150 protein-coding genes, 7 tRNA genes and 1 riboswitch are annotated in these 165,608 nt (G+C 59.5%); of the genes, 89 read left to right on the top strand and 68 right to left on the bottom strand.

What is annotated here, in order from left to right; all coding sequences use genetic code 11:
* Nucleotides 1-3 precede the first annotated feature (3 nt).
* Together T3A99_RS01420 and T3A99_RS01415 are read left to right on the top strand one after the other, a co-directional pair.
* Nucleotides 4-80 (top strand) — tRNA-Arg (locus tag T3A99_RS01420).
* Nucleotides 81-152: 72 nt separating this feature from the next.
* Nucleotides 153-229 (top strand) — tRNA-Arg (locus T3A99_RS01415).
* Between the two features lie 40 nt (nucleotides 230-269).
* Here T3A99_RS01415 and T3A99_RS01410 read toward each other — a convergent pair.
* Nucleotides 270-773 carry a cell envelope protein SmpA gene (locus T3A99_RS01410; protein ID WP_107321726.1) on the bottom strand — a complete coding sequence of 168 codons (504 nt, stop codon included), beginning with the start codon at nucleotides 771-773 and terminating at the stop codon, nucleotides 270-272.
* A gap of 322 nt (nucleotides 774-1,095) precedes the next feature.
* On the opposite strand from T3A99_RS01410, the gene mgtE reads away from it, so the two are divergent.
* Entirely contained in the window at nucleotides 1,096-2,538 is a 1,443-nt protein-coding gene (gene mgtE, locus T3A99_RS01405; RefSeq protein WP_047228773.1) for a magnesium transporter, read from the top strand.
* Between the two features lie 121 nt (nucleotides 2,539-2,659).
* Here the strand turns inward: mgtE and T3A99_RS01400 are convergent, their stop codons facing one another.
* On the bottom strand, nucleotides 2,660-2,986 hold the full coding sequence (locus tag T3A99_RS01400; RefSeq protein ID WP_160893181.1) for an Arc family DNA-binding protein: 327 nt from the start codon (nucleotides 2,984-2,986) through the stop codon (nucleotides 2,660-2,662).
* Nucleotides 2,987-3,510: 524 nt separating this feature from the next.
* Here T3A99_RS01400 and T3A99_RS01395 point away from each other — a divergent pair.
* The 14 genes from T3A99_RS01395 (at nucleotide 3,511) to T3A99_RS01330 (ending at nucleotide 22,227) form a co-directional block, all read left to right on the top strand.
* Nucleotides 3,511-3,587: transfer RNA gene (locus T3A99_RS01395), tRNA-Arg, on the top strand.
* Between the two features lie 356 nt (nucleotides 3,588-3,943).
* Nucleotides 3,944-5,650 (top strand): ShlB/FhaC/HecB family hemolysin secretion/activation protein, encoded by a 1,707-nt coding sequence (locus T3A99_RS01390; RefSeq protein WP_322833875.1) that lies wholly within the window; start codon nucleotides 3,944-3,946, stop codon nucleotides 5,648-5,650.
* 39 nt (nucleotides 5,651-5,689) lie between these two features.
* A complete protein-coding gene (locus tag T3A99_RS01385) occupies nucleotides 5,690-14,959 on the top strand; it encodes a hemagglutinin repeat-containing protein (protein WP_322833874.1) in 9,270 nt (3,089 codons plus the stop codon).
* Complete coding sequence (locus T3A99_RS01380; RefSeq protein WP_274089907.1) at nucleotides 14,956-15,474, top strand: hypothetical protein; 519 nt, start codon at nucleotides 14,956-14,958, stop codon at nucleotides 15,472-15,474. The genes T3A99_RS01385 and T3A99_RS01380 overlap by 4 nt, the downstream gene beginning before the upstream one ends.
* Before the next feature lie 503 nt (nucleotides 15,475-15,977).
* Nucleotides 15,978-16,271 carry a hypothetical protein gene (locus tag T3A99_RS01375; RefSeq protein WP_274089906.1) on the top strand — a complete coding sequence of 98 codons (294 nt, stop codon included), beginning with the start codon at nucleotides 15,978-15,980 and terminating at the stop codon, nucleotides 16,269-16,271.
* A gap of 395 nt (nucleotides 16,272-16,666) precedes the next feature.
* Nucleotides 16,667-16,903, top strand: a complete 237-nt coding sequence (locus tag T3A99_RS01370; protein WP_274091131.1) for a hypothetical protein — start codon at nucleotides 16,667-16,669, stop codon at nucleotides 16,901-16,903.
* A complete protein-coding gene (locus T3A99_RS01365) occupies nucleotides 16,887-17,495 on the top strand; it encodes a hypothetical protein (RefSeq protein ID WP_274091130.1) in 609 nt (202 codons plus the stop codon). The genes T3A99_RS01370 and T3A99_RS01365 overlap by 17 nt, the downstream gene beginning before the upstream one ends.
* A gap of 141 nt (nucleotides 17,496-17,636) precedes the next feature.
* Entirely contained in the window at nucleotides 17,637-18,191 is a 555-nt protein-coding gene (locus T3A99_RS01360) for a hypothetical protein (protein WP_274091129.1), read from the top strand.
* Entirely contained in the window at nucleotides 18,188-19,045 is an 858-nt protein-coding gene (locus T3A99_RS01355) for a PoNe immunity protein domain-containing protein (RefSeq protein WP_274091128.1), read from the top strand. Before T3A99_RS01360 ends, T3A99_RS01355 begins: the two co-directional genes overlap by 4 nt.
* A 109-nt stretch (nucleotides 19,046-19,154) precedes the next feature.
* Nucleotides 19,155-19,730 carry a hypothetical protein gene (locus tag T3A99_RS01350; protein ID WP_274091127.1) on the top strand — a complete coding sequence of 192 codons (576 nt, stop codon included), beginning with the start codon at nucleotides 19,155-19,157 and terminating at the stop codon, nucleotides 19,728-19,730.
* A 125-nt stretch (nucleotides 19,731-19,855) separates the two neighbouring features.
* The gene (locus tag T3A99_RS01345; RefSeq protein WP_274091126.1) at nucleotides 19,856-20,035 is read left to right on the top strand and encodes a hypothetical protein; all 180 of its coding nucleotides are present in this window, start codon (nucleotides 19,856-19,858) and stop codon (nucleotides 20,033-20,035) included.
* A 246-nt stretch (nucleotides 20,036-20,281) separates the two neighbouring features.
* Nucleotides 20,282-20,629, top strand: a complete 348-nt coding sequence (locus tag T3A99_RS01340) for a hypothetical protein (protein ID WP_274091125.1) — start codon at nucleotides 20,282-20,284, stop codon at nucleotides 20,627-20,629.
* A gap of 396 nt (nucleotides 20,630-21,025) precedes the next feature.
* A complete protein-coding gene (locus tag T3A99_RS01335; protein ID WP_322833873.1) occupies nucleotides 21,026-21,493 on the top strand; it encodes an Imm6 family immunity protein in 468 nt (155 codons plus the stop codon).
* 158 nt (nucleotides 21,494-21,651) lie between these two features.
* On the top strand, nucleotides 21,652-22,227 hold the full coding sequence (locus T3A99_RS01330; protein WP_274091123.1) for a hypothetical protein: 576 nt from the start codon (nucleotides 21,652-21,654) through the stop codon (nucleotides 22,225-22,227).
* A gap of 50 nt (nucleotides 22,228-22,277) precedes the next feature.
* Here T3A99_RS01330 and T3A99_RS01325 read toward each other — a convergent pair whose 3' ends face one another.
* On the bottom strand, nucleotides 22,278-22,550 hold the full coding sequence (locus tag T3A99_RS01325) for a hypothetical protein (protein WP_274091122.1): 273 nt from the start codon (nucleotides 22,548-22,550) through the stop codon (nucleotides 22,278-22,280).
* Between the two features lie 510 nt (nucleotides 22,551-23,060).
* On the opposite strand from T3A99_RS01325, the gene T3A99_RS01320 reads away from it, so the two are divergent.
* Both T3A99_RS01320 and T3A99_RS01315 read left to right on the top strand, forming a co-directional pair.
* On the top strand, nucleotides 23,061-24,314 hold the full coding sequence (locus T3A99_RS01320) for a hypothetical protein (RefSeq protein ID WP_274091121.1): 1,254 nt from the start codon (nucleotides 23,061-23,063) through the stop codon (nucleotides 24,312-24,314).
* Between the two features lie 8 nt (nucleotides 24,315-24,322).
* The gene (locus T3A99_RS01315; RefSeq protein WP_047228770.1) at nucleotides 24,323-24,961 is read left to right on the top strand and encodes a hypothetical protein; all 639 of its coding nucleotides are present in this window, start codon (nucleotides 24,323-24,325) and stop codon (nucleotides 24,959-24,961) included.
* A gap of 155 nt (nucleotides 24,962-25,116) precedes the next feature.
* Here T3A99_RS01315 and T3A99_RS01310 read toward each other — a convergent pair whose 3' ends face one another.
* Nucleotides 25,117-25,554, bottom strand: coding sequence for a hypothetical protein (locus tag T3A99_RS01310; protein ID WP_047228769.1), 438 nt, complete (start codon nucleotides 25,552-25,554; stop codon nucleotides 25,117-25,119).
* A gap of 435 nt (nucleotides 25,555-25,989) precedes the next feature.
* Between T3A99_RS01310 and T3A99_RS01305 the strand changes: the two genes are divergently transcribed.
* From T3A99_RS01305 to T3A99_RS01285, 5 genes are all read left to right on the top strand, one after another.
* Entirely contained in the window at nucleotides 25,990-26,199 is a 210-nt protein-coding gene (locus tag T3A99_RS01305) for a hypothetical protein (RefSeq protein ID WP_223194580.1), read from the top strand.
* A gap of 284 nt (nucleotides 26,200-26,483) precedes the next feature.
* Nucleotides 26,484-28,091: a tetratricopeptide repeat-containing response regulator gene (locus T3A99_RS01300; RefSeq protein ID WP_047228768.1), complete on the top strand. Its 1,608-nt coding sequence runs from the start codon at nucleotides 26,484-26,486 to the stop codon at nucleotides 28,089-28,091.
* Complete coding sequence (locus T3A99_RS01295) at nucleotides 28,084-28,776, top strand: sensor histidine kinase (RefSeq protein ID WP_047228767.1); 693 nt, start codon at nucleotides 28,084-28,086, stop codon at nucleotides 28,774-28,776. Before T3A99_RS01300 ends, T3A99_RS01295 begins: the two co-directional genes overlap by 8 nt.
* 342 nt (nucleotides 28,777-29,118) lie before the next feature.
* Nucleotides 29,119-30,360 carry a glutamine synthetase family protein gene (locus T3A99_RS01290; RefSeq protein WP_172833816.1) on the top strand — a complete coding sequence of 414 codons (1,242 nt, stop codon included), beginning with the start codon at nucleotides 29,119-29,121 and terminating at the stop codon, nucleotides 30,358-30,360.
* 68 nt (nucleotides 30,361-30,428) lie between these two features.
* Complete coding sequence (locus T3A99_RS01285; RefSeq protein WP_322833872.1) at nucleotides 30,429-31,802, top strand: MFS transporter; 1,374 nt, start codon at nucleotides 30,429-30,431, stop codon at nucleotides 31,800-31,802.
* A 62-nt stretch (nucleotides 31,803-31,864) separates the two neighbouring features.
* Here T3A99_RS01285 and T3A99_RS01280 read toward each other — a convergent pair whose 3' ends face one another.
* The 4 genes from T3A99_RS01280 to flgA all read right to left on the bottom strand — a co-directional run bounded on the left by T3A99_RS01280 (nucleotide 31,865) and on the right by flgA (nucleotide 34,469).
* Nucleotides 31,865-32,611: a flagellar brake protein gene (locus tag T3A99_RS01280; RefSeq protein ID WP_047228764.1), complete on the bottom strand. Its 747-nt coding sequence runs from the start codon at nucleotides 32,609-32,611 to the stop codon at nucleotides 31,865-31,867.
* Nucleotides 32,612-32,700: 89 nt separating this feature from the next.
* Complete coding sequence (locus tag T3A99_RS01275) at nucleotides 32,701-33,168, bottom strand: flagella synthesis protein FlgN (RefSeq protein ID WP_047228763.1); 468 nt, start codon at nucleotides 33,166-33,168, stop codon at nucleotides 32,701-32,703.
* A 48-nt stretch (nucleotides 33,169-33,216) separates the two neighbouring features.
* Nucleotides 33,217-33,531 (bottom strand): flagellar biosynthesis anti-sigma factor FlgM, encoded by a 315-nt coding sequence (gene flgM / locus T3A99_RS01270; protein ID WP_047228762.1) that lies wholly within the window; start codon nucleotides 33,529-33,531, stop codon nucleotides 33,217-33,219.
* A gap of 173 nt (nucleotides 33,532-33,704) precedes the next feature.
* The gene (gene flgA / locus T3A99_RS01265) at nucleotides 33,705-34,469 is read right to left on the bottom strand and encodes a flagellar basal body P-ring formation chaperone FlgA (protein ID WP_047228761.1); all 765 of its coding nucleotides are present in this window, start codon (nucleotides 34,467-34,469) and stop codon (nucleotides 33,705-33,707) included.
* Nucleotides 34,470-34,547: 78 nt separating this feature from the next.
* Here flgA and T3A99_RS01260 point away from each other — a divergent pair, with 78 nt between their 5' ends.
* From T3A99_RS01260 to flgE, 6 genes are all read left to right on the top strand, one after another.
* A complete protein-coding gene (locus T3A99_RS01260; protein ID WP_047228760.1) occupies nucleotides 34,548-35,474 on the top strand; it encodes a chemotaxis protein CheV in 927 nt (308 codons plus the stop codon).
* 53 nt (nucleotides 35,475-35,527) lie between these two features.
* A complete protein-coding gene (gene cheR / locus T3A99_RS01255) occupies nucleotides 35,528-36,355 on the top strand; it encodes a protein-glutamate O-methyltransferase CheR (protein WP_092392907.1) in 828 nt (275 codons plus the stop codon).
* Between the two features lie 359 nt (nucleotides 36,356-36,714).
* Nucleotides 36,715-37,122, top strand: coding sequence for a flagellar basal body rod protein FlgB (flgB, locus tag T3A99_RS01250; RefSeq protein WP_322833871.1), 408 nt, complete (start codon nucleotides 36,715-36,717; stop codon nucleotides 37,120-37,122).
* Nucleotides 37,123-37,125: 3 nt separating this feature from the next.
* The gene (gene flgC / locus T3A99_RS01245) at nucleotides 37,126-37,569 is read left to right on the top strand and encodes a flagellar basal body rod protein FlgC (RefSeq protein ID WP_014339780.1); all 444 of its coding nucleotides are present in this window, start codon (nucleotides 37,126-37,128) and stop codon (nucleotides 37,567-37,569) included.
* Between the two features lie 15 nt (nucleotides 37,570-37,584).
* Nucleotides 37,585-38,307, top strand: a complete 723-nt coding sequence (flgD, locus tag T3A99_RS01240; protein ID WP_274091118.1) for a flagellar hook assembly protein FlgD — start codon at nucleotides 37,585-37,587, stop codon at nucleotides 38,305-38,307.
* Nucleotides 38,308-38,337: 30 nt separating this feature from the next.
* Complete coding sequence (gene flgE / locus T3A99_RS01235) at nucleotides 38,338-39,663, top strand: flagellar hook protein FlgE (protein ID WP_274091117.1); 1,326 nt, start codon at nucleotides 38,338-38,340, stop codon at nucleotides 39,661-39,663.
* 342 nt (nucleotides 39,664-40,005) lie between these two features.
* On the opposite strand, the gene T3A99_RS01230 is transcribed toward flgE, so the two are convergent.
* Nucleotides 40,006-42,897 (bottom strand): ribonucleoside-diphosphate reductase subunit alpha, encoded by a 2,892-nt coding sequence (locus tag T3A99_RS01230; RefSeq protein WP_047228755.1) that lies wholly within the window; start codon nucleotides 42,895-42,897, stop codon nucleotides 40,006-40,008.
* A gap of 795 nt (nucleotides 42,898-43,692) precedes the next feature.
* Between T3A99_RS01230 and T3A99_RS01225 the strand changes: the two genes are divergently transcribed.
* A complete protein-coding gene (locus T3A99_RS01225; protein WP_047228754.1) occupies nucleotides 43,693-44,415 on the top strand; it encodes a response regulator in 723 nt (240 codons plus the stop codon).
* The gene (locus T3A99_RS01220) at nucleotides 44,412-46,022 is read left to right on the top strand and encodes an ATP-binding protein (RefSeq protein ID WP_047228753.1); all 1,611 of its coding nucleotides are present in this window, start codon (nucleotides 44,412-44,414) and stop codon (nucleotides 46,020-46,022) included. The genes T3A99_RS01225 and T3A99_RS01220 overlap by 4 nt, the downstream gene beginning before the upstream one ends.
* 113 nt (nucleotides 46,023-46,135) lie before the next feature.
* Here the strand turns inward: T3A99_RS01220 and T3A99_RS01215 are convergent, their stop codons facing one another.
* Nucleotides 46,136-46,861 (bottom strand): 4'-phosphopantetheinyl transferase family protein, encoded by a 726-nt coding sequence (locus T3A99_RS01215; protein ID WP_218277734.1) that lies wholly within the window; start codon nucleotides 46,859-46,861, stop codon nucleotides 46,136-46,138.
* Nucleotides 46,862-46,987: 126 nt separating this feature from the next.
* Nucleotides 46,988-47,779 (bottom strand): dienelactone hydrolase family protein, encoded by a 792-nt coding sequence (locus tag T3A99_RS01210; protein WP_047228751.1) that lies wholly within the window; start codon nucleotides 47,777-47,779, stop codon nucleotides 46,988-46,990.
* 153 nt (nucleotides 47,780-47,932) lie between these two features.
* On the opposite strand from T3A99_RS01210, the gene T3A99_RS01205 reads away from it, so the two are divergent.
* From T3A99_RS01205 to T3A99_RS01195, 3 genes are all read left to right on the top strand, one after another.
* Nucleotides 47,933-48,532 carry a hypothetical protein gene (locus T3A99_RS01205; RefSeq protein ID WP_322833870.1) on the top strand — a complete coding sequence of 200 codons (600 nt, stop codon included), beginning with the start codon at nucleotides 47,933-47,935 and terminating at the stop codon, nucleotides 48,530-48,532.
* A gap of 107 nt (nucleotides 48,533-48,639) precedes the next feature.
* The gene (locus tag T3A99_RS01200) at nucleotides 48,640-49,317 is read left to right on the top strand and encodes a response regulator (protein ID WP_047228749.1); all 678 of its coding nucleotides are present in this window, start codon (nucleotides 48,640-48,642) and stop codon (nucleotides 49,315-49,317) included.
* The gene (locus T3A99_RS01195; RefSeq protein WP_047228748.1) at nucleotides 49,314-50,660 is read left to right on the top strand and encodes an ATP-binding protein; all 1,347 of its coding nucleotides are present in this window, start codon (nucleotides 49,314-49,316) and stop codon (nucleotides 50,658-50,660) included. The genes T3A99_RS01200 and T3A99_RS01195 overlap by 4 nt, the downstream gene beginning before the upstream one ends.
* A gap of 154 nt (nucleotides 50,661-50,814) precedes the next feature.
* Here T3A99_RS01195 and T3A99_RS01190 read toward each other — a convergent pair whose 3' ends face one another.
* The gene (locus T3A99_RS01190) at nucleotides 50,815-51,813 is read right to left on the bottom strand and encodes an AraC family transcriptional regulator (RefSeq protein ID WP_047228747.1); all 999 of its coding nucleotides are present in this window, start codon (nucleotides 51,811-51,813) and stop codon (nucleotides 50,815-50,817) included.
* Nucleotides 51,814-52,146: 333 nt separating this feature from the next.
* On the opposite strand from T3A99_RS01190, the gene T3A99_RS01185 reads away from it, so the two are divergent.
* The gene (locus tag T3A99_RS01185; RefSeq protein WP_047228746.1) at nucleotides 52,147-53,481 is read left to right on the top strand and encodes a dicarboxylate/amino acid:cation symporter; all 1,335 of its coding nucleotides are present in this window, start codon (nucleotides 52,147-52,149) and stop codon (nucleotides 53,479-53,481) included.
* 169 nt (nucleotides 53,482-53,650) lie between these two features.
* Nucleotides 53,651-54,832, top strand: a complete 1,182-nt coding sequence (locus T3A99_RS01180; protein WP_173406652.1) for a CaiB/BaiF CoA transferase family protein — start codon at nucleotides 53,651-53,653, stop codon at nucleotides 54,830-54,832.
* 120 nt (nucleotides 54,833-54,952) lie between these two features.
* Here T3A99_RS01180 and T3A99_RS01175 read toward each other — a convergent pair whose 3' ends face one another.
* Both T3A99_RS01175 and T3A99_RS01170 read right to left on the bottom strand, forming a co-directional pair.
* The gene (locus tag T3A99_RS01175; protein ID WP_047228744.1) at nucleotides 54,953-55,447 is read right to left on the bottom strand and encodes a SprT family zinc-dependent metalloprotease; all 495 of its coding nucleotides are present in this window, start codon (nucleotides 55,445-55,447) and stop codon (nucleotides 54,953-54,955) included.
* Between the two features lie 174 nt (nucleotides 55,448-55,621).
* Nucleotides 55,622-56,224 carry a Yip1 family protein gene (locus tag T3A99_RS01170; protein ID WP_047228743.1) on the bottom strand — a complete coding sequence of 201 codons (603 nt, stop codon included), beginning with the start codon at nucleotides 56,222-56,224 and terminating at the stop codon, nucleotides 55,622-55,624.
* Between the two features lie 429 nt (nucleotides 56,225-56,653).
* On the opposite strand from T3A99_RS01170, the gene ttcA reads away from it, so the two are divergent.
* Entirely contained in the window at nucleotides 56,654-57,478 is an 825-nt protein-coding gene (ttcA, locus tag T3A99_RS01165) for a tRNA 2-thiocytidine(32) synthetase TtcA (RefSeq protein ID WP_076383752.1), read from the top strand.
* 81 nt (nucleotides 57,479-57,559) lie between these two features.
* A complete protein-coding gene (locus T3A99_RS01160) occupies nucleotides 57,560-58,234 on the top strand; it encodes a DNA-3-methyladenine glycosylase I (RefSeq protein ID WP_076383753.1) in 675 nt (224 codons plus the stop codon).
* Nucleotides 58,235-58,324: 90 nt separating this feature from the next.
* On the opposite strand, the gene T3A99_RS01155 is transcribed toward T3A99_RS01160, so the two are convergent.
* From T3A99_RS01155 to arsC, 3 genes are read right to left on the bottom strand one after another with little or no spacing between them, the layout of a single operon-like run.
* Nucleotides 58,325-58,750: a DUF2069 domain-containing protein gene (locus T3A99_RS01155; RefSeq protein ID WP_076383754.1), complete on the bottom strand. Its 426-nt coding sequence runs from the start codon at nucleotides 58,748-58,750 to the stop codon at nucleotides 58,325-58,327.
* Entirely contained in the window at nucleotides 58,743-59,348 is a 606-nt protein-coding gene (gene wrbA / locus T3A99_RS01150; RefSeq protein ID WP_047228739.1) for an NAD(P)H:quinone oxidoreductase, read from the bottom strand. The genes T3A99_RS01155 and wrbA overlap by 8 nt, the downstream gene beginning before the upstream one ends.
* The gene (arsC, locus tag T3A99_RS01145) at nucleotides 59,345-59,698 is read right to left on the bottom strand and encodes an arsenate reductase (glutaredoxin) (protein ID WP_076383755.1); all 354 of its coding nucleotides are present in this window, start codon (nucleotides 59,696-59,698) and stop codon (nucleotides 59,345-59,347) included. Before arsC ends, wrbA begins: the two co-directional genes overlap by 4 nt.
* Before the next feature lie 127 nt (nucleotides 59,699-59,825).
* Here arsC and T3A99_RS01140 point away from each other — a divergent pair, with 127 nt between their 5' ends.
* The gene (locus T3A99_RS01140) at nucleotides 59,826-60,293 is read left to right on the top strand and encodes a TlpA family protein disulfide reductase (RefSeq protein WP_076383756.1); all 468 of its coding nucleotides are present in this window, start codon (nucleotides 59,826-59,828) and stop codon (nucleotides 60,291-60,293) included.
* Nucleotides 60,294-60,470: 177 nt separating this feature from the next.
* Here the strand turns inward: T3A99_RS01140 and T3A99_RS01135 are convergent, their stop codons facing one another.
* The 4 genes from T3A99_RS01135 to T3A99_RS01120 form a co-directional block, all read right to left on the bottom strand.
* Nucleotides 60,471-60,875, bottom strand: coding sequence for an META domain-containing protein (locus T3A99_RS01135; RefSeq protein ID WP_047228736.1), 405 nt, complete (start codon nucleotides 60,873-60,875; stop codon nucleotides 60,471-60,473).
* Complete coding sequence (locus tag T3A99_RS01130; RefSeq protein ID WP_047228735.1) at nucleotides 60,875-61,309, bottom strand: hypothetical protein; 435 nt, start codon at nucleotides 61,307-61,309, stop codon at nucleotides 60,875-60,877. Before T3A99_RS01130 ends, T3A99_RS01135 begins: the two co-directional genes overlap by 1 nt.
* Nucleotides 61,310-61,478: 169 nt before the next feature.
* Nucleotides 61,479-62,468, bottom strand: coding sequence for a 2-hydroxyacid dehydrogenase (locus T3A99_RS01125; protein ID WP_076383757.1), 990 nt, complete (start codon nucleotides 62,466-62,468; stop codon nucleotides 61,479-61,481).
* 79 nt (nucleotides 62,469-62,547) lie between these two features.
* A complete protein-coding gene (locus T3A99_RS01120) occupies nucleotides 62,548-65,298 on the bottom strand; it encodes a response regulator (protein WP_076386570.1) in 2,751 nt (916 codons plus the stop codon).
* Nucleotides 65,299-65,593: 295 nt separating this feature from the next.
* Between T3A99_RS01120 and cysM the strand changes: the two genes are divergently transcribed.
* The 5 genes from cysM (at nucleotide 65,594) to T3A99_RS01095 (ending at nucleotide 71,783) form a co-directional block, all read left to right on the top strand.
* Nucleotides 65,594-66,496 carry a cysteine synthase CysM gene (gene cysM / locus T3A99_RS01115; RefSeq protein WP_047228733.1) on the top strand — a complete coding sequence of 301 codons (903 nt, stop codon included), beginning with the start codon at nucleotides 65,594-65,596 and terminating at the stop codon, nucleotides 66,494-66,496.
* Nucleotides 66,496-67,866: a 23S rRNA (uracil(1939)-C(5))-methyltransferase RlmD gene (rlmD, locus tag T3A99_RS01110; RefSeq protein ID WP_322833869.1), complete on the top strand. Its 1,371-nt coding sequence runs from the start codon at nucleotides 66,496-66,498 to the stop codon at nucleotides 67,864-67,866. The genes cysM and rlmD overlap by 1 nt, the downstream gene beginning before the upstream one ends.
* 100 nt (nucleotides 67,867-67,966) lie before the next feature.
* On the top strand, nucleotides 67,967-70,213 hold the full coding sequence (gene relA / locus T3A99_RS01105) for a GTP diphosphokinase (protein WP_047228731.1): 2,247 nt from the start codon (nucleotides 67,967-67,969) through the stop codon (nucleotides 70,211-70,213).
* A gap of 170 nt (nucleotides 70,214-70,383) precedes the next feature.
* Entirely contained in the window at nucleotides 70,384-71,217 is an 834-nt protein-coding gene (mazG, locus tag T3A99_RS01100) for a nucleoside triphosphate pyrophosphohydrolase (RefSeq protein WP_322833868.1), read from the top strand.
* 26 nt (nucleotides 71,218-71,243) lie between these two features.
* Entirely contained in the window at nucleotides 71,244-71,783 is a 540-nt protein-coding gene (locus T3A99_RS01095) for a DUF2058 domain-containing protein (RefSeq protein WP_030142404.1), read from the top strand.
* A gap of 123 nt (nucleotides 71,784-71,906) precedes the next feature.
* On the opposite strand, the gene T3A99_RS01090 is transcribed toward T3A99_RS01095, so the two are convergent.
* The 4 genes from T3A99_RS01090 to purM all read right to left on the bottom strand — a co-directional run bounded on the left by T3A99_RS01090 (nucleotide 71,907) and on the right by purM (nucleotide 74,959).
* The gene (locus T3A99_RS01090) at nucleotides 71,907-72,101 is read right to left on the bottom strand and encodes a hypothetical protein (protein WP_047228729.1); all 195 of its coding nucleotides are present in this window, start codon (nucleotides 72,099-72,101) and stop codon (nucleotides 71,907-71,909) included.
* Nucleotides 72,102-72,516: 415 nt separating this feature from the next.
* Nucleotides 72,517-73,230: a DUF3108 domain-containing protein gene (locus T3A99_RS01085; protein WP_047228728.1), complete on the bottom strand. Its 714-nt coding sequence runs from the start codon at nucleotides 73,228-73,230 to the stop codon at nucleotides 72,517-72,519.
* Between the two features lie 8 nt (nucleotides 73,231-73,238).
* Nucleotides 73,239-73,901, bottom strand: coding sequence for a phosphoribosylglycinamide formyltransferase (gene purN, locus T3A99_RS01080; protein WP_047228727.1), 663 nt, complete (start codon nucleotides 73,899-73,901; stop codon nucleotides 73,239-73,241).
* Nucleotides 73,901-74,959 (bottom strand): phosphoribosylformylglycinamidine cyclo-ligase, encoded by a 1,059-nt coding sequence (gene purM, locus T3A99_RS01075; protein ID WP_092457205.1) that lies wholly within the window; start codon nucleotides 74,957-74,959, stop codon nucleotides 73,901-73,903. Before purM ends, purN begins: the two co-directional genes overlap by 1 nt.
* 365 nt (nucleotides 74,960-75,324) lie before the next feature.
* On the opposite strand from purM, the gene T3A99_RS01070 reads away from it, so the two are divergent.
* The 5 genes from T3A99_RS01070 (at nucleotide 75,325) to T3A99_RS01050 (ending at nucleotide 79,911) form a co-directional block, all read left to right on the top strand.
* Entirely contained in the window at nucleotides 75,325-76,383 is a 1,059-nt protein-coding gene (locus tag T3A99_RS01070) for a DUF2066 domain-containing protein (protein ID WP_047228725.1), read from the top strand.
* A 31-nt stretch (nucleotides 76,384-76,414) separates the two neighbouring features.
* Complete coding sequence (locus tag T3A99_RS01065; RefSeq protein WP_047228724.1) at nucleotides 76,415-77,488, top strand: AI-2E family transporter; 1,074 nt, start codon at nucleotides 76,415-76,417, stop codon at nucleotides 77,486-77,488.
* Between the two features lie 181 nt (nucleotides 77,489-77,669).
* The gene (gene hda / locus T3A99_RS01060; protein WP_003178999.1) at nucleotides 77,670-78,374 is read left to right on the top strand and encodes a DnaA regulatory inactivator Hda; all 705 of its coding nucleotides are present in this window, start codon (nucleotides 77,670-77,672) and stop codon (nucleotides 78,372-78,374) included.
* 211 nt (nucleotides 78,375-78,585) lie between these two features.
* Nucleotides 78,586-79,212: a C40 family peptidase gene (locus tag T3A99_RS01055; RefSeq protein ID WP_047228723.1), complete on the top strand. Its 627-nt coding sequence runs from the start codon at nucleotides 78,586-78,588 to the stop codon at nucleotides 79,210-79,212.
* Nucleotides 79,213-79,377: 165 nt separating this feature from the next.
* Nucleotides 79,378-79,911: a C40 family peptidase gene (locus tag T3A99_RS01050; protein WP_047228722.1), complete on the top strand. Its 534-nt coding sequence runs from the start codon at nucleotides 79,378-79,380 to the stop codon at nucleotides 79,909-79,911.
* 100 nt (nucleotides 79,912-80,011) lie between these two features.
* On the opposite strand, the gene T3A99_RS01045 is transcribed toward T3A99_RS01050, so the two are convergent.
* Nucleotides 80,012-81,322, bottom strand: coding sequence for a PQQ-dependent sugar dehydrogenase (locus T3A99_RS01045; protein WP_047228721.1), 1,311 nt, complete (start codon nucleotides 81,320-81,322; stop codon nucleotides 80,012-80,014).
* Between the two features lie 67 nt (nucleotides 81,323-81,389).
* Nucleotides 81,390-81,974, bottom strand: coding sequence for a hypothetical protein (locus T3A99_RS01040; RefSeq protein WP_047228720.1), 585 nt, complete (start codon nucleotides 81,972-81,974; stop codon nucleotides 81,390-81,392).
* 159 nt (nucleotides 81,975-82,133) lie between these two features.
* Nucleotides 82,134-82,371: riboswitch (cobalamin riboswitch) on the top strand.
* A gap of 77 nt (nucleotides 82,372-82,448) precedes the next feature.
* Here T3A99_RS01040 and cobO point away from each other — a divergent pair.
* The 13 genes from cobO (at nucleotide 82,449) to T3A99_RS00975 (ending at nucleotide 93,940) form a co-directional block, all read left to right on the top strand.
* A complete protein-coding gene (gene cobO / locus T3A99_RS01035) occupies nucleotides 82,449-83,060 on the top strand; it encodes a cob(I)yrinic acid a,c-diamide adenosyltransferase (protein WP_047228719.1) in 612 nt (203 codons plus the stop codon).
* Nucleotides 83,057-84,451 (top strand): cobyrinate a,c-diamide synthase, encoded by a 1,395-nt coding sequence (locus T3A99_RS01030; RefSeq protein WP_047228718.1) that lies wholly within the window; start codon nucleotides 83,057-83,059, stop codon nucleotides 84,449-84,451. Before cobO ends, T3A99_RS01030 begins: the two co-directional genes overlap by 4 nt.
* Entirely contained in the window at nucleotides 84,448-85,098 is a 651-nt protein-coding gene (bluB, locus tag T3A99_RS01025) for a 5,6-dimethylbenzimidazole synthase (RefSeq protein ID WP_047228717.1), read from the top strand. Before T3A99_RS01030 ends, bluB begins: the two co-directional genes overlap by 4 nt.
* Nucleotides 85,095-86,003, top strand: a complete 909-nt coding sequence (gene cbiB, locus T3A99_RS01020; protein WP_047228716.1) for an adenosylcobinamide-phosphate synthase CbiB — start codon at nucleotides 85,095-85,097, stop codon at nucleotides 86,001-86,003. The genes bluB and cbiB overlap by 4 nt, the downstream gene beginning before the upstream one ends.
* On the top strand, nucleotides 85,996-86,988 hold the full coding sequence (gene cobD, locus T3A99_RS01015) for a threonine-phosphate decarboxylase CobD (protein ID WP_047228715.1): 993 nt from the start codon (nucleotides 85,996-85,998) through the stop codon (nucleotides 86,986-86,988). The genes cbiB and cobD overlap by 8 nt, the downstream gene beginning before the upstream one ends.
* Entirely contained in the window at nucleotides 86,985-88,436 is a 1,452-nt protein-coding gene (locus T3A99_RS01010; RefSeq protein ID WP_322833867.1) for a cobyric acid synthase, read from the top strand. Before cobD ends, T3A99_RS01010 begins: the two co-directional genes overlap by 4 nt.
* A 133-nt stretch (nucleotides 88,437-88,569) precedes the next feature.
* Entirely contained in the window at nucleotides 88,570-89,091 is a 522-nt protein-coding gene (cobU, locus tag T3A99_RS01005; RefSeq protein ID WP_047228713.1) for a bifunctional adenosylcobinamide kinase/adenosylcobinamide-phosphate guanylyltransferase, read from the top strand.
* The gene (gene cobT / locus T3A99_RS01000; RefSeq protein ID WP_322833866.1) at nucleotides 89,088-90,143 is read left to right on the top strand and encodes a nicotinate-nucleotide--dimethylbenzimidazole phosphoribosyltransferase; all 1,056 of its coding nucleotides are present in this window, start codon (nucleotides 89,088-89,090) and stop codon (nucleotides 90,141-90,143) included. Before cobU ends, cobT begins: the two co-directional genes overlap by 4 nt.
* The gene (cobC, locus tag T3A99_RS00995; protein ID WP_173406656.1) at nucleotides 90,140-90,715 is read left to right on the top strand and encodes an alpha-ribazole phosphatase family protein; all 576 of its coding nucleotides are present in this window, start codon (nucleotides 90,140-90,142) and stop codon (nucleotides 90,713-90,715) included. The genes cobT and cobC overlap by 4 nt, the downstream gene beginning before the upstream one ends.
* A gap of 2 nt (nucleotides 90,716-90,717) precedes the next feature.
* A complete protein-coding gene (locus T3A99_RS00990; protein ID WP_107321743.1) occupies nucleotides 90,718-91,455 on the top strand; it encodes an adenosylcobinamide-GDP ribazoletransferase in 738 nt (245 codons plus the stop codon).
* 85 nt (nucleotides 91,456-91,540) lie between these two features.
* Nucleotides 91,541-91,945, top strand: coding sequence for a MarR family winged helix-turn-helix transcriptional regulator (locus tag T3A99_RS00985; protein WP_047228709.1), 405 nt, complete (start codon nucleotides 91,541-91,543; stop codon nucleotides 91,943-91,945).
* A 51-nt stretch (nucleotides 91,946-91,996) separates the two neighbouring features.
* Nucleotides 91,997-93,205: an MFS transporter gene (locus T3A99_RS00980; protein ID WP_076383765.1), complete on the top strand. Its 1,209-nt coding sequence runs from the start codon at nucleotides 91,997-91,999 to the stop codon at nucleotides 93,203-93,205.
* A gap of 183 nt (nucleotides 93,206-93,388) precedes the next feature.
* Nucleotides 93,389-93,940 carry a glutathione peroxidase gene (locus tag T3A99_RS00975; protein WP_047228707.1) on the top strand — a complete coding sequence of 184 codons (552 nt, stop codon included), beginning with the start codon at nucleotides 93,389-93,391 and terminating at the stop codon, nucleotides 93,938-93,940.
* Nucleotides 93,941-94,030: 90 nt separating this feature from the next.
* Here the strand turns inward: T3A99_RS00975 and T3A99_RS00970 are convergent, their stop codons facing one another.
* The 3 genes from T3A99_RS00970 to T3A99_RS00960 all read right to left on the bottom strand — a co-directional run bounded on the left by T3A99_RS00970 (nucleotide 94,031) and on the right by T3A99_RS00960 (nucleotide 96,443).
* Nucleotides 94,031-95,314 carry an OmpP1/FadL family transporter gene (locus T3A99_RS00970; RefSeq protein WP_047228706.1) on the bottom strand — a complete coding sequence of 428 codons (1,284 nt, stop codon included), beginning with the start codon at nucleotides 95,312-95,314 and terminating at the stop codon, nucleotides 94,031-94,033.
* Between the two features lie 144 nt (nucleotides 95,315-95,458).
* The gene (locus tag T3A99_RS00965) at nucleotides 95,459-95,941 is read right to left on the bottom strand and encodes a hypothetical protein (protein ID WP_047228705.1); all 483 of its coding nucleotides are present in this window, start codon (nucleotides 95,939-95,941) and stop codon (nucleotides 95,459-95,461) included.
* 277 nt (nucleotides 95,942-96,218) lie between these two features.
* A complete protein-coding gene (locus tag T3A99_RS00960) occupies nucleotides 96,219-96,443 on the bottom strand; it encodes a hypothetical protein (RefSeq protein WP_007898912.1) in 225 nt (74 codons plus the stop codon).
* A 965-nt stretch (nucleotides 96,444-97,408) separates the two neighbouring features.
* On the opposite strand from T3A99_RS00960, the gene T3A99_RS00955 reads away from it, so the two are divergent.
* Nucleotides 97,409-97,732: a hypothetical protein gene (locus T3A99_RS00955; RefSeq protein WP_076383767.1), complete on the top strand. Its 324-nt coding sequence runs from the start codon at nucleotides 97,409-97,411 to the stop codon at nucleotides 97,730-97,732.
* A gap of 178 nt (nucleotides 97,733-97,910) precedes the next feature.
* On the top strand, nucleotides 97,911-99,293 hold the full coding sequence (gene rmuC, locus T3A99_RS00950; protein ID WP_196304611.1) for a DNA recombination protein RmuC: 1,383 nt from the start codon (nucleotides 97,911-97,913) through the stop codon (nucleotides 99,291-99,293).
* A gap of 58 nt (nucleotides 99,294-99,351) precedes the next feature.
* Here rmuC and T3A99_RS00945 read toward each other — a convergent pair whose 3' ends face one another.
* Nucleotides 99,352-102,822, bottom strand: coding sequence for a PAS domain-containing hybrid sensor histidine kinase/response regulator (locus tag T3A99_RS00945; protein WP_047228702.1), 3,471 nt, complete (start codon nucleotides 102,820-102,822; stop codon nucleotides 99,352-99,354).
* 252 nt (nucleotides 102,823-103,074) lie between these two features.
* Complete coding sequence (locus T3A99_RS00940) at nucleotides 103,075-103,614, bottom strand: TetR/AcrR family transcriptional regulator (RefSeq protein WP_076383769.1); 540 nt, start codon at nucleotides 103,612-103,614, stop codon at nucleotides 103,075-103,077.
* Between the two features lie 103 nt (nucleotides 103,615-103,717).
* Here T3A99_RS00940 and T3A99_RS00935 point away from each other — a divergent pair, with 103 nt between their 5' ends.
* From T3A99_RS00935 to T3A99_RS00920, 4 genes are all read left to right on the top strand, one after another.
* Nucleotides 103,718-104,902 carry an MFS transporter gene (locus tag T3A99_RS00935; RefSeq protein WP_047228700.1) on the top strand — a complete coding sequence of 395 codons (1,185 nt, stop codon included), beginning with the start codon at nucleotides 103,718-103,720 and terminating at the stop codon, nucleotides 104,900-104,902.
* Nucleotides 104,903-104,939: 37 nt separating this feature from the next.
* Entirely contained in the window at nucleotides 104,940-105,251 is a 312-nt protein-coding gene (locus T3A99_RS00930; RefSeq protein ID WP_047228699.1) for a cupin domain-containing protein, read from the top strand.
* Nucleotides 105,252-105,354: 103 nt separating this feature from the next.
* Nucleotides 105,355-106,503 (top strand): TDT family transporter, encoded by a 1,149-nt coding sequence (locus T3A99_RS00925; protein ID WP_047228698.1) that lies wholly within the window; start codon nucleotides 105,355-105,357, stop codon nucleotides 106,501-106,503.
* Nucleotides 106,504-106,583: 80 nt separating this feature from the next.
* Entirely contained in the window at nucleotides 106,584-108,458 is a 1,875-nt protein-coding gene (locus T3A99_RS00920) for an MFS transporter (RefSeq protein WP_160894119.1), read from the top strand.
* 145 nt (nucleotides 108,459-108,603) lie between these two features.
* Here the strand turns inward: T3A99_RS00920 and sugE are convergent, their stop codons facing one another.
* The 3 genes from sugE to rdgC form a co-directional block, all read right to left on the bottom strand.
* Nucleotides 108,604-108,918, bottom strand: a complete 315-nt coding sequence (sugE, locus tag T3A99_RS00915) for a quaternary ammonium compound efflux SMR transporter SugE (RefSeq protein WP_047228696.1) — start codon at nucleotides 108,916-108,918, stop codon at nucleotides 108,604-108,606.
* A gap of 118 nt (nucleotides 108,919-109,036) precedes the next feature.
* Nucleotides 109,037-110,002, bottom strand: a complete 966-nt coding sequence (locus tag T3A99_RS00910; RefSeq protein WP_107321747.1) for a bile acid:sodium symporter family protein — start codon at nucleotides 110,000-110,002, stop codon at nucleotides 109,037-109,039.
* A 145-nt stretch (nucleotides 110,003-110,147) separates the two neighbouring features.
* Nucleotides 110,148-111,068 (bottom strand): recombination-associated protein RdgC, encoded by a 921-nt coding sequence (gene rdgC / locus T3A99_RS00905; RefSeq protein ID WP_047228694.1) that lies wholly within the window; start codon nucleotides 111,066-111,068, stop codon nucleotides 110,148-110,150.
* Nucleotides 111,069-111,228: 160 nt separating this feature from the next.
* On the opposite strand from rdgC, the gene T3A99_RS00900 reads away from it, so the two are divergent.
* The 4 genes from T3A99_RS00900 to T3A99_RS00885 all read left to right on the top strand — a co-directional run bounded on the left by T3A99_RS00900 (nucleotide 111,229) and on the right by T3A99_RS00885 (nucleotide 111,745).
* Nucleotides 111,229-111,304: transfer RNA gene (locus T3A99_RS00900), tRNA-Val, on the top strand.
* A gap of 20 nt (nucleotides 111,305-111,324) precedes the next feature.
* A tRNA-Asp gene (locus T3A99_RS00895) sits at nucleotides 111,325-111,401 on the top strand.
* A gap of 174 nt (nucleotides 111,402-111,575) precedes the next feature.
* Nucleotides 111,576-111,651 (top strand) — tRNA-Val (locus tag T3A99_RS00890).
* Nucleotides 111,652-111,668: 17 nt separating this feature from the next.
* Nucleotides 111,669-111,745: transfer RNA gene (locus T3A99_RS00885), tRNA-Asp, on the top strand.
* A gap of 159 nt (nucleotides 111,746-111,904) precedes the next feature.
* Here the strand turns inward: T3A99_RS00885 and T3A99_RS00880 are convergent.
* A complete protein-coding gene (locus T3A99_RS00880) occupies nucleotides 111,905-112,414 on the bottom strand; it encodes an Lrp/AsnC family transcriptional regulator (protein ID WP_047230462.1) in 510 nt (169 codons plus the stop codon).
* A gap of 198 nt (nucleotides 112,415-112,612) precedes the next feature.
* Here T3A99_RS00880 and T3A99_RS00875 point away from each other — a divergent pair, with 198 nt between their 5' ends.
* The gene (locus T3A99_RS00875) at nucleotides 112,613-113,629 is read left to right on the top strand and encodes a 1-aminocyclopropane-1-carboxylate deaminase (RefSeq protein WP_047230463.1); all 1,017 of its coding nucleotides are present in this window, start codon (nucleotides 112,613-112,615) and stop codon (nucleotides 113,627-113,629) included.
* A gap of 117 nt (nucleotides 113,630-113,746) precedes the next feature.
* Here the strand turns inward: T3A99_RS00875 and T3A99_RS00870 are convergent, their stop codons facing one another.
* The 8 genes from T3A99_RS00870 to T3A99_RS00835 all read right to left on the bottom strand — a co-directional run bounded on the left by T3A99_RS00870 (nucleotide 113,747) and on the right by T3A99_RS00835 (nucleotide 122,297).
* Complete coding sequence (locus T3A99_RS00870; protein ID WP_047230464.1) at nucleotides 113,747-114,211, bottom strand: hypothetical protein; 465 nt, start codon at nucleotides 114,209-114,211, stop codon at nucleotides 113,747-113,749.
* Nucleotides 114,212-114,247: 36 nt separating this feature from the next.
* The gene (locus T3A99_RS00865; RefSeq protein ID WP_160894122.1) at nucleotides 114,248-115,402 is read right to left on the bottom strand and encodes a M20 family metallopeptidase; all 1,155 of its coding nucleotides are present in this window, start codon (nucleotides 115,400-115,402) and stop codon (nucleotides 114,248-114,250) included.
* Entirely contained in the window at nucleotides 115,399-116,823 is a 1,425-nt protein-coding gene (locus T3A99_RS00860; protein WP_139049384.1) for a M20 family metallopeptidase, read from the bottom strand. Before T3A99_RS00860 ends, T3A99_RS00865 begins: the two co-directional genes overlap by 4 nt.
* Nucleotides 116,820-117,809 carry an ABC transporter ATP-binding protein gene (locus T3A99_RS00855; protein ID WP_047230467.1) on the bottom strand — a complete coding sequence of 330 codons (990 nt, stop codon included), beginning with the start codon at nucleotides 117,807-117,809 and terminating at the stop codon, nucleotides 116,820-116,822. The genes T3A99_RS00860 and T3A99_RS00855 overlap by 4 nt, the downstream gene beginning before the upstream one ends.
* Entirely contained in the window at nucleotides 117,806-118,822 is a 1,017-nt protein-coding gene (locus tag T3A99_RS00850) for an ABC transporter ATP-binding protein (RefSeq protein ID WP_322833865.1), read from the bottom strand. The genes T3A99_RS00855 and T3A99_RS00850 overlap by 4 nt, the downstream gene beginning before the upstream one ends.
* Before the next feature lie 22 nt (nucleotides 118,823-118,844).
* Nucleotides 118,845-119,747, bottom strand: coding sequence for an ABC transporter permease (locus T3A99_RS00845; protein ID WP_047230469.1), 903 nt, complete (start codon nucleotides 119,745-119,747; stop codon nucleotides 118,845-118,847).
* A 9-nt stretch (nucleotides 119,748-119,756) separates the two neighbouring features.
* The gene (locus T3A99_RS00840) at nucleotides 119,757-120,674 is read right to left on the bottom strand and encodes an ABC transporter permease (protein WP_322833864.1); all 918 of its coding nucleotides are present in this window, start codon (nucleotides 120,672-120,674) and stop codon (nucleotides 119,757-119,759) included.
* A 102-nt stretch (nucleotides 120,675-120,776) separates the two neighbouring features.
* Nucleotides 120,777-122,297, bottom strand: coding sequence for an ABC transporter substrate-binding protein (locus T3A99_RS00835; protein WP_047230471.1), 1,521 nt, complete (start codon nucleotides 122,295-122,297; stop codon nucleotides 120,777-120,779).
* A 187-nt stretch (nucleotides 122,298-122,484) separates the two neighbouring features.
* On the opposite strand from T3A99_RS00835, the gene T3A99_RS00830 reads away from it, so the two are divergent.
* Nucleotides 122,485-123,402 (top strand): LysR substrate-binding domain-containing protein, encoded by a 918-nt coding sequence (locus tag T3A99_RS00830; protein ID WP_076383779.1) that lies wholly within the window; start codon nucleotides 122,485-122,487, stop codon nucleotides 123,400-123,402.
* A gap of 92 nt (nucleotides 123,403-123,494) precedes the next feature.
* On the opposite strand, the gene T3A99_RS00825 is transcribed toward T3A99_RS00830, so the two are convergent.
* A complete protein-coding gene (locus T3A99_RS00825; protein ID WP_173406663.1) occupies nucleotides 123,495-124,631 on the bottom strand; it encodes a catalase family protein in 1,137 nt (378 codons plus the stop codon).
* Between the two features lie 31 nt (nucleotides 124,632-124,662).
* Complete coding sequence (locus T3A99_RS00820; RefSeq protein ID WP_322833863.1) at nucleotides 124,663-126,468, bottom strand: di-heme-cytochrome C peroxidase; 1,806 nt, start codon at nucleotides 126,466-126,468, stop codon at nucleotides 124,663-124,665.
* A gap of 271 nt (nucleotides 126,469-126,739) precedes the next feature.
* Between T3A99_RS00820 and T3A99_RS00815 the strand changes: the two genes are divergently transcribed.
* The 7 genes from T3A99_RS00815 (at nucleotide 126,740) to T3A99_RS00785 (ending at nucleotide 134,855) form a co-directional block, all read left to right on the top strand.
* The gene (locus T3A99_RS00815) at nucleotides 126,740-127,453 is read left to right on the top strand and encodes an FKBP-type peptidyl-prolyl cis-trans isomerase (protein ID WP_076383781.1); all 714 of its coding nucleotides are present in this window, start codon (nucleotides 126,740-126,742) and stop codon (nucleotides 127,451-127,453) included.
* 292 nt (nucleotides 127,454-127,745) lie between these two features.
* A complete protein-coding gene (locus T3A99_RS00810; protein ID WP_076383782.1) occupies nucleotides 127,746-128,201 on the top strand; it encodes a YkvA family protein in 456 nt (151 codons plus the stop codon).
* 113 nt (nucleotides 128,202-128,314) lie between these two features.
* The gene (locus tag T3A99_RS00805; RefSeq protein WP_076386572.1) at nucleotides 128,315-128,656 is read left to right on the top strand and encodes a helix-turn-helix domain-containing protein; all 342 of its coding nucleotides are present in this window, start codon (nucleotides 128,315-128,317) and stop codon (nucleotides 128,654-128,656) included.
* A complete protein-coding gene (locus tag T3A99_RS00800; protein WP_003179080.1) occupies nucleotides 128,653-129,024 on the top strand; it encodes a hypothetical protein in 372 nt (123 codons plus the stop codon). The genes T3A99_RS00805 and T3A99_RS00800 overlap by 4 nt, the downstream gene beginning before the upstream one ends.
* Nucleotides 129,025-129,426: a hypothetical protein gene (locus tag T3A99_RS00795; RefSeq protein ID WP_047230478.1), complete on the top strand. Its 402-nt coding sequence runs from the start codon at nucleotides 129,025-129,027 to the stop codon at nucleotides 129,424-129,426.
* A 213-nt stretch (nucleotides 129,427-129,639) separates the two neighbouring features.
* Nucleotides 129,640-134,439: an RHS repeat-associated core domain-containing protein gene (locus tag T3A99_RS00790; RefSeq protein WP_322833862.1), complete on the top strand. Its 4,800-nt coding sequence runs from the start codon at nucleotides 129,640-129,642 to the stop codon at nucleotides 134,437-134,439.
* Nucleotides 134,436-134,855, top strand: coding sequence for a hypothetical protein (locus tag T3A99_RS00785; RefSeq protein ID WP_322833861.1), 420 nt, complete (start codon nucleotides 134,436-134,438; stop codon nucleotides 134,853-134,855). Before T3A99_RS00790 ends, T3A99_RS00785 begins: the two co-directional genes overlap by 4 nt.
* A gap of 201 nt (nucleotides 134,856-135,056) precedes the next feature.
* Here T3A99_RS00785 and T3A99_RS00780 read toward each other — a convergent pair whose 3' ends face one another.
* Both T3A99_RS00780 and T3A99_RS00775 read right to left on the bottom strand, forming a co-directional pair.
* Entirely contained in the window at nucleotides 135,057-136,844 is a 1,788-nt protein-coding gene (locus T3A99_RS00780; protein ID WP_322833860.1) for a bifunctional diguanylate cyclase/phosphodiesterase, read from the bottom strand.
* A gap of 130 nt (nucleotides 136,845-136,974) precedes the next feature.
* Entirely contained in the window at nucleotides 136,975-139,053 is a 2,079-nt protein-coding gene (locus tag T3A99_RS00775; protein WP_173407522.1) for a carboxy terminal-processing peptidase, read from the bottom strand.
* Nucleotides 139,054-139,192: 139 nt separating this feature from the next.
* Here T3A99_RS00775 and T3A99_RS00770 point away from each other — a divergent pair, with 139 nt between their 5' ends.
* Nucleotides 139,193-140,155, top strand: coding sequence for a zinc-binding dehydrogenase (locus tag T3A99_RS00770; RefSeq protein ID WP_322833859.1), 963 nt, complete (start codon nucleotides 139,193-139,195; stop codon nucleotides 140,153-140,155).
* 72 nt (nucleotides 140,156-140,227) lie between these two features.
* Here the strand turns inward: T3A99_RS00770 and T3A99_RS00765 are convergent, their stop codons facing one another.
* The gene (locus T3A99_RS00765) at nucleotides 140,228-141,811 is read right to left on the bottom strand and encodes a hypothetical protein (RefSeq protein ID WP_155417192.1); all 1,584 of its coding nucleotides are present in this window, start codon (nucleotides 141,809-141,811) and stop codon (nucleotides 140,228-140,230) included.
* 489 nt (nucleotides 141,812-142,300) lie between these two features.
* Between T3A99_RS00765 and T3A99_RS00760 the strand changes: the two genes are divergently transcribed.
* Both T3A99_RS00760 and T3A99_RS00755 read left to right on the top strand, forming a co-directional pair.
* On the top strand, nucleotides 142,301-142,936 hold the full coding sequence (locus T3A99_RS00760; protein ID WP_047229653.1) for a DUF1326 domain-containing protein: 636 nt from the start codon (nucleotides 142,301-142,303) through the stop codon (nucleotides 142,934-142,936).
* Nucleotides 142,937-142,938: 2 nt separating this feature from the next.
* On the top strand, nucleotides 142,939-143,727 hold the full coding sequence (locus T3A99_RS00755; RefSeq protein WP_047229652.1) for a DUF2182 domain-containing protein: 789 nt from the start codon (nucleotides 142,939-142,941) through the stop codon (nucleotides 143,725-143,727).
* Between the two features lie 104 nt (nucleotides 143,728-143,831).
* On the opposite strand, the gene T3A99_RS00750 is transcribed toward T3A99_RS00755, so the two are convergent.
* The 6 genes from T3A99_RS00750 to T3A99_RS00725 form a co-directional block, all read right to left on the bottom strand.
* The gene (locus T3A99_RS00750; RefSeq protein WP_047229651.1) at nucleotides 143,832-144,485 is read right to left on the bottom strand and encodes an HAD family hydrolase; all 654 of its coding nucleotides are present in this window, start codon (nucleotides 144,483-144,485) and stop codon (nucleotides 143,832-143,834) included.
* Between the two features lie 46 nt (nucleotides 144,486-144,531).
* Nucleotides 144,532-145,521: an ABC transporter ATP-binding protein gene (locus tag T3A99_RS00745; protein ID WP_047229650.1), complete on the bottom strand. Its 990-nt coding sequence runs from the start codon at nucleotides 145,519-145,521 to the stop codon at nucleotides 144,532-144,534.
* The gene (locus T3A99_RS00740) at nucleotides 145,518-146,318 is read right to left on the bottom strand and encodes an ABC transporter permease (RefSeq protein WP_047229649.1); all 801 of its coding nucleotides are present in this window, start codon (nucleotides 146,316-146,318) and stop codon (nucleotides 145,518-145,520) included. The genes T3A99_RS00745 and T3A99_RS00740 overlap by 4 nt, the downstream gene beginning before the upstream one ends.
* Nucleotides 146,305-147,141 (bottom strand): ABC transporter permease, encoded by an 837-nt coding sequence (locus T3A99_RS00735; RefSeq protein WP_160893164.1) that lies wholly within the window; start codon nucleotides 147,139-147,141, stop codon nucleotides 146,305-146,307. Before T3A99_RS00735 ends, T3A99_RS00740 begins: the two co-directional genes overlap by 14 nt.
* Nucleotides 147,142-147,146: 5 nt before the next feature.
* A complete protein-coding gene (locus T3A99_RS00730; RefSeq protein WP_047229647.1) occupies nucleotides 147,147-147,953 on the bottom strand; it encodes an alkaline phosphatase family protein in 807 nt (268 codons plus the stop codon).
* Nucleotides 147,954-148,166: 213 nt separating this feature from the next.
* Nucleotides 148,167-149,234, bottom strand: a complete 1,068-nt coding sequence (locus tag T3A99_RS00725) for an ABC transporter substrate-binding protein (RefSeq protein ID WP_047229646.1) — start codon at nucleotides 149,232-149,234, stop codon at nucleotides 148,167-148,169.
* 349 nt (nucleotides 149,235-149,583) lie between these two features.
* Here T3A99_RS00725 and T3A99_RS00720 point away from each other — a divergent pair, with 349 nt between their 5' ends.
* Entirely contained in the window at nucleotides 149,584-150,315 is a 732-nt protein-coding gene (locus T3A99_RS00720; protein ID WP_047229645.1) for a UTRA domain-containing protein, read from the top strand.
* Nucleotides 150,316-150,322: 7 nt separating this feature from the next.
* Here T3A99_RS00720 and T3A99_RS00715 read toward each other — a convergent pair whose 3' ends face one another.
* The 6 genes from T3A99_RS00715 to minC form a co-directional block, all read right to left on the bottom strand.
* Nucleotides 150,323-150,505, bottom strand: coding sequence for a hypothetical protein (locus tag T3A99_RS00715; RefSeq protein ID WP_047229644.1), 183 nt, complete (start codon nucleotides 150,503-150,505; stop codon nucleotides 150,323-150,325).
* Between the two features lie 272 nt (nucleotides 150,506-150,777).
* On the bottom strand, nucleotides 150,778-152,067 hold the full coding sequence (locus tag T3A99_RS00710) for a M18 family aminopeptidase (RefSeq protein WP_107321759.1): 1,290 nt from the start codon (nucleotides 152,065-152,067) through the stop codon (nucleotides 150,778-150,780).
* A 207-nt stretch (nucleotides 152,068-152,274) separates the two neighbouring features.
* Nucleotides 152,275-152,910: an RluA family pseudouridine synthase gene (locus T3A99_RS00705; RefSeq protein WP_018612476.1), complete on the bottom strand. Its 636-nt coding sequence runs from the start codon at nucleotides 152,908-152,910 to the stop codon at nucleotides 152,275-152,277.
* A gap of 105 nt (nucleotides 152,911-153,015) precedes the next feature.
* Complete coding sequence (gene minE / locus T3A99_RS00700; RefSeq protein WP_003179111.1) at nucleotides 153,016-153,270, bottom strand: cell division topological specificity factor MinE; 255 nt, start codon at nucleotides 153,268-153,270, stop codon at nucleotides 153,016-153,018.
* Complete coding sequence (gene minD, locus T3A99_RS00695; protein WP_042728954.1) at nucleotides 153,270-154,082, bottom strand: septum site-determining protein MinD; 813 nt, start codon at nucleotides 154,080-154,082, stop codon at nucleotides 153,270-153,272. The genes minE and minD overlap by 1 nt, the downstream gene beginning before the upstream one ends.
* A gap of 200 nt (nucleotides 154,083-154,282) precedes the next feature.
* Nucleotides 154,283-155,020: a septum site-determining protein MinC gene (gene minC / locus T3A99_RS00690; protein ID WP_047229642.1), complete on the bottom strand. Its 738-nt coding sequence runs from the start codon at nucleotides 155,018-155,020 to the stop codon at nucleotides 154,283-154,285.
* Nucleotides 155,021-155,138: 118 nt separating this feature from the next.
* On the opposite strand from minC, the gene T3A99_RS00685 reads away from it, so the two are divergent.
* Together T3A99_RS00685 and T3A99_RS00680 are read left to right on the top strand one after the other, a co-directional pair.
* The gene (locus T3A99_RS00685) at nucleotides 155,139-156,071 is read left to right on the top strand and encodes a lipid A biosynthesis lauroyl acyltransferase (protein ID WP_092458595.1); all 933 of its coding nucleotides are present in this window, start codon (nucleotides 155,139-155,141) and stop codon (nucleotides 156,069-156,071) included.
* Between the two features lie 35 nt (nucleotides 156,072-156,106).
* On the top strand, nucleotides 156,107-157,267 hold the full coding sequence (locus T3A99_RS00680) for a patatin-like phospholipase family protein (protein WP_047229640.1): 1,161 nt from the start codon (nucleotides 156,107-156,109) through the stop codon (nucleotides 157,265-157,267).
* 74 nt (nucleotides 157,268-157,341) lie between these two features.
* Here T3A99_RS00680 and T3A99_RS00675 read toward each other — a convergent pair whose 3' ends face one another.
* The 6 genes from T3A99_RS00675 to puuE all read right to left on the bottom strand — a co-directional run bounded on the left by T3A99_RS00675 (nucleotide 157,342) and on the right by puuE (nucleotide 163,130).
* Complete coding sequence (locus tag T3A99_RS00675) at nucleotides 157,342-158,127, bottom strand: outer membrane protein OmpK (RefSeq protein WP_107321760.1); 786 nt, start codon at nucleotides 158,125-158,127, stop codon at nucleotides 157,342-157,344.
* A 507-nt stretch (nucleotides 158,128-158,634) separates the two neighbouring features.
* Nucleotides 158,635-159,936 carry a urate hydroxylase PuuD gene (locus tag T3A99_RS00670; protein WP_107321761.1) on the bottom strand — a complete coding sequence of 434 codons (1,302 nt, stop codon included), beginning with the start codon at nucleotides 159,934-159,936 and terminating at the stop codon, nucleotides 158,635-158,637.
* 52 nt (nucleotides 159,937-159,988) lie between these two features.
* On the bottom strand, nucleotides 159,989-160,492 hold the full coding sequence (locus T3A99_RS00665) for an ureidoglycolate lyase (RefSeq protein WP_047229637.1): 504 nt from the start codon (nucleotides 160,490-160,492) through the stop codon (nucleotides 159,989-159,991).
* A gap of 121 nt (nucleotides 160,493-160,613) precedes the next feature.
* Nucleotides 160,614-161,609 carry an allantoicase gene (gene alc / locus T3A99_RS00660; RefSeq protein WP_188252397.1) on the bottom strand — a complete coding sequence of 332 codons (996 nt, stop codon included), beginning with the start codon at nucleotides 161,607-161,609 and terminating at the stop codon, nucleotides 160,614-160,616.
* A 67-nt stretch (nucleotides 161,610-161,676) separates the two neighbouring features.
* Nucleotides 161,677-162,192: a 2-oxo-4-hydroxy-4-carboxy-5-ureidoimidazoline decarboxylase gene (gene uraD / locus T3A99_RS00655; protein ID WP_047229635.1), complete on the bottom strand. Its 516-nt coding sequence runs from the start codon at nucleotides 162,190-162,192 to the stop codon at nucleotides 161,677-161,679.
* Nucleotides 162,189-163,130 (bottom strand): allantoinase PuuE, encoded by a 942-nt coding sequence (gene puuE, locus T3A99_RS00650; RefSeq protein ID WP_076383794.1) that lies wholly within the window; start codon nucleotides 163,128-163,130, stop codon nucleotides 162,189-162,191. Before puuE ends, uraD begins: the two co-directional genes overlap by 4 nt.
* 412 nt (nucleotides 163,131-163,542) lie before the next feature.
* Between puuE and uraH the strand changes: the two genes are divergently transcribed.
* Nucleotides 163,543-163,896: a hydroxyisourate hydrolase gene (gene uraH / locus T3A99_RS00645; RefSeq protein WP_139049414.1), complete on the top strand. Its 354-nt coding sequence runs from the start codon at nucleotides 163,543-163,545 to the stop codon at nucleotides 163,894-163,896.
* Nucleotides 163,897-163,993: 97 nt separating this feature from the next.
* On the opposite strand, the gene T3A99_RS00640 is transcribed toward uraH, so the two are convergent.
* Entirely contained in the window at nucleotides 163,994-165,400 is a 1,407-nt protein-coding gene (locus tag T3A99_RS00640) for a hypothetical protein (protein ID WP_188252399.1), read from the bottom strand.
* Nucleotides 165,401-165,608 lie beyond the last annotated feature (208 nt).

Here is a 165,608-nt window from a genome sequence, read left to right as displayed (position 1 = left end):
AATGCACTCGTAGCTCAGCTGGATAGAGTACTCGGCTACGAACCGAGCGGTCACAGGTTCGAATCCTGTCGAGTGCACCATTTAAGAGTTTTTTGCAGTGATGCAAATAACTTGGCTTCAACCAGTTGTGATCTGGTATAAAACCACAACTTGCACTCGTAGCTCAGCTGGATAGAGTACTCGGCTACGAACCGAGCGGTCACAGGTTCGAATCCTGTCGAGTGCACCAAACACCAAAAAGCCCGCGTTTAACGCGGGCTTTTTGCTGTCTACGATTTGCCTTTCACGCACCCTTTCTCATCGAACACGATCTCTGCGCTGCGACCTTTTTTCGCTTTGTAGGTATATCGCGTGCTCGAATTCCTGATTTTGACCGAGTCGGGTCTGCCCAGGGCGCTTTCCACGTCCTGCTGGCTCATGCCACTGACGACTCGCTGGTTCATGATCGCTTCGCGGCGTTGCCTGGCATTGAGCAGGTTGCCACAGCGGTCTTCGAGTTGGCCGACAACAGTCGGTTCCTTGCGGTTGGCTTTGTTGCCGAATGTTTGCCGAAACTCTGCTTCGGGCAGCATGGCCTCTGTCATTGGCTCGGCCCTGCCCGGGCTGGTCGGATGGATCTGCTGAAGTGACAGGGTTTCTTCCTGTCGGCAACTCAGGGTGGTAAAGGTCACGTGCCCGGCGGTATTTTCGCAGCGATGCACGCTTTGCCCGGCAGCCCCCAAAGGCAGGCAGGGCAGGGCAGCGAGTAAAAACAGGTAGCGACTGACGAGCATCCTGACGTCCTCCTTGACGGTGAAGAAAAGAAGGTTAGCCGCTACATTTTTACCGGGGCGTGTGTTTTCTTTTCAGGATAAGTCGTCGTAGGCATAGAGGTTCAATCTGCGTTCAGGTATGTCTCGCAAGCGCTTGTTCTTGCCATGATTTTTTAACGTTTTAAAGCGTCAAGCGGTGTATGATTGCGCCCGTCAGCCCCGCCGGGGCTTGTGGAATATCCCATGGACTTACCCAGTAGTTACTCAATATCTCGTTTTACCAATCATGAACTGACTGATTGATCCTTCCGGCGTGCTCCACTGCTGGGAGTGGAGTTCGCCTATGACCGAAATAGAAGTAAAGAAAACGCAGGAAAGCCTTCAGGATCGCCTTGCTCAAGTCGTTGAGCTGCTGCATCGCCAGCGGGTGGTCGAAGACCTGACGCATCGCCAGGAAGGCCCGCATCACGACCTGGTCGAGAACCTGGTCCACCGGCAGAATCTCGTCGAGCTGCAACGCAAGCTCGATGACCTGCACTCCGCCGACGTCGCCTACATCCTTGAAGCCTTGCCGCTGGAAGAGCGTCTGACGGTCTGGCAGTTGGTCCAGGCGGATCGTGACGGTGACATCCTGCTTGAAGTGTCCGACTCGGTTCGTGAAACCCTGATCGCTGACATGGATGATCACGAGCTGCTGGCGGCGGCCAAGGAAATGGACGCCGACGAACTCGCCGACCTTGCGCCCGAACTGCCACGGGACGTTATCCACGAACTGATGGAAACCCTCGACGGCCAACAGCGTGAGCGCGTGCGTTCGGCGTTGTCCTATGACGAGGAGCAGGTCGGTGCGCTCATGGACTTCGAGATGGTGACCATCCGTGAGGATGTCAGTCTTGAAGTGGTATTGCGTTATCTGCGCCGTCTCAAGGAGTTGCCGGGGCATACCGACAAGCTCTTTGTGGTGGACTACGACGGTGTGCTTAAGGGCGTGCTGCCTATCAAGCGATTGCTCGTCAATGATCCGGAAAAGCAGGTAGCCGAGGTCATGGCCAGTGATCCGGTGAGTTTTCATCCGGACGAAGATGCCTACGATGCGGCCCAGGCGTTCGAACGTTACGATTTGATTTCTGCGCCCGTTGTCGACAAGAACGGCAAGTTGATCGGCCGTCTGACCATCGACGAAATGGTCGACCTGATTCGTGAGGAGAGCGAAAGCGAAGTCCTCAACATGGCCGGTCTGCGCGAAGAGGAAGACATCTTCGCCTCGGTCTGGAAGTCCCTGCGTAACCGTTGGGCCTGGCTGGCGGTCAATTTGATCACGGCTTTCATCGCGTCCCGGGTGATCGGCTTGTTCGAAGGCTCCATCGAGAAACTGGTGGCCCTTGCGGCGCTGATGCCTATCGTTGCGGGGATTGGCGGCAACTCCGGCAACCAGACCATTACCATGATCGTCCGCGCCATGGCGCTGGACCAGGTCAGTACCGGCAATACATCGCGATTGATGCGCAAGGAACTGGCCGTGGGCTTGATCAACGGTCTGGTCTGGGGTGGGGTGATCGGCGTGGTGGCGTACTTGCTATACGGCAGTTGGTCGCTGGGAGTGGTGATGACCGCCGCCATGACGCTCAACTTGTTGTTGGCGGCCTTGATGGGGGTATTGATTCCCATGACCCTGGCTCGAATGGGGCGTGACCCCGCCATGGGGGCCAGCGTGATGATTACCGCCATGACCGACAGCGGCGGATTTTTCATCTTCCTGGGGTTGGCGACGATTTTCCTGCTCTGATTCGCGCTTCAAGAAAGCCCGCCAATTTGGCGGGCTTTTTCGTGGGCGCCGGAAATCTCTGTCACCAAATGCCAGGCAAAAAAAAGCCAGCACAAGGCTGGCTTCAATATCTTGGATGCTATCAGGACGCGTCTGCGGTCATTTCTGCGTCATGGGCAATCAGCGAAACGAGAGCGTTTTGCTGGCGATGAGAGAGTTGTCGGAATCGTTGAAGCAGCTCGCGTTCATGCAGTGACAGCTCTGGGCTGTCCAGTCGCATGCTGAGCTCTTCACCCAACGCACCTTCCTGAATAAGGCTTTGCTCAAGGCGCGCGATGATTTCGGAGTTCATGCTGCGGTGATGATTGCGAGCCACCTCGGCAATGCGTTCCCGCATTCCGTCTGGCAGACGTACGACGAACTTGTCAGCCGTACGGCTGGAATAAATTGCCTGTTTCATTGGGCGCATATATTTAACCGGTTAGTTCAGGGGAGCGGTTCTCGGGATTGGCCGCAGGATGTCGATAGGACAAGCCCCTTAGCCAAATGTTCAACCTGAATTGTTAAGAGGCCCGCATCATGCCTCAAAATTGCCAGATCATTGGCGCCAATTCTGTGACAAATATTGATCCGCGTAAAGGCGTTATGCCAGTACCCTTCGTCAAAAATGCGGACTGGTTGGAAAAAATTCCAGGTCCGCATCTTGTGACCACTGCATCGTGTCGATGTGCCATACCGTCTGGCGGATAACCATGACGCAGGCGGCGGCGCGATGCTGTCCTTGTATTGTATAGGATAGTGGCGATTTGCCGATTTACTAGAATGAGCAGGGTGGGCCAGATGAGCGGCGGTCCGGTCCAGGCTCTTCGATGGGAGACTTGGCGAACGGTACATTTGCCTACACTTAAAAAGCCATGGACGACATGACAAACGCCAGGCTGACCGTTAACATGCACGCCGTCCAACGCACCGCGTTTCTCGTGGTCGACTTGTGTCTCAGTAGCTCAATTGGATAGAGCATCCCCCTCCTAAGGGGAAGGTTGGCAGTTCGAACCTGCCCTGGGACACCATCATTCTCCAGCCCTCCAGTGGTTTGCCTCTCTTGCGCCAAATCCCCTTGGTCGGTACGGGCGTCGATTCCTTCATCGCGAAAAAATCCACCCCGTACAGGTCCGACCAGACGATTTCTGTCGGTGCTTTCTAATGCGTCCTGTGAGACACGTCTCTTTTTTGAGCAGAAAGTTTCCCCTCCTTTGAACCGAAGGCGATATGCCGGGTCTGGTGTGCGCGTAGTTTTGCGCATTAGTAGCGTGAGTATTTTCGGAGTCAGCCTGGACTTTCCGGCGTTCCCCGAAATGAGAAGACCGATTTCCGGTGCTTTGTCTGCTCGCCAGTTTGCTGCCATTTCCGTATCGAGGGATCGAACATGTTCTCACCCGCCCATTGGGCGAGGTCGTGCCTGGCTTTGCTGTGCCTTTCTCCGCTAACACTTGCCTACGCTGCGCCGACACCCGGCGACACGGACCTGATCCGCGAACGCCAGGATCGCTTGCTCGAAGAGCAGCGTCGACGCCTGGAAGAACTCAAGGAATTGCCTGGCAAGGCGGCGAAGCCGACTCAGCCGACAGCGCCTGTGGATACCCGTTGCTTCCCCATCAAGACCATCGAAATCAAGGGCGCCGACAGTCTTTCGGCCAGTGAGCGCGAAAAACTGCTCAAGCCCTATATCAACCAATGCCTGGGCGTGCCACAGCTTAATGAGCTGCTCAAGGTCATCACCGATTACTACCTGGAAAAAGGCCTGGTCACCAGTCGTGCCTATTTGCCGCAACAGGACCTGTCCAGCGGTCATCTGCAAGTGCTGGTCGTTGAGGGCCGGCTGGAAGGGCTGAAGGGTGCCGAGGGCAGTGGCCTGTCCGAGCGGGAACTGGCCATGAGCTTTCCCGGCAAGGCGGGCGATTTGCTCAATCTGCGGGACATCGAACAGATGGTCGACCAACTGAACCGTTTGCCATCCAATCGCGTGCAGATGGAGTTGGCGCCGGGACAGGATCTCGGTGGCAGTGATGTGCTGGTCAAAAACACCCCGCAAAAGCCTTGGCGCGTTGGCCTGGCGCGGCATAACGATGGCCAGAAGAGCACCGGCGAACAGCAATGGGGCACCTCCTTCGACTGGGACAGCCCGCTGGGCCTGGCCGATCAACTGGCCTTGCGCGGCGGCCACGATGCCGTCAGCGATCATCAGAAAACCTCGCGCAATGCCATGCTCTATTACAACCTGCCATTTGGCTGGTGGAACTTGAACTACAGCTACAGTCAGAGCGAGTACCGCGCCCTGGGCCAGGCCAACGGCTTCAATTTCAAGCAGAGCGGTGACAGTCAGAGCCATCAGGTGCGCCTGGAGCGGGTGGTCCATCGCGACGCGGTGAGCAAGACTTCGCTCAACACCGGCTTGGCGTACCTGCGCACTAACAACTTCGTCAACGACAGCAAGCTCGGTAACAGCAGCAATCGCATCAGCGAGGCGCAGTTCGGCATCAACCATGGACGACGGGTCGGCAATGCATTCGTCAACCTGGACCTGGGTGTACAGCAAGGCATCGGCGCTTTCGATGCCCAGGGCGACGACGATCCGGGCCCCGGGCAGGCCGACGCCCGCTACCGCAAATACACCGCCACCCTCAGCTATTTGCAGCCCTTCATGCTGGGCGGCGAATCCTTCAGTTTCAGCAGCCTGATGACCGGCCAGCGCAGCGAGGATGCGCTATTCGCCTCGCAGCGCATGAGCCTGGGCGGACTGGCGTCGGTCCGAGGCTACAAGGACCAGACGCTGTCCGGCGACAGTGGTGGTTACTGGCGCAACGACCTGCGCTGGAGCCGCCCGGTGACGCTGGAGTGGCTGCGCCCGGTGTTCGCCGAGTACGGCACCAGCCTTGGTTATGACGTGGGGGTGATTCGCGGTAATCGCTACAACGGCGACCAGCACGGGCGCATGTCGAGCAATTCGGTGGAGTTGTTCGCCCGCGGTGAGCACCTGACGGCCAGCGTGACCTTTGCCCACTCCTTGGAACGCCCGGATGCCCTGACCGAGCGCGAAGCGCCGATCTATTTCCGCGTGGATTCCTTTTTCTAAATACAGCCTTTTTAAAAACTGCTGCAACGAGACTTGATCATGGACGACCGTCAATACGCCTTCCTGGCCCGCCAGCCTTCTGCTGCCGTGCAAACCCGCGAGCACTTCTGGGGCATGCCCAAGCGCGGCCTGGCGTTCCTGTTGGCCAACGTCATGTTCTGGCAGCCGATGTGGGCCCAGGCGGGCGGCATCGTGGTCAGCGCCCCGGGCACCAGCCTCGGCCAGGCCGGCAATGGCGTGCCGGTGGTCAACATCGCCAAGCCCAACGGCAGCGGCCTGTCCCACAACCAGTTCAAGGATTACAGCGTCGGCAGCAACGGCGTGATCCTCAACAACGCCACCAACGCCGCCCAGTCCACGCAACTGGGCGGGATCATCCTCGGCAACCCGAACCTCAAGGGCACGGCCGCCAAAGTCATCCTCAACGAAGTCAACGGCGGCAACCCGAGCCAGCTGCGTGGCTACACCGAAGTGGCGGGGCAGTCGGCCCATGTCATCGTCGCCAACCCTTATGGCATCACCTGTAATGGTTGCGGGTTTATCAATACCCCGAAGGCGACCCTGACCACCGGCAAACCGATTATCGAAAACGGTCAGTTGAGTCGCTATCAGGTCGACCAGGGCAGCGTTGCGATCGAAGGCGCAGGCCTCAACGCCAACAACGTCGACCGTTTCGAAATCATCACCCGCAGCGCCAAGATCAATGCCGAGATCCAGGCCAAGAATCTGACCATCGTGGCTGGGCGTAACGACGTTAACGCCAATACCCTGAACGCCACCGCCCGTGCGAATGACGGCAGCGCGAAACCAGAACTGGCCATAGACTCCTCGGCTCTGGGCGGCATGTACGCCGGGGCGATTAAGCTGGTGGGTACGGAAGCCGGGGTTGGCGTGAAGCTGGACGGCAAGATGGTCGCCAGTGGCGGTGATATCCAGCTTGATGCCAATGGTCATTTGAGCATGGCCGAGACGGCTGCCACCGGCGCCGTCGACATCCAGGCCAAAAGTGTGGAAGCCCGCGGCCAGGTGTACGCCGGTAGCCGTCTGGACGTGAAGACCCCGGGTGACCTGACCAGCCAGAACAACCTGGTGGCGCGCGACAGCATTCGCCTGGACAGCGGCGGCACGCTGAGCAACAACGGGATTATCGAAGCCGGGGTCAACGCCGATAACAGCCGCAATACCACAGGTGATGTCACCCTCACTGCCAAGCAACTGAACAACGGCGGCAGAACTGTCATCGCCAGTCGCGACTTGAATGTCACGACCACGGCGGCGCTGAACAACCAGGGAGGTACGCTCAGTGGGCAGCGCAAGACCACCGTCACCGGCAGCATGGTGGATAACCGCAGCAAAGGCCGCCTCCTCGGCGGCACCGAACTGCACCTGAACGCCGATCAAGTCCTCAACAGCCAGGGCGGCCTGATCAATAGCCAGGGCCTGCTGACTGCCAACCTGGGCCACCTGGAAAACAATGCAGGTGAACTGTCGAGCCTGAACAACGCGACGCTGATCCTCGGCAGTCTGGACAACCTGACCGGCCTAGTCATGGCCGGCAAAAACCTCGACATCACCAACACCGGCGCGATCAAAAACCAGGGCGGCGAGCTATCCAGCCAAGGCATCATGACCGTGCGCACCGCCAGCCTGGACAACCGCAGCAAAGGTACTGTTGCCGCCAATGGCAAGCTGGTGGTCACGGCGACCGGCAAGGTCAACAACGCTGACCAAGGCCTGATCGCCAGCCGCAGTGCCGGCGTCGAGCTTGAGGCCTCCAGCTTGGATAACGCCAAGGGCACTTTGCAGGGCAAGGGCTTGGTCACCGTGGATGTATCCGGCGATATCGATAACCAGGGCGGTACGATCATCGCTCAAGACGCCGACCTGAACATCGAAGCGGCCAAACTGGACAACCGTGGTGGCGTGCTCTCCAGCGTCAAGGCTGCCCTGGAGGCGCGCACCACTGGCGTGCTGAGAAATGGCTATGACCTCGATGGCCAGGGCGGCACGATCCAGGCCCAAGGACTGAACATCCGAGCCTTGGCGGGGCTGTTCAACGACGGCGGGCGCATGGCCGCACAAGCGGGCGATATCGTGATCACCAACGCGGCTGCGGATATCGACAATCGCCGCGGTGGAATGTACGCCACGGGCAAGGTCAAGGTCATTGGCCGGGACATGGACAACAGCGGCGGCGGGCAGGTCAGTGCCAATCGCATCGACTTTGATCTTTCGGGCGCGCTTAACAACAGCGCCGGCATCATCGAAAGCCAGGACAGCCTGGATATTCTCGCCGCCAGCCTGAGCAACCAGAAAGGCCAACTGCGCACCCTGGGCCAGAACAGCACCACGGTATTCAACATCGGTGGCCTGTTCGATAACAACGACGGCACCCTGGAAACCGCCAGCCAAAATGTCGGCCTGGACACCAACAGCCTCCAGAACGTCGGTGGCAAGCTGTTGCACACTGGCCTGGGCGTGTTCGGCATCAGCCAGGCCAACCTGGGACAGGCCGGTGGTCAGTTGGTGACCTATGGCAACCTGACGGTGACGGCTGATCGCTGGACCAACAGCACGGCGATCCAGGCCGGGCACCTGGTCGTGGATGTCGACCAGTTGACCCAGACCGCCACCGGCCACCTGCTCAGTACCGACAGCCTGGTGGGCCGTGGCAGCAACTGGCACGTTGACGGCCTGATCGGCAGTGATGGGACCATCGACCTGCAACTGACCGGCGCCTATACAGGCAACAGCCGCTTGAGCAGTCTCGGCACCTTGGGCCTCAAGGCCGCGCTGATCAATCTGGAGCAAAACGGCAGCATCGCGGGCGGTGGCAACACAACCGTCGTGGTCGATGGCGTCCTCAACAGCTACGGTCGCCTGACCTCGGCGGCGGACCTGAGCGTCACGGCCGCCACGCTCAACAACTATGGCACGCTGGGCAGTACCGGCGCGCTGGGTGTAATAACCGGCGACCTGCTCAATGAACACGGGTTGATCTTCAGCGGCGGCAATACCAGCCTGCGCGTCAATAGCCTGACCAACCGCTATGCCGATATCTACAGTCTGGGTGATCTGAGCATCGATCGCGACGGCCTGGGCACGCGTGCCAGCCGCATCCTCAACAGCTCCGGCTCGCTGCAGAGCAACGGCAACATGCGCCTGGCGGCCAGCACCATCGACAACGTCCGCGAGGTCTTGACCACCAACGATGCAGGCATCTACACCGCCTCGATCAAGGAAGTGGCCTGCATTCCAGGTGATTGCGACGGCCCCAAGCAAAACCACGTCTGGCAGATCATCCAGCGCGACAAGTTCGAAGTCACCGCGGCCAGCGCTGCCTCCAGCATCACCACCGGTGGCAACCTGGACATCCAGGGCGACACCCTGACCAACCGGAGCAGCAGCGTCGGCGTCGGCGGTGCATTGACCGCCAACCTCGTCAGCCTGAACAACATCGGCATCGAGACTGGCGAGATCGAAACCTCGCGCACCTTCAGGTCCGAACGCACGCGCCGCCCGGGTAGCTGGCGCGCCGCCGCCAATGACTTCACCAACAAATACTGGTTGCAGAGCCCAGGCTACAACGCCAATGACCTGGGTGGCCTTGAAGCAGCGATGAGCCGCTTCATCGGCATGACCGAGACCGAGCTGCTGCAGTTTCGCACCCAAACCAGTACTACCGATAACCAGACCTATGCCGCGATTATCCAGGCCGGCGGTGCCATCGACATTCCTACCCAGGGCGACGTCAACAGCGGCGTCGTGCGTGGCGGCTACAACTACGTTGGCGCTGGCCCGCGTACCGACACCCAGGCCGACAACGCCTTCTCGACCCGTATCAGCGTCAATCGGCAGCTACCCCCGAACCTGACCCAGCAACAAGTCGATCCGCTGTCCTTGCCGGGTTTTGACTTGCCCACCGGGCAAAACGGCCTGTTCCGCATGAACGGCGACGGCTCGGCCACGCCGACCCAGAGCACGGGGCTGACACAAGTGCGTGGCCTGCCGGACCGTTCGTTCCAGGCCAACCCGCAAAAATACCTGATCGAGACCAACCCGGCGCTGACCGACATGCGCCAGTTCATGAGCTCGGACTACCTGCTGACGAACCTAGGCTACGATCCCGACGTCGCCGCCAAGCGTTTGGGTGACGGCTTCTACGAACAACGCCTGATCCAACAGGCGGTGATAGCCCGCACCGGCCAACGCTTCCTCGACGGCCAGACCTCCGACGACGGCATGTTCAAGTACCTGATGAACAACGCCATCGCCAGCAAGGACGCTCTTGCTCTGTCCCTGGGCGTCAGCCTGACCGCCGAACAGGTTGCGGCCCTGACCCATGACATCGTCTGGATGGAGACCCGGACGGTGAACGATCAACAGGTATTGGTGCCGGTGCTTTATCTGGCCCAGGCCAATAATCGTCTGGCGGCTAATGGGGCGTTGATTCAGGGCTCAGACGTCAGCCTGATTGCTGGTAAGAACCTGAACAACGCGGGCACCTTGCGTGCGTCCAGCAACCTGAGGGCGACGGCGGGCGACAGTCTGGTTAACAGCGGGTTGCTGGAGGCGGGGAATCGGCTTGAGGCGTTGGCGAGTAAGGATCTTACCAACCGGGCTGGCGGGGTTATTGCTGGGCGGGATGTCAGTGTTGTTGCCGTGGCGGGTGATTTGACCAATGAGCGAACCATTACCCGGCATACCAGCAGCACCGGCTACAAGACTGAGCAACGCGAATTTGCCGACAGTGCGGCGCGGATTGAGGCGAGTCATGACCTGAGCGCGGGCGCTGGGCGGGATATCGCCAATGTTGGTGGTGTGCTCAAGAGTGGTAACGACACTACATTGCGCGCAGCCCGAAATATGAACATCACCGCCGCCGAGCAGGTGGACAGCCATACGCAGAGCAGCAAACATCGAGACCAGACCATTACCCAGAATGGTTCTAGCGTTACGGTTGGGCGTGATCTTCAGGCCGCTGCGGGCGGTGACCTCAACGTGATCGCCAGCCAGGTCGAAGCCAAGCGGAACTTGGCCATTGTCGCTACCAAGAACTTGACCTTGGGGCCCGCGGCGAATGAACAGCATTCGTATGGCCAGAGCAAGAAGGTCAAGAGCATCGAGGATCATGTCCAGCAGGTGTCCACCACGCTCAAGGCGGGCGGGGATGCGACGCTGAGCGCGGGGCAGGATCTCACGTTGGTAGCGAGTACGGTCAACGCGGGGAATGAGGCGTATCTGGTGGCGGGTAACAACCTCGCCCTGAGGGCCGCTGCGGATCAGGACTACAGCTTCTACAGCAAGACCAAGAAGTCTTCTTCCGGGAAGAAATTCCGGCTGGATGAAACGGACAGCACCACCCAGGTGGGCAGCCTGGTCAGTTCTGGCGGCAACAGCACACTGGTGGCGGGAGAAAACCTGCTGTTGGCGGGTAGCGCGGTGACCGCCGAGAAAGGTGCGACGAAATTGGTCGCAGGCAAGGATGTTCAGATTTTTGCCGTGACGGATTCCGACAGCGCTCGACATGAGCGTAAGGAAAGCAAAAGCAGTTGGGGCGGGTTCAAGTCGAGCAAAGTCCAGGACAAGGTCGACGAGAAACGCACCACGGCGGTGGGCAGCATGGTCTCGGGCGAGACGGTCACCGTCGCGGGCGGCCAAGATGTGAAAGTCACGGGCTCGTCTCTGGTCAGTACCGGCGACCTGAGCGTCCAGGCCGGGCGCGACCTGACCATTGATGCGGCACGCAATACCTTCTCGCGCACCGATATGCACAAGGAAAAGAATCGCGACCTGACAGGCGTGCTGACCGGTAACAAGCTGGGCCTGGATGACATGACGGGCAATCAGCATCTGTTCATCAACAGTCAGAAGCACAACGGCACGGCTACAGAAACCACGCTTACCGGCAGCACGATCGGCTCCAGCGCCGGCAATGTGACGCTTACGGCTGGGCGTGAGTTGAGTGTGGTGGCCAGTGATTTGGTCAGTACCAAGGACATGGCGCTTACCGGTTCCAACGTGACCATCACCGCTGGTGACGAAACCGCGCGGCAAACCACCGAGGACAGCTCAAAAAGTTTGGCAGTTGGGCGGGTCATTGGCGGTGCTATCGTCGACACTGCAAGGACTATTCGCGACGCGTCCAAAGCTGCGAAGAATGCCGATGACCCTCGACTCAAGGCAGTAAAAATCGCCCAGGCCGCCCTGGCGTTTTACAACCTGGGTGGTCAGGCCTCGGATGCCAACGGGCAGAGCTCTGGGTTCAAAAACAAGCAAGGCGGCACCCCCAGCAATGGTTCACTGATCAAGATCGGTACCGAGCTGGCCAATACGCGCAGCAAAAGCAGCAGTGAGTACAACAGCCTGACGGCGAAGCAAAGCACCCTTAATGCCGGTCAAGAGCTATCGATTGTTGCCACGGGGGACGCGGCGGGAACCCAGGGTGATATCCAGATAACCGGCAGCAGCCTTAAGGCTGAAAACACCTTGTTGCTGGCTAAAAATGATGTGCTGCTGAAAAGTGCACAAGACACCGTTGATCGCAAAAACGACGGCTCCAGCAACAAAACGGCCATTGGTGCCAGCTTTAATATTGGGGAGCAAAACGGCTTCACCCTCGACCTGGGGGCCCAAGGTGCAAAAAACATGGGTAACGGCAAGTCCGTCACCCAGGTCAATACCACGTTGGATACCGGATTGCTGTTGTTGCAAAGCGGTCGCGACACCACCCTCGAAGGCGCCCAGGTCCGGGCGGACACCATCAACGCGTCGATTGGCGGCAATCTGAATATCCTTTCTCGCCAGGACACGGAATCGTCGAAAAGCAAGCAAAGCAGTGGGGGTATCGGCGCGAGCATTTGCGTTCCGCCGTTCTGCTACGGCGCCATGGTCGCGGGTTCGGCGAGTATTGCTGCAGCCAACATGAACAGTGACTACAAGGCCGTGACCGACCAGAGCGGGTTGTTCGCTGGCTCAGGTGGCTACGACATCGATGTGGGTAAAACCACGACCCTGCAGGGCGCTGTGATTGCCAGCGAAGCGTCCGCAGATAAAAACCGCCTCAGCACGGATCGATTGATCGTCAGCGACATCAAGAACACCAGCGAGATCAAGAGCCAGTCTGCGGGAATCGCCATCTCGGGCAGCACTGGTGGTGGTAGCCCCTCAATGGGCGGCAGCATCCCAGTAGCCCTTAAGGATAAAGATCACAGCTACACCCGTAGCGCTGTCAGCGAAGGCACGATTGTTGTTCGTAACCCCGAGGGCGCGAATGACTTGGTGGGCCTGAATCGCGATACCGCCAACGCCAATCAGAAACTGGACAGGCCTGATGAAGAGGCCATGCAGGAGCGTATCGATCTGATTCAAAGCTCGGCGCAATTGGCCAGTGGAATTATCAGTACGGTGGCGAAGGCAAAGGCGGATGAGGCCAAAAAGCTCGACGATCAAGCGAAAGCACAAGTGGAAGCTGGCTCGCCCGATGCCGCCGGGGCGGTACGGGCCGCAGAAGTCGCCTATGTCGAGTCCCAGCGCTGGCAGGTCGGCGGTGACAAGAAACTGATGGCAGACATTGCTTCAGGATTGATTGCTGCAGGGCTGGGTGGCGCTACAGGGGGAACGGCGGTTGGTATTGTTGCCAACACCGCCTCCAGCGATATTTTCCACAAGATCGGCGACTACGCCCAAGCGCGCGCGACCGACCCGAAATCGGATGCAGCTACCAGAGCTGCCTGGGCGGAGGGTGGTGCGGCGCGGGTGATGCTGCATGCACTGGCAGGGGCTGCGATAGGGCTTTCCAGCGGCAATGTGGAAAGTGGGGCGCTTGGGGCTGGTACGTCAGCGGCGCTGATGCCGTACATTGGCAAAGCCCTCAGCGGCACAACAATGACAGAGGCTGACCAAGATGCCCTCGCTTCGCTGATTGCGGCGGGTGTCGGGGCAACGGTTGGATCGAGTAACGGCACTAGTGGCTTGGTCGTGGCTGGAGGCACGGCTAATGGCGTTGAGGCATTCAACCGACAGTTGCACAAGCAGCAAGAAATTCCTGTTCTGGAGAAAAAAGCTGAGGAACTGGAGAAGACCTTAGGTCAACCGGGTTCCAGTTCTCGTTGGATCGACTTGTTGATGATAGCGGCGGGTGGCAGCGTCGATGCCGCCGACGCTGCACGATTGAATGAATTGTCTCTGCAGTCTCAAGGGAATGACCCGGAGTCCCGGCGTTTTGCCGAGGATTTAAACTTCGCCAAAGGCGTTGTTGCTCAATTAGCGGCACAGAAAATCCCATTGACGTGGAGCAACGGAAGCCAAATTGTCGCGAATGGCGAGAAGGTTTTCGCGTTCGGCGCAACTGAGAAACAATTCAATGATTCAACGTTGTTCAACGCGGCGGGGTTGTATGGCCCCGGCGCGGTGTATGAACAATGGCGTCAGTACGGGCAGGAGCAGACGAGCCAGCATTCGGGTGAGATTGCAAAACTGTCGAGCTATGACTCTGACGTAGAGGCCGCTGCGCAGAGGCTGTCGGTTTTGGCCGGGAAAGGGATCGTGACCGTTTCGCCGGAGCTGGATGCAGCGATGCTGGTGATGCCAGGGGCCAAGGCTGCGAAGACAGTCCTTGAAACAATTCTTGAGAGGATGGCGGCGAAAAAAGCTGCGGGGGGATTAGAGGCTGAGGCTATTGTTGGTACTGGAACTGTCGCGGCAGTGAAAAATGCCCTACCGGCAGGCTATCGTGAAGGCGGTTCAGCAGGAGCTGCTTTTAATGAGACGGGAGGTTTACCAGAGGGTTATCGCCGAGTCATCAATACCAAGACGGGTAACACGGAGGTTTTGGCAGCGGATGGCAAACTCTATTTTGAGACGAGTAATGGACTGACGCCGAAGGCGGGGGGGAATCTTGCTGGTTTGGTTGAAGCAGAGAAAAATATCGCTGGTGCAAAAGCGACGGCGACTGGCAGTGGACCAGCCAAGGGCTTCTTAGAAGTCAGTGATGCATATTCATCCTCCAAAGCTGTACAAGGGCTGAATAATTCCAAACCTATTGATTTCATCTACGATCCAGTGAGTCAGCGATTCATAATGGGGCGAAATCAATTTGGGCATGATGGAGTACTAAATGCTGGAAAAATCCCTTCGTCTGATGCCATTGTTGGAGGCGGGATCTGGAAAGAAAACGGAGTGCTTCGGACCTATGAGTGGAGTGGACATTACGGGATGAACTGGACTCCCGAACTTCGTAAGCAGTTCAAAACCTTTATGAGCAGTCATGGAGTGAATGTTACTCATACTCCGGGGATAGCAAGATGACGGATGCACTAAAAGAAAAGCTATTGATGGAGCTAGTTAATCTAGACGCTCCATGGGTAAAAAAAAATGAGTACGCCTCTGAAGGAGGGTATTTGAATTGGCTTCCTGTAGCAGAATTTTCTGACGGACGTTTTCTTTTAGGGTTAACTAGCAAAGGGCTTTGGGCTAGATCGACAGAGTTTGCTGTTCAGACAGTCGCCGATGAAGCAGTGTATGTGTTTTTTCTGCCAATACTAGAAGAAGCCCCAGAAGTGGTACGCGACAAGATGGTTGGCGGCCTTAAGCGTTATGGGCTTTCGCAAGAGTTCATGGATACATTCCCTTTTGAAAAAATTGTTGTGACGGGTCTTAAGAGTCAGAGCGAGTACTGGTCTAATTTAGCATTGAAGTGGGTTTTGTTCGTCCCGCGATCTAATAGTTTGAAAGTCGAAGTGGAAGCATTAAGTAAAGCTGGAGAGACTCAAGAAATACGACACGCGGCTAGAAAAATTATTAAGCAACTAAAAGTTTGCTAGAAAGGAAAAAGGGGGCAGATTTATTTTGTGAGGCGCAGAGGGGAGCTTATTGGTTTTGCTATGTTTATAAATAAATCTGTCCCCTTTTTAGTAATGGGCTTGTATTTTAACTCGGTGGGTTTGAAAGGCTATAGTTTTTATAATGAGGCCGCGAATGAGAGGAAGTATATTTATTAGTGCGGTGGTGCTGGCTTTTTCATTGTTGGCTATCGTGTGGGGGGTGAGTGCTTTTCTTGCGATGATAGTTGCGGTGTTAATTTCACTGTTACTTCAGACTGATTCAAATTGGGTTTTTATTTGGGTCGGGTTCCCTCTGTCATGGATATTTGCATTGTACTGGGTTGTTACTCGTTGGGACTACGTTAAGTCTTTTATCTCCGGGCGGGGGGGTAGCGTATGAGAAAAGGGGGGCAGATTTATTTGTGTACTCAGTTCTTAAATAAATCTGTCCCCTTTTCTCTGGTCCGCAACGTAGACGGCGCTAAGACGGAGGTTTGGTTGAAATGGTTAGGGAAGTAGAGTTGGCTGAAAATAGCAATCTGGTAAATGAAGTTATTGGCTTTGTAAATAGTGGGCTGCTCTTGAGTTCTGTCAAGCAAGTTGTTTTGGAGAATGCCCAAATTGCTGATCTTGATGCGGCAAAAAAATATGCGTGGGTTCAGGTTTATGGGGAAGAATCTTTCACCTGGTCTGACTTAAGATCTGAGAAGATGAGTGAGGTTTGGGATATGGTTTACGGGGGGGCGAAAAATATTCTGAGATGGATATTAAATTATCCGAACTTTTGGATGAGTTGAGTAACTCAGTTCAAAAGCAGCTCTCCCCGAAGCATAGAGAACTATTGGATGATATTGTCTCGGATCTAAAGTGCTGTCTATATAGTCGAGCTGTTCAAGGTAAGACGAATGATTTTTTTGAGGGAATATTTTCTACCTATCTAAAAGGTGGATGGCCGTGTGGGTGGGCGGGTGACTGGCCCAGAGGCCATCTACTTGTCTATCGTGACGATACAACAGATACGGGGGGGGGGGGGGCGACGCCTAAGACCCCTCACAGATATAATGAGCAAAAAGGAGCAAAAACAGGAAAGGGGACAGATTTATTTTTTAAGCGTAAGCGGGGCTGATGTTCTGCTTCTAAGTAAATAAATCTGTCCCCTTTTTTTGCAAACAGACGGACTGATGGGGATGTAGTGGTTTTTGAAGTGGATGCATCTTTGCATAAGGAAATCATGGCTTCGGCGATTCAACAAAAGCCGATGCCGAACGTACCTAGGGACCCTAATGCTCCTAAAATTGTCGATCCGGGTAAAGGCGAGCCGAGTATCTCACTAGAATTACCTAAGCTATGGGATCGTCTGATTGAGCAAAACTTTTCGAAAGCGCGGGTGTTAACAAGTAGGGAGTTTGTTGATGAATTTGGTAAATGATTTTGACAGCCTGCTTGAAAATATTTTCGAAGGAAGGAAGGACTTGGCTGTGTTTGTCGTTGGCGGTAGGTGCTATTACCTCGCAGATGATAAAGAAAATTTTTGCGTTGATGTAAGACCTGAGTATCGAGGGTATGTTGAACGCGGTGTTATGGATGGTGATCTTTATGATGCTGCCATTTCCGCGTTTAGAGGTGGCGTCCCGGTCCTAGATATTAATACATTTCAACGTTACCTAGATAATAACGGGGTTAAAGTTTACTCTTCTGCTTGGATGGGTGTTTTTTTTAAATATGGTCACTCCGTTGCCTATTTTGCTGAGTTCTATAGACATATAGAAGACGTTTTGTCTGGTCGCGCAGAAGCTCGTCTGGCCGAGTGGGATAAGCTAAGGATGAGGCTGCCTCGATTCTACATAAATCTTGATAGTAGGATATTTCAACATGTTGATTGGGATAGGTCGCATGAGTCTTATGTCCCTTCAGATTGGAATGCAAAAGCGTCTAGTGAGTTCGGAGAGTTGATTCCGAGTGAGAAAAAATATTGGATAGTGGATGGAATGGATTTTTGGCGCTTGCAATCTCAGGGGTAATTCTGAGGTAGTGAAAATGACTGGAATAGTGAGAAAAGGGTAGTGAAAAAAGGGACAGAATTGAATGGCACTTACTTAACATGTTTGGGGTGCCCATTTATTGATCGAAAGGGGACAGATTTATTTATGAGGTGAGCAGGCTTGTTGGTTTGTACGTTGATAAATAAATCTGTCCCCTTTTTTGGTATCTTTGGTCCCGATGGCCAGCCGATGATGGATCTGGCAGTTTTAACCAAACAGCAGAAAAGCGTCATGGGTGATTTGTTTGGCGAGCGCTCTGTTCAGCAAATCGTTCCCGAAGGACAGAAGCTTGCACGGGTTCCGGGGATTGGGGAGACGGGGATCGATGATCTTTATAAGGTGGATCGCCCGGATGTTGACTATGTTGTTATCGAATACAAGTTTCTTAGTAACAACAAAAAACCGGGGTCATCAGGGCTAGGTAATACTCAAGATGGCAAGCAAGGCTCCGTAGCGTGGACGCTTGGTGGTGATCGTTTAGAACGGTCGGTTGGACAAGATCAGAGCTTGGAGGTAGAAGCTGCTGTTCGGTCGAACCGCGCTGAAACTTGGGTCGTCAGAACTCGTCCCGATGACTCCACGGAGGTCGAGGTGCTGGATGCGCGTGGTAAAGTCAAATCAATAGACACTTCTAAGATATTACCCTCAAAAAATTTGAACGGGGTTCTTCCATGATTCGTGCACCGATGGGTGATAAAGAGTATTGGGACAACCGTCAGGTAAAAGATCTGCAATGGATTGAGCGGGCGGATCTAATGTTGGCAGAACCTTCCGCGAATCCCGAGTATGGAGCGCAGTTCGCATTCAATTTTGCGAAGCACTGTTTACGTGCAGGTATTAGGGTGTATTCCCGCGGTGGTGATGTTGGAGAGATGGCCAGCTTTTTTCCTCGGATTTTAGACGCTTGGGAGCTCTCCAATCGCACCTCCGAAGAAATCTGTGCAGAAAACAATCTCCAGACTTGCCGAGACTGGACCTTTGAGCTCGCAAATTTAAACCACTATATCTGGTGTTTCTGGTTGGTGAGTCTGGCGCTCGTTCTTGAAATTCCCGACGACCAGTGGCTTCGTTTGGTTGCGTTGATAGGTGAGGGTGGGCAGGACGTTCTGCTTGATCGAGTCATGGCGTCTCGTCAACCAGAGCGGCCGATTGGGGAGAACCTCCTGCATGCCAAACCCTACGCAAGGCTGCTCAAGGCCATTGACGCGCCACAGGCGCAGCAAGCAACGTTGTTACTTGCTTTCGTAAAACATTGGTATCCAGAGCTGAACCGGCGCGGTAAACAGCAACCGTGGTGGTACATCTATGGTGATCCAGTAAAACATCCGCTTGAGATGGGAAGCTATTTTGGTCGTTGGTGTTTCGAGGCGGTCGCCGCCGTGAAAATCTTTGGGCTTGATGATAGTGACTGCATCGGACATGAACACTATCCGGGAGATTTACTCCATCCCAGCGAAGAAGCTGTTCCAACACCTGAGCCAGTCGCCAAGCCTAGATGGTGGGCAAGGTTGTTAGGACGTTCAGGTTAAGCGATGTCCAAATTAGTCATCGATTACTAGAACGTGGTCATCTCCATTCCGCTTTTGTCGAAAGTACTTCGATGGTCTGTGGTCATTCAAATTTTGCAGGGAAGTCATCATGAAGAAAACCACCTTTTTAGTTCTAGCCATAGCCCTGGCAGGCTGTCACTCAAACGTTAGGGACTCCTCGCCAAGCCTGCTCAAGGATGGCGTCCAGTTGCAGCAAGCCAAGGTCGTCGCTGACGCGGAACACGCCAAGATCATCATGAAGGCGACAGGATTCACCCACCCGGTGCAATTCTCCGTGCGGCGCAGTTCCGATGCGGACCAACGTGCCGAGGTCTTGGGAACCGTGGTCGATTCCGGTCGTGGCAAGGTATTCGGCTGGATCGCCAAAGTGAACGAGGTTGCCAACAGCGCCACCGTAAAACGTTTCCCCCAGCTGGAGGTGCAGGCTGACCCCGGGCAGGCGATTGAAGTGATCGGTGAATCACGGGTCTACGACTCGAACTACTACCGCTATGCCGAAAAAATTGTTTATGCATGCGGCCCTATGAGTTCCACCTTCAAGCCCGAGAAGCAAAAGGTTTACCTGGTGGAGTTCGTGATCATTGGGGCAGGTTGTGAGCAGCATGTCTACGATGTCACTCAGCCACAGGAGCGTATTCCTATTGCGAGTGCCCAAGGGCACTGAGTCCGACCTGAGAAGCTGAAAGGGAACGGACGCGGGAACAGACTAATTCTATTTTTCTGAAAGTGGAAATGCCTTTTCAATAAAAAAATAGGCTGCTCTCGTTCCTGTTTTGGTGAGGGGAGCATATGAGTGAAGTTAATAAGTGTGTTGCGCGCGCAATCGTCGAAGTTGCGATTTTTCTTGAGTTTTCCAAAGAGGATGCAGTCGCCCCTGGTGCGTCTATACAGGCACTTGAGCAGCTGGCAGCGACTCTTCAAATTCGAGCGAAAAAGGGGACAGATTTATTTGTTTGCTCAGTTCTTTAGGGGGGGAGGGGGCGATTTATTTAAATGCTCTGTGCTTAAATAAATCTGTCCCCTTTTCTTTTTTCGGCTAGAACTGAGGGTAACATAATAAAATCTTTCTCTAATGAGTACGGTAGGTTTGAGGTTAGAGAATCCTTGTTTATAGGGTCGTCAGGTAAGGCTGCAAATTTTCAGAGCACGTTTCAGGTTCTCGATAATGGAACTCGAAAACTGAGTACCGTCATACCACTTCACTGAGGATGTTATATGGAGTTTCCAAGCGAGTATGATTTTTTGGAGAAATTTGGTATGGAGCCAGTTGAGGTGGATCCAGGCTTGGCATTGTGCCGATATATAAAGAAGTCAGAGTCTAACCAGCTCGAAGTTGATGTTTCTTTCAGTGCTGTCATGCGGTCTTTTCAGATCGTATTACGTATTTCTGAGCACGAGCTGGTAAATGTTTCTTCAGAAAATGTAAGATCGATTAAGTTGGTGAGAGACGGCTCTGAGGCGGGGATGCATGTTTTGTTTGATGTCGGTGACACAGTGTCTGAGGCTAAAATAATACTTGAGCCAGAAATTAGTTGTCGGTGGTGGATACTCCAAAATACCTGAGTTGGGAGGTGGAGGGGGCTCTGTAGAGTGGTAGGCTAATTGTTTTTTTCTGTCTACACTGCGAACATTGGGAAGCCGGTTGACAGCTATTGATTCGAGGGAGGATGGACGTTGGAGATTAGCATTGCTGTGGCCGAATTGCTAAGTGTTCGGGCATGTCTTCCGGGAAAAGGGGACAGATTTATTTAGTTGCGCTGTTCTTAAATAAATCTGTCCCTTTTTCTCGTCAAGCACGCCATTGGAACTGAATACAGTGATCCCGTGGAGATGACGGTTGATCTGGTTGGTGGTCGTACCTATGGTCTTTACGGGGTAACGGGGACAGACCACGTTTTCTGTAATGTAAAAACGTGGTCTGTCCCTGACGGATCCTAGTTAAAGGTGGGAGAATAATTAATGGACAATAAAGAGGCTCTTAAGGTCATTGACAATATGATGTGGATGAAGAAAGCCTCAATTTTTCTTTTGTTGCTCGATTATGCTCTACGTAATTTTGACTCGGCGAGCGGTACTCAAGAAAAATGTCAGGAGGCGGTTGATAAATGTTGGCTATGGCTATCTGATCGAAGGGTCAGTGCGGATGAATTAGCATATTACCTAGACTCCGAGGAAATGCAGAGCGGACCGTTGGCGGAAGAAAATTTTGCATCTGAAAGCGTAGAGCAAAATAGTTTGATTTTGATTTTGTTGGTAATCGGTTTTTTTGCTAATAAGGCCTACGAGGTTGCGGGGCTACAAGAGCAAATGTCTGAGCCGGTATGTGAGGCGGACGAGAGTTCCGCTGTATATATCGTTGACTATATTGGTCGGGTAGGTTTGTCTGGTGTGTTGAGTGTTTATCTATCTGCTAAAGCTGAGCTTTAAGCGGAAGGGCGAACAGGGGGCAGATTTATTTTGTGAAGCGCAGAGGGAACATGCTTATTGGCTGTGCTCGGTTTATAAATAAATCTGCCCCTTTTCTCTGCTGTTGTCGAAAGTGTTTCGGTGGTCTGCGGTCATTCAAGTTTTGCAGGGAAGTAATCATGAAAAAAACTACCGTTTTAGTTCTAGCCATGGCCTTGGCAGGCTGTCACTCAAATGTCAGGGACTCCTCTCCAAGCCTGCTCAAGGACGGCGTCCAGTTGCAGCAAACCAAGGTCGTTGCTGACGCGGACCATGCCAAGATCATCATGAAGTCGACAGGGTTTACCCACCCGGTGCAATTCTCCGTGCGGCGCAGTTACGATGCCGATCAGCGTGCCGAGGTCTTGGGAACCGTGGTCGATTCCGGTCGTGGCAAGGTATTCGGCTGGATCGCCAAAGTGAACGAGGTTGCCAACAGCGCCACCGTAAAGCGCTTCCCTCAGTTGGAGGTGCAGGCTGATCCCGGACAGGCGATTGAAGTGATCGGTGAATCACGGGTCTACGACTCGAACTACTATCGCTATGCCGAAAAAATTGTTTATGCATGCGGCCCTATGAGCTCCACCTTCAAACCCGAGAAGCAAAAGGTTTACCTGGTGGAGTTCGTGATCGTCGGGGCCGGTTGCGAACAGCATGTCTACGACGTCACCCAGCCACAGGAGCGTATTCCTGTTGCGAGCGTATCGGGCCTCTGAATCCGATTTAAGGATTGAGAAACGGGCGACCCTCAAGTCGCCCGTTTTCATTACTCCGCAGCCTGCGCCCGCAGCCTTCTTCCAATCACATCCATTACATCACACCCATCGCGCAACGATATCGTCAGCATTTTGCAGAAGTCAGCAAGCACCACCGTATCGGAGCTGATATCCGAACGGAACGCGATGTTTTCCAATACCTGAGTCACGGTGCGAATACGGTAATCGGCGGTTTCAAAAAGGACGTCGAGGGGAGCTTCGGTGTCGATGAGCAAGGTAGCGGGTGTGCAGTCGATGCCAGTAATGGGCATGTATCGTTTCATGTTTTGGCTTCCTCTATTTAAGTGAATGCCATCACTCAAACGTCGCCAAACGAATGGGTGACAGCTGTACGCAGGTTGGCGAACCGGCAATAGAGAACCGGCAGACCCGAAGGTCTCCCGCGCACAGCCGCCATAAAACGACTTTGCGGGTGCGCAAATGACTGCAAAAAAGCACTCAGCTTACGCATTCTCTACTGTCAGGTCGCCAAACCTGAATCGCCATGTTGGGCGACGGGCGGACTATAAGCTTCATCCCTCCAATGCTGCAAGGCGCCGGTTTCTGAGGTTTACGTAGGATTCGTAGCGAGGCCAGCGGCAGGAGCTCAACGTGTCTTGGACGTTGGCCTTACTTCACCGCATGTCGCCTCTGACCCACGACATCGTCTGGATGGAAACCCGGACGGTGAACAACGAGCACGGGGTAACGGGGACAGACCACGTTTTCTGTAATGTAAAAACGTGGTCTGTCCCTGACGGATCCCCAATGGAGATCTGGACGTTGCCGCGCAAGTGGCGGAAAACGGCACGCGTTACAACTTCCTCGGAGACCACTCCCAAGCGGAGCGAGACAGAGCTCTCAAGGAGTATGAAGAAACCAAGAGCCTGGACGCCGCCAAAAAGATGATGGTGCTCCAAGGCTCGGACCAGCGTAGCGATGCGTTGTTGGAGCGTTTTCACACCGATCCCGCGTCGCTTTCTCCGGCAGAGAAAACAGAGCTGGGCGCTTATCTTCAGGTCTACGGCTACGAGCAAAGCCAGGAACACGGGGTGGAGGCTGCTCGCACGAGCATCAATAATCTGCTTAAAAACGGACCGGATCCATACCGAGACTACCCGTATGCGGGCGGTACTACCCAGGAGCGAATTGCCTACGCCGACGACCTGAGAGCTCGGGACGGCGTGTCGGTGGCCAACATCTTTTGGTCCAGGGACCAGAGCGCTAGCGAAATGCTGTACCGCGATGCTGAGGGTTACCTGCGCATCAATCGTGAAATGCAGGCGATGAGTGACGTGGGGTCACCTGCTCTGTATTTCCTGACCGGAAATCTCGGCACTACGATTCGGGTCGCAGCTGCGGCGAATGGTGCACTCCAAGCAGGACACGGTGCGGGCCAGGTCTACGATGGTGATACGTGGAATGGCATCGGCAACATTGTGGTCGGCGCTATGAATGCGGCGAGTCTTGGGGTGCCGAGGATTGGGGCATCTGGACGGGGTAGTGCGAGTCAAGGTGCTAAAGACTCTGGCAGTTCCAGTGTGCCTAAAGTTCCAGCCGACCCTGTAGTAGTGCGCAGCGACAATGATTTTTCTTTATCTGTGGGGGGAAATGGAAAGCCAAAGGCCTACATTAAAGAGAATGGCGATTTGGTACCCCCTAATCTTGAGGGGACAGGCAGCATTCAGACACATGTGCGCGGAGGCGGTTCTGAAAATTCTCCGTACATTTCTGTGACCGACCCGAGAGTGTCATCCAATCCTAAAGATTACGGCTCTCAAAAAATAGAAATCGACGTCAAGCGATTGCAGCAGGATATAGATTCTGGTGTATTACCAGACACAAAGTTTTTGAGCAATCGTGAGGTCGTTGCTGAGCTTCAGGCTAGGGTAAATGCCGCGCGGAATAAATACACAAGCAACCCCAGCCCAAAAAATGAGACTTCATTGAGCAGGGCGGAGTCAGACCTGGTGAACGTGATGCGTGATGGTGAGTGCTTGATCAAGGGTTGTGTACCGGCCGGCTATATTAAATTCATTCAGAAATAGGGTTCATTGTGGATCGGAAAACCTACGACCTACTCCACGGCATACCGGATCATGCTGATTATGCCGCCGAGGCAGGTGAGCTGGATGCCGAAGATATACCGCAGGAAAGAATGACTGCAGTGTTGGATTTGCTTCGCAATTCAGATGATGATGTTGTGCGCTTCGAAGCTGCAAAATTGTTGACTAGCTGGGGGATTTTCGAGGGGTTGGTTGCATTAAGCGAAAGCATGGAAAAGCCGGAACTTATCAAAAATACCTACCCCCACAGGTTGCATGGATACGATGATACTTATCGCCAGATCCTCATGGCTGTAACCATGTACTTCGCAAATATGGTCGACAGGGGACAAAGGGAAGTCGCTAGGGCTCAAGTTTTTTTACCACTGTCTACTATCATCGAGTTGGCAGGAACGGAACCCTTTGAAATATCTGACGCTTTCGCCTTCTTAAAGCGTGAGCGGTATCCGGAGTACATCCCGTTTGTTAAACAGCACCTCAGCTCGATAATAGATCGCCCCGAAATACATCAATGGAAAATCTACGACGCTATGGAGTTTCTGATGGGGGTCGAGCCAGAATTCGTTATGTCTCTGCTGCAACTGAGAAACAAGAGCATCGAAGATTTTATGCCGCGGCAACGTAGCTGATTTAAGCGAGGCGTTGATGGCAGTAGAGGGGGCAGCTTGTTTGATAAGCGAAGGGGGGCGTGACATACCTATAGCGGCGCGAGGACTGCTTGCGCAGCCCTGCGGGAGCAAGCTCCCTTGCCACGAGAGCCAGTTGATTAATCAATTGGTGGAGGTTATAGCGGGCACCACGGGTCTTCCCCGTTTGCGCTTTCCAGGATCTTCGGAAAGTTTCGCGCGAATCCCCAGCCTGAAGCCACGGCGGTCATGGTGGTTTTGCAGGCGGGGTTCTTTTCCGAGACGATCAGGTTCATATAGAACTGGCTTCCGTAAATTGTTGGCGCCCACAGCACCATGTCACTTCTTTCGGCGTTCCGGTCGACTTTCAATTGAATGGTGTTGACGAGTCTTGCGCCGGTGTTGAGCTCGGTTACTTGGGGGTGGAAGCAGTGGTTCAGGTAGCCTTGCACGCGTTCTTCCACCACCGCCCGCTCTTGCGTCAGGCAATACTCGGGGCTGGTTGTGCCGGTGTTCAACAGCTCATCCTTGGAATATGGATGCAGCGAGCAGCCGCCCAGTAACAGAAAAACGACTCCTGTAAATCCCTTGTACAAATTCAAGCTCCTTCTAGAAACGGCGGTTTACCAAAGCGGATTGCGGCAAGGCGGCGGGCGGGACTATACGCAATTTTTTCGGCCTGGAACGACTAAACCAGCTCGCCGTAGGAACCGACGGAAAGAATATTCCCCATTGACTTGTAGGACATTTCCTAGAAAATTCCAGTCCCTTGCGCCTGCTGATTCCGGTGCCTAGTCTTTGTCCACCGCTGCCAATTAGCGGTCGGGTTTAGCAGCTCGGAATCACGTTAGGCGCATGGCAACTGCCTTCAATGCGGGCATTTTTGTTGCCCGAATTCTTATGGCAGCTATGCGCAGGGCATCCTCGGGTGCGCCGGTTTCCTAACGTACCGGTCTGCTAACCTGCGCACGGCTGCCACCCACTCGTTTAGCAGCGGACGTGGCGGCTCCCACTTACGTTAGGGGTATTCCATGGACAAACTCATACCAGACCCTCCCGTTCCCCCGCTGCATCTGGACATCGCAGCCGACGCCAACGCCGAGCGTGTCATCGATTCCTATCTGAACCCCAAGCCCGCCCAGCCTGACAAGAAGCCATCCCCCGACCAGCTATTCACTGTCGTGGAGGGCATTGATGCTGAGAGCCTACAGTCCCTAACCCAAGAGCTGGCCTTTTGTTAAGGGCTGAACCGCCCAACCAAGCTGTTCAAGGTCACGGCCAGGCAGAGGTTAACCATGTCCCCGGTCCACCTGTTCCATGCCCGGCAGGTAGCCGATGGGTCCCGGAACCACCTCACACAATCTCTTAACGGAACGCCATTTCCTGCCGATACCCTGATGAGCCCTGTTTTCTATCGCGTTTCGGCGCGCGAAAACGGCTAGCAATGCGCGCCACACCGGGCGGTGACACGGCGTTTCGTTGTTTTGCCATTGGGTGCATCTTTTTACTTGCCTGGACATCCTCGATGCTGGCGTACCACCAAAAAAGTTTTCTGATCGTCGATGATTTCTCGGATTTCCGCAGTTCCGTCCGGTCCATGTTGCGTGAGCTGGGCGTCAAGGACGTGGACACCGCTGACACCGGTGAAGTGGCGCTGCGCATGTGCTCGCAGAAGCGCTATGACTTTATTTTGCAGGATTATCACCTGGGCGACGGCCGCAAGAACGGTCAGCAGGTGCTGGAAGACCTGATGGTCGAGAAGCTGATCAGCCATGAAAGTGTGTTTCTCATGGTGACGGCTGAAAGCAGTCAGGCGATGGTGCTCAGTGCGCTGGAGCATGAGCCGGATGCGTACCTGACCAAACCGTTCAATCGCTCGGGGCTGGCTCAGCGGCTGGAACGGCTGGAGCAGCGCAAGACCCTGCTCAAGCCGATCCTGCAAGCCTTGGATCGTGGCAAGCCGATGGAGGTGCTCAATGCCTGTATCGCCCTGTGCAAGCAGGATCCGCGCTACGGGCCGTTGTGTCTGCGTTATCGGGCTGATGCGCTGCGGGACCTGAACCAGAACGAAGCCCTTGAGCGGTTGTACAACACCATCCTGGCTGACCGTCCTTTGCCGTGGGCTTATGCGGGGCTGGGGAAGTTGTTGTTCAAGCGTGGCCAGGTGGGGCAGGCCAAGGATGTTTATGAGAAGGCCTTGAAAGTATTCCCGATGATGCCGGCGTTGTATGACGGGATGGCTGAAGTGTTGGTGGCCGAAGGCGATACGAAGCAGGCGCAACACGTGCTGGAAGAGGCGGTTCGTCTATCGCCACTGGCGGTGCGACGGCAGTCGCTGCTGGGCAAGCTGGCAATGACCAACGAAGATTTCGAGACCGCGTCCAAGGCCTATCGCCAAGCGGTGGGGCAGGGCGCGCAGTCGCGCTTCAAGGACCCGGAAAGCAACCTGGGCCTGGCCCATGCACTGATCAGCAAGGGCAGCGAAAAAGGCCTGGATACCCGCACTCGGCTGGAAATCAACACCACCCTCAGCGCCGTGGCCAAGGAAAATCTCAACGATCCTGGGTTGCAGGTGCGTGCGCGGTTGATGAAGGCCACGAGCCTGTTGCTCAACGATGCCGAAACCGCCGAAAAGCTCACCGAGCAGGCCTTGCAGCGCCTCGACGGCATGGAGCAGTTCATGAGCGCCGAGGCCGCGTTGCTGGTGGCCAAGCAGTTGCAGATGCTCGGCCAAACCAGCGCCGGCGAGTCGATGCTCAAGAACTGCGCGGAGATCTATGGCGATGATCCGACGGTGATGCAAGGCATCGCCAAGCTGACCGACGATCCGAATATCCTCAATCAAGGCAATGCCGCCGCCGAGCTGAACCGTGAAGGTGTGCGCGTCTACAAGACCGGCGCGTTGCCCGAGGCGCGAGAGCTGTTCCGTCGAGCCCTGAAGATGCAACCGAAGAACATCAGTATTGCTTTGAACATGGCGCAGTCACTGTTGCATGGCACCGATACCAGCGTGGAATCGGAGCTGCTGCAGGAGTGCCGCGCCTGCCTGAAACTGGTGGGCATGATGCCCGACACCGATGCGCGTTTTGCGCGTTATCAGAAACTGCGAAGCAAGGCATTTGGCGATGAATGACAGCGAACAGGCTCTCGATTTTTCCACGGTGATCGCGTCTACCGTGCACGACATGAAAAACTCCCTGACCTTGCTCATGCAGGCTCATACCCAGTGGCTTGAGCGTTTGCCCGAATCCGAGCGGCAGACCTCGGAGCAGGGCGTCATGGAGTTCGAGTTCGCCCACCTCAATGGCCTGCTGGTGCAGTTGCTGGGGTTGTACAAGCTGGGGGTCAACCAGTTGCCGCTGCATCCGGCCTATCACGAGCTGGATGACTTTATCGAGGCGCAACTGGCCGGTCATCAGGATGTGTTCCGCAGTCGCGGGATCATGGTCACCTACGAGGTCGACCCGCTGAGCCCCCTGGGTTTTTTCGATCGTGAGCTGATTGCGTCGGTGCTCGATAACAGCATCAACAATGCCATCCGCCACGCGCGCCAGGCGTTGCTGATCAGTGCGAGCGACGAGGCCGGGCAACTGGTGCTGACCATCAATGACGACGGCGAAGGCTACCCGGCCGAGATGATCGAGCGTCAGGCCGAGTATGTGCAGGGCATCAATCACAGCAGCGGCAGCACCGGACTGGGCTTGTACTTCGCCGCGCGGATTGCCGGGTTGCATCAGCGTGGCGGCCTGTGCGGGCGTACCGAAATTGCCAATGGCGGCGCGTTGGGCGGGGGCGTGTTCCGGATTTATCTGCCCTGAGCCTGCCCGGCACTCATAAATCAGTCGACACAACCCCCCTGTGGGAGCGTGCCTGCTCGCGATAGCGGTGTATCAGTCAACTCAGCATTGGCTGACCCGACGCCATCGCGCGCAGGCTCGCTCCCACCCAGTATTCCAGGGCTTGTTGTTTATTGTCTTGGGCCGCTTGATATTCCGAACACCCGAAGCCTATTTTGTACGGGTTGCCGTTAGCGGCTCGCACATAACAAGGATTGCGTCATGACGACCGATGGCCAGTGTTCACTCGCGCAGCGACTGACGGGCATTGATGAGATTGAGTGTGTCACCCCGGATTTGAATGGCGTGCCACGAGGCAAGGTGATGACTGCCGAGGGCTTCCTCGAGGGTCGACGGTTGCAGATGGCGCGGGGTGTGCTGTTGCAGTGCATCATGGGCGGTTATCCGCCGTCGCGTTTTTATGGCAGCGACGACGGCGACCTGGCGCTGGTGGCCGACCCGAAACACATTCACCGCTTGCCCTGGAGCGAACAGCCGCGAGCCTTGGCGATTTGCGACGCTGATGAGCTGACTGGTGAAAGCTCCCGGCTCTCCACGCGCGGTCAGCTCAAACAGGTTATTGCTCGTTATGCCGCCCTCGGCTTGGCGCCCGTGGTGGCGACCGAGCTGGAATTTTTCGTGTTCGCCCCCAACCCGGACCCGACCCAGCCGTTCCAGCCGCCTGTGGGCCTGGACGGACGGCGTGAAGACGGTCACTCGGCGTTCAGCATCAGTTCCAATAACGGCCTGCGACCGTTCTTTAAAGAGGTCTATGCATGCATGGCGGCGCTGGGCTTGCCCCGCGACACCTTCATGCATGAAATGGGCGTGAGCCAGTTCGAGATCAATCTGCTTCACGGCGATCCTCTGTTGCTGGCCGACCAGACGTTCCTGTTCAAGCACCTGCTCAAGGAAGTTGCCCTCAAACACGGCCTGACCGTGGTCTGCATGGCCAAGCCCCTGGCCCATACGCCGGGCAGTTCGATGCATATTCATCAGAGCGTCGTCGAGCTGGACAGCGACCGCAATGTGTTCAGCGACGAAGCGGGCGAGCCGACGGCGGCGTTCCGGCATTTCATCGGCGGGCAACAGGCTGGCATGGCGGATTTCACTGCGCTGTTCGCGCCGAACGTGAATTCCTACCAGCGCCTGTGTCACCCTTTTGCGTCACCGAACAATGCCTGTTGGTCCCATGACAATCGTTCGGCCGGGTTGCGGATTCCCGCCAGTTCGCCGGCGGCCCGTCGGGTCGAGAATCGCTTGCCGGGTGCCGATGCCAACCCCTATCTGGCGATTGCCGCCAGTCTGGCTGCGGGGCTTTATGGCATCGAAAATCGCCTGGAGCCGAGCGCCGCGATCCAGGGCGAATTCCAAGTGCCGGACAATCTTTCGCTGCCATGTACCTTGCATGCAGCCCTGGAACGTCTGAAGCGTAGTCATCTGGCGAAGGAACTGTTCGGTACGGAGTTCATCGAAGGCTACATCGCTTCGAAGACCATGGAGCTGACCAGCTTCTTTGATGAAATTACTCCCTGGGAGCGGCGTGTTCTAGCGGCCCAGGCATAACCCAACGTCGCATTCGGGCTATCTTCTAAATAGCCCGTACTCATCTCAAGGAGCCGCTCGGAACGCCGATGCGCCAAATCTGGAAACCTTTTCGAGCGCTGTATTTCGCCTCGCTGATGATGTTGATCGGCTCGGGCCTGCTGAGTACCTACCTGGCCTTGCGCCTGGCTGCCGACAATGTCGACAGCCTGTGGGTCGGTGCGCTTATGGCCGCCAACTATTTCGGCCTGGTGCTGGGGGGCAAGATCGGCCACCGGCTGATCGCCCGCGTCGGGCACATCCGGGCTTATTCGGCCTGCGCCGGGATTGTCGGTGCGGCGGTGCTGGGCCATGGCCTGGTGGATTGGCTGCCGGCCTGGATCGTGCTGCGGGTAATTGTCGGCCTGGGCATGATGTGCCAGTACATGGTGATCGAGAGCTGGCTCAACGAGCAGGCCGATGCCAAGCAGCGTGGCGTGGTATTCAGTGGTTACATGATCGCTTCCTACCTGGGCCTGGTGCTGGGTCAGTTGATTCTGGTCATGCACCCGGCCTTGGGGCTTGAGTTGCTGATGCTGGTGGCGCTGTGCTTCGCCTTGTGCCTGGTGCCGGTGACACTCACCCGGCGGATTCACCCGGCGGCGCTGCACCCGGCGCCCATGGAGCCGCGCTTTTTCATCAAGCGAGTGCCGCAGTCATTGAGTACGGTGCTGGGCTCGGGGCTGATCGTCGGTTCGTTCTATGGCCTGGCGCCGCTGTACGCTTCTCAGCAGGGGCTGTCGACCGAGCAGGTTGGTCTGTTCATGGGTAGCTGCATCTTTGCCGGATTGCTGGTTCAGTGGCCCCTGGGCTGGCTCTCCGATCGATATGACCGGGCGCTGCTGATCCGCTGCTTTGCGCTGGTGCTGACAGTCTGTGCGCTGCCGTTGGCGATATTGCCTACGGTGCCGTTGGAGGTACTGTTCGTCGCGGGGTTCTTCTGTTCGCTGGTGCAGTTCTGCCTGTATCCGTTGGCAGTGGCGTTTTCCAATGACCACGTCGAAGCTGATCGAAGGGTATCCCTGACGGCCATGCTGCTGGTGACCTATGGGGTTGGCGCCAGTATCGGGCCGCTGGTAGCGGGGGTGCTGATGAAGATGTTCGGCAGCCAGATGCTCTATGCCTTTTTTGCCTTCTTCGCCCTGGTGCTGGTGTGGCGAATCCGGCCGAAGGCGGTGACCAACCTGCATCAGGTTGACGACGCACCGCTGCATCACGTGGCGATGCCGGACAGCATGTCGAGTTCGCCTCTGGTGGCGTGCCTCGATCCCCGGGTCGACGAACAAGTGGTGCAGGAGCAGATGCACGTCGATCCTGTGCCGACGGAAGAACCGGCCGACGAAGAACCCGTCATGGAGGAGGTTGTCGCCGAAGAGGTCAGCGACGAGCCGTCGAGCCCCGATTTCACTCAGGCCAGGCCTTGAGCCAGTCATAAAAAAACGGGCAGTCACCGCAAGGGACTGCCCGTTTTTTTACGTGTCGAAAATCAGAGGTCGTCTTTGTCGAAACGACGGGCTTCGCGTTGCAGCTGATATACGAAGCGCTCAACCTGCCGTTGCACCAGGCCGCTGATGTTGTGGAAACGTACGCCGGCGAAGGTGGTGTTGATCCTTTCTTCGAAATGCAGATAACGCAGTTCGACCGGTGCGGTCATGTTGCCGAAGGGCAATGCCGCGATAAAGCGCTCATAGACCTGGCCCAATTGCAGGCGTGCGGTAATGTCACCTTCGAAACGCAACTTGCAGCCTGTGGCGGAAATGTCCAGCAGCTTGCCGTCAACCGGTGACTTGAGTTTGTCACCGCCCAGCTCGACGCTTACCAGTTGCGCCAGCTTGAGGGCGGCGCGGAAGGCGTTGCGGCGTTGGTGGTAAACCACTTCGTCAGGCAAGGCGCCGCGATAGCAGCGGCCGTCGCTGGACTCATCGATGGTCAAAGGGCCGTTGCTTTCCCACGCGATGCGCACGCCATCATGGAAACCCTCGACACGAAACGGCTCGCCCGCCAACAGGAAGCGTTCGCCGTCCCGGGGGATCATTTCATCCAGGGCTAGGGCGTTACGCTCCCGGTCGACATCGACCAGATAGCTCTGGAAGCGCTGGCTGCGTTCGTGGAAGGTGATGATCAGCGGGTCATGGCTATCTTGCAGCATCCGCAGGTTGCCGGAAATTTCCAGGGGCGTGGCGAGGACCTTGGGCGGCTGCGGAGCATCATCCGCGTTTGAGGCATTGAACACGGTGGGTCAATCTCCAGGCAAAATACGACGAGTAGCCAGCATTTTGCCAGCATGTGTCGCGCGTTGATAGAGCGCCGGCACTGTTCGTTTCATGCCTGGCTGAGCGGGCGGTGCTTGACCATCTTGGCGGTCGAACCGCGAGCGTCATAGAGCGTCGGGATTTCACCGCCGTTGAGAATGCGCAACTGGTTGGCGGTGGCGGCTTGCTGAACCTGGATCGACTGTCCGTTGCGAATGTTGGCGGCCTGGCATTGAGCGAGCAGGTCGTTGAGCACTTCACTTTGGGACAACAGTTGATCGCCCACCGACGACTGGCTGGCCAGCTGCTCAAGGCCATCGCGATTGGCGGGCAGGTTGAGGCTGGCGAGGATCTCGCTGCGCTTGCGGCCATGCTGATCGAGCAGAATGATCAATGCCTGTTTCTGCGCCAGGATATTCTCCAGCGACGGCATGTCGCGACCGTGCAATGCCAGGGACTCGGCCTGCAATAGCTCCAGCAATTGTTGCGCCGGGGCAAAGTCGTCGGTGATCAGTTGCAACAAATTAGTGTCGTGCATGGCTGGCCTTAGGTCTTAAGCGTCCAAAAGCCTGGCGCAGGCGTTGGCCTAGCGCTGGGCTTCGAAGTTGAGCAGTTTGCTGGCTACACGGTTGCTGTCGACTTTATAGCTGCCATCGGCGATTGCTGCTTTCAACTCGGCCACACGGGCGTTGTCGACGACAGGTTGATCGCGCAGCTTGTCAGTGACCTTCTGCAACTGCTGAGCCTCATTGCTGAGGTGTACCGACTCCCCGTTGCTGACAGTGGCGGCTTGTTCGGCCGGCGCGGATTTGTCGGTTTCGACGGTTTCCTTGCTGGCGTTAGGGCGCGTAGTGCCTGTTAGCGGTGAAGAGCTGTTTAAACGATTGAAATCGATGACCATGGTAAAAAACCTCTGGGTATTTGGACGCTTGCCATGTTTTCGGCCATCCCCAAAAAAACTTTAGGCTCATTTATTCAATGAACGTGCGCACGTCTGCGCTTGCCTTTGCGTAAGGCACAGTCTAGGGAACACCGTGGGCAAGCGCCAGCTCTCTACCCATTTCCACCCGATCTCTACATAGCCACTTCCACATGGCCTGGGGCCATTACCTGCGCCTTGATAACACGTTGGGAATTAAGGTTTTTTACCCGAATCTGTTCTCGCATGCCGCCGTTGGACAAAGCCTCGCCCGGCATCCGCACGGCCAGGGTCCCGCTGCGGGCGGTGATGACCACCTGATCGCCCTTGCGCACCACTTCGGCTTGTTCCAGGTGGACCAGGGTAATGACCTGGTCGGCGACCATTGGTCGGACAAGTTTCTGACCGATGGCCTGATCGACGGAGGTGAGGAAACCCTGGTTGATCTGGCTGACATCCCGTTCACGCAGTGTCACGTCCTGAGGCTCGACGATCCCGGCCCGCTTGAGCGGACGGGTGGTGGTGACGATTTCGCGAAACAGGCGCACTTGAGCGGGCACGAACACCGTCCAGGGCGCGGCGCTGTCGCACCGCAGCTTTACCGTGACCCGGCCCAGTGGTCTGGCCGGGCTCTCCAGAGACGCAGTCAATTCCTTGTCACACATGGGCATGCGCAGGCGCGGGTCGAGCTGGTTGACTTCGATTTCGTAGCGACCTTCGGTTTGACTGGTTGCCAGGTAGTCTTCTACGGTGAATTCAAGAAAGCCCTGAGTGACGCCGATAAGGAGATCAGGCAAGGTAACCGGAACAGCACCAAAGGCAGGGCCGCCCAAAGCGAGCAGGCAGGCAGCCAACAGTGCACCGAGCCAGTGGCGGCAGTGAGTGGTCAGGCGTCGAAAAAATGTCGTTTGTGCGTTCATGCCGGTTCAATAGCAAGCCCCGTGCCGTTTAGTGATGAATGCGCGTCGGACACATTAGCGTTAGGTAGGAGTCAGGGCATGGCGGGAGTAATGGATTCGGTAAACCAGCGCACTCAGCTGGTCGGTCAGAATCGCCTGGAGCTGTTGTTGTTCCGTCTCGACGGCCAACAGATGTACGGGATCAACGTATTCAAGGTCCGCGAGGTGCTCCAGTGCCCGAAGCTGACCCTGATGCCCAAGTCCAGCCCCGTCGTGTGCGGTGTGGCCAATATCCGCGGAGCGACCATCCCGATTCTCGATCTGGCGATGGCGACCGGTTCGGGGCGGCTTCTGGATCAGAGCAATCCGTTCGTGATCATCACCGAGTACAACACCAAGACCCAGGGCTTCCTGGTGCGCTCGGTGGAGCGCATCGTCAACATGAACTGGGAAGAGATCCATCCGCCGCCCAAGGGCACCGGTCGCGATCACTACCTCACGGCGGTGACCCGGGTCGATAACCAGTTGGTGGAAATCATCGACGTGGAGAAAATCCTCGCCGAAGTGGCACCGACCCCGGAAACGATTTCCGTGGGGGTGGTCGACGCCGAAACCCAGCACAAGGCGATTTCGCTGCGGGTCCTGACGGTTGATGATTCTTCGGTGGCACGTAAGCAGGTGACCCGTTGTCTACAAACGGTCGGTGTCGAAGTGGTAGCGTTGAACGACGGACGCCAGGCCCTGGATTACCTGCGCAAGCTGGTGGAAGAGGGCAAGAAGCCGGAAGAGGAGTTTCTGATGATGATCTCCGACATTGAAATGCCGGAGATGGACGGGTACACCCTGACGTCGGAAATCCGCAACGACCCGCGCATGCAAAAGCTGCATATTGTCTTGCACACCTCGTTGTCCGGTGTTTTCAACCAGGCGATGGTCAAGAAGGTGGGGGCCGATGACTTCCTGGCCAAGTTCCGGCCCGATGACCTGGCTTCCCGGGTAGTCGAGCGCATCAAGGCTGCAGAATAAAGGTCGGGCGCGTTGTGCGCCCGGCAAGTCAATACGATGAAAGAGGCGGTATTTTGTCTACGGGTAATTTGGATTTCGAACAGTTCCGGGTCTTCCTGGAAAAAGCCTGTGGCATTTTGCTTGGTGAAAACAAGCAATACCTGGTGTCGAGCCGTCTCAATAAGTTGATGGAGCAACAGGGCCTGAAATCGTTGGGCGAACTGGTCCAGCGCATCCAGACCCAGCCGCGCAGTGGGTTGCGCGAGATGGTGGTGGATGCCATGACCACCAACGAAACCCTGTGGTTTCGCGACACCTATCCGTTCGAGGTGTTGAAGAACAGGGTGCTGCCGGCGGCCATCAAGGCCAGTCCGGGGCAACGCTTGCGGATCTGGTCGGCGGCCTGTTCGTCGGGGCAGGAACCCTATTCGCTGTCGATGTCCATCGACGAGTTCGAGCGGACCAATATCGGCCAGCTGAAAATGGGCGTGCAAATCGTTGCCACCGATTTGTCCGGGACGATGCTCAATAACTGCAAGACCGGCGAATACGACAGCCTGGCCATCGGCCGCGGCCTGTCGCCTGATCGCCTGCAACGCTACTTCGACCCGAAAGGGCCGGGACGCTGGGTGGTCAAGGCGCCGATCAAGAACCGCGTGGAATTCCGCTCGTTCAACCTGCTGGACAGCTACGCCAGCCTGGGCAAGTTCGACATCGTGTTCTGCCGCAACGTACTGATCTACTTCTCTGCCGAAGTGAAAAAAGACATCCTGCTGCGCATCCACAGCACGCTCAAACCGGGCGGCTACCTGTTCCTCGGTGCCTCCGAGGCACTGAACGGTTTGCCGGACCACTACCAGATGGTGCAGTGCAGTCCTGGGATCATCTATCAGGCGAAGTGATTGCTTGGGTTGGCAAAAAAACGGGAGTCCGCAAAGGCTCCCGTTTTTTTTGCCTGCCGGTTTTTTCCAATGAACCACAACCTCCTGTGGGAGCGAGCTTGCTCGCGATAGCGGTATTGCAGAGGCCATCAATGTTGACTGACACACCGCTATCGCGAGCAAGCTCGCTCCCACATTTGATCCCCATTGCCTGGGTGGAAGCGGCAGAAAAGCGGCAGCCAGCGGAAACCGATTGCCGCTTTTCTGGCATTGCCGCTTTGCCGATGCCCGCAAAGCCCCGGTTTATGGGCTTTTTGAAAGTGGCACGACGCTTGCTATGTCCATCGTACGTAAATTCTGGTCACCCGAAGGTTTCCAACATGAGCATCAGTTTCGATAAAGCGCTCGGCATCCACGAAAAGGCCCTGAGCTTCCGCGCCCAGCGTGCCGAAGTCCTGGCCAACAACATCGCCAACGCCGACACCCCGAACTTCAAGGCTCGGGACCTGGACTTCTCCAAAGTGCTCGCCGAGCAGAACGAGAAGGCCAAGAACGGCCACTTCGCCCTGAACATGACCAACAGCCGTCACATCGAAGCCGAAGGCCTGGGCAATGGCGATGAGTCGCTGATGTACCGCACGCCGATGCAGCCTTCGATCGACCAGAACACCGTGGACGCTCAACTGGAACAGTCCAACTACACGGAAAACTCCGTGAACTTCCAGGCCAGCTTCACCCTGCTCAATAGCAAATTCAAAGGGCTGGTATCGGCCCTGCGCGGAGAGTAAGTCATGTCGATTGCGAGCGTATTCAACATTGCCGGCAGCGCCATGAGTGCCCAGACCACGCGTCTGAACACCGTCGCCAGTAACATCGCCAACGCCGAGACCGTGTCGTCGAGCATCGACCAGACCTACCGTGCCCGTCACCCGGTGTTCGCCACCATGTTCCAGGGCGGCCAATCCGGCGGCAGCGACTCGCTGTTCCAGGAGCAGGACGCCGCAGGGCAGGGTGTACAGGTGCTCGGCGTGGTCGAAGACCAGAGCAACCTCGACGCACGCTACGAGCCGAACCATCCGGCCGCCGACGCCAAGGGCTACGTCTATTACCCGAACGTGAACGTCGTTGAAGAAATGGCCGACATGATTTCCGCCAGTCGTTCGTTCCAGACCAACGTCGAAATGATGAACACCGCCAAAACCATGATGCAGAAGGTCCTGACCCTCGGTCAGTGATAAGGGGCGAGTCACATGAGCGTCACTAACACCACCAGTGGTTTGAGCCTCAACGAGATTCTGGCCAACTCCTCGGTCAAGACCAACACCACCAACGATGGCCTGGGCTCGGCAACAGCTGCGGCTACCGGCTCCAAGGAGCTGGGCAAGGATGCGTTCCTGCAACTGTTGGTCACCCAGCTGAAAAACCAGAACCCGCTGGAGCCGCAGGATAACGGCGAGTTCGTTGCCCAGTTGGCGCAGTTCAGCAGCCTGGAAGGCATCACCACGCTCAACGAAACCGTGAGCGGTATTGCCGGCAACTACAACTCGTCCCAGGCCCTGCAAGCCTCGTCACTGGTGGGCCGTTCGGTCATTGCCCCTGGTGACAAGGCTGTGGTCGACACCTCCAAGAGCCTCAACGGCACGGTGGTGGTACCGGCCTCGGTGTCTTCGCTCGCGATCAAGATCGCGGACAAGGACGGCAAGACCGTTCGTACGATCGAGCTGGGCAGCCAGAATGCCGGTAACTCGGCCTTCATCTGGGATGGCAAGAACGATGCGGGCACCACCCTTGAGTCGGGCACTTACACCTTCACCGCTTCGACCACTATCGATGACAAGCCCGTGTCGCTGATCACCAACCTGCCGGCGACCGTCAGCAGCGTGACGATCAGCCAGACCGGCGGTGAGCTGATGCTCAACTTGGCCGGGCTGGGCAGCATCGCCCTGTCCAAAGTACAAACTATTGGTATGTAGAGCCGACTAAACCGGCAAAAGGAGTGCAACATGTCTTTCAACATCGGCCTTAGCGGTCTCTATGCAGCCAACAAGCACCTGGACGTGACCGGTAACAACATCGCCAACGTGGCGACCACCGGTTTCAAATCGTCCCGTGCGGAATTCGAAGACGTCTACTCGGCGACCAAGCTGGGTTCTGGCACCAAGACCGTCGGCAACGGCGTGCGCCTGGCCAACGTCTCCCAGCAGTTCAGCCAGGGTGACGTCAACAACACCGGCAACGTGCTGGACATGGGCATCCAGGGTTCGGGCTTCTTTGTCCTGAGCAACGACGGTTCCCTGAGCTACACCCGTGCCGGTACGTTCAAGACCGACAAGGAAGGTTTCATCACCAACAGCGATGGCACTGCGCGTTTGCAGGGCTATGGCGTGGATGCCAATGGCAACATCCTCAACGGTATTCTGACCGACCTGCGCATCGACACCTCCAACCTGCCGCCGCAAGCGACCAGCCTGGTTTCGTCGACGATCAACCTGAATTCGACGGCGACGCCGATTTCCCAGGCGGCTCCCTACGTATTCGATCCAACCGATACCGCCACGTTCACCAAGCAATTCACCACCCCTGTCTACGATACCCAGGGCAACCAGCACTCCATGGACCAGTACATGGTCAAGACTGGCGCCAACACGTGGGATGTCTACACCCTGATTGATGGCCGTAACCTCAATGGCAGTGCGCCGGTTGCGCCGAACGCTCCGGTTCCTTCGACGATGACCTTTGATTCGAGTGGTAAGTTGGTTCAGGTCAGTACTCCAGGACCGGTCACAGTTCCGCCGACCGCGCCGACCATCAGTAACGATTTGGAACTGGACGGTTGGGTGCCGGGTACCGTGACCAACGGCGTGTGGACCGCCAACGGTGCCGGTTCGTCGACGATTACGGTCTCCATGGCCAACACCACCCAATTCAACGCTGACACCGCTCGGTCAATCCCTGCCCAGAACGGCTACGCCACCGGCCAGATCACCAACCTGACCATCGATGGTAGTGGTGTACTGCTGGCCAACTTCAGCAACAACCAGACCAAGCCGATCGGTCAGCTCGCCCTCGCCAGCTTCACCAACGAGCAAGGTTTGCAGCCGGTAGGCGGCAGCAGCTGGAAAGAAACCTTCGCGTCGGGCATCCCGGGCTACGATGCCCCGGAAACCGGCACCCTGGGTTCGATCGTCTCCAACTCCCTGGAAGAGTCCAACGTCAACCTGACCAACGAACTGGTCGAGCTGATCAAGGCCCAGAGCAACTACCAGGCGAACGCCAAGACCATCTCCACCCAGAGCACCATCATGCAGACCATCATTCAGATGGCCTGATATCGATGGTTGCCTGAACGCTGCACAAGAAGCCCCTCGCAAGAGGGGCTTTTTTGTGGGTGGGTGTTTTCGGGGTGGCTGTCCCGGCCTCATCGCGAGCAGGCTCGCTCCCACAGGTGGACGCATTCCAATGTGGTCACTGGCTGAACCAAAGCCGCTCCCACAGGGATTTTCAGTGAGCGCAAATCTTGCGAACGAACCGGAACATATGTGGGAGCGAGCCTGCTCGCGATGGGGTCAGCCCAGTCGCTACTTTTCTCAAGGCAAAAGAAAACCCCCGATAAACCAGCGGTCTATCGGGGGCTTCTTTAGCAAGCGCCTTGCAGCGCCCACCCACTCAGCTTATTGGCAAGCTTCGCAATCCGGCTCATCGATCGCGCAGGCCTTTGGCACGGGTGCCGGGCCGGCTGGAGCCGCCAGGACCGAATCGTCACCGTGGTTGCCGCCGCTGGAAACAGCGTTCAGCTTGCCGGTGTTGATGGTCGACTTCTCGGTGCTGGTGGCGGCCAGGGCACGGAGGTAGTAGGTGGTTTTCAGACCACGGTACCAGGCCATGCGGTAGGTCACGTCCAGCTTCTTGCCCGAGGCACCGGCGATGTACAGGTTCAGCGACTGAGCCTGGTCGATCCACTTCTGGCGACGGCTGGCCGCGTCGACGATCCACTTGGTGTCCACTTCGAACGCGGTGGCGTAGAGCTCCTTGAGCTCCTGCGGGATGCGCTCGATCTGCTGCACCGAACCATCGTAGTACTTCAGGTCGTTGATCATGACCGAGTCCCACAGGCCGCGGGCCTTGAGGTCGCGAACCAGGTACGGGTTGATCACGGTGAACTCGCCCGACAGGTTCGATTTCACATACAGGTTCTGGTAGGTCGGTTCGATCGACTGCGACACGCCAGTGATGTTGGCGATGGTGGCGGTCGGAGCGATGGCCATGATGTTGGAGTTACGGATGCCTTTCTGTACACGGGCGCGAACCGGTGCCCAGTCCAGGGATTCGTTCAGGTCAACGTCGATGTATTTCTGGCCACGCTGCTCGATCAGGATCTGTTGCGAGTCCAGTGGCAGCACGCCCTTGGACCACAGCGAACCCTGGAACGTCTCGTACGAGCCGCGCTCGTCGGCCAGGTCGCAGGAAGCCTGGATCGCGTAGTAGCTGACCGCTTCCATGGACTTGTCGGCGAACTCGACCGCAGCGTCCGAACCGTACGGGATGTGCTGCAGGTACAAGGCGTCCTGGAAGCCCATGATGCCCAGGCCGACCGGACGGTGCTTGAAGTTGGAGTTCTTCGCCTGCGGCACCGAGTAGTAGTTGATGTCGATCACGTTGTCGAGCATGCGCACGGCGGTGTTCACGGTGCGTTGCAGCTTGGCGGTGTCCAGCTTGCCATCGACGATGTGGTTCGGCAGGTTGATCGAGCCCAGGTTGCAGACGGCGATCTCGTCCTTGTTGGTGTTCAAGGTGATCTCGGTGCACAGGTTCGAGCTGTGGACCACGCCCACGTGCTGCTGCGGGCTGCGCAGGTTGCACGGGTCCTTGAAGGTCAGCCATGGGTGGCCGGTTTCGAACAGCATCGACAGCATCTTGCGCCACAGGTCTTTGGCCTGGACGACTTTGAACAGCTTGATCTTGTTGTACTCGGTCAGGGCTTCGTAGTACTCGTAGCGCTCTTCGAAAGCCTTGCCGGTCAGGTCATGCAGGTCTGGAACTTCGGATGGCGAGAACAGGGTCCACTTGCCGTCGTCGAAGACGCGCTTCATGAACAGGTCAGGGATCCAGTTGGCGGTGTTCATGTCGTGGGTACGACGACGGTCATCACCGGTGTTCTTGCGCAGCTCGATGAACTCTTCGATGTCCATGTGCCAGGTTTCCAGGTAGGCACACACCGCGCCCTTGCGCTTGCCGCCCTGGTTGACCGCGACCGCGGTGTCGTTGACCACTTTGAGGAACGGCACGACGCCCTGGGATTTGCCGTTGGTGCCCTTGATGTACGAGCCCAATGCGCGAACCGGGGTCCAGTCGTTGCCCAGGCCGCCGGCAAATTTGGACAGCATGGCGTTGTCGTGGATGGCGCCGTAGATGCCCGACAGGTCGTCCGGTACGGTGGTCAGGTAGCAGCTCGACAGTTGTGGACGCAGGGTGCCGGCGTTGAACAGCGTCGGGGTCGAGGCCATGTAGTCGAAGGACGACAACAGGTTGTAGAACTCGATGGCACGGTCTTCACGCTGCTTCTCTTCGATCGCCAGGCCCATGGCCACGCGCATGAAGAAAATCTGCGGCAGTTCGAAACGGATACCGTCCTTGTGGATGAAGTAACGGTCGTACAGGGTTTGCAGACCCAGGTAAGTGAACTGCTGGTCGCGCTCGTGGTTGATCGCCTTGCCGAGCTTTTCCAGGTCGAACTCGGCCAGTACCGGGTTCAGCAATTCGAATTCGATACCCTTGGCGACGTAGGCCGGCAAGGCCTTGGCGTACAGGTCGACCATCTCGTGGTGGGTCGCGCTCTCGGCGACTTCCAGAAAGCTCAGGCCTTCGGCACGCAGGGTGTCCATCAGCAGGCGGGCGGTCACGAAGGAGTAGTTCGGCTCGCGTTCCACCAGGGTCCGCGCGGTCATCACCAGCGCGGTGTTGACGTCCTTGAGTGCGACGCCGTCATAGAGGTTTTTCAGGGTTTCGCGCTGGATCAGGTCGCCGTCGACTTCTTCCAGGCCTTCGCAGGCTTCGGTGACGATGGTGTTCAGGCGACCCATGTCCAGCGGCGCGAGGCTGCCGTCGGCGCGTGCGATGCGGATCGAAGGGTGGGCCTGGACCGGTGCGTCGGCCGGGGAGCGGGTGGCACGTTCCTTGGCGCGCGAATCACGGTAGATCACATAGTCGCGGGCCACTTTCTGCTCGCCGGCACGCATCAGGGCCAGTTCGACCTGGTCCTGGATTTCTTCGATGTGGATGGTGCCACCCGACGGCATGCGACGCTTGAAGGTTGCGGTGACTTGCTCGGTCAGGCGGGCCACGGTGTCGTGGATGCGCGACGAAGCGGCGGCGGTGCCGCCCTCAACTGCGAGAAACGCTTTGGTGATGGCGACGGTGATCTTGTCATCGGTGTAAGGAACGACAGTGCCGTTACGCTTGATCACACGCAGCTGGCCAGGCGCGGTAGCGGCCAGATCCGAGTTCGAATCAGCGGCCAGCGGCGCGGTGCCCTGCGGGTTCTCGCGAGTTGTGTCGGTGTGCATGGGTGTCTCCACATTCTCTATGTTTGTTTGGGCACCATCACGGTGCCCACCGTTCCGTCCTGAAGCACTACAACCGACTGGCGCCGGGTATAACAACTTCGGGACAGTAGGAAGCAGGCCTGAATACCGCTTCCTTCCGAAGTTCTGGGCTTCGAGCCTGGGCTCGAAACCGGATTGCAGAGGTGCCTGCAATGGACTGCAACACCCGTACCGTTCTGGTCGTTTTGACCTTGAAACGATGGCCATCCGCGAGGGGCGGTCTGGTCTTGGGGAAATGCGGTGTTTCAGTCGGACAAAGGCAAGAAAAGCGCTTGAATTATCTGTCCGACTTGTGTTTGGTTTTTGGTCGAAAACCCTACATGTAGGGTTTTTTACGCGACGGGCTACAAGATAATGCGTTTTGGGGGATGAATGCAACGTGCTACCTGTGGATAAGCCTGTGCGTAATTTGTGTGCGAAACGTGGAACAGCTCTGTAGGCCGCGACCTTGCTGGAGTGGACCTTTTTTCATCGTTTTAACGATCCGAAAACAGCCCGATGGTTTTTGCGGGCGCGGACGTTACCACACAAGTCCCGCGCGACCGAACGCATTTGTCCGCTTGTTTTATGCAGGGCCGGCGTTTATACAATCGGCCCGTGCATGGGCATGCTTATCCTCCTTTAACATGACAAAAAGACGGGAGGATCTGGATTCTATATTTGGAGCAGACGTCTTGTGGCGAGGAAGCAAGCTCCCTCGCCACAAGTCAGGTGCCTATCCTTTCTTCTATATACACAACAAGACGAGGCCCCCCCGTGGAACAAGAAGCCTGGCAGGTATTGATCGTCGAGGATGACCAGCGGCTGGCCGAGCTGACTCGCGAGTACCTGGAAAGCAACGGCCTGCGCGTGGCCATTGAAGGCAACGGTGCGGTGGCGGCGGCGCGGATCATTGCCGAGCAACCGGACCTGGTGATCCTCGACTTGATGCTGCCCGGCGAGGACGGCCTGAGCATCTGCCGCAAGGTACGCGAGCATTACGACGGGCCGATCCTGATGCTCACCGCCCGCACCGACGACACCGATCAGATCCAGGGCCTGGACCTGGGCGCCGACGATTACGTCTGCAAGCCGGTGCGGCCACGCTTGCTCCTGGCCCGCGTCCAGGCCCTGTTGCGACGCAGCGAACCGGAACCGGCCACGTCGCAAAAGCCACGGCGCTTGCAATTCGGCCCGTTGGTAGTGGACAACGCCTTGCGCGAAGCCTGGCTGCAAGACCACGGCATTGAGCTGACCAGTGCCGAGTTCGATCTGTTGTGGCTGCTGGTGTCCAACGCCGGGCGCATCCTGTCCCGGGAAGAGATCTTCACCGCCCTGCGTGGCATCGGTTATGACGGCCAGGACCGCTCCATCGACGTGCGCATCTCGCGCATCCGTCCCAAGATCGGCGACGACCCGGACCATCCACGGCTGATCAAGACCATCCGCAGCAAGGGTTATCTGTTCGTTCCTGAAGCTTGCGTAGACCCGACGTCGTGAACTCGATCTTCCTGCGCATTTACGGCGGCATGTGCGCGGCGCTGGTGCTGGTGGCGGTGCTCGGCGTGCTGGCCCTGCATTTGCTCAACCAGACTCGCAGTGAGCAGTACCGCGAGCGTCTGGCCCACGGCACGTTTTCCTTGATGGCCGATAATCTGCGGCCCATGAACGACACCGAGCGACGCCGGGCCCTGGCGGTGTGGGAACGCCTGCTGGGCATTCCCCTGGCGTTGCAGACTTACGCCCAGACCGATCTGGATCTCGGCCAGCGCACCCGTGTCATGCGCGGCCAGGCCCTGGTGGAGCAGACCGGGCCCCATGCGGCGAAAGTTTATCGGCTGGTCAGCGACGCTGAAAAACTGATGCTGGTCGGGGAGGTCCGTCAGATCAGCGAGCAACTGGCCCGGGCAACTATCTACCTGCTGGCCGATGAGTTGGTGCGTTACCCGGTGGCCGAGCAGCCTGAACGCCTGGCGCAACTCAAGCAGGAAAAAGGCTTCGGGTTTGACCTGCGGCTGATGCCCATTACGCAGGCGGACATGGACGAAGACCAGCGTCGGCGCGTGGCCGAGGGCGACACGGTCATGGCGCTGGGCAAGGGCGGTGACTCGATCCGGGTGTTCGCCGGCATGGTCGGTACGCCGTGGGTGCTGGAAATCGGCCCGTTGTACCAGATGAACCCTTATCCGCCTGAGTGGCTGGTGCTGATCGCGGCGCTGGGGTTGAGCCTGATCGGGCTGATCGTTTACCTGTTGGTGCGCCAGTTGGAGCGGCGCCTGCGTGGTCTGGAATCGGCCGCCACCCAGATCGCCCAGGGCAGCCTGGAAACCCGGGTGCCGGCTCGAGGTGCTGACTCGGTAGGGCGATTGGCCGCCGCGTTCAACGGCATGGCCGAACACTTGCAGCAGTTGTTGGCGATTCAGCGGGAGCTGGTGCGTGCGGTGTCCCATGAGTTGCGCACCCCGGTGGCGCGCCTGCGTTTTGGCCTGGAGATGATCGGCAGCGCTACCACGCCCCAGGCCCGGGACAAATACCTGGCGGGCATGGATCACGACATCGAAGACCTGGATCGGCTGGTGGACGAGATGCTGACCTATGCGCGACTGGAGCAGGGATCGCCGGCCCTGAACTTCCAGCGCGTGGATCTGGATGCGCTGGTCAATCAGGTCATTGAAGAGTTGGGACCGCTTCGGGCCGGGATTACGGTCGAGCGCGGCCTGTGCCTGTCTGCCGCTGATTGCGATGGCGCCTGGGTCGAGGCCGAGCCGCGCTTCCTGCATCGGGCCCTGCAGAACCTGGTGAGCAATGCGATGCGTCACGCCAGCTCCCGGGTGACGGTCAGTTACCAGGTGGGTCAGTTGCGTTGTCGGGTGGACGTCGAGGACGACGGGCCCGGCGTGCCGGAGGCGGCGTGGGAGCGGATCTTCAAGCCCTTCCTGCGCCTGGACGACAGCCGTGCCCGTGCTTCAGGTGGTCATGGGTTGGGGTTGTCGATCGTGCGGCGGATCATCCACTGGCACGATGGCCGGGCATTGATCGGCAAGAGCAAGAGCCTGGGTGGGGCCTGCTTCAGCTTGAGCTGGCCGCGGCATCAGGACAGGTCTTGAAGGTGTGGCGCCTGTGCGGGCTTTATCGCGAGCAGGCTCGCTCCCACATTGAAATGCAGTCTCCTGTGGGAGCGAGCCTGCTCGCGATGAGGGCCTGAAAAACGCGACAAATCTCAGGCCTTGATCCCCACCAGACTCAACAACTGCCCATCCTTCACACCAAACTGCGCCGACAGTTCACTGCCATGACGCCACTCGGCCGACAGGTCGGTGAGCAACTGCAGCCGAACCTGTCCGCTGTGGGTCCATTCCAGCACTTGGGCATGTTCGAAATAAAAGCGCTGCCTGACGATCGGGTACAGCGCCTTGAACAGGCTTTCCTTCACGGAAAAGGTCAGGGTCACCAGCAATGCTCGGTCATCTTGCGCGGTCGCGGCCATGCGCAGCAGTTCCGGCGGGGTGAGGATTTCACCGGCCAGGCGCTCGGCCCGCTCGGGATCGAGCAGGTTTTCCAGGTCCATGCCCAGCCCTTGCCAGTGGTGTTTTCTGGCGACGATGGCCGCGGCCCGGCCGGTGCTGTGGGTGATCGAGCCACTGACATGGGCCGGCCATACCGGGGCGCGGTCGTCACCGATGGCCGGCACACAGGTCTGGCCGTCCAACTGATGAAGGGCCGCTCGGGCGCAGATCCGCCCGGCAAGAAATTCCGCCTGACGCTTGGCCACCGAACGCTGGATGCTCGCGGGAGGCTCGATGGCACTGTTCGGAAAATCATCAGCGCTTAGCAGCAACGGATCGAAGCGGGTGCTCAGCAGCAGGGTATCGGGCAGGACTTGAGGCAACAGCCATTGATCGTCCAGGGGCGTGCAGCAGGCGGGCAGGGCGGGGAGAGCGTTCATGCCCGGCATTTTGCCGGGTTGGCTTGAGGCTGGGTAGTGGGGCATAAAGATTGTGAGCGGGTGAAGCTTTGTGGCGAGGGAGCTTGCTCCCTCGCCACAGGGGTTGTTTCAGCTGAAGGATGGGGTTCAGCCAAAAATCTTCTTGAAGAACTTCTGCATGTCCGCCCAGGACTTTTCATCGGCTTGCTTGTTGTAGCCAATATCCGGCCCGCCATGTTCGCCGTGACCCAGGCGGTCGGCGTCGGGGTTGCTGAAGCCGTGCTTGGCGCCTTCAAGGTTGACGAAGGTGTAGTCGGCACCGGCCTTGTCCATTTCGCTCTTGAACGCGGTGACGTTGTCCGGGGTGACCATGCTGTCCAGCGCGCCATGTTCGACCAGGACCTTGGCCTTGACGCTGCCCGGTGTTGCCGGGGTATTGGTGACCAGCGCGCCGTGGAAACTCACCACGCCGGCCAGTGGAACACCCTGGCGCGCCGCATCCAGCACCACTTTGCCGCCGAAGCAGTAACCGATGGCGGCGATTTTGTCCGGGTCGGTATGGGGTTGTTTCTTCAGCAGGTCGAGGCCGGCCTGGAACCGCGCACTGGCCGCCTTGCCGTCCTTGAGAGCCGCCTGCATGAACGCCATGGCGTCCTTGGGGTGCTCGGTGTTCTTGCCGTCGCCGTACATGTCGATGGCCAGCGCGCTGTAGCCCAGGCCCGCGAGGTCACGGGCGCGGCGCTTGGAATAATCGTTCAGCCCCCACCATTCATGTACCACCACCACGCCCGGGCGCGGGCCTTTGACCGCGTCGTCGTAAGCGTAGTAACCCATCAGTTTGGTGCCGTCGGCACTGGTGTAGGGAATCTCCTGGGTCTGGATGGCGGCGTGGCTCGCGGCGCTAAAGGCCAGAAGTACAACAGCAAGCAACCTGTGCATGACGGATCTCCTTGATAAGTGCAGGGGGTGAGACAGAACACTCTAACCGATTCATTCAGCGCAGGTTCAGAGAACGTTCAAGGGCCATTCAGGGACGGTTGGTTAACGTGGCTGTGACTTCACAAACCACCCACGTTGCACAGGAGCTTGAACATGACTCACATGAAAACTCTGCTGTTGGCTTTCACGGTGCTGGGCGCCAGCGCCATGGCCCACGCCGATGACAACTTCGCCAGCCTGACCCTCGGCCAGACCAGCGACAAGGTCAAGAAGTCCGACGCGCTGAACGCTAACCTCAATCACCCGAACGCCGACGGTATCATCGGCAAGGACACCACCTATGGCGTCCGACTGGGCCGGCAAAACGACCAGGGTCGCTACTACGCCACGTACGACAACGTTTCGGGCACTCACAATGGCATTAAATTGCGCCAGGAAAACCTGCTGGGCAGTTACGATATGTTCTATCCGGTCACCGGCACCACCAAGCTGTTCGGCGGCGGTACGTCGGGCCTGACCAAACTGACCCAGGACTCCCCCGGCTATAGCCGTGACAGCGATATCGGCTACGCCGTGGGCTTGCAGGCCGGCATCCTGCAGAAGGTTTCACAAAACACCTCGCTGGAACTGGGTTACCGTTACCTGCGCAGCAACGCCAGCACCGAGATGAGCCCCCACGCAGGTGGCAAGGTTGGATCGCTGGACCTGACCAGCAGTGCCCAGACTTATCTCTCGGCCAACTACACGTTCTAAGGCTGGAAGGTGAGCGTGGTCAGCCGGATCGGCCCAAGACGATCCGGCGCCGCTTCTCGTAAACCGATGTGCATGACTGGACTGTTCGATTTGCCTGGGAGAGCCCCATGAAATTACTGGTCGTCGAAGACGAAGCCTTGCTGCGCCATCACCTGCAGACCCGTCTGACCGACAGCGGCCATGTGGTGCAGGCCGTGGCCAATGCCGAGGAGGCCTTGTATCAGGTCGCGCAATTCAATCACGACCTGGCGGTGATCGACCTGGGCTTGCCGGGCATCAGCGGGCTGGAGCTGATCCGCCGGTTGCGCTCCCAGGACAAGACCTTCCCGATCCTGATCCTTACTGCCCGCGGCAACTGGCAGGACAAGGTCGAAGGTCTGGCCGCCGGTGCCGACGACTACGTGGTCAAGCCGTTTCAGTTCGAAGAGCTGGAGGCCCGCCTGAACGCGTTGTTGCGCCGTTCCAGTGGTTTCACCCAGTCGACCATCGTGGCCGGTCCGTTGCTGTTGGACCTCAATCGCAAGCAAGCGTCCCTGGGTGAGGAAGCGTTGGCGCTGACGGCCTATGAATACCGCATCCTTGAATACCTGATGCGCCATCATCAGCAGGTGGTCGCCAAGGACCGCTTGATGGAGCAGCTTTACCCGGATGACGACGAGCGTGACCCCAATGTCATCGAAGTGCTGGTGGGGCGTCTGCGGCGCAAACTGGAAGCCCCGGCCGGCTTCAAACCGATCGAAACCGTGCGTGGCCTGGGTTACCTGTTCAACGAGCGTTGCCAGTGATTCGTTCGCTACGGTTGCGGTTGATGCTGGCCGCCATGACCCTGGCGGTGTTGTTCATGCTGGCACTGCTGCCGGCCATGCAAGGCGCGTTCAGCCTGGCCCTGCAGGAGTCCATCGAACAACGCCTGGCGTCGGACGTGACCACGCTCATTTCCGCTGCCCGTGTGGAAAACAACCGCTTGAAGATGCCGGCGCAATTGCCCGATGAGCGCTTTAACCTCGCCGACGCCCGTCTGCTGGGCTACATCTATGATCGCGACGGGCGCCTGGTGTGGCGGTCCAAGGCCACTCGGGAGGAGAACATCAATTACACGCCGCGCTACGACGGCCAGGGCAATCAGTTTGCGCGTATCCGCGAAGACAACGGCCAGGAGTTTTTCGTCTACGACGTCGAAGTCAAACTGCTCGGTGGCCAGAGCGCGGCGTTCAGTTTCGTCACCCTGCAACCGGTGCGCGATTACGAAGTGACGCTCGACGGCCTGCGGGAAAATCTCTACTTGGGCTTCGGTGCTGCGCTGGCAGTGTTGTTGGCCCTGTTGTGGATTGGCCTGAGCTGGGGACTTCGCGCGTTGAGGCGCCTGAGCCAGGAACTGGACGAAATCGAAAGCGGCAGCCGGGAAAGTCTCAGCACCGAGCACCCCCGGGAGCTGCTGCGCTTGACCGGTTCCCTCAACCGCCTGTTGCATGGCGAGCGGGAGCAGCGCAGCCGCTATCGTGACTCCCTCGATGACCTGGCCCATAGCCTGAAAACCCCGCTGGCGGTGCTGCAAGGCGTGAGTGAAGACATGGCCCGGCGCACCGAAGATCGTGGACAGGCCTGGGTGCTGCAAAGCCAGATCGAGCGCATGAGCCAGCAGATCGGCTATCAGTTGCAGCGCGCGAGCCTGCGCAAAAGTGGCCTGGTGCGCCATCAGGTGCGCTTGCGCCCGGTGCTGCAAAGCCTGTGCGATACGCTGGACAAGGTCTATCGCGACAAGCGCGTCCACGTCAGCTTCGATCTGCCGGAGCAGTGCCATGTGCCGATCGAGCAGGGCGCCTTGCTGGAAATGCTCGGCAATCTGTTGGAAAACGCCTATCGGCTGTGCCTGGGCGAGGTGCGCATCAGCGTGCATCAGACCCTCGGCGGTATTGAATTGTGTGTCGAGGATGACGGGCCAGGTGTGCCGCCGGATCAACGCGCGCGGATTCTGCAGCGTGGTGAGCGGCTGGATCGCCAGCATCCGGGGCAGGGCATTGGGCTGGCGGTGGTCAAAGACATCATCGAAAGCTACGGCGCCCGGTTGACCCTGGGGGATTCAGAGTTGGGCGGGGCGGCATTTCGGATTCATTTTCCGGTGCTTTGACTGCTAACGGATACCTGCTGGAATCAGACCTGTGGGAGCATGACTTGCCCGCGATGGCGGTCTCAAGGGCGCCATCGCGGGCAAGCCAAGCTCCCACATTTTGATCTGAGGGGCGCGCGGGTTGTGTGTCCACTGAAAATCTGCAGCCCCTCCATCAACTCTCCTGCTCCCGATAAGCCCCCGGCGTCACCCCCGTCCATTTCTTGAATGCCCGGTGAAACGCCGACGGTTCAGAGAATCCCAGCTGTTCGGCAATCTGCTGCAACGACAGGTCCGCGCGTCCCAGATGGTAGATGGCGATATCCCGCCGCAGCTGATCCTTGAGTTCCTGGAAGCTGGTGCCTTCCTCCCGCAGATGCCGGCGCAACGTCTGCGGACTGATGTGTAGATGGGCGGCGACGGTGTCCAGATCCGGCCAGCGTGCGGCGTCGCGGCTGAGCAGGCGGCGTAGCTGGCTGCTCAGGCTGTTGCCATCGTCAGGGCGTGACAGCAGGTCGGCGGGGGAATGTTCGAGAAAGTGTTTGAGGGTTCGTTCGTCCTGCAGCAACGGCATATTCAGGTAACGACTGTGGAACAACAGGCTGCAACGTTGCGCCTGGAACACCAGCGGGCAGGGGAACAACAGATCGTACTCGGCCCCATGGGCGGGCTTGGCATAGCTGAATGTCGCCTGTTCCAGACCGATCCGCTGGCCGATCAGCCAACTGCCGAGGCGATGCCAAATCACCAGCAGGCTTTCGGCCAGGAAATGGTCGGGGTCGCGCAGTGTCGTTTCATCCAGGTTCAAACGCACCCGTTCCCCTTCGGCCTCAAGCGTCAGGCTCGGGGCGTCCGGGAAGAGGCTGTAGAACAACAACCCGCGCTGAAGTGCCTTGCCCAGGGTCCGGCAGTGGATCAACGCGTGACACATCATGGCAAACGTCCCGGGTTTACTGGGGGCCCGACCAAACCCCAGATACTCGTCCCCCAGTGCCAGCCGCAGGGCCTGCAACAGGCTGGCGAACTGCGCTGGTGCTATGCGTGCTCGCGGCTCGTCCAACAGCTCGGGGCTGATGCCCAGCTGTTGCAACAAGGGAACGTAATCGAAACCTTGCCGGCGCGCACCACCCAGGGCGGCGCGGGCGAAGTGGCTGGCGATGGTGCGTTGGCGCATGGCAGGAATCCGTTTATTGAGCTGCCGATGGTAGCAGGGGCCTTGCGCTCGACAAGGCGGATATCCGCCAAATCCCGGAGCGAGAACGGCCTTGTGGGCGGGAATCCGCCATCTGCGTCTGGCTGTTCAGGTCTGTTTACCCGCGTGTAGCCCTTGTAGCTCAGGGGTTGTAGGCATTTTCCGGAAAATGGCATGGGCCTTGCGATAGGCATCCGCAGGTCTGCCGCCGTGCAGCCGCCAAAACAAATCCCTCCAGTGCAGGAGGGTTCGCAATTGAGGTTTCGTGGACGACAGGTGGATGTTGTCACACGGGACGCTTGAGGAAGGTTTGCCATGACGACTCGTCAGCCACTGTACAAATCCCTGTATTTCCAGGTGATCGTAGCCATTGCCATCGGCATTTTGCTCGGCCACTTCTATCCGCAGACCGGCGTTGCCCTCAAACCGCTGGGTGACGGATTCATCAAACTGATCAAAATGGTCATCGCTCCCATCATCTTCTGTACCGTTGTCAGCGGTATTGCCGGCATGCAGAACATGAAGTCGGTGGGCAAGACCGGTGGCTACGCGCTGCTGTACTTCGAAATCGTCTCCACGATCGCCCTGTTGATCGGTCTGGTCGTGGTCAACGTCGTGCAACCGGGCGCCGGCATGCACATCGATGTGACGACCCTGGACACCAGCAAGATCGCCGGTTACATCTCGGCTGGTAAAGACCAGAGCATCGTGGCCTTCATCCTCAACGTGATCCCGAACACCATCGTCGGCGCGTTCGCCAATGGCGATATCCTGCAAGTGCTGATGTTCTCGGTGATCTTCGGTTTCGCCCTGCATCGCCTGGGTGCCTACGGCAAGCCGGTGCTGGACTTCATCGATCGCTTCGCCCACGTGATGTTCAACATCATCAACATGATCATGAAACTGGCGCCCGTCGGTGCGTTCGGTGCCATGGCGTTCACCATCGGCGCCTACGGTGTCGGTTCGCTGGTGCAATTGGGCCAGTTGATGATCTGCTTCTACATCACCTGTGTGGTGTTCGTCCTGGTGGTGCTGGGCGCCATCTGCCGGGCCCACGGCTTCAGTGTCGTCAAGCTGATCCGTTACATCCGTGAAGAACTGCTGATCGTGCTGGGTACTTCCTCGTCGGAATCGGCCCTGCCACGCATGCTGATCAAGATGGAGCGTCTGGGTGCGCAGAAATCCGTGGTGGGTCTGGTGATCCCGACCGGCTACTCGTTCAACCTCGACGGCACTTCGATCTACCTGACCATGGCTGCGGTGTTCATCGCCCAGGCCACTGACACGCCGATGGACCTGACTCACCAGATCACCCTGTTGCTGGTGCTGCTGCTGTCGTCCAAAGGTGCTGCCGGCGTGACCGGTAGCGGCTTCATCGTGCTGGCGGCCACCCTGTCGGCTGTGGGTCATCTGCCGGTAGCTGGCTTGGCGCTGATTCTGGGTATCGATCGCTTCATGTCCGAAGCCCGCGCCCTGACCAACCTGGTGGGCAATGCTGTGGCCACCATCGTGGTTGCCAAGTGGGTCAAGGAACTGGACGTAGACCAGTTGCAGAGCGAACTGGCTTCCGGCGGTCGCGGCATCTCCGACACCCGTGAAGAAGACGACCTGGGCGTGGCCGAAGGCCCAACCCCTGCTGCTGTGAAGTAACCTTTCGCTGCAATAAAAAACCCGCTTCGGCGGGTTTTTTTATTTGAGGGATTTTTCAGTCGAGGATGCTGTTGCTGAGCGCAATGGTCAGCCAGACTGACACCTGCGGTAATTGCTCCACCGCCAACCCCTGCCTAGTCTTGAGGGCATCACCTCGCGGAGATCGCCCATGCAAGGCCCACTGGCATCGCTCAAGGTTCTGGACTTCTCGACCCTGCTGCCCGGCCCGTTCGCCTCATTGTTGCTGGCGGACATGGGGGCCGAGGTGTTGCGCATCGAGTCGCCGACCCGCCCGGATCTGTTACGGATACTGCCGCCCCATGATCAGGGCGTCTCGGCCAGCCATGCCTACCTCAACCGCAACAAGCGCAGCCTGGCCCTGGACCTCAAGCAGCCGGCGGCGCTGGAGGTGATCAAGCAGTTGCTGGGCGACCACGACATCCTGCTGGAACAGTTCCGCCCCGGTGTGATGGAGCGGCTGGGCCTGGGGTACGAAGCCTTGAAGGCGATCAATCCCCGATTGATCTACGTGTCCATCACCGGCTATGGCCAGACCGGTCCCTACAAGGATCGCGCCGGCCACGACATCAACTACCTGGCCCTGGCGGGACTGGCCAGCCACACTGGGCGTGCCGACGCCGGGCCATTGCCGCTGGGCATCCAGGCGGCGGACATCGCCGGTGGTTCCCTGCACGGGGTGATCGGGCTGTTGGCGGCGGTGATCGCCCGTCAGCAGACCGGGCAGGGCCAGCATCTGGACGTGAGCATGACCGACTGCGTGTTCAGCCTCAACGCTTTGGCCGGTGCCGGTTATCTGGCCTGCGGCGTGGCACCTGAGTGGGAAAACCAGATGCTCAACGGTGGCAGCTTCTATGACTATTACCGCACCCGGGATGGCCGTTGGATGTCGGTGGGCAGCCTGGAGCCGGTCTTCATGCAGGCGTTGTGCGAGACCCTGGGACGGTCGGAGCTGGCGGCCCAGGGGCTGTCGCCCCATCCAGATCAGCAACGGCAGCTAAAGCAGCAATTGCAGGCTGAATTCCAGAAGCATGATTTCGCTGAGCTGTGCCGGTTGTTTGCAGGGGTTGATGCTTGCGTCGAACCGGTGCTGAGCCTGGAAGAAACACTCAGGCATCCCCAGTTAGCGGCCCGGGACGTCGTGACCCAGGTGCCTCGTGGCGATGGCTCGAGCCAGACGCAGATGGCCTGTCCGTTGAAGTTCTCGCAGGGCTTGCCCGAGCCTCGGCATATTGGCGCGGGGCTGGGAGCGCACACGGATCAGGTGTTGGGGGAGTTGGGGTTCAGTGTTGAGCGGATTGCGCAACTGCGCGATGCCGGGGTGGTTTTGTAGCGTTCTTTCGGGCCTCATCGCGAGCAAGCTCGCTCCCACACTGGATCTATAGCACTCACAGAATTCCTGTGGGAGCGAGCCTGCTCGCGATGGGGCCAGCCCAGACGCCACAAAAACCTGCTACTCCACCCGAGTCTCGCCACTGAACACCAAGGTATTGCGGCAACTGCGGCACAAATAGCGGCGCCCCTGACGTACCAGGCTGTGACGCTGGGCCGAGAAGGGGAAGTCGCTGCCGTCGCAGGGGCATTTGTAGATGTAGCGGGTCACGCTGCGGCGCTTGATCTCGTAGGTATGGCAGCGGTTGGGCGGCAGTTCGTACACGCCGCGCATGATCAGTTGCCACTCTTCACCATGAGGCTGAATGCGTTCGCCGAATAGCTGATGGGCAATCAGGTGCGCAACCTCGTGGGCGACGGTCTGCTTGAGAAAGTCTTCGGCGTTTTCCCGGTACAACTGTGGATTGAAGCGCAGCAGATTCTCATGCAGGTGCGCGACACCGGCCTTCTGGCCACGCAATTTGAAGCTGACCACGGGACGTTTGAAAGGACGTTTGAAAAAGGTTTCGGCTTGTTGGTAACACTCTTCGACGCGGGTATTGAGTTGCTCAAGCATGCTGTACGGGTCTCCAGAGGCTTGAGTATGCCGCAAGCGCCGGCCGTTGCGAATCGCCCAGACGCCCAGTGGTCGTTTCGCCAGCGCCAAACACAGGAAGGCCGCCTTGCGGCGGCCTGTATTGGCAGATATTGCTTTGTTTTCAGAAGGGAACCCTGAGCGGGTTCGAACGCTTCAGTTGGTATACACCGGACCGACGCCCAGCCCCCAGACAATCACCGTAAACGCCATGATAGCCACCAGCACCACCAGACCCACGGCAAGCACCGAACTGGAAAACAGAAAACCCTCGTCCTGAGGAATATTCATGAAAGTGGGCAGGCCCACATACAGCAGGTAGACGGTGTAGCAGATCGCTGCCGTACCGACGATCATCCCCAGCCACATGTGCGGATAGAGCGCCGCCAGGCCGCCGATGAACAAGGGGGTCGCGGTGTAGGTGGCGAATGCGACGCAGCGCGCCAGGCTCGGGTTGGCGTCATAGGTGCGGGCCATCCAGTGCACGAAGGCGCCCATCACCGCCACACCGCCCAACATGGCGAGGTACGACATGATGGTCATCCACAGCGCACTTTCCTGAGTCAGCATCACCGGAGGCCGATTACCGATGACCCATCCCACCTGCGTGGTGCCGATAAACGCCGATACCGCGGGAATGGCCGCCAGGATCAGCGTGTGGGTGAGGTACATGTGGCTGATGCTTTCCTCCTGATCGCCACGGATTTCTTTCCATTCTTGATCAGGGTGGGTAAAGAGCCCCACGACATGATGGATCATAGTCAGTCACTCCTTTGTTATTGCCATCGCCCCCCAACGGAGCGCCTACGGGCCAAACGGCCGAGTAAGTACAGGTCTGTAAGTGTGTGCGACCTTATGTCGCAGTATAGAAAGGAGTTCTCGCCAGGGGGATGGGGGGCTTAGAGCAAATCGCGCTGTAGGCGACGGTGTTAATCGCCGATGGGTCTGTCTACATCGTCTTTGACCAACACACTGGCGTTGTGGCGAGGGGATTTATCCCCGCTGGGCTGCGCAGCAGCCCTCTGAGTCGGTCTGATGCCACGCAGTAGTCTTTGAATAATGGGGCTGCTTCGCAGCCCAGCGGGGATAAATCCCCTCGCCACAAAAGGGCATGTCATCAGCCTTCGCCGACGGCGGATTTTTTGCGTAAAATGCCGGCCTTTCGTCACACCTCACGGATTTCGCGTCATGGGCACTCTTACGGTCAACCAGAACAAACTGCAAAAGCGCCTGCGCCGCCAGGCCGGTGAGGCGGTCGCTGATTTCAATATGATTGAAGACGGCGACAAGGTCATGGTTTGCCTGTCCGGCGGCAAGGACAGCTACACCTTGCTCGATGTGCTGATGCATTTGCAGAAGGTTGCGCCGATCAAGTTCGACATTGTCGCGGTGAACATGGACCAGAAGCAGCCCGGTTTCCCCGAGCATGTGTTACCGGCCTACCTTCAATCGCTGGGCGTGGAATATCACATCGTCGAGAAGGACACCTATTCGGTGGTCAAGGAACTGATCCCGGAAGGCAAGACCACCTGCTCGCTGTGCTCACGCCTGCGTCGTGGCACGCTCTACACCTTTGCCGACCAGATCGGCGCGACCAAGATGGCCCTGGGGCACCACCGTGACGACATCGTCGAGACCTTTTTCCTCAACATGTTCTACAACGGCTCGCTCAAAGCCATGCCGCCCAAGCTGCGCGCCGATGACGGGCGCAACGTGGTGATCCGCCCGCTGGCCTACTGCAGCGAGAAAGACATCCAGGCCTATTCAGACTTCAAGCAGTTCCCGATCATCCCTTGCAACCTGTGCGGCTCCCAGGAAAACCTGCAACGCCAGGTGGTCAAGGAGATGCTGCAGGAGTGGGAGCGCAAGACCCCGGGCCGTACCGAGAGCATTTTCCGCGGCTTGCAGAACGTCGTTCCGTCGCAACTGGCGGACCGTAACCTGTTCGACTTCACCAACCTGCGCATCGACGAAAGCGCCACGCCGCGATTCGTCAACGTGGTGAACCTCTGACGAACTCAGCGGCTCCTATTCACGGCGCTCGTGGCCAGGCCACTTAGAGCGCCGTTTTCATTTCCGACCCCAGGAGAGGGCATGCGCGATTACAAGTGGCTGCACGAGTATTGTCTGAACCGCTTCGGTTCGGCGGCTGAACTGGAAGCCCACCTGCCTGTTCCCAAGACCCCGGCCCAACTACGCAAGATCAGCGACGACCGCTACCTTTCGACCATGGCGCTGCGGGTGTTTCGCGCCGGGCTCAAGCACAGCCTGGTGGACGCCAAGTGGCCGGCGTTCGAGGAAGTGTTTTTCAAGTTCGACCCGGAAAAAGTCGTGCTGATGAGCGCCGAGCACCTGGAGCGGCTGATGCAGGACGCGCGGATCATCCGTCACTTGGGCAAGCTCAAGAGCGTGCCGCGCAACGCGCAATTGATACTGGACGTGGCCCATGAAAAAGGCAGCTTTGGCGCGCTGATCGCCGACTGGCCGGTGACCGACATCGTAGGCCTGTGGACCTACCTGAAAAAGCACGGCCATCAACTGGGCGGTCTGTCGGCTCCGCGTTTCCTGCGGATGATGGGCAAGGACACTTTTGTGCCCAGTTATGACGTGGTGGCGGCGCTCAATGCGCAGGACATCATCGACAAAGTTCCCACCAGCCTGCGGGATCTGGCGACGGTGCAGCAGGCCTTCAATCAGTGGCATGAAGAGAGTGGTGGAAGGCCCATGAGCCAGATTTCGATGATGCTGGCGTATACCGTCAATCATTGAGGCCGCATCGCGAGCAGGCTCGCTCCCACATGAGATTTGTGGCGTTCACAGATCCCCTGTGGGAGCGAGCCTGCTCGCGATAGCCATCTATCAGGCGACGGAAATCTCGCCTTCTCCAGCCAACCGCCGGTTCAACTGAAACCGCCAGCGCACATACAGCAGCGCCGAGCAGAACACCGCCACGCTCGCCGCCATTTCCAGCAAACCGAACACCTGTCGGTTCGGGTCATAGGCCGCCAGCGCGCCTTTGATGAAGTACAGGTTCACCACAAAGCACATCCACGAATGCCCGCGGGGGCTGCCGCTGATCATGCCTGGCGCCAGTATCAGCAGCGGCACCAGCTCGATCAGCAGAATCACCCAGGGGCGCGCGCCGTGCAGGTCGGCGATCAGCAGGTAATACACACAGAGCAACCCCACCAGCCCGAAAAAGCACAGTAGGCTCAGGACCCGGGCGATGCGTACCCGCGGTTCCAGCCACTGAATGGGCGGCAGGATTTTCGGCTTCTTAGCCACGGCCGTTCTCCAGCAGTAGGGCGGTTTTTGCCAGGCGCAAGCCCAGTGCCCGGCACAGCGCCACTTCATGTTCGTTCAAGCCGCTTTTACCGTCGGCCCCGGCGTGATGGCTCGGGCCGTACGGCGTGCCTCCGCCCTCGGTTTCGATCAAGGCTGACTCGCTGTAGGGCAGGCCGGTGATCAGCATGCCGTGGTGCAACAGCGGCAGCATCATCGACAGCAAAGTGGTTTCCTGGCCGCCATGCAGGCTCGCGGTGGAAGTGAACACACCCGCCGGCTTGCCCACGAGGGCGCCGGTCAGCCACAGGTTGCTGGTGCCATCGAGAAAGTATTTCAGCGGCGCGGCCATGTTGCCGAAACGGGTCGGACTGCCCAGGGCCAGGCCGGCGCAGTTTTTCAGGTCATCGAGGCTGGCGTACAGCGGGCCTTGTTCGGGAATGTCCGGCGATACCGCTTCGCACTCGGCGGAAATCGCCGGCACCGTGCGCAACCGCGCTTCCAGCCCGGCCTGCTCGATGCCCCGGGCGATCTGCCGGGCCATTTCGTTGGTCGAGCCACTGCGGCTGTAATACAACACCAGAATGTACGGTGTGCTCACGGCAGGATCTCCAGGATCTTCTCTGGCGGGCGCCCGATCACGGCCTTGTCAGCGGTTTCCAGAATCGGTCGTTCCATGAGTTTGGGGTGAGCGGTGATGGCGGCGATCAGTTGGGACTGGCTCAGGTTTTCATCGGCCAGGTTCAGGGTCTTGTATTCGTCCTCACCGGTGCGCAGCAGTTGCCGGGCAGTGATGCCGAGCTTGGCCAACAGGCGTTCCAACTGCGCTTCGTCGAGCGGGGTTTCCAGGTAGCGGACCACGGTGGGCGTCAGGCCACGGGCCTCCAACAGTTCCAGCGCACCGCGGGATTTGGAGCAGCGCGGGTTGTGATATAGCGTCAGATCGGTCATGAGCGGGTCGCATCTTGCGTAAGGTGGCGGCTATTCTACTGTGTCGCGAGGTACCAGGCACCTGAGACGGGCGCGTTCGAAAACGGTGGGCCGCGCCGACGTTCACATTCAATACAAGGATTGGCACATGGCAAGGCGATTGACGACGGCACTGGCATTCATGGGGATTTTATTGCTCGCCGGCTGCGGGAATGACTACGGAGTTGACCAGAACGGCCAGGCTATCGCCTCAAAACGGCTGGACAAACAGTGGGTGGTGCTCAACTACTGGGCCGAGTGGTGCGCACCGTGCCGTACCGAAATCCCCGAGTTCAATGCCCTGGCCGAACAGCTCAAGGGCCGTAACGTGGGGGTGTTCGGGGTCAATTTTGATCAGGTGCAAGGTGAGGAGCTCAAGAGCGCGAGCGAGAAAATGGGCATCCGCTTCACCGTGATGGCCCGTGACCCGGCCGACTTTTTTGATATCCCGCGCAGCGAAGGGTTACCGGTGACTTACATCATCGACAACCAGGGCAAGGTGCGCGAGCAGATGCTGGGGGAACAGACGGCGGCGGGGGTGATGGCCAAGCTTGAGGCGTTGCAGGCGTTCAAATAACCACCTGTGGGGCTAGGGTGGATACCTTGTGGCGAGGGGATTTATCCCCGCTGGCGCGCGCAGCGGCCCATACTTCTGTTTGCCACTGCGGTTTATCAGTCAAGGCGCTCGGGGCTGCTGCGCAGCCCAGCGGGGATAAATCCCCTCGCCACAAGGGATCTCGTCGTAGTTCGGGTCTCAACCTTCCTCCAGCCACCACCGCAGGGGCTTGCCCTGGGCCGGCCAGAAGCGCATTTGCTCAATGGGCGAGATGTCCCAGCGTTCGACCTTTTCCAGGGCCTGCAAAAAGCGCGTCTCCTGCTCCATCAGCGCCGGGGCGCAGAGTTTGCGGGTGCTGCCGATCTTGCCGAAGCTCAATCGGTGGCCTTCCAGGGTGTAGGGCGCGAACCAGTGGTTACAGCCGCCGTTGCCGTAGGCCCGACCGTCGTCCCCGAGGGTGATGGTCAGGTTGCTGTAGTCCATCAAGGGCCGTTCGCCAATCCATTCCAGGATGTAGCTGCGGTTTTGCTGCAATTGCACCGGCTCGGCGGCGCAACCCATCAGGCCGGCGCCGATCAGCGCGGTCAGGGCCAGGCGTTTCATCAGGCGGCTTCCTGGCAGGTCGGGCACAGGTGTTTTTCACCGACGGTGGTCCAGCCCAGCTCGGCAATGCGCGCGGTGGCGGCCGGCTTCTGCGCCTTGACGCCGAGCTTGGCGTCGACGGCAAATTCAAAGCTCAGTTGCTTGGCGCAGCGGTCGCAGTTGACCTGCCAGGTGTGGATCGCCAGCTCCCCGAACACCGGGCCGGTGGTCATGGCGGTCCATTGACCCATGGGCTTGAGCAAGTGCCGAACGGTGTCCACGGTCAGGCGCATGGACAAATCCTTGCTGCCTTTGAGGGTGACGAGCAGCACATCGTTGGCCTGAATCGAACCGCCGTTGCCGGTGACCTGATAACGGCCCGGCGCCAGGGCGCGGACCTCGGTCAGGGTGTGTTGCGGGTTCATCAGGGTGTAGCGGAAATCGTGTTCGGCCATGGGTCCTCCAGATAGGCGCGATATGCTAGCACGGGCCATGGGTTGGGATGATCCAGGCGACGAAATCCCCTGTGGGAGCGAGCCTGCTCGCGATAGCGGGGCGTCAGTCGACGCCATGCTGACAGGCCCATCGTAATCGCGAGCAGGCTCGCTCCCACAAGGGTAATGCTCAGCTGTCCACCAGGTTTTGTGGGGTGCCGGCGGCCCAGGCGCCGATGTTGTCCAGGGTTGTCGCGGCGATGGCGGCCAACGCTTCATGGGTCAGGAAGGCCTGATGCGCGGTGACCACCACGTTGGGGAAGGTCAGCAACCGGGCCAGCACATCATCCTGCAAGGGCAGGTCGGAGCGGTCCTCGAAGAACAGTTGCGCTTCTTCCTCATAGACATCCAGCCCCAAATAACCCAACTGACCGCTTTTCAATGCCTCGATCAAGGCGGGTGTGTCCACCAGGCCGCCGCGTCCGGTGTTGATCAGCATCGCGCCACGTTGCATGGCAGCCAATGAATCGGCGTTGATCAAATGTCGGCTCTGCTCGTTGAGCGGGCAATGCAGGCTGATGATCTGTGCTTGCGCCAGCAGATCGGCCAAGGGCAGGTAGCGAGCGCCCAGGGCTTGGACCTGCGGGTTGGGGGACGGATCGTAGGCCAATAACCGGCAGCCGAAGCCGGCCATGATCCGCGCGAACGTCGCGCCGATCTGCCCGGTGCCGATCACGCCGACCGTCTTGCCCACCAGATCGAAACCGGTCAGCCCATGGAGGCTGAAATTGCCGTCCCGGGTGCGGTTGTAAGCGCGATGCAAGCAGCGATTGAGGGCCATGATCAGCGCCACGGCATGTTCGGCCACGGCATGGGGCGAATACGCCGGCACCCGGACGATACTCAACCCCAGCCGTTTGGCAGCGGCCAGGTCGACATGGTTATAGCCGGCCGAGCGCAGGGCGATCAGCCGCGTGCCGCCCTGTGCCAGCCGCTCCAGCACCGGGGCACTCAGGTCGTCGTTGATGAAGGCGCACACCACTTCATGGTGTTCGGCCAGGGCCACGGTGTCGAGGTTCAGGCGTGCCGGCTGATACTGCAGTTCAAGGCCAGCGGGCGCCGGGGTTTTGCTGAAACTGTCGCGGTCGTAGGTCTGGCTGCTGAAAAGAATCGCGCGCATGGCGGCCTCCTGGCACAAAAGATAAGCCTCTAGGCGTTTAGATTTTCCTTGATCCCGGGTTTTGGGCTATTGCCCTGGATCAGGCGCTGATGCGTGCCTCGTTAGCCAGGCGGTCGATGGCACGCTCCAGTTCCTGCAGAGCGGCCTCGGCCTTGGGGTCCTGTTGTTTGAGCAGGGTCTCGCTGCGCTGGCAGGCGGCGCGCAATTGCGGTACGCCGCAGTAGCGAGTGGCGCCATGCAGGCGGTGGACCCGTTCGATCAGGGCGTTGTGATCATTGGCCTCGCTGGCCTGGCGAATCGCTTCGCGGTCGGCTTCCAGGGACGCCAGCAACATCGCCAGCATGTCCGCCGCCAGATCGGCCTTGCCGGCGGCCAGGCGCAGGCCTTCTTCATGATCGAGCACCAGCAGTTCGCTGCCGCCCTGAGCGTCGGTGCTCCGGTCCGGCGCCTGGTTACGCAGGGCCAGGCCGGTCCATTTAAGCACCACCTGGGCCAGTTGCCGTTCGCTGATGGGCTTGGTCAGGTAGTCATCCATGCCACTTTGCAGCAGGGCGCGTTTTTCGTTGGCCATAGCGTGGGCGGTGAGGGCGACGATTGGCAGCGGCGTGCAATGACGCTCGCTTTCCCATTGGCGGATCGCCTCGGTGCTCTGGCGACCGTCCATGCCGGGCATCTGGACATCCATCAGCACCAGGTCGAAGGTTTCCTTTTGCACGGCCTTGACCGCCGCATAACCGCTTTCCACCGCCAGCACCTTGGCGCCCATGTCTTCGAGCAGCGTTTGCACCAACAGCAGGTTGGCCGGGTTGTCGTCCACGCACAGCACTTTGGGCGCGCGGCTGCCCACCGGTTCGTTGGGTTCGTTGCGGGGCGGGCGCGGGTTGACTAGGTCGGAAAGCGAGCGGCGCAACTTGCGCGTGCAGGCCGGCTTGGCCTGCAACTGGCTGTGGGGGTTGGGCACGGAGAGGTGGTACAGCGTCTGTTCAGTGGTGGGGCACAGCACCAGTACCTTGCAGCCCAGATGCTCAAGATCCCAGATGTGTTGGCTGAGGCGTTCCGGCGGCATGTCGTTGCTGGTGATGCCCAGCACCGCCAGGTCGATCGCCTGATCGGTCTGGTGGGCGACGGTCACACCGTTGGTCAGGTTTTCCAGGGTGTTGAAGGGTGTCACCACCAGACCGCAGTCCTCGAGCTGGTGTTGCAGGGCCTGACGGGCCAGTTCATGGTTTTCCAGCACCGCTACGCGCCGACCCAGTAGCGGCGGGCCAGGCAAATCTTCGGCGTCGTCACGGGTCTTGGGCAGGCGCAGGCTGATCCAGAACTCCGAGCCTTCGCCCGGCGTGCTGTCCACGCCGATTTCGCCACCCATCTGCTCCACCAGCCGCTTGGAAATCACCAGGCCCAAGCCGGTGCCACCCGGTTGCCGGGACAAGGAATTGTCGGCCTGGCTGAACGCCTGGAACAGGGCCCGCACGTCCTGGTTCGACAGGCCGATACCGGTGTCCTGAATGCTGATGCGCAGTTGCACGCTGTCTTCGTGTTCGTCTTCCATCATGGCGCGGGCGATGATGGTGCCTTCGCGGGTGAACTTGATGGCATTGCTCACCAGGTTGGTCAGGATCTGCTTGAGGCGCAGCGGATCACCCACCAGCGACAGGGGCGTGTCCCTGTAGACCAGGCTCACCAGCTCCAGTTGTTTGGCGTGGGCGGCGGGGGCGAGGATGGTCAGGGTGTCCTGCAACAAGTCCCGCAGGTTGAACGGAATGTTGTCCAGCACCAGTTTGCCGGCCTCGATCTTCGAGAAGTCGAGGATCTCGTTGATGATGCCCAGCAGGCTGTCGGCGGATTTTTCAATGGTGCCCAGGTAATCGAGCTGACGCGGGGTCAATTCGCTTTTCTGCAGCAGATGGGTGAAGCCGAGGATGCCGTTGAGCGGCGTACGGATTTCATGGCTCATGTTCGCCAGGAATTCGGACTTGATCCGGCTCGCTTCCAGGGCTTCCTTACGGGCCAGGTCCAGCTCGATGTTCTGGATCTCGATGGTTTCCAGATTCTGGCGCACGTCTTCAGTGGCCTGGTCGATGCTGTGCTGCAACTCTTCCTGGGCATTCTGCAAGGTGCTGGCCATGCGATTGATGCCCGACGCCAGCTCATCCAGTTCCTGGCTGCCCAGAGGCGGCAGACGGGTTTCCAGGTGACCGTCCTTGAGTTGCGCCACGGCTTGCTTGATCTGGCTCAGGGGTCGGTTGATCGTGCGACCCATACGCAACGCCAGCAGTGCGGTCAGGCACAGGCCGGCGCTGATCAACAGCAGGCTGGCGAACAGGCTGCGATAGCCGCGCAGCAACATGCCACTGTGGGACAACTCCAGTTCGACCCAACCCAGCAGCCGATCGGCTTCTTCGGGAATCAGCTCGCCGGCCAGGTTGCGGTGCTTGCCGAATACTGGCAGCAGGTAACGCGTGGCATCGTTGCCGGTGCGTTGCAGCAATTGGGCACTGTTGCCCTCCGGGGCTCGGTTGAGCATCGTCGGGCCGGCGTGGGCCAGCGATGTGCGATCGGGAGCCAGGAAGGTCACGGCGCGCACATCCGCTTGCTCGAGAGACTGGGTGGCGATCCGCTCCAGCAGATCGGTGTCCTGGTGGCTCATGGCCGGGGCGACCAGCGGCGCCAGCTGTTCGGCGATCATCTCGCCACGCTGCAGCAACTGGGCATGCAAGTCCGATTGCTGCATCCAGGTGAAGTAGCCGCCCAGGACCAGCGCCATCAGGCTGGTCGGCAACAGGGTCAGCAACAGCACGCGGCCTTTGATTCCCAGTTTCTTGAGCACACTTTTCTCCTGCATCCAGCGGTCTGTTTGAGCTTTGCGCGCATCCGGCACGCAATACCTGCGCAGTGTAGCGACTTGCGGGCAGGCAATCTTCGTAAAATTCATGTCGCCGTGCATCGGTCTCGCCGGTTGCCGTGCCTCGGCGATCCCTTCAATCAGGATTTCTGAGTGGCAGCTTGCAGCCCACTTTCGTTGCTTATTCCCATAAGCCATAACCACCACACTTTGCGTGATATGGCCGGGCAAGGTTTGCCGGTATGATAGGCGCCCCCGCAGTCCGGATTGCGAATACGCCATGACCGTGCAGTACCCCACTATCGCCGATTGCGTCGGCAACACTCCGCTGGTTCGTTTGCAGCGCCTGCCTGGCGTGACCAGCAACACGCTTTTGCTCAAGCTCGAAGGGAATAACCCGGCGGGTTCGGTCAAGGACCGGCCGGCGCTGTCGATGCTCACCCGTGGCGAATTGCGCGGGCAGATCCGCCCCGGCGATACGCTGATCGAGGCGACTTCCGGTAACACCGGCATCGCCCTGGCCATGGCGGCGGCGATCAAGGGCTACAAGATGATCCTGATCATGCCCGACAACTCCAGTGCCGAGCGCAAGGCCGCAATGACCGCCTATGGCGCCGAATTGATCCTGGTGAGCAAAGACGAAGGCATGGAGGGCGCCCGGGACCTGGCCGAGCGGATGCAGGCCGAGGGTCGCGGCAAGGTGCTCGACCAGTTCGCCAATGGTGACAACCCCGAAGCCCACTACACCACCACTGGCCCTGAGATCTGGCGCCAGACCGATGGCACCATCACCCATTTCGTCAGCTCGATGGGCACCACCGGCACCATCATGGGCACCTCGCGCTATTTGAAAGAACAGAACCCGAACGTGCAGATCATCGGCCTGCAACCGATGGAAGGCTCGGCCATCCCCGGCATCCGTCGCTGGCCCGAGGAGTATCTGCCGAAAATCTACCAGGCCGACCGCGTGGACCGCATTATCGACATGGCCCAGAGCGAGGCGGAGGACATCACCCGTCGTCTGGCCCGTGAAGAAGGCATCTTTTGCGGCGTGTCTTCGGGCGGTGCCGTGGCGGGCATGCTGCGCTTGTCCCAGGAAGTCGAAAACGCGGTCATTGTCGCGATCATCTGCGACCGCGGCGACCGCTACTTGTCAACCGGCATTTTCGACGCGCCCAACTGATGGCCAAGCAAGAAAGAGGTCTGCGCTTCCAGCCCAGCGGCGGAAGCCGGGCCCCGCAGGTGCCCACAGGAAAGAAGCAGCGCTTGACCATCGAACGCTTGGCCAACGATGGCCGGGGCATTGCCTTTCTGGACGGGCGCACCTGGTTCGTGATCGGTGCCCTGGCCGGCGAAGAGGTCGAGGCGCGGGTGCTGGGGGCCCATGGCAAAGTGGTCGAGGCCCGCGCTGAGCGAGTGTTCCTGTCCAGTGAACTGCGCCGTGCGGCGCCGTGCGTGCATGCCGGTCGCTGCGGCGGTTGCAGCGTCCAGCATTTGCCCCACAACGAACAGCTCGCCCTGAAACAGCGCATGCTCGCCGAGCAGTTGTCGCGGGTCGCCGGCGTGCAGCCGGATGAATGGGCTGCGCCATTGAGCGGGCCGGAACTGGGTTACCGGCGTCGTGCCCGCGTGGCGGTGCGCTGGGATCAGAAGGCAAAAAAACTCGAAGTGGGTTTTCGTGCCGTCGGCAGCCAGGACATCGTGGCCATCGGCGATTGCCCGGTACTGGTACAACCCTTGCAGCCGATCATGAGTCGCTTGCCGGACATGCTCCGTCGCCTGAGCAAGCCCCAGGCGCTGGGACATGTGGAATTGTTCGCTGGCTCGTCCCTGGCGGTGTTGCTGCGGCACGTGTCGCCACTGTCGGCGCCTGACCTGACGATTCTCAAGGATTTCTGCGCCGCCCACCAAGCCCAGTTGTGGCTGCAGGGTGAGGGCGAGCCGCAACCGGTCGAACCGGGACAGACGCTGGGTTATCGCCTTGAGGCCTGGGACCTGGAGCTGGCTTACCGGCCGGGGGATTTCATCCAGGTCAATGCCGGGGTCAACGAGGCGATGGTGGCCCAAGCCCTGGAGTGGCTCGCGCCCCGAGCCGAGGAGCGGGTGCTGGACTTGTTCTGCGGCCTGGGCAACTTTGCCTTGCCCCTGGCCAAGGCGGTGCGCCAAGTGGTGGCGGTGGAAGGTGTACAGGCCATGGTTGACCGCGCGGCGGCCAATGCCGTCAGCAACAATTTGAATAACACTGCCTTTTTTCAGGCCGATTTATCCCAGCCGTTGGCGGCTGCCGAGTGGGTCGGTGAAGGCTTTTCTGCGGTACTCTTGGACCCACCCCGCGACGGTGCTTTCGAGGTGGTGCGCAAACTGGCATCCCTGGGCGCCAGGCGGTTGGTATATGTATCGTGCAACCCGGCAACTTTGGCCCGGGACACGGTCGAATTGATCAAGCAGGGCTACCGGTTAAAACGTGCCGGGATTCTCGATATGTTTCCTCAGACGGCACATGTCGAGGCCATGGCGTTATTTGAAGCGAGCCAGGATGGCTTGTCCGACTGACCCGTTCGTGCCAACCGCCACAGCCCTGGGCGGGGACACGGGCAACGAAGGTCAGCGTTATTGACGCATTGAATCTGCGTCATAGGGAAGGTATGTAAAGATGGTACAGGTGAGAGCACACCAGCCGATCAACACCGACGGCAGTATCAATCTCGAGGCTTGGCTCGATCACGCGGTCAGTATCGACACGGCACTGGATCGCGAAGCCTTGAAAGAAGCCTGCGAGTTCGCGCGTGAAGCGGAACAGCAGCACAACGCGGCGAAGAACCTCTGGTCCGAAGGCACCTCGAGTTTTCAGACGGGCCTTGAGATCGCCGAAATCCTTGCTGACCTCAAGCTCGACCAGGACTCCCTGGTGGCTGCGGTGCTATACCGCGGTGTGCGTGAAGGGCAGATCCAATTGCCGGTGGTCAGCCAGCGCTTCGGTACGGTGGTCGCCAAGCTGATCGACGGCGTGCTGCGCATGGCGGCGATCAGTGCCAGTCTCAGTCCGCGCCAGTCCATGGTCCTGGGCACCCAGGGCCAGGTGGAGAACCTGCGCAAGATGCTGGTGGCCATGGTCGACGACGTGCGCGTCGCACTGATCAAACTGGCCGAACGCACCTGCGCGATCCGCGCGGTGAAATCCGCAGACGACGAAAAGCGCAACCGCGTCGCCCGGGAAGTGTTCGACATCTACGCCCCCCTGGCCCATCGCCTTGGCATCGGCCATATCAAGTGGGAGCTGGAGGACCTGTCCTTCCGCTACCTGGAGCCCGACCAGTACAAGCAGATCGCCAAGTTGCTGCATGAGCGGCGCCTGGATCGCGAGCGCTTCATCACGGATGTGATGACCCAGTTGAGGGAAGAATTGCAGGCCACGGGTGTGGAGGCCGACATCAGCGGCCGGGCCAAGCACATCTATTCGATCTGGCGCAAAATGCAGCGCAAAGGCCTGGAGTTCAGCCAGATCTACGACGTTCGCGCCGTTCGCGTACTGGTCCCGGAAATGCGCGACTGCTACACCGCGCTGGGTATCGTGCACACCTTGTGGCGGCACATCCCCAAGGAGTTCGACGACTACATCGCCAACCCGAAGGAAAACGGCTATCGCTCGCTGCACACGGCGGTGATCGGTCCGGAGGGCAAGGTGCTGGAAGTGCAGATTCGCACCCACGCCATGCACGAGGAAGCCGAGCTGGGGGTTTGCGCCCATTGGAAATACAAGGGCACCGACGTCAAGTCGGGCTCCAACCACTACGAAGAGAAAATCTCCTGGCTGCGTCAGGTGCTCGAGTGGCATGAAGAGCTCGGTGATATCGGCGGTCTGGCCGAACAATTGCGGGTCGATATCGAGCCGGATCGGGTCTACATCTTCACCCCCGACGGCCACGCCATCGACCTGCCCAAGGGCGCCACGCCGCTGGACTTTGCCTATCGCGTCCACACCGAGATCGGCCACAACTGCCGTGGCGCCAAGATCAACGGGCGGATCGTGCCGCTCAACTACAGCCTGCAAACCGGTGAGCAGGTCGAGATCATCACCAGTAAACACGGCACGCCGAGCCGCGACTGGCTGAACCCGAACCTGGGCTACATCACCACATCGCGAGCGCGGGCGAAAATCGTTCACTGGTTCAAATTGCAGGCCCGCGACCAGAACGTCGCCGCCGGCAAGACTTTGCTCGAGCGCGAACTCAGTCGCCTGGGCCTGCCGCAGGTGGATTTCGACAAGCTGGCCGAAAAGGCCAACATGAAGACCGCCGAAGACATGTTCGCCGCTCTCGGTGCCGGCGACTTGCGCCTGGCGCAACTGGTCAACCTGGCCCAGCAACTGGTGGAGCCGGAACGCGGCAACGAGCAGTTGGAACTGATCCCGCGCAAAGCCACCGGCTACAAACCGGGCAAGCGCGGCGACATCCAGATCCAGGGCGTGGGCAACCTGATGACCCAGATGGCCGGCTGCTGCCAGCCGTTGCCTGGGGATGCGATCGTCGGCTACATCACCCAGGGCCGTGGGGTGAGCATCCACCGCCAGGACTGTGCTTCGGTGCTGCAACTGGCCGGCCGTGAGCCGGAGCGGATCATCCAGGTCAGTTGGGGCCCGGTGCCGGTGCTCACCTACCCGGTGGACATCATCATCCGCGCCTACGACCGTTCCGGCCTGCTGCGTGACGTGTCTCAGGTGTTGTTGAACGAGCGGATCAACGTGTTGGCGGTCAACACCCGTTCGAACAAGGAAGACAACACGGCGCTGATGTCCCTGACCATCGAGATTCCGGGATTGGATGCGCTGGGGCGGTTGCTGGGGCGGATTTCCCAACTGCCGAACATCATCGAGACCCGGCGTAATCGCACGCCGGGTTAAGCGCGGTCCAAATGTGGGAGCGAGCCTGTGGGAGCAAAGCTTGCTCGCGATAGCGGTGGATCAGTTCCGACATACGTTGGGGCCACCACCTCAATCGCGAGCAAGCTGCTCCCACAGGCATACTCCCAGTGGATTATTTCCCACAGGGTGATTTGTGATGAGTTGGATTGATGTACAGCCTTGAAGACCTGCTCCATCTGATGAACCGTCTGCGCGACCCGCAGTACGGGTGCCCGTGGGACATCAAGCAGACCTACGCGACCATCGTCCCCCATACCCTGGAAGAAGCCTACGAAGTGGCCGATGCCATTGAGCGTGGCGACTTCGATCACTTGCAGGGTGAGCTGGGCGACCTGTTGTTTCAGGTGGTGTATTACAGCCAGTTGGCGCGGGAGGAAAACCGCTTCGAATTCGCCGGCGTGGTCGATAGCATCACCCGCAAGCTGATCCGTCGACACCCTCATGTGTTCCCTACCGGTGATCTGTATGCGCCCATGGACTTGCCGCGACTGAACGAAGAGCAGGTCAAGCAACGCTGGGAAGCAATCAAGGCCGAGGAACGGGCCGAGAAAGCCTCGGCGCCCGAGCAGTTGTCGTTGCTCGACGATGTGCCGGTGGCGCTGCCGGCGCTGTCCCGTGCGGCGAAGCTGCAAAAGCGTGCCGGTCAGGTCGGTTTCGACTGGCCAGGCCCGTTGCCGGTGCTCGACAAGGTCCGGGAGGAGCTGGACGAAGTCCTCGAAGCGATGGCTGACAACGATTCGGTGGCCATCAGCGATGAGATCGGCGACCTGCTGTTCAGCGTAGTGAACCTGGCCCGGCACCTGAAAATCGACCCGGAAACGGCCCTGCGTGACGCCAATGGGAAATTCGAGCGACGTTTCCGATTTATCGAACAGGCATTGCGCGACACCCACCGTCCCATGGAAGATTGCACCCTCGAAGAGTTGGACGCCTTATGGGGCGAAGCCAAACGTCAGGAAAAGAATTTGCCCAGCTGTGGCTGAGGCTGTTGCCTAAGTGAGTAAGCACCATGAGCCTTTCCCTTCGCGACCAGTTGCTCAAAGCAGGGCTGGTCAACCAAAAGCAGGCCAAGCAGGTCGGCAAAGAGAAACAGAAACAGCAGCGCCTGGCCCATAAGGGCCAGATCGAACTGGATGACTCCCAGCAGCGCGCCGCCCAAGAGGCCATGGCCGAGAAGGTCAAGCGCGATCAGGAACTCAACCGTCAGCAGCAGGAAAAAGCCGAGCAGAAAGCCCGGGCCGCGCAGATCAAGCAATTGATCGAAGTCTCGCGTTTGCCGAAGCTGACCACTGAGGATTATTACAACTTTGTCGACGACAAGAAGGTCAAGCGCATCTCGGTCAACACGCTGATGCGCAACAAGTTGAGCAGCGGCTCGCTGGCGATCGTCCATCATGCCGGCGGCTACGAAGTGATCCCGCGCGAAGCGGCCCTGAAGATCCAAGAGCGCGATCCCAAGCGCATCGTGCAGCTCAATACCCAGACCGAAGAAGTGGATGCTGATGATCCGTATGCGGCGTATCAGATCCCTGATGATTTGATGTGGTAAGGATGAACTGAACACTAAACTGTGGGAGCGAGCCTGCTCGCGATGGCGGTCTGTCAGCCAACATTGATGTCGCTGATCCACCGCTATCGCGAGCAGGCTCGCTCCCACAGAGATTCTTATCGTTCAGGATTCTGTCATTTCAGCCGAGCGCTGCCTTTCCTGGCATTCCAGCTCGGCTTTGTAGTTATGGGCATCCGTCTCGGAGTGGAACATCCCCACCAGCAGGTCCTGTTGGTGTACATCCCAGATGCGGATACCGGCGGCAATACCTTCGTGGGACATGTGAGCGTCATCGCGTTCAGTTACTTTCACAGTCATCTTGCAAGCTCCAATCTCTGTTATCTGCAGCAAGGCGTGTGCAGGACTTTGTTATAGATTTGGGTAGCCGGCTAAGTAAATGCCTGGGCCTGTTAAGAAAATTTCATGAAAAACTCAGCGATCCCGCAGGTCAGGCAATGCGCGGCATTCGGTCGCAGGGTGTTTTTCATGAAGAAGTTTTCATGTTTCGGGGGGGTGAAATGTCGGGCAGTCACCTTGTGGGAGCGAGCCTGCTCGCGATAACGGTGTATCAGTCAATACCGATGCCGGCTGACCTAGCGCTATCGCGAGCAGGCTCGCTCCCACCGATTCATCTTCCACAGGCTGACTTTGTGCGGGTGCAGTTTTAGTGTTCAGGAAATCCGCGCATAAAAAGCCCCGCACTGGGCGGGGCTTCTCTTGATATCGGTGTGGATCAGCTGCCTTTGACAGCCTTGCCGTTGACCGTACCGTCCTGGAGCATGATGTTGTACTCCTTGCCGTCGGTCTCGACCTGTTGCAGGCGTACCAGCAGGTAATCCCAATCCTTGGCGAACCAGAGCACCGTGATGCGTTTGCTTTTTGTCGGGTCGCGCACGCGCTCGACCTTGATCGCGTCGATCTGGCCGGCTTTGGTATCGACCTTCTCCGGGCCCAGTACGCGGAAGTCGTAGGTGTCGATCTCGCCATCATCGACAACCTGATAACTCATGCTTTTCTTGCCGGCCGCCACGTCGTGCTGCAGGGCCAACTGATAAGTGGATTTATCGACCATGCCACGGTTGAGTGGCAGTTTGACCGGATCGCCGCGATCGGTGCCGGTGACCATCTTCGTGTTCCAGTCGAAATCCAGGTCGGCTTTCTTGGCCTTGCCCAAGCCGCCACGTTCAAAGTGGTAGGACTGTGGCAGCAGTGTGTCCTTGTCCAGGGTCAGGGTGCTTTCTTCCGTCAGGCTGGCGATCATCATCGAAGCCTTGAAGCTCAGCTTCCAGGTGCCGTTGGCCTCTTTGGTCAGGCTGCGCTCGGCGGTGCCGCTCATGGGCAGCTGTTTCCAGTCGGCGGTGTAGCTGGCGGAGAACGGTTGAAGGTCTGCGGCCTGTGCCAGGGGCAGGGCAAGCAGAGCGCAAGCGAAGAGCAGGGCGCGACGCATAAAATCTCCTAGTATCGAATCAAATGGCCGCTGGCGGCGAGCAACTGGCCGTCCAGTGAGGCACCGCGATCGTCGAGGGTCAGCCGGCCTTCGGCAAACCAACGCACGGCCATCGGGTAGATCTGGTGTTCCCGGGCGTGAACCCGTTGGGCCAGGCTTTGCGGCGTGTCGTGCAACTCTACCGGTATTACTGCCTGTACGACCAGTGGTCCGCCATCGAGTTCCTCGGTGACGAAGTGCACCGAGCAGCCATGCTCCGTGTCTCCGGCCTCCAGCGCGCGCTGGTGAGTGTGTAACCCTTTGTATTTGGGCAGCAGCGATGGATGGATATTGAACAGGCGGCCCTGGTAGTGACGCACGAAGCCGGCGCTGAGGATGCGCATGAAGCCGGCCAGGACCACCAGTTGCGGATTGAACGTGTCGATCTGTTCGATCAGCGCGGCATCGAAGGCTTCGCGGCCATCGAACGCTTTGTGATCCAGGACGCGGGTGTCGATACCCGCATCCCTGGCGCGTTGCAGGCCGTAGGCATCGGCGCGGTTGGAAATCACCGCGCGGATGCGGACCGGGCTATCGCCGGTCCGCGTGCTGTCGATCAGGGCCTGCAAGTTGCTGCCGGTGCCGGACAACAGCACCACGACATCACAGGTTGCAGACTTCTGTTCTTGCATCAGTGAGCCTTAAGGTTTTTCAGCTCGACCTGGGCAGCGCCTTCGGCGGCGGTACTGATCTGGCCGATGACCCAAGGTTGCTCGCCGGCTTCACGCAGTACATTCAAGGCCGTTTCAACGTGCTCCTGGGCCACGCAGATCACCATGCCTACGCCGCAGTTCAGCACGCGGTGCATTTCGGTTTCATCGACGTTGCCTTTCTCTTGCAGCCAGTCGAACACGGCCGGACGGGTCCAGCTCGCCACGTCAACCACCGCCTGGGCGCCTTTTGGCAGTACGCGCGGGATGTTGTCCAGTAGGCCGCCACCGGTGATGTGGGCCATGGCCTTGACGGCGCCGGTGTCCTTGATCAGCTTGAGCAGCGGCTTGACGTAGATGCGGGTCGGGGCCATCAGCAGGTCGGCCAGTGGCTTGCCGTCGAGCTGGGTGTTCTCGATGTCGGCACCCGAGACTTCGATGATCTTGCGGATCAGCGAGTAACCGTTGGAGTGCGGGCCGGACGATGGCAGGGCGAGCAGGGCATCGCCAGTGGCGACTTTCGAACCGTCGATGATTTCGGATTTTTCCACGACACCGACGCAGAAGCCGGCCAGGTCGTAGTCTTCGCCTTCGTACATGCCTGGCATTTCAGCGGTTTCGCCGCCGACCAGGGAGCAACCGGACAGCTCGCAGCCGGCGCCAATGCCGGTTACCACCTGGGCGGCGGTGTCGACGTTCAGTTTGCCGGTGGCGTAGTAGTCGAGGAAGAACAGCGGCTCGGCGCCGCACACCACCAGGTCGTTCACGCACATGGCCACCAGGTCGATGCCGATGCTGTCGTGCTTGTTCAGGTTCAGGGCCAGACGCAGCTTGGTGCCGACGCCGTCAGTGCCCGAAACCAGCACCGGTTGCTTGTAGCCGGCCGGGATCTCGCAGAGGGCGCCGAAACCGCCCAGGCCGCCCATGACTTCCGGGCGCGCAGTGCGCTTGGCGACGCTCTTGATGCGTTCGACCAATGCTTCACCGGCGTCGATGTCTACACCGGCGTCCTTGTAGCTCAGGGAGGGTTGCTTGCTCATGATCCAGGCCTTTAGGGGGGATTTCTGGGTAACGACCGACCGCCGGGGCCATTGAATAACCGTTGTACGAATTATTCCGGGTGCCCAGCCATTGCCGGTCTGCGAAGGCGCGCGATTTTATCAGGCTTGAGGGGCAGCGGCCATCCTCGCGCCGACGGGCAGGGACATATCCTTGGAAAAAAACCGATATTTCTCCTATTGGTGCTGCGCGATGCGTCTGTATAAGGTGTAGCGGTAACCGGCTATGGTTATGACAGTGCGAAACTTCCAGCGGGTGTGTGAATGTTTTGCCAGGTGCTGTGGTCACAGCCATGCTCAATTTTCTTCACACGGCCTGTTCCAGCCGTTATGTCCGGGAATCTTCCATGCGTTTTTTCAAACTCTTGTCTGTGGGCTGCCTGTCGTTGATCAGCGTGGCGAGCCATGCCGAAAACCTCAATAGCCTCTATCAGGTGCTCGAGCCGGTCAGCAGCCAGGCCCCGCAAGAGCGTGACCAGGCGACTTTGCGCGCCCTCGACACGCTGGTGCTGCGCCTGACCGGCGATGCCAAGGCCGCGCAGAATCCCGGTCTGGCGGCGATCCGCAAGGACCCCCAGCAGATCATTCTTCAATATGGTTACGACGCCGGCCCGCCGGAAAGCCTCAAGGTGGATTTCGATCCAGCGAGCACTGACCGGGCCTTGCGCTCGGCGGGCTTGTCGCTGTGGGGCGCGAATCGGCCTGCGATCCTGGGCTGGTGGCTGAACGACTCGGCTGAAGGTTCCAACCTGGTAGGCGATGGCCAGGGCAGTGCCGAACCACTGCGCCGCGCCGCCCAGCACCGCGGCCTGCCGCTGCACCTGCCCCTGGCGGATTTGAGCGAGCAGATCGTTGCTACCGCACCAAACCTGGAAGGCAGTGATCCGGCCCCGCTGCGCGAGGCATCGCAGCGTTATGGTGCAGACGCCTTGCTGGCGGTCCATGCCAAGGAAGAGGGCGGCCAATGGCAGGCGACCTGGCGCTTGTGGCAGGGTGACCAGCGCGAGCAGGGCAATGCCCAGGGCGCCGACCCTGCCGCCCTGGCTGATGCGGTGATGCTGGCGGTGAGTCAACGCCTGGCGCCGCGTTTCGTTACCAAGCCGGGCGTGGCCACCGAGCAGCTGCTGGAAGTGCAGGGCATGAACCTGGAGCGTTATGCGGCGCTTGGGCGTTTGCTCGAGCCGTTCGGTGGGCAGTTGCAGCGGGTTGAAGGGGACCGGATCATTTATCGGGTCAACGGCAGCGCCGAACAGTTGAAAGCGCAATTGGCCCTGGCGAAACTGCAGGAAATTCCTGCCGGCGAAGCCGTCGCGCCAGTGCCTATGGCCCAGCCAGCCGCTGATGGCTCCATTCCGGCCGCCGCGCCAGCGCCAGCGCCGACCGCCAACCTGCGGTTTCGCTGGTAGTTTTTCTTTCTTATATAGCTAGGAGTGGTTCATGGGCGATACGCGGCGTTGGTTCTGGTTGGGTGGGGTCGCCCTGCTGTTTGTGTTCATCTATTTGCTGCATCCGATCCTCACGCCGTTCCTGGTTGCGTTGCTCCTGGCCTATCTGTTCGACCCACTGGTAGATCGCCTGGAAAAACTCGGCCTGTCCAGGACCTGGGGCGTGGTGTCGGTGTTTGGGCTGATCATCTTGATTGTCATTGCTCTGATGCTGGTGCTGATACCGATGCTGGCCAAGCAACTGATGCGCCTGTACGAGCTGGCGCCGCAGATGCTCGACTGGTTACAGCACACTGCCGTGCCGTGGGTGCAGTCGAGGCTGGGGTTGGCTGAAGGCTTCTGGAAGTTCGACAAGGTCAAGGCGGCCATCAGCGAGCATATGGGCCAGACCTCTGACATCGTCGGTGTGGTGTTGAGCCAGGCCACAGCCTCGGGGCTGGCGTTGATCGGTTGGCTGGCGAACCTGGTGTTGATTCCGGTGGTGGCTTTTTATCTGCTGCGCGACTGGGACTTGATGATGGCCAAGATTCGCAGCCTGCTGCCACGCCATCGTGAAGAACGCATCATGACCCTGACCGGCGAATGCCATGAAGTGTTGGGGGCGTTTGTGCGAGGGCAATTGTTGGTGATGGTGGCGCTGGGCTTCATCTATGCGGCGGGATTGATGCTGGTGGGCCTGGAGCTGGGGCTATTGATCGGCTTGATCGCCGGGCTGGCGGCCATCGTGCCCTACATGGGCTTCGTCATCGGTATCGGCGCGGCGTTGATTGCCGGCTTGTTCCAGTTTGGCGGTGATCTGTACCCGATGGTCGGCATCGTGGCGGTGTTCATGGTCGGGCAAGCGCTGGAAGGCATGGTGCTGACACCGTTGCTGGTGGGTGATCGCATCGGCCTGCATCCAGTGGCGGTGATCTTTGCGATCCTGGCAGGGGGTGAGTTGTTCGGTTTTACCGGGGTCCTGCTGGCGCTGCCGGTGGCGGCGGTGATCATGGTGCTGGTGCGTCATATGCACGATCTGTACAAGGATTCAGACATCTACAGTGGCGTCGAAGACCCCGAGCTATAGCGCCAATGGCGGGCGCGGCGGTTGTCCCAGCGTCAGGGAAACCGTCGCTCCATCGTTCTGTCGCTGCAAACCTTTGATTTTGCTTGTGGTCCGGCGCATTGTGCGGTCCGCGTCACGGGTATAAACTTTGCGCACTTTACACAGAGGCCACTAACGGTTCTTTTGGAACTGTTCAGTCAGCATGAAACCGATTCAGCTGCCCCTAGGTGTGCGTCTGCGTGATGACGCCACCTTTATCAACTACTACCCAGGCGCCAATGCCGCTGCACTCGGCTATGTCGAGCGGCTTTGCGAAGCCGACGCCGGCTGGACCGAGAGCCTGATTTATCTGTGGGGCAAGGACGGGGTGGGGCGCACGCATCTGTTGCAGGCCGCTTGCCTGCGGTTCGAGCAATTGGGTGAGCCGGCGGTGTATCTGCCATTGGCCGAGTTGCTGGATCGCGGCGTGGAGATCCTCGACAACCTTGAACAGTACGAACTGGTCTGCCTGGATGATCTTCAGGCGGTGGCCGGCAAGGCTGATTGGGAAGAAGCGCTGTTTCACCTGTTCAACCGGTTACGCGACAGCGGCCGGCGTTTGCTGATTGCTGCATCGACATCGCCGCGGGAGCTGCCGGTGAAGCTGGCCGATCTCAAGTCCCGTCTCACCCTGGCGCTGATTTTCCAGATGCGCCCGCTCTCCGATGAAGACAAGCTCCGTGCATTGCAGTTGCGCGCTTCCCGGCGTGGCCTGCACCTGACCGATGAGGTCGGGCACTTCATCCTTACCCGCGGCACCCGCAGCATGAGCGCGTTGTTCGAACTGCTCGAACGTCTCGACCAGGCGTCGCTTCAGGCCCAGCGCAAGCTGACCATCCCTTTTTTGAAAGAAACCCTTGGCTGGTAGAAGTCGCAGCAATAGTGGCTTATAGCCTGTTTCTACCACGGCACAGCCCGCGTCCCTTCTGGGCTGCAGGCTGCAGAGGGTTGAAAACGGTTGGGGCGCTTAGATGTAAACCTAAAACCGAGAAGTCACATTTGCATCGATTGAATTTGCAAATGAGCTTGATAGTGGGCATAGTCTCGCCATCTTTACAACTTCAGCCACGGTCGTGCCCATGCTAAGTCGCTTCGCACCCCTGGTGCCTCTCGCACTCGTTACCCTGTTGTTCGGTTGTGCTGCCCACTCTCCAGTGTCCCAGCAAGCGCAACAACCACAGGTTCAAAATTCCGTTACTGCCCAGTCTTCCTCTGTTGCACTTGAGGAAGAAATGGCCACCGACAAAGAGCTGGCAGACTTCGCCGGCAGCAAGCCTTATCAGCTTCCGGTGCTGGCTGACAGCATCCTGGAGCGGGGCATGTCCTTGATCGGTACCCGCTATCGTTTTGGCGGTTCCTCCGAGGCCGGCTTCGATTGCAGCGGTTTCATCGGGTATCTGTTTCGCGAAGAGGCTGGCATGAGCCTGCCGCGCTCCACTCGCGAAATGATCAACGTGAAGGCCCCGCTGGTTGCTCGTAACGAGCTTGAGCCGGGCGACCTGCTGTTCTTCGCTACCAACGGTCGTCGTGGTCGCGTCAGTCACGCCGGTATCTACCTGGGTGACAACCAGTTCATCCATTCCAGCAGCCGTCGCAGCGGTGGCGTGCGAATCGACAGCCTGGGCGACAGCTACTGGAGCAAGACCTTCATCGAAGCCAAGCGCGCACTCGCGATGGCACCGACCGTGGTCACTGCTCGCAAGTAAGCTCACAGTTTGTAAGGCAAACTTAAAGTCTTACTTGAAGTTTGCCTCATAGCCGCTAGAATCCATGATCATTGATTGATGGCAATCCGCCTGCGTACTCCGCAGGCGGCTTTGTTTTCATGCCCACGGCAGAAAAGCCGCATCCAGATCAGGATTGTTCTGCATATGTCGACGTCGGCCCGCCTCGCTCTCATGCTCCTTGCCGCGCTGCTCAGCGCTTGCGCCAGCCGTACTCCGCCACCTGCGCCCGTGCGGGCTCCGGTGGTATTCGCACCCGCGCAAAGCTTTTCCCCGGTTGCCGAAGACGTGCTGTTCCGGGCGCTGGGGTTGGTGGGGACACCCTATCGTTGGGGCGGTAATACGCCGGATTCAGGCTTTGATTGCAGTGGCCTGATTGGCTATGTGTATCGCGATGCGGCCGGTATCTCCCTGCCGCGCTCCACCCGCGAGATGATTGGTATGCGCGCCCCGAGTGTCGGTAAGGAGGCGTTGCAGACCGGTGATTTGATTTTCTTCGCCACCAACGGTGGCTCTCAGGTCAGCCATGCCGGGATCTATGTCGGGGAGGGGCGTTTCGTCCACGCGCCAGCGACCGGGGGTACGGTCAAGCTCGATAGCCTGTCTAAGGCTTATTGGCAGAAAGCCTATCTCAGTGCCAAGCGTGTGCTGCAACCGGCGCATCTGGCGCGTAATCCCTGACGATTCAAGTTCGCTTTTTGCGCCGGCTCAGCAGAGCTCTTGTGGCGAGAGAACAATCCCTCGCCACAGGTTCCAGTGTTCAGGTCAGCTTCTTCAGCGGTTATTTAGCCCAAACCCGCCAAATCTTGTTCCCCACATCATCTGCCACCAACAGCCCGCCCTGTTTGTCGATCACCACACCCACTGGTCGGCCTTGGGCTTTTTCATCTGCATTCAGGAAACCGGTCAGCACATCCACCGGTTGCCCCACCGGCTTGCCGGCGTTGAAGGGTACGAAAATCACTTTATAGCCGCTGTGGGGTTTACGGTTCCATGAGCCGTGCTGCCCGATGAAAGCCCCTTCGGTAAACGGCGCTGGCAAGGTGCTGCCTTCGGCGAATGTCAGCCCCAGTGACGCGGTGTGTGGGCCGACGGCGTAATCCGGGGCGATGGCCTTGGCCACCAGTTCCGGTTTTTGTGGCTCGACCCGCTTATCGACGTGCTGCCCGTAATAGCTATAGGGCCAACCATAGAAGGCGCCGTCCTTGACTGAGGTGATGTAGTCCGGGACCAGGTCGCTGCCGATCTCATCGCGCTCATTCACCGCGGTCCATAGCGCGCCACTGCGCGGCTCCCAGGCCAGGCCGTTGGGGTTGCGCAGGCCCGAGGCGAAGATGCGGTGATTGCCGCTGGCACGGTCCACTTCCCAGATGGCCGCGCGGCCTTCCTCGGCCTCCATGCCGTTTTCCCCGACATTGCTGTTCGAACCGGTAGTGACGTACAGCTTGCTGCCGTCCTGGCTGGCGATCACGTTTTTGGTCCAGTGGTGATTGAGCGTGCCACCCGGCAGGTCGACGACCTTGGTCGGCTGCGCCTTGATTTGCGTATCGCCCTCTTTATAAGGGAAGCGAATCAGTCGGTCGGTGTCGGCCACGTACAGATCATTGCCCACCAGTGTCATGCCGAACGGTGAATTGAGGTTTTCCAGAAAGACCGTACGGGTTTCGGCGATGCCGTCATGATTGGCATCACGCAACAGGGTAATGCGATTGGGGCTGGGCACCCCCGCGCCGGCGCGGCCCATGACTTTCTCCATGACCCAGCCACGAATGCCTTTGGAGTCGTCCGGTTTGGGCGGCGCGTTGGTTTCTGCCACCAGCACGTCACCGTTGGGTAGCACGTAGAGCCAGCGTGGATGATCCAGCCCTTCGGCGAATGCGCCCACTTGCAGGCCCTGGGCCGGGGTAGGTTTGGCGCCATCCGGCCAGCCGATAGCCTCGGCAATGTTGACGGTGGGGATCAGGGTCTTGTTCGGTTCCGGCAGTTTTGGCGAGGGGCCAGTGCCGTCGGAAACCTGCAGTGTGGAGGACTCGCCGCAAGCAACAAGCCCTGCGGCCAATGCGACGATCAGAAGGTGTGGTGGCTTGAGCATGCGGGCTTCCCTATGAGTGCATGGTGGTTATTCATAGAGAAGCTTAGACCCGCGATGGTTCAACCGGTCAGCCGTGGGCCTGCTTGAACAGCACGGCGATGCCCGGATGATACTGCCCGGCCTCATTGCGCAACTTGCGATAGGCATAAGGGAAGTACCAGGCCACGGCGCAGGTATTTTCCTTCTGCAGTTCATCGATCATGTCCTGCAGTTCTTCCGGCGTGGCGCTCTGCTGGGCCTTTTGTGGTGCGACGAACAGGCAGCCCAATCGCAGGTCACTGGAATAGCTGATACGTTTGGCATCGCTGGTGATGTCGAGCAGCGGCTGGGTGAGATTGAGGTTCTTGACCTTCGGCCAGCGTTGAGTGGCCTGGATGAACGCGCGCTCCTCGGTGCCGGCGATGAACAGATCGGCGCTGACGTTGCGTTCGCCTTCTTCATTCTGTTTGCGAGTGGGGGTGTTCTGCAGCGTGACCATCTCGGCCATCCAGGCTGCGGCCGAGAGCAAGCCAAGATTGGCTTTTTCATCGAACCAGTAAGGTGTGTCGTTATCGCCGCGCACGGCGTTGTAACGGTCGATACAGTCAAACCAGCGTTCCAGCACCGGGCGCAGGAATTCCAGTTTTGGATTGCTGATGATCATGCCTTGCATGCTTTTGCCCTCTTGTTATTGTGATATCGGGTCGTGATGCCTATTTGATATCACTTGCCGCAGCATGGCACAAGATTGGCGTCATTTTATTGATCAGGGCCAATGTCCGCTGTTGAACCTGTGCCGGCTTTAATTGACGCTCCACCCCCAACCCTCTAACCTTCGCGGCTTGTTTCAGGTGCTCTGTGACCGGGCGATCGTTGGGTCGACAGAGTGAAACAGGGAAGCCGGTGAGTGCATACGAACCCGGCGCTGCCCCCGCAACGGTAAATGAGTCAACGCTGCGCCTGGCACTACACAGGCCACCAGCCACTGTGTCCGTAGACATGGGAAGGCGCGCAGCCCGGCATCACGCCGCTCATGAGCCCGGAGACCGGCCTGATTCATCCAACGGCATCACGGTGGGCGATGCCAGGCTTGTTGCCGTCTTTTTTGTGCCCGCCCGCCGTTATCCAATCCCAACGGAGAGCTCCCATGACCCACACCCCCGATCGCGACGAACGCCACCTGGCGCGCATGCTGCGCAAGAAAGCCGTGATCGACGAGCGCATCGCCAACTCGCCCAACGAATGTGGCCTGCTGCTGGTGCTGACCGGCAACGGCAAGGGTAAGAGCAGTTCTGCGTTCGGCATGCTGGCCCGGTCCATGGGCCATGGCATGCAATGCGGCGTGGTGCAATTCATCAAGGGGCGTAACAGCACCGGTGAAGAGCTGTTTTTCCGTCGCTTCCCGGAGCAGGTGCGCTTTCATGTCATGGGCGAAGGCTTCACTTGGGAAACCCAGGATCGCCAGCGCGACATCGCCGCGGCTGAAGCGGCCTGGGCAGTTTCGCGTCAATTGCTGAGCGACCCGTCCATAGGCCTGGTGGTGCTCGATGAACTCAACATTGCCCTCAAGCACGGTTACCTTGACCTGGACCAGGTGCTGAGCGACTTGCAGGCCCGTCCGCCGATGCAGCATGTGGTGGTGACCGGTCGCGGCGCCAAGCCGGAATTGATTGAACTGGCCGACACCGTCACCGAAATGGGCATGATCAAGCACGCGTTCCAGGCGGGTATCAAGGCGCAGAAGGGCGTCGAACTGTGAGCGATGTTCCCTTGGCGAGTCGTCACTGCCCGGCGGTGCTGATCGCCGCTCCTGCTTCCGGGCAGGGCAAAACCACGGTCACCGCCGCCCTGGCCCGCTTGCACCGCAAGCAGGGCCGTAGGGTGCGGGTCTTCAAGTGCGGACCTGATTTCCTCGACCCGATGATCCTGGAGCGGGCCAGCGGCGCGCCGGTCTACCAACTGGACATGTGGATGGTCGGCGAGCAGGAGAGTCGTCGATTGTTGTGGGAAGCTGCTGCCGAAGCCGACTTGATTCTGATCGAAGGGGTGATGGGGCTGTTCGATGGCACGCCATCGAGTGCCGATCTGGCCCGGCACTTCGGCGTGCCGGTGCTGGCGGTGATCGATGGCACGGCCATGGCCCAGACCTTCGGTGCCCTGGCCCTGGGCCTGGCGCGGTATCAGCCGGACTTGCCTTTCGCCGGGGTACTGGCCAATCGGGTCGGCACCTTGCGTCATGCGCAGTTGCTCGAAGGCAGCCTGACCGAAGGCCTGCGCTGGTACGGCGCCCTGTCACGGGAAACCGGTATCGAGCTGCCAAGTCGCCACCTTGGGTTGGTCCAGGCCAGTGAATTGAATGATCTGGACCTGCGCCTCGACGCCGCCGCCGATGCCTTGGCTGGCAGTTGTGAAGTGGCGTTGCCGCCGGCTGTGGAGTTCGTCGCGCCAGCGGTGATTGCCGCGCAGCCGTGGCTGGAAGGTGTGCACATCGCCGTGGCCCGGGACGAAGCGTTCGCCTTCACCTATGGCGCCAGCCTTGATTTGTTGCGAGCCATGGGCGCGCAACTGAGCTTCTTTTCACCTATTCATGACAGCGAACTGCCGGCGGCGGACAGCCTGTATCTGCCCGGTGGCTATCCGGAATTGCACCATGTTGCGCTGGCGCAAAACGCGCCGATGCTGGCGGCGATCCGCGCGCACCATCAAGCAGGCAAACCCTTGCTGGCTGAATGCGGCGGCATGCTTTATCTGTTGGACTCGTTGACGGATGTGGACGGCACCCGCGCCGAGCTGCTTGGGTTGCTGGCCGGTGACGCGCAGATGCAAAAGCGTCTGGCGGCCCTGGCGCTGCAATCGGTGGAGTTGCCGGAGGGCACTTTGCGCGGGCATACCTATCATCATTCCCTCACCAGCACCGGGCTGGAGCCGATTGCCCGAGGCCATAGCCCCAATGGCGGGCGTGGCGCGGAGGCGGTTTTCCGGCAGGGTCGGATGACGGCTTCCTATGTGCACTTCTATTTTCCGTCGAATCCAAGGGCGATTGCCGCGCTGTTTGCGCCTGATCCTGAGGCCGCTATCGCCAACAGGCTCGCCCCCACCTCCGATCACCTGACCCCTGTGGGAGCGAGCCTGCTCGCGAAGCGGTCATGACAGACAACTCCTTCTCCCAGGCCGAACGCGATGCCGTCTACCGGGCCATCGCCGAACGCCGCGACATGCGCCACTTCACCGGCGGCACCGTTGAGCCAGCGTTGCTGCGCCGCCTGCTGGAAGCCGCGCATCAAGCCCCCAGTGTGGGTCTGATGCAGCCGTGGCGGTTCATTCGCATCAGCGACCGCGCCTTGCGTGGGCAACTCCGTCAACTGGTGGAACAGGAACGCATCCGCACCGCCGAGGCCCTGGGCGAGCGCAGCGATGAATTCATGAAGCTCAAGGTCGAAGGCCTCAACGACTGCGCCGAAGTGCTGGTGGCGGCGTTGATGGATGATCGCGAGCGCTATGTCTTCGGTCGACGAACCCTGCCGGAAATGGACCTGGCCTCGCTGTCTTGCGCGATTCAGAATCTGTGGCTGGCTTCTCGCGCCGAAGGGCTGGGGATGGGCTGGGTTTCTCTGTTCGAGCCCCAGGCCCTGGCCGAGCTGTTGGGCCTGCCCGCCGGCGCCAAACCGCTGGCAATATTGTGCCTGGGGCCGGTCGAGGGGTTTTACCCGGCACCGATGCTCGCTCTGGAAGGCTGGGCGCAGCCGCGTGCGCTGGATGAATTGCTCTACGAAAACCATTGGGGAGTAAGCCCATGAGTGTGGCGTTGCTCAGTGCTGCCGCGGTGGCGCTGGATGCGCTGTTGGGCGAACCTCGACGCTGGCATCCGCTGGTGGCGTTCGGTCGCTTTGCCGATCGTATCGAACAACGTTTCAACTCCGGCGGGCGTGGCTGGCGCAGCCATGGCGTGACGGCGTGGATCATCGCCGTGGTGCCGTTGACCCTGCTCGCGACGGCGCTGTCCTGGGCGCCGTTGGTGGGCTGGCTGGTGGAAATCCTGGCGCTGTACCTCGCCCTTGGCCTGCGCAGTCTCGGGGAGCATGTCGAGCCAGTGGCCCGGGCTCTGCGCGGCGGGGATCTGGATGAAGCGCGCCGGCGGGTCGGCTATCTGGTCAGTCGCGAAACCGCTGAACTGGATGAGACTGCCGTTGCCCGTGCCGCCACTGAGTCGGTGCTGGAGAACGGCAGCGACGCGGTGTTCGCCGCGCTGTTCTGGTTCGCCGTCGCGGGCGCGCCCGGTGTGGTGTTGTACCGCCTGAGCAATACCCTCGACGCCATGTGGGGCTATCGCAACGAGCGCTTTGAGCGCTTCGGCTGGGCGGCGGCCAAGATCGATGATGGGCTCAACTACATTCCGGCGCGCCTGGTGGCGCTGACTTACGCCGTGCTTGGAAAAACCCGCCTGGCGCTCAGGTGCTGGCGCACTCAGGGCCCGACCTGGGACAGTCCCAATGCCGGGCCCGTGATGGCCGCCGGCGCGGGTGCGCTGGGGGTCGAACTGGGTGGCGCGGCGGTGTATCACGGCCAATTGCATCAACGTCCGCCCTTGGGCGAAGGCGCGCCGGCGAACGCCGACGCCATTGATCGCGGCTGGCAACTGGTCCAGCGTGGCGTATGGTTGTGGTTGCTGATTCTCTGCCTGGGAGCTGAGTTTTATGCTTGAGCACGGTGGGCGCCTGCGCAACGCGGCCCGGCAATACGCGATTGCCGAGGCGCACTGGCTGGATCTGTCCAGCGGCCTGGCGCCCTGGCCGTTCGACGTGCCGGCGATTGCACCGCGGGCCTGGGCACGCCTGCCTGAGACCGATGACGGGTTGGAACAGGCCGCCTGCGATTATTACGGCGCCATGCATGTGCTGCCGGTGGCGGGTTCGCAGATGGCCATCCAACTCTTGCCGCGCCTGCGTCGGGCCGGCAAGGTCGGCGTCCTCTCACCCTGTTACGCCGAACACGCCGAAGCCTGGCGCCGCAGTGGTTACATCGTGCGTGAAGTGCTGGAGCCGGAGGTGGACTTCTTCCTCGACAGCCTTGACGTGCTGGTGGTGGTCAACCCCAACAACCCCACGGGCTTGCTGTTGAGCCCCGAGCGCTTGCTGGACTGGCATGCCCGATTGGCCCAGCGCGGTGGCTGGCTGGTGGTGGATGAGGCGTTCATGGATGTCACGCCACAACTGAGCCTGGCCGCCCATGCCCATCAGGTCGGATTGATCGTGCTGCGTTCGTTCGGCAAGTTTTTTGGCCTGGCCGGGGCTCGCCTGGGATTTGTATTGGCCGAGCGCCACTTGCTCAAGTTGCTCGCCGAACAAGTCGGGCCGTGGGCCGTCAGCGGGCCGACCCGGGTGGTGGGCCAGGCGTGCCTGCTGGACACCGACGCCCAGGCCCGCCAGCGCCAACGCTGCGAAGACACCAGTCAGCGCCTGGCGCTGACGCTCGAACGCCACGGCTTCAAGCCTCAGGGCGGCTGCGGGTTGTTCCAATGGCTGGTCACTGAGCACGCCCAGGCACTTTACGATTTCATGGCCCAGCGCGGCATTCTTCTGCGGTTGTTTACCCATACCAGCAGCCTGCGCTTCGGGTTGCCGGCCGATGACGGTGAATTCCTGCGCCTGGAACAAGCTTTCGAGGCCTACGCCAAGGACATCCAATGACCACTGTAATGGTGCAGGGCACCACGTCCGATGCCGGCAAAAGCACTCTCGTCACGGCGTTGTGCCGCTGGGTCAGGCGTCAGGGGGTGAGCGTGGTGCCGTTCAAACCACAGAACATGGCACTCAACAGCGCGGTAACGGCCGATGGCGGTGAAATCGGCCGTGCCCAGGCCGTGCAGGCCCAGGCGGCCGGTCTCCAACCGCATACCGACATGAACCCGGTGCTGCTCAAGCCCAACAGCGACACCGGCGCCCAGGTCATTATCCATGGCCGCGCCGTCACCACCATGAATGCCGTGGCCTATCACGATTACAAAGCCATCGCGATGCAAGCGGTGCTGGCCTCCCACGAACGTTTGAGCGCGGCGTATCCGGTGGTGATGGTGGAGGGCGCGGGTTCCCCGGCGGAGATCAATCTGCGCGCCGGTGACATTGCCAACATGGGCTTTGCCGAGGCGGTGGACTGTCCGGTGCTGCTGATTGCCGATATCAATCGCGGCGGCGTCTTCGCCCACCTTGTGGGTACCCTGGAGCTGCTTTCGCCCAGCGAACAGGCGCGGGTCAAGGGCTTCATCATCAACCGTTTTCGCGGCGACATCGCCCTGCTGCAACCGGGCCTGGACTGGCTTGAGGCGCGCACCGGCAAACCGGTGATTGGCGTGTTGCCGTACGTGATGGACCTGCATCTGGAAGCCGAGGACGGTCTCGATCAACGGCAGGCCGACAAGGCCGAGCAGGTGCTCAAGGTAGTGGTGCCGGTATTGCCGCGCATCAGCAACCACACCGATTTCGATCCGCTGCGCCTGCATCCGCAGGTCGATCTGCAATTCATCGGCCCAGGCCAGCCCATTCCCGCGGCTGACTTGATCATCCTGCCGGGTTCAAAGAGCGTGCGCAGTGACCTGGCCTACCTGCGCGCCAACGGTTGGGAGACGGCCATCCATCGTCACCTGCGTTATGGAGGCAAGTTGCTAGGCATCTGCGGCGGTCTGCAGATGCTCGGCCAGCAGGTCCACGATCCGCTGGGGCTGGAAGGGGCCGCGGGCTCCAGCACCGGGCTGGGCTTGCTGGCTTTCGAAACGACCCTGGAACACGAGAAGCAGTTGCGCAATGTGCGCGGTCGACTGGCCCTGGAAGAGGCCGAGGTCAGCGGGTATGAAATCCATGCCGGTGTAACCTCAGGCCCGGCATTGGAAAACCCGGCGGTGCAGTTGGATCACGGGCGTTGTGATGGCGCCCAGAGTCTGGATGGACAGATTTTCGGCACCTATCTGCATGGGCTGTTCGAGTCAGCGGCGGCCAGCAGCGCCTTGCTGCGTTGGGCCGGGTTGCAGAATGTGCAGGCGGTGGACTACCACGGGTTGCGCGAGCGGGACATCGAGCGGTTGGCGGATCTGGTGGAGCGGCATTTGGATACCGGGCTGTTGCGTGAGCTGTGTGGGATCTAGGGTGGCTGCACTGGCCTCATCGCGAGCAGGCTCGCTCCCACAAGGGACTTGTGTGCATCGCACAACCACTGTGGGAGCGAGCCTGCTCGCGATGAAGCCGGCAGCAACACGGCCAATTTGAAAGGTAAAAAACATGCTGCAACTGATCCTCGGCGGCGCCCGCTCCGGTAAGAGTCGCCTGGCCGAAAAGCTCGCCACAGACAGCCGATTGCCCGTTACCTACATCGCCACCAGCCAACCTCTGGATGGCGAGATGAACGAACGGGTCGCCCAACACCGCGCTCGCCGTCCGGCCGAATGGGCGCTGGTGGAGGAGCCGTTGGCCCTGGCGCGGGTGCTGCGCGATAACGCCGGTTCAGGGCAATGCCTGTTGGTGGATTGCCTGACCCTGTGGCTGACCAATCTGCTGATGCTCGACAACCTCGAGCAGTTGAACGCCGAGCGTGACGCTCTACTGGAGTGCGTTGGCGCGCTGCCGGGCGAAATCATTTTTGTCAGCAACGAGACCGGAATGGGTGTCGTGCCGCTGGGCGAGTTGACTCGCCGTTATGTCGATGAAGCCGGTTGGCTGCATCAAGCTTTGGCCGAACGTTGCCAGCGCGTCGTGCTGACCGTTGCCGGCTTGCCCCTGACTCTCAAAGGTACTGCGTTATGAATCATCGCTGGTGGCTGGACCCGTGCAAGCCCCTCGACACCCAGGCCCTGGAGCAGGCTGCGGTCCGTCAGCAACAACTGACCAAGCCGTCCGGCTCCCTGGGGCGACTCGAGGCAGTGGCGGTGCAACTGGCGGGTTTGCAAGGGCAGGTCAAGCCGAGCCTGGATCAACTCTGGATCGCAATTTTCGCAGGTGATCACGGTGTGGTGGCCGAAGGCGTATCGGCCTATCCCCAGGAAGTCACCGGGCAGATGCTCCTCAACTTCGTCAGCGGTGGCGCGGCGATCAGTGTATTGGCGCGGCAACTGGGCGCCTCGTTGGAAGTGGTTGACCTGGGCACTGTGACGCCTTCGCTGGCGCTACCCGGTGTGCGGCATCTGAACGTGGGGCCAGGTACCGCGAATTTCGTGCAGGGGCCGGCGATGACCGTGACCCAAGGCGAGCAGGCATTGCTGGCCGGACGTGACAGTGTGTTGCGTGCTGTCGCCGCCGGAACGCAGCTGTTCATCGGCGGCGAAATGGGCATTGGCAACACCACGGCGGCCAGTGCCCTGGCCTGTGCCTTGCTTGACTGCCCGGTGACTCACCTGGTCGGGCCGGGCACCGGGCTGGACGCCGCGGGTGTCAGCCGCAAGGCTCAAGTCATCGAGCGCGCCCTGGCGTTGCACGGTGCACAGCGTAACGATCCACTGCAAACACTGTTCAACCTGGGCGGGTTTGAAATCGCAGCGTTGGCTGGCGCGTATCTGGCCTGCGCCCAGCAGGGCGTTGCGGTGCTGGTGGATGGTTTCATCTGCAGCGTCGCAGCACTGGTGGCGGTGCGTCTCAATCCTCAATGCAGGCAATGGCTGTTGTTCGGCCATCGCGGTGCCGAGCCGGGGCATCGGCACGTTCTGGAAACCCTCGGCGCTGAGCCGCTCATTGACCTGGGTCTGCGCCTGGGTGAGGGCAGTGGTGCGGCGTTGGCGGTGCCGCTGTTGCGCCTGGCGTGTGATCTTCACGGGCAGATGGCGACGTTTGCCGAAGCGGCTGTGGCGGATCGCCCGGCATGACTTTGCACCTGGACCTGCTGCGCCACGGCGAGACCGAACTGGGCGGCGGGCTGCGTGGCAGCCTCGACGATGCCTTGACGGACAGGGGCTGGGAGCAGATGCGCGAGGCGGTCGCGGCGGGCGGGCCCTGGGATCGGCTGGTGAGTTCGCCGTTGCAGCGTTGCGCCCGTTTCACTGAGCAACTCGGCGTCCAGCTCGATGTGCCGGTGCACCTGGACAAGGATCTGCAGGAGCTGCATTTCGGCGCCTGGGAAGGCTGCAGCGCGGCGGCGTTGATGGACACCGACGCCGAGGCGCTGGGCCGCTTTTGGGCCGATCCCTACGCATTCACTCCGCCAGACGGCGAGCCGGTGCTGGAGTTTTCGAAGCGAGTCCTGGCGGCGGTTGAACGCCTGAGGACCGCGTATGCAGGGCAGCGCGTATTGCTGGTCAGCCATGGCGGGGTGATGCGCTTGCTGCTGGCGCGAGCCCGCGGTCTGCCTCGGGAGCAGTTGCTCAATGTAGAAGTGGCTCATGGCGCGCTGTTTTCTCTTCGGGTGTCGCCTGGTTCGGTGTTGAAGGAAGAGGGCTGAAGATGCTGGCGTTCTGGATCGCCTTGCAGTTCCTGAGCAGCCTGCCGGTTCGCTTGCCGGGCATGCCTGAGCCTGCGCAGTTGGGGCGTTCGTTGCTGTTTTATCCGCTCGTAGGTCTGTTGTTCGGAGGCTTGTTGTGGGGGCTTGATGCCCTGTTGCTTGGCACGCCGCTGCTGCTCCATGGAGCCCTGTTGCTCACCGCTTGGGTGCTGCTTAGCGGCGGCCTGCACCTGGACGGGCTGGCCGACAGCGCGGATGCCTGGCTCGGCGGTTTTGGCGATCGCGAGCGTACGCTGCTGATCATGAAAGACCCTCGCAGCGGGCCGATTGCGGTGATTACGCTGGTGTTGGTGCTGCTGCTCAAATTCGCCGCATTGCTGGCCCTGATCGAGCAGCGACAAACCCTGGCATTGATCATCGTGCCGGTGTTGGGGCGTGGCGCGTTGCTGGGGTTATTCCTGACCACCCCATACGTGCGTGCCGGCGGGTTAGGGCAGGCGCTCGCCGACCATCTGCCGCGCCACAGCGGCTGGCAGGTATTGCTGGCCTGTGCGCTAGGGGGCCTGCTGGTGGCGGGCTGGGTCGGGGTATCGGCGCTGGTCATCGCTCTAACGGTATTTATCGGGTTGCGCCAGATGATGTTGCGCAGGCTGGGAGGGTGTACCGGGGATACGGCAGGCGCCTTGCTGGAGCTGCTTGAAATGGTGGTGTTGGTGGGGCTGGTGCTGATCTGGAATTGAGCGCTACCTGTCTGGCTGGGGATTCAGTTTGAAATTTCCTGAATTAAAATTTGCATTCCCTTAATCGCGGGTATATACACGCACTATGCTTGCCTCCCAATGTTTGTGCATCAACCTGCGTCGCGCCGCTCGGGGCGTCAGCAGGTATTACGACGGCGCCCTCGACGGCTTCGGGATCAACGTCGCCCAGTATTCCTTGCTGAGCAACCTGGCGCGCCTGGACCAACCGAGTATCTCTTCCCTGGCCGAGGCCATGGGCCTGGACCGCAGCACCCTGGGGCGCAACCTGCGGGTACTGGAAGGTGAGGGGCTGGTGGCGCTGGCCGAAGGTGAAGACTTGCGCAATCGCATTGTCGAACTCACTGAAGCCGGGCATGCCCGGCTGGCGGCGGCGTTGCCGGCCTGGGAAGCGGCGCAACAACGATTGATCGATAAGCTGGGCGCCGAAAAGCGCGCAACGTTGCTGGCCTTGCTGGATGAACTGGCGTGAAGCCGGTTCGTTCGAAGATAAGCGGGTATATACCCGTGACCGGAGAATAAAATGACATCGATGTGGCGTACCTGTGGTTGGGTTCTGGTGGGCGGCGCGCTGATCCTGGCGTTGTCCCTGGGTGTACGGCATGGCTTCGGGCTGTTTCTGGCGCCGATGAGTGCCGAGTTTGGCTGGGGTCGTGAGGTGTTTGCCTTCGCCATTGCCTTGCAGAACTTGATCTGGGGCTTGGCGCAACCTTTTACCGGGGCGCTGGCCGACCGCTTCGGTGCCGCGAAAGTCGTGCTCATCGGTGGCGTGCTGTATGCCCTCGGTCTGGTCTTCATGGGCATGGCCGACTCGCCATGGTCGCTTTCATTGAGCGCGGGTCTGTTGATTGGTATCGGTCTGTCCGGCACGTCGTTTTCGGTGATCCTCGGCGTGGTCGGGCGTGCTGTGCCGCCGGAAAAACGCAGCATGGGCATGGGGATCGCCAGCGCTGCCGGCTCCTTCGGCCAATTCGCCATGTTGCCGGGCACGCTGGGGCTGATTGGCTGGCTCGGCTGGTCTGCCGCGCTGTTGGCGCTGGGGCTGCTGGTGGCGCTGATCGTGCCGCTGGTGAGCATGCTCAAGGACACCCCTGCGCCGCTGACCGGTCATGAGCAAACCTTGTCCGAAGCGCTGCGCGAGGCCTGCAGCCACTCCGGCTTCTGGCTGCTGGCGGTTGGCTTTTTTGTCTGTGGGTTCCAAGTGGTATTCATTGGCGTGCATTTGCCGGCCTATCTGGTGGACCAGCACCTGGCGGCCAGCGTCGGCACGACCGTGCTGGCCCTGGTCGGCCTGTTCAATATCTTCGGCACCTACACCGCAGGCTGGTTGGGCGGTCGGATGTCCAAGCCGCGCTTGCTGACCGGGTTGTACCTGTTGCGGGCGGTGGTGATTGGCTTGTTCCTGTGGTTGCCGGTGACGACTACCACGGCTTACCTGTTCGGGATGGCGATGGGCTTTTTGTGGCTGTCGACGGTGCCTTTGACCAACGGCACGGTAGCGACGTTGTTTGGTGTACGAAATCTCTCAATGTTGGGTGGGATCGTGTTCCTGTTCCACCAGTTAGGTTCGTTCCTGGGGGGCTGGCTGGGTGGGGTGGTATACGACCGAACCGGCAGTTATGACTTGATCTGGCAGGTGTCGATCCTGCTCAGTCTGCTGGCGGCGGCGTTGAACTGGCCGGTGCGTGAGCGTCCGGTGGCGCGGCTGCAAGTTCAGGCAGGTGCGGCATGAGCCGCGTAGGCCCGTGGTTGATTGCTGCCGGTGCCGGCCTGCTGCTGGTGGTCGCCTGGTGGGGGTGGCATCAGGGCGGGCTGGCGTTGATGCAACTGGGTATGGGCACCTGCTGAGCGGTGGACGGCGCCGGGTAGGGGGGAGTAACGTCGGGGTCTGACGTGCTTTCAAGGAGATTGCGACATGCTGATGCGCAGGTTTGCTGTACCCGCTCTGCTGCTGGCTTTGACCGGGCACGTATGGGCCGCTGACTGCCCACCCATGCTGGAGGGCTCGCTGCCCAAGTTGCGGGCCAAGGAAAACATCGATCTGTGCCAGCGTTTCGCCGGCCAGCCGCTGGTGGTGGTCAACACTGCCAGCTTCTGTGGTTTCGCCCCGCAGTTCAAAGGTCTGGAGGCACTCAACCAGCGCTATAAAGGTGACGGTCTGCAAGTGCTGGGGGTACCGTCCAATGACTTCAAACAGGAATCCAAGGACGGCGAAGAGACGGCCAAGGTCTGCTACGTCAATTATGGCGTGACCTTCACCATGACCGAGCCCCAACCGGTACGCGGCGCGGACGCCATCCCGTTGTTCAAGCATCTGGCCGAACAGTCCGGGGCACCGAAATGGAACTTCTACAAGTATGTCGTGGACCGCCAGGGTAAAGTCGTCGCCAGCTTCTCCAGTCGGACCAAACCCGACGATCCTGAATTCATCCAGGCGGTAGAAGCGGCCATCGCCTCCCGCCCCTGATCGCCAGTCACGAAAAAGCCCCGCCTCTTTGCAGAGTGCGGGGCTTTTTTTCGCTTCAGATGGCGAGGGGTTCAGGCCCGCCATGAATCATCAGAAACGGTAGGTTGCACCGACACCGAAGCCATTTGCGCTGTTTTCGTATTCAGCGTTGTAGGACTGGCCCAGAGCGTTGCTGTGATTGACGCTGACTTTCTCTTCCTTGAGATAGGAATACGCCACGTCGATGGTCAGGTCTTCGGTCGGGCTCCAACCTGCACCCAGGCTGAAGATGGTCCGGTCGCCGGTAGGGATGCGTGGCGAGCGGTCGATGTTGTTGGTAGGTGACTGGTCGAAAGTCAGGCCGGTACGCAGCACCCACTGTTTGTTCAACTGGTAGGACGTACCGATGGCGTAGGCCCAGGTGTCATGCCAGTTCTGTTCCTCGGTAATGGTGCCAAGGAACGCAGGGGCCAGTGCACCACCGTTTGCAGGCGTGACGCCTTCGTTGTCCACGGTGATTTCTTTCAAGCGGCTCCAGCGAGTCCAGGTGCTGCCGGCATAAAGGGTCCAGGCATCGTTGAGCTGCTGGGTGACCGAAAAGTCCACCGATTCAGGTGTCGTGATGTCCAGCGAAGCGTCATAACGCGCCCCGCTCAGGAACCCGGCAGGAGTGCCGGCACCCGGGCTTACCTTGGTGTGGCCTTCAAGTTTGTACTTGACCTTGGAGTGGTAGGTCAGGCCAACACGAGTGGTGTCGGTCGCCTGGACCAGCACGCCGATATTGTAGCCATAGCCAATGTCGTCGCCCTTGATCTTCACTTCGCCATCGTTCGGTGAAAGCGGCGTGGTCAGGGTCGATTCCAGTGCGCCGGAAATGTGGTTGATGGTCGGGCCGAAACCGATCGACACCTTGTCGTTGAAGGCGTAGCTGACGGTGGGCTGGAAGGCGACGACTTTCACTTCGCTCTTGCTGCCGAAGTTGCGACCCTGGAAGCTGCTTTCATAATCGGTGATCAGGCCGAACGGTGCGTATACACCCAGGCCGAAAGCCCATTGATCATCGATAGGCTTGACGTAATAGCCCATCGGAACGGCAGTGAACGGCACCATGTCGCCCTTGTTGGTGCCCGATTGGCTACCGCTGGCGTCGTTGATGTCGGTGGACGCGTCGATAGCGGCCATACCGCCCGTAACTTGCTGGCGCTTGAGGCGCGACATGCCGGCCGGGTTGCCAAACACAGTGCTTGCATCATCGGCAGAGGAAGAACGCCCAGCGAAACCGGTGCCCATGCCACTGATGCTTTGTTCGTTCAAGGCAAAGCCACTGGCGAAAATCTGCGTGGATGCCAAGGTAACGGCAAGGCCAAGGGTGGTTTTGAGCATCATTTTTTTCATTGTTAGAACTCCAGGTGATCACCGGGGCGAAAATTACCAACATTTTCGTTTAAGCGCTATAGGCTGTATGGCTTGATTTAGAGCGGTTTTGTAGGACAATCAGACCAAATTCGCGGCTGTTGTAGGAACTTTCCAGATCTGACCTTAGCAGGCGACCTGATTCAGCGGCGAAACACAACTTTGCCAGGCGCAGGTGAAATCCCGCAGGCGCCCTTGAGGGTGAAATGTCTGGCGCCAGATCCGGGCCATGCCTAACAGGTCATCGGCTTCAGGAAGCGCGAGGTTCTGTTCCTCCACCAAAAGCCAGGCAATGGCGGTGGCGTAACGCAGATTGACGGTCAATTCCAGGTGCGGGCCGCTGAGAAAGGCGTGCTGGCTGGCCAGGCCCCGAACCAGGCTGGCTCGTTCCGGATCCAGAGCCAGGTAATGGTCCCAGAGCGCCCGGTGGCGGGGTTCGGGAATGCGGTACAGGCCGTGCCCGCGACGGTCATGCAGGGCTGATCCCAGGGCGGACTGGCTGGCGGCAATCCCCAGCAACAAGGATTCCGCCGTTGCACTGTGGCGCTCCAGGTACAGGAGCGTCGGGCGGATCACATATCGACACAGTTCGCTGGCAGCGATACCCATAAAACCCTCGAAACGTGAAAGGGGCAGAGCCTGAAATGGGTGTGGGCTTGGCAGCGGTGGTTCGGTTCAGGCTCCGCCGGAAGCGGATCATGCCGCTTGACTTGAAGTGTAGTGTCATATTCCCGCTGTAAAGGACTGTTTTTAAAACATCTTCGCCGAACGGTTATAACCGTTATATCCCCCGGTGCTTAAGCCGTTGCGCTTTATCGAGAAATTCTGGGCAATAAAAAACCCCGCTTTTGGGGCGGGGCCTTAGGGTTTCAGCCTTTGCGGCGTATCAGGCAACCAGTGCCTGACGGGTACGCTCGATCACGGCCTGCAGCGGTTCTGCGCTGGAGTACTGATCGGGGTACAGGCGTTCGCTGTGACGGGCGATGCCATGTTCGTTGACCAGCGTGAAGCTGAAGCAGCCTTTGCGAGCGGCCATGATCAGGCAGTTCATTGGGGCAAAAGCGTTGGTTAGGGTGCGGATGGCATCCTGTGTATGGATTTGAGTCGACATGTTATGGGTGTTCCTACAAATGACACGGTTAAGAACCGTGCAACGTTAAAACGTTCCAGTAACGTCGACCACCATTGGTCGAACGAAGAACCCGACTGGAACAAAGCAGCCAGTTTGAGCGCTATATAAAGTGCGCGCTTGGGCTGGCAGGTAGGTACTTAGGAGGGCAGGCAACACATCAAGGGCAAAGGTTCTGGGCCCGGGGTGAAGATCCTGATCAATTTTGCAGGCTGGTTCGGTCAGAGTAACGAGTCTGGCAACATCCTTTGCAATCGATCAAAGGCAGTGTTGACGCAAGAATTACCTGGAAACCATCGAGGGGGTCGGTCTCTTTTTGTCGGTGAGGCTTCTCTTGAAGAAGGCTGACCGTGGAGATGTATTCGACCCGGAATTGACTTTCAGCTTGGTACTAACGCCGCGGATAGTAACGGATCGAGTGGTCGAAGGGAAGGACGATGGGAAAAAATATCCTGCCTGGTCGCCGACTGATCGCTTGTTTGCCCATCGGTGATCGGCCATAGCACAGGAACCGATCAATGGTTTTGCGCTTAGCCGACGGACAACGGCCAGCACGTCGTCAGGTTATCCCCAGGTTTTACCGCGCAAATGAGCCAAAACGGCGCAACCATATAACCATTTCACGTGTTACTTGTGCACACTCGATGCGGTGGTTGTCACCGTATTGTCATGTGGAAACAATCTGGGGTGGGTGCCTGTATCCAAAATTTAAGTCAATGAAAAACATCGCTTTTTTTTACTGGTGAAAAAATCGTCAGTTTGAGCGCAGGCCCCGTTCCACAGGGCTTACGGCGACTTCAGGGGGGGTTGTCCACTGAGTTATCCACAGCTTCTGTGGATTGTCCCAAGCGCTTGCTCTAGCACGGGCGTGCCGGATTTTTTCGACTTTACCCGTGCGAAAAAAGGAGTAGAGTGGCGCGCCTTCCTGATCTGTCCCACAGTGCTTTATGAAGTTTCGCTCAGTATCAAATCCTGTTACCTCCACACCCGCCGGTGTTACCCCACCCAAACGCATTTCGATGCGCGTGGCCGAATGGCTGCTCGACAGCCCGCGCCTTGGGGAAAACACCAGTGTCAAACACTTGGCCGGCCGTTTACTCAAGCAACCAGCCCGGGAAGGCGTGGTAGCTGCGCAAAGTCGCCTCGGTCAGCTGATGTGCCGTGAGTGCGGGAACGCGCGCGATCGCCGTATCGGCCAGGATCTGCTGCGTCAGGCTGCCAGGGCCGGGGATCATCGTGCGCGCCAGGCGCTGGGTGAAATCGAAGACTGAGCTGGGCATCCCCTGGCCGCTTGGTTAACCTGCGGGCTTTATTTCATCGGCGGGAATTGTCATGGCTATGGATTTGACCAGCCTGTTGTTTGGCCTGGCGGGTGCTGCGGTGCCGTTGCTCGCCCTGGCCTGGCACCTGCAACGCCAGGCCAGCGCCGCGCAAACCGAACTCGCGTTAATGGAGGAGCGTCTGGCCACCGCCCACATGGCCCACGACGGTTTGAACGCCCAGCTCGATGCGTGCCGCGATGAAATCAGCGACCTGGGCCAGGCCAACGCCGCCCGGCAAGCCGAGCTTGCCGCCGCTTGTCGCGAAGTCGAGTTGTTGCAGATCGAACGCGACAATGCCCGAGACGCAGCCCACGCCTGGAACTTGGAGCGTGCCGGAAAAGAAGCGGAACTGCGGCGTCTCGATGCCCAGGCGGCTTCGTTGCATGCCGAACTGCGTGAGCAACAGGAAAGTCATCAGCAACGTCTGGACGACCTGCAAGGTTCGCGAGACGAGTTGCGGGCACAGTTCGCCGAGCTGGCAGGAAAAATCTTCGATGAGCGTGAGCAACGCTTCGCGGAAACCAGTCAGCAGCGGTTGGGGCAGTTGCTCGACCCGCTGAAGGAGCGCATCCAATCCTTTGAAAAACGTGTCGAGGAAAGCTATCAAGCCGAGGCGCGGGAACGCTTCTCCCTGGGCAAGGAGTTGGAACGGCTGCAACAGCTGAACCTGCGCCTGAGCGATGAAGCGACCAATCTGACCCGTGCCCTCAAAGGCCAGAAGACCCAGGGTAACTGGGGTGAGCTGATTCTGGAGCGGGTGCTTGAACACGCCGGCCTGGAGAAGGGCCGCGAGTATCAGACCCAGGTCAGCCTCAAGGGCCCGGACGGCGAACGGTTCCAGCCGGACGTGCTGATTTACCTGCCCGGCGACAAGCAGGTGGTGGTGGATTCCAAGGTCAGTCTTACGGCCTATCAACAATATGTGGCCGCCGAGGACGACAGCATCGGCCAACTCGCTCTCAAGCAGCACGTGGTGTCTTTGCGGGCCCACGTCAAAGGTCTGGCCGGCAAGGATTACAAGCGCCTGGATGGTTTGCACAGCCTGGATTTCGTGTTGTTGTTCGTACCGATCGAGGCCGCGTTTTCTGCCGCGCTGCAAGCCGAACCGAACCTGTTCCAGGAAGCCTTCGACCGCAACATCGTGATCGTCAGCCCGACGACGCTATTGGCGACGTTGCGGGTGATCGACAGCTTGTGGAAACAGGAGCGCCAGAGTCAGAACGCCCGGGAAATCGCCGAGCGGGCAGGGTGGCTGTACGACAAGTTCGTACTGTTCATTCAGGACCTGGACGAAATAGGCAGCCGTTTGCAGCAACTGGACAAAGCCTACAGTGCGGCGCGCAACAAACTCACAGAAGGGCGTGGCAATCTGATCAGCCGCAGCGAACAACTCAAATTGCTCGGCGCCCGGGCCAGCAAAAGCCTGCCAGCCGAACTGCTCGAACGGGCAATGACCGATGTCGATGGGCTGCCCGAACTGCCTGAAGAGACCGAAAAGCCTCAGGCTTGATGTAAAAACCTGGGCTTGATGCCAGGCAGTGTGTGCCTGACAGTGGGAAATCGATTCTCTACAACGGCAAATGCCGACTCAACAACGCCCTCAATGCGGCCGGTTTCACCGGTTTGGCCAAGTAGTCCAGACCCGCCGCATGCACCTGCGCCACCGTCTCGGGGCGGCCATCGGCGCTGATCACCACGCCTGGTATCGGTTCACCCATACGGCTGCGTAACCAGGCCATCAGCTCGGTTCCGGTTTCTCCATTGTCCAGGTGAAAATCCACCAGGGCCAGTTGCGGTCGGCCTCCCTCGCTGAGCAAACGCTCGCACTCCTGGCGGTTGCGCGCGGTCCACACCTGGCAGCCCCAGCGAGTGAGCAGGCTGTTCATGCCGATCAGAATGCTGTCTTCGTTATCGACACACAGCACCTGGGCGCCTTTTGGTAAATGACCGTTGAGTTCGGCTGCGGGCTTGGGCAAGGCAGTCTGCGCCTGGGCCAGCGGTACGCTGACGCTGAAGACACTGCCGCGCCCCGGCCAGGAACGCACCCGCAAGGTGTGACCCAGCACGCGGCACAGCCCGTCGGCGATCGCCAGGCCCAGGCCCAGGCCTTTTTCCGCACGGGTCTGATGGCTGTCGAGACGTTTGAACTCTTCGAAAATGACCTGCAGTTTGTCTTCGGCGATGCCCGGGCCGCGATCCCACACCTCCAGGCACAATTCGCCATTGCGACGGCGAACGCCCAGCAGTACCGGGCCTTTGGCATAGCGGAAGGCATTGGTGAGGAAGTTCTGCAACACACGACGTAGCAACTTGATGTCGCTGTCGACCCGTAGTCGTGAGCCCCGCACCCGGAATTTGAGGCCTTGTTCCTGGGCCAGTACCTTGAACTCGGCGCCCAGGGTATCGAACAGTTCGTTGAGGGCAAATGGATTGCGGTCAGGGTTGATCTTGCCGTTTTCCAGGCGGGAAATGTCCAGCAGATCGGTGATCAGGTCTTCGGCCGAGCGCAGCGAACTGTCCAGGTGGTGTACCAGTTGCCGGGCCTCGCTCGGCAAGGCGTCGTGCTGATGGGACAGCGCTGCGGAGAACAGGCGTGCGGCGTTGAGCGGCTGCATCAGGTCATGACTGACTGCTGCCAGGAACCGGGTCTTGGATTGGTAGGCCGACTCGGCGGTGCCTTTGGCTTCGGTCAGGGCCATGTTCAGTTGCGACAGTTCCCGGGTGCGTTCCGCCACCCGTTGTTCCAATCCTTCATTGGCTTCCGTGAGGGCCTGTTCGGCTTCGCGGAAAGCGGTGATGTCGGTAAAACTCATGACAAAACCGCCGCCGGGCATGGGGTTGCCGATCAGCTCGATCACCCGGCCATTGGGAAACAGCCGTTCAGAGGTGTGTGCACGGCCCTGGCGCATCCAGTGCAGGCGTCGAGCGACATGGACCTCTGCTTCGCCCGGGCCACAAAGGCCGCGCTCGGCGTTGTAGCGGATGATGTCGGCGATGGGCCGACCCACACTGATCAAACCGTCCGGATAGTTGAACAGCTCCAGGTATCGGCGGTTCCAGGCCACCAGCCTGAGGGACTGATCGACCACGCTGATGCCTTGGGTGATGTTTTCGATGGCACCTTGCAGCAGTGCACGGTTGAATTGCAGTACTTCCGAGGCTTCATCCGCAATTCGGACCACATCCTCCAACTGCATCTCCCGACCTTCAATCGCGGCTTTTACTACTGCGCGCGTCGACGAAGCCCCCAGCACGCCCGCCAGGAGCCGTTCGGTGTGGGCGATCCATTCGCTGTCGGCATTCTGGTTCGGGTTGAAGCCTTTGCCCTGGCGGTAGGCAAAGCGAATGAAACTCTGGCGCGCCCGTTCTTCGCCAACGAAGCGCGCGGCCAGTTGCAACAGGTCATCTATGTGCACCGCCAGCATCGAGCGGGGGTTGGGGCGGGCGCTGATTTCCTGGCCGATGAAGCGTCCGGCCTGCCAGTGTTCCGACACGCGGGTGCGCGACAGCACGGAGATCCAGGCAAACAGGGTGAAGTTACCGGCCAGGGATAACACGACCCCTTGGGTCAGCGGTGAAATCGGCAGGTTCAAGGGGTTGCCATGCAGCCACGCAAGCCCCGGGAAACTGTTCAGCGACCAGCCCAGGCTGTGGGCCGCGATCGGCAACACCAAGGTGTAGAACCACAGGAAAATCCCCATGGCGAGGCCGGCGAACACCCCGCGACGGTTGGCCTGTTTCCAGTACAGCGCGCCGAGCATGGCAGGCGCCAGTTGGGTCACGGCGGCGAAGGCGATCTGGCCGATGGTCGCCAGGCTCGCCGTCGAGCCCAGCAGGCGGTAGCTGACATAGGCCAGCAGCAGGATCACCACAATGCTCACCCGGCGAACCGACAGCATCCACTGGCGAAACACTTCAAAGGGCCGTTCGGCGTTGTTGCGGCGCAACAGCCAAGGCAGCAGCATGTCGTTGGACACCATGGTGGAGAGCGCGACACTCGCCACGATGACCATGCCGGTGGCCGCCGAGGCGCCGCCAATGAACGCAAGCACCGCCAGCGCCGGGTGGGCCTGGGCCAACGGCAGGCTGATGACGAATGAATCCGGCAGCACCGAGTCGGGCAGCATCATTTGCCCGGCGAGGGCGATGGGCACCACGAACAACGCCGCCAGGGCCAGGTAGGCGGGGAATACCCACTTGGCCAGGCGCAGGTCCTGGGGCTCGATGTTCTCGACCACGGTCACGTGAAACTGCCGCGGCAAGCAGATGATCGCCATCATCGCCACCCCGGTCTGCACCACCATGGACGGCCAGTTGATGGTTTCTTTCCAGTATTGCTCCAGCCGCGGCGCGAGCATCGCCTGGTTGAACAGATCGTCGAATCCGTCGTAGAGCCCGTACGTGACAAAGGCGCCAACGGCAAGGAAGGCGAACAGCTTGACCAGCGATTCAAAGGCAATGGCCAATACCATGCCTCGGTGGTGCTCGGTGGCGTCCAGGTTGCGGGTGCCGAACACGATGGTGAACAGCGCGAGGATCAGTGAAACGATCAGCGCCGTGTCCTGGGCGCGGGTGCCCGTGGTGTCGGCCCCGGCGCCGATGAGCAGGTTCACCCCGAGCACGATGCCCTTGAGCTGCAAGGCAATGTACGGCAACACACCCACCAGGCAAATCAGGGCAATCACAATCGCCAGGGACTGGGATTTGCCATAGCGGGCGGCGATGAAGTCAGCGATGGAGGTGATGTTTTCCTGCTTGCTGATCATCACCATTTTCTGCAAGACCCACGGGGCCAGCACCAGCAACAGGATCGGCCCGAGGTAAATCGGCAGGAATGACCAGAGTTGTTCGGCAGCCTGGCCCACCGCGCCAAAAAATGTCCAGCTGGTGCAGTACACCGCCAGCGACAGGCTGTAGACCCACGCCCGCACCCGAGGGGGTAAGGGTGTGCTGCGCCGGTCGCCGTAGAAGGCGATGGCGAACAGGATGGCCATATAGGCCAGGGCAACAACGGCAATCAGCCCGCTGGACAACGACATGGAAGCTCCTGAACGAAAGACCCCGGGGGCAGTGCCCGGCAGAACAGTCTCGCATGCCCGCTCGGGTTCGTCAGTGTCGACCAAGGTCGAGGCGTGTCGAGGTATCGCCGGTTGCGCTCAGCAATGGGGCATGGGGTGTGCTGGTCGGCCTCATCGCGAGCAGGCTCGCTCCCACACTGGATCTTCGGCGAAGATGGATTTTGTATTCACAACTGCTCAAATGTGTGAGCGAGCCTGCTCGCGATGGCGGTATTACTGGGCCAACGCGATATCCACCAACCGATACAACTCCTCAACCGCCAACGGCGCGGTGGCAAAGAGGATGCGAAACACCGTCGGCGCGACCACCACATTGATCAGTCGCTCGACCCCGGGGTTTGGCTCGTCAGGATAGCGATCCAGGATGGTCTGCAACTGGCCGCTGATGATTCCCACGCAATAGCCCGGCGTGGCGCAGGCCTGAATGTCGCGCATCATGTTGCGACCGGGCTCGGAGCTCATTTCGTCCAGGTACTGTTCGGCCCAGGCGCGAAGATCCCCGCGCAGGCTGCCGGTGTCCAGCGGTGCGCAGTCCGGGCGCATGCGGGCAATCGCGACGTCGCCCAGCAATGCCGGCAGGTCGCCCCAGCGCCGGTAAATGGTGGACGGGGTTACGCCTGCGCGGGCCGCGATTTGCGGTACGGTCAGGGTGGCGCGGTCCTGCTCCTGGAGCAGGCTGCGAACCGCCGAATGAATCGACTCTTGTACCCGGGCGCTTCTGCCGCCGGGACGTAAACCTTCTTTAATAGCCATGGATCGGACCTTAACACAAAGAATTTGCTTTAAGCGCGCGTCGATAGCACACTCCGCAAAAGCAAAAAATTAGCTTTTGTGGATCGCCTTGTGGAGTGTGCCCATGTCCCGTCCAGCTTCGACCCGTGCCAGTCTGATATTCCTGGCGATCACCCTGCTCGGTTTCCTCGCAGCGTCCAGTGCGCCAACCCCGCTGTATCACCTCTACCAGGAACAAATGCAATTTTCCCCTGGGGTCCTGACGCTGATTTTCGGTGTCTACGCGTTCAGTCTGTTAGCGGCGTTGCTGACCGTGGGTTCGTTGTCGGATTATCTGGGACGCAAACCGGTGATTTTCGTAGCGCTGTTGCTCAACATGCTGGCAATGCTGCTGTTTATCAACGCCGACAGTATCGCCTGGTTGATCGGTGCGCGGTTGATTCAGGGCTTCGCGACGGGCATGGCCACCAGTGTGCTTGGCGCTGCCTTGCTGGACTTCGATCGTCGGCAAGGTCCGCTGATCACCAGCGTCGCGCCCTTGCTGGGCATGGCTTGCGGAGCATTTGGTTGCGGGATGTTGGCCGAGTTCGCGCCGTTGCCCCTGCAACTGACGTACTGGATTCTGCTGGGATTGTTCCTGATCCAGGCCATTTACCTCTGGTTTCTGGCCGAGAGCGTCAGCCCGCAGCCGGGTGCCTGGCGATCTTTGCGCCCCACCTTGCATGTGCCGATCCAGGCACGGCGCGCCTTGTGGCTGATACTGCCCTTGAACCTGGTGGCCTGGGCGGTGGGCGGCTTCTACTTATCACTGGCGCCGTCATTGGTGCGGGCCGCAACCGGCACCACCTCCAACCTGATTGGCGGCGCGCTGGTGGCGGTGCTGACGCTCACCGGAGCGTTGAGTATCTACACGCTGCGCAACCAGATGGCCGACAAAATGCTGCGCCTGGCCGCCAGCCTGTTGATGGTCGGTCTGGTGCTGGTATTGCTCGCAGTGCACGCTGCTAGCTTGCCGTTGTTCTTCGTCGGCACGCTGGTCACTGGCAGCGGTTTCGGCGCGGGCTTTCTGGGAGCATTGCGCAGCATCATGCCGTTGGCCTTGCCCCATGAACGGGCCGGGTTGATGTCAGCGTTTTATGTCCTCAGCTATCTGGCTTTCAGCCTGCCGTCGCTGCTGGCGGGAAGCCTGACCCGGGTCTTTGGGCTGATCCCGACCACCGATGGCTATGGCGCGGTGTTGATTGTGCTGTCGACCGTCGCCTTGCTCGGGCTGTCGCGTCAGGCGCGGCCAGCGCCTGGTTTGGGTTAACCTTGGCGCCTGTGTGTTTTCTTTGGGGCGATCTGGGTTGAACATCATCCGCAGCAAATCCTTCACCGGCGACCGCGCCTGGGCGGCGTTGGATATCGCCGACATGAACGGCATTACCACGCGTCTGCACTGGACCGATCAGCCCTACAAATGGCACATCAATGAAGGTCAGGAAGTCTTCGTGGTGCTCGATGGGCAAGTGCAGATGTGCTATCGGGAAGACGGTATCGAAAAAGATACCTTGCTGAGTGCGGGGGATATTTTCTATGCATCGGTGGGCACCGAACATCTGGCCAAGCCATTGGGAGAGGCGAGAATTCTGGTGATCGAGACCAAGGGCACTATCTGATCACTATTTGCATAATCGATAATATATAGAGATATTACCCGTTATATAGATATTCGATTTGAATCTAGCATGGCTCTATCTCGTCCCAGAGCAGGAGTTCGCCATGCCATGCTGTGCTGCAACCAACCGTTTGTGCCCACTCAGTCATTTGCCCAGGCCATTGGAAGCCATTCGCCAGTTCACACCTAACTGGTTTGCTGTCGTCATGGGCACCGGTGTATTGGCCCTGGCCCTGGCGCAATGGCCGGGGGATGTCCCAGGCCTGCGCGGCCTGGCCGAAGGGGTATGGTTGTTCAATGTCCTGTTGTTCGTGTTGTTCACTGGGCTGTACACCGCCCGTTGGGTGTTGTTCTTCGACGAGGCCCGGCGGATTTTCGGTCATTCAACGGTTTCGATGTTCTTCGGCACCATCCCCATGGGGCTGGCGACCCTCATCAATGGCTTGTTGGTATTCGGTTTGCCACGGTGGGGCGAGGGCGTGGTGCCGCTGGCGGAAACGTTGTGGTGGATCGACGTGGCGATGTCCTTGGCCTGCGGCGTGCTGATTCCGTTTTTGATGTTCACCCGCCAGGAACACCGGATCGATCAGATGACCGCCGTGTGGCTATTGCCCGTGGTGGCCGCTGAAGTCGCCGCCGCCAGTGGCGGGTTGTTGGCACCGCACTTGGCAGACGCTCATTCGCAACTGGTGATGCTGGTCACCAGCTACATCCTCTGGGCATTTTCCCTACCCGTAGCGTTCAGCATCCTGACGATTCTGCTGCTGCGCATGGCCCTGCACAAACTACCCCACGAAAACATGGCCGCCTCGAGCTGGCTGGCCCTCGGCCCGATCGGGACCGGTGCTCTGGGCATGTTGTTGCTGGGAGGCGATGCGCCGCTGATTTTTGCCGCCAATGGCTTGCCGGGCTTAGGTGAAGTCGCCGCCGGCGTGGGCGTGGTGGCCGGTATCACCCTGTGGGGCTTCGGGTTCTGGTGGATGCTGATGGCGCTGCTGATCACCGCACGGTATTTGCGCACTGGCATCCCGTTCAACCTCGGGTGGTGGGGCTTTACCTTCCCCTTGGGCGTGTATGCGCTGGCAACGCTGAAGCTGGCGAGCTTGCTGAGCCTGGGTTTTTTTACTGTGTTCGGTTGTGTACTGGTGGCGATGCTGGCGGTGATGTGGCTGATCGTCGGCCGCCGCACGGTGCTCGGCGCCTGGCACGGTGAGCTATTCGTGTCGCCATGCATTGCGGGGCTGGCGAAATAATCGTTAAAGACAGGTAATGTGTGGCCTGGATCAAAAAACCTCATTCCAATAAGCGACCACGCCACTCAGGAACATGGAAGATGAGTCACCCCTCGCAGTTCACCTTGCTCCGCACGCGGCGTTTCCTGCCGTTTTTCATCACACAGTCCCTTGGCGCGTTCAACGACAACGTGTTCAAGCAGTCGTTGATCCTGGCGATTCTCTATCGGCTGACCATCGAGGGCGACCGCTCGATCTGGGTCAATCTGTGTGCGCTGCTGTTTATCTTGCCGTTCTTCTTGTTCTCGGCACTGGCAGGGCAGTTCGGGGAAAAATTCGCCAAGGATGCGTTGATTCGTCTGATCAAGTTCGGCGAAATCGCCATCATGGCGATCGGCGCGGTGGGTTTCCTGTTCGATCACTTGTGGTTGATGCTGGCGGCGCTGTTCGCCATGGGTACCCAGTCGGCGCTGTTCGGGCCGGTGAAATATTCGATCCTGCCGCAAGCGCTGCGCGAGGACGAACTGGTCGGCGGCAATGGCCTAGTGGAGATGGGCACATTCCTGGCGATCCTCTTGGGCACTATCGGCGCTGGGATCATGATGTCCTCGGCGCATTACGCGCCGGTGGTGGCGACGTCGATTGTCGTTATCGCCGTAGCCGGTTACCTGGCGAGTCGCGGCATTCCGCGGGCGGCGGCAGCTTCACCGCAGATGCGCCTGAACTGGAACATTTTCAGCCAGTCCTGGGCCACGCTTAAACTGGGCCTGGGACAAACCCCTGCGGTGTCCCGCTCCATTGTCGGCAACTCGTGGTTCTGGTTTGTCGGGGCGATTTATCTGACCCAGATCCCGGCCTACGCCAAGGACTGGATGCACGGTGATGAAACCGTGGTGACCTTGATCCTGACGGTGTTCTCGGTGGGGATCGCCGTGGGTTCGATGCTGTGCGAGAAGCTGTCCGGGCGTAAAGTCGAGATCGGCCTGGTTCCCTTCGGCTCGTTCGGCCTGACCGTATTCGGGCTGCTGTTGTGGTGGCATTCCGGCGGAATTCCTGGCAGTGCCGAGGGCTACGGCTGGCTCGAAGTGCTCGGTTTCGGCCACGCCTGGCTGGTGCTGATCGACATCCTCGGGCTCGGTGTCTTTGGTGGTTTCTACATCGTGCCGCTGTACGCACTGATCCAGTCGCGCACCGCCGAGAATGAGCGGGCGCGGGTCATCGCCGCCAACAACATTCTCAACGCGCTGTTCATGGTGGTCTCGGCGATTGTCTCCATTGTCCTGCTGGGCTTGCTGGAACTGTCGATTCCCCAGCTGTTCCTGGTGGTGTCACTGCTGAACATTGGCGTGAACACCTACATCTTCAAAATCGTCCCTGAGTTCAGCATGCGTTTCATGATCTGGCTGCTGAGCCATTCCATGTACCGCGTGGAACATCGCAACCTGGATGCGATTCCCGATGAAGGCGCCGCGCTGCTGGTCTGCAATCACGTGTCCTTCGTCGACGCGTTGCTGATCGGTGGCGCGGTGCGTCGGCCGATTCGCTTCGTGATGTACTACAAGATCTACAACCTGCCAGTGCTCAATTTCATCTTTCGCACCGCCGGGACGATTCCGATTGCCGGGCGCCAGGAAGACATTCATATCTACGAAAGCGCTTTTACACGCATCGCTCAATACCTGCAGAACGGCGAGTTGGTGTGTATCTTCCCCGAAGGAAAATTGACGGCCGATGGTGAGATCAATGAGTTCAAGGGCGGACTGACGCGCATTCTTCAGGAAACACCTGTGCCGGTGATTCCCCTGGCGTTGCAGGGATTGTGGGGCAGTTTCTTCAGTCGTGACCCGAACAAGGGGCTGTTTCGCCGGTTGTGGTCGCGGGTGACGTTAGTGGCGGGACCGGCGGTCGCCGTTGAGGTGGCGGAACCGGCGAAGTTGCAGGCGTTGGTGGGGGAGTTGCGCGGGGCTGTCAGATAACGAGAGACGCCTTGTGAAAGTAGGTATGTGAGAGCAAAGCTTGCTCGCGATAGCGTCCTTGAGACCGCCTCGCGGGCAAGCCTTGCTCCCACAGGTCTAGCCCTACAAGCCTAGAAGTCTACAGAGATTGTTCCTGCAGGTGAGCTCAGGCGCTGGCCTTAAGCCCGATCAACCCGGCAACGATCAACGCCACACTGGCTAGCCGAACCAGCGCCATGGATTCACCAAACAGAATGATTCCGGCAATCACCGTGCCCACGGCACCGACACCGGTCCAGATGGCATAGGCCGTGCCCAGGGGCAACTCCTTCATCGCAAGGCCCAGCAGGCCAAGGCTGATAGCCATGGCCGCAACGGTCAATACGGTAGGGAGCGGGCGGCTGAAACCGTCGGTGTACTTCAGGCCGACAGCCCAACCGACTTCGAACAGGCCGGCAAAAAACAGAATGATCCAGGACATCACACACCTCCATCGATGGATGGGGTCGTCCCCGGATTTAGGTCGATCGAGTGGCGGGGTCGTCCCCGCGATGGGCATATAGATTGCCCATTATTGACCACTCGATCAAGTCTGTCTTTCAGTCCGCCGCTTGGCGGGCGAGCAGTTCACGGTCCTGCTTTTCGCTCATACGGCGGAAATACGTCGAGAGCAGCGCCCCGGAAATATTGTGCCAGACGCTGAACAGCGCGCTGGGCACCGCTGCCAGCGGCGAGAAATGCGCACTGGCCAGGGCTGCGCCCAGACCGGAGTTTTGCATGCCCACCTCCAGCGACAAGGTCTTGCGCTGGGCCAGTGGCAACCCGAACAGGCGAGCGGTGAAGTAACCCAACAGGTAACCGAAGCTGTTATGCAGCATCACGATCGCCATAATCAGCAGGCCGGACTCGGCGATCTTCGCCTGACTGGCCGCCACTACCGCCGCCACAATGATCACGATGCTCACTACCGAGATCAGCGGCAGCACTTCCACCGCGTGACGAACCCGCTCTCCCAGCAGGCGTTGAGCAACGATGCCCAGCACGATAGGCAGCAGTACGATCTGCAGGATCGACCAGAAAAGCGCCGAGAACGACACCGGCAACCAGGCGGAAGCCAGCAGCCAGATCAGCGCCGGGGTCAGCAAAGGCGCGAGCAGGGTGGTGATGGCCGAAAGCGACACGGCCAAAGCCAGGTCGCCGCGGGCCAACCAGGTCATGACATTGGAGGAGGTGCCGCTCGGACAGCAACCCACCAGAATCACCCCGACGGCAATCTCCGGTGGCAGGCTGAATACTTGGCAGAGCAGCCACGCCACGCCAGGCATGATGACAAATTGTGCAATCACCCCCAGGACCACCCGCCCTGGATGACGGCCCACTTCGGCAAAGTCCTCCAGCTTGAGCGCCAGGCCCATGCCGAACATCACCAGCCCCAGCAAGGGGACGATGGCGACTTTCAGGTCGACGAACCATTGCGGTAGCAAGAATGCCAGCACGGCAAAAAACAGCACCCAGTAAGCGAAGGTATTGCCGACAAAACGACTCAATGCAGCCAGTGCGCGCATGACCTGATCCTTATTATTAAGTAGCACCACAAAAACAATGTGGGAGCGAGCCTGCTCGCGATGGCGGAGTATCAGGCAACCTGTCGGTAACTGTCACTCTGCCATCGCGAGCAGGCTCGCTCCCACAAGGGTAATCATTGGGCTGTCAGATCCCCTGAGGCATCTCTTCACCACCCAACGCTTCTACCAGCGCCGGCAGGAACTCGCCAAACGTCAACATCATCAGCGTGAAGCTGGCGTCCAGTTGGCCGAGGGCCTCGTCGCCGCCGTCCTGTTCCGCCTGATCCTGCAGCAAGTCTTCGAATTTCAGGCGCTTGACCACCATTTTGTCGTCGAGCACGAAAGACAGCTTGTCCTGCCAGGCCAGCGACAGTTGGGTCACCACCTTGCCGGTGTTCAAGTGCAACTGGATTTCGTCGCTGGTCAGGTCCTGACGCTTGCAACGCACAATGCCGCCATCTTCGTGTGTGTCGCGCAGCTCGCATTCATCCAGCACGAAGAAATCGTCGGCGGCTTTCTGAGTCTTGACCCAGTCGGTCATGATGGCGGTGGGTGCGGTTTTCACGGTCAGTGGGCGCACCGGCAGCGAGCCGAGGACTTCGCGCAGGGTGGAGAGCAGGTCTTCGGCGCGTTTCGGGCTGGCGGAGTTGACCAGGATCAGACCCTGTTTCGGTGCGATGGCAGCGAAGGTGGACGAGCGACGAATGAACGCGCGAGGCAGAAACGCCTGGATGATTTCATCCTTGAGCTGGTCCCGTTCCTTTTTATAGACCTTGCGCATTTGTTCGGCTTCGATCTCTTCGACCTTTTCTTTCAGGGCATCGCGTACGACGCTGCCTGGCAGGATGCGTTCTTCCTTGCGTGCGGCGATCAGCAGGAAATCCTGGCTGATGTGCACCAGAGGTGCGTCTTCGCCTTTACCGAACGGCGCGACGAAACCGTAAGTGGTCAACTCCTGGCTTGCACATGGACGCGCCAGTTTGCTGGCCAGTGCAGTTTCCAACGCCTCGGCATCAAAAGGCAGATCTTGGGTCAGGCGATAGATAAGCAGGTTTTTGAACCACATGGGGTGAGTCTCTCCTTTATACAAAGGGGGGCATTATTCTCTTCGCGGCGCCATAGGCCAACCCTTCGCTAAGCCTTTGGAAGGCCTGAAAAAATTAAATTAAAAAGTGCTTGCCAGCTTTGAGGACGCTCCGTAGAATGCGCGCCACACCGAAAGCGAAGGGTGATTAGCTCAGCTGGGAGAGCGTCTGCCTTACAAGCAGAATGTCGGCGGTTCGATCCCGTCATCACCCACCATTCGCTCCAAAGTGTTACGCGCAGCGGTAGTTCAGTCGGTTAGAATACCGGCCTGTCACGCCGGGGGTCGCGGGTTCGAGTCCCGTCCGCTGCGCCATATTCGGTAATCTGGAACACTGAACGCCAGATCACCACAGAAAGCCCGCTAACGCGGGCTTTTTGCTGTTTGCAGTTCCTGCGGTGCACGTTAATCACATTTTTTGCTGAATAGTTAATTAAATCAGCACGTTACGAAAATTTGTGAGAGAATGCGCCCCGCATCGAAAGTGAAGGGTGATTAGCTCAGCTGGGAGAGCGTCTGCCTTACAAGCAGAATGTCGGCGGTTCGATCCCGTCATCACCCACCAAGCTTTCAATGTTACGCGCAGCGGTAGTTCAGTCGGTTAGAATACCGGCCTGTCACGCCGGGGGTCGCGGGTTCGAGTCCCGTCCGCTGCGCCATATTCGCTTCCACTTAGGCCCACTGAACGCCTGGAAGCTACCGAATAAGCGGCCTTTGGCCGCTTTTTTCGTTTATGGCGTTTCATCGCAATCCATCAGCAGCCCAGCAAACGGCACGGCCGTGATATAGCAGGTGCTGCCCCTCGGCGGATATGAGCATCAAATGGGTATGTGGGTCGTCGACAAGACCTGGCGCAACCCCATGAACGAGCGGATCTGCCGAACACCGGGCAGGTAAAGCAACTGTTCGGCATGCAGCCGATTGAAGCTGTGGCTGTCCTTGGTTCGCAGCAACATGAAATAGTCGAATTCTCCCGTCACCACATGGCATTCCATACAGCCGGATACCTTTTGTGCGGCCGCCTCGAAATCTGCAAAGGATTGCGGTGTGGAGCGGTCCAGTACCACGCCGATCAACACCACCATTCCCGCGTCCAGCGCCTCACTGTCCAGCAATGCAACGATGCCCTTGATCAGGCCGGCCTGCTTGAGCCGTTCGACGCGCCTGAGGCAAGCCGGCGCGCTCAGTTTCACCTTCTCTGCAAGCGCCACATTGGAGATGGAGGCATCGCGCTGCAGGGTCTTGAGAATCGCTCGGTCGGTTCGATCAAGCGGTTGCGGCGCCGCAGCTGTTTCTTCAGGCTTCTTGTGATTATTTGTTGCGCTCATCTCTCTTCCCGAACAACTAAAGTATGTTCTGTAATTGTTTGCGTAAATAATAGTTCTTTAAGTACCTTAAACTTGCAACACATATTTTTCATATTCTTCTTAATATTGAACTCATCGAAGCCCCCCTGAAATAGCCTGGAAGGCAGCCTTTGTCTTTCGGCCTGGTGCTTGGATATTCAATACACAAGGAGCAGAGTCATGAACCTGAATCGTTTCGAACGTTATCCGCTGACCTTTGGTCCCTCTCCCATCACCCCCTTGAAGCGTCTCAGCGAACATTTGGGCGGCAAGGTGCAGTTGTATGCCAAGCGTGAAGACTGCAACAGTGGCCTGGCTTTCGGCGGGAACAAAACCCGCAAGCTTGAATACCTGATTCCCGAAGCGCTTGAGCAAGGCTGCGATACCCTGGTTTCCATCGGCGGAATCCAGTCGAACCAGACCCGCCAGGTAGCCGCCGTCGCTGCTCACCTGGGCATGAAGTGCGTACTGGTGCAGGAAAACTGGGTGAACTACTCCGATGCGGTGTATGACCGGGTAGGCAATATCGAGATGTCCCGGATCATGGGTGCAGAGGTACGTCTGGACGCCGCCGGGTTTGACATCGGCATTCGTCCCAGCTGGGAGAAGGCCATGAGCGATGTGGTCGAGCGAGGCGGCAAGCCATTCCCGATCCCGGCGGGGTGTTCCGAGCATCCCTACGGCGGCCTCGGGTTCGTGGGTTTCGCCGAAGAGGTACGGCAACAGGAAAAAGAATTGGGCTTCAAGTTTGACTACATCGTGGTCTGCTCGGTGACCGGTAGTACCCAGGCCGGCATGGTGGTCGGTTTCGCTGCTGACGGTCGCTCGAAGAACGTCATCGGTATCGACGCCTCGGCCAAACCGGAGCAGACCAAGGCACAGATTCTGCGCATTGCCCGGCACACCGCCGAGCTGGTGGAGCTGGGTCGGGAGATCACTGAAGAGGACGTGGTCCTCGATACGCGCTTCGCCTACCCGGAATATGGCTTGCCCAACGACGGCACGCTGGAAGCTATCCGACTGTGCGCGAGCCTTGAGGGCGTACTGACAGACCCGGTGTATGAAGGTAAATCCATGCACGGGATGATTGATATGGTGCGTCGTGGTGAGTTCCCTGAAGGCTCGAAAGTGCTTTATGCGCATTTGGGCGGGGTTCCCGCGCTGAACGCCTATAGCTTCCTGTTCCGCAACGGATGATTGCGCTTCAAGTCCGTAAAGCGTTGACGCTAGCGGTGAGTAAGTTGTGGCGGGGAGCAAACTCCCTTGCCACAGGTTCAATGTCGCACTTGCTGAGCAGCGCGGGACCCGGCCCCATCAGGCGCTATAGCGCTCTTGCAAGACACTTTTTGCCAGGTCCCTGGCCACCGACAAGATCTCCTCCACCTGCTTATCCATCGCAGCATCGGTTAACTCGACCTTACCCAGTTTAACGAAGCGCAATGTGTGGCCGCAGACAGATCCCAGCCAAGTCAGGCTAGGCAGCGGGCTGACTTCGACATCAAGCAGGTAGCAGCCTTTCGATACTGAGCGCAGCAACTGGCTGGCATGACACAGGCTGGATGGATTCGATTCCGATGCCTCAGACCCGGCTCTGAGCCAGTCGAGCATGAACTCATGCGACTGCTTGACGACCAGATAGGCCACCTGGTCCCAGTCCTTGATCGCCAGCTGCAACGTGTCGATGAAGTATTCGGGCAGTTCGGCACTGGTGACAATAACGACACCCACATCCGTTAATGGCGCTTTTATCCAGACTGCGGATTGCGAAATCGTATGCATGAAAGTACTCCCGGTGATGGGTAGAGGCTAATTGCCTCAACGGTTCTCGCCGACGGCCAGAATGGTTGCCACCAAGGCCTGGGCGCGTGGAACCAGCGTGTCCAGTTCCAGGTATTCACGATCGGTGTGGACTTTGCCACCCACCGGCCCCAGACCACACAGGGTTGGAATGCCCAAGCTGGCGGTGAACCCGGAATCGGCGCAGCCGCCGGTGAATTCGCCCTCGACACTGAAGCCTAGCGCCAGTGCTTGTTGTTGATAGATGTGCAGCAGTTGCTCGCTGTGCCGTGCTTCCATCGGCAGGAAGGTCGTCGCTTCCTTGAGGATGGCGCTCGTGCCGGGCAGTTCCTCTTCAGCGACGATGCCTTGGATGGCGGCGAATATCTGCTCCCAGTGTTGCGACTCGATAAACCGTACATCCAGCTTGGCCGAGGCGTTGGGCGCGACAGTGTTGCTGGAGGTGCCGCCGGCGATCAGCCCGATATTGGTGGTGATGCCTGCGGGGTAATCGGTCAGGGCATGCAGTTTGACGATCTTTCGGGCCAGCGCCTCGATGGCGCTGGCCCCGTCGGCATGGTTGACGCCGGCGTGCGCAGCGCGGCCACTGACTTCGATGACCAGTGTGGCCCCGCCTTTACGGGCGCTGACCACATTGCCGCTGGCCCGGCCCGGCTCGGTATTGAGTACGGCGCGGGCTGATTTGGCGGCGCTTTCGATATGGCTGCGAGCGCTGCCAGAGCCGATTTCTTCGTCACCGGTATAGAGCACCTGCACCGGGCAGGGCAAAGGACCGGCGCGCTTGAGTGCCTTGAGGGCGAAGCAGTTGAGCACCAACCCACCTTTCATGTCGGCTACGCCGGGGCCGTAGGCGAGGTCGCCATCGCGGCTGAAGCCACGGGTGGTGGTCGTGCCCTTGGGGAATACCGTGTCGCGATGGCCCAGCAACAGCACCGGCTTGCCAGCCTCGCCGGGCACTTGGGCAAGCAGTACGTCGCCAAAACCTTCGACCGGCATACGCTTGAGCTCGATACCGTCGGCCTCCAGTTCCGCTGCGAGCAATGCGCCCACGGCATCGACCCCCGCCTTGTCATAGCTGTTGGAATCGGTATCGACCAGACGCTGCAACAACGACTCCATGGCGGGGCGCTGGCCGGCGAGCCAGTCCAGTGCCTGTTGGTGGGTCTCGCTCATTGCGCACGCTCCCGTGCCCGATGCTCCTCGCTCAGACGTGCCGCATCGTTACCCAGGTCCCAGAACAGCCCGGCCATGATCTGCAGACTTTCTTTGACCACCGGTGCCAGCAAGTGCTCGTTGGGCGCATGTTGTGAACAGGCCGGGTACGAATGCGGCACCCACAAGGTCGGCAGGCCGAGCACGTCGGCAAACACGTCGTTGGGCAATGAGCCGCCAAGGTTGGGCAGCAGCGCCGGTTTCTTTCCGGTGGTTTGCGTCAACGAGTCGAGCGCCCAGTTGACCCATGGGCTTTGCGGGTCGAGCCGGGTGGCGTGCATGACATCGATGCGGCTTTGCGTGACCTCGACATTGTTGAAACCATGGGCGTCCAGGTGAGCGCGCACGGCGGGGATAAAGGTCGTGTAATCGCTGTTTACCACAAAGCGGATATGGCAGTGAGCGTTGGCCTTGCCGGGGATTGCATGCACCGGGGCGTCTGGATTGCCAGTCTTGAAGGCAATGACATCGAGGGTGTTCCAGCCAAAGACTTTCTCGCTCAGCGACAGATCCGGGTGGCCCCAGTTGGCGTCGATTTGCGGATCATCCGGCCCGCCACCGACTTCGATGTCGGCCAGCGCCTGTCGCACCGAATCCGGCAGTGCGCTGGGCTGCAAGCCCTCGACTTTTACCCGGCCATGTTCGTCGATCATGCTGGCGATGGCGTTGGCCAGGATGATGCCGGGATTGGCCAGCAGCCCGCCCCAATTACCGGAGTGGTGTGCGCCTTCGCGCAGATTGACCGCCAGCTCGAAGTTGAACACCCCGCGTGAGCCTAGAAAAATGGTAGGCCGTGTTGCGGCCAGACGCGGGCCGTCCGAGGCGATGAATATATCCGCCGCCAGCTCCTTGCGGTGGGCGGCACAGAACGCATTGAGGCCGGGGGAACCTTCTTCTTCGCCCATTTCCAGCAGCAGTTTGACGTTGAAGCCGAGCTTGCCTTCGCGGGCCTTGAGGGTCTGCTCCAGCGCGGTGATGTTGATCAGGTGCTGGCCTTTGTTATCGGCGGTGCCGCGCCCGTACCAGCGATCACCTTCGACGGTGACTTGCCACGGTGACAAGCCTTCACGCCATTGCGCCGCATAGCCGCGCACCACATCACCATGACCATAGCTGAGTACGGTGGGCAGCCCCGGGTGTTCAATGCGCGTGGCGATCATGAATGGTCCGCGTTCCGCTACCGGGTTGTCGTAGATTTTTACGCTGAAACCCAGCGCCTCGACATGCGGAGTGATGAACTCGTTGAGGTAGCGATACAACTCAGGTTGGCTGTCTTGCGCCTGGCTTTCGGTGGGCAGGGCGACACTACGTTCGAGCAGGTTGAAAAAAGCACCGTTGTCGAACTGTTCGAGGGTGTTGCTGATGGCCTGGGAACGACTCATGAGTGGACAAGCTCCAGTGTTTGGGTGGGACTGTCGTGCAGGTGGCAACGTACGTTGCCGCCGATAATTGGATCGTTGGCCGGATAGGCCGTTTTGCAACGGTCCATGCAGTTCGGGCAGCGCGGGTGAAAGGTGCAGCCGGATGGCGGGGACATCGGGTTGGGGAAGGCGCCGTGCAGGCCGATGTCTGGAATGCCCAAGCGCGGATCGGGGGTGAGTACCGAATCCAGCAAGGCGCGGGTATACGGATGGCCGGGTTCGGCGAACAGCGACTGGCGGGTGCGTTCTTCGACAATACGCCCCAGATACATCACGGCCACCCGGTCGGCGAGGTGCTCGATAACCGCCAGGTTGTGGCTGATCAGCAGATAGGTCAGGCCGAATTCGCGCTTGAGGTCTTGCAACAGATTGAGTATCTGCGCTTGCACTGACACGTCCAGCGCCGAAGTCGGCTCGTCGCAGATCAACACATCAGGACGCATGACCAGCGCCCTGGCAATCGCCACGCGCTGGCGCTGGCCGCCGGATAACTGGGCTGGATAGCTATCGATCACGCGCTTGGGAAGGCCGACTACATCCAGCATTTGTTCGGTTTTCTTGCGGCGCTCGGTGGCCGTGCCGATGTCGTGGACGATCAACGGCAGGGTGATGATTTCGCGCAGGGTCTTGCGGGGGTTCAGCGATGAATACGGATCCTGGAAGATCGGCTGGATACGCCGGGACATCTCCTTGCGATCTGTTGCTGCCAGATGTTTGCCATTGACCAGCACGTCGCCTTGAGTGGGCTGTAGCAGGCCGAGCAGGATCTTGGCCAGGGTGCTTTTGCCGCAACCGGACTCACCCACCAGACCGAGGGTTTCACCGCGCATCAGGCGCAGTGATACGCCATCAACCGCTTTCAGTGTGGCGGCAGGTTTGAAAAAGCCTTTGCTGATACGGAACTCGCGACGGATATCGCACAGCTCCAGAGCGATGTCTTTTTTCATGACCGGGCACTCTCTTTGATCAGGATCGGTTTTGGCCCAGAAGCCGCCAGCAGGCAGCGCGCCATATGTCCGTCCTGTTGCACTTCGGGCACGTCCCGGGCACACGCCTGGACGGTGTGCGCGCAACGATTGCGAAAGGCACACCCGTGTTGTTCACCCACCAGGCTCGGCACCAGACCGGGAATCGAACCCAGCGCTTCGCCCGGTTTGGTCCGCCCTGGAATCGGGATGCTGGCCAGCAGGCCACGGGTGTACGGATGCCGCGGGTTCTCGAAGAGTTGTCGGGCGGGAGCGCTTTCGACGATTTCCCCGGCATACATCACGGCCACCCGGTCGGCGATGCGGGCCACCAGGCCAAGGTCGTGGGTGATAAAGATCACCGCCAGCCCCAGTTCTTTCTGAATATCGCGGATCAGGCGCAGGATTTGCGCCTGAATGGTCACGTCCAGTGCGGTGGTCGGCTCGTCAGCGATGATCAGGTCGGGCTCGCACATCAACGCCATGGCGATAATCACCCGCTGGCGCAACCCCCCGGAGAGTTGATGCGGGTACTGACGCAGACGCTCGCCGGCATTGCTGATGCCGACTTTTTCCAGCATCTGCGCGGCGCGGGCCAGCGCATCCTTGCGCGACACCTTGCGGTGCCGGGTCAACACTTCACTGAGCTGGTCGCCAATGCTGTAGGCCGGGTTCAGCGCGGTCATGGGCTCCTGGAAGATCATCGCCAGGCGGTTGCCGCGCAGGTCGCACATGCTTCGCTCGCTCTGGCCGAGCAGGTCGATGCCGTCCAGTGTCAGTCGGCTGGCGGTGCGCTTGGCCTTGCGGGGCAGCAGGTCCATGAGTGCCAGCGAGGTCAGGGATTTGCCGCAGCCGGACTCTCCGACAATGCACAGCATCTCGCCGCGCTCGACCTGGAAATCCAGGCCGCGCACCGCATGCAGCATGTCATCCGCAGTCGGGTTATGGCCCATGGGAATGTCCACCCGCAGGTTTTCAACATGGAGTAGTGCCATGTCCGGTACTCCTCTATCAGTCTCAGTTGCGGCCATCGGGCAGGATCAGATCGCGCAGGCCGTCGCCGACCAGATTGATGCCCAGCACCAGAATCATCAGGGCGATGCCTGGGATGGCGATGACCCACGGGGAAAAGAACATGTAGGGTTTGCCCTCTGCGATCATCAGTCCCCAGGACGGCGTCGGCGGTTGTACGCCCACCCCGAGGAACGACAGCGCTGACTCCAGCAGGATCGCGTGGGCCATTTCCAGGGTCGCGACCACGATCAGCGCGCCAACCAGATTGGGCAGGATTTCACTGACCAGAATGCGCAGGGTCGAACAGCCCAGGGCTTGTGCCGAGGCAACATATTCGGCATCGCGAATCTGTTGCACCGAGGCCCGAACCACCACGGCGAAGCGGTCCCAGAGCAGGCAACCGAGCAGAATGATCACCACCTTCAGCGAGCCGCCCATCAACGAGGCAGAGGCCAGGGCCACCATGACCACAGGCAGCGCCAGCCGAGTGGTGATCAGGTAGCTGATAAACGCATCCACCTTGCCACCGTAGTAACCGGCCAGCAGACCCATGACGGTGCCGATGACGCCGGAAATCAGCGCCGCCGCAACGCCGATAAACAGTGAAATACGGGCGCCGTAGAGCAACCGTGAGAGGTAATCGCGGCCCAGCTTGTCGGTGCCCAAGACATATTCCCAAGTGCCGTTAGCCATCCAGACCGGAGGCTTCATGCGCAACATCACGTCTTGCGCATAAGGGTCATAAGGCGCCAGCCATGGCGCGAACAGCGCACCAGCAAAAATGATCAGCAGCAACGCACTGCCGATGGCGAAGCCGCGGTGGCGAAAGCTTTTGCCAAGCACCCGGCTCAGGCTGCTTGGTGGGGGTAGGTAGTCGTTGATCGCCAGGGTAACGGGGGTACTCATGAAGGGCTCCTAGCGCACGCGAATGCGCGGGTCGAGCAGTGCGTTGAGCACATCGGCCAGCAAGGTGAGGATGATGTAGATCACCGCAATCAGCAGGACCACGGCCTGGACTACCGGGAAGTCGTCACGGGCGATGGCGTCCCAGGCGAGTTGTCCGATGCCTTGCAGGGAGAACACGGTTTCGATCACCACCGAACCGCCGAGCATGAAGCCGAACTCCACCGCTGCCAGTGCGACGACCGGAATCAATGCATTGCGCAATGCATGCTTGAACAACACCTGCGCAGGGCGCAGCCCCTTGGCGCGAGCGGTGCGGATGTAATCGCAACTGAGCACATCCAGCATGCCTGCGCGGGTCAGGCGCATGATGGCCGGCGTTGCGTAGTACCCCAAGGCAATGGCCGGCATGACGAAATGCAGCATGCTTGAGTTGCCGGAGACTGGCAGCCACTTGAGCGTCACCGCAAACACTACGATCAGCATCAGCGCAAACCAGAAACTGGGCATTGCCTGGCCCAGTACCGCGATGCTCAAGGCCAATCGATCAACCCAGGTGTCGCGTTTGATCGCGGCCAGTACGCCCAGGGGAATCGCCACCAGCAAGGCGATTCCCAGCGCCATGGCACCTAATCCGAGAGTAATCGGCAAACGGCTGGCGACGAGGTTATAGACCGACTCCTGAAAGAAAAAGGAGTTGCCCAGGTCCAGCCGCAGCAAACCGGCCAGCCAGTTGACGTACTGGGTGGGAAGCGGTTTGTTCAAGCCGTATTGCACACGGATCTGTTCGATCTGTTCGCTGGTGGCTTCCGGCCCGCCAATGGCCGTGGCCAGGTCGCCGGACAGATGCAACAGAGAGAAGCTGATCACCGACACGGTAATGGCGACGCAAAAAGCGATGCCCAGACGGCGTAGAAGGAACCCAAGCATGGCAAGTTTCCTCATGTTCAATGGATGACAGGTGGAGGACGTGGCCGTGGGGGGCTGGCCCACGCGCCACGGAATCGCTCGCTCAATCCGCCCGGTTGCGGATTACTTCCAACTGGACTGAACGAAACGCGGCAGTTCATCCGGATACGGCGTGAATGCCAGTTCGGAGGTGTAGGCGTAGTTCATCGAGTAGTTGAACAGCGGGGCCCAGTACGCCTGTTCGCTGATGCGCTGCAACGCCTTGCGGTAGTTGTCCTTGCGCACTTGCGGATCGAGGGCGTTATCGGCGCTCTGCAACCAGTTTTGGACTTGCGGGTCTTTGATGTTGTCGTCCGGATTGCCCTTGAACCAGGTGCCGGCCGACGCCGAAGTGTCGAGGATCGAGAACGAGCCCCAGGCCTGGAACGACATGGGCACCTTACCGCCACGTTGCTGATCACGCAGGGCGGCGTACTTCAAGTAGCGCAGCTTGGCGTTGATGCCCACCGCGCGCAGGTTACCGATGATGGCTTCGACGTAATCACGGTCGCGATAAGCGAATATTTCCGTCTCGAAGCCATTTGGGTAACCGGCCTCGGCGAGCAGCGCGCGGGCTTTGGCCGGGTCAAAGTTGTAGACAGTGGCCGCAGAGGTATCGCAACCGAACTGGCGTGGATAACACGCAACCTGTAAGGGCTTGGCTTCGCCACCCACCAACTGCGTCGCCAGTGCCTCGCGGTTGATTGCATGGTTGATCGCTTGACGCACCTTGAGGTTTTTCATTGGCGAGTTTTCGCTGGAGGTGCCTCGAGCATCAAGAATCAGGAAACCGATGCGCATGGTTTCGGCGCTGGTCACGGTGAGGTTCGGTATACCTTTGAGGTCGATTGCCTGATCCGAGGTGACGCGCCAGATCCAGTCGACACCGCCGGTCATCAACTCGGCCAGGCGAGTTTCTGCATCCGGGATTACCCGAAACTTGAGGTGAGCGATATGTGGCTTGCCTTGTGGGCTGTCCGCAAAGTAGTCCTTGTTGATCGCCATGCTCACGCCTTCGCCAGCCACCACCGACAGGGCCTTATACGGTCCGGTGCCCACTGGCTTGCGACTGAATTCGGCCAGGCCGACCTTCTCGAAGTATTGCTTGGGGAACATCGGAACGGCGTTGGACAGGTATTCCAGCGCAGGAGGGAAAGGCTTCTTCAAATACAGGCGGACACTGTAGTCACCGGTTTTTTCGGCGCTCTTGATCCAGTCTACGTTTTGCACGGTCACGACTTTCGCTTCGGGCGACACCACGTAGTTGAGGGTGAACACCACGTCGTCGGCGGTGAAGGGGTCGCCGTTGTGAAATTTGACGCCTTTGCGCAGCTCAAGGTCGATGGTGGTGTCGTCGACCTGTTTCCAACCGGTGGCCAGCATGGGCTTGTATTCGCCGCTGGTGGGATCGCGGTAGATCAGGTTGTCCCAGATCAGCCGGCCGAGAATCACTCCTTCGCGCAGATCGTTGTGATAGGGGCTGACGTTTTCAGGTTCGCTGTCGGAAGCGTAAACCAGGGTGTCGTTGGCTTTGTCGGCATGAGCCGCAAAGCTGTTGATCAAACCCATCAGCGCGATACTGCAGGCGAAACCTTTGATGCCCATGCCGTCGTCTCCGTTGGCGAGAGTGGTTGAATCAAAGGGCAGCGAATCGCAAATGCGGTAAATGAGGAGGAGAAGCTCAGGCGATGTTTTTTTTGGTCTGGACACGAATGTAGGGAAAGGCTATCAATGCCACAAGTACAATCTTTCGATACTTTCTTTGCCAAAAAGGCAATGCTCGGAGGTTCCGATGCAGCTGTATGGCGTGCAGTCCACGGCATTGCGCTATTTCCTGGAAGTAGCCAGGTGCGGATCGGTCAGTGAAGCTTCGCTGCGGCTCAATGTTGCGGCGTCAGCGGTGAGCCGACAGATTTCCAAGCTTGAGTTGGCTCTGGATGCCAGCCTGTTTGAGCGTCGTGCCCGAGGCATGGTGCTCAGCGAGGCCGGGACGCGATTGGCGGCTTATGCGCGCAAGTCGCAACTTGAGGCTGAGCAGGTGGTGCTGGAAATTACCGAGCTGCATGGCTTGCAACGGGGGCATGTGCATGTCGCCTGCTCGGAAGGTTTTGCCCTGGAATACATGCCTAGGAGCATCAGCGCATTCAGGCGTGAGTACCAGGGCATCCATTTCACATTGGAGGTTTGCGCGCCTGCGCAAGCGACTGAAAAAGTACGTTCCGGCGAAGCCGATCTGGCGATGACCTTCAGCCTGTCGCCGCAGAAGGAAATCAAGGTCGAACATGTCTTGAGCGGGGCGATTTTTGCAGTGGTTTCCAATTCCCACCCCTTGGCCGGGCGTGAAGCGGTCAGCCTCGCCGAGTTGCAACCCTGGCCCATTGCGTTGCCCAAGGCCGATACCACGATACGGCAACTGTTCGACATTTGTTGTGGTGTACAGGGGTTGTTGTTCGATCCGGTACTGACCACCAATTACGTGGCCGCGCTTTACAGCTTCGTCCGCGAGGAAGGCGTCATTAGCCTGGCCAGCGAGATGACCTTGCACAAACAGGTGGCGGACAAGCAGTTGCAGTGCCTGCCAATCCTGGATGAAGGGATGCAGGCACGGCGCATCGAACTGCAAAGCATGGCTGGACGCAATTTGCCGGCGGCGGTTTCTGCGTTCAAGGATTTTCTGATTGCAGAACTGGTGAACACCAAGCACGGTTGAAGTCGCGAGGCAACGGCGCAAGGCTGTTCGCTTATCCCCGATGGGCTGCGCAGCAGCCCCCAAAAAAATGACTGAACCCCACGCCCCGTTATTTACTGCTCGGCATTACGCCGATGACGGTAATCGCTGACCGCCTCATACACCGCTTTGCGCAAACGGTTGATGCCGCCGATGGGGCGATGGGCCTCAATGCCGAACCACGGGTTGAAGGACTGGTTGTCGCAGGCCAGGTTCAGCTTGGGTGTATCGAAATCCTGGGCCGGCACGGTGATTCGCGCCACTGTCTCGAACGGTGCGTCACTTTCTCGCCATTCAATACTGGTGTCTTCGATCGGCATGAACTTGCTCGGGTCCTGGCGCTGGATCTGCAGGACAAAACACGCCGGTATCCGGTCTGTGGATAACTGTTGCGTCAGTGCACTTCGCAAGAAATTCGGCAGTGCCTGGTTTTGTGCGGGCAGGGTGTAGCTCGGGCAGTTATCCGGGTCGGGCGCTACGCGAAATTTCGCGTTGGCCTCGCCAAACTTGTAGGGCGATACCGAAAAATACGTGGTCTGGGTCGGGCTGTCAGGGGCCGGTGAAAGTGTCTCCAGGGCGATGAACAGGTGGCGGATCTGCCAGCTCCGGGGATCCAGGCTCGGAAAGAACGCCATCGCCTTTTTTCCATCGGCCTGGGCGGCTACATTTTGACGATATTCGGCGACATCGCTGACGAAGAAGTTCGGATGATTGAACATCACAAAATCCTGTTCACCTTGTGACTGTCGGTCCCCCAGCAATTGTTTGCCCGGCACGCCCAGCAGCTTGATCGCCATCCCTCGCGCATCGCGCAGGCTGTCGAACTGTGGGTAGGCGTTGCCGTTGGACAAGCGAATCGTCGCTTGCCAGACCTTCCCCGGCTCGGCAAATACACCCTGGCGCAACGGTGCTGGCAGATTGTCCGGCACCTGCACTTGCGCCATGACGCAGCCGTGGGCTTTGGCATGGGCATCGCGCAGGTAGCGCGTGCCTTCGCGGTGCTGATCGACGATACGGATGGCGGTCTGGATGATGTCCTGGGTCATGGCCGCTTCGCCGGGTGGAATCTGCTCTTTATCCGAGACCGGCCCGCTGTGTTGCCAGGCGAACCAGGCCGTGGCCAGCGCCCAGCCGAGCAGCCCGATGCCCAGCAACCACAGGAGCGTCTTGCCCAAAAAGGCGCCGAGGCGCAGCCAGAGCGTAATCAGCATGGGTCAATCCTTTTGCCTGAGGGGTTCATCATCACAGTTGCGACTCCAGCGGCCCGCCCAGTACCTTGAGGTACTCCAGCAACGCCCAGCGTTCCTGTGGCTGCAGCAGCCGACCGATCACGCCGTTACCCCGCTCACCAGCGCGAAACTCATGACCACTGTTGTGGTTGCCGGTGATCCGGGTGTCGAACAAAAAGCCATTCGTGAAGGCTTCTGTGCGATAGCCCAGGTGCCGTGGGTCGTATTCGAAGCTGCCTTTATAGAAGGTGATCGCCCGTTCGTCCTGAGGGGACAGCAACTGATAGATCGTCGGCACCGAGCCGTTATGCAGGAAGGGCGGCGTGGCCCAGACGCCAGCCAGGGGCCGGGCTTTGTAGGCGCGCAGCTCGCGCACGCCGATGGGCAGGCCAAAACCGTCCAGCGCCGGGCGCTCCAGCGGTGTGACGCCCGCGTCACGGTAAGCCCGCTCTTCCACGAACGCGGTAACGTAGGCCAAGCCTTTGGCGACCGAAACCTGGCTCAAATCCAGCGGCGTCGTCGGGGTCGGATGCAGTTGTACGTCCAGTTTGGCCAGTTCGGCCGGATCCCATTGCAGGCTGGTCAGATCGAAACGGTGGTCGGCAATGTTGTTAGCGGTACCCGGATCGGTGCCGATCACCTTCACCGGCAACATGTTCAGGTGCTGGACGGGCCTGTCAGGACCTTGAACCACGTTGGGGACATGGCAGCCGGCACAGTTTTCGACGAACAGCGCCCGGCCTTGTGCGGCCAACGGCATATCGATAGGGCCAAGCAGTTCCTGAGGCCACTCCGGGGCCTTGAGCAACTGCAGGGTTTCTTCAATCGTGTGCAGATCGCGAACGCGCACGCTGGAGGGGTATCGCGCATCACCTTGCAATGGTTTGCCCTGGGCGTCGAAGAAATTCAACGTGGCGCCGACACCCAGTGCTTCGCCGACGTTGCGGGCCATCGGTTGCTGGGCCGAACCGTTCCACTGCACCCAGTCGAATGTCCATATGTCCCACAACTGCGGGTAATCCACAGGTGCGTTGGCGACCCGGTAATTCTTGTCGGAGATGGCATCGCCGAAGCTGGCATTGGCAATCCGTCCAAAGGCATCTGTACGGCCAGGTCCTTCTTCGGTGGGGTAGAGGCCGCGATGAGTGTCGTTCCAAGCCACACGCAGGAACGTATCCAGAGAGGCTTTGAATGATTTGCGCAGCTGTTCATGGCGGGCGTCGTAGTCCTGCCCCAGGACCTGGCGTGCAAAGCGTTCGAATTTCCAGGGGTTGTAGTAGGTCGAGGCCAGGCTGGCGACCAATGCTTGTCCGAAACTGCCACCGCGTAATGTAGGAACGCTGGAAGGCAGGACGTGCTGGGCCGAGCCCCCGTCGATCCGTATCGCCTGGCCCTTGAAGCGCAGCTCACCGGTGTGACAGGCGGCGCAGGTGATATCCAGGAACTGGTCGGCGCTGCCCGGATTCTGGTGGCGGGTGAAACCTACGGGCAGATTGCCGGGATTGTCCGCCGAGGGTTTCTGCGCCGGGTCCACCAGAAAGCCGAATCGAGCCAGGTATTCAGGCGAAGCGAAGCGCTGTTGCGAGAACGGCAATTCGAGGGCGGTGAACCAGTCGTAGCGCAGGCCTTTGACTTGAGTGCCCTGAGGGGTGAAATAGTACGTCTGGCGTTCGGCGGCGCTCCATTGATCCAGATAATGCACCTGTTCTACCGGTGTATAGGTCGGCAGACGAGGATTGGCAACGTAATAGAGCACCACGGCCACGGCGATGACGAGCAGCGCAAGGAGCAACAAGAGAAGGCGAGATAGCAGGCGCACAGTAACGTCCTTGTTTTTTTTGATATGCCCTTATGCCTCAGTGCCGCGTGGCCGGCAAGTGGCCATTACCGATGGGGCTGCGGGGGAGTGGCAATTTGTCCCTGTACGTAATAGATGACAGATGCTTCATCCGCCCAGGATTAAAAAGCGTTTGGGACCGTGAACTTATCAGTGCTTTGCTGCTCACATGCCGGTAGCCATTGGTCGTGGCCGCCTGATAAGCTCGCGGCTTTACTCGATTGCCCTTTTGGCGCATGAACAAGGAAATAGCATGAAACAGCATCGGTTGGCGGCGGCGGTGGCCCTGGTTGGCCTGGTACTCGCGGGTTGTGACTCGCAGACCAGCGTAGAGCTGAAAACCCCGGCGCAGAAAGCTTCCTACGGCATTGGCCTGAACATGGGCAAAAGCCTGGCTCAGGAAGGTATGGATGACCTGGATTCCAAAGCAGTGGCCCAGGGCATCGAAGATGCCGTCGGCAAGAAAGAACAGAAGCTGAAAGACGAAGAACTGGTCGAAGCCTTTGCCGCACTGCAAAAGCGTGCCGAAGAGCGTATGGCCAAGATGAGCGAAGAGTCGGCAGCCGCCGGCAAGAAATTCCTCGAGGAAAACGGCAAGAAGGAAGGTGTTACCACCACCGCTTCCGGCCTGCAGTACGAAGTGGTCAAGAAAGCCGACGGCCCTCAGCCTAAGCCGACTGATGTCGTGACTGTTCACTACACCGGTAAGTTGACTGACGGTAAGGTGTTCGACAGCTCCGTGGAGCGTGGCAGCCCGATTGACCTGCCGGTCAGCGGTGTGATCCCGGGTTGGGTCGAAGGCCTGCAACTGATGCATGTCGGCGAGAAGTACAAACTGTACATCCCGAGCGAACTGGCCTACGGCGCCCAAAGCCCGAGCCCGGCCATCCCCGCCAATTCGGTTCTGGTGTTTGACCTGGAACTGCTGGGGATCAAGGATCCGGCAAAAGAAGACGCAGCCAAGTAACCGCGGCTGCTATAACGACAACGCCTCGCTTATGCGGGGCGTTGTCGTATCCGGGCGTTGGTAAACGGCAAAAAACCGAACGCTCGGCGCGGGTTATAGTCATAGGCAATACAGACGCTGTGCTAGACCCAGTCGGGCCGTCAAGTCAATGAAATATTGGGTTTTTTTATGTGAGTAAAAAACGCCCGATCTGACTGGGGGCCTTATTTGACGGGGGCTTCAGCGCGTAAATGCAGCTCTGTTCACAAGGTTATCCACAATTTGTGTGGATAACATTTCAGTGGGAGAAAACATGAAGGCTCCGTGGAATTTTGCGCGTTTTCTGCCTCTGGCAGGACGACTGCTGGCCCGCGGTCGATTGCCGACGTTGTTGTTTGCCGTCGCCAGCAAAGGCGCCCGAGAGGGCGGTCGGTTAGGCAAGCTCAAGGAGGATCTGCGTTTGCTGCAGGCCCTGTGCCTGGCCTACTGGCGTGGCGAATATCGGGCCGTCAGCGCCAAGTCGCTGCTGTCGATCGTGGCCGGACTGATGTACTTCCTCAGCCCCCTGGACGCGATTCCGGATTTCCTGCCCATGTTCGGCATGTTTGACGATATCGCCGTACTGGCGTGGATCATGAAGACCCTCGACAGTGAACTCGAAGCCTTCCGCGCCTGGCGTTATCGGCAATCCCCCGAAAAGCTCGCTCAAGTCGAGCGGCTTCCCGACACCCCGGAACAGCTCCAGCTCCAAGGGCAGAAAAAGCACTGATCCGGTTCTGTTTGCCTTATGAGATTGATCGCCCCGCGACCTTAGCCGCTATTAGGATTACACTTCCAAGGAAAAAGCTGACTCGCTAAGTGTTGTTGTCCTACGGGGTAGACATGGATATTCAAATAATCACACGCGACGGAGAGCCCGAATACGCGGTTTTACCGTGGGATCAGTACCAGTCGCTATTGAAGGCAGCCGGCATCAATCAAGCTCCGCCGCAGGAAGCCACAGTCCGTCACGCGGCGGCACCCGGCCAGGTTCTTCCTGGTCTGGATCAACTACGCAGTTTGCGCGAAGGGAAGGGCATCGCCATTGAGGCGTTGGCCCGCACAGTAGGTATAAGCCCGTCTTATCTGGCCATGATCGAAAGTGGCGAGCGTCAGCCCGATGCCGCGATTCGGCGCAGTTTGGCCTGGGAGTTGACGGTGCCGGGTTGGAGGGATCAATCGTGAGTGTTCGTATCAGTCGGCAGCATTGGGATGGGTTGTTGGGTGAACTGGATCAGGCGCGTCGCCAGCGCCATTTGTTGACGTACCGGGCCTTGCTGGAGCGTTTGCAGCTTCCCAGCCCGGCCATGCAGACCTTGACTGCGGCCCTTGAACACTTGGCAGCACTGGATGCCCGGGCTGAACAGCCGCTGCGAAGTTCGTTGGTCATCAGCCAGGGGGCAAGCCGGTTGCCGCGTACCGGCTTCTTCGAGTGCGTTGAGCGTCTTGGGCGCTTTTCCGGGCCTTCCGATGGTGTCGCGGCCGCTTCCTGGCACGCCTCGGAAGTGGTCCGGGTATTCGAATACGAGTACCCCGAATCAGCGGAGGCCTGAATGCTCTGGCGCATCAAGGCGCGGGCCGGTTACTGGCTGGCGCGTCGATTGTTTCATTGGTCCTGGTTTGTTCGACAGCCCCGTGGCTGGTCCTGGCTGGAAGGTCAATTTGCCCGCATGGCGAACCTGGGGGACGTCGGCGCGCAAAGTTTCTATGGGCATATCCTGACGTTCCGCGGCCAGGGCCTGGGTGCCCGGGAAGAAGGTGTTCGCCTGTTGCGCCTGGCGGCGCTGGCCGGTGATGGCAAGGCTGCCTATCAAGTCGGTGTGATCAGCCTGGCCGGTTCCGCCAGCAAGGCGCCGGATCCGATAGAAGCGGCGCGCTGGTGGGGTTTGGCGGCAAAAGCCGGCCATCCGTTGGCGGAGGTCAAGCTCAAGGCGCTCGAAGGCTACGACCAGTAGTTTTATCCACAGGCATTTTTGAACCCTTCTTTCCTTTCGGCTGTTCGTTTGTCGAGTGGGGCTATTTAGCGAATCGCCCTACATTCACCGCCTCCTTACCTGACTTATTTCCCCAGGCATCCCCGGCAAAGTCTCGCGCTCCCTGAGTGCTGCGAGACGTCTGCCCATGTTCGATCGTTTTTCCCTGCCGGCCCCTGATCGAGCCGTGTCCTGATGGATCAGGTGCACCGTATCGAGCAGGAACTCGACAGCTTCAAAGACACCCTGACGCTCTACCGCGAGCAGCTCGACCGCTGGTACAGCCAGACGGCGGACCGCGCCAGCCATGCGGCCGACCTGCCTTCGCTGATGGGCATGGAGCGGCTGATTCGTTTCGGTGACAGCAGCTCCGCTGTCAGCATCGGCGACGATGATTTCCTCTCCACCGTTGTCCAGTGCCCCTCGGCCGGGCCGATGACCATCGAGAGCAAACTGGAGTCGGTGTACGACATTCCGCTGGGCGGCATCGTGGTGGACGTGGTGGCCGTGGACAGCGGCGAGGTCACGCCCGTCACCCTGAATGCCGAGGGCCTGGGGACTTTCCAGGGGACGGCGGGTAAGTCCTATCGGGTTCACGTCCAGGACAAAGTATCCCCCCAGACAATCGCCGACCTGTTTTCTTCCTACGACGGCCTGAACAACGATCTGACGCAGTGGCTGCGCGGGCAGTGGCAGGGCTTCAAGCCGCAGTGGGCGCAGCAATCATTGGCGACTTCGGCCGCCGCGGTGGGCAATGGCTTGCTCGCAGGCAGTTGGGCGGCGATTGAGGGGGTGTGGGACAGCATCAGTCTGCTGTCGGACATCCTCAAGAACCCTGGCGAGTTTGTAGACCGGCTGGGCGAAAGTGCGGATCAGCTAAGCGCCATGGCGGAAAAAACGCCGTTGCTCATGGCCAGGCTGCAATTGCTGGCCAGCGACGAAGCGGCGTTGTGCCTGCTGGTGCGCACCGCCAGCCTCTGGCTGGAGATGCTGCCGCCCAGTGAGGTTGCCGGTGAAACCGCTGAAGCGCTCGCTACGGCGGTGGTGCAACTGGTGATCGACTTGCTGATCGGCGTCGTCCTGACCTTCGCCGGGGCGGGGACCGGTGTTGCTTACCTGGCCATGCGTCTAGGCCAGTTTGGCGGGCGTCTGCTGAGCGCCGCGCAGCGATTCATCAACGCGATCTTCGCGGTGGTCAACGGTTTCATCACCTATGTGGACCGCTACAAAACCGTGGCGGCGCGGGGGATCGCGGCTGGAGTGAAGAAGGGCCGGATGCAACTGCGCTGGGACGCGCAGCGCAATACCACACTGAAAAAGGACGAATCCTACGACGACGCCCCCAGCCAATCGAAAAACCCCAACGGTGACAGCGCCGACACCGCGGCCCTGACCCAGACCAGCGGCTGCCCGGTGTCGATGGTCAGCGGCGAGGAGCTGCTGACCCTGGACGACGGCACCCTCGATGGCCGGCTGCCGTTTGTCTTCACCCGCTTGTACCGCACCAGCGCGGTGGACCTGGACATCGGCCTGGGCCGCGGCTGGAGCCATGCCCTGGCGCATCGCCTGTTGCTTGAAGGCGAGCAGGTCATCTGGATCGACCAGGAAAACCGCCGTACGACGTTTCCGCTGCCCAGCGAGCAACGCCCGGCGATCCACAACAGCCTGGCCCGCGCGGCGATTTACCTCGGAGTGGAACCGGACGAACTGATCATCGCCCAGCCGGGCGAAGACGCGCCTTTCCTACACTTTCGCGACGGCCATCTGACCGCCCTCAGCGACCGCTACGCCAACCGCCTGACGCTCCAGCGCAACATTCATGGCGACATCAGTCGCCTGGACAACGGCGCCGGGCGCGCCCTGCGCTTGCGTTACGCGCAGCGTCACCTGGTTGCCATCGACTACCAGAGCTTCCACCCGGCGCTGACCCTGGATGACGCCTGGCGCACCGAACAGACCCTGGTGGCTTACCGCTACGACGCCCGCTGGCGACTGATCGAGGCGACCAACGCCGCCGGCGAAAGCGAACGCTACGACTACGACGACCAGCACGTCATCCTGCAGCGGCAACTGGCCGGCGGTGCGAGTTTCTTCTGGGAGTGGCAAGGGGCAGGCCGCGCAGCCCGCTGCGTGCGGCACTGGGCCTCGTTTGCGCAGATGGACAGCCGCTACACCTGGGGCGAGGACGGGCAGGTCACGGTCCAGCACATGGATGGCAGTCAGGAAGTGTACGTCCACGACGAGCGGGCACGGCTGGTGCGCAAGGTCGAGCCCGATGGCGGCGAGCACCTCAAGGCCTATGACCCCCAGGGCCGGTTGATCGCCGAACAGGACCCGCTGGGCGCCGTCACCGAATACCGCTACGACGAAGCCGGACGGCTGGTGGCACTGATTCCGCCGGACGAAGAACCAACGTCCTACGAATACCGCAACGGTTTCCTGCACGCCCGTTCGCGCGACAAGGCCGTATGGCAATACCGGCGCAACGCCCAGGGCGATGTGATCGAGGTCATCGATCCGCACGGCCAGAGCACCGGCTATGACTACGACGCCCAAGGACAATTGCTGGCGATCCGTTACCCCGACGGTAGCGAGCATCGGTTTACCCGCAATCAACTGGGCCAACTGACCGAAGAAACCCTGCCTGACACGGGGCGCCGGTGTTTTTCCTACGACGCCCTGGGGCGTTTGCTGACCCGCCAGGACGAACACGGCGCCCTCACGCACTACCGGTGGGACGCGGTGGGCCGGCTGCTCGAAACCACCTTGCCGGGTGGTGCGACCCGCGCCTGGCACTACAACGCCTACGGCAAGGTCACCGCCGAGCGCGATGAGCTGGGGCGGACCACCCGCTATGAATACGCCGACGACCTGCACCTGATCAGCCGTCGCCTCAACCCCGACGGCAGCGAACTGAAGTATCGCTACGACTCGGCGCGGCTGTTGCTGACTGAAATCGAAAACGAATCCGGCGAAAAATATCAGCTGGACTACACACCTAACGGATTGATCCGACAGCAGATCGGCTTTGACGGCCAACGCACCGCCTACGCCTACGACCTCAATGGCCACCTGCTGGAGAAAACCGAGCACGGCGCGGACGGCGCCCAATGGGTCACCCGCTACCAGCGCGACAGGGCCGGGCGGCTGCTGGTCAAGACCTTGCCCGACGGCCAGGCCATCGAATACCGCTACGACGGGCTGGGCCGGCTGGTCCACGTCAACGACGGCACCGCTCACCCGCTGGCCTTCGAATACGACGCCCAGGACCGGCTGATCAGCGAACACCAGGGCTGGGGCACCCTGCGTTATCGCTACGACGCCTGCGGACGCCTCAACCACCTGCGCCTGCCGGACAACAGCCAGCTCGATTACCACCACGCCCGGGGCGGCGCGCTGACGGCCATCGACCTGAACGGCTCGCGCCTCACCGAACACCAGCTCAGCGGCGGGCGCGAACGCCAGCGCCGCCAAGGCCTGCTGCTCAGCCAGTACGACTACGACGAACAGGGCCGGCTCAAGGCCCAGACGGTGTGGCAGAACCAGCAGCAACTGTTCTGGCGCGATTATGCCTACAGCGCCAATGGCAACCTGCAGTCCATTTCCGACAAGCGCAACCGCCGTCATTACCAGTACGACCCGCTGGATCGCCTGATCGGCATCGACTATTCCCACAGCGAGCCGCCGGAACACTTCGCCCACGACCCGGCCGGCAACCTGCTGATGCAGGACCGCCCCGGCCCGGCTCGCCTCAAGGGCAACCGCCTGCTGATGGAGGGCGACCGCCACTACGACTACGACGCCTTCGGCAACCTGATCCGCGAACGGCGCGGCAAGGCCCAGTGCCTCGTCAGCGAATACCGCTACGACAGCCAACACCGACTGATCGGCGTCACCACGGCGCACGGGCGCGAAACGTCCTACCGCTACGACGCCTTCGGCCGACGCATCAGCAAGACCGTGGACGGCCTGACCACGGAATTTTTCTGGCAAGGCGACCAGGTCGTCGCTGAAAGCAGCCCGCGCCACCACCGCAGCTACGTCTACGAACCGGACACCTTCCGCCCACTGGCCCTGCTCGACGGCAAAGGCCCGAACGCCTGCCCGTTCTACTACCACCTCGATCACCTGGGCACACCCCAGGAACTGACCAACTACGGCGGCACCATCGTCTGGTCGGCACGCTACAGCGGCTACGGCAAAACCACCGAACTGGTCCACGGCGGCGGCGAACAGCTGGAACAACCGCTGCGCTTCCAGGGCCAATACTTCGACCCCGAAAGCGGCCTGCACTACAACCGGCACCGCTACTACAATCCGGAAACCGGCCGCTACCTGACGCCTGACCCGAGCAAACTGGCGGGTGGCCTCAACGGGTATCGCTACACCCTAAACCCGACGGGGTGGGTGGATCCGTTGGGATTGGTGGATTGTCCGGGGAAGGGTGGGTGCCGGTCGGCGGTTGGTAGTCAGGATCCGGCGGCTAAGGTTGGGGTGGATGAGGGTGAGCCGGCGCTGCCGATGACGGCGGAGCAGCGGCGGGCGCGGATTGACGCGTTTGGGGAGGCAAATGCTAAGAGACGGGTGGTTGCTATGGAAGAAAAATACCGTATGCATACTGTTGAAAAACACAGTTCGGAAATATCAGACGTAGCGCTAAAACAGCGTGCCATTAACGGTGCGAATCCGCACACGGGTGAAGTTCCCAAGGGAGCTAATGGAAGCCTAAGCTCCCAATTCAGCAACTGGCGAATTCATTTGAATGCGCTAAATAAAGCTATGACAAGAGAAAAGCTTGGACTGGATCCGTTTACTGGCGTGGACCACAAAAACGATAGAGTTGTCAGGCAGGAGTTGTCGGGAGCAGGGCGTGGCTACAAACCAAATAAAAAAGATAAGCAAAATCCTAAGTTGAACGAGGATTTAAATTGGTTTGAAGTGAAGTTTAGTAAAGATGGCGTACCTTACACTGGATTTCCTACGGAGAAAAAATGATGCTGATGCACCCTTTTATAAATGAGGAGTTTGTTCCTGATCTGACGTGGTTTATTGGTCGATTTGATGTGTATGACCGTGAAGAAACACTCGGGGCAATACTAGAAGTCTACAATCCTGAGAATAAGCGTGACAGATCAGAGTTGATTGTTAAATATGGCCTGGATTTAGAGTGCCTGTCCTATAGGCACAAATATGTATTGGTGAGTTTTTTGGGTGACAAGCTTAATGATCCGGATTTTGACTTTAAAAGTTTGTTTGAGATAGACGAAGATTGCGCGGGTAGCTGGCCTCGAGGGGAATGGTACAACTTAAAAAGTCCTAAAGAATTTCTTCAGGATGTTTATGTGTTGGCAAAAGAAACTTGGAAAGAAGATCTCAGAAAAGCCGCCCTTGAAGATCCATCTACGTGGTAGGTCACAGGGTTAACGCCAGGCGTTCGGGCCGTGGTGAAGGGGGATGCTCCCGCTGGGCTGCGAAGCGGCCCTAAAACAGCCTACTCGATCAACCAGGCACACCGAGGTGTGTGCAGAAGGGGGCTGCTGCGCAGCCCAGCGGGAGCAAGCTCCCTCGCCACAGGGGTTATCGCCAGGCGTTCAGGCCAATGCGGGACTCACTCACACCGACAACCCCAACCCCACCACAACCTCCCGCCCAGCCAAACCATCAACCAAGTACACGCTCCCCCCCAAAATCTCCTTGGCATGATGCTTGGCCTGCGAAGCCAGTTCCGCCAACTGGCTGGCATCCAGTTCCCCACAGGCTTCAGCCCGCAAATGCACCACCCCAATCGACAGCGACAGCAAGGCAAATTCCTGTCGAACGCCCTGCCGATTCAGCGCGGTGAAGCAGCCGGCTTCCAGATGCTCGGGGCGGTAGAAGCGGCGGCAGTGGGTCTGGAAGTCGCTCAGTAATTGATTCAGGCGTTTGCGCCAGTCTTCCGGACCGAGGACCAGCAGGAAGTCGTCGCCGCCGATGTGACCGACGAAGTCGCGGCTGGGATCGATGCGTTCGTTCAGGCATTGGGCCAGGCACAGCAGGACTTCGTCGCCGCGACCGTAGCCGTAGATGTCGTTGAAGGGTTTGAAGCTGTCGATGTCCACGTAGCAGATCACTGATTCCTGTCGTTGTTGCAGCAGGCGTGTCAGGCATTGTTGGATCGGCACGTTACCCGGCAGCAGGGTCAGCGGGTTGGCGTAGCGGGCCTGTTGGATTTTCAGTTCGGTGATGAGCTTGAGCACGTCGATCACCCGGCCCAGGCCCAGGTAGCTGCCGTTGAGGGTGATGATGAAGTCTTCTTCGATGCGTTGTCGGGCGCGACTGGTGATGAGGCGGCTGACCTGTTGCAACGACTGGTTCAGTTCCACCGCCAGGAAGTCATCGCTCATCAGGCGGCTGATGGGTTTGCGGGCGAACAGGTCGGTGGCGAAGGGTTTGAGCAAGGCATCCGAAAGGGAGTGACGATGGACGATGCCGCAGGGTTGCTCCTGATCGTCCAGTACCGCCAGGGAGTTGAGGTTGGCCTGGCGTCGAAACGCCTCCAGCACGGTGGCCGTCGGCGTGTCGTGGGCCACCGCCGGTTGTTCGTTGAGCAGCGCCCCGAGGTCGTTGACTTCGTCGGTCAATGCCACCGCGCCGGCGTCCTGCCGGGGCATCAGCGCCCTGGCGTCACGGGAGGGCTGCTCCTGTGGGCGAGCGAGCAGATAACCCTGAACCAGGTCGACGCCCATCTCTATCAATACCGCCAGTTCTTCCGGCAGTTCGATTCCCTCGGCAATCACCTGGGCGCGGGAAGCGCGGGCGATTTTCAGGATCGAGCCGACAAATTCGCGCTTGAGGGCATCCTGGTGAATACCATCGATGAAGTGCCGGTCGATCTTCACATAATCGGGGCGCAATTCGGACCACAGCCGCAGGCTCGAATACCCGGCGCCCAGATCGTCCAGGGCGATGGAGAAACCCATGGCCCGATAATGATGCAGGGCGGTTTGCAGGAGTTGGAAGTCGTCGATCGGTGTTTGTTCGGTCAGTTCGATCACCACCTGGCTGGGCGGGATGCCGAAATCTTGCAGCAGTTGCAAGGTGCGTCCGGTCTGGTGGGCGGCTTCGAGCAGGGATTCGGGCGAGACGTTGAGGAACAGCTTGCCCGGCAGTTTCTGCTCATTGAAACGTTGGCAGGCGCTGCGTCGGCAGGCCAGTTCCAGCTCACTGAGGCGTCCGGCCTGGCGGGCCACCGAAAGTAGGGCGATGGGCGAGTGCAGCGGGCTGTTGGACGGGCCCCGGGTCAGGGCTTCATAACCGACGATGCGCCGTTCGGAAAGGCAAATGATGGGTTGGAACAGGCTGTGTAAACCGCTTTGAGCCAGGATCGAACTCAAGGCACTCAGCTGTTCTGTCGTGGTCATGGCAATCCCTGGCGATAAAAAAAGGACTGGGCGCCACCCGTTCAAGGGGACGCCCGGTCCTGTATTTCACGACAGAATGATGTCAGTTTGATGACGCTCCGGGGAGCGTCAGCATTAAATGGCCATCATGTCAGTGCTTGGCAATCGCCGTGTTGAGTTTCAGGTAATCGATGAGGATACGACCGGTCTCGCTCAGGTAGGCATCGTCTTCCGGTTTGGTTTTTTCCGGCTCGGCGATCAGGTCTTCATCTTCTTTCTTCAGTTCCTTGAGCGGCTCTTCACCCTTGGCCTTGCGGCGCAGGTTTTCCATGGTCAGTTGCTTGGCTTCGATGTCGGCATGCTGTGCGCGACGCTCGGCTTCGTTGAGGGTGACGGTTTTCTCCAGCATCAACTTTTGCGCCAAAGCCAGCTTGTCGCGGATGAAGACAAACTCCGCGTCCTGGGACGTGCGAGCGTCATGATCGGACTTGAGTTGCGCCAGGAATGGCTTGAACGGATCCACCGCCGGCTTGATCGCAGGCCGGATGGTGTCCCACGGCATGGCCTCGGGCAGGGCGCTTTCACCGATTTCCTTGGTGTCGATGATCGACGGGTAATCGATGTCCGGCAGTACACCCTGGTGCTGGGTGCTCTGGCCGGAAACCCGGTAGAACTTGGCCAGGGTCAGCTTCAGTTCGCCATGGTTGAGCGGCTGGATGGTCTGCACGGTGCCTTTGCCGAAGGTCTGGCCGCCGATGATCAGTGCCCGGTGATAGTCCTGCATGGCGCCGGCGAAGATCTCCGAGGCCGATGCCGACAGACGGTTGACCAGCAAGGCCATCGGGCCTTTGTAGAACGCCCCCGGATTTTCATCCTCGAGCACATCCACGCGGCCATCGGCGTTACGCACGAGCACGGTCGGGCCCTTGTCGATGAACAGGCTGGTCAGTTCCGTAGCTTCCTGGAGGGAGCCGCCGCCGTTGTTGCGCAAGTCGATGACGACACCGTCGACTTTTTCCTTCTGCAACTCGGTCAGTAGCTTCTTCACATCGCGCGTGGTGCTCTTGTAGTTCGGATCACCGGCGCGGAAGGCCTTGAAGTCCAGATAGAAAGCCGGGATCTCGATCACACCGAGCTTGTAGTCCTTGCCGTCCTGTTTCAGTTTGAGGACAGATTTTTTTGCAGCCTGCTCTTCCAGCTTCACCGCTTCACGGGTGATGGCCACGACTTTGCTGGTCTGGTCGTTCGGCGCATTGCTGGCCGGGATGACTTCCAGGCGCACCACCGAGCCTTTCGGGCCGCGGATCAGCTTGACCACTTCGTCCAGGCGCCAGCCGACCACGTCGACCATTTCCTTGTTGCCCTGGGCGACACCAATGATCTTGTCCGCCGGGCCGACCTGTTTAGTCTTGTCGGCAGGTCCTGCCGGCACCAGGCGCACGATCTTCACTTGATCGTTGTCGCTCTGCAGCACCGCGCCGATGCCTTCCAGGGACAGGCTCATGTTGATGTCGAAGTTTTCCGCATTATCGGGCGACAGATAATTGGTGTGCGGGTCGTAGGACATGGCGAAGGTATTGATGTACGCCTGGAAGATATCTTCGGCGCGAGTCTGGTCCAGACGGGCCAGTTGGTTCTTGTAGCGTTTGGTCAGGGTTTCCTGGATCTGCTTGGAGTCCTTGCCGGCGATCTTCATGCGCAACACTTCGTCCTTGACGCGTTTGCGCCACAGGTCGTCAAGTTCAGCGGTGCTTCTGAGCCAGGCGGCGTCCTTGCGATCCACCTGCAAGGTTTCCTTGGTATTGAAGTCGATCTTGTCGACGCCTTTGTTCAACTCGGCAAGGGTGTAATCCAGACGCGCCTTCACGCGATCCAGGTAGCGCTTGTAGATGATGAACCCGGCGTTCAGGTCGCCGCTCTTGAGGAAATCGTCGAACTGGGTTTTCCACTTGTCGAATTCAGCGATGTCGCTGGCCAGGAAGTAGCTGCGCGAGGGATCAAGCAGCTTCAGGTAGCTGTCGTAGATGATGACCGAGCGCGCGTCATCGAGCGGCGGCTTGCTGTAATGATGGCGCTTGAGCAATTCAACGACGTTGAGGCTGGCGATCACCTCGTCGCGATCGGGCTGAAGCTTGTCCCAGCTATTGGCTGCGAACGTATCGCTCGACAGCGGCAACAGACCGAGGCCAATGACAAGCGCGAGGGCGGTGCTGGGGAACAGGTGCTTCATGCTGATTCGACGCAGGGACAATTGATAACGCATATTAGGCCGTCTTTGAAGTCGCCGGTTCCATGTGGCCCGGGCGCATAATGCAAGAAAGCCCGGCGTTACAGCAGCGGGCCCAGTCGAGACTCACTATGGAGGCACCGTGAAAGCATTGCAAGGCGTTGAAGGCCAAGTGGTATGGGCAGATGAGCCAAGTCCGACGTGTGATGTAGGGCAAGTCCGCATCCGTGTGGCGGCCGCCGGTCTGAATCGAGCCGATTTGTTACAAAAGGCCGGACATTATCCGCCGCCGCCCGGTGCCAGTCAGGTGCTGGGCCTGGAGTGCGCCGGTGTGATCAGCGAGGTCGGAGCGGGCTCCTCGTGGCAGATTGGCGATCGCGTTTGCGCCCTGCTGGCCGGCGGCGGGATGGCCGAAGAGGTGGTGGTCGATGGCCGGCATGTCCTGCCGGTGCCCGAAGGGTTATCCCTGGCTGAGGCGGCCGCGCTGCCTGAGGTTTACAGCACCGCGTGGCTCAATCTGTTTCAGCTGGCTGCACTCAAGCCGGGGGAAAAAGTGCTGCTGCACGCCGGGGCCAGCGGTGTCGGTTCGGCCGCGATCCAGTTGTGCAAGGCCTTTGGCAACCCGTGCTGGGTCAGCGTCGGTTCGGCTGATCGTCTGAGTTATTGCGAGGCGCTGGGGGCCCAGGGCGGCGTGATACGCACCGATGGCCTCGAGAGCCTGAACGACTTCGCCCCCTTCGATGTGATCCTCGATCCGGTGGGCGCGAACTACGCTGCATTGAACGTGAAACTTTTGTCAGTTGACGGCCGTTGGGTGTTGATCGGCCTGATGGGCGGGCGCTCGACCGAACTCGATCTGGCGCAGGTACTGGGCAAGCGTATCCAATTGCTCGGCTCGACCTTGCGCAGTCGTGACGATCAGTTCAAGACCGACCTGATCAGTGAGCTGGGGCACCAGGTGTGGCCGCTGTTCACCGACAAACGCCTGAGCCCGCAATTGGCCAGGACCTTTGCGATCAAGGATGCCGAAGCGGCGTTTGCCGAGCTGGCGAGCAACAAGGTGTCAGGAAAGTTGGTGTTGGTGATCGATGAAAGCCTGGGCTGATTCCGGGGAGTCGAACCCAGGCTTTGCGGTACCGCCTGAATGTGGAAAACCACGTGCTGCTAAAGGGTTGACCTAGAGGTTAACCCTTAGGACCTGAGAGAACATCCGTTGCTCGTTGCTGTTTTTACGGACAATCGAGTAGTTGATCAGGACGGTTTTTCCGCTGTTTTCGGATACCCAGGCACTGGGAATGTCAAAAACGTTGGCTTGGCCGGACGTCACATCCTGGTTTTCAGTATCGTGGGTGGTGACACCGGCCCAACGAACCCTGACGGTGTAGCCTGTCTCACCGCCGTAGTTCACGCTAACCTTCAAGTTGGAATAACTCGGTGCCGGTAATGGATCCACCGCTTGCGGGTCGATATGCAGCGTCAACCTGTCTGACTCTATCGTCTCGCCAATCCCTTTTTCCTTGACGGAATAGCCGACCACGACAGATCGACCGATATTGTCGACGACTTCCAGACGAGGAATCGGGATCAGTCTTTTCCCGGGGGGATCACCCACTTCGATAATTGGACTGTTGTAGTTGACCCGACCCTGCCAGCGCGCCCGGATGGTATCGGTAGCATGCATACCGGTGTAGTGAGGTACTTCAACATCCACATACGTGTCGGTGTAGATATCACTCATTTTCAGATGGTCGCCCGCTGCGTTATAGGCTTTGGGAACCTTGGGTTTGAGTTTCCCCGGGGTGATGGGAAGGACAGCCTGGTCCGCGGCGTTATAGACAAACGTGGCATCTGCAGACGGGGTGCCGGGTATGGTCAGACGAATGATGGGGACCACCATGCCCCCGGTGCGGTCGTAATATTTCTGTTGGTCGATTTGGGCATTCGCCAGCCCTGTGTCGATGTAGAAGAAGGCCTGAATTGGCAATACTCCGGGCTCATTTTCAGGCCAGGCTTTGATGCGCAGCTCGTTGTGATCGGCAAAAGCCTCATCGGGGATCAATGAACGAACCCGAATGGCCTGGTTGAAGCCTTGGACTGCTTCTGCATCCAGGCTGCTCGTTACCATAAAGGCGCAGGAGTGCGCGGTTCTATATTGAGAGACCTTTCGATAATGGGCCACCCATTGTTCCGCGGTGGTAATGTTTTGTTCTCGACAAGGCGTGCTGTCAGCAAATACTCGCGGAGGCACGATACTGTCTCTGCATCCATACTGCCCCGCGGCATCGCGATAAAACGTAGCGCCGTCGAGTGGAAAGTAACAGATAACTTCGGGTTTTATTTTTCCGGCGGGGGCGTTGAGATAAGGATAGAAAATCAAGCCATTGACACCATACCAGGGGGTGCGAACAAACTTTGTATCGGCTCTCAAATAAGAAAATGAGACTGCGTCGGTTTTTCTTGAGAAGTCGCTATGATCCCATGGATCGTAATTATTGCTGGTTTTAGTGATGCGTAGCGTTACCCCTGAGCAGAGAAAGGCTGGTGTGGTGGGCGTGCCGCAGTTGGCGGCGGTATTGTGATACGCCGTGGTCAGCTTTCGGGCTGTTTCCTCACCGGAGCGTTCATAACTACTGGAAGACTGAATGTCGGGTGGTGGCGACGGCAGTTGAGTTGCGCAACCAAATAATACGGCGAGCGCGAGGGCCGTAAGTGCCTTTATGCTGGTGTGGGTAAAAATCCACTGTTCAAGGTACTTGTTCATGAGGGCTCCCGTCGCGGGGCGACTGTCGAGTAAAAACAGGGCGTGGAGTTATTAACCTGCGGATACAGCCATGCGTCTACTGTTAGAAATAACAGGTCAAAGGAAGAACACGCGCCATCTGTCGGTTAGTCTGAGCGACCTGTAAAGTCTGACAGTAGACATCGCATAAAAAACGCTTTAGAGAAGTTTCGAGAGTAATAGATGTCTCTCTCTGATTAGTGTCCTGACAGAAGAGATGTTGTGATGACTGCAAAGTGACTCCGCATGATCCATGAACATATTGGCTCAGTAAAAAACGCATGCCCCAGCAGGCTTGAATGGCACCCTCATGCCTATCGCCGGAGGCTTCCACCTCTGACCGGCGAACCCAGGCAAACCGACCTTTGGTCGGCAGCCCATAGCCGATGCGCGCACCCTGCTAGCGTTAACTAATGGAGGGATGGGGGTAACCGCAGCTTTCATTTCACCCGCCAGGTGAAGAGGTTGATCATGACCATCGCCGAATGGCGCATGCAGGGCGTCGAATTCATTGCCTGCAACTGCAATTGGGGCTGTCCCTGTCAATTCGACGCGCCACCGACCCATGGCCACTGCCACGCGGTGGCGTCGATGCGAGTGGAACGCGGGTATTTCAATCAAGTGGCGTTGGGAGGCTTGTGTTGGGCCGCCACCTTCGCTTGGCCGGGCGCCATCCATGAGGGCAACGGCAGTTGTCAGGTGTTCATCGATGAACGCGCCGACGAGGCGCAACGCCAGGCTCTGCTGACCATCCTCTCTGGCCTGGAGAGCGACCCCGGGGCCAACGTGTTTCAGGTGTTCAGCAGCACCATGAGTGAAATGTTCGAACCGCAGTTCGTGCCCATCACCCTGTCCATCGATGTCGATCAGCGTTTGGCGCACCTGGACATTCCCGGCGTATTGCAGGCCAGCGGCGAGCCGATCCGCAGCCCGATCGACGGTTCACCTCATCGAGTCCGCCTGTCCCTGCCCAACGGCTTCGAGTTCCTTGAGGCTGAAGTAGCCAGCGGCAGCTACCAGACGCATTCAGCCCTCAAGCTCCAATCCCAGGACAGTCATAGCCACCTCGCCCACGTGCATTTCACCGGTCATGGCATAGAGCCGTAAAGATGGCAGAACCCCAGGCGGCGGCGCAGAGCAAGCGACTGACAGGCGAGCAGTTGTTGTTCCTGCTCTGCCTGCTCGCGCTGACCGCCTTGGCCTGGCTGATACTGCTGCAGATGGCCCGTGACATGAGTGCGCCGGGCGGCATGGCCGATGCGGCAATGGCCGGTATGCTCATGCCCTGGAGCCTGGGCGATGCGCTGCTGATGTTCGCCATGTGGGCGGTGATGATGATCGGCATGATGTTGCCCAGCGCCTTGCCCATGTTGCTGATCTACCAGCAGATGCTGCGCAAGCGCATGCCGGCACCGCAGCGACACCTGGCCCTGCTGCTGTTCTGCAGCGCCTATGGCCTGGTCTGGGTTGGTTTCGCCCTGGGCGCCACGGCGCTGCAATGGGCGCTCGAGCGGCTGGCCTTGCTCAGTCCGGGGATGCGCAGCAGCAGTACCGCGCTGGGCGCCGGCTTATTGCTGGTCGCAGGCATCTATCAGTGGTCGCCAAGCAAGGCGGTCTGCCTTGAGCATTGTCGCGGGCCGCTGCATTTTCTTCTGGGCTACTGGCGCCCCGGCGTGCTCGGCGGCTGGCGCATGGGGCTGGCCCATGGCGCTTACTGCCTGGGCTGCTGCTGGGCCCTGATGGGCCTGCTATTCGTGGTCGGCGTGATGAACCTGCTCTGGGTGGCAGTGATCGGTGCCTTCATCCTGCTGGAGAAGAACCTGCGGCAGGGACTCTGGCTCAGTCGTATCTGCGGTGTGTTGTTGCTCGGCTGGAGCCTGTGGCTGCTGCTGGGATAGGCTAAACCTGTGTGGGAGCGAGCCTGCTCGCGATTGCGATGGATCAGCAGGCATTGATTTAACTGACACACCGCAATCGCGAGCAGGCTCGCTCCCACAGGGGCTTATTTCCAGGTATGAATCGGCCACCCGGCCGATTCGGCATGGGCCTTCAACACCGCATCCGGGTTTACCACATGAGGGAAGTCCACCCGCTGTAGCAACGGCAGGTCGTTGCGCGAGTCGGAATAGAAACTTGCGCCCTCAAGGTTTTCTTCCTCTGCATCCAGCCAGTCCAGCAGCCGTGCGATCTTGCCTTCGCGATAGGTCAGGGTGCCGACGGTCTTGCCGCTGTACACCCCATGACTCACCTCAAGCTCAATCGCCAGGATCTCATCGATGCCCAGCCGTTCGGCAATCGGCTTGACCAGGTGCGTGCCGGAGGCGGAGATCACCAGGATCCGGTCACCGGCCTTGCGGTGTTCGGCGATGGTTTTGGTGGCGTCGCTGAAGATGATCGGTTCGATGAAGTCTTCCACCCACGGCGTCACCAGGTGTTCGATTTCTTCCGGGGTGCGGCCGATCATCGGTTCCAGGCTGAAGTCCATGTATTCTTCCATGCGCAGCTTGCCGTGGCTGTAGGCGTCCATCAGCTCATTGTTGCGACGCATGAACGACTCTGGATCGACCCAGCCCAGGCGCCCCATCTGCTCGCTCCAGAGGGTGGCGCAATCGCCGTGGATCAGGGTTTCGTCCAGATCAAAAATTGCCAGGGCCATCAGCGCATTTCCCTTTTCAAAATCAACTTCAAAATCAATAAAGCCATCAGGCTACCTCACACAGCGCCGTCGAATCGATGGAAAGTGACAGTCGTGTGCCATCGGGGTGCAAATCGGCGGCGGAACGATTGAGCACGTCGACCACCAGCTCTACGCCGCGAGCCTCGACCCGGTAGCGGATCACGTTGCCCAGCAGGCTGTGGCTGCGGATCAGGGCATCGGGCTCGCCGCTGCGGCTCAGTTCAATGGCCTCCGGGCGAATGGCGATGCGACCGGTCACTGGCCGTTGCAGCAGTTTGCTGGCGCTGTCGGCGTCCAGCAGGTTGTAGTTGCCGATGAAGCCGGCGGCAAAGACATCGACCGGCGCAGTGTAAAGGGTTTCGGCATCGCCGCTTTGTACGATCTTTCCCTGGTTCATCAGGAAAATCCGGTCGGACATGGTCAGCGCTTCTTCCTGATCGTGTGTGACGAAGATCGTGGTCAGGCCCAGTTCGCGTTGTATCTGTCGGATCTGCTCGCGCAAATGTTTACGAATCCGTGCATCCAGGGCCGACAGCGGCTCGTCCAGCAGCAACAGGCGCGGGCGGGTCACCAGGGAGCGGGCCAGGGCCACGCGCTGGCATTGGCCGCCGGAAAGTTGATGGGGGTAGCGAGCGGCGAAGTCGTGCAGCTCCACCAGCCGCAAAATCTCCAGTACCCGTTGGCGGCTGTCCTCGGTCGCAACCTTTTGCATGCGCAGGCCGAAGGCGACGTTCTGTTCCACGGTCATGTTGGGAAACAAGGCGTAGCTCTGGAACACCATGCCGATCCCGCGTTTCTGCGGGCTCAGCGGGACGATGTCCTGTCCGTCCAGAAGGATCTGCCCGGCATCCACCGCGGTCAGGCCGGCAATGCAGCGCAGCAGTGTGGACTTGCCGCAGCCGGAAGGGCCGAGGAGGGTGACGAACTCGCCCTTGTGGATTTCGCAATTGATGTCGCTGAACACCGGTGTGCCGGCATAGCTTTTTTGCAGGTGTTGGACGCTGACGTAGCTCATTGGCTTTTGTCCTTGTTCAAGATGTTGGCCGCCCAGGTCAGGACCAGTACGAAGAAGAAGTAGGAGATCACCAGCGCACTGGTGAAGTGACCGCTGCTGTTGCGCATGTTGTTCAGGTACACCTGCAGGGTTTCATAGCGAGTGCCGACGAGAATGTTGGCAAACACGAACTCACCGAACAGAAACGAGAAAGACAGCAGCAACGCCACCATCAAGCCCTTGCGCAAGTTCGGCAGTACCACCAGCAAAGCCGCCTGGAACGTGCTGGCGCCGAGCAGTTGGGCGGCGTCCATGAGGTCGCGCAGGTTGATGGCTTGCAGGTTGTTGGTGATCGCCCGATACATGAATGGCAGGGCAACGGTGAAGTAGCAACCGATCAGGATCCACGGCGTGCCCACCATCGCCAGCGGCCCGGAACCGTAGAGTTGCAACAGCCCCACTGAAGACACTACCGGCGGCACCGCGAAGGGCAGCAGGATGAGGATGTTCATCAGTGCGTCGAGCTTTGGAAAGTGGTAATGCACCACAAACAGCAGGGGCAGGATCAGTACCACGGACAGCACCAGCGCCCCGACGCAGACGATCAGCGATTGACCGAAGGCGTTGAGAAAACGCGGATCGCTCCACAGCTGCACGTACCACTTGAAGGTGAAACCGCTGGGCAGCACGGTGGCCGACCAACTGCTGGCGATGGAGTAGATCAGCGTGCCGGCCAGGGGCAACAGCAGGATGGCGAACAGCAAATACACCACCAGCCGATGATATAGCCCGGCAGAGCTCGATTCAGCGCGAGACATGGTAGCTCCTCTTGAGCAGCAACTGATGGACGACGGTCACCAGGGTCATCAGCGCCACCAGCACCACGGCCAGGGCGCTGGCCATGTTCGGGTCAAGGGAGATGTCCCCGGAGACCATGGCGGCGATGCGAATCGGCAGGACGTTGAAGTTACCGGTGGTTAGCGCATACACCGTGGCGTAGGCACCGAGCGCATTGGCCAGCAGGATCACGAACGTGCCCAGCAGCGCCGGGGTCAGCACCGGCAAGCCGATGTGCCGCCAGAACTGCCAGCCGTTGGCGCCCAGCAGCGCAGCGGATTCGCGCCAGTCCTCGCGCAGCGCGTCGAAGGCCGGGTAGAGCAGCAGTACGCCCAGGGGAATCTGGAAGTAGGTGTAGAGGATGATCAGCCCGGTTTTCGAGTACAGGTTGAAATCTTCAATGATCCCCGCCTGTTTGAGCATGATCGTGATGCTGCCGTTGAACCCCAGCAAAATGATGAAGGCGAAGGCCAGGGGCACGCCGGCGAAGTTGCTGGTCATGTTGGCGAAGGCGTTGACGAAGTTGCGCAGGCGCGAATCGACCCGACGCAGGGAATAGCTGCCGAGCACGGCGATGATGATGCCGAACACGCTGGACCAGAAACTGATTTCCAGGCTGTGCTGGATCGCTTGGCGGTAGAACTTCGAACTGAAAATCTTGCTGAAATTGGCCAGGCCCCAGCCGAACTCTTCCGATTCCAGGCTGTTGACCAGCACCCAAAGCAGCGGCGCGATCTGGAACACGATGAAGAAAATCGCGAAGGGCACCAGGCACAACGCTGCCAGCCATTTGCCGCGCGTCATGGCATTCACTTGAGCAACTCCTGGCAATAGGGTTTGTCGTGGGCAACGCCGAGCAACTGGCAAATGGTGCCGCACAGTTCGGTCTGTCGGGGTGCGGCGTCGGGGTTGAGGCTGAAGCCGTTGCCCAGCACAAACAGTGGCACTTCCCGTTCTTCAGCCAGCAGGCCGTTGTGGGAGCGGTCGTTGTTCATGCCGTGGTCGGATGTCACCAGCACCTGGTATCCGGCGTCGAGCCAGGCTTGCAGGTAAACCGCCAGGTTGATGTCGGCCGAGCGGGCGCTGTTGCGGTATTGCGGGGTGTCGAGGCCGTGCTTGTGGCCGGCATCGTCGATGTTCATGGGGTGCACCAGCAAAAAATTCGGCAGGTAGCGCTGACGCAGGTGTTCGGCGTCGGCAAACAGATGAGAGTCGGGGTAGTGGTCATTCCAGTAGAAATGCCCGTATTGAATCGGCAGCTCGGGGTTGTCGGTATGACGATCGCGACCGGCCACGAACGGCGAAGCGTTGTACAGCTCGCTGACCCAGTGATAGGCCGCGGCTGCCGTACTCAAGCCGCCTGCGGTGGCGTAGTGGAAGATGCTGCGCTGGTTCGACAGGCGCGAGACATTGTTGTGCACGATCCCGCTGTCGAGGGGCACGACGCCGGTGAGAATGCATTCATAGAGCGGACGGGACAGGGCGGGCAGTTCACATTCCAGTGTGTAGAGCGCCGCGCGTCCTGCGCCGACATAGGCCTGCAAATGCCCCATGGCATGCCGGGCGACCTCGTAGTTGAGGCCGTCGAGCACCACCAGGATGACGTTGTGCTTCATGGGTAGCGGGACTCCGGACAGATACCAGGAAACTCGGATTCACCAGGGACCTGATGTGGAAGCCAGCTTCTGTGGGAGCCGAGCTTGCTCGCGATGAAGGCGACACGGTTCAACTGCAAGACCGTGTCATCGTTCATCGCGAGCAAGCTTTGCTCCCACAGTGCTCGCTCCCACAATTGGATCTCCAGTGGATTTCCAGCGGGAGCTATTGCCTCACTCCATATTGATGATCACTTCTTCCTGCCACTTCTGCGGCAGTGTCTTGGAGGTTTTTTCCCACGCATCCGCATCCTTGATCGGGGTCACGCCTTTGTACTGCTCGTTGGGCAGCAACTTGGCCTTGACCTCTTCAGGCAAGGTCAGGTGCTCGGCGCGGATCGGACGGGCGTTGCCCTTGGCCAGGTTGATCTGGCCGGCATCGCTGAAGATGTACTCGCGAGCCAGTTTGGCGGCGTTCGGGTGCTTGGCGTATTTGTTGATGATGGTGGTGTAGCCGGAGATGACCGAGCCGTCGGATGGAATCAGTACGACGTAATCATCCGGGTTGGCCATCTTGGCCTTGTAGCTCAGGCCGTTGAAGTCCCAGACCACGCCGACCTCGACTTCACCTTTCTCCATGGTGGCGATGGTCGGGTTGGCCATGGACAGACGCCCTTGCTTGGCGATCTCGGCGAACATCAACAAGGCCGGTTGAACGTTTTTCTCGTTGCCGCCATTGGCCAGGGCCGCTGCCAGCACACCGTTGGCGGCTTGGGCGGCGGTGCTCACGTCACCAATGGAAACCTTGTATTTGCCGGTTTTCAGGTCGGCCCATTTGGTTGGCACTTCGGAGCCGTGCAACAGCTTCTTGTTGACGATGAAAGCAATGGTGCCGGTGTAGGCCAGGGCCCAGTTGCCGTCCTTGTCCTTGGCCCAGTCCGGAACCTGTTCCCAGGTGCTCGGCTTGTAGGGTTGAACCACGCCTTGCTTGACCGCGATCGGGCCGAAAGCTGCGCCGACGTCACCGATATCGGCGCTGGCGTTGTCTTTCTCGGCGGCGAACTTGGCGATTTCCTGGGCCGAGCTCATGTCGGTGTCGATGTGTTTCAAGCCATAGATTTTGGCCAGGTCATCCCAGGTGGCTTTCCAGTTCGCCCAGTCATCGGGCATGCCGACGCTGTTCACGGTGCCTTCCGCTTTCGCAGCGGCTTCCAGTGTTTTCAAATCGGTGTCAGCGGCCATGGCAACAGTGCACATGGCAATGGTCGAGCCTAACAGTGATGCCAGGAAAAACTGTTTCATCCGAAGCTCCTATGGGCGTTTTCAACGCTGCGATTGCGGTTGTGTTGGTCTAGGTCAGCAATACCTGAGCCAATGTAGGCGAGCCCTGTGACATTTTGATGTCGGTGCAGGAGATGCCGGCATGTGTCAGGCGGGGGCAAAGTGGCTGCCAACTAAGCGTAGACCATGGTTAACCGGCTGATCTGCAAGGAGTTGGCCGCTAACTTGCAGGGATGGCAATGAACCGTTCGGCGGTTCTGTCATCTATCAGTCATGTGCAGTGCCTAGGCTTGCAAGCATGAGAAACGGATGGATGCTCCATCGATTTCGCCCCGAAAGAGTGCTGGTCTAGTCCAGATAGGTAACGTTGATGCGCATCGAGACAACCAAAGCGGTGACAACCATTGGGCAAGTCCTGCAGGAGCAGCTCGACCATGGCTTGCTGGCGCCCGGTAGCAAGTTGCCGGCCGAGCGCAAGCTCAGTGAATTGTTCGGCACCACACGCATCACCGTGCGCGAAGCGCTGTTACAGCTCGAAGCCCAGGGGCAGATCTATCGCGAGGAGCGCCGTGGTTGGTTTGTCTCGCCGCCACGCTTGGCCTATAACCTGATGCAGCGCAGCCATTTCCACGCCATGGTGACTGCCCAGGGGCGAGTGCCTTCCACTCAAGTGATCTCGGCCCGTCTGCAGCCGGCTTCGGCAGCAGTGTGTGCCTGGTTGCAATTGCCGGCACTGTCCAGTGTGATCCAGATCTGCCGCGTGCGGCGTATCGATGAGCGGCTGGTGCTGTATGTCGAGCACTACCTGAACCCGCAGTACTTCCCGGACATCCTCGAATTCGACCTCAATCAGTCCATCACCGAGTTGTACGCCCGTCATTACGACTTGCACTACGGCCGGGTGAAGTTCGAGATTGTGCCGACCTCGCTACAGCCTGAAGCGGCGGCGGCGTTGAAAGTCTCGGTTGGCAGCCCTGGCTTGCGGATTGCCCGGGTCAATTATGACCAGCATCAGCGGTTGATCGATTGTGACCTGGAGTTCTGGCGTCACGATGCGATTCACGTGGGGGTGGACGTGCCGGAGCAACCGTCGGCTGCCTGAGGTGAGGTCAGATCGACTCGTTGAGTTTGGCCAGGATCCTGAACACCACCGTGGCGAGGATCAACAACATGCCGATCCACATGGCAAACACCCCGACGTTCTTGTCTCGGAAGTTGAAGCCGATGGCCAGCAGGATCATGCCGGCGATGATGGGCACCAGCATGGCATTGAACGCAGACATCGGAATCATGGCGACGGCCTTGTCGGAGGGGATAAGGTCAGTCTAGTTGGGGTTTTGCCGGGGTGTGATGATGTATGTCATGGCTCCCCCCAATCCGGAGGCGAGCACTGTTGTGGCGAGGGGATTTATCCCCGCTCGGCTGCGCAGCAGACGCACTTGGGCCGTTACTGACATGTGAAGTATTGCGGTGACTGGGCAAAGGGCTGCTCTGCAGCCCTACGGGGATAAATCCCCTCGCCACAGGGGTAAGCATTTCCCGGTTCAAACAGGTGCTGCTGTGGTTACGGCAACTCACGACAGGCATAAAACGCGCTCAACACCTTCACCAGGTGCGCCAGGTCATGACTGCCGCACAGCTCGCGGATCGAGTGCATGGCGAAGGTCGGCAAACCGATGTCCACCGTGCGTACACCCAACTGACTGGCGGTGATCGGGCCGATGGTCGAGCCGCAGCCCATGTCGCTGCGCACCACGAAGCTCTGCACCGGTACTTCCTCGGCCATGCACAGGTGACGGAAGAACCCGGCGGTTTCGCTGTTGGTGGCGTAGCGCTGGTTGGTGTTGACCTTGATCACGGGCCCGGCATTGAGTTTCGGGCCGTGGTTGGCGTCGTGTTTGTCGGCGTAGTTGGGGTGCACGCCGTGGGCGTTGTCCGCGGAAACCAGCAGGGATTTCTGGATGGTCCGTACGAACTCTTCACCTTCAGGCAGCAAACGACGCAGGGTTTGTTCCAGCATCGGACCATCGGCGCCACAGGCCGAGCAAGAGCCGACTTCCTCGTGGTCGTTGCACACCAGCACGCAGGTCTCTTCGGTGTCGGCGTTCAACAAGGCTTGCAGGCCGGCGTAGCACGACAGCAGATTGTCCAGGCGCGCGCCGGCAATGAAATCACCATGCAGGCCGATGAGCGCGGCGCTTTGGGTGTCGTAGAAACTCAGCTCGTAATCGAGCACCACGTCCGCATTCAGGCCGTGTTCGCGGGCCAGTTGATCGGTGAGCACGGCGCGGAAGTCGACGCGCTCGTCACCGGCGAACTGGGCGAGAATCGGTGGCAGCTCATTCTGTGGGTTGATCGCCCAGCCCTGGTTGGCTTCGCGATTGAGGTGGATGGCCAGGTTCGGAATTGTGGCGATCGGCGCCTTGAAATCGATCAGCTGGCTTTCGACCTTGCCATCGCGGCGGAAGGTCACGCGCCCGGCCAGGGACAAATCGCGGTCGAACCACGGCGCCAGCAGGGCGCCGCCATAAACTTCCACGCCCAGTTGCCAGAACCCGTGGCGTTGCAGTTCCGGCTGGGGCTTGACCCGCAGGCAGGGGCTGTCGGTGTGGGCGCCAACCAGGCGGATGCCGTCGTGCAGCGGTGAGGTGCGGCCCAGCTTGAAAGCGATGATTGAAGAGTCGTTGCGCGTGACGTAGTAACGACCGTTGGCCTCGGTGGCCCAGGTCTCGCGTTCGTCAAGACGCTGATAACCCTCTGCCTCCAGACGTTGGGCAAGGCTGGCGGTGGCGTGGAACGGGGTGGGGGAGGCCTTGAGAAAGTCGATCAGGCCTTGGTTCAACTCTTCGCGCATAAATAACTCCAGACAGCAATGCGCGGGAGTTTACCGTATTGGGGGGCGATGAGGAGGGTGGCCAGTGATTGATATACGCGTTGAATGTGCCGTCCCCTTCGCGAGCAGGCTCGCTCCCACAGGGGACTCAGGGTGAACACAAAACTTGTGTAAGCCTGCAATCCAATGTGGGAGCGAGCCTGCTCGCGATGGGGGCGACGCGATGCCTCAGAACGGCGCCGGGCACTCGAAGCGCAGACGTTCGCCGCTTTGCGGGTGGGTGAAGCTGAGCATGCTGGCGTGCAGGCACAGCCGTGGCCACGCAGCGAGGGCCTGGGGGTGGGCGTAGAGGCCGTCGCCCAGGAGCGGATGACCAATGGACAGCATGTGCACGCGCAACTGGTGCGAGCGTCCGGTAATCGGCGTCAGTTCGACCCGGCACCAGTCGCCGCAACGCTCCAGCACGCGCCAGAAGGTCAGGGCGTGCTTGCCCTGCTCATGATCCACCACGTGGCGCGGTTTGGTCGGCGGGTCGTAGCGCAGGGGCAGGTCGATGCTGCCGCTGTCCAGCTCCGGTTGGCCCCAGCACAATGCTGTGTAGGCCTTTTCGGTTTCCCGGTCATGAAACTGCCGAGACAGTTCGCGATGGGTGTCCGGATCCCGGGCCAGCAGGATGATGCCAGAGGTTTCCCAGTCCAGCCGGTGCACGATTCGCGCTTCCGGATAGCCGTTTTCCTGCAGGCGGGTGATCAGGCAGTCTTTGTTGTCGTCGGCCCGGCCGGGCACGGACAGCAGCAGGGTCGGCTTGTCGACCACCAGGACGGCGGCGTCCTGATGGATGATGCGGATGTTGGACAGGGGCATTCAAACAGTCTCGTAACAAACGCCAACGGCGGCTCGGGCCCTTTTTCCTAACCCTGTGGGAAGGACTTTGGGACCCGGAGCCGCCGTGGGCACCTGCAGGATCGATCAGCGATCCGGCAGGGTGATATTGAGTTCCAGAATCGAGCAACTGCCCTGGCTTTCCAGCGCCACATGCACATCATCGGACCCGATGTTGACGTACTTGCGGATCACTTCCACCAGTTCTTTCTGCAAGGCTGGCAGATAATCAGGGGTACTGCGCTGGCCGCGCTCGTGCGCCACGATGATCTGTAGACGCTCTTTCGCGACCGAGGCGGTACTTGGCTTTTTGTTGGCACGAAAGAAGTCAAAAAGATTCATTACCTACCTCCAAACAGGCGCTCGAAGAAACCTTTCTTCGTTACATCGAGGAATCGATGCTCTACGGTTTTGCCCAGCAGGCGATCGACCGCATCGCTGTACGCCTGACCGGCGTCGCTCTGATCGTCGAGAATCACCGGCACACCCGAGTTGGAGGCCTTGAGTACCGCTTGGGATTCAGGAATCACACCCAGCAGGGTAACAGCGAGGATTTCCTTGACGTCTTCGACGCCCAGCATTTCGCCATCGCTGACCCGTTGCGGGTTGTAGCGGGTCAGCAGCAGGTGCTCCTTGATCGGCTCTTCGCCGTTCTCGGCGCGACGGGATTTGCTCGCCAGCAGGCCGAGCATGCGATCGGAGTCGCGTACCGACGAGACTTCCGGGTTGGTCACGACGATCGCTTCGTCAGCGAAGTACATCGCCAGGTGGGCACCTTTCTCGATACCGGCCGGGGAGTCGCACACCACGAACTCAAAGTCTTCCTTGAGCTGCATCAGCACTTTTTCCACGCCTTCCTGGGTCAGCGCGTCTTTGTCGCGGGTCTGGCTGGCGGCCAGCACGTACAGATTCTCAAGGCGCTTGTCCTTGATCAGGGCTTGCTGCAGGTTCGCTTCACCGTTGACCACGTTGACGAAGTCATAGACCACGCGACGCTCGCAACCCATGATCAGGTCCAGGTTACGCAGGCCGACGTCGAAGTCGACGATGACTGTTTTGTGGCCGCGCAGAGCGAGGCCGGTACCGATAGCGGCGCTGGTGGTGGTCTTACCCACACCACCCTTGCCGGATGTAACCACGAGAATCTTGGCCAAGGTGTTTCACCCCTAAGGAAAAAGGACTTTTTCAGCCCCTGAAAAACATCTCTTGAAACTGCTGCAATTGGACAGGCTTGGCTGGAATCGGATGCGGGACGGGGTCTACCTCCGGTAAACACTGCCTTATCCTTTTTCCTACGTCGTTTAAGCCGTTTTCGCTACGTTTTAGAGATGCTTGGAAAATGCGGCAGTATCCGTTAAAGCCGAATGATGTTCAACACGTCGCCCGACAGGCTGACCTGGACACCGGCCCCCCACAGCGGGTCGCGACGCAGATCCTCGGAAACCTTGTACTGCCCGGCGATAGAGACCAGTTCAGCGCTCAACTGCTGACAGAAAATCCTGGCTTTCGTATCGCCCTTGACACCGGCCAGGGCACGGCCACGCATCGGGCCGTATACATGGATGTTGCCATCGGCCAGAAGTTCCGCGCCCGGGCTGACCGAGGACACCACGACCAGATCGCCACCCTGGGCATAGATCTGCTGCCCGCCACGTACCGGAGAGGTGATGACTCGGGTCGGCTTGATGGTCGGTTCTGGTGGCTTTTCCGGCTTTTTCCTGGTCTCGACCGGGCTCAGTTCCAGCACCCGTTCCCGGGCGCCGGAGGGCGGCAGCACCGGAATGTCCACGGCGATGGCTGCGGCGATGTCTTCGATACGGCTGGCCCGGATCGCCAGGGTGCGCAGGCCGTGCTGGCGACAAACCCGCATCAGGCCCGGCAGATCCACGGCACCTTCGCCGGCCGGCAGTTTGTCCAGCGCCAGCACCAACGGGGCATTGCTGAAGAAATTCGGGGCCTGGGCGACTTTTGCCGCCAACTGCCGGTCAAGGCTCTCCAGGTCGTTGCGGGCCAGCTCCAGCACCGTAATGGCGAGCATGCTGCCCTTCAGCTGGAACACGGGATCTTGGTCTAGCGATTCGGTTTGGCTCATGGTCGGCGTACAACGGCTTGTCACTAAAAGTGCCGAGACTTATAACGAGATCGTCCCCGGGCCGCAAGCCGGGTCGAACGATGTAGAATGCGCGGCCCATGTCTTTATGGAAGCTGTAATGGATCGCCCGCGTTTTCGAGCTGCATTTTTTCATCCGCGTTTCTGGCTGCTGTGGTGCGGTCTGGGGCTGTTGTGGCTAATCGTTCAGCTGCCCTATCCGCTGCTGCTGCGCGCCGGTCGTGTATTGGGTGCGCTGATGTATCGTGTGGCCGGCGACAGACGGCGCATCGCCCAGCGCAATCTGGAACTGTGTTTTCCTGAAAAGTCCGCTGCCGAGCGCAAGCGCCTGCTCAAGGAAAATTTTGCCTCCACCGGTATCGCCTTCTTCGAAATGGCCATGAGTTGGTGGTGGTCGCGCTCGCGCCTGGCGAAGCTGGCCCATGTCGAAGGGCTGGAGCATCTCAAGCAGGCCCAGCGCGAGGGCAAAGGGGTGATCCTGATGGCGCTGCACTTCACCACGCTGGAAATCGGCGCGGCATTGCTCGGCCAGCAGCACACCATCGACGGCATGTACCGCGAGCACAAGAACCCGCTGTTTGACTACATCCAGCGTCGCGGGCGCGAGCGGCACAATCTTGATTCCCTGGCGGTGGAACGTGACGACGTGCGTGGCATGCTCAAGCTGCTGCGGGCGGGGCGGGCGATCTGGTATGCGCCGGACCAGGACTACGGCGCCAAGCAAAGCGTCTTCGTGCCACTGTTCGGAATCCAGGCCGCGACGGTCACGGCCACCAGCAAGTTCGCTCGCCTGGGCAAGGCACGGGTGGTGCCATTCATCCAGGAACGCCTGGCTGATGGCAGTGGTTACCGTTTGGTGATCCAGGCGCCGCTGGAAGATTTTCCAGGGGAGAGCGAAGAGGCCGATTGCATCCGTATCAATCGGTGGGTGGAGCAATCGGTCAGCAGATGCCCCGAGCAATACCTCTGGGCTCACCGGCGCTTCAAGAGTCGTCCGCCGGGCGAGCCGAAGCTGTATGACAAACGCGGTTAAGCCTGTAGTCCACTTAATGAACACGGAGCGTTGCGATGACCCCACTTGAACCGGTGACAGGTTTGATTCTTTCCGGCGGCGGGGCTCGGGCAGCGTATCAAGTGGGGGTATTGGCCGCGATTGCCGAACTGTTGCCGGACGGGGCGGATAACCCGTTCCCGGTGATTGTCGGCACCTCGGCCGGGGCAATCAACGCGGTCAGCCTGGCCAGCGGGGCGATGGACTTCAAAACGGCCATCGAGCGCCTGACTGCCTTCTGGCAAGCGGTGCGCAGCCATCAGGTGATGCGCAGCGACTGGTGGGGCGTGATTGCCCAGGCGACACGTTTTATCAGCCACAGCCTGCTAGGCCTGGGCGCCCGGTTACCAGTGGCGCTGATCGACAGTTCCCCGTTGCGTGAACTTCTCCAGTCTCAATTCCACGCCTCGGGCATCGAACAGGCCATCGCGCAGCAGCAACTGCGGGCCGTGGCGGTGACTGCGTTCGGTTATGAGTCCGGCCAGGCCGTGACCTTCTACCAGGGCCGCGGCACCATCGAATCCTGGCTGCGGCACCGGCGCATCGGCGTGCCGACCCAGTTGTCGGTGGAACACCTGCTCGCCAGTTCGGCGATCCCCCTGCTATTCGCGCCGGTCAGGATCGGCCCGGAATATTTCGGCGACGGCGCGGTGCGTCAATCGGCTCCCATCAGCCCGGCCCTGCACCTGGGGGCCAATCGCGTGCTGGTCATCGGGGTCAGCGGCAATCCGCGTGGCCTTGGTTCGCCAGAGCCGTTGCAGCGCAGTTACACCGGCCAGCAACCGACCCTGGCGCAGATCGGTGGTCACATGCTCAACAGTACGTTCATTGACAGCCTGGAAAGCGACATCGAGTTGTTGGAGCGTCTGAATGGCTTCAGTCATCTGCTGCCCGATGACGTGCCGGCTCATGCGCTGGGCGCGGCGCCGGTGGAGGTGTTGGTGATTTCGCCGAGCCAGCCGATCGACGAAATCGCCGCTCGCCATCGCCTGGAATTGCCCCGCGCGCTGCGCATGTTCCTGCGCGGGCCGGGCGCGACCAAGACCAGCGGCGCCGGGGTACTGAGTTATCTGCTGTTCGAAGCGGGCTATTGCAGTGAACTGATCGAGCTGGGACGCCAGGATGCGTTGGCCCAGCGCGAGGAGTTAAGCCGGTTCTTGCGGGTGACGGCGGGGTGATGCAGTAGTCTCCAGCGCCATCGCGAGCAGGCTCGCTCCCACAAGATTCCCTGAGCATCGAGGATCGATGTGGATCAGAAATGATACTTCAGCAAGAAGCTGGTATTGCTCTGATTGGTCTTGAAGCCTTCGCTGTCTTCGATCCCGTATTTGTTCTTCCAGTAGTCGTATTCCACACCCACATACAACTGTTTGGCGCCCAGCTTCAGTGCCTTGCCCAAGTCATACTTGATCTGCGGGTTGATGTGCAGGTTGGCGTGGTAGGTGCCTTTGGAGTTGCTGTCGTTGTCCACCACCCAGTCGATGAAGCCGTCGATCAGGATGTCGGATGAGCCCACCGGGAGGGTGTAGGCCCAGGTCGGTGTAATCTGCCAGACGTTGTCGCCAGCGCGCGGACCTTCGGTCTGGCGGTTGTAGAAATTCAACTGGAAGTAATCGAAACCGGGAATCGCCAGGTCGAAGCCCGGACCGATCAGGTATGACTCGTTGTCACCTTCACCGAACTCATAGGTCATGGCCAGCAACACATCTTTGATCGGACCCAGTTCCAGCTTCTGGTCGAAGATTTTGCCGAACGACAGGCGTGGGCTGAACTCACCGTAGTAGGTGTTCGGGCCGGAATTGCTGTCGTCCTGGCCGTTGTAGAAAATCCGGTCGAGGAAGAAGAAGTTGTCGCCGTATTTCCAGGCATCGGCGTGCTCGAAGGTCACGGTTTGCTGGATGCGCGGGTTGACCTGGAAGTCCTTGCCATAGAGGTAGGTCAGGCTGTTGTTCTGCCATTGGAACAGCTCGTCGGCCATCGCTTGGCCAGCGGTCAGCAAAGATCCCGCAAGTATCAGGCTGGTGCACGTATGTTTCATTCGGTTTGCTCCCAAAGGTAAGTGGTACTGCATTTTTTTTAAGATCAGCGCTCTGGTGTGGCGCTTTTTTCTACGGAAAAACCATCCGTTCGGTCAGCTTTTTGTTTGTGGCAAGCGCTGACAGCAAGAGCTGAGCCAAGACCGGGATAAATCGGAAAAATGGCTTGTTCAGTGGTTTGAAACGCTCGAAAAAGTGTGTTCAGCGCAAGCCGATATCTGCCAACACTGCAATAGTTGGCGTATCGGTCAGGATCTGCTGGTTTTACGCGGCACCGGACTCAAACGGCCGCGCAGGATACGGCCCTGCATTCATGGGCTCAAGTGCCCTGCAACGGCGCATTCGTGGCGAATTTGGGGCGTGATGGCGGGGCTGGGTCATCTGGTGCTTTCCTCTTGTTTTTATTGTTGAGGCGCAGGCAGTCGCTGACGGGCGACCGGTCGTGTGCCGGTCTGCCTGTCAGCGGTATTACGTGTAGCGGGTGATGTCAGGTTTGATGTCGGCGGGACTCAGTTGGTCCGCGCCCCCTGGCTGATCCACGCGCCGATCAGGTCGCGTTCCTGTTGGGTCATCTGGGTGATATTGCCCAGGGGCATGATCTGCGTGGCCACGGCCTGGGCCTGGATGCGCGCGGCTTGTTGCTGGATCTGCTGCGGGGTATCGAACATCACCCCGCCCGGCGCGGCGCTGAACAACGGGCTGGTGGGTTTGGCCGAATGACAGACCGAGCAGCGCTCCTGAATCACGCTGTGGACCTTCTCGAACGAAGGGCCTTGGGCATTGGCGGTCTGGGCCGGCGTCGATGCCGGTGCGGCCGCTGCCGTCGCCGGTTTTGCGCCGCCGCCCACCGCCGTTTCCGGCAACGGTTGGTACTCGATCACACCAGGGGTTTTGGCGACTTCCGGCGCTGTGGTCATGGGTTTTGGACCCGTGACATAAGCCAGGCAGATCATCGCCAGAGCGCCGACCGGCAGCGTCCAGGCATACTTGTTGCTGTCGTGGCGGGTATTGAAATAGTGCCGCACCAACACCGCCGCCACGGCGATCCCGGCCAGGATCAACCAGTTGTACTGGCTGCCATAGGTGCTCGGGAAATGGTTGCTGATCATGATGAACAGCACCGGCAGGGTGAAGTAGTTGTTGTGGCGCGAGCGCAGCAGGCCCTTGGCCGGCAGCGCCGGATCCGGCGTGCGGTTCTCGGCAATGGCCGCCACCAGCGCGCGTTGGGCCGGCATGATGATGCGGAACACGTTGCCGACCATGATCGTCCCGATGACCGCCCCGACATGCAGGTAGGCACCGCGACCGCTGAACACCTTGCTGAACCCGTAGGCCGCGGCGATCAGCAGCACGAACAGGATCAGGCCGAGCAGGGCAGGGCGTTTGCCCAGGGCCGAGTCGCAGAGAAAGGAATACACGAACCAGCCGACGAACAACGAGCCGATGCCCAGGGCGACGCCTTCGGGCCCGCTCAGGCTGCTGCCCGGTGCCAGCAGGTACAGGGTCGGGTTCCAATAGAATACCAGGCACAGCAGGGCGACGCCCGACATCCAGGTGAAGTAGGCTTCCCATTTGAACCAGTGCAGGTTGTCCGGCATGGACGGCGGCGCGAGTTTGTATTTTTCCAGGTGGTAGATGCCGCCACCGTGGATGGCCCACAAATCACCGGCCAGACCGCTTTTAGGGTTGACGCGATTGAGGTTGTTTTCCAGCCAGACGAAGTAGAACGACGCGCCGATCCAGGCCACGCCAGTGATCATATGAACCCAGCGCACGCTCAGGTTCAGCCATTCCAGCATATGTGCTTCCACAGTCTTTACCTCTCGCCCGTCACGCTTGTTTTCGCGTGATCGGACGCTTCTCTTATTGGTGGGGGGCGAGGATCAACAACTCATCCTCTTTGAAAAAATGCTCATCGCAGTTATTGCCTGTGCCACTGCGATCAACCACCAGGAAGTCATCCCGCTTTTCGATCGTCAGCACCGGGTGGTGCCAGACGCCGCGATGGTAATTAATGCCCTGCCTGCCGTTGGTGACGAAGGCGCGGACCAAGCCTGATACAGGTACATCGCCAAGTGGCGCGACCACGATCAGAAAGGGGTTGCCGAGCAGCCCGATGAAAGCCTGGCTGCCCAGCGGATGGCGCTCCAGCATGCGTACGGTCAACGGCATCTCCAGCGCCTCGGCGCGGAAGATGCTGATGATCGCCTTGTCGTCCGGCTCGGCGGTTTCAACCGTCGCCAGGCGATGGAAGCGCATGGTCGAACCATTGTTGATCATGAAGTGATCGCTGCCGTCGGTTTCGATCACGTCACCGAACGGGGCGAAGGCTTCTTTGGTCAACGGTTCGATCTTGAGTGTGCGCATGCTGGTCTTCTTACCTTGAATTCTGTGTTGTTTGTTGTGCCGCCATCGCGAGCAAGCTCGCTCCCACAGGGGAATGCATTTCAAATGTGGGAGCGAGCTTGCTCGCGATTCGGGTTCACTCTTATTTCGACACCTTGCCAAGCACCCGCAGGCGACTCACCCCACCATCCGGAAACACATTCAGACGGATGTGGGTGATCGGCCCCAACGCCTTGATCTGCTCGGCGAAGGTGTGTTCGGCGTGCATTTCCAGTTTCTGGCTGGGCAGTAATTCGCGCCAGAACAGCGACTGGGTTTCGATCTGGCTGTCGGTGCCGCCCTTGACGAACGCGCCCTGGATCGAGCAGCTGTCCGGGTAGTTGCCCTTGAAGTGCAGGGTGTCGACGATGACTTTCTCGACCTCGCCGGCATGGCCCAGGGCGACAATCACCCAGTCATTGCCCGGGGTGCGACGTCGGGCGGTTTCCCAGCCGTCGCCCATGTTCACCCCGCGACCGGGGTTGAGGATGTTGCTCATGCGACCGAAGTGTTCGTCGGAACAGGCCAGGGCGCGACCGCCATTGAGGGCCGCGGCGAGGTCGATCTGTTCGTTGTCGCCCACAGCCGACCAGTCGCGGTACGGAATGCCGTAGACCCGCAGGCGGGCCACGCCACCATCGGGGTAGATGTTGAAGCGCAGGTGGCTGAAGGCCTGGTCATTGCTGATTTCATGGTAGTGGTGGCTGTTGCCTTGCAGTTCCACGGCCGACAGCACTTCAGTCCATTGGGTATGTTCGTCTGGCTCGCCGGAGGTCAGGAAGCAGGCTTCCAGGGACGCCGACGGCGGGTAGTTACCGGTGAAGAATGAAGTGTCGATGTCCACGCCTTTGATCGAACCCGGCACGCCCAGGCGGATCACCGCGCTGTCGTAGCCTTCGAAGCGCTTGCGGCGCGACTCCCAGCCGTCCATCCACTTGCCGTTGTCATCGAACACGCCCTCCTTCCATACGGCCGGAGTCGGCTGGAACAGACGGTTGGCGTCGGCGAACCAGTCATCGGTGACCGAAATGATCTTGGTGCCCAGGCGGGCGTCGGCCAGGTTGACGAACTTCTCGAAGGGTACGGCGTAAGCTTTCATTCTTCTTGTCTGCCTTTAATAAGTTGGCTGGGGATGCTTGCAGGGGCCTGGGCCTCAGGGCTGCTTGCTAAAGAGTCAGTAATCGGAACAACGCGATCTTGTTGATCTCTGCCAGCGCGCATTTGAACTCGGTATCTGCCGAGTGGTGAATGCGCGTTTCGAACGCCGCGAGGATCTGATGCCGGTTGCTGCCTTTTACCGCCATGATGAAGGGAAACTTGAACTTGGCTTTGTAGGCCTCGTTCAGCTCGGTGAAGCGTTGGAACTCATCGCTCGAGCATTGGTGAATACCGGCGCCAGCCTGTTCGTTGGTGCTGGCCTCGGTCAGTTGGCCCTGGACGGCGGCTTTACCGGCCAGGTCCGGGTGTGCGTTGATCAGCGCCAGTTGGCTGGCGTGATCGGCGCACAGCAGGATGTCGCTCATGCGCTGGTGCAGGGTTTCGATCTGGTCGATCGATGGGTCCTGGCCCAGGTCGAAAGCCTTTTCGGCCACCCACGGCGAATGTTCGTAGATGTCGGCGAAGGCTTTGACGAACGCTTCGCGGCTCAAGGTCGAAGGCTTGAGGGTCTGGAATGCGGTCATTTCGAAGCCCCTGATTTCAAAGCGCCCGGATGTGGGTGGGTCTGCTGCCAGTGGCGGGCGATGTCGACGCGACGGCTGAACCAGACCTGCTCATGACCCTTGGCGTATTCAAGAAACCGCTTGAGGGCCGCGAGACGGGCAGGCCGGCCGATCAGGCGGCAGTGCAGGCCGATGGAAAGCATCTTCGGCGCCTCGCTGCCTTCGGCATACAGCACGTCGAAGGCATCCTTGAGGTATTGGAAAAAATCGTCGCCCTTGTTGAAACCCTGGACCTGGGTGAAGCGCATGTCGTTGGTGTCCAGGGTGTACGGAATCACCAGGTGCGGCTTGCCGGTGGGGGTGTTCGGTTCCCAGTAGGGCAGGTCGTCGTCGTAGGTGTCGCTGTCATAGAGAAAACCGCCTTCTTCCATGACCAGCCGGCGGGTGTTGGGGCCTGTGCGGCCGGTGTACCAGCCCAACGGACGTTCGCCGGTGATTTCGGTGAGGATACGGATCGCTTCGAGCATGTGCTCGCGTTCCTGGGCTTCATCCATGTATTGATAGTCGATCCAGCGATAGCCATGGCTGCAGATCTCGTGACCGGCGGCGACCATGGCACGGATCACATCCGGGTGGCGCTGGGCAGCCATGGCCACCGCGAAGATCGTCAGCGGAATATCGAATTCCTTGAACAGCTTGAGGATCCGCCAGACACCGGCGCGGCTGCCATATTCGTAGAGCGATTCCATGCTCATGTTGCGCTCGCCCTGCAGCGGTTGCGCCGAAACCATTTCCGAGAGAAACGCTTCGGACTCCTTGTCTCCGTGCAGCACGTTACGCTCGCCGCCTTCCTCGTAGTTGAGCACGAAAGACAGGGCGATGCGGGCGTTGCCCGGCCACTGAGGATGGGGAGGGTTACTGCCGTAACCGATCAGGTCGCGTGGGTAGTCAGCGCTCACTGCAGTTTTCCTTCTTGTTCGAACCATGTAGGTGGCGCCTGGGCGATGAATCACAGGCTGGCGTCACAGCGATGGGTTGATTGTATACAACTTTATGCGCACTTTGTAAGCCTGATTTTTTGCATTTTTCACTGCTGCCTCTGGCGTGTCTACACTGCAAGAAACCTGCCCATTTGGTCAGCTAAGGTATGACAATCCTGTGTGTCTGTTGGTTTTATTACTGATCGGGTCTGAACCCTTCTCGAATATGGCAGGCGATAAATTTCTGTTTTTTATTGTGTACAATTTTCATTTAAAGTGTCTTAATTCGCTCATCGCCGCAGCGTTTCGTGCTCCGAAACGGTGCGGCCTGTCTTTCAACTGATTCAGGAGGCGTCGGGCCGAACTGCTTGCAGCGAGGCGCGCACAATCAATGGGACGTTTGACTACTCACGTTTTGGATGCCGCGCACGGCTGCCCGGGCAGCTCGATCAAAGTCGAGCTGTACCGCGTCGAAGGTACGCAACTGCAATTGGTCGCCAGCGCGCTGACCAACAGCGACGGCCGTTGCGATGCACCGTTGTTGCAAGGGGATGACTACCGTAGCGGCGTCTATCAGATTCAATTCCATGCCGGCGATTACTACCGTGCCCGTGGCGTCCAGCTGTCCGAGCCGGCGTTCCTGGATGTGGTGGTGCTGCGCTTCGGCATTTCGGCCGAGCAGGAGCATTACCACGTGCCCCTGCTGATTTCGCCCTACGCCTACTCAACGTATCGAGGCAGCTGATCCCCCAAGCAGTTGCCTTGTCCTGGAAGCGACTGCGCATGTAGCTTCTTTGGTTTTTCGCCCGCTCACACTGCGGGCTTTTTTTTGGGCCATGTATTTACAGCCTGGAATTGTCATCCCGGATGATAAAAATCGTGTCTGCAACGCCGGGACGGATTTCAGTACCGCCCTTGAGCCAGATGATTTTATTGGCACTGTGGGCATCGTTGACGGCTTTCGCAGCGACTCCGCCAACCTGGGTTTCCAGGCGCAGCTCGGCTGTCTTGGGATCCATATACATGGGTAGGGAAATCTTCGGAATTCTGGTGCGGTGCAGGCTCATGAAAAATACATAGTCATGCCCTGTGCGGCGAAATACCAAAGCGGGAAAACTGTTGAAAGAGTTGGGCTCAATGACTGTATAGCCATTACGCGTCAGAAGGGCGGCCATAAAGCGTTTGAATTCCACTGGCGAGTACGACGTCAGATAAAGAAGCCACTGTCGCTGGAACCGCAGGGGATCAAAATCCAACCGATTCAATATTCCTGTTGAGAAGGGGTTAGGCAAGGCTATCGAGCGGGCAGCGCCTCGGGACGCCGAAGAGGTTGGAAGAATTGGAAGCATCAACAGTGGATCGGACCATTGCGGATGTGGCGAGTGGGTCGCGTTTTCCCAACTGCTGTAAATCTGCCGGAGTGCGGTCAAACCCGCAGAGTCGGCGAACGGCGAATCATTGCTGAGTTCAAATTGCCTTCTTGCGATATTTTCCAGGGTGACGGTCGTGACTTCTGGAAAAAAATCCCTGACGTAGGCCGTCAGTGTTTTTTCAAAGGGTAGCCTGGCGTCAATTTCCCAATGGTTGTCCGGCGGAACTTGTATTGCGCCTCGGGGTTGCTCGTCAGGCATATGCCTGAGGGTGGCTTCCAGCAAGTCAAAATCATAGATGGGATGAGCGGGTGACTGAATGTAGGTGATCGGGGATTCTCGCGCGTCGGTACGTGTCACCACCTTATAGTGAACATTGTTTATGGTGATCAATTCGGACAGCGTGAATCTTGGGTCAACCCCCCAGTTTTTCCTGAATGCCCGTGTAGGCGGGAGATTGGAATCACTGTGGTGCGTCACGTCGCGGTGCGCAGTTGGACGCCATAGAAGGCTGCCCTCCACTTGTTCCAGGCGTGGTCCGGAGGCAACAAGTTCAGTGCCTGATCGGGCTCTGTAGTTCTGTTCGGAGTCGCGACCAAGCAGCACCGTCCCTCCCTCTGCAAGCTCAACGTAGGTGCGTGTCTTGAACGTGCGGATCCCAGAGGTTGCGTCTGGCTCCGATAACAGGGGGACCAGCTCAGGGGAAAGGTAATAATTGTCCAGCGATACCGACAGGGAGCCATCACTGATGGCTGTCGCGGATGCGATTTCGGATACCTGAACGGTCGGGCGCTGCGATTCAGTCGCTTCAGTTTGTCGTCCGGTTGGCGAGCCGGACGCCTGATCGGTTTCTGCGCCTCTCAGGGGATTGCCGAGCATTGTGTCCAGTGACGTATCGCGACTGGAGTGAGGCGTATCAGGGGACGACTTTGTAAGCGTGGGTCGGGTGTTTCGTCTTGGACTCATTGAAAATGTCTGCTCTTGAGTTTGAATATTGATGATTCAAGTAGGTATCAAGCTAATGGCCTGTCGTAGAGCCGGAGGCTGACAGGCCCTGGGTTCCAGGATGTTCGTGGAAAACCAGCAG

The organism is Pseudomonas sp. N-137, assembly GCF_034555295.1.
In the GTDB taxonomy this organism is placed as follows: Bacteria; Pseudomonadota; Gammaproteobacteria; order Pseudomonadales; family Pseudomonadaceae; genus Aquipseudomonas; species Aquipseudomonas rhizophila.
This window is presented reverse-complemented; position numbering and strand designations above follow the sequence as displayed.

Coding starts and splice junctions, on each gene's coding strand:
- T3A99_RS01230 (WP_047228755.1), bottom strand. CDS start 42,897: ATGCACACCGACACAACTCGCGAGAACCCGCAGGGCACCGCGCCGCTG.
- T3A99_RS00640 (WP_188252399.1), bottom strand. CDS start 165,400: ATGCTCGGCAATCCCCTGAGAGGCGCAGAAACCGATCAGGCGTCCGGC.
- T3A99_RS00665 (WP_047229637.1), bottom strand. CDS start 160,492: ATGCGCACACTCAAGATCGAACCGTTGACCAAAGAAGCCTTCGCCCCG.
- T3A99_RS01380 (WP_274089907.1), top strand. CDS start 14,956: ATGACGGATGCACTAAAAGAAAAGCTATTGATGGAGCTAGTTAATCTA.
- T3A99_RS01200 (WP_047228749.1), top strand. CDS start 48,640: ATGAAATTACTGGTCGTCGAAGACGAAGCCTTGCTGCGCCATCACCTG.
- cobC (WP_173406656.1), top strand. CDS start 90,140: ATGACTTTGCACCTGGACCTGCTGCGCCACGGCGAGACCGAACTGGGC.
- ttcA (WP_076383752.1), top strand. CDS start 56,654: ATGGGCACTCTTACGGTCAACCAGAACAAACTGCAAAAGCGCCTGCGC.
- T3A99_RS00880 (WP_047230462.1), bottom strand. CDS start 112,414: ATGAGCGCAACAAATAATCACAAGAAGCCTGAAGAAACAGCTGCGGCG.
- flgC (WP_014339780.1), top strand. CDS start 37,126: ATGTCGATTGCGAGCGTATTCAACATTGCCGGCAGCGCCATGAGTGCC.
- T3A99_RS00940 (WP_076383769.1), bottom strand. CDS start 103,614: ATGGCTATTAAAGAAGGTTTACGTCCCGGCGGCAGAAGCGCCCGGGTA.
- rdgC (WP_047228694.1), bottom strand. CDS start 111,068: ATGTGGTTCAAAAACCTGCTTATCTATCGCCTGACCCAAGATCTGCCT.
- T3A99_RS01260 (WP_047228760.1), top strand. CDS start 34,548: ATGGCGGGAGTAATGGATTCGGTAAACCAGCGCACTCAGCTGGTCGGT.
- T3A99_RS00975 (WP_047228707.1), top strand. CDS start 93,389: ATGCTGATGCGCAGGTTTGCTGTACCCGCTCTGCTGCTGGCTTTGACC.
- T3A99_RS01275 (WP_047228763.1), bottom strand. CDS start 33,168: ATGCACGACACTAATTTGTTGCAACTGATCACCGACGACTTTGCCCCG.
- T3A99_RS00840 (WP_322833864.1), bottom strand. CDS start 120,674: ATGCTTGGGTTCCTTCTACGCCGTCTGGGCATCGCTTTTTGCGTCGCC.
- T3A99_RS00785 (WP_322833861.1), top strand. CDS start 134,436: ATGATGCTGATGCACCCTTTTATAAATGAGGAGTTTGTTCCTGATCTG.
- T3A99_RS01140 (WP_076383756.1), top strand. CDS start 59,826: ATGGCAAGGCGATTGACGACGGCACTGGCATTCATGGGGATTTTATTG.
- T3A99_RS01295 (WP_047228767.1), top strand. CDS start 28,084: ATGAATGACAGCGAACAGGCTCTCGATTTTTCCACGGTGATCGCGTCT.
- flgE (WP_274091117.1), top strand. CDS start 38,338: ATGTCTTTCAACATCGGCCTTAGCGGTCTCTATGCAGCCAACAAGCAC.
- rlmD (WP_322833869.1), top strand. CDS start 66,496: ATGGCCAAGCAAGAAAGAGGTCTGCGCTTCCAGCCCAGCGGCGGAAGC.
- uraD (WP_047229635.1), bottom strand. CDS start 162,192: ATGACCGCATTCCAGACCCTCAAGCCTTCGACCTTGAGCCGCGAAGCG.
- T3A99_RS00825 (WP_173406663.1), bottom strand. CDS start 124,631: ATGCTGATTACGCTCTGGCTGCGCCTCGGCGCCTTTTTGGGCAAGACG.
- T3A99_RS01365 (WP_274091130.1), top strand. CDS start 16,887: ATGAATTTGGTAAATGATTTTGACAGCCTGCTTGAAAATATTTTCGAA.
- T3A99_RS00910 (WP_107321747.1), bottom strand. CDS start 110,002: ATGCGCGCACTGGCTGCATTGAGTCGTTTTGTCGGCAATACCTTCGCT.
- T3A99_RS01085 (WP_047228728.1), bottom strand. CDS start 73,230: ATGCGTCGCGCCCTGCTCTTCGCTTGCGCTCTGCTTGCCCTGCCCCTG.
- T3A99_RS00725 (WP_047229646.1), bottom strand. CDS start 149,234: ATGAAACAGTTTTTCCTGGCATCACTGTTAGGCTCGACCATTGCCATG.
- T3A99_RS00780 (WP_322833860.1), bottom strand. CDS start 136,844: ATGACCACGACAGAACAGCTGAGTGCCTTGAGTTCGATCCTGGCTCAA.
- T3A99_RS01055 (WP_047228723.1), top strand. CDS start 78,586: ATGCTAAGTCGCTTCGCACCCCTGGTGCCTCTCGCACTCGTTACCCTG.
- cobU (WP_047228713.1), top strand. CDS start 88,570: ATGCTGCAACTGATCCTCGGCGGCGCCCGCTCCGGTAAGAGTCGCCTG.
- alc (WP_188252397.1), bottom strand. CDS start 161,609: ATGAAAGCTTACGCCGTACCCTTCGAGAAGTTCGTCAACCTGGCCGAC.
- cbiB (WP_047228716.1), top strand. CDS start 85,095: ATGAGTGTGGCGTTGCTCAGTGCTGCCGCGGTGGCGCTGGATGCGCTG.
- T3A99_RS00960 (WP_007898912.1), bottom strand. CDS start 96,443: ATGTCGACTCAAATCCATACACAGGATGCCATCCGCACCCTAACCAAC.
- T3A99_RS01305 (WP_223194580.1), top strand. CDS start 25,990: ATGGACAAACTCATACCAGACCCTCCCGTTCCCCCGCTGCATCTGGAC.
- hda (WP_003178999.1), top strand. CDS start 77,670: ATGAAACCGATTCAGCTGCCCCTAGGTGTGCGTCTGCGTGATGACGCC.
- mgtE (WP_047228773.1), top strand. CDS start 1,096: ATGACCGAAATAGAAGTAAAGAAAACGCAGGAAAGCCTTCAGGATCGC.
- rmuC (WP_196304611.1), top strand. CDS start 97,911: ATGGAGGAGCGTCTGGCCACCGCCCACATGGCCCACGACGGTTTGAAC.
- T3A99_RS00875 (WP_047230463.1), top strand. CDS start 112,613: ATGAACCTGAATCGTTTCGAACGTTATCCGCTGACCTTTGGTCCCTCT.
- T3A99_RS00855 (WP_047230467.1), bottom strand. CDS start 117,809: ATGAAAAAAGACATCGCTCTGGAGCTGTGCGATATCCGTCGCGAGTTC.
- T3A99_RS01340 (WP_274091125.1), top strand. CDS start 20,282: ATGGAGTTTCCAAGCGAGTATGATTTTTTGGAGAAATTTGGTATGGAG.
- T3A99_RS01170 (WP_047228743.1), bottom strand. CDS start 56,224: ATGATCCATCATGTCGTGGGGCTCTTTACCCACCCTGATCAAGAATGG.
- T3A99_RS00740 (WP_047229649.1), bottom strand. CDS start 146,318: ATGTCTCGCGCTGAATCGAGCTCTGCCGGGCTATATCATCGGCTGGTG.
- T3A99_RS01190 (WP_047228747.1), bottom strand. CDS start 51,813: ATGCGCCAACGCACCATCGCCAGCCACTTCGCCCGCGCCGCCCTGGGT.
- T3A99_RS01300 (WP_047228768.1), top strand. CDS start 26,484: ATGCTGGCGTACCACCAAAAAAGTTTTCTGATCGTCGATGATTTCTCG.
- T3A99_RS01400 (WP_160893181.1), bottom strand. CDS start 2,986: ATGCGCCCAATGAAACAGGCAATTTATTCCAGCCGTACGGCTGACAAG.
- T3A99_RS01375 (WP_274089906.1), top strand. CDS start 15,978: ATGGTTAGGGAAGTAGAGTTGGCTGAAAATAGCAATCTGGTAAATGAA.
- T3A99_RS00965 (WP_047228705.1), bottom strand. CDS start 95,941: ATGGGTATCGCTGCCAGCGAACTGTGTCGATATGTGATCCGCCCGACG.
- T3A99_RS01345 (WP_274091126.1), top strand. CDS start 19,856: ATGAGTGAAGTTAATAAGTGTGTTGCGCGCGCAATCGTCGAAGTTGCG.
- T3A99_RS01355 (WP_274091128.1), top strand. CDS start 18,188: ATGATTCGTGCACCGATGGGTGATAAAGAGTATTGGGACAACCGTCAG.
- T3A99_RS00705 (WP_018612476.1), bottom strand. CDS start 152,910: ATGCCCCTGTCCAACATCCGCATCATCCATCAGGACGCCGCCGTCCTG.
- T3A99_RS01215 (WP_218277734.1), bottom strand. CDS start 46,861: ATGAACGCTCTCCCCGCCCTGCCCGCCTGCTGCACGCCCCTGGACGAT.
- T3A99_RS01350 (WP_274091127.1), top strand. CDS start 19,155: ATGAAGAAAACCACCTTTTTAGTTCTAGCCATAGCCCTGGCAGGCTGT.
- T3A99_RS00765 (WP_155417192.1), bottom strand. CDS start 141,811: ATGAACAAGTACCTTGAACAGTGGATTTTTACCCACACCAGCATAAAG.
- T3A99_RS01285 (WP_322833872.1), top strand. CDS start 30,429: ATGCGCCAAATCTGGAAACCTTTTCGAGCGCTGTATTTCGCCTCGCTG.
- T3A99_RS00850 (WP_322833865.1), bottom strand. CDS start 118,822: ATGGCACTACTCCATGTTGAAAACCTGCGGGTGGACATTCCCATGGGC.
- T3A99_RS00730 (WP_047229647.1), bottom strand. CDS start 147,953: ATGAAGCACAACGTCATCCTGGTGGTGCTCGACGGCCTCAACTACGAG.
- T3A99_RS01095 (WP_030142404.1), top strand. CDS start 71,244: ATGAGCCTTTCCCTTCGCGACCAGTTGCTCAAAGCAGGGCTGGTCAAC.
- T3A99_RS01130 (WP_047228735.1), bottom strand. CDS start 61,309: ATGGCCGAACACGATTTCCGCTACACCCTGATGAACCCGCAACACACC.
- sugE (WP_047228696.1), bottom strand. CDS start 108,918: ATGTCCTGGATCATTCTGTTTTTTGCCGGCCTGTTCGAAGTCGGTTGG.
- T3A99_RS00860 (WP_139049384.1), bottom strand. CDS start 116,823: ATGAGTCGTTCCCAGGCCATCAGCAACACCCTCGAACAGTTCGACAAC.
- T3A99_RS00945 (WP_047228702.1), bottom strand. CDS start 102,822: ATGTCGTTGTCCAGCGGGCTGATTGCCGTTGTTGCCCTGGCCTATATG.
- T3A99_RS01185 (WP_047228746.1), top strand. CDS start 52,147: ATGACGACTCGTCAGCCACTGTACAAATCCCTGTATTTCCAGGTGATC.
- T3A99_RS00735 (WP_160893164.1), bottom strand. CDS start 147,141: ATGACGCGCGGCAAATGGCTGGCAGCGTTGTGCCTGGTGCCCTTCGCG.
- cobT (WP_322833866.1), top strand. CDS start 89,088: ATGAATCATCGCTGGTGGCTGGACCCGTGCAAGCCCCTCGACACCCAG.
- T3A99_RS01205 (WP_322833870.1), top strand. CDS start 47,933: ATGACTCACATGAAAACTCTGCTGTTGGCTTTCACGGTGCTGGGCGCC.
- cysM (WP_047228733.1), top strand. CDS start 65,594: ATGACCGTGCAGTACCCCACTATCGCCGATTGCGTCGGCAACACTCCG.
- T3A99_RS01175 (WP_047228744.1), bottom strand. CDS start 55,447: ATGCTTGAGCAACTCAATACCCGCGTCGAAGAGTGTTACCAACAAGCC.
- T3A99_RS00715 (WP_047229644.1), bottom strand. CDS start 150,505: ATGATTCCGATGTCTGCGTTCAATGCCATGCTGGTGCCCATCATCGCC.
- T3A99_RS00970 (WP_047228706.1), bottom strand. CDS start 95,314: ATGAAAAAAATGATGCTCAAAACCACCCTTGGCCTTGCCGTTACCTTG.
- T3A99_RS01070 (WP_047228725.1), top strand. CDS start 75,325: ATGCGTTTTTTCAAACTCTTGTCTGTGGGCTGCCTGTCGTTGATCAGC.
- cobO (WP_047228719.1), top strand. CDS start 82,449: ATGACCCACACCCCCGATCGCGACGAACGCCACCTGGCGCGCATGCTG.
- T3A99_RS00920 (WP_160894119.1), top strand. CDS start 106,584: ATGAGTCACCCCTCGCAGTTCACCTTGCTCCGCACGCGGCGTTTCCTG.
- T3A99_RS00745 (WP_047229650.1), bottom strand. CDS start 145,521: ATGAGCTACGTCAGCGTCCAACACCTGCAAAAAAGCTATGCCGGCACA.
- minE (WP_003179111.1), bottom strand. CDS start 153,270: ATGAATCTTTTTGACTTCTTTCGTGCCAACAAAAAGCCAAGTACCGCC.
- flgD (WP_274091118.1), top strand. CDS start 37,585: ATGAGCGTCACTAACACCACCAGTGGTTTGAGCCTCAACGAGATTCTG.
- T3A99_RS01390 (WP_322833875.1), top strand. CDS start 3,944: ATGTTCTCACCCGCCCATTGGGCGAGGTCGTGCCTGGCTTTGCTGTGC.
- T3A99_RS01065 (WP_047228724.1), top strand. CDS start 76,415: ATGGGCGATACGCGGCGTTGGTTCTGGTTGGGTGGGGTCGCCCTGCTG.
- flgM (WP_047228762.1), bottom strand. CDS start 33,531: ATGGTCATCGATTTCAATCGTTTAAACAGCTCTTCACCGCTAACAGGC.
- T3A99_RS01385 (WP_322833874.1), top strand. CDS start 5,690: ATGGACGACCGTCAATACGCCTTCCTGGCCCGCCAGCCTTCTGCTGCC.
- T3A99_RS00750 (WP_047229651.1), bottom strand. CDS start 144,485: ATGGCCCTGGCAATTTTTGATCTGGACGAAACCCTGATCCACGGCGAT.
- T3A99_RS00795 (WP_047230478.1), top strand. CDS start 129,025: ATGCTCTGGCGCATCAAGGCGCGGGCCGGTTACTGGCTGGCGCGTCGA.
- T3A99_RS01325 (WP_274091122.1), bottom strand. CDS start 22,550: ATGAAACGATACATGCCCATTACTGGCATCGACTGCACACCCGCTACC.
- T3A99_RS00815 (WP_076383781.1), top strand. CDS start 126,740: ATGAAACAGCATCGGTTGGCGGCGGCGGTGGCCCTGGTTGGCCTGGTA.
- T3A99_RS00830 (WP_076383779.1), top strand. CDS start 122,485: ATGCAGCTGTATGGCGTGCAGTCCACGGCATTGCGCTATTTCCTGGAA.
- T3A99_RS01050 (WP_047228722.1), top strand. CDS start 79,378: ATGTCGACGTCGGCCCGCCTCGCTCTCATGCTCCTTGCCGCGCTGCTC.
- T3A99_RS00680 (WP_047229640.1), top strand. CDS start 156,107: ATGACCCCACTTGAACCGGTGACAGGTTTGATTCTTTCCGGCGGCGGG.
- T3A99_RS00985 (WP_047228709.1), top strand. CDS start 91,541: ATGCTTGCCTCCCAATGTTTGTGCATCAACCTGCGTCGCGCCGCTCGG.
- T3A99_RS00675 (WP_107321760.1), bottom strand. CDS start 158,127: ATGAAACATACGTGCACCAGCCTGATACTTGCGGGATCTTTGCTGACC.
- T3A99_RS01040 (WP_047228720.1), bottom strand. CDS start 81,974: ATGCAAGGCATGATCATCAGCAATCCAAAACTGGAATTCCTGCGCCCG.
- T3A99_RS00870 (WP_047230464.1), bottom strand. CDS start 114,211: ATGCATACGATTTCGCAATCCGCAGTCTGGATAAAAGCGCCATTAACG.
- T3A99_RS01335 (WP_322833873.1), top strand. CDS start 21,026: ATGGACAATAAAGAGGCTCTTAAGGTCATTGACAATATGATGTGGATG.
- T3A99_RS00845 (WP_047230469.1), bottom strand. CDS start 119,747: ATGAGTACCCCCGTTACCCTGGCGATCAACGACTACCTACCCCCACCA.
- T3A99_RS00755 (WP_047229652.1), top strand. CDS start 142,939: ATGGCAGAACCCCAGGCGGCGGCGCAGAGCAAGCGACTGACAGGCGAG.
- T3A99_RS00710 (WP_107321759.1), bottom strand. CDS start 152,067: ATGCGCGAAGAGTTGAACCAAGGCCTGATCGACTTTCTCAAGGCCTCC.
- T3A99_RS00760 (WP_047229653.1), top strand. CDS start 142,301: ATGACCATCGCCGAATGGCGCATGCAGGGCGTCGAATTCATTGCCTGC.
- T3A99_RS00980 (WP_076383765.1), top strand. CDS start 91,997: ATGACATCGATGTGGCGTACCTGTGGTTGGGTTCTGGTGGGCGGCGCG.
- T3A99_RS00775 (WP_173407522.1), bottom strand. CDS start 139,053: ATGAAGCACCTGTTCCCCAGCACCGCCCTCGCGCTTGTCATTGGCCTC.
- T3A99_RS01090 (WP_047228729.1), bottom strand. CDS start 72,101: ATGACTGTGAAAGTAACTGAACGCGATGACGCTCACATGTCCCACGAA.
- T3A99_RS01125 (WP_076383757.1), bottom strand. CDS start 62,468: ATGCGCGCGATTCTTTTCAGCAGCCAGACCTACGACCGCGACAGTTTC.
- minC (WP_047229642.1), bottom strand. CDS start 155,020: ATGAGCCAAACCGAATCGCTAGACCAAGATCCCGTGTTCCAGCTGAAG.
- T3A99_RS01410 (WP_107321726.1), bottom strand. CDS start 773: ATGCTCGTCAGTCGCTACCTGTTTTTACTCGCTGCCCTGCCCTGCCTG.
- T3A99_RS01010 (WP_322833867.1), top strand. CDS start 86,985: ATGACCACTGTAATGGTGCAGGGCACCACGTCCGATGCCGGCAAAAGC.
- T3A99_RS00685 (WP_092458595.1), top strand. CDS start 155,139: ATGGATCGCCCGCGTTTTCGAGCTGCATTTTTTCATCCGCGTTTCTGG.
- purM (WP_092457205.1), bottom strand. CDS start 74,959: ATGAGCAAGCAACCCTCCCTGAGCTACAAGGACGCCGGTGTAGACATC.
- purN (WP_047228727.1), bottom strand. CDS start 73,901: ATGCAAGAACAGAAGTCTGCAACCTGTGATGTCGTGGTGCTGTTGTCC.
- T3A99_RS00955 (WP_076383767.1), top strand. CDS start 97,409: ATGAAGTTTCGCTCAGTATCAAATCCTGTTACCTCCACACCCGCCGGT.
- T3A99_RS01180 (WP_173406652.1), top strand. CDS start 53,651: ATGCAAGGCCCACTGGCATCGCTCAAGGTTCTGGACTTCTCGACCCTG.
- T3A99_RS01160 (WP_076383753.1), top strand. CDS start 57,560: ATGCGCGATTACAAGTGGCTGCACGAGTATTGTCTGAACCGCTTCGGT.
- T3A99_RS00990 (WP_107321743.1), top strand. CDS start 90,718: ATGCTGGCGTTCTGGATCGCCTTGCAGTTCCTGAGCAGCCTGCCGGTT.
- T3A99_RS01045 (WP_047228721.1), bottom strand. CDS start 81,322: ATGCTCAAGCCACCACACCTTCTGATCGTCGCATTGGCCGCAGGGCTT.
- arsC (WP_076383755.1), bottom strand. CDS start 59,698: ATGACCGATCTGACGCTATATCACAACCCGCGCTGCTCCAAATCCCGC.
- T3A99_RS00805 (WP_076386572.1), top strand. CDS start 128,315: ATGGATATTCAAATAATCACACGCGACGGAGAGCCCGAATACGCGGTT.
- T3A99_RS00810 (WP_076383782.1), top strand. CDS start 127,746: ATGAAGGCTCCGTGGAATTTTGCGCGTTTTCTGCCTCTGGCAGGACGA.
- T3A99_RS00935 (WP_047228700.1), top strand. CDS start 103,718: ATGTCCCGTCCAGCTTCGACCCGTGCCAGTCTGATATTCCTGGCGATC.
- T3A99_RS00790 (WP_322833862.1), top strand. CDS start 129,640: ATGGATCAGGTGCACCGTATCGAGCAGGAACTCGACAGCTTCAAAGAC.
- T3A99_RS01330 (WP_274091123.1), top strand. CDS start 21,652: ATGAAAAAAACTACCGTTTTAGTTCTAGCCATGGCCTTGGCAGGCTGT.
- T3A99_RS00835 (WP_047230471.1), bottom strand. CDS start 122,297: ATGGGCATCAAAGGTTTCGCCTGCAGTATCGCGCTGATGGGTTTGATC.
- T3A99_RS00925 (WP_047228698.1), top strand. CDS start 105,355: ATGCCATGCTGTGCTGCAACCAACCGTTTGTGCCCACTCAGTCATTTG.
- uraH (WP_139049414.1), top strand. CDS start 163,543: ATGGGACGTTTGACTACTCACGTTTTGGATGCCGCGCACGGCTGCCCG.
- T3A99_RS01210 (WP_047228751.1), bottom strand. CDS start 47,779: ATGCACAGGTTGCTTGCTGTTGTACTTCTGGCCTTTAGCGCCGCGAGC.
- flgB (WP_322833871.1), top strand. CDS start 36,715: ATGAGCATCAGTTTCGATAAAGCGCTCGGCATCCACGAAAAGGCCCTG.
- flgA (WP_047228761.1), bottom strand. CDS start 34,469: ATGAACGCACAAACGACATTTTTTCGACGCCTGACCACTCACTGCCGC.
- T3A99_RS00720 (WP_047229645.1), top strand. CDS start 149,584: ATGCGCATCGAGACAACCAAAGCGGTGACAACCATTGGGCAAGTCCTG.
- bluB (WP_047228717.1), top strand. CDS start 84,448: ATGACAGACAACTCCTTCTCCCAGGCCGAACGCGATGCCGTCTACCGG.
- T3A99_RS01290 (WP_172833816.1), top strand. CDS start 29,119: ATGACTGCCGAGGGCTTCCTCGAGGGTCGACGGTTGCAGATGGCGCGG.
- relA (WP_047228731.1), top strand. CDS start 67,967: ATGGTACAGGTGAGAGCACACCAGCCGATCAACACCGACGGCAGTATC.
- cobD (WP_047228715.1), top strand. CDS start 85,996: ATGCTTGAGCACGGTGGGCGCCTGCGCAACGCGGCCCGGCAATACGCG.
- mazG (WP_322833868.1), top strand. CDS start 70,384: ATGTACAGCCTTGAAGACCTGCTCCATCTGATGAACCGTCTGCGCGAC.
- T3A99_RS00865 (WP_160894122.1), bottom strand. CDS start 115,402: ATGAGCGAGACCCACCAACAGGCACTGGACTGGCTCGCCGGCCAGCGC.
- T3A99_RS01135 (WP_047228736.1), bottom strand. CDS start 60,875: ATGAAACGCCTGGCCCTGACCGCGCTGATCGGCGCCGGCCTGATGGGT.